The sequence below is a fragment of the Exiguobacterium sp. s191 genome (assembly GCF_018618955.1).
Lineage (GTDB): Bacteria > Bacillota > Bacilli > Exiguobacteriales > Exiguobacteriaceae > Exiguobacterium_A > Exiguobacterium_A abrahamii.
In genome coordinates this window covers 1-217,687 of sequence record NZ_JACSNC010000005.1, presented here as the reverse complement: position 1 = coordinate 217,687, position 217,687 = coordinate 1, and the positions used below count along the sequence as shown (strand labels likewise).

Genomic DNA, 217,687 nt, shown 5'->3' with positions numbered 1-217,687 from the left:
ACTTTGCCTTTATTTGCCCAAGCCCATTTTGCTCCGCGAACGGAAAGCTGCGCTACTAAGCGTAGGAAAGTCGCCATTGTATTTCACCTCCGGAAATGTGATGTTTGAGAACAGAGGTTACGACTGTGTTCTCTAGTCTGAATTAGACTTTAGACTCGATGTAACGAAGAATAGCTTCAAAGCGTACACTATTTTGAATCATATCCATTACTTTGCCTTTATTTGCCCAAGCCCATTTTGCTCCGCGAACGGAAAGCTGCGCTACTAAGCGTAGGAAAGTCGCCATTGTATTTCACCTCCGGAAATGTGATGTTTGAGAACAGAGGTTACGACTGTGTTCTCTAGTCTGAATTAGACTTTAGACTCGATGTAACGAAGAATAGCTTCAAAGCGTACACTATTTTGAATCATATCCATTACTTTGCCTTTATTTGCCCAAGCCCATTTTGCTCCACGAACGGAAAGTTGCGCTACTAAGCGTAGGAAAGTCGCCATTGTATTTCACCTCTATTCGTTTAATTGATAGATTGGAAATACGTCAATTTTTAATTTTGCAAATTCAGTTTGATGCTGAACCCTCAATTGATTGAATTCCTAATCTCATTTCTTTTTTCAAGCTACTTTTACGAATAAAAAACCTAGTTATATAGCGGTATGTAAAAATAACGCAACTAAAGTTTTTTCGTATATCTAACAAAAAATAGTTGAATCAAACTTTAGATTCGATATAACGAATAATCGCATCAATCCGTACACCGTTTTTGATCATACTCAATACGGTTTCTTTGTGTGTCCAAGCCCATTTTGCTGCTTTAGTAGTAAGTTGAGCTACGAGACGTAAAAAAATCGTCATTATCTTTCACCTCCTCTTCTTCTGTGTAAAATAATGGTATCATTGGATTTGAATAAAGTGTATTTCGCAAATTATGATAGCGAAAATCAGATGATTTAATATGAGGAGTTAAATTTGCGCAAGTTTTTAATAAAGGAGTCGAATATGGATATAGGAAAGTTACTAAAATTTCATAGGTTAGAAAGAAAGATGACTCAAGAGGAAGTTGCAGAGTCGATTGTATCGGTCTCTTATCTATCACGAATTGAAAATAATAAAACAACAGCTGACCAAGACACAATTGCTTTGCTTTTTAACCGGGTTGGAATTAACTTTAATGAATTGCAGTCTGAAGATAATACGATTCAGCAGTTATTAACAGCATGGGAGCAACCATTGTTACATAACCAAATAGATGAATGCAGAAAACTGTATGAACAACTCAATAAATTAATGAGTCCAATAACTAGGACAGAATTATTGATAGAGTTTCACGTTAAAAGAATCCGAGCGTGTATTATTCTAAAAAAAATAGACGAAGTTGAAGGCTCATTAAATTTCTTAAAGTACTTTTATGAAAAAATAAACGTTAGAAGTCGTTTTTATTACTATAAACATTTAGGGAACTATTATTCTGTTTTAAGAGAGAATGATCAAGCAAAAATTTACTTTGAGAAAGCCCTAACAGAGTACTCTGATAGAATTTTTCATGTACTAGAAAAAGCAGATCTTTATTATTTGTATTCATTGGTTTTAGATAGAGTCCAAGATGATTCACTTAGTCTTTCCTACGCAAATAAGTCATTGGATATTTTTCGTCAACACTATAAGCTTGAAAAATGTATGAGAATACATATACAAATAGGAATATCCACTAGTAAAATGGGTAATATTTCAATAGCAATAGAGGAATTTAAAAATGCAAGGTTATTAGCTTTAGAATATGAAGATAGTATCAACCTTGGAATTATTGAACACAATATTGCTAGTATGTACTTGATCAAGCGCGATAATCCAAAAGCGATTAAACACTTGTTAAAAGCACTCCAGTACAAAGATACACAAAGTATGAGCTACATTACTTCTCTAAACTTGTTGATTTATATTTATTATAGAGAGCAAGAACTAAATGAATGTCAGAGATTGTTAAGAGAAAATACGAAGTCTGTATTAAACTTACCCAAAATGAATATCGCCACTATGGAATTTTGGTTTTTGTATTATTTCATAGAAGAAGATGAAGAGAAGTGGGAAGTTTTCGCGAAGGAGAAGTTTTTTCCACAATTAAAAAAAATGAAACTAATAATCCAAATTCAAAGATATGCGAATTTACTAGGTGAGTATTACCAAGCAAAAGGTGCACATAAAAAAGCTAGCATTTGTTACAAATTGGTGATTGATAATAACTACATTTCTTTGTACTAACGATGTATTTTAAAAAATACATTATAAAAATTTAATTGTTAGATCAGTAATGAACAAAAACCCTGAATGTCAGACATTTATCAAATGTCTGACATTCAGGGTTTTTTTAGAATGTAAAGATATCAACATACCGTACCTAATCAATCTAGATAAGAGAAACATTCGTAACTGAATGTAACTTTAATCTAGCCCAAATCCAAAAACGTGAAGCAAATTTTCGTATAGACTCGTTATTAGATTGTATAGTCAAACTTAGATTAAGTTTTTGTTATACGTATAAAAAAACAGGGCATTAGATCTTCAAAATGGTGACGTAACGGTTTATATCTCGCCTTCATCAAGCGTAAGAATTGAGAGAACGATTTTCTCATTCCTGAAATATTTTGATTGGAAAAGCGATTACTAGTTCTTTTTGAAAAAATTACTAAGATTATTTGATAAACTATCATACGTAATTTTAGTTGTTAACCTAGTAAATGTTCTGTTCCTATAATAACGATGTAAAAATGATTCTAAGTGTGATGAAAATACTAAATATTTAAAGAAATGGATTGCGCTTAAGTTCCATACTCCTCACTCTGGCGCTTATAATTTTCGGCTATTAATGCAATATTATTTCGAATTTCAATGCCTCTTTCGAAGGGAAGGTTTGGAATATCATGTACTAATCCAATAGTTCCGATTTTTATAGTTACTAAATTGTATTTTTTGATGATAGGACCTTGATACGTGTCGACAAAATAAATTTTATCTATAGGAATTATAATGTGTGTTTTTTTAAATACGCCGCCATACTTCAGTTGAATGCAGCGATCATCGATCTCATATCTCCATGTTTTTTGTTTATATACAGGTAAAATAATAAGTTCGATGATTGCAGAAATACATGTAAATCCTATGAGAGCATACAAAGTGATTTCAATCCAACTATCCCAATTATAAAGACGATCTAAATAAACTAAAAAAACGAAAATAATTAAAGCGATTGTGGTGTTAATTAAATCAGAAATCCTCCAAACCTTTATTGCGTCGAGAGAAATTTTTTGTGTAGGTTCTTTGAGTTGATACAAGTTTAATCAGCCCTTCCATGCTTTAAGTTGAACGATAAATAAACCAAGCGCTAAATCTTGTTTATACTATATACTCTTCTATACCTAGGATTAACAAGATTTCTATAAAAAAAATTTTTACATAACATATTAGGACAATATTTTAAAAATCAAAATGTGGAACTTAATTATGTATAAAATAAATAAATCCGAGGAAAAGATCTTTCCTCGGTCAAAAACAATAGAGCTGTTAGATTAGATTTTAGATTCAACATATTTAAGAATAGCGGTGATACCAAGACCGTCTGAAATCATTTTCTGGACTTTAGATTTATTAGCTAAAATCCATCGTAAGGCATTTGTGCTAGCTCTCTTAGAAAGCTCGATCCAAAATGACATTGTTATAAACCTCCAAAAAATGTAATGAGTATAAGCTTGATTAATAAGTATTCTTAGTAAACTTTAGAAATGACGTATCGAACGAGATAAGTAAGAGAAGCTCCGTTTTTGATTAGTTTTAAGACTTCATCTTTATGGGAAACCACCCATAGACTTGCTCTGTAAGGAAGAGTTCTAACAAGCTCTAGAAAAGTTGCCATTGTGTCTGCCTCCGATTAATTAAATGTAATAGTAAATGACTTTGTCTTGACGATGAGTTTTTTTTATATTCGACGAAAAAAGAATTTGCGACTTATCCATTCCAAAAATAATCATCAATTAGCTTCTAGCTTTTATGTAGTTGATGATGTATTTAACGCTAAATCCTCGATTGATTAAATCCATAACCTTGCTCTGATTTTTCCAAGCCCATTCTACACCTTTAGTGCCCAGCTGTGAAATAATATCTAAGAACGATACCATTATTAAATCTCACCTCCTAACTCATTTTTAAATCTAATAAGTAAAGTAGTTAGTTAAATAAAACAGTCAGATGTGAAAACTAATCAACTACTTTGTAAAATAATGGTATCATCCTAAGGGCAAACTTTGTATTTCGCAAGTCAGACGAGATAAGATGGAATAGATTAACATTACAAAGTTAAATTTGCGCAAGTCTTAATAAGATGATTAAGAACTATAATAAGAGTAGATACAAAAGCTTAGTCAAAGTTAATAGTCTATAGAATCGGTGTTTGGAAAGTGTAGTTTAGTTATTCTTATCAGGATCTATGTATTTTGAACAACTAATAATTTAGTAATAATCTATTAGAAAACAATGAGCAGTATATTCTTTATTTCGAAACAAAAACGCGAAAAACGTTTAATGAAAAAGTTACGAATAAATAAATTCACAAAATATACACACATATATTGGGTTATTTACTAGTAAAATGGAAAACGTTACACATGTATTTTAGAATTGAAAATGAGATTGGTAGGGGATGCGAATAAAAAAAATAAATATCATGACATTACTGCAACATCTTTAATCAAACAAAAAAATGAAAAAGTAAATAAATAATTAAGTTTAATATCTAATTAAAAGGAGTAATAACATGAAAAAATTGATTATCGTAGCTGGAATTGGAGTTTCATTATTAGTTGGTAACGTAGGCAATGGAGATGAGCAAGCAAATACAGAGTTAAATAAAGAAATACAGATTAACGTGACAGTAGATGAAGCTAATTTAGATTTACATATCCAACCATTTTCTTTCGAACAGCCGGACGAAAATTAAAAATATATCCAGTTATAAATGAACATTAATTTTGAAATAAGAGAATAAATACAATATTATGTCTATATTGGTATAAAAAAGAAATGACACGTATCGATATAGAGCATATGAAGAAAGAAGGTAGTCATTTTGGCTACCTTCTTTTTGTATACTTACGGTGTAAAGATGAACATGAAGGACGCTCCTTTCAGATATTTGGAGGGAGTACCCTACGGTAAGACGGAATGTTGGTATATAGTGGAGGCGGAAGAGGGAGTAGAACTGATCATCGATCATACCGCAAGACAAGATCAGAAGATGAATTGTCGGATTAAATCGAAAATGTGGAGTGGAGTCGATTACTAACACGTCAAGCAGTTACGAAAGGAGATTTTATTTTCGTCCCGAGTGGAACGATAAATGCCATCGTAAAGGGCATCATGATCCTCGAAACGCATCCCCTCGTAGATTCTTTGAACCGGTTCACAGAGGAAAATCTCCCGATTGAATTGACTTGGAAGGACGTAGGGGGTCTATTCATGTAAGATACTCAATGCACGTGAGCAAGTCGTCTCCATGACACCGAGCCAAATCATCCTGTATGGATTGATGATGTCGACGGGAGCGACTTTCAAATCATTACAATCCCAGAAAATCTGAGCTACTCATTGAGCGATATGAAAGATAATGCTGAAAGAACGATTTAGAATCTTGAGACGTTCGCAGAGGAAGTCCGTGATTCTCTTTTCTATCAAGAAGTGCCACCACGGGATTTGGATGAGCACGAATCAGAGGTATGGGGTAAGCGCGACGAAATCATGAGGATGCTAGGACCAGTGCCGGCGTACATTTCTGCACTCAAGCTCGTCGAATCGATTGATTTCGCATCCAATCACGTCGAGACCCTGGGGTTATGGCAACGAGATAATGGTACGATATTGATTGCATGTTCATAACTACAATCGATGGAGTCTCTGGCCGGGACCTTGCTGCATGAACGAGCGCATGCCAGATGTTGACCGAGGATTTGAACTGGAGTTGAAGGATTATAGCAACCGAACAATTGAAACGACAGGAAGCGTTTTCTGTAGTTGACGAGACATCGACCTCGAACGATATCAATCCTAAGAGTGCTGCAGAGAGGCGCGATGCGCTAAACTTCTTCAGACGATTATTCGGAGGAAAGTAAGTGAGGAGTCTGAAGAAGGTTTCGATGTCGAAATGTATACAGTAGTTTATCCTGCCGACTAATCGATAGGAGTTTCGATACCTGGTCGCTCTTCATCAACAGATGTCCAACCCCAGCAATTGAGTGAACCATGAATGAACAAGGTACGAAAATAGATTGAGGTACATTTGACGCCTCGAATCCTCTACGAGACTTCGAGGTATCGTATTGAGGGGATGAGGGGATGATTCCAGGAAATGATGCCTCAACATCAGGCATGGGATGGATTTCATGACCGAGCATTCAAAGTCTTCAACCGAAGTGGCTGATAGATTGACAAAAGCGTATACACACCCCATCCATCAAGAAGATGACTCTTGATGATTGGAGTGTTTTTTTGGTTCCATAATGTAAGAACATACCGTCGAGAAATCATCTATTGTGAAAGTGACGTCCATTAAGAATAATATCATTACATAATTTTATTGGTATTTAATCGACGTACATATAACTAACAACCCTATAAATCATTATCGTTTTTCTCTATTTCATACTTAGGTCAATATACCTAACAGTATTGTAAGAAAGGAATAATTGATAGATTGATTGTTGTATAAAGAGAGCTCAGATATTCTCTAAATACAATGAAATGAGGAGACGGAATTGAAAAAAAGGGCTTTACAAAAGTGGACAAAGACGTTGGTGGCCAGCTCGTTGCTCGTGAGCTCCCTCCCCCTTCACATCAAGGATGTGAAGGCAGAAGAAAAATCAGGAACTAAAGTAAATGATAGCTTCGAAAGTTCTCCCGCCTACAAGCTCGACCCAGAAGAGAAGGTCGGCGAGACAATCAATACCCCTTTCATGGAATCCGAGAAAAAGGGGGAAGGCGATTATCGACTAACCATCTACAATGATGAACAATTCCTCAAGCGCGACGGTTCTTGGAAGGATGTCGACCTTCGACTAGCGGAAACTCAAGGACAGACAATCGAGCCGAAGAACTCAAAAATCGATGTACGATTCGACGACAGGATTTCCTCGCGAGTTCCTTTCATGTCGGTCGAAGGAAGCGATGGCGATGCCATCGATTTCCGATTCGAGGGTACTCAGACGAAGGACGGTCTCCAGAAAATCGAGGAGCGCATGGCGGACACGAACGATAATCACATCATCTACAAGGATGTCCATCCCGGAGTGGACGTCCGTCATGTCGTGATGAACGAGGAAGTCAAAGAAGACATCATATTGAATCAGAAGAACATGGATATCGAGAAATTCATCTACCGAATCCATACGAAGCTCGATGTCGGGCTTGATGGGGCTGGGAACATCCTCTTCAAAGATCCGAGGGATGGTGAAGTGAAGTACACGATGCCGGCACCCGTCATGAGTGATAGCTCGTTCGATGCGCGTTCTGGATTATCGAGGGAGAGCCGCGATATCCGTTATGAGCTGGTCAAGGGAGAGGATGGCTTCACCCTCGAATTGATTCCAAGTAAGGAATGGCTCTCGGATGAGGATACGAAGTATCCGGTGTATATCGATCCTACGCTCAGCCGTGGTGCTGCACAAGATGCTTTCGTGACGAGCGCAGATCCGAAGGGGAACTATAATAAGTTCTGGAGTTCCGCACAGGGAGAATACGTCCTACGGATAGGTAAGTATGACGGCCAGACGGGGACGAACTATGCCTTCATGAAGATGGATGGACTTTCTGACATCAAAGGGGCGACCATCACATCAGCGAGCCTGAAGACCTACGTCAAGTGGAGCTATCATCCGACGACGAAGACCGGCATCTGGTTGGATAGAGTCAATTCGAAATGGTCGGAATCGAGCATCAACTGGGAGAACAAGCCGACGTCGACCAACATCACCTCGACTAAGGTGGCACGGGCGCAATGGGCCACGTTCAACGTGAAGGATGCGATCCAACAGATTGCCGATGGGGAGATGGATGACTACGGATTCAAGCTGCACGCGAACGGCAACGACGAGAATTATTGGAAACAACTTACAGCAAGCGAGTCCGGCAAGAAATCGAATGTCGTCATCTCATATAGCTATCCTCAGATGAAAGGATTGAAGGCAGAGCCGTTCCCGACTGCAGCGGGCGCGTCGACCGGCTACATCAATCTATCTTGGGGGAAGGCGAAGGAAGCGACGAACTACCGGTTGCAGCTCTTCAACGGGAAAGGGTGGCGTACCATCTATAAAGGGACGGCGACTAGCTTCAGCACAAAGAACAAGAAGCTCTGGCCGACGACGAATCAGTACAAGGACAAAGATTCTCTGACGGGAGGGATTGCCTTCAGGGAAGGCGATGGGATGGAGCTCCCGCTCGATCCATCACCGATGTATCGAGCGAGCAACAACTCGAACACGACCACGAAAGCCTATCAGTTCCGTGTCGTCGCAGACTACGAACTAGGGTCGAGTGAGCCGTCGACGACCGCGAAGCCGGTCCTCGATGGCATCATCCCCGAGAATCCTGAGACTCCTCAACTCGAGGGCATACATTCGAATCAGAAAGACGATAAGGGATGGGTCGAACTAGAATGGGATGAGGTCGAAGGAGCTACATCTTACGATCTTCTGTTCTACAACGGTGATAAGTACGAACGTCTTCCAGTAGGGAATGAGACGAGCTGGTCGAGTAAAGGGAAGCGAGTGTTCCCAACCGATGAGCAACTCAATAGTGCATCCTCGGGCAATCTGTTCAGGAAAAATGGAGATGGACGTGATTTCTTAAGTGATCCGCGCGCACTCTATAGCGCCACTGGGATCAAACACGAGAATACGACGAACTATTACGTCAAGCTAATCGCTAAATCGGACAAAGGGGAGAGCCTACCGTCCTCTGCTCTTAAATTTTGGTTCCCTACAAAGTCACCTGTCACGAATGGTCGCGGGTTTGCATATAAAGGTGCAGACGCATCACGGGGTTATTTGACGGCCGCTTGGAGTCCTGTAAAAGATGCATCGGGCTATCTCATCCTTATAGACAATGGAATCACCAAACAAATCGTGCAGCAACTCTCAGCAGACGCAAACTATTGGAGTAGTCGTGACATCGGACTTTATCCAACGACTACGACAGATGCTAGTTTCCGGACGGACTTCGAAGGTCTCGAGTTATTGCGTGACGCTGGGAAGTTATATTCACTCTCTGACTCGAACAGGGCAGACGAATCTTCCTATCATGTATACGTCCAATCTTTTAGAGGTGAGGATACTGAGAAAAAGGAATTATCCTCAAGTAGGTATTTGGGGAAAAGTGATATCGAATCAGAAGACTCCAGCTTGACCCTAGATATGAGCGATTTCGATAACGAACCTGTTGAGGTGGCTAGTAGTCTTAATCCTATGGAGGAACCGATACTTGAAGTCATCGAACGAGATGGCGACGAGGAGAAAGTCGACCTCGCAAGTGACCTTTCTGTCTCATGGAAACCCGTACCGAAGGCACTTAAATACCAGGTGATGATTTACAACGGACATGATTATACGTATTTTGATGTACCAGGTGATTTAAACAGTTGGACGACGCTTGATAGGAACATATATCCGACATCGGAGCAAATAAAAAATGGCGACTTTTCATATAGAGTGAACGAGGATGGACAGGCGATTCCTCCATCTCCTGAAACTCTATATGCTGCGGTGAGAAAGCATTATAATGAACCTGCATCCAGTAGTGATAGTTATCAGGTCCGGCTATCGGCCATTTTGGAAGAAGGGGCTACTCCTCCTTCAAAAATCTCAAGCATATCGATACCTTTAGAAGAACCTGAAGTATGGATTGAGAATGATGTGGTGCATCCGGATGGACACAGAGAAGTCGAGATGAGATGGAGAAAATCTCAGGATACTACTTCTGAGCTATTAGTTTTCAATGGACAGAAGTACATCTCTTATGGCTTAGGGAATTCGACAATCTGGAATTCAGATCAAGCTAAGATTTATCAGAATGAGGATAAGCTCTCTCTCCAGATGAACGGTCCTGCCAGTACGTCACTTCCACAGAACATGGATAAAATATATCAATTGAATGGTTTGTCGAAAGAACAAATTGACGAATTACCTGAGTATCAATTCATGGTCCGCACTACGGACGCTAAAGGACGTACGAGTGAACGAGAAATTGAACTTGAACGTCCATGGAACGAACAGGAATATGATGTAAATGAAGAAGATGATGAATCAAGTACGATTGAAGATGACTTTGAATTCGAGTTGTACAACAATGAATTATTTTTGGATAACCCAGTAGAACGGGCGACCGCTCAGAGAGCGGGAGCAATCAAGACTTTGGTCCGTGTCACTGTTTCGCTATTCAAAAGTAAAAAGAAAGTTGTTGTAAAAAAGAAACGTAAAGGAAAGAGAAGCCTGACGGCAAGCATCAAATTTGATCCTAAAAATGCTGGTGGAAAAGTGGCTATTGAAGATGCGGGACGTTATTTGATGCACAAAGATTTCGCCTTAGGAAAAAAATCATTGGGACAACCAGCTATTCTGACTCCCGAAAGATTTTCGCACATCCTTAGAAGACATCATATTGGAGTTTGGGATGGGAGTTTTGGACCGAATAATCTTCAGACATTTTTCCCAAATGGTACTTCATACGGTCAAATTATGAATATAATGAATGACGTAATGAAGCATCCGAAAGTAAAAGACAAATTGACGAAAAAGAAAATAAAAAATATGAGGACTGGTTATCGTATTTCTCCGACCGTAGAAATTAATGGTATATCTTATAAAATTGGAATCCACATGGATATGAACAGAAAATTAATCGTTGATCAGTTTTATCCGAAACACCAATTATGGAGGTTTTAAACGATGAGCACTATCAAATTAAAAATTGATTCGATAGAACTGAAATTTAAGTCTACAGATGGAACCATTCAATCAATCGAAAGTTTTTCTGCACAATTCGAGAGAGGTTTTTATCTGGTTGAACATCCTGAAAAGTTTAAAGACATCAAAATAGAGATGTATATAAATTCGAATTTAGGAAATCATACATGTGGTTTTGGTTTTAATCAAAAGGATGTTGAATGGGGCCATTATTTAGTAGATAAACTTGTTCAAAAATGGACGATTATTTGGGAGTGGTTTTATCAGGCTTGGATTGATTCAAAAATCAGTTTGGATGAAGAACAGTCAGAAATAAACCATGACAACCTAGATTGGGTGTTAGATTTTGATGATAAAAATTCGTTCTCTAAAATTAGAGATGAAAAATTGTATTACGACCATGATTTGAAAGCTTTGATTGATTTAGAATATTCTTTACCAGCGATACGTAAAGTCATTAGTCAAGTAGATTTATATGCAAGGAAAAATGATGTAAAGAATGATTAATATATATAGACCGATGTATTTATCGTGAACTTACGATGGATACATCGTATTTTAATTTATCTTATCTCAACTATTTTTATCGGTAGTGACTAACTCTATTATAAAAAAGATAAGGCTTTGACAGTCGAATAACTGATTGAAGTACTGGAAGTGAGGAAGTATTGAACATCACTAGTGATGTTGAGCCGTATACAACTTCATTTCATGAAGCGGTTCAGTTGTGTACTCTGCGTCATAATTATAGTTCTATGGCTTTCTATCCATTCAATCAATTTATAAAAAGTTGTATACATTATATTCATTCAGCATAAAAGAAGAGGTTCACTTGTTCACTCGTATTTATTTTCTGAATTCCTTGTATATATGGCACGCCGATTTCTAATCTTAAGAAAAATCTACAATTAAGGAAAAAGATTGTATACGTTTCGATGTCGAAATGTATACAATCTTTTTTTGTTCTCTGATTCATTATGAACTAATACATTCAATCTCGAACATCACTTACGATTGAGTAGCCAATGAGTGCGATGTTCGAGACATTCTTTGACATGATCAGAATCAGCCGAGATGGGCAGCACCGATGACCCCCGCATGACCCTCCAATGTCGCGAGACGTACATCGATGCTCGGACGAAGAGCAGGATAGACGAGCTCGCGGACTCGGCAGATCAACTCTTCCCAGAACAAATCTGCAGATCCTGTGACTCCCCCTCCTATGATGATGACCTCGGGGTCGATCGTGTGGATGATGTTCGCGAGCCCTGTCGCCAAGTGGTTGATGAATCGGGTTCGTTCTGAGGGTACGGTGAGCAGCATCTCGATGGACGAGGCTTCCTGCTCCATGGCACGTGATTGGAGTGCGGTGCCGCTCGCCAACCCCTCGAGGGATCCGACGTTGAGAACCGGATGGACGGGCCCGGATGAATCGATGATGGTGTTGCCAATCTCTCCCGCATACCCATTGGCCCCGCGAATGAGCTTCTTCTCATGGACATAGCCACCCCCAATCCCGGTGCTGACCGTCACATAATAGACGGAAGAGGATGTCTGTCCGGCTCCGAACAACGCCTCGCCGAGCGCCGCTGCATTCGCGTCGTTCTCGAGACAGGTCGGGAGCTCGAATCGGGAGGCGATTGGGGTGACGAGGTCGACGTCGTCCCAGCCAGGCAGATTCGGTGGGGATAACAGGTGTCCGGTCCTCGCGTCGAGTGGACCAGGCGCGGCGATGCCGATGTTCGTCAGATGGAACTCTTCCGAGAAGTATCGGATGGCATGTTCGATGTGCGAGATGGTCTGCCCAGGGTCGGCGACCGGATTAGTCGGGAAGGACAACTGCTTGATGACCTTCTCCTGATCGACGACGGCGACGCGTGTCTGCGTACCGCCGAGATCGACACCGATCCGGAATGGCTTTATCGTCTTAGGAGCAGGTCCGGTGACCAACATGAGACCGTCCCCGGAGACGACATGCTCGCTGTCAGCAGGGAGGAGTGCGGTCGCCCCGACCGATAACACAACGTCGTCCAATTCGATGGTCCCCTCGACGACGGTGATGATACGGAACGTCGGACTCGGGTCTAGTGCATGGGTCTGACGGATGGTCCATTCCTCGACGAAGAAATCAGGATTCCGCGTCAACCGTCTTCTGGATGGGGACAACGGGACGGAAGGCTCTAAGTAACGATAGTGAGGGAACCGTATCACGCGGCGGGCCTGTTCGATGTGAAGTGTACGCAGAGTGCCGGTGACTGAATTGAGACGATCATAGTCATGCAGACGATAGGTCGTGTCCGAGTTCTGTTGGATTTCGAGGACGACACATCCTTCCGTCAGGGCATGGACGGTCCCCGCCGGTACATAGAGGAAATCACCCTTCGATACCGGTACGTGATGCAATGACTGCAACAACGTCCCCTGAAGGACAGCCTCGTCGAACTCTTCCGGGGAGGACAAGGAATGACCGTGGATGAGGGAGGCGTCCTCCGGACAATCGATGATGTACCAACATTCGTTCTTTCCGTAAGGTTGTTGCTCATAACGTCTGGCATCGGCGTCGTTCGGATGGACCTGGACGGATAGGTCCGTCGAGGCATCAATCCACTTCAACAGGAGCGGGAAATCAGAATCCGTCTCCATGCCGAAGATTTCAGGGTGGTTTGACCACAACTCTTCCAAATCGAGACCGACGAACGGTCCGGATTCGACGCGCGTAGTCCCGTTCGGATGACTCGCGAGTGTCCAGACCTCGCCTGTTCGACTTGCGTCAGGGATGGGAAAACCATACTCGCGAAGTCGCTGTCCACCCCATATCCGTTCCTTGACGATCGGTTCGAAATAAATCGCTTCCTGCATGCTAACTCCTCCTTCATCCTATTTTCAATTACAACTCTACACTTTTATAAAATAAAAATAAACAAATTAAATATCAAGTATAGACATGAAAAGAAAAGCGCGTATAATCATATTTGTAAGCGATTACAAAAAAGGAGGAGATTTTAGGTGAAGAAAATCATGTTGGCGTGTAGTTCAGGGATGTCGACGAGCATCCTGGTGTCGAAGATGCAGGAACATGCGAAGGGCATCGGAGAAGAAGCGAAGATTTGGGCGGTCGGACAGGACCAGGCAATGAAGGAGATGGATGGCGCCGACGTCATATTGATCGGACCACAGATGCGGTTCCTTCTCTCGAAGTTCCAGCAGGCGACGGACAAGCCCGTCGAGGTGATCGACATGATGGCGTATGGCATGGCGGACGGAAAAGCGGCCTATGAACAAGCCGTGAAGTTGATGGGGTGAACGACATGCAGACGAACGAACAGACAATCGAGCAAGTCGCATTCATGATGATCCTACACAGCGGGAATGCCAGAAGTACGATTCGTGAGGCGATCGAAGCCTATAAGGAAGGGACGTTCGAGGAGTTCGAGCGGTTGCTGTCGGATGCACGCGCTCAACTACAAGAAGCACATCAGGTCCATTTCGGGCAGGTCCAGAAGGAAGCGAGCGGTGAACCGACGACGCTATCCTTGTTGTTGCTACACGCGGAGGACCATCTGATGTCGACGCAGACGATGCTGGATCTGACGGCTGGGCTCATCGAGCTCATGGAACATAAGTTCTCTAAAAAATGATAAGGAGTGTTTGAGATGACAGAGAATAGTAAGTGGTTCGACCTGTTGAGCCGTTTCCTGATGCCGATGGCGGCATTCTTGAACAACAGTCGCTACCTGCAGACGTTACGTGACGCATTCATGCTTGCCTTCCCGATTACGATGTTCGGTTCCTTGATTGTCGTCGTCGCCAACCTACCGTTCCTCGACAAGTTCATGTCCCCTGGCGTGCTCGACGCCTTCAAGACGTCGCTCGGGAATGCACCATCCGCGACGATGGGCATCATGTCATTGTTCGTCGTGTTCGGTATCGGCTATTATCTATCGAAGAGTTATGAGGTCGAAGCCGTATTCGGTGGTGTCATCGCCCTCGTCTCGTTCCTATTACTTACTCCGTTCTTCGTCTCGGTCGAAAACGTCACGGATCCGGTGGGTAACGTCATCCCGCTCGACCGACTCGGCGCGAAGGGCATGTTCCTCGCCATGATCACAGGATTCCTGGCAGGAGAGATCTATCGCTTCATCGTCCAGAAGAACTGGACAATCAAGATGCCGGCTGGTGTACCGACCGCGGTCGCCAAATCGTTCTCGGCACTCGTGCCGGCATTACTTACGCTCACCGTCTTCCTCGGGATCAACATCGCAGTCACTTCACTTTTGGACACGAACCTACATGACCTCATCTTCAATCTCGTCCAGAAACCACTCGTCAACCTAGGGAACGGTCTCGTCCCGACATTGATCGCCATCTTCTTCGTCCAATTGTTCTGGTTTTTCGGTCTCCATGGACAGGTCATCGTCAACTCGGTGATGGACCCGATTTGGAACACGCTGTCCCTCGAGAACCTGAACGCCTATACCGCGAACGGGGAAATCCCGAACATCATCAGCAAGCAGTTCATCGAAATCTACACCGTCGGGATCGGGGGATCCGGTTCGACGTTGGCGGTGGTCGTCGCCATCCTGTTGTTCATGCGCTCGAAGCAACTGAAGCAGATTGGGAAACTATCGATCGGGCCAGGCGTCTTCAACGTCAACGAACCGATGATTTTCGGGCTCCCGATCGTCATGAACCCGTTGATCATGATTCCATGGATCGTCGCACCATTGATCACGGTGACCGTGACATACTTCGCCATGTCGACGGGCGTCGTCCCGCCTCCGACCGGCGTAGCCGTGCCGTGGACCGTCCCGATGTTCATCAGCGGCATGATGGCGACCAACTCCCTCGCCGGAGGTCTGTTACAGCTCGTCAACTTCGCCATCATCATGGCGGTATGGTTCCCGTTCCTCGTCTTCATCGATCGACTGAACCTGAAGAAGGAACGCGAGGAGGCGAACGCCACGCAGGAGAAGAAGGAACAAATCGGCTGAACGACGTCGGTTGAGTGAAAAACAACTATAGATAGGATGTGCATAGGATGAATCAGACAGAGAACACGACCGTGCAGGAAAAGAAGTATACCTTCCCGACCGACTTCTGGTGGGGGACGGCCGCATCCGCGACGCAGATGGAAGGCGCTGCGTATGAGGGAGGAAAAGGACCGAACATCTGGGACTACTGGTACGAGCAGGAGCCGAATCGTTTCTTCGATGGCGTCGGTGCGACGGTGGCGTCCGACTTCTATCACCAGTACGAAGAGGACATCGCCCTTATGAAGGAACTCGGGCACAACTCGTTCCGGATGTCGATCTCCTGGTCCCGTCTGTTCCCGACCGGGGAAGGGGAGGTCAACCCGCTCGCCGTCGACTTCTACAATCGCGTGATCGACGAGCTGATCCAGTCCGGCATCGAGCCCTTCGTCAACCTGTACCACTTCGACATGCCGCTCGCGTTGCAGCATCAAGGTGGCTGGGAGAGCCGGGACGTCGTCGCACGTTACGTCGACTATGCCAAGGTCTGCTTCGAGCTGTTCGGGGACCGCGTGACGAAATGGTTCACGCACAACGAACCGATCGTCCCGGTCGAGGGAGGCTATCTGTACGACTTCCATTATCCGAACGTGGTGGATTTCAGGCGCGCCGTCCAGGTCGCCTATCATTCAATCTTGTCGAGTGCCCTTGCCATCGAGGCGTATAAGGAGTCGGGCCAGGCTGGTAAGATTGGCATCATCCTCAACCTGACGCCGTCTTATCCGAGAAGCCGGAACGAGGCGGACCTTCATGCCGCTCATCTGGCGGACATCCTGTTCAACCGTTCCTTCCTGGACCCGTCCGTCCTCGGGACATTCCCGTCAGAGTTGATAGACCTGTTGAAGGAACAGGATGCGCTTCCTCTGATGGAGGAACTGGATCGACAGAAGATCGCGACCCACACGGTCGATTTGCTCGGTATCAACTACTATCAGCCGAGACGGATCAAGGTGAAGGAACACCTCCCGAACCCAAAGGCGCCGTTCATGCCGGAGCACCTGTTCGATTACTATGAGATGCCAGGGCGGAAGATGAACCGTCATCGTGGCTGGGAGATCTATGAGAAGGGCGTCTATGACATCCTGACGAACCTTCGTGAGAACTACGGGAACATCGAGTGCTTCATCTCGGAGAACGGGATGGGGGTCGAAGGGGAGGAACGCTATCGCGACGCGGACGGCAGCATCCAGGACGATTACCGGATCGACTTCATCGCGGAGCACCTAAAGTGGGTGAATCTGGCCATGGAGGAAGGTTCGAACGTCAAGGGCTACCACCTCTGGACCTTCATGGACAACTGGTCTTGGAGTAACGCCTATAAAAACCGATACGGCTTCGTCGGCGTAGACCTTACGAGTCAGGAACGGACAGTCAAGAAGAGTGGCCACTGGTTCAAGCGCGTGATCGAAGAGAAGGGGTTCGTGAGATGACGAAGGATGATCAGGGTATATCTAGCCCTGGTCATCCTTTTTTGTTATATTATATGTATATGTCTATACATGGGGTGTAATCATGTCTATTAAAAAGAAACCAAAGTATGAGAAAATCGCAGATGAATTGCGCGGACGAATCCTTAACGGAGGTTATGATGTCGAGGAAGCGATGCCGGACGAAATTCAACTCGCGGAGGAGTTCGCGGTCAGCCGGATGACGATGAAGCGGGCCCTCGAAATCCTGGTGTCGGAAGGCATCATCTATCGTCAGCGAGGACAGGGGACCTTCATCCTGCCTTCGAGCTTCTCACAGGGGAGAATCAACGTGTTGAACAAAGAGTCCCAAGGGTTGACGAAGCTTCTTGGCGAGCGGACCGTCAGGAGTGAGGTCCTCCAGTTCGAGGTACGCTTTCCAGATGCGGAGGTCGCACGTCACTTAATGATTGAGAAGACCGATCCCGTCTATGAGATTCGGCGCGTCCGTTATGTCGATGACGAACCTTACGTGATCGAGCATACGTTCATGCCTTCCTCGTTGATTACTGGTGTGACGAAGGAGGTCCTCGATAGTTCGATTTATCGATACATCCAGGAAGAACTCGGTTACACGATCACGAGCTCACACAAGATGATTCGGGCGGATAAACCGAACCAGTGGGACCGTGATTATCTTGGGAATGAGGAGACCGATCCAATTATCGAGGTCGAGCAAGTCGTCTTCCTCGGGAACGGAAAGCCGTTCGAGTACTCGTTCTCGAGGCACCGTTACAATAAGTTCGTCTTTACTTCCGTTCACATCGGTCGATGAATGACGTTGGGGCAAGTGAATGATTACTTCTCGGTTTAATCAAATGAAGAATACTATTAAATAATTCGTGGTTTTAAATCAAAAAGGCGTATACATATTGCGACATCGTAATGTATACGTCTTTCTCTATACTCTTAAAAACTATTTTTACGAATATAATCGAGGATAACTAGATAGATGAAGAGAGATATGACTTGAATGAAGTTAATCTGAAGAGTATTGAGAGAGAAGGCTTATTCATGCGGTTGTTAGAAGAAAATTGAGTTAAGTTTTTTAACACGATATTACTATTTTGATTGGTTGGGTGAAATTATTTTTTTAATTTTTTATGATAACTATGGTCAAATATTATGTATTAAGCAGATGATTACATCTGAAAGGCTAATTGATAAAGAAGTTGGATGCATTATCATCTCTACGTCTTTAAAGATGGCAATAAAATGACAGATAAAGTATTAAAGACGGTATACTATTTCAAATCCGTATTGTATTTAGACCTACTTAAAAAATAGCCATAAAGAGAGCTCTCGATCATCGAGAGCTCTCTTTATCTTGATGTTTTAAAATTAAAATCTATACCGAGAAAACGGACATGTTGTAAGTGTGAGAGCTCTGATTCGACGAAGGTTATGATTTAAGCATCGTGCAATCCAGCTGATGTAAATACAACTTGGTAGTAAGGAATATAACAAACGAGAAACCGAACAATAAATAGAGTGGTGATTGATATGCCAATATACACAATGTCGTGAGTAAAAGAAACGAAAACAATAAAACATATCCATAACGTATTGAGCTAAAAAGAGCTAACTTGAGAGCATCCTTTTTTTTCAGCTCATAATGCGAGAGGATTGGAAATAAAAAAACGGAAATAGCTAAAAAGAACAAGCTGACAATTGAGAGACCTGTAAATAAGAAAGTCTGTCCCGTTTCTAGGTGACGAATGATAAAAAAATCAATAAGTAAGAACAGTAAGGTAAAGGTCCACAAAATGCCGAACTTTAAATGGTACTGCAACGCTTCTTTGAAAAAATGAATGTAGGATCGAAAAACACTGTAATCTCGATGTACTGACCATTGTCTCGTGACGGCGGTTAAGGCATACAGAGCTGGGAAAATCGTGATGACTGGTAAAAGGGTGATGAAAAAAATGAAATTCAACTGCACAAGTCCAGTAGTGAATTCAAGAAGTTGAAATAGCTTGTTTTGTTCATGCTTTAAGTTCATAAGTACCTCCTCCGAAGTTCTCCTCAAAAAATTAACCAGATTTAGATTCGAGACGATTAAATGGTGCTGTTGAGTTACGAATAATTAATTCCGGTTCATAAATGTGAGAGGGAGGGGCTTCTTTTTTCTCCACCGCTGCGATGATCCGTTCTGCTGCCGCGCGTCCGAGTTCTTGCTTGGGATGGATGATCGAAGTCAACTTCACTTCCGTTGCTACTGCAAGGACGGAATCATCATAACCTACAAGAGAGATATCTTGCGGAACAGATAGACGTAGCTTCCGTAACTGATCCAACACGTTTAGCGCCGATTGATCATTGTAGCAAACCGCAGCACTTGGCCGATGCTCTTCACTCTCGAAGAAGAGTCCAATCGAATCATAGAAACTTGAAACTAACTCTTCCGTTGTATAGGTGATGATCAATTCTGGTTCTAAAGGGATGTTGTACTCACGAAACGCACGAAGAAATCCACGCATGCGATAAACTCCCTGTAAATCATCCGTTTTAAACAAGCCCATGATACGTTCATGACCAAGATTGATGAGATGTTCTGCTGCTAAAAATCCACCTCTTTCGTCATCCATCATGAGATGAGGAGGCATCAATTGGGAGTAATACTGGTTAATCATCAAGTAGGGGATGTTTTGTTGCTCAAGTTCTAGATAATATTTGATGTTCGGATTATGATTACTACTTTTGGTTGGTTCAACAATTAATCCGTCAACTTGACGATCTAACATCATTTCGAGGCATTGACGCTCTTTCTCTACATCATTGTCTGTACACGAAAGTGTCAAAGTATATCCTTTCGAAGCTAAATGAGATTCGATTCCTCGAATGATGGATGGAAAGATGTAATCAGACATATAGGTTGTAATCACACCGATATTCTTGCCGTTATTAGAGCGCTCGATTACCTCAGCTTCTGGTTTAGGAAGTACGTGGGAGCAGTAAGTTCCTGAACCTTGTTCGCGGTACAAATAGCCTTCATTCACAAGCTCTCCAACTGCTTGGCGAATCGTGTGCCGACTAACTTGGAAAGATTGTACAAGTTCACTTTCAGGAGGAATTTTTTCACCAGGACGTACTATGCCATCCTTAATCCAATCAAGTATATGATCCTTCACGATGCTATATTTTGTCCGTTGTGCCATGAGGCGTCCCTGCTTTCTCTCTTGTATCAGCAAACTTATCCGTACAAGATATGATAGTACTTACATATTAGCAAAGATTTGTCCGGTTTGCTATGAATATAAGAGAAAATCAATCGATAAATCAATTAAATGTACGTACAAAAAAGAAATAAATGACAAAAATCAAATTGACATGTCCGAATGTGTGTAATAGACTCAAATTGTGCAGAAAACGCTTTCATTGTTCATTTGACTTGTTCTTATTATCTTTCATATAGCGTTGTGTGGGCTTCGCTATAAAATAATATCGTGTTTGCTTAAATAAATATGTACGTACATCTTAATTCCGCTTTGACACTGAAAATTAAAGCACTGGAGGAATTCACAATGAACCTTAAAACAAAGAAGATGTTTGCGCTAACCATGACTGCCTTGATGACAACATCAATAGCATTAGCTGGTTGTTCAGGAGATGGTAAAAGTGCGGATGGAAAAGTCGAACTCACATTCATGTTTCGTGGAAATCCTGAAGAACTAAAAGCGTACAAAGCAACAGTAAAACGATTTGAAGAAGCCAATAAAGACGTTAAAGTGACAATGGTACAAACAGCTCCGGATCAATATGATACAAAATTAAAATCTGCTATCGCAGGACGTAAAGTACCAGATGTCTTCTTCTACAATCCGGCTCAAGTCAAAGCTTACGTGAACTCGGGCGTACTATTAGATATTACAAAGAATGTAGAAGGATCGAAGGACATCCAGTTAGAGGATATCTGGAAAAAAGGTGTTGATAAATACCGGTATGATGGAAAGGTACTTGGCAAAGGCGCTATTTACGGTCTTCCAAAAGATTTAGGACCATTTGCGCTCGGCTATAATAAGACGATGTTCGAAAAAGCAAAGGTACCACTTCCGGATAAAGACAAACCATACACGTGGGATGAATTCATTCAGGTAGCCAAGAAGTTAACAAAGGATACGAATGGTGATGGGAAAATGGATCAGTATGGCACAGGGTTTAATGTGAACTGGGCATTACAACCCTTCGTTTGGAGTAACGGGGCAGACTGGATCAATGAAGAGGGAACAAAGGTAACGATTGACGATCCAAAATTCATCGAAGCTCTCCAGTTCTTTGTAGACCAGCAGTTAAAGCATAAAGTAACTCCATCTATTGGAGAGTCACAAACACTCGATACGTATCAACGGTGGATGAAAGGGCAACTGGCATTCTTCCCTGTCGGTCCTTGGGATATGGCAGCTTTTAAAGATCAGTTAAAGTTCGAATATGACCTTCTTCCATGGCCAGCAGGATCAACAGGGAAAGCAGCTGGTTGGGTTGGATCACTCGGAATTGGTGTAGGGTCAACGACGCAACATAAAAAAGAAGCGACAGAATTAGCCATGTACTTATCTGCCAATCAAGAAGGACAACAGGCTTTGGTAGATGCACAAGTACAATTACCGAACAGCATGAAAATCGCTAAAAATTGGGTAGAAGACACATCCATTAAACCTGCTAATAAACAGGAGTTCCTTGATTTGATCAATGATTACGGACGCGGTATGCCAGCAGAAAAAACATACACTGCTGAATGGTATGACGAGTTCTTCAAAAACATCCAGCCTGTCCTCGATGGAAAAACATCAGTGGAAGACTATGTGAAAAAAGAGCAACCAAAAATGCAAAAGTTGCTAGATGATGCCATCGCTCAAGAGAAACAGGCGAACTAACTAGAGATAATGAGTCGGGTGGCGTAAGTCGCCACCTGGAACTCTAGTGTAGAAAGGATGGAAGACAATGAAGACAAAACCGATTTCCAAGTTATATCGTACGGAGCAACGATATGCTTACCTATTCGTTGCGGCTCCGGTAATTGGGTTCTTTCTGTTTGCTTTAATTCCGTTAATGTATTCCTTCTATGGTGCGTTCACGAACTGGAATGGACTTGGACAAATGAAGTTTATTGGTCTCGAAAATTTCATTAATGTGTTCCAAGACGAGTATTTCTATAAAGCCATGTACAACACGCTGTTCATGATGATTGGGATTCCCATTGGTATCGTATTAGCGTTATTACTTGCCCTCGCGTTGAATCGAGGAATTTTTGGTACAAATACGTTCCGCGTTATCTATTACATTCCCGTCATTTCTTCCATCGCCGCTGTCTCGATTTTGTGGCAGTGGGCATATAACGGTGATTATGGTTTGGTAAATCAGTTCTTAGACTTAATCGGTATTGATGGTCCAAACTGGCTCCAAAATGCTAATACCGTCAAGCCGGCGTTGATCGTCATGGCAATTTGGAAAGGTCTTGGCTATACGATGCTCTTGTATTTAGCGGCCTTGCAGAGTGTCCCGCGTTCCTATTATGAAGCAGCGAAATTAGATGGTGCGAATGCCTGGCACTGTTTTTGGTATATTACACTCCCTATGGTTAAACCGGTCACCTTCTTCATCATCGTGACAAATATTATTGGTGGTGCGCAAATCTTTACGGAAATCAACGTTATGACACCGACAGGGGGACCGGAGTATTCATCTGCTTCTGCCGTCTTCTACATTTGGCAAAAATCCTTTGGAAACTTCCAGCTAGGCTATGCTTCGGCAATGGCACTCGTTCTCGGTCTTTTCATTTTCATCGTTACCTTGTTCCAATTCCGTATGAACGAAAAATCATCATTCGATTTGGATTAAGAAACTAATATCTTAGAAAGGAGAATAACCATGCAGTTAGCCCTTACACGAAAAAAAGAAAATGTAGAGACGATGTCCGTAAAGAAAAAAGACCGGATCACGGATATCTTTGTCTTTATCTTTCTGACAATGGGTGCCATCGTCATGATCGCTCCCTTATTGTGGATGGTGTCCACCTCTTTGAAATCGAAAGATGAAGTGTTTTCACTTCCACCGGTCTGGATTCCTAGCGACATATCGTTCAATAAGTATTTGGAGATTTGGAATATGGGTCCGCTCTTGTCTGGCATATCAAACAGTCTGATCGTCGCCCTATCTGTCACGATCGTTGGAACATTCACCTCGAGTCTCGCGGCATTCGCGTTCGCTAAGTTGAATTTTAGGGGCAAAAATAAAATCTTCCTTCTCTTGTTCGCGTCTGTCATGATTCCGTATCCTGTCCTGATGATTCCACAGTTTATGATGTTCTCAGAAATCGGATGGGTGGATACACTTCTTCCGTTGATTGTACCTGGTTTGTTCGGAAATATTTTCATGATTTTCTTCTTACGTCAGTTCTTGAACAGTATTCCGAATTCTATCATCGAAGCAGCAAAAATTGACGGGTGCTCCTATTTTCAAATTTTTTATAAAATCGTCTTCCCGTTGATTAAGCCCGCCGTAGCCGCACAATTGATTCTATGGTTCATGGCGATTTGGAATGATTATCTCGGTCCGATTCTTTATCTCAACTCTCCGGAAAAACAAACCCTACAATTGGTCATCGCTAATTTTAATGCATCCTATGCCATCCAAAGTGATTATCCATTAATTATGGCGGCATCTGTTGTCGCATTATTACCGATGTTGATCGTCTTCATGATTTTTCAAAAGCAAATCATCGAATCGATTGCTATTTCTGGTGTTAAAGGGTGAGGTATAACGAAAATGGAAACGCCCGTCTTGAGTAAAGGCGGGTGTTTTTAATTAAAGGAGGAAAAATTCGTATGAAAAAAATATTAATAGGATTCATCGTGTTGTTCATCGCAGGCTGCTCTTTCTTTTGGTGGTCCACGAGGGCATCTCTCCAGGATTTGAATTTACCGAAAGCGCCTTTTGATAAGAAAGCGGCTGATGTCAGACCAAATATTTTGAATCAAGAAAAGAAGTGGACGACAAACTTTACGCATGATGGGGCAATCATAAAGGAAGGTGATACCTACTATGTGTTCTCGACAGATTATATGGTAGGAGGTCCACCGACACCGGGCATCCAGGTTCGGAAATCAAAAGATCTCATTAATTGGCAATTCACAGGTCGTGTATTTGATGAAGTCTCTCAAGAAGCGTTCAAATGGACGGGAGGAAATACATTTTGGGCGCCCTCGATTACAAAAATCAAGGATACATTTTACCTCTACTATTCTGTCTCAAAAGTCGGCAGTCGTACCTCGTACATTGGAATGGCGAGTGCTTCTAATATTGAGGGACCATGGCACGATCAGGGAGTCGTCATCGCTTCAAAAGAAGGGGATGGAAAAACGGTTAATGCGATTGATCCTCACGTGCTAAAAGACCAAACAGGAAAATGGTGGATGACGTATGGATCCTATTTTGGTGGTATCTTCTTAACGGAAATCAATCCGAATACGGGGAAATTGATGAAGAAGTCGTCAGAAGGTAAGTTACTTGCTAAGCGAAAAGATATGACGATGGGAATAGAAGGTCCAGAAATTCTTTACAACGCAAAAACAGGTTATTACTACTTGATGGTTTCATATGGTTGGTTAGAAGATTCGTATAACGTAAGAATCGGGCGATCAAAATCGATCGATGGACCCTATGTTGATTCTCGTGGGCGTGATTTACGGGATACTTCAGATGAATCATTTGATACTGGCTTAAAAATTGTTGGCTCCTACCGTTTTGGAGGAGACGACGGTTACGTGGGGACCGGTCATTCTGCATTTTTACAGGATGGAAAAGATACTTTTATTATCCATCAAGCTCGCCCAAGAGAAGATATCTATTGGTCGCAATTGCAGGTCCGAAAAGTGTATTGGACAAAAGATGGGTGGCCAGTGGTTTCGCCTGAACGATACGCAGGTGAAAAGAATATCAGTGTTCAAAAAGACCAGATCGTTGGAGAATGGGAAACCATTATTTTTCCGCGATTTGATGATGGTCAGCAACAATCAAGAAAGCTGAAGTTGCAAAAAGACGGCACCCTTTTTGATGAGGAAGGTTCGTGGCAATTAAAGGGGAACATCCTTAGTCTACGCATTAGGCAAGAAAGGTATGAGTTACAGGTCGGTGCAGCGTGGGATTGGGAAAATTGGAAATCCACGATCATCATGACAGGTCTTAGTGAGGACGGAACAGCAATTTGGACAAAAAAACGTTAAATCAATTATTTGTACGGACAAATAACTATATTGAAGGAGATTAAAAGTTTAATAAATAGAAAAAAACGTAAATAATTGCGTATTTTTCTGAAAAATGATTGCTTATTCCTAAATAATTGATACAATCATAGTGTAAGTTATACGTACAAATTTATTGTTTTTTTAAGTTTTCTGCACAAATTTTGATTATTTGTCCGGATGAAAATGAGGGAGTGCCCACACACTTTATTTTTTCTTCTGAAATGTAAGCGCATTCTTTTTGGGAGTAGGGTGATGAAATGTCGAAATATACAATCGGAATTGATTATGGCACGCAATCAGGTAGAGCCGTCTTGATTGATGTCGAAACAGGTCATGAAGTGGCGACTGCAGTCAAACCATATACACATGGAGTAATGGATCAATTTTTGCCTGATGGAAAAACACGGCTTGAACATGACTGGGCACTCCAACATCCGCGTGATTATTTAGAGGTCCTAGAATTGACGATCCCCGCAGTTGTCAAAGAGGCAGGTATTACGAAGGAACAAGTCATTGGGCTTGGTATCGACTTTACAGCTTGTACGATTCTACCGATCGATGTCGATTTAAATCCGTTGTGCTTCCGTGAAGAGTATCAAGATAATCCGCATAGCTATGTGAAGTTGTGGAAGCATCATGCAGCTCAAGATGAGGCAGACGCTTTGAACCGTATTGCGAGTGAACGAGAAGAACCTTTCTTAAAACGCTACGGCGGAAAAATCTCATCCGAATGGATGATTCCGAAGGTCTGGCAAATTCTAAACGAAGCACCCTCCATTTACGAGGCTGCTCACGAAATTTTAGAAGCGACGGATTGGGTCGTTTCTCAGCTAACTGGAAAAGTGGTACGCAATAGTTGCACGGCTGGCTATAAAGCGATCTGGCACAAACAGGAAGGCTATCCTTCTAGAGAGTTTTTCAAAGCGTTAGATCCACGACTTGAGAACGTAGTCGAAGAGAAGCTTTCCAACGACATCGCACCCATCGGGGCCAAAGCAGGAGAATTAACAATATCCTTTGCAGAACGAATCGGTCTCCTTCCGGGAACTGCCGTTGCCGTAGGGAATGTAGATGCCCATGTTGCAGTACCTGCGGTTGGGATCACGGAACCCGGTAAGTTGTTGATGGTGATGGGAACATCTACTTGTCATATCCTGCTTGGTGAAGAGGAACAGGTCGTACCCGGTATGTGCGGTATCGTCGAAGATGGGGTCTTACCGGGGTTTATGGGATATGAAGCTGGTCAGTCCTGTGTCGGAGATCATTTCGAATGGTTCATCGAAAACTGTGTACCAAGTGACTATTTGCAAGAAGCAAACATTCAAGGTGTTAGTACGCACCAATTATTGACTGATAAGGCAACGATGCAACGCGTCGGTGAACATGGATTGATCGCTCTTGATTGGTGGAACGGAAATCGTTCTACACTGGTAGATACGAATCTGACGGGCGTACTTCTAGGTGCAACATTACTGACGAAACCAGAAGATATCTACCGCGCATTGATCGAAGCGACTGCTTATGGCACGAGAACGATTGTAGAAGCGTTCCGAACAAGTGGTGTTCCCATCCACGAAGTATACGCTGCAGGAGGAATTGCGGAGAAAAATGCCTTGATGATGCAGATTTATGCCGACGTCCTAAACATGGAAATCAAGATTTCAGCCTCTTCTCAAACTCCAGCTTTAGGATCTGCCATGTTCGGTGCTGTAGCCGCAGGAGCAGAACGAGGCGGTTATGCCACCATCACGGAAGCAGCGACGAAGATGGGACGCGTAAAAGAAAAGACATATCTTCCGATTCCAGAAAACGTTGAAGTGTATGAGGCGCTGTTTGCTGAGTATACGAAACTATACGATTATTTCGGTCGCGGAGAAAATGATGTGATGAAGCGATTAAAGAAAATTAAGGCGGAATCGTCGCGTCAGAAGGGGGAACCTGTATGGTGAGTCGTCAATTAAAAGAAGAAGTGCTTGAAGCGAACCTAGCATTGCCGAAACATGACTTGGTCACCTTCACGTGGGGGAATGTCAGTGGGATTGATCGAAATGCAGGTTTGGTCGTCATCAAACCGAGCGGTGTCCCATATGATGCTTTGACGATAGAGGATTTGGTCGTAGTCGATTTAGAAGGCAACGTCGTCGAGGGTGATCTACGTCCATCTTCTGATACGCCAACACATTTGGCTTTGTATCGTGCTCTGCCTGAGATAGGAGGCATTGTCCATACGCATTCCCCTTGGGCGACGAGCTGGGCGCAAGCGAAACGAGCAATTCCTGCATTCGGGACGACACATGCCGACTACTTTTACGGAGAAATTCCGTGTACACGTGAATTATCTGATGAAGAGATCGAGACGGCGTACGAGCTGGAAACCGGAAATGTCATCATTGAGACGTTGAACGAACTACACTTGGAACCTGTTGCCGTACCAGGTGTACTGGTCGCAAATCATGCACCTTTTTGTTGGGGAAAGGATGCGGATGAAGCCGTACACAATGCAGTCGTACTTGAGGAAGTAGCCAAGATGGGTATTCATGCCTTGAATCTGAATCCAGGATTAGCACCCATCAAACAAAGCATCTTAGATAAACACTACTTGCGCAAACATGGAGAGAACGCCTACTACGGTCAGAAATGATAGGTGCACATAGCTAGATGAGGGGGATTTTATATGTTGACAGCAAACACACACGAATTTTGGTTCGTGACAGGAAGCCAGATGCTCTACGGTGAGGAGGTACTTCGTCAAGTCGAAACACATTCGAAAGAGATGGTCTCAGGATTAGATGCAGCGGATGTCTTCCGGGATCGAATTGTTTACAAGGGAGTCGTCAAAAATGCAGAAGAAATTCGGCAGATGATGTTGCGGGCGAATGCTGATGATGCCTGTGCCGGTGTGATCACATGGATGCATACCTTCTCACCATCGAAAATGTGGATCAGTGGGATGCGTGTGTTACAAAAACCTTTGCTTCATTTTGGGACGCAGTTCAATCGTGACATCCCGTGGGATGCGATCGATATGGATTTCATGAACCTCAATCAGTCAGCGCACGGTGATCGTGAACATGGTTTTATCACAAGCCGGATGAACGTGAAGCGAAAAGTGCTAGTCGGTCATTGGGAAGATGAACTCACACGTCAAAAGATGTCATCTTGGATGAATGTGGCGCACGCATTAGCGGAAAGTAAGAACTTAAAGGTCGCGCGTTTCGGTGACAACATGCGGAATGTAGCGGTGACAGAAGGAGATAAGGTCGAAGCACAAATCCAACTGGGCTGGACGGTCAATGGGTATGGTGTCGGTGACCTCGTCACCTATATGAATGCGGTCGCGGAGTCAGATTTAGATGACTTGATGGAAGAATATCGCACGCGGTATGAAATGACGAATACTGGAATGGAAGAAGAAGCATTCCAGGAATCGGTCCGCTATCAAGGGCGCATCGAACTCGGTATGAAAGCTTTCCTGGAAGCAGGTGGATACACAGCATTTACGACAACCTTTGAAGACCTACATGGCATCAAGCAACTACCAGGGCTAGCCGTCCAACGATTGATGGAGCAAGGATACGGATTTGCGGGAGAAGGAGACTGGAAAACCGCAGCGCTTGTTCGACTTATGAAAATCATGGCGAGCAACGAACGGACATCTTTCATGGAAGACTATACTTATCATTTTGAACCAGGCAACGAAATGGTACTGGGAGCGCATATGCTCGAGATCTGTCCGACCATTGCGGTCGATAAGCCTAGAATCGAGGTTCATCCTCTCGGAATCGGAGATCGTGAAGCGCCAGCGCGGATGGTATTCGAAGGACAGAATGGCAAGGCATTGAACGCTAGTCTGATTGATTTAGGACATCGCTTCCGTCTCTTGGTAAACACAGTCGAGGGCATCCAACCTGATGAAGCAATGCCGAATCTTCCGGTGGCACGTGTTCTATGGAAAACAGAACCATCGATGGCTCAAGCTGTCGAAAACTGGATCCAAGCCGGGGGAGCGCACCATACTTGTTACTCGTATGAAGTAACAACTGAACAATTGCGCGACTTCGCAGAACTTTTGAACATTGAAATTGCAGTCATCGATAAAGAAACGGAGACAGTTCGATTTAATAATGAGTTACGTTGGAATGAACTGTACTATCGACCATAATTTATTGGGACCTTACTAGGTCCCTTTTCTTGGAGGAGATACTATGAATAACCAACTCGTCACATCAACGTTAAATACAAAAGAAGCGGCAACACAATTGATCGTCAACGTGGATTTACCAAAAGGTAAAATCAGTAAACATATCTATGGACACTTCGCGGAACACCTCGGACGTTGTATTTATGAAGGTCTTTGGGTCGGTCCGGAGTCGACCATACCGAATACAGATGGCATTCGGAACGATGTACTAACAGCTTTGAAGAAATTGAACATTCCGGTCTTACGCTGGCCGGGTGGGTGCTTTGCAGACGAATACCACTGGAAAGATGGTATTGGACCGAATGAAAACCGAAAACGGATGGTCAATACACATTGGGGTGGCGTCGTCGAAAACAATCATTTCGGAACCCATGAATTTATGCGTCTGTGTGAACTACTAGAGTGTGAGCCTTATATTTGTGGAAACGTGGGGAGCGGAACCGTCCAAGAGATGTCTGAATGGGTGGAGTACATGACGTTCAATGGCGAGTCACCGATGGCGAATTGGCGTCAGGAGAATGGTCGTACAGAACCGTGGTCGCTTACGTATTTTGGTGTTGGTAACGAGAACTGGGGCTGCGGTGGAAATATGCGTCCGGAATATTACGCTGATCTATATCGACGCTATCAGACCTATGTACGCAACTATGACGGCAATCAACTTTATAAGATTGCTGGTGGTGCAAACATTGATGACTATAAATGGACCGAAATTCTTATGCGTGAAGCGGGTACGATGATGGATGGCCTCAGTCTTCACTATTATACGATTCCAGGCGATTTTTGGTTAGGGAAGGGTTCAGCGCTAGATTTTACGGAAGATGAGTGGTTCATAACTTTGAAACGTGCCTATTATATGGATGAACTGATCACAAAGCATGGACAAATCATGGATCAATATGATCCAGAGAAGCGGGTCGGTCTCATCATCGATGAATGGGGAACGTGGTTCGACGTTGAACCAGGAACGAATCCGGGCTTCTTGTATCAACAAAACTCTATTCGAGATGCGCTCGTCGCAGCAATTCACTTCAATATCTTCCATAAGCATAATGATCGTGTTCACATGGCGAATATCGCGCAAATGGTCAATGTGCTTCAAGCGATGATCTTAACGGAGGGGGACCAGTTCATTCTCACGCCAACATACCATGTCTTTGAGATGTATCGCGTCCATCAAGATGCTGAACGTGTCGAGCTAGCAGCTATCACGCGTGACTATGTAGCCAAAGAAGAATCGATTCCCTCTGTAAATGCGACAGCTTCTCGCGATGCTGATGGTGTATTGCACATTAGCCTCTGCCAGCTTGACCATCAAAACAGCGATAAGGTCGAAATTGATTTGCGGGGAATGGGGACGATTTCGGACGTATCAGCGCGCATTTTAACAGCAGATCATCTCAATGCTCATAATACGTTTGAACAACCAGACGTGGTTGCGCCACGTGAGCATGAGGTCCAGGTGACGGAAGACGGGAAGCTCATCATGGATGTTCCAGCGATGAGCGTCATCACACTGGCGGTTCGCTGAGATGAAAGTCGTCGAGACAAGACGGTGTCGTACTTGTCCTCCAACAGAAGTAGACACTGATTGGTTATTGACCATCGACGCGGAAGTCATGGCACAAGTCACAGACGCTGAATATCAGGAACGTCTTCGTCAATGTGCAGTCTGTTCGTTTTACCAGGACGATACCTGTTTGAAATGCGGATGCTATGTCTCTTATCGGGCACGCCTTGCAACAAAACATTGTCCGGTGAAGGTTTGGTGAAAAAGGAGCGACTTGAGATGGAACAACAAGAAGTAATAGATCAGACGGCATTTACGCTCGAGAACGATATGTGTCGTTTACGTATATTGACATATGGAGCAACTCTGCAAGAGTTTTCGATTCAAGATGAGGGATGGAAAAACCTCATCTTGTCTTACGATACGGTTGAGGAATACATGACAGACACATATTACTTGGGAGCGACCGTCGGCCGTGTCGCCGGACGAATCGAGGACGGAACATTCGATATGGACGGTGTAACGTACCATCTGCCTCAAAACGAAGGGAAGCATCATCTTCACGGAGGAGACGGTCTCCACTGTCGATTCTGGAAAGTGGAAGACGTATCTAATACTCATCTCATTCTTCGGTATGTAAGTCCTGATGGTGAAAATGGCTATAAAGGGGTACTCGATGTCAGAGCTTCGTTTATGTTGTTAAAAGACGGTGTCAAGATTATGTATGAGGCAATCAGTGACACGGATACGGTGGTTGATATGACAAATCATACGTATTTCAATCTAAGTAGCGGAAACCGAGACATCTTACAGCATGAATTGACGTTACCGGCTAATCAATTTGCTGAGCTTCGAAATGATTTGATCCCTACAGGTCGCTTATTGGATGTCGATCACACTCCTTTCGACTTCCGATTAGGACGAATGCTGGGAGATGGTCCAGCTTCAAGCCATCCACAAAATCAACTCGTCAATGGTTATGATCATCCTTTTTTATTCGACGACCAACGAACAGCAACGCTGTACGATCCTGAAAGTAAGCGCTCCTTGATGTTGTCTACGACTGCACCTGCTCTCGTGCTCTATTCAGGAAACCAGATGAATGAAGAAACGATGTTACGTGAGGGACGCTCTCGAAAATATTATGGTGTTTGTCTGGAGCCTCAACATCTTCCTGACGCCGTTCATCACAGTAATTTTCCTTCTATCCAATTATCGGCGGGGCAGACGTATCACTGGGAAACGGAATATCGTGTCGGGAAAGGAGTCAGTCGATGAACCTCGAACAGATACAAAAGCAGGTTGCCACATGTTCTTGTGGAAATCCACACCATCCGATTTCGATTGAGCAAATCAATGCCTCGGAAAAGGTGTGGCAATCTCTAGTCAAGTTTGTGCAGAAGAAAGAGTGGCGGCATCTTCTCGTCATCGCTGATGTCACTACGCAGACGGTCGGTTATTCCCCGTTGCAGAAAGCATTGTTGACGGTAGGAATTGATGTAACCTTAGTCACGCTCTCACCGAACAAACAAGGGGACGTCGCAGCTGATGAACTAGCAGTTGTACAAGTAATGCTCGAGCTGGACGATAGTGTGGATGCATTGATTGCACTTGGAGCAGGTACCATTCATGATGTGACGCGGTTTTGTGCTGCGAAAGCAAAAATCCCATTTTTATCTGTTCCGACCGCTCCTTCAGTGGACGGATTTACTTCAAAAGGAGCGCCCTTAATCATAAGAGGGAAGAAAATCACCTATCAGCTCGTCTCACCAATTGCAGTATTCATCCCAAGCGACATTATCCGTGATGCACCTCGGGCGTTAGTGGCGGCAGGTGTCGGCGACATGCTTGGGAAGTACACCTCCTTACTGGATTGGCGTTTTGGTGCCTTTGATGGAAAAGAACCATTTTGTCCTGTAGTTGCTCGATTGACAGAACAAGCTTTATTCGATTGTGTAAAAGCTCTACCAGATATCTATGCAGAAAAAGCGGAAGGTTTAAATCAGCTGATGGATTCATTGATTTTATCAGGAATTGCGATGTTGATTTTTGGACATTCACATCCTGCATCTGGTGGAGAACACCACCTCTCTCATTACTGGGAGATGGACTTCTTGACACACGAACGTCCGGCGGTCTTGCATGGCACCAAAGTTGCAATTGCGACGATGGAACTCATCGATACCTATAAAACGATGATTCAAGAGCAGTCTACTGTACCGAGGGAGCTAGAGGAGTGGGCGAATCAGCTCCCGACACGACAGAAGATGGAGTCCGTTTTTAATTCGTTGCAAGCCCCGATTCGACCAGAGGAAATCGGTATTTCACCCCTTCTTCTAGCGAGTAGCAAGAGAGAAGCGTATCGACTTCGCGAAAGACATACCCTTTTGAAACTGATGAGCTTACAGACGACCCACTTTGAAACAGAGGAGCGTTCATTATGACAGAGACAATCGTAAATCCTATCGTAGAACAACGCGCGGATCCATGGATCATGCGTCATACAGATGGCTATTATTATTTTACGGCGTCCTTACCTGATTTTAGCGGGATTCCGCTACGTCGCGCTCAGACGCTCGGGGAATTGACTGCAGCCGCAGAGAAAGTCGTGTGGCAGAAGCGCTCGACTGGAGTCATGAGTGCCAACATTTGGGCGCCAGAATTGCATTATATTCAAGGGAAATGGTACCTCTATTTCGCGGCGGCACGTGAAGATGCGATTTTTGATCATCGCATGTACGTTCTCGAGAATAGTTCCGCCAATCCCTTGGAAGGCGAATGGGTGGAAAAAGGACAAATTAAGACATGGAAAGAATCGTTCGCCCTCGATGCAACAACTTTCGAGCATGAGAACCGGTTATATTACATTTGGGCTCAGAAAGATCCTGAAATTGAAGGGAATTCCAATCTCTATATTTCTGAAATGGAGAATCCTTGGACATTGACAGGACCACAGACAATGATTGCGACACCTGAACATACATGGGAAAAAGTTGGCTTTCTGGTGAACGAAGGGCCTGCTGTTATGAAGCGGAATGGACATATATATGTGACGTTCTCGGCAAGTGCAACAAATCATAACTATTGTGTAGGTCTTCTTCGTATCGATGAAAAAGAAGATATGTTAGATTCCACTCATTGGAAAAAATACCCGCAACCCATTCTTACGACAAATGAGTCAATTCGTGAATACGGACCAGGTCATAACAGTTTCACGACACTCGCAGATGGGAGCGATATAATTGTCTATCATGCGCGGAACTATAAAGAAATCGAAGGTGATCCATTATGGGATCCGAATCGCCATACGTATATACGACCATTTTCTTGGCAGGGAGATATGCCTGTTTTAAAAAAAAGGATGGTCAACGAGGAGGTCACACGATGAACCAGACAGAGAATCGGAATCTTATTTTAGAGCAACGGGCAGATCCATGGGTGTATCTTCATTCTGATGGTTATTATTATTTTACAGCATCCGTTCCCGAATACGATCGAATCGAATTGCGTCGTGCTACATCTCTTCATGAACTAAAAGATGTAGAAGCGGTGACAGCTTGGGTCAAACCTGATACTGGTCCGATGAGTGATCTGATTTGGGCACCCGAATTACATCATATTCGTGGAAAATGGTATCTTTATTTTGCAGCTGCTAAGTCACGTGAAATTGTAAACGGACTCTTTGACCATCGCATGTTCGTTTTAGAGAATGGTTCGGACAACCCGCTAGAAGGCGAATGGATAGAACGAGGACAAATTGAAACACAGTGGGATTCGTTTGCTCTTGATGCGACCGTTTTCGAACATCAAGATGTTCATTACTTAGTATGGGCACAAAAAGATCCTTCCATCGAAGGGAACTCGAACCTATATATCGCTTCTTTAAAGAATCCTTGGACCATTCAAAAACCGCAAGTCATGTTGACAAAGCCAGAGCTTGATTGGGAGACAAAAGGCTTTCTGGTGAACGAAGGACCTGCAGTCCTGAAGCGTCACGGACAAATCTTCATTACGTATTCTGCTAGTGCAACGGATGAGAATTATTGCATGGGTATGTTGAGTGCTTCAGAAGACGATGATCTACTGAATCCGGATGTTTGGGAAAAGTCATTGCGGCCAGTCTTCGCGACGAACGATGCGGCTGGCCAATATGGACCAGGACATAATAGCTTTACGATAGATGAGCAGGGACGCGACGTTATTGTCTATCATGCACGGACATACACAGATATCGAAGGTGATCCTTTATACGATCCGAATCGTCATACACGGGCACAAATCTTTACGTGGACCATGGATAAACAACCGTACTTTGGTAAACCAACCTAATTACGTTAAGTATTAACTTCTTTAAGAAAATATAGTTAATCTTATAAAGTTGGTAATTTTTTATTTAAAAACCACGAGCTCATAAAAAGCATCCCTTACGTAGAATTATTCTACAGAAGGGATGCTTTTTTTTGTAAATTAGATCTTAAAACGGTTTGTCCCTTGTTCTAGGGCATCTGTCGTTTCGTTTAGAGTGATGACTAAATCATGCAGAGCAGTCACCGTACCAATCATCTGCTCTGATGCTGCAGCGACTTCTTCGTTCCCAGCAGTATGCTCTTCTGCGACGGAGGCAATTTTGCCTAGTGCATGCCGAATACGATTTTCTGAGAGAAGGACATTTTGCATTTGCAGAGCCATATGTTGAGAAGACTGAGAAACGACTTCGACATGTTCTGTCAATCGGCTAAAGGATTGATCCGTATCAAGGATTGATTTTTTACCAGCCTCTGTCTCGTAAACTGTCTCCGTGAAGCTTTTTTCCATCGATTGAGTACTCACGAGTACACTATTGACTATGGAAGAGATTTGACTGACGTTTTCAGCGACGTGCATAGAGAGATTTTTGACCTCAGAGGCGACGACAGCAAATCCTTTTCCTTGCTCACCAGCTCGTGCTGCTTCGATTGTTGCATTTAAGGCAAGTAAATTGGTTTGTTCAGAGATATCACGGATGATGGAAATAAGACCTTGGATTTCCTCCGATTGTCGATTCAGCTCCTGAACTTGGTTTGTCGAACGTTGGACGTGAGAGTGGATGACGTTCATTCGTTCGACAGACTGGTGCATGTGCGCACGACCCTCACGAGTCAATTCGTTCATCTCGACAGTTGCTTGATTGATATTTGCACTGACATGATCTGTACTCTGAATCAAATCCGCGAATGCATTCATCTCTTCATTGAGAGAATGAGTCACATGAGTCTGACTCTCGGTTCCTACGGCAATCTCTGTCATTGTATGCGCGATTTGTGTCGACCCATCGAGTACTTCCTGTGAACTGGAGTCGATGGTTTCACTAGTTTGAGTAATCAATGTAGAAGTTTTTTTTATTTCACCAATCATCTTACTCAGCATGTCATTCATGTCTTGCATCGATACTGCAAGGGAGTGGATCTCATCGTTGGCGCTCACTCTCAAGTCTTGCAATTGAAAATCAGCGTTTTTTAAATCTCCTGCTGCAATGGATTGAGCGACCTCTTGGAGTATACGAATCGGATCAAGCTTACGCATAAGAATCCATCGTAAGTATATCAATGTGATACTAAAGAATAAAACGAGACCTAAAAAGAAGAGCGGGAAGTTTTGTTTGGCAAGAGCCATCGTTAATTCGTGTACCTCGTCTGCTGAAATATCCCCTCCTAAAATGCCGATAACGTTACCATCAGGAGATTTAATTGGAACGAAGACACTGATATACTGTCCGTATTTTTCGTCTTCAATGATGTCAGTTGCATGTGTCTTGCCTAAAAGAACGTCTTTGACGTCCTTATAAGAAGCACCGGTTGCAGGTGCTCGAATGTCACTAGCACTCTCTGAAGAGCTACCATCTACCATGAGTTTGACGTTTTCATCCTCTACGAGTGCCGTATACGTATAAAGAAGTCCATTTTGCTGACGAAGGTTATCTAGCTGAGAACGAAGCTTCTCATAATCTGTTCCTTTTTCAGGTTGAGTGAGAAACCGCTCATATGTTGTGGGATCAATTTGATTTGCAATCCGCTGTACATCTTGGATAGCTGTTTTTTTTAGAGTAGAGAGTGCCGTTTGTGTAGTATTGAAATAAAGAGCAACGTTACTAAATAAGAAAAACAAGAGTAGAATGATACCGATGATTTGAGAAAGTCTGTTTTTTAGTGAGTGCTTACGTTTGCTTTGCATACAATCCTCCTGAGTTTGTTTCATACAGACAGTAGTATCGGTACAAGCTAAAAGTTGTTTAGTCTGTAGTCAGAAGTAAAAATTTTCAGAAGTGTTTTGATTTTTATGTTTTGTGTACACAATTTAACTTCTAAGTAGGCTCAACAATTCTGAATCATAAAAAAAGCGACTTCTCAGTTCGATTAAAAAAGTTCTTGCTCATAGTGAATTTCGCGCAAAAATAAGTTTTGAGATCGTATTAACTTTTTTTAAGTAGCAAAATGGGTGTCTCGTTAGATTAAGAACCAAATGAGAAAGAAGCGTAAAAAAAGAGCCTGATGGCAAGTATCAAATTTAATCCTAAAAATGCCGATGGAAAGGTCGGAAAAAATGCATATCGTTATTTGATACATAAAAATTTTCATTAGGTAAAAAATCTCTCGGACGACCTGTGTATCTAACTCCAGAAAGGTTAGAGCATGTACTAAGAAGACATCATACCGGAGTATGGGATGGGACGTTCGGAGCATATGACATGCAAACTTTTTTCCCGAACGGTACGAGCTATAGTCAGATAGTAGACTGGATGTCAAAATGTTTAAAGTATAAAGAGTTAGTCAAAGAGGTACTGTTAAAAAGAAATACCCTAGGAAAAAATCGATTGACTTTTAAAGTCGATTATAATGGTATGCGCTTTAAAATAGGTCTTAAAAAGGGACCGAATGGAGAATTGATCAATTCTATCCAGTTTATCAACTATGGAGGTTTTAATCACGTGAATGATCAAGTTTTAAAAATTGATAAGATTGAACTGCGATTCAAATGTCGGGATGGACGAATCCAATCGATTGAAGAATTTTCAAGGCAGTTCGAAAGAGGAATTTTATTTTTTGAACATCCTGAAACGGTGAATGACTCAGTGGTCATCATGGATATAGTCTCAAATTATGGGTCACATTCATGCTATTTCAAATTCGATAGAATGGATATTGATATGGGCCACTATCTGATTGATGAGCTCGTGGCTAAATGGTCGCTTATTTGGACATGGTATAATCAAGCTCATTTCGATTCTAATAAACAGCTTAGAAAATATCCGTCAATTTTTGAAATGGTAAAGAGCCGTTTTGGTGAGACGAGTAAAGAATATGAAGCGGTTCTCGACTCATCACCTGAAGAAGTCCGGATGTACATGGATGCCGGAGAAGTCGATGAAATCGATGACATTCACAAAAATATGGACTGGATGATTGAATTTGATAATAAAAACTCGTTCGAAAAAATGAGAAGAGAAAAGATTTACTTTGAGCATGATTTTCAAGTTTGGGTCGACCTTGATCATTCACTCCCAGCTATCCGAGAGATAATCTCAGAGTTGGAAGGAACAGAAAATTAATCACTCTATGAATAAGTAAGCGAATCGCCCTCTCTAAGAAAATAGGTTTATGAAAGATTGGATTACAGAGGAGCATATACATTTCGACATCGAATTGTATACGCTCTTTTCATATGTCTCATTAGAATAGAAAATTGATTATGAATCAACTTTATCTGAAATAACCGTTATGGAGGTATGGATAGTGGATGACATCGTTCTAAAAATTGATTCGATAGAACTGAAATTTAAGAATGAAGATGGGAAGATTGAATCCTTGGATGAATTTTCATCTAATTTTGATCAAGGTTTTTATTTAGATGTACACTCAGAAACATTTAAGGATACTAAAGTAGTTTTATGTCTACAATCAAATTTAGGAATTCATACATTCAGTTTTGGTTTTAATCGCAAGGATGTCGTATGGGGACATTATTTAGTGGATAAGCTCGTACAAAAGTGGAAAATTATTTGGGAATGGTTTCATCAGGCCAGTATAGACTCCAAAAGTAGTTTTGATGATATGGAATCTCAGATAAACCACGATAATCTAGATTGGGTTATCGATTTTGATGACAAAAATTCATTTGGGAAAATCAGAAATGAATCTTTGTACTTTGATCATGATTTAAGAGTATGGGTGGACCTGGAATACTCGTTATCCGCTATTCGAGAACTGATTAGTAAAGTTGATGTGTACTCAACGTATATTCGCGTTTATAGTCTTTTCAAATGAGGTTTTATGAGATACATCAATAGGTCGGACTGGAGTTGAGTCGACATGGCGTGAACCGGAAATCGTAAATAGTGATTACTTCATTAAACGTCACGACGATTTCTAACCTCAAGAAAAATATACACTTAAGCAAGAAAAAAGATTTATTAGCAACTAACCCATTCAATTTTAAGATAGCTTACGATTGATTAGCTGATAAGTACGACGCTTGAAACCCTCTCTACATGATCAGCTGAGATAAGCGTATGACCCGCGTATACCCCTTTAATGTCGCGAGACGAACATCTATGCTCGAATGAAGATTAGAAAACCCCTAAAAGGGGTTTTCTGTGAGTCCCTACCATTCTGTTTCAGTTCAATTAAAGGTATTTAGCATGGTGTTTTAAATTGAATAAGCATGAAGTTCTCTATTTTTCTTTTATTAAAGATTAGTATGTTTTATGAGAAAGGTAATGCAATTAATGTAATGATTAAAGTAATAATCATAAAAGTAAGATTAATTAAGAGATTAATTGTAAGCCCAATTTTTTGTTTTATAGTTGTTTTAAACATTGCTAAAAAAGAAAGCAAAACAAAAAATGCGCTTAAAAAAACTGAAAACATAACAGGGTTTATTGAAAAATTGTCTAAAAAGAATGAATGAAAATCTTTGTTAAAAAATGAGTTGTAGATAAAGAAAAATACCAAGATTGTTGCTAGATATAAAGTAAAAATACTTTTTTTCATTTTTATCCTCCTATTACAAATATTTAAAAATAGATATAATCCTTTTGTAAAAAACAGTATTTCTATTAATAATTTTATCCTATAGCATCTACCAATGAAAGGGGAGCTTAAATTGAAAAAAAGTATTTTAATATCGTCTTTAGCTTTGTTAGCTATTACATTAAGTTCGTATTCAAACGTTAAAGCTGAAGAAGTAGAATCTGCTGAGGGCACGGTAAGTGCTTACGGTGTAGTAAATCCGGGAGGGAATGTCACTTCTTCATTCTCATCAATCATGTTAAAAAATGCTGCAAGAGCTTATCAATATAAGATTGCAGATATAACTTTTCCTGTTGGAACGGGTCGTTTTTTTGCTAGCAAAGTAAAGAGTAGAGGACCATGGGATTACAAGCATGCTTATGGAACGACCGAAAGATATGTTTTCGGTGGTCGCACAATGAAAGGCGAAGATTTAGGGAATATGCATTATGGTTCGGATTGGTTTGATCAAACCGCATCGTATCGATTCAATAACTGGCTATCGTTATTATTCCATCCATCAGTACGAAGTATTAGGAACGATTCGAGAATTAAAAGAGATTGGACTCAGTTTAGAGGAAATCCGCTCTTTCCTAGATGAACGAAACTTGGAAAAATCCTTATCCATTATGGAAAAGCATCAGAACAAGCTACAACAAAAAATTCAACAATTGATTCGAATCGAGAGTAGTCTGAAGCAAAAAACAATGTATCTCAAGCGAATCGCAACAGAAGGCGCAACACCCCGACCTAGCGTTCGCTATATAGAAGAACGTCACTTCTTAACGACGCATATGGAAGTCTCAAATGACATCGAATTAAACTACGCTGCGATCAAGATGGAGGATTTATTAGAACGACATGTCCCCTTTGTGGCAGGAAGTTTTTTAGGATTGTTGTTTGATGCGAAGAAACAAATGATAGAGAATGCTATTCCTTCCTCCACTTTGATAGCGCAGACGGCATTCCTGAACGATTATCCAGCATCCCAACTGATCCGTGTTCCAGCGGGCTATTTTGTGTGTCTCCGTCATTTTGGACAGGTATGGGATCGTAAAGGGAGTATAGGCGAGTTAAAAGCTTACATCGAAGAAAATCAACTTTCGATTGATGGTCAATCCATCCAAATGGTAGAAGTAGATGTCTCTGTAACAGATCGCTTGGATGAATCTTTGTTTGAGATACAAGTTCCTGTATTATTTCAATAAACTTATCAATAACAAGAACTGAGTATACATTTCGATGTCGAAACATCCACATAGTTCTTGTTTGTTTTATTTACGTATAATCTGTTACTAAAAAACATATTGATAAAAAGATGAGTTTATAGATTTTGAATATCATGATTGATTAACTAGATACACACTTGTGAAAGAACAATCATTTTTGTATACAAAACGGTCGTTTTAAAAACAAAAAAAGAAAACTCACATATTTCCTCAGATGTGAGTTCTACCTGTCTTATTTATAGATATCACGACGATGCCCGATCTCGAGAATCAAAATCACGACTTTTTCATCCTGGATGTCAGCAATCAGACGATAATCACCGATGCGATACCGCCATTCACCCGAGCGATTCGAGACGAGTCCTTTACCATGACGACGCGGATCATCCGTCCCGACCAGATTCTTCTTGATCCAGGACATGATGATCCGCGCTTGTTGAGGATCCATCTTCTTGAGAGACTTTTGAGCTCCGCGCTCAAACTCTACCGTAAATGCTGTCATTCTAAATCAAGTTCCTTCATCATATCGTCGAAAGAGATCGCTTCGGATTTTTTACGGTGTGCTGCCATCGAATCATGATAGAGTTGTAAATCGATTTCGTCTTCGATGCGGTCGAGGACGGCATCGCGAACGAGTGTAGAAATCGTGATGTTTTTTGCCTTCGCATATTCTTTGATGAGTCGTGTATCCTGGTCATCCAGACGTACGGAAATGGTACTCATAATTATCAGCTCCTTTGTAATACATTGTAATACATATTCCAGTAGTAGTCTAGAAATGGCACCGATTTAAAATAGGATTGAACCTGTTATAACTAGTATGAAAATGATGAATAAGTATGAAAAAAGAAAGGCTGCTGTATCGCGTGCCTTTCTTTTTGTATAAGACGTCGCACACGCTGAAATGCTCATGTGGAGGATCATAAATACACGGAAATACTATACAACGCTGCGAAAAATAATGAGATCGAGACGCCTAATCCAAGATAGAGGGTCTTGATGGAGTCTTGGGTTGATCGGATGACGTACACCAACAATCCCACGAAAAGGAGGCTGATTGCCATCAAGAAGAGGGATATCATGGTCGGCTCGAACCGGATATCAGAATAGGTGAAACGCAAGCTAGGGAAAAGAAACCCTGACAGTGGACCAGCCCCGCTGGATTGAAGAGTATCCTTGATCGAGTGAGGGGGTTCCTGTTGACCGAGCCACGCAGTCGCTGTGAAGAGAAGCAGGATCAAGATGCCTTCCATGCGCATCCGCATCCGTCGGACTTCAAACGATCGTTCAGGAGACGCGTAACTCCACTTCCCGTTCATGATACCGATGATCAGCACGGGTAGAATCAGGACGTGTTTCCAGAGTAAGGCTTGTCCATACGGTAAAATCCAGGAATCGGAATACTCCTCTACCTGCACGACGACAGACATCAGATAGATGCCGGAACCGACGATCAGTAAGAAACATAGCGTCACGAGTGGTTTGAACCATTCGAGGAAGATGCCCCAGTTACGGTCTGATGGACTCCAAAAGCCGAGTATGAGCAATCCACCGGTCCAGATGAAGACGGCGAGTGCGTGAATAGAATGTACGAGCATGCCTTCTGCCCCTTTGATGCTAGAGGCGTGCCCGGACCACGCGAACGTAACGACCATCGCCATAACAAGGAATACCCCTAGTTTTATACGTCCAGGACTGAGTGATGAACGATTGATGACGATGAGAAGGAGTACACTCCAGAGAGCCATCAGAATCCAAGCGTTCCCTGCCTCGAATGTAAGTAACACGGATTGCAGTGTTATCCAAAAACCGATCTCTTCATATAAATACAGTACGATTCGTAAGACGGACAGGGAAAAGGATAACAGCATCAGCACGATGAGCATGCGAACCCAGCGGATCGAAAGCGATACGTCAGGTCGGTAAGAACGAGGGATGAGCTGGACGGAAAAGAAACCGATCAACAGCGCAAGACAACCGTAGAGGAGCGTATCGCCGATCAGATAGAGCGCGGTCATCGCTTCCGCCCCTTCCCGATAAATCAGATCAGCTCGTCCAAACATTCACCGTTTCCGGGATGGACTGTAGTAGCTGTGCTAAGACGATCGAACAACACTTTCAAAAGATGCAAAATGTCCAGACCGTCACAGTTTCGTTTGCCCGTGGGGAGATGGAAATCGACCATCAGCTGGATGCTCGACAAGTCCAAAGCGAGCTGAACAAGATCGGTTTCGATGGATACGTCAAGGGAAAGAAAACGTCCGAGGCACCGGTCCGGTCGTTCGAGGGGATCTCCTTGATCCTGTCCGGGATTTTGATTGGTCTGGGATTGCTCATCCAAACGAGCGGAGTAGCGTATCTTCCGAATGTTTTGTACGGTATCGCCTTGATCCTCAGTGGGGGGAGAGTTTTCCGGAGTGCCTATTATGCCGTCCGTGCCCGCTCACTCGACATGAACGTATTGATGAGCGTAGCAGCCATCGGTGCCGCATGTATCGGGGAGTGGCTCGAGGGAGCGACCGTCGTCTTCCTCTTTGCCATCGGCAATTTGCTTCAGAATCGCTCCCTTGCGCGGACGCGCAATTCCATTCAGAAACTGATCGAACTGTCTCCGAAGGAAGCCTTCGTGCTGACGGACGGGGACGTTAGACGTAAACCGGTGGAAGCGGTGCGAGTCGGAGAAATCCTCCGGATTCGACCAGGTGATCAGGTTGCACTGGACGGCACGATCCTGAACGGGACGACGACCATCAATCAAGCACCGATCACGGGCGAATCGATTCCTGTCGATAAGAAGGAAGGCGATCACGTATTTGCCGGAACGCTCAACATGGATCGTTCGTTCGACATGATCGTCGAGAAGACGTATCAAGAGACGACGCTTGCGCACATCATTGAACTGGTCGAGGAAGCGCAGGATAATAAAGCACCGAGTGAAGCGTTCATCGATCGTTTCGCGAAAGTGTATACACCGTTCGTCTTCCTAGGTGCATTGTTGCTGATGATCGTCCCACCTTTACTCCAACTTGGTAGTTGGGGAGAGTGGTTCTATAAGGGGTAGCGTCAGGAAAATGCGGATTTACAATGCTAAGGAAATTCCCATACTAAAAAGCCAAATTTCTCAACATCAATTGAGAAATTTGGCTTTTTCCGTTGCTCAGTTAAAGCGTCCTTTAGTTGTATATTTCCTGTTAATATCCCTTTTGAAGCATAACATTGTTTTCAATGATCGCACCCGATAGTTGACGCCCATTTTAGAACCTATTCTTTGATTTTCAATAAGCGTAAACTGTTTAATGTTACAAGTAAAGTTGCTCCCATATCAGCAAATATAGCTATCCAAAGTGTTAACCAACCGGGCATGACCAAAAGTAATGCCACTAATTTAATCGCCAAAGAGAAGGTAATGTTTTGCTTGATGATTGCTAAAGCCTTACGGCTTAATTTTATTGTATATGGCAATTTACTCAAATCATCAGACATTAAGGCGATGTCAGCCGTTTCTAAAGCTGTATCAGTTCCAGCACCACCCATTGCTACACCAACGGTAGATGCCGCAAGGGCTGGAGCATCATTCACGCCATCTCCGACCATCCCCACACTTTGATGTTTTTCTCGAAGTTCTTTAATAAAATTAAGCTTATCTTCTGGAAGTAAGTCAGCTTTAATATCCGAAACACCAACTTGTTTTCCGATGGCTGTTGCCGTTCTTTGGTTATCGCCTGTTAGCATCACTGTTTCGATTCCCATATTGTTCAACTTGCCGATAACTTCTTTAGACGATTCCCTCATTTCATCGGCTACGGCAATAAACGAAAGAATTTCTTTTTCTGTTCCTAACACCATCACCGTTTTACCTTGAGTTTGCATATCGGCAATTTTTTCTTTCTTATCGCTTGAAATGCTTCCGTGTAATTCCTCAAAAAGATTTGGACTTCCCACATAATACATTTCATTATTTATTTTGGCTTTAACGCCTTTACCTGTAATGGATTGAAAATCCTCTACTGTTACTTCGTTGAATTTTAATCCATTTTCTTCTGCTTTTCGCATAATCGCTGAAGCAAGAGGGTGCTGTGATCCTTTTTCAATGGCTGCTGTTATGGTCATTAATTCATTTTCATTTCTACCATATGTCACAATGTCTGTTACAGCAGGAATCCCTTTGGTTAATGTTCCTGTTTTATCAAAGGCTATCGCTTTTAAGTGTCCTGCTTCTTCTAAATGGATACCACCTTTAATTAAAACACCATTTTTAGCTGCATTTCCTATTGCTGTAACCACAGCAACTGGAGTTGAGACTACTAAGGCACAAGGACAACCAACCACTAATACAGCTAAGCCTTGATAAATCCATTGGCTCCAGTCTCCGCCAAATAATGGTGGAACTACCGCAATTAAAAGAGCTAGTATGACAATAGCTGGTGTATAGTATTTTGCAAATTTATCGACAAACGCTTGAGAAGGGGCCCGTTCTGCTTGGGCTTCTTCTACCAAGTGAATGATTTTTGAAAGAGTAGTATCTTCAACTCGTTTTGTTACTTTAACCTCAAGTAACCCTTCTTCATTCAAGGTTCCTGCAAATACTTCATCATTTGTGGTTTTCGTTACTGGAACACTTTCACCTGTAATCGCAGCCTGATTTAATGTCGATGTACCTTTAACCACTATTCCATCCATTGCTAACTTTTGACCGGGCTTAACAATCATGATGTCTCCAACTTGAATATCATCAACATGAATCATCATTTCTTCATTGCCTCGTCGAATTAACGCTTCTTTTGGGGCAATATCCATTAAAGATTCAATAGATTGACGTGCTTTATCCATTGAATAACGCTCTAATGCTTCACTAATCGCAAATAGGATAACAACGGTTGCCCCTTCACCCCATTCACCAATGATTGCAGCTCCTATAATTGCAATAGTCATAAGCGTATTCATATCGAAATTTAATCTGCTTAGATTTTTGAGACCTTTAATGAATAACGAATATCCACCGATTAAAATGGACGCTGCATAACCAATTGTCGGTAGAACATGCTCTTCACCATACTGCTCTCCTAAGAACCAGCTAACTACAAGTAAAAGAGCTGATATATATACCTTAATGTTTTCTTTCTGCTTCCAAAAAGGTTCTCGTTCTACCCTTTGTTCTTTTTCATCTCGAATTTTTAAATTTTCAAATGCTCCTGCTTTTTCTAATTCTTCAATGGTTGTCGTCCCTTTAACATAAACTTTAGATGCTCCGAAATTTACTTTCGCATCCTGAACACCGGGAAGTTCTTTAACATTATTTTCAAAAATGGCTGCACAGTTAGTACAAGTAAATCCTTGAACACGATAGGCTTTCATTTCTTCTTCAGACAGTTTTGCTTTCCCACTAGACATTGATCTTCACCTCTTTCTTATGTGCCAATGCAATCATCATAATTTGTCTGATATGCTCATCATCTAATGAATAAAATGCAAGTTTTCCCTCTTTTCGAAACTTAACAATCCCTTGCTTATGGAGCGTTCGCAGGTGATGAGAGGCATTTGCAACCGTAACACCTATAATATTTGCTATATCACACACACACAGTTCGTCATCTTGACATAAAGCATAGGTAATTTTTGCTCTATTTTCATCTGCAATAGCTTTTAACATTTGGGCAACACTAGAAATATCTACTGTCTGTAAATTACCTTGTATTCGATTGACCTTTTCTTCGTCATAACAATAAATTTCACAAGTATCTTTCTTAATCACATTCTCACCCCAATATCATTCAAGTGTTTATTTGAATATAGTATAACCATTTTTAATAATTCATTCAAGTGTTTATTTGAATGAGTAAAAAAATTCATAAAAAAAGAATTGGAGTACCCAATTCTAATAACAAAATAACCAAACTGCATAAGACTTTAAGTACATAACATTATCTGGCCAATTAATGGAATAGGACTGAACTATTTGTTCTCTTCCGATAGCTTTCTATATAATGAAGCCCTAGACACATTTGTAATTTCACAAATTTGATTTACAGTCATATTTCCTTCTTTATATAGCTTTACTGCATAATTCATTCCCGCATGATTTTTATGATATTTCTTTATCCGACCTTTAAACTTTCCTTCTTTCTTAGCCAGCTCAATCCCTTCACGTTGACGCATACGGATAAGATCTCTCTCTAACTGGTTAACACCAGCCATTACTGTAATTAAGAATTGGCTGTATGGATTATCCTCTGATAAATCTAGCCATGTATCCTTGAGTGATTTTAAGCTGGCTTTTTTCCTTCGTATGTAATCGATCAATTCAAATAAATCTTGTGTACTACGAGTAATTCGAGTTAAATCTGTAACATAAATGGTGTCACCATCTTGTAAGTCCTCTAACATTTTTTGAAGTTGCTCACGTTCCTTCGTTGCCCCAGAAACTTTTTCTTCGTATATAATATCCATTCCGAATTCGCTTAGCTGCTGAAATTGTCTTGAAGGGTTTTGACTAGTTGAACTGACACGTACATAACCAATTTTCCGCAAAATATCACCTCACTTTTGAGACAAGTCTTATGAGACGCTAGATCACAGCAATCCACTTCAAAATAAATGACTTGATGAAGTCGCTTCAGATCATAGAAAAACCCTCATTTCGACGTCGAAATGAGGGTTTTTCTATGATCTGAAAAGATGCTGTCTTAGGACATCCTCTCTTCTTTTTTTAGGTTACAAATAGTTCAATGGGTTGACACTATTCGCTGCAGAATAACTGCTGTATTTATAACTGTTTTTATGAATCTCAAAGTGTAAATGATTTCCGAACGAGTTTCCTGTATTCCCAACTGTTCCAATCTTCATACCTTTAGAGACTGTCTGACCACTTTTTACCGAAAGACTATTCATATGAGCATAAACGGTTACGTATTTTTGATTCTTTAGACTATGTGAAATCATAACGTGTTTACCATATGCACCGCTGTTTTTAGAGGTAGTGACTTTTCCACTCGCAGAAGCATAGACAGGTGTGCCTTTTGTTGCAGCTAGATCAACGCCATTATGGAATGTATAACCGTAAGCGCCATTAGATTTTCCGTATCCTTGGGTCAGCCTCCCTTTAGTAGGAGAAGCAAAAAGAGACTCATTATACGTCATTTTTTTTGCAACGTGGCTCTTATATTTTTTTAGGTAAGAACTATAGATATACCGTGTGTTCCCTTTGTAAAGTACTTTTGTCCAAGCTCCTTTTTTTCCTAAATAAGAAAAAGTCTGACCAGTGTTAGTCACGCCGACTATATTGTAATTGAGAGAAGGACCAGTCCGAACACGGAGATTGTCTGTCTTTACTTTTACTTTATATGCACTACTTGCTTCAACTTTTGGGCTATGCATTGAAAAAGTTGTTGTGAGTAAGACGCTAGAAGCGATAAGTATTACCTTGTTTTTCATTAGTTGTACTCCTTTAAAGATAAAGATACGGTGACAAACGATTTGTTAAAAGGAGTATAGCATCACTATATTACAAAAAAGTGTATCAAATTCATTTCAAAAATTGATACGAGATTTAATCAAAAAATGCATAGTTTTTTCACAAACAGATTTTATGTTTAAAATTAAACACATTTCTTTTTTATACATCTTAAAAAAAGATTTATTTTTTAGAGTTCGGGAGGAATTTGATGGAGTTATCTTTTTTGTTAGCTTTTGGAGCAGGGTTTTTATCTTTTATCTCGCCATGTTGCCTAGCTTTGTATCCTGTTTTTCTATCTTACATTACAGGAATTTCAGTTACAGAGTTAAAAGAAAATAAAAAGTGGAACTGGAATGGTGTTCCCCATACATTCGTTTTCTTACTTGGATTTTCGAGCGTATTTTTAGTGATGGGTTTTTCAACGTCATATTTGGCTGATTTTTTTATAGTGTATAAAGATGTTCTACGGATGAGCGGTGCACTTATTTTATTCATATTCGGTGTTATTTTAACTGGTCTGTGGACCCCAATATTTTTACTTAAAGAGCGAAGAATGAACTTAGGAAAAAGAAAGCGTGGTTATATCGGAACGTTTATTGTCGGAGTCGGATCGGCTGCTGGATGGACTCCTTGTACAGGACCAATCCTCGCTGGAGTTATTGCTTTGATCGCCACGAATCCTAGTAATGGATTTTTATATATGCTCTTTTATGTACTAGGTTTTTCTATTCCATTTTTCTTGATGTCGTTTTTGGTCGGGAAATCCAGATACTTAATGAATTATTCTTCAAAGGTTATGAAAATAGGTGGCTGGTTTATGATTTTATTAGGTATCATATTGTATTTCGATGGTCTGACGAAACTAACTACAATATTGATTGATTTTACAGGGTTTAGAGGGTTCTGACGCTCTATTTTCTATTTCGAAAGGAGATGCATCGTAAATGTCTCGTGAAAATGTCCTGATAATGGGAGTAGAGGAAAACTGGAAAGTGATGGAGAACATAAAACAACTTAAACCTGTAAGTATAGATATTCATATTTCTTCAAAAGAAGGATGGGTTCGAAAGCTATTTCCTGATTTTAAATATTTTGATTCATTTTCAAAAAAAGAATCAGAAGAAGGGTATATTAGTAATCTGATTGAATATTGTACTTCTCAAGAAATAGGCTGGATTATCCCTTTAAGCGAACAAGAAGCATCTACGTTATCAAAACATAAGTTGAAAATGAGAAAAAATAACGTAGCGTTTATAACATCCTTTGACTGGGATAAAACAGTACTTCATGATTCATTTTCGGTTCAAGGTAATACTTTCACTTATTCTTTTGACCAGATAAAGAATGCGCCTGAAGGTGTAAAGGTGGGGAAAATTGATGCATATGTCGATTATCGATCTAGTGAAGTGATTTGCTGTTTTATGAGAGAAGAGTATGAACGGTACCAAGATACTGTTCTTTCATACGAGGTGTTTGCCAACTCGATTTTAGAGGAGTGCGTAGCAATAATTGCTCAAAGGCTTAATATAAAGGGTTCTTTTTCTTTCGATTATCAACGTGATTCGGAGGGAATGTATACGATTACAAAAATAGAATGTTTCATGACGCATTCTACTCGTGAGGCTATTTTTAGTGATTATGATTTCGCTAATTATTTGTGGAGCAATATTCAAGGAATTGTCCTTTTAAAAGAATCAAATGATAAAAGCTCTTTTGTGTATCGCCTAAATGAAGAATACTTTCTTTTCTAAATCTCAACAGTTTGTTTTTATATGTAATCATCTTAAATGAGAAAGGTACTTTATGAATAAACTTTCATTTAAAATAACGTTATTTTATTTTTTCGGGATTCTCATGATTTTCATTCTCTCATCTGCTATTGTATACAACATTCTTGAGCATCAACAAGTAGAAAGTGAACTGGAGAGCCTTCAAGAGAGAGGCAATAGTCATCGAGATGTTCTTTCCACTAACTTCGACAAGCAAACAGTTGAACACGTTGTTTTAATGGAGGAAAAGGCGATGACTGATGTGATTATCTTAGACAAAAATAATCAAGTCGTCGATTCATCTAACGACGCTGAACAATTTTTGAACCCGGATTGGATTCAAAAAAAGGATGGAATCGTAGAAGGTAATTGGAGAGAGGGCAAATTTTTAGTGACGGTGAGTAATATTGAAGATGGCGGTCAAATAATCATGTTAGAGCCGACGAAGTATATACAGCATTTGATGGGGGAATTGAAACAACAAGTAGTGTTCTCTCTATTCTTGTTAGTACTTTTTCTATTAGTAAGTGTTTATTTTTTGAGTTATATCATTATAAAGCCACTTTTATCAATGAAAGAGGCAACGGTAAAGTTAAGTAAAGGCGAGGTGCTGAAAATTAGAGAAGCTGAGAGAAGCGACGAAGTAGGAGATTTAGCACGAGCGATCACTAAGTTATCTGTTGATTTACGTCACATTCAAAATACAAGAAAGCAATTTCTGACTTCAATCACACATGAATTGCGTACGCCGATTACCTACATCAAAGGATATGCAGGACTCCTCAAAAAAGACGAATCGAGATTTGGAGATATTATCTATGAGGAATCCGAAAGACTTCAAGAACTGATTGAGGATTTGTTTGAACTTGCTAGATTGGAAGAGCCACATTTTCAAATAGATCCTCAGATCACAGAGATGAATGATTTCTTAAAAAAAATCAGTGAAAGAATAATTTTTAAATTTGAGGAGAAACAAGTGAAATTAATTCTTCAAATTAATAAAACTCCCATCTACAAAGAGATAGACCAAGCTAGATTTGATCAGGTTCTCTTAAATTTACTGGATAACGCGCTAAAATATACACATGCGAACAAACGCGTATTTTTAAAACTTGATGAAAACTTTATTGAAGTTACGGATGAAGGTGGTGGTGTGGATGAGCAATCACTCCCGTATCTTTTTGATCGTTTTTATCGAGTAGATTCTTCACGAAATCGTGAAACAGGAGGTACTGGGCTCGGTTTGGCTATCACGAAAGAAATAGTTGAAGCGCACAAAGGGACCATCGTAGCTATTAATGTAGAAAACGGGCTGAAAGTTGTCATTGACTTGAGGGGGATTCCAGGATGAGAACCATTGCTTTGGTAGATGATGAGAATCGAATGTTAGAACTAATTGAACTCTATCTGCAAGACAGTTATACCTGTATTAAGCTGAACAGCGGAAGAGAGATATTGAACTTGATTGATGTAGATGAGCCTGACTTAATCATATTGGATGTGATGATGCCTTTAATGGATGGTTTTGAGACCTGTCAAAGGATAAGGGAAGTTTCGAATGTACCAATCATTTTATTGACAGCACTCGACGGAAAAGAAGAAATCGTAAAAGGATTACAACTGGGAGCAGATGATTACATTGTGAAACCGTTCGACGAGTCGGAATTGAAGGCAAGAATTCAATCGATTTTCAGACGAACTACAGTTTCTTCAGGATCAAAAATCGAATCGTCGGGTCTAATCTTAAATGAAGACGCCCATGAGCTGTATTATGATAATCATTTAGTCAAAGTCACGCCAAAGGAATTTTCATTACTTGCTAAGTTATTAAAAAATCCAGAACGTGTCTATTCAAGAGAGGAACTGCTCTCAAGTTTATGGTTAGCAAATGAGTGGACAGATGAACGAACGGTCGACTCTCATGTAAGAAACTTAAGAGAAAAACTTAGGAAACTCGAGTTTCCTATTGAAGAACACTTTCGCACAGTATGGGGAATTGGTTACAAGTGGGTTCCTTAAATAAGGAGAAATAAGACAAGAGAGGAACGGTTAAAAAACCGTTCCTCTCTTGTTTATCGTTTATTCTGCAGATAGTTCGTCTTCAGTCACCCATTTATGATTTTTCACTTCTTCACCTGTAGTCGATTCGAAATCAATCATATACACTGTTGTTTGCTTAGCTGAGTCGATAGTGGCCGTAGCATCCTTCATTCCTTTCATATGATCCGCGTCTACTTTTACTTCATCGCCTACTTCATAAGGAGATGACTTGGCATCTACAATCTCTTCTTGAATAATCCATTTATGATTCGTGACGCGTTTCCCGCCATTTGTAGGGTCATAAGAAATGCTATAAGCAGTCGTATCATAAGCTCCTACAATTTTAGCCTCGGCCCCTTTCATGCCTTCCATATGTGCTTCTTTGATCATCGCCATGTCGCCTACTTTAAATTTAGGGTTTTTAGCCTCTTGGAGCCCTTTCGGAACCTCTTTCGATCCAGACATGTCCATCGTCGAATGATCCATACCGTCCATATTTTTATCCATGCTTCCTGTTGATTTAGAATCATCACCATTGCTTCCGCACGCAGCGAGTGCTAAAGAAAGCGAAGCAGCCATAGTTGTCATAAAAATCTTTTTCTTTAATTTCATAAAAATTACCTCCAATTGTTTTTTTATGCTTTCCATAGACTCTATCACATAAATTTGCAGAAACATTGCAGAGAGCAGAAAAGTAACACATTGAAAAAAACTATAAAATTCATGGGTGGAAAGACATATTTTTTTCACAATCATTCTTTAAGTTAAAGATAATAATTAATTGAAGGGAATGATCCATGTGAAGAAAAGATGGTTAATCGCAACTATCGGTATCTTTACTCTCATGATTATAGTGGGCGGTTCGTATTTACTTTTTATCCGAGGTACTATGCCAAATAACAAACAGCACATGAAATCTATGATGAATGGAGGGAACACTACTACAAATCAGACTATGATGGAAGGTATGGGACATGGCGCGAGTGTCGATTTAAAATCAACTGAAGAAAAAGAGCGACGATTGAACATCCCTAAGATGCTAAAACCCGATCGTGAAACCAAGAATTCCATTCAATACACGATTGTCGCTAAACAAGGGGAGACACAGTTCTTCCGAGATAGTAAAAAAACTGAAACTCTAGGATATAACGGAAATTATTTAGGTCCTGTAGTGGAATTGAAAAAAGGAAAAATGGTAACAATCCGTACGGTGAATCGCTTATCAGAAGCGACTACATTCCATTGGCACGGTCTTGTTGTACCATCATCCGTAGATGGCGGACCACATCAAGTCGTGAAAGCTGGTGAAACGAAGGTAGTAAAGTTTAAAGTGAAGCAAGATGAATCGACATTGTGGTTTCATCCACATCCAATGGGGAAAACTGCTGAACAAGTATACAAGGGGTTAGCAGGATTGTTGTACGTAAAAGATGAAAAAACTAAAGAGACGATGCTACCTCAAAAATATGGTGAAAATGATATTCCATTAATTCTTCAAGATCGAAAAGTTAAAAACAGGAATGTCCTTGGATATGCTGATGTAGAAAAAACAGATGGGGCTTTAGGCGATACCCTCCTCGTAAACGGTACGATTAATCCATATTTCAACGTAAAATATTCGCAACTTAGAGTCAGATTGATAAATGGCTCCAATGCACGTAACTACGTAGTGAAGCTATCTGACGGTTCATCCTTTAAAAAAATTGCTGATGATGGTGGTTACATCTCAAAACCGAAAAACGTAAAGAAAATTGAATTAAGTCCAGGCGAACGTATAGAGGTATTGGTAGACTTTTCAAAAAGAAAAATTGGTGAGACTGTTTCATTTGAGACGAATGGAGTAAGGGTCGTTAACTTCAAGCTGAAGGATAAACAAGGGACGAACCTAAGTGCATTGGCGCCGAAAAGTGGATATGAAAAGCCGCTAAAGACCTTGTCTACAGTGAATCAAAAGTTAACTCTTTTCGGGATGGGCAAAAATGTTGAAATCAATGGGAAAAAGTTTGATGAGAAGAGAATCGATATTAAAGCGAAACAAGGAGAAACCGAAATTTGGGAGGTCTATAATAAAAAAGACATGATGGGTGGAATGACTCATCCCTTCCACATTCATGGAGTCCAATTCAAAGTATTAGAGCGAAACGGACAGAAACTGGATAATCAAGAAGCAGGTCTAAAAGACACTATCGCTATAAAACCAGATGAACGAGTTAAGATTCAGATGACTTTCAAGGAAAAAGGGGTATTCATGTACCATTGCCATATCCTTGAACATGAAGAGAACGGAATGATGGGTCAGTTGAAAGTGGACTAAAAAATAGGTGAATGTTTTCATCTTTTTTTCACAAACTAAGGAAATAGGCTTTGTGTAAGTCAAAAAAGACGGAAAATGGAGGTATTTTAGAATGAATACTGGACAACAAGAAATCTTAGGTGCCCTACACAACTGTATAGTGACTTGTAATGAATGCTTTGATGCGTGTTTGAGTGAACATCATGTTTCTTCGATGGCAGAGTGTATACGTCTAGACAGAGATTGTTCTGAAATTTGTAGTCTTTTAGTACAAGCTATTTCTCGAAACAGCAGCAATATTGATGTTCTTGCAAGAAGCTGTGTTGAAATTTGTGAAAGATGTGCCGACGAATGTTCGAAACATGATCATGATCATTGTAAAAAGTGCGCTGAGGCCTGTAATGAATGTGCAAAAGTCTGTCGTAAATTAATTGCTTAAAGCGAAGTGTTAAAAATGAAGGAGCATCTATGTCGCCATGCCGAAAAAGGTATGAGCTAAAAAGCTGATGCTCTTTCATTATTTATAAGCACTAAGATACTTAGTTATGAAAAAGTTCATAACCCTTATAGACCAGTAGTATGGTGAGAGAAAATAAGGATACATAGAGGATAACGATCAAACTCTTCATAAACACTTTCATGAAAATCAACTCCATTCTATAGGTTGAATTGATTATATAGAAAGTTCGTGAAATTTATGAGGAAATAGACTAACAATCATTTATTATTAAAAAATTTTAATGTAAGAGGTGGTGACTAGGATGGATAAAATATTAATTGTTGATGATGAAATAAGAATGAGGCAATTATTAAGACTCTATCTAGAACCAATAGGATATGAATGTAGTATGGCGAATGATGGGATCGAAGCTTTAGAGAAAGTGAAAAAAGAAACCTTCGATTTGATTTTATTGGATGTAATGATGCCAATGTACGATGGATTCGAAGTATGTAAGAAAATAACGGATTCTCACCCGGAAGTCCCTATCATCATGATAACGGCTCTAAATGATGCTGAATCCATCGTCAAAGGACTAGATGCTGGAGCTACAGATTATGTCACAAAGCCGTTTAACGGGGACGTACTTTTAGCAAGAGTTCGGTCTGTCATGAGAAGGAAAGCAAAAGAACCCGTTATCTACCACGGACTTACGTTCGATGAGAGCAACAATTTAATTTTACTAGATGGCAAGTCGATTGACTTTACACCAAAAGCACATGCATTACTGCGACTATTCCTTCAACATCCTGGAAGGCTGTTCAACAGACTAGAGCTTTATGAATTCGTTTGGTCTTATACGTCAGAATCGGATCCGAGGACAGTTGATTCTCATATTAAGATGATTAGAGAAAAGTTAAGAGAGTTAGATTACCCGATCGATAGGCATCTGAAAACAATTTGGGGGAGAGGATATCGTTGGAGTGAGAATGAAACGAAATGACACTCTTACTATAGGAGCAAAAGTGTCATCATAAAAATCATAAGGGAGTCGGTGTCGGCTTCGAGTATCCATCTTTATATGAAGAATCGATTGCAGAACGAATATCTTTAACCGATTCTCCGTCCCGTTGCTTCAAAATAGACTTTACAGCAATCTCGAGACAGGTGCTGCATGTCGTTCCGTGACTTGTCCATTTCACCGATCCATTCGTCGCGTTTTCTTCTATAAAGCAATCATAATTATTTTTATGATTGACTGTTTCACCGCAACCGCAATAGCAAGGTATTTTCTCTAGTAGTTTACGATTTTTCCCTACAGCTTGATAAACATTTCGTACATCTTCAGGTTGAGTTTTTAAAAACGTGGGAAGTATCAACGATGATGATGTTTCTTCAATCTTGTCACCGCCCATATGTTTCGCATGATCTACCTCCTTTGAATGATTGGGAGTAGAAGACTTCATCGGGGATTGAGCACAGCCGACCGCAATCAGGGATAGGCTAATAAGACTTACGCTTTTTAAGAGTATGTTAAGTTTCACGATTGGATTCTCCTTAGAGATAATTTTGTAGGTGCATAAAACAAAGCTTTTTAATTGCGTTTTTTGTATTAGCTCATTTGTCTGTTCACGATAGTACCTATTCGTTCATTTGACCATAGTCTTCATCAGTTCAGTTAATTCATGAATTGTCATCAATCATTTGATGTCTACCTCGACCTTGTCCTTTAATTCTTTTTAAAGTTTCAGTACTTGTGATTTTGGCGCTAAATAGTCCTATTCAAACAAATGGTCTCATTTTTTAAAATATATCCTATACTTGTATGATAATTTTTATTTTTTAGTGTGTCAAAATACATTTTATATTTATATATATAAGTTTAACTGGAAGTAAAAACGAGATGTAGCTCTATATAGTCATGATCTCTCTATATACACCATACAGGTATATAGTACGTAAAAGGAGGTTTTCTTATGAATCACCATATCCATCACGAACATACTCATCATGAAGACCAACAAATGAGTGCTTCACATCATGAACATGAAGGAATGATCGGAGACTTCAAGAAAAGATTTCTCGTATCGTTAATGTTGACCATTCCAATCCTGCTACTTTCCAAAATGATTCAAGAATGGTCGGGTATCAACATTAGCTTTCCATATGACGACGTTGTTTTGCTTTTGCTATCCACAATTGTCTACTTCTACGGTGGATGGCCGTTCTTAAAAGGTAGCTTAGACGAAATGAAACAAAAAAATCCGGGGATGATGATGTTGATCGCTTTAGCGATTAGTGTTGCATACTTTTATAGTGTGGGCATCATCTTAGGTCTAGGAGAGGGACATGACTTTTTCTGGGAGTTAGCAACGCTCATAGATATTATGCTTTTAGGACATTGGATTGAAATGAAGTCAATCATGGGCGCGTCTAACGCGCTACAAGAATTAGTCAAATTGTTACCCAGTATTGCGCATCGAATTGATGATGAAAAAATAGAAGATATTGCGGTGTCGGAATTACAGACTGGTGACGTGATTCTGATCAAACCTGGGGAGCAAGTTCCAGTTGACGGTAAGATAATAAAAGGAGCAACAACAGTTGATGAATCGATGCTGACAGGTGAATCTCTTCCCATCGAAAAGAAAATGGACGACAACGTAATTGCTGGCTCCATTAATCAAGAAGGAAGCTTGACTGTTGAAACGAAAAATACAGGTGAAGGCACGTATTTATCGAAAGTGATCGAATTAGTCAGCGAAGCGCAGGCATCTAAATCTAAAACACAAAATTTAGCGAATCGTGCAGCAAAAATTCTCTTCTATGTCGCTGTTTTTGCCGGTGTGTTGACATTTATCATTTGGCTTGCATTAGGATATCCGCTCAGCATTGCTATCGAACGTATGGTGACTGTCATGGTTATTTCGTGTCCCCATGCACTAGGACTTGCAGCGCCATTGGTCGTCTCTGTCTCGACGGCGCTGTCTGCTAAGAAAGGTTTATTGATTCGAAATAGGACGCAGTTTGAAGAGGCACGGAAATTAGACGCCATTATTTTTGATAAGACAGGTACTTTGACGCAAGGTAATTTTGGTGTGACGGATTTGATGCCGGTTGATGAAATTTCCTCAAACGAACTACTTCGTCTAGCAGCGGGAGTCGAACGTTCATCACAACATCCTCTTGCTAAAGGTGTAGTAAAAAGAGCAGAAGAGCTACAACTATCACTTCCATCGATTGAAGATTTTATGTCTATTACAGGAGTCGGATTGGAAGGGAAAGTAGAGGGTACGTTAATTCGTGTAGTGAGTCCTCGATATATTCGTCAAGAAAAAATAACGGTTGATGAGCTCGCTTTTGAAAAATTATCTGAAGAAGGAAAGACTGTCATATTTGTATTGAAAAACAAGCAATTACTAGGAATGATTGCACTTGCTGATTTAGTAAGAGAAGAAGCGAAAGAGACTGTGACTGCTCTTAAAAATAAAGGCATAAATTCAATCATGCTCACTGGTGACAATAAAAAGGTTGCACATTGGGTTGCCAAACAGTTGGGTATTGACGAAGTTCATGCAGAAGTTTTACCTGATGATAAATCAAGACAAGTAAAGAACATTCAATTGGAAGGTAGGAAAGTAGCCATGGTGGGTGATGGCATTAATGATGCACCCGCACTGGCACAAGCTGACGTAGGGATTGCGATTGGTAGTGGAACCGACGTGGCAGTCGAAACCGCTGATATCGTACTGGTCAGAAGTAATCCGAAAGATGTTCTCTCTATCCTTGAACTTTCCCGAAGCACTTATAACAAAATGATTCAAAACCTATGGTGGGCAGCTGGTTATAATATTATAACAATACCACTAGCAGCCGGCGTTCTAGCTCCCTATGGTGTGATCTTATCCCCAGCCATTGGGGCAGTACTAATGAGTCTTAGCACCGTCATTGTTGCTGTAAATGCTAGAACGTTAAAAATATGAAATCATTTGAAGTGATTTCAGAACTTATTAGTAGCCAAGCACTGGATTTAATCGCGTGTAAAAAGTCTATGAGTATTCGAAGACTTTTTACACGCGATTTTAATTTTATTAGAATATATGATGATGATTTATATAAAGAACAAATTTTTATTGCAATCATTATATAAAACGGTCGTTAAACAGACATATTCAAAAACTCATATGCTTACTTGTATATGAGCAATAGATGCCTTATTTATAAATGTCACGACGATGACCGATTTCAAGAATTAAGATCACGACTTTTTCATCCTGGATGTCAGCAATCAGACGATAATCACCGATGCGATAACGCCATTCACCCGATCTGTTCGAGACGAGTCCCTTACCATGACGACGCGGATCATCCGTCCCGACCAGATTCTTCTTGATCCAGGACATGATGATCCGCGTTTGTTGGGGATCCATCTTCTTGAGAGACTTTTGAGCTCCGCGCTCAAACTCTACCGTATATGCCGTCATTCTAAATCAAGTTCCTTCATCATATCGTCGAAAGAGATCGCTTCTGATTTTTTACGGTGTGCTGCCATGGAATCATGATAGAGTTGTAAATCGATTTCGTCTTCGATACGGTCGAGGACGGCATCGCGAACGAGTGTAGAAATCGTGATGTTCTTCGCTTTCGCATATTCCTTGATGAGTCGTGTATCTTGATCATCTAGACGTACGGAAATGGTACTCATAATTATCAGCTCCTTTGTAATACATTGTAATACAAATTGGTCATTTAGTACATAGAATCGAGGATAATTCAGAATGAACATTTTCTGCAAGATAAAAATCCGCTGCTGAATATCATGAATAAGTACTATGTGATGTCAAAAGTAGATTAGATCATGTTCAAATTGAACTAAACATAGTCATTCGTCCTTATTTTGACAATGATTTTTTCTTCACTCCGTTAGAGTAACGCTTAATATTTGCTTGAACGGAACGATTTCGATATCGAGATTTCGTTTGACGAGGTGGACTTCCTCCTGCACATAGTCGAGCTTCTCGACGAAGGCATCGAAACGGTGCGTCAAGGGACCATTCATCGCCGTCACCGTGACGATGTCTCCGCTGAAGATGGCGTCGTTCAACGCGTTCTCGATCGTTCCGTCGATTGGTCCCTCCGTATCCTCGAACTTGAAATGATGGACCTCCTGGTAATAGCGTTTCAGCAATCCTTTATGTTCAGGCATCAGGAACGGAATCCATTTCTTATTGCCCCGATCTTCATAACTCATCGAAATCACTCCTTTTTATAATAAGAACGTTTGTTCTTATTATGTTCCTCGATTCTTTCGTTTTCAATCCGCTTTTTCGACATCTCATCAATTCAATTGTTCCTGGGAACAAAAAAGGCAGCGACGATTACCTCGTCACTACCTCATTATGTTTCGGCTATTTGATTGGACTAGAGATTCATTCTCCGACCATGCCGTCATGGTCGTTGTCCCGCATATATTGGTACAGCCAATGCTTCTCGGTGATTGGCATCATGAAGCCGGCATCCTTCGCCTCCTGGATCGTCACCTGACCGTTGCCGTCGGTATCGACGCGCGAGACGTCTTCGGTCGCTGTGGTCTCGGCAGAGGACTTCGCTGACGGTTCTTTTTTCGTCTCCTTTTTCTTCGTCAGACCAAGTGCAGCATTTGTCTCGTCTGGATTACCGTTCTTGAACCGGTCGACGACGGTATTCCCCTGGACCGTGTAGGTATACTGATACGCGGATGGAATCATCGTCGACGTATCCGGATAGGTGATCTGCGCCTCGAAGTTTGTCGCGCCACCTGCCTTGCGGATGACGTCCTCCATGTACGCCTGATCACCATGACGATTCAATGTACTGTCCTGCGGAGTGATGTTGTAGGCGTTCGAGACGCCCCCGAGTGAGTCAGCGATGATATGTCCTTCATCGAGATCCGGACGTTCGACGCCAGACACTTTCGCCTCGTCAGAGTAGTAGCGTCCGTCACGCGTGACGTCTTCCATCGCATCATCCTGGAGGACGATCTTCTTCGCGATGACGCGGACCAGCTGACCGTGCTCATTCGTGAACGCCCAGTACTTCCGGTCACCGAATCCGATGTCGACGACGACGTTCGCCTGACGACTACCGGACAGGTCTCCACCATAAATCTCAATCTTTTTGTATCCTTTTAAGGCGCCACTTGCTGGTGTAGTAGTTGACTTCGTTGAGGACGTTGTCTCCTTCGTTGGTTTATCCTTTGTAACATCTGCTGTCTGTTCCGTACTCTGATTCGCATCTTTGTTTGTAGTTACTTCTTTTGAAGTCGCATCGTCCTGCTGCGTCGCTTGCTCTGTAGGCGAGGTCTTTTCCGTATCCGTGCAGCCTGTCATCAATAGGACGGCGAGTGGAATCGTTATATATGAAAAATGCATGGTATATTTGCTCCTTCGAAAAAATCTAATTAATGAAAATAAATCCATATTTTTATAGGGATATCTAGAAGAATATGACTAGAAAAGATTCGTATAAAATTTTAGAAATGTAGAAATAAAAATAGAAAATTTGTATTACAGTAAAAAAGACTCCGGTAGAGAAATCCCGAGTCTTAAAATCTAATGTTAGAAATGCTCTTAAATAAGCTCCTATAATGAGAATTTTTAAGATTATTATTAAGAATTGTATCCGATTACTAAAGTGAAAAGCATAAGAACTAGAGAAGAAATAAGCAATATTAATGAAATTACAGCAACAAAAGTTAACATCATTTTAGAAACTTGATCTTTTTTCTTCCAAATAGCAATAAGTAATATAACGCTAATAATCGGTATTATCGCCATCAATGAGAGAGGCAGAACACTTTGGCCAATCATCCAAGAAATGTGCAGGTGGGGCGAATTGAATCAGAACAGTTAACGGACTTCTGACTATATGGGTTATCGTGTCAGCGAAAAGAAATAAGACAAAAAAGGCTAAGGTTCTTTAGTATCTAAGAACCTTAGCCTTTTTGATATCTTTCATGTCATTCATTTTAAGGAATTAATTTAACACGAGTTTTTTATATGGCGCAGAACGAAGCACATTAGACATGATCAAACGGGGAGAGGCGTCTCTTAATTTCATTTATCGAGAGGTAAAGCGTGTAATTGCCATGCTCAAGAATGGAGTTTAACAATCCATTCAATTGTTCTTGCGAAGTAACTTTTATTTTTAAGTGATAGCATCCCTCACCGGATACACGATGTGCTTCCAACACTTCTGGACATCCGTTCAAAAAACGAATGAACTGTTCATGATTAGATGTTTTCATATAAATGATGACGAAAGCTGTGTAAGAAAAGCCTAACTTAAGTTCATCAATGATTAAAGAATAGGATTGAATAATACCTTGATCCTCCAACTTTTTTATCCGGTTGCCGACCGCCTGACCCGTCATATGAATCTGTTTTCCAAGGTCTTTCCATTGAATCCTTGAGTTTTCTGATAGAATCTGAAGAATTTGATAGTCGATATTATTGAGTTCCATGTTAAATTCCTTTCATGGTGAAATGATATGAAGCAGAAACGATTCATCAGCTTATCGATTAATATTGAGTCTCTCTTTATGATTAATGTGTAAGGAAAATTATAAATGAGGTGAAGATATGGATACAGCTTTAATTATTGTAGATATTCAAAAAGATTACTTTGCAAATGGAAAAATGGAGCTTGTTAATCCCGATCAAGCAGCAAAGAATGCCGCTAAAATCTTAGATTGGTTTAGAAAAAACAATAAGGAAAACATTTTCCACGTGCAACATGTAGCCAGCAGTCCGGACATGGGATTCTTTCTTCCAGATACGGAAGGCGTTGAAATCCACGAGCTCGTCCAACCGTTAGAAAATGAAACGCTCGTTATCAAGCAGTTCGCAAATAGTTTCCTTCAAACAGAATTAGGAGAGCAATTAGCGAAGAAGCAAATCATTAAGTTAGTTGTGGTCGGTATGATGACACATATGTGTATTGATGCAACCGTTCGTGCAGCCGTCGATCTAGGGTATGAAACTACCTTGATCGAAGATGCTTGCGCGACGAGAGATTTATCATATGAGGATAAGATTGTTCCAGCTGAACAGGTTCACTATTCGTTCGTAGGTGCTTTACATGGCATGTACGCAGACGTGATGTCAACTGAACACTTTTTACAAAAATCAAACTGATCATGAATGAACGATGAATAGAAAGATAGGACTTGGTTGCTCCCAAGTCTCTATCTTTTTGTAGTTTTATAAAGCAATTCAATTGTTTAAGATGACCAAATTCACGTAGTGGAATGCTGGTGCTAAAGGAAATAAGGAGAGAAAAAGATGGATTTAACTATAGAACAAGTGAATAACAATCATCGTGACTTTGTCAAAGTCGAAGCATTGTATGAAGAGGCTTTTCCAATCCATGAGCGATTAGCAATGAAAACGTTATTGAAAAAAGCTAATAAAAGTTATGTAGATTTTTGGTCAATTTATGATGCAGGAGTCTTCATTGGTTTTACCTGTCTCGTCACACATCAGAACGTCACTTATATTTTGTATCTAGCGATTGCTGAGAGTGCCCGTTCTAAAGGATATGGAAGTCACATCTTATCCATGATTAAAGTACATTATCCGCTTAATCGGATATTACTCAATATCGAAACCGTTACAAAGGATGCTGAGAACTACGAGCAACGAGTGATACGAAAAAAGTTTTATCAACGAAACGGTTATAGAAACTCTGGACTCGTCTATAAAGATCGTTGGACGCAATATGAAGTCTTGTTGAATGGAAAAAAGGTGGAGAAAAAGGAATTTCAACAATTGATAAAAAAATTTTATGGAATTCTGTTATTGTTTGCTTTTCGACCGCGTATCATAAAAGAAGAGAATTAAAAACAACTTTTATGAGCCAGTAATTTAATTCACTCATTTCTTTTTTTGCGAAAATACTTTGGTATAGAATGTTTTTTTGTTTCATACCTTATTTAACTCTAGAACTTATCTCATTTAACATGATTTGAACGGACTTCTCATTTCATTTTATGCTGTGATAAACAAAAGGGTTAGGGGTGGAGTATATGAGCGTACTATAAGTGTTTGAGGTCATGGAGCAAGCAAAGGGAAAAAAGATACCAGATAAAGTGACATTAATTGATGCCCAGTTTCGATTCGATCGAGCACGTGACATGGTCCATCGATGTCAATCGATTGACCGACTTTATGCAGAGACACTTTATCAAACAGACCTAGTGAGGTCTGTTTTTTTGTATCAATTCATTTAAATATTGATTTACTAAGAAAAAATATCTTCAAATACGAATACTGTACCAATCTGAGAATTTATTCATTTAGAAATTTAGTTTTAAAAATTTAATAATCCTTGTTATTTTTGTTAAAGTAATAAGGCTTCTTAGTGTTATAATTTATTAATTTTGAAATGTAATTATGGACCTCTTTTTAAGTCAAATGTAACTAATCGTTATTTACTTTAAGAGAATCCTCCTAATTCATGTGAAATATAACAATCATTCAACCATTTAATTTCTGTTATCGATAATTCGATATTAAAGCAGAAACGGCATCCGTTAAGTGATGCACTTTAGTGGCTTCGATTATCGGTGCTGAGAGGGGGTGTTTTTGTAAAAACCATGCCAAAGCAATTTGGGCATGAGAAACGTCACGTTCTTCTGCAATCTGTTTGACAACGGCCACGACTTGACGGTCGGTTGCTTCGGTTGCATTATACAAATGATTAGCAAACGCATCATTTTCAGGACACGTACTAACCTCTTCTCAGTCTCTTGTTAATCGACCACGTGCTAATGGGCTCCAAGGAATCATATTAATCGTTTCGTTTTGGCATTACGGTAACATTTCACGTTCTTCTTCTCGATAAAATAAATTCAAATAGTTTTGCATACTAATGAATGGTGTCCAGCCGTGTTGTGTTGCTACATGATTCGCTTTTTGAAATTGTCAGGTATGTATAGAAGAAGCACTGAGATATCGTACTTTTCCAGACTTGACTATATCGTGAAGTGCCTCCATTGTTTCTTCGATTGGAGTATCATAATCCCAGCGGTGGATTTGATAAAATCGATATAATCTGTTCTTAGAAGACGAAGGCTAGAATCAATCTTTGAGCAGTGCCTAATTGTAATTTTAGTTTACCGTTTACATTTAATATAGTTACATCTACTCCGGGAGCAAAAAAATCCACTTTCACTTTTCTTGCGTAAGGATGTATTGACCTATTTTTATGAATTGCTGATATTTAAATTACATTTTGATATTGGGCAGAATAACCTGTTGACAAATCTATAGTACTTCCATTGCTGCTACAATAAGAATTCCAGCATTCATAGCTCGTTAATAGATTTTTTCAGAGAGAAAGTATTATATGAAAAGATATGACTCATATCTATGATACAGACTTCTTGAGAAATAGACCAATCAATACCTTTTACATTGTTTCTTATTTTACCATCTGCTTGTGAATCCGAGACTTGAACATCGTATAATTAAACATTTCCGTTATTTGCAACTTTAGTAACTTTAAAAGACGTTGATACAATAATATTAACTATCATAGAACCATGCTCATTTTGGACTAATGTGTTCACTGGCTTATTGAGAGTATTATTTATTTAACGACATAATTTTGGAGGGAGTCTCCTTCTTTACTTATTACAGAATCTAATATAGTAATCTTCGTAGGCGTTTTTTCGATCTCTTTTTTCAAAAGAAATTGAATAAATGGCTAATTTTTTCTCTAAGTCCGTTATCGCCAAGTACTACTTTTTTGAAAAATACAACTCGATAGAATCAATAACATGTTATCAATTAAACAAATTCGATAGATATCATCAGATTGGTGGAAAAAAATGCTTATATATGAAAAATTAACAAATCAATCAGAAATGAGCGATATTGAAAAGACCATTGCTAACTATTTTTTAAGAGAGCCCGACAGTTTGAAAAAAATCAGTGGAAGAAAGTTATCCGAAATCATGTATGTTGCTCCCTCAACCGTCACGAGATTTTGTAAAAAAATTGGGTATAAAGGATATGAAGATTTTAAAGTAGCGTATTTAGCAGAGTATGATTATTTACAATCTCACTTTAAAGGTATTGACCCCAATCACCCATTTAGTAGTAAAGATAACGTATGGTCGATAGTTAATAAAATCGGACAGTTATACACTGAAACTGTAGCTGATACTTTATCACTTCAAAATGAAGAAGGTATGGCAGATGCTATACAAATAATTGATCAGAGCGAACGGATATATATTTATTCTGTAGGCAATCATATTAATTCTGCAAACAATTTTAAGAATAAAATGATAGAGATAGGCAAACATGTCGAAGTAGTGCAACGATTTGATTTGGCTTTTTTTAATATAAGCTACTCTAAAAAGAACGAATGTATCATTATGATTTCTTATTCAGGAGAAACAAATAGTATTATTCGTATATTAGAAGATTTTAAAAGAAAAGAGTTACCGATTATAGCATTAACATCTATTGGAGGGAATACCTTATCGAAATTTGCTGATGTTGTTCTTAATATCTCCACAAGAGAAAAATTGATTAGTAATTCAGGGACGTTTAGCAGTGATTTATCTGTAATGTATCTATTAGACATTTTATTTGCAGGGACTTTTGCTAGAGATTATCAAAATAGATGGGAGCAAAAGAACAAGATTTCTAAAAGTTATCAAAAGTATCGGTATTCTGACAACCCACTGTTGAATGATTAAATAATTACAGGGCACTCTTAAACGATTCTAGACCCTTGAAGTCAAAATTATCGATAAGATACTAATAACCTTCTACCGAGCTGACCAATGCTCGGCTTTTTTTATATATGACATAGAAAAAATAGTGCGAATAACAACCCATTCAAACATTAAAGCCGAATAAGACGAGTGAATATACTTTATACAAACGCCTACTAACCATCATGTCAGTCAAACATCAACACAAGATAGAAAGCGAATCAATGAATTAAAGTCAACGCTAGTTTAATGATTTGTTTAAGGCTATTTATTATCGTTTTGATAAGAAAAAACCATTGAAGAGAAACAGTGTTGCGCGAATGATAGCGTTCTCAACGTTATTTGTGCAACACTGTTTCTATATCTTTGAAAACGCTTTATTATATCAATCGATTAATTATAATGAAGTCACAAAATTAAGGAGGTTAAGTCATGGAATACAAAAAAATAGCACAACAAGTTTTAGAACTTGTTGGTGGATCTGAGAACATTAAAACTTATACTCATTGCGCTACCAGGCTACGATTCACATTAATAAATTCTGAGAAAGTGAATGCAGATGAAATTAAAAATATAGATGGTGTGATTGGTGCTGTTAATCAGGGAGGGCAATTCCAAATAATCGTTGGTAACGATGTGAAGTATGTGTACAAAGAGCTACAAAAAATAGCTGACGTTTCAAACGGAAAATCCTTTGAGGAAGAAAAAGATCAGAAGTCTCTAGTAAATAAAGTATTGGACACGGTAGCTGGAATCTTTGTTCCTATTGTTCCGGCGCTTGCTGGTTCAGGGATGTTAAAAGCGATTTTGGCAATCGCAGTATTATTGGGATGGATTGACATTACCAGTCAAACTTATCAAATTCTCTATTTTATTAGTGATGCGATTTTCTATTTCCTTCCGATATTATTGGCTCATTCTGCCTCAGTGAAGTTTGGCACAAATCCTTATCTCTCTATTACGATAGGTGGAATACTGTTACATCCGACTTTTACAACAATGATTGCAAACGCAAAAGAAACAGATAATGCAATCTATTTATTTGGATTACCAGTTACTCTAGTGAATTATGGTTCATCCGTCATTCCAATCATTTTGACCATTTGGTTCATGTCTTATATTGAACCGCTGGTCGATAAAATTGTTCCAAAAGTGACTAGAATTTTTAGTACGCCTTTAATCACTTTATTCATTGTTGCTCCCGTTGCACTCATCGCTATTGGACCATTGGGAACCTTCTTAGGAGATGGTTTAGCAGAGGGAATTCGTTGGTTAGACAACTATGCAAGTTGGTTAATTCCGATGATTGTCGGAACTTTTACACCGTTATTAGTCATAACAGGCATGCATTATGCATTGATTTCAATTGGTATCAACTCTTTAGCAAAATACGGTTTCGATACTGTGGCAGGACCTGGTATGTTGGTTTCTAACATTGCTCAAGGGGGAGCTGCTCTAGCTGTGGCTTTTCGAACAAAAGATCGTAAGTTGCGTTCATTGGGCATTTCGACAGGTATCTCAGCTATTTTAGGTATCACAGAACCAGCGTTATATGGTGTCAACCTTCCTTATCGTAAACCTCTATACTCTTCTATGATTGGTGGCGGTTTGGGCGGTTTGTTCATTGGGATTATGAACGTCGGTCGCTATCAACAGGTACCGCCTGGCATCTTAGCTTTGCCAAGCTTTATTGGAGAAGATGGATTTTCGAATCTCATCTATACAGTCATTGGAGTTGTGATTGCTTTTGCAGGTGCGTTTATTGCCCAACTTATTCTAGGAATTGATCAAGATACACAATTGCTTGTGGAAAAAGAAGAAATAAACGTAAATCCGCAGGCAGCTGAGCAAATGACTACAAAAGAATCAGTCAGTATCGACTCTCCGATGGATGGCCAAGTAATCACGCTAGAGCAGGTAAACGACGAGGTGTTTTCGCAAGGGTTGTTAGGAAAAGGACTGGCGATTGTGCCAAAGGACGGACTCGTCTACGCTCCATTCAATGGAACTATCTCCGTATTTTTAGAGAGTAAGCATGCAGTTGGAATAACTGGAAACAATGGAGTAGAACTCTTAATTCATTGTGGATTGGATACGGTCAATCTTGAGGGAAAAGGGTTTAACGCACATGTGAAGCAAGGGGATTTCGTAGAGAAAGGGGATCTCCTGCTTGAAATGGATATCGAATATATCAAAGGGAAGAATTTAGATACGACGACTCCTATCCTAGTGACGAATTCGAACAAGTATACGGACGTAATCTTAACGACAGAGAAAGAAATTCTAATGGGTCAGAGTCTAATCCATATTGATTAAGGAGAGAAAAAATGCCATTTCCGAAAGATTTTTTATGGGGCGGTGCAACTTCTGCTGCTCAAATTGAAGGTGCCTACAATGTTGATGGAAAAGGATTGAGTACAGCTGACGTAATGCCAATAAGAAAGCAAGGTGAATTACGAGAAATCACTATTGAAGTTGAGACAGAGAAATTTTATCCTACTCATCATGCAATCAAACACTATGAATATTATGAAGAAGATATTGCCTTATTTGCAGAGATGGGGTTTAAAGTATATCGTTTGTCATTTGCTTGGTCACGAATTTTTCCCAATGGTGATGATCTAGAGCCAAATGAGAAAGGTCTAGCTTTTTATGATAAAATTATCGATTTATGCTTATCATACAATATCATCCCATTGGTGACTTTGCAGCATTTCGATACACCCCTCGGTCTGAAAAAATATGGTTTTTGGAAGAACCGAATCGTAGTGGATCTGTTTGTGAAATACTCGGAAACAGTCATGCAGCATTTTAAAGGTCGAATTCGACATTGGTTGACCTTTAACGAAATCAACAATATGTCGACTATGCCTTGGAATGCCGGGGGAATCGCTTTATCAGCTAGCGAAGAAGAAAAGATGATTGCTGCCTTTCATCAATTTATCGCAAGCGCCAAAGTCGTGAAGCTGGCACATGAAATTGATGAATGTAATCAGGTTGGTATGATGTATAATGGTCATTTTTCATATCCTAACAGTAGCCATCCAGAAGATATTCAAGGAAATGAAAATTTTCAAAATCAAATGCTATTTTACGCTGACGTCCAAGTTCGAGGAAAGTATCCGGAATATAAGCTGAAAGAAATGGAAAGATTAAATATTTTCCTTCCTATCAAAGCAGGAGATGAGCAAATCCTTTTTGAGGGAAGAGTGGACTTTATCTCATTTAGTTATTATTTAACTCATGTATGTGGACGGGAAACGAAAGGAATCCTTAAAGGGCTGAACGGATTAGAAACGGGCTACAAAAATCCACATTTGAAACAGAGTTCATGGGGATGGCCGATCAATCCTCAAGGTTTACGATTTGCACTAAACACCTTGTATTACCGATACGAAAAACCATTGATGATTGTTGAGAACGGCTTAGGCGCAATAGATAAAATTGAAGATGATGGAGTCATAAATGATGATTACCGAATAGATTATCTTCAAAAACATTTACTGGAAATTGAAAAAGCGATTGATATGGATGGAATTCCGGTTATGGGTTACACCTCTTGGGGACCTATTGATTTGATTTCGGCAAGTAACGGAGAAATGAGCAAACGTTATGGATTCGTTTATGTGGATGTCGATGACTATGGAAAAGGGACTTACCGTCGTTTTAAGAAAAAATCATTCTATTGGTATAAAGAAGTTATTTCATCAAACGGAGAGAGCTTAAGGTAACACTAGCCTGACAACGATTTATCGTTGTTAGGCTTTTATAAAAAGTGAGGAGATATTATGCTAGAAGACACATTGTATATTCTTGTATCCTTTATAGCTACCGTGACAGGCGCTTTGACGGGAATCGGCGGAGGAATCGTCTTAAAAACATTCGTAGATGCATTCAGTAACGATCCGATAGTAATAGTAAGTTTTTACACGACGATTGTTGTTTTTACAATGTGTATTGTCTCCATTTACAAACAACTGCGCAAAGGCTTTCAATTTAACTCTAAAGTCTTATTTGGCGTTTCATTAGGATCAATAATCGGAGGGTACTTAGGGGAATACCTCTTAAATATAGTGGTTCAGAGTTATAATCAACAGCAAGTGCAATTAACCCAGTCCATTATCTTGTTCATCGTATTAATTTTTCTCATCCTTTATACAAAAATTGGTCGCAAAAAAAATAAAGTGGAAAAGGCATCCCTTTCCTTAACATTTTTATTAGGGCTTTTCTTAGGCGGCATTTCTATATTTTTAAGTATTGGAGGTGGTCCCTTAAATATATCTCTCTTCGTTATTATCCTAGGGTATCGGATGAAAGACGCAGCAATCTATTCAATTGCTACAGTGTTTTTTTCGCAAATCTCAAAAATTATATCAATTATTTTTGTAGGGAGTTATGGGCAATTTAATTTAAAACTCACACCAATTTTAATATTAATCGCTATTGCAGGCGGGTATATCGGAACCACTTTGAATCAAAAATTAAGCAACAAAAAGATAGAGTACATGTATATGCTTTTGATGAAAGGGCTCTCGATTATGGTTTTGATTAATATATTTAAGTATTGGAGCTAAAGCGTTCTCACCTACTACTTACAACCACTACATGCTCCAAATTGAGCGAACGACATAGTAAAAAATCGCTTTTTCTTTCTGGACGGGTTTTACCTATGGAGAAGAGACAAGCTCCCTTATCATGTCAAGTAGTCAAATGAAAGTTAAATATATTCTTTCATTACAAGGAAGCTTCTTCAGATAAGAAAAATACATGTCTCTCGATATTGATATAAATTTTAACAAGTTTCCGATAGCGAATGCTTAATCTGCATATAAAAAATACTCTGCATACGGATTGTAGCTGAGCTTATGGTGCTCCAGAGAGAAGGGCGATGAGTGATCGTGAAGCATTTCTTCGTAAGGGAACTTGCTCCTGATATTACAGTTAACTAGATTTAGTCCCTAACATTGCAATAAGGGTCATTATATATCATGTCACTGCATAGGAAATTAACAATCTCTTTGGCTATCTGAACCTTCCACTGTGTTTTTTATTAAAACTGTTTAAATCGTGTAACGACGGTATGCGAAGAAGATAATATCATGATCATAGAAGAGCTGATATCCATTCATGAATCGGTAAATAGAATCTATGGATGTAAACGAATAGTTTATAAATCTAAATCACCAATTTAACAGAACTATTAATTACAAAAGTGTTTGACGAATCGCTTTCATTCGTTGCGTCATTCGTCGAACATGACCGAAATATATGAGAATCATAATCGGACAAACGGCTGAAAATCTTTTGAATCATTAATTTAATACGAAAAATCGAATTAGAAATGGTTAACAGGTATCACAGAATTTAAATATGGTGTCTCAAAAAGGCTTATTTAAGTGTAATTCTGGATTTGTATGAAGCATTAATTCGCTCATTCGTACTGAGTCGCTCAAATAACAGGCACATCGTCTTCTATACGATTAAACTGGCTATGGATGATGATTCGGGTATTTTCTCCCTTTCTTCCTAGTGGCTGTTGGTTTCACTATACGTCAAATTCCTTTCATCATACGACTCAAGAATTAGAAATCACACAAAACATGTCTTATGCCGGTAAATACATCGATAATAGTACAATCGAATCTTTTTAGGAGCACTGAAGTGTGGAATTTACTATTTTCATACATTCGATTTTATGATGAGCTACGGAGTCCAAAACGATTAAACGGCTTAAGTCACCTGGAATTCAGGAATTAAGCCGTTTAAAATTTTATAATATTTTTACCTATCTATTTGATGGGGAGTAGTATATGGTGCGTCTAAAGATGAAATGTATGACTTAAGCAACTTAGGATAATCCCCAATGCTCTAACTGCTCCAAAATAGTATAAAGTGACTCTCCAGTTGGCGATAATCGATATTCTACCTTAGGAGGGACTTCATCAAACTCTTTCCTTAAGACTAGCCCACTCATTTCTAATTCCTTTAATTGTCTTGCTAACGTTCGATGAGAAATGGGAGATAAAATACGGAGCAACTGATTGAAACGTAATACAGATTGTTGCGATAGATGATATAAAATCATTATTTTGTATTTTCCACCAATTATATTTACTACCTGTTCAACCGGACATTTTTCGACACAGTAGTCTTTAGTCAAAATGATTTCCTCCTAAATGATTAACTTGTTCTATAAGCATAGGTAACAAAAATGTGCGTACTATTCATAGTAAATTATATATCCTATAGTTTACTTGAAATTAAACAAAATATGGAGGTACTCAAATGACACAGAAGAAAAAAAAAGTTTTAGTATATGGCGCATCTGGCATTCAAGGTGGCGCTATTGCCGAAAAATTAGTAGAAATGGGACATGATGTTAGAACTGTAATTAGAAATTTAAATCATAAATCCCGTCTAGAACAAAAAGGGATTTATGTGTACCAAGGAGATTTAAACAATCGTGAGAGTTTGTTAGAAGCTAATAAAGGAGTCGAACAAATTGTTTTACTAATCCCAGTAAATTATGATGTAAAGCAAAATGAAATCATTATAAACAACGTATTAGAAACGGCAAAAAAGTCTGGGGTTCATCATGTTATCTTTAATACAAGTGGTTATGTTCCAGACTCTTATACCGGAGTTGCAGCATATGACATTAAAATAGATATGGTAAATAAATTAAAAGAAAGTGGAATTGACTATACTGTATTAATGCCTACACTTTATTTAGAAAATTTAATGATTCCAGGTGTTGTGTCTGATGACGTGCTTGCATATCCCGTTCCTTCGGATGAGAAAATATCTTGGGTTTCAATTGAGGATGCTGCATTATACACCGCTATTGTAGTCGATCGGCAATTATTTGTGAACGAGAATGTACCTATTGTTGGACCGGATGACCTTACAGGAGAAGAGCTTGCTCAGAAAATTAGTGACAGAACAAATCGGAATATTCAATTTTATCAACTTCCTGTACATCAATTTAAAGAAGGATTAATACCAGTGCTTGGTGAACATGTTGCCGATGGTTTAGCATTATCATATGAATGGATCAATAAATATGCCAATTTACTCCCTGTTTCGAAGGAAGTGCCAAATGAACTAAGATACCAGTATAGCGGAACTAGTGTTGAAAAATGGATAGAGAAGAACTTTACAAATTAACACAAATATACTTTATTAAACAGATCCAATGGGGTCTGTTTTTTCGTACATCAAAGTACAAAATCGATGATCTGGAAAGATAAATAATGAAGTGGGAAAAATGTCCAACTTTATCCGGATATTTACTGTATACTGATGTTAACTGATGAATCAGAAATAGTGAGATGAATGATGAAACGAAAATGGATGTGGGCTAGCCTGGCGCTCGCAAGTGTCGGATTACTCGTCGGACCACTACAAGGCACAGAGGTAGCGACACCGAAAATCAAGGTCCACTATATCGATGTCGGTCAAGGTGACGCGATCTACATCAAGATGCCCCAAGTGGTGAAGATATCGTCATCGATGGTGGCAACAAAGGGAAGGGCGATGCACTCGTCACTTATTTGAAGAAACAGAAGGTCGGTGATATTGAGGTACTGATCTCGACGCATCCGGATGCTGATCACATCGGGGGGCTTGATGAAGTCCTCGACTCGTTCAAGGTCAAGAGCGTCTATGCACCGAAGGTCAAGCATACGACGCAAGCCTACAAGGACTTCTTGTTGGCGGTCAAACGCGGGAAGCTGACGATCAAGACGGCGAAGGCGGGTGTCTCGCTCCCGGTAAAAGGCGTGAAGGCGCAGTTCGTCGGACCGGTCAAAGACTATGCGAAGAGTGATCTGAACAACTGGAGCGCGGTCTTACATGTCGCTTATAAGAAGAACACGTTCCTCTTCAAGGGAGACGCGGAACTGAAGTCGGAACAGGACATGATCGTGAAGAAGAAGACGTTACGCGCGGACGTCCTCAAGCTCGGGCATCATGGTGCAAAGACATCGACGAGCGCGACGTTCCTTAAGTATGTCAAACCGAAGTATGCCGTCATCAGTGTCGGGAAGAATGCCTATGGACACCCGACGAAGGAAGTCGTGACGAACCTGAAGCGCTCAAAGACGACGATGCTGCGGACGAATAAGAGTGGCACGATCGTCTTCGAAGGGAACGGATCGTCCTACACGATCAAGAAGTCGAAATGATGAAGTGAAAGGGAATCATCGATCGGATTGAAGAGAAGTGGGTCGTTGTCGAGTTCGACGATGGGATGCGAGACATCTTGATTTCTCGCTTCCCGATGACGGTGGAGTCTGGCGATGTCATCGGGATGGATGAATACGGTCATATCGAGAAGGATGACCAAGAACGGCGGCGACTCTCGGGCGAAATCGATGAGCTGATGGAAGAACTATGGGAAGATTAAAGACATAACTTGATGGAGAAGCTTAATGGATGACATGCTTAAAGAGAGCCGTTGGTTATATGATAATTTGCTTAAAAAACATCAAAAGTACGTAGTTGATGGAGTACTTTCTAAAATGGATAACAATAGGTCTAACGATATACTGGATGACTTTTGGAGAATCGACAAAGAAATTGGAGAGATAGGCGGATACAATATGCCTAAAAATCCTGTAATGAATCCATTTCCGGGAGAAGACAAGCGTAGTCTTTATAGACCCCATCAATACGCGGTTCTTCTCTAACTGGTTTTTGAATGGATTTATTGATCTGTTCACAAGTATAGGTGAACTATTTCGTTACGATGAGATCAATAGACTATTATATGCTCTAGCGTTTTGCATGTTCTTGAATGGAATCCATCATTCCTCGTATACTTGTGGAAATCCGTTTATCTTTATGAATGGCTAGATACGTAAAGATTGAAGACTGCTCATGTGTCACTTCACTTCCTTCGAAAAGACCACTTCGTAATTCTTCTTTCACTAAAGACACGACTAATCCATGTCTTGATGCTACGGACTTCATAACTCATCGAAATCACTCCTTTTTATAATAAGAACGTTTGTTCTTATTATGTTCCTCGATTCTTTCGTTTTCAATCCGCTTTTTCGACATCTCATCAATTCGATTGTTCCTGGGAACAAAAAAGGCAGCGACGATTACCTCGTCACTACCTCATTATGTTTCGGCTATTTGATTGTACTAGAGATTCATTCTCCGACCATGCCGTCATGGTCGTTGTCCCGCATATATTGGTACAGCCAATGCTTCTCGGTGATTGGCATCATGAAGCCGGCATCCTTCGCCTCCTGGATCGTCACCTGACCGTTGCCGTCGGTATCGACGCGCGAGACGTCTTCGGTCGTTGCAGTATTAGGAGCTGATTTCGATGTTGGTTCTTTTTTCGTCTCCTTTTTCTTCGTCAGACCAAGTGCAGCATTTGTCTCGTCTGGATTACCGTTCTTGAACCGGTCGACGACGGTATTCCCCTGGACCGTGTAGGTATACTGATATGCGGATGGAATCATCGTCGACGTATCCGGATAGGTGATCTGCGCCTCGAAGTTCGTCGCGCCATCTGCCTTGCGGATGACGTCCTCCATGTACGCCTGATCACCATGACGATTCAATGTACTGTCCTGCGGAGTGATGTTGTAGGCGTTCGAGACGCCCCCGAGCGAGTCGGCGATGATATGTCCTTCATCGAGATCCGCACGTTCGACGCCTGGCACCTTCGCCTCATCCGAGTAGTAGCGTCCGTCACGCGAGACGTCTTCTGTCGCATCATTCTGGAGGACGATCTTCTTCGCGATGACGCGGACCAGCTGACCATGCTCATTCGTGAACGCCCAGTATTTCCGGTCACCGAATCCGATGTCGACGACGACATTCGCCTGGCGATTACCGGACAGATCTCCACCATCGACTAAAATCTTCTTATATCCTGTGAAAGAATCCTTCGGGGGCGTCTTTGATTCCGTTGATGGATTCGTATCATCTGTTTTTTCTGATTGTTGATCGGCGTCCTTTTTCGCATCGGTCTTTTGTGTAGTGGTGTCGTCCTGTTGCGCTACTTGCTCCGTTTGATCGGGTGGAGGTGAGGTCGTCTCCGTATCTGTACATCCTGCCATCAATAGGACGGCAAGGGGAATCGCTATGTAAGAAATCTTCATGAGTGTACTCCTTTACTGTTCAGTCTGTCATTGCGTCCTTCATTATAACGCTACTTCACCGTTCTTGCTGTCTTATTCGGTATTCGTAAGGCGATAAAATGATTCTTTCAAAGGCATGGAACAGAGCGGTACCGCTCTGTTTGATGGAAAGGGATCGCAAGCCGTCCTGTTTCCGTACTCTAGCTCGCTCCTCGTCGGCGCAAGGGCCATCAAAAAAAGCCGCTGCCGTTCCTCGTCTTCCTCCGCGTTTTGGCTCAAAGCACGCTTTTCGCTCGCGGGCTCCGGAAGCCTTCGTGCCGGTGCGCTGTCCGCTTTTTTTGATCTTTCCCTGCGGTCACCCTTGCACCGTCTCGCGACGCTCGCTGCGTTCCCGTCAACAGGACGGCACCGTGTCGGACTGCATCCCACTCGCGAAAGGAGCTTTTCCATGAAACTGACTACACTCGTTGAAATCACTCGTATCCGCCAAGAGGTTCGTGAGCCGGACGTCGCGCTCGAGACGACGCACATCACGTCACCCGAGGACGCGTTCTGTGTCGCCAAACGCTTCATCCAGGACGATGACCGTGAGGTGTTCCTTGTCATCCTACTGAATACGAAGAACCGCGTCATTGCCGTCCATCGAGCACACGTCGGTAGCATCAACTCGAGCGTCGTCCACCCTAGAGAAATTTTCAAGTCCGCCATCCTCAACAATGCGACGTCGCTCATCGTCAGCCACCAGCATCCGAGCGGTGACCCGCATCCATCGCGGGAAGACATCGAGGTGACCGAACGGCTCGTCGAGGTCGGACGCATCGTCGGTATCCAGCTTCTTGACCACATCATCGTCGGTGCCGGAGAAGAATACGTCAGCTTGAAGGCACAAGGTGTTCTTTAAAGGGGATAATAGAGCGTAGACGGACGGGACACCTCCGTCCTGTCTGCGTGTAAGGGCATGGATGAAAAACGACGACGTTTTTCTTTTGAGAGAGCGCAAGCGAGTAAGGGATGGATTCGTCCCGAATCCAAGGGCAATGAGAAACCCGCAGTGGACGGATCCACTGCGGGTGTTGGTTTAAAATAAAGTTTGATCAAAATGAAGCGACAAAGGCTTATCTTACGTTAAATTTAAAGAACCCGTTTTGAAAAAAGTTTGATCAAAACGGGTTCTTTCTTTATGAAGTATTACACTATTTTTATAAAAAATTTTGATAATTCTCTACTGTATTCTTCAAAACAGTACCCAATTACGAAAGATCTTATTTTGATAATAACCCCATTATTTCTCCTTCATCATTAATCAACCCCTTAATTTTAGCTGTTGATCTTCAATGAAATATATACAATCTGCTACACAATCAATAAACCTGCGATCATGTGATACGAAGATAATAGTGCCTTTATATGCTGTAATAAATCTTTCTAACGCTTCAATAGCATAGATATCTAAAAAATTGGTTGGTTCATCTAACAATAAAATATTATACTCTCCTAAAAATAATTGACATAATTGTAGACGAATCGCTTCACCACCACTTAATGATTTTACACTTTTTAATATATCTGTGCCGACAAACAACATGGAATGTAGAACGCTTCGTAAAAATCTCTCATCGTATTCAGAACGATTTTTCAGAAATTCCAATACCGTTTCATCCCTTGTATATTGATAGCTCATTTGACGAAAGTATCCAATTTTTGCTTTTAGTGAAATTGTTAAACCGGGCGCATTGATAGCAATATGGTGGAGTAAAGTACTTTTGCCAGCACCATTTTTACCCGAAATTGCAATTTTTTTACCAAGCGGCATTTGAAAACTTACTTCATTTAATAATACTTTATTATCCACTTGAAGAGTAAATCGGTCTGCCATTATCGGAAATTTATTATGCAGCTCTAAATTTCTCGATTGATGGAAGTTTATTTGCCTATCCTCTTTTACAGCATCGACTTCCTGAAGTTTTTCCATTCGTTGCTCAATGGCCTTTGCTGCACGCTGCATAGCTTTTTGGCTCGTACCTTTGGATTTTGTCATAAAGGACTTATCCGGCTTTGCATTCGCATCTTTTTTTGACAATCGACCTGCTTGTGCAACTTTTTCAGCTTTCTTCATTTTTTCTTGTGCTGCTTTTTCTAGCCTGCTCTTTTCTTTTATGAACTGTTCATGTGCTTTACTCTGCTGTTCACGTTCTAACTTCTTTTGTGCCATGTAGTCGCTGTAATTTCCTGAATAGATTCGTACCTTACCTTCATGAACTTCCCAAATTGTCGTAACTAGTTCATCTAATACAGAACGGTCATGACTAATTAATACAAGCGCTCCGTAGTAATACCTAAGTTCATCGAGCAAAAACGAAATCCCCTCTTGGTCTAAGTGAGTAGTCGGCTCATCAATTAATAAAGCTTCATAATAATGAGTAAACAATTTAGCGAGTTTCATCCTTGTTTGTTCCCCACCGCTTAGCTGATTAGAGTCTTTTGGTACGTCTAATTTTCCAAGTAACACTGGATCAGCATCACGTACTGATGGAGTTTCAAGTTGCTCAAAATAGCCATTCTCAACAAGCCGATTCACCTTTCCCGTTGTTGGCTTAATGATACCCGCCAGTAATTTTAGTAACGTGCTTTTACCTGCACCATTTTTACCGACTATGCCGATACGGTCAAATTGGTGTACAGCTAATCTTTCAATCTTTAAAACCTCTTTATCTAGATATGTCACTTCTACATTTTCTAATTCAAAACAGATTTGTTCCATCTTTCGCTACCCCCGAAATATTTTTATTCCGTATCGATAGCTAGAATCGATACGAGCCTCTTTCTCAAAACCAAGCTCGTATCAAAAGAATAGTAAAAATTGCATGAAATTCCCCTCCTATTTTGCTTTTCTTACGATAACAGCATTTAATACAATTAATATACCTGTAATCAAAAATAATACGGCCACATTTGTTAAGTGGATCAGAACCCCAGCAAATGCGTAACCCAACGGTGTTGCAAGTAATGCCAAACTTCCAACAAAACTAAACACTCTCCCAAGTAAATGAGGTTCAATTTCGGTTTGGATAAGAGCATAAAACGGAGCTGAAAATAATGGACCAGACAATCCCACTAGACCAGCCATTACGATAAATCCATAGAATAAAGTTGATGGAAGTGTGCCAGAAATGAATAAGGCAATCCCCATCAGTATCATTCCGCTAACAATGAGTTTCAATTTTTCAAATCGATCTCCGAAAATCCCCATTAATATACCACCAAAGATGAGGCCAACAGCAAAAACAATTTCGATTATTCCAGCTTCAACTACGCCCTTCTCGAAATGATTTCGTGTCATAAGCGGAAAGTAAGTGCCTAGCGGAATATACAGCACCGAAACAATCGTAATCGTGACTGTTAACCTTAATAAAACAGGATGTTTTACAAGTGCATGATATCCTTCTTTCATATCGCTGATAAAACTAGAAGAATCAACAGTTTCTGAACTCTGTACATTTGGAATGTGAATAAATAGCAAAATACTACTAGCAATTACTGCCCCAAAGACATCTAGTAATAGAACCCACTCAACGGAGCTTATCGCTAGTAATGACATCCCCGCTGCTGGACCAACAATATTTGATATAGAAGCCACTGTCTGTCCCCATCCAGAAACTTTTGTCAAATGCTCTTTTGGGGCTATTAGTGGAATAGACGCTTGCATAGCCGGCATATGGAATGCAGTTGCTAATGAACGAACGATCAATACAATTATCACCAATATAATACTCGGATCATAAAAATACATTGATACAAATAAAGCTAAACTTCCAAGTGCAACCGTCATATCTGCAATTATCATAATCACTTTTCGTGAATAACGATCAGTAATAGTTCCTGCAAAAGGACCTAACAATGCTTGTGGCATAAATCCAGCCAGTCCTGCTAATGTTAAAATCAGTGGAGAACCTCCTGATGTATCTGTTAACCACCAAATGATACTAAATTGAACAGCAGCACTGCTTAATAGTGAAAAGAACTGCCCTGTAAAAATCGCAATAAATTTCCGTTTCCAATTCATATTATCCATTTTCCCTACCTCCAAATAATAAAAAAATCACAAGCATCTGCTTGTGATTTTAGAGTAAAGGGAAAGAGATCCATCCTTATTTTTTGTGACTTGTAGAAAGTCATCACTAAACATACCTAGCTCTAGCATGAGCATGGCTAAGAAAGTGAAAAAGATAAAAATAAAGAAGGGCAGAACAAGTCGCCTTTCTCATCATAACATCTTTCCATCCCAAATAAATCAAACAGTATATTGCCTACATCAAAATAGTTAGACAAACCACAAGTATGGATTGGGTGGATTTTTGAAATGAAGATTATTAAAAAAGGACAGACTACTCCCGTTTACTCTGTAAATACAAACAGAGCCTTTGAACGTATTTAATTACTTGTTCAAAGATAGGGAACGTAGTCTCATAGAATGTGTCATTTTTAATAATCCTCCTAATAGTTTATAAAATACATTAGTAATTATATATTTTTAATAAAAAAAGTCAAGTTAACTAAGACTATTTTTCTTGCACTGTACTGAATACCCTTTGGCATAAATACCAATATTTCAAAACTTAATATATATTTATCATAAATTTCTTCTGTTATGTGGTATTTTGGATAATGGCCCGTTTGCAGAAAAAAGATTACGGGTAGAAACTATAATCTCCCTTTCCATTTACTATTTTATAGATTGTTCTGCCTTGTATCAAGTGTTTGCCGTGCTTGCATAAAAAGTTGCATAAACAATGTTCCACTAAAAAGAGACAAATGGCCGTTATATCAATGTTTGTCGCTTTTCCCTATGCCCCCAAACTTCCATTTGGGAACGTTATTATATTTATTGATGTATACGTTATAAATCCTTTTTAAACTACAGCACTTTCGTTTGTTTAAGTAGATTACTTCACAAATATAATAAATAAAATCTCATTTAACTATACTATCTACCAAAAAACAGGGTAACAGCGAGCTGGATTTAGGTCAAGGTTTCGGACACACAAAAGTTAAGTTTTTGTTTTGTCGCAACCACCATTTATGGAGTGTTCCATTTAAGTGTATTAAAAGGATTATTTATTAAACGTCTGAGATTTTACTGAATACCAACTTTTTAAAGTTACTCGTGTGCTTTACTTTATAAATCGCTAGGCTCTTTTCCCATTTAACTAAACCTTCTTTTAACCAACTACCTGAGCTGAATATAATGTATTTTAGTAAAGGCTCAATATGCAATTTAATATTTGAACAATCTAAGGATGTAATAATTAAAGTAGAAACACTACGCCCAGCGCGTTCAACTTCTAACAATGCAACTTCTTTTCCATTCCTTATAGACTTGTTCCGCCAATATCCCCCATTGAACGGCTGTTATTAACTGCTTTGACAGTCTTTTTAGTGTTGTGATCAATTCCCTCGCGTTGTTTGGATGAAGTTATTCTTTGTTTAGTAATTACTAGAGCATCTACGTATTCATGAGTTAAAGTATCAGTCATTACTTCATCAAATTCATTTGTACGTCCATCAACTGTTACATCCGCTTCATAATCGCCTAAAGTTGAAAGGGGGAGAATTATACGTTTTCTTGGTTCATTCGATTTTTCATGACGAACAAGGCTAGGGTGAGTAATTTCCAAATTAGAAACCTGCAATTCTTTATCTAGCATCGCCTTAATATATAGAACTGTATATCCTGTTGGTGTTTTTTTCACACGTAGCTTTAGTTTGATTGGTGTTTGAAATGGCCATTCAAACTTAAGAGAGTCATTAAAATGAAAATTACTAGCTATACTTTCATATACTTTACGAGCGTTATTGTTCATTAATAGCCACACTAAATGATGTAAATACTCGTTCTTTAAATACTTTGCATTGTATGAAGACGCGAAGTGTAATCGTAATAAATCCGACTCATATTGTTCTGTGAAATATAACGGGAAAGAGTTCATTTCAAATAAACAATTCAACAGGAATGCATTCGGTGCAATGATTCCTCTAAGCACTTCAATTAAAGGTAGGTAGAAACGCTCCCCATTGTATTTGATAACGAAAGTTTGCGATATTTCTGTATATTTTGTCCCGCGTATTGAATAGTTTTGTTCAAAATAGCCAACGTAATTTGGATCTATTGTAATGATAATTTCTTCAGTTTGGTTAGGTGAGATAGGTTGCGTAATAACCCCATCTACGTAATAATGCTGGATTCTTAAAGAAGCTAATACAGTCCAATCAACTATTAACTTTTCAGTTGTATAATATCCATTAACTTTTCCACTAAAATAAACTGGCAGCACAATCTTTTTTTCGTATCTAAAAGGTGCACCGATCCATTCTAATTTCACGCGTGCACCTTGATCAAACGGCCAATTCTTAAGCTTTATATCTTTGCTTTTCATCGATTCCACCTTCCTGTAAATACGCCTCTAATATTGACCGAATCGTTTTAAAATCCTTTGACTTTATCCCTGCCAATCTTTGAACACGCCACAATTTCACATCGCTTGATTCATTTTTCAAATTATCAATGATTCTACAGCATCTGCGAATTTGAAATTGTTCCACACTTTCCGTAATTTGCTCAAGTAAACGCTTTGTAATAGGCAGCTGTTCTAAATGTCTTTCAAGATTGGCTATTATCCCTAAACGTTTACCTAAAAGAGATGTCGTAATTCGAATAGGCTTCTCAGACGCCCATAATTGCTCATATAGCGTTTTTATTGCAATTGTATAGCGGGTAAGAAAGTACATCTATTCTTTTCTATATAGATAGAAGGGTGTTATGGAGGATGCAGTAGTGAGACAGTAGTGGAGTGTACGAAGGTTTGAGGAGAGATAGCTGATTGAAGTGAATCGATCCTCTTGTAGATAGGTAGTGATGCTCTTTCTACTGGATGTACAGCATAAGAAGATTTTTCGGGCTCATGCGTGAGGCTGTAGGCTGCACGCAGCAACATCCTCATCGCACCGCTACCCTCCTGCCGGACCGATAACGAGAGCTGCGACTCGCCTGCGCGAGGCATCTCTACGTTCCTGTTCCTTGCGACAGAAGGCACGGAGCGAAATAGAATAAAATATGGATTTTAAATGAATCTTTTATTTTAAAAAAAGATGAAGCTTTTGATAGATTTTTTGAGCATTTTCGACGGTTCTGTTGGAAGGCGCAGAAGTCAAGACTTCAAGAGAGAACTCTTTCCGCATCTCTTCAAGCACGTGTTCGACTTGCTGTCGCTTCAGAGGTGAGTCTGTTGCATGTAAAAGTCGTGAATACATCTCGAGAAACGCTTCTAAAGCAACTTGTCGACAGCGATCTTGAAAATCAGACGAGTGCATGAAATGTTCTCCTTTCCATTATTTTCGCTAGATGCGGTGAAGAAGTAGTAAGTAAAATGAGGTGATTTTTTGATGACGTTCCGATCGGCTGTTGGTATGGCTAACAAAGTATAACGTCCACCACACATATGATTAGGTCTGTTTCTCATAGTAGTCTTTGTCGGGACGCACTAGATGAATTAGTCGATGATATGAAGCAAACCTGATCAGATAGAAGTGGTTTCGACACTTGGGATGGAAGGGTGAAGAAGTTCGACAAGTTGTTCCCGATTATCGAGTAAGTCCTCCAAAGAATGTTTCGCAAGTTCTTGATGAAAAGCGTGCATTGCCCGTCCGAGAACCCCTTTGAGACGACAGACAGGGGCGATGAGGCATTGCCCGTTCGGACTGAAGCATTCGACAATATCGAGCGGTTCCATCTGACGGACGACGGTTCCGATGTTAATCTCTTTTGGAGAACGCGTCAGTCGGAGTCCTCCGTTTCGCCCTCTGACAGATTCGACATAACCAAGCTTCGTCAATTGCTGGGTAACCTTCATCAAATGATTCGGGGAGATTGCATAGTGTTTTGCGATCTGTGGCATCGGGACGATGTCATTAGGATGAGCACCGAGGTATATCAAGGTACGGAGTCCGTAATCTGTGTATTGTGTGATGCGCATGGTTATCACTCCGTTCGAAGAAAGGGTTGCTTAATTGTTCTACGTTCTATCCTTCATTGATTGCAATCAGTAGAATAGTCAGCATTCTTAGTCATAAATGTAATTCAGGAATTCAGTAGAATCTCTTACTTTGGTGACGCTGTATCTTGATAATAAGTGGAAGCACTACTGAATTCAATACTCGTAGAAAATAAAGATAGGATGAATGATTCAAGTGAAGTCATAAAGTGATGAGTAGTCGCATAGAAACGAGAAAACTGTAGGGGAGGACAATCAGTCGGAAATCGAAAAAATTCTTCAGAAAAGTGATGGTCAGGCAAGGAGATACTCCACTCGTGAGAAGAGAGGTTTATACATAAGACAAGACGCTGCCTGACATCCGGATGGACGAAGTTTTGAAAATCCAATTGCTCTTGATCGAGAAGTGAATACAGTCGTCGATACTCGACCAGTGAAACCGCTCTTTTCTTTTGAATGATCCGGATCGATAGGAGTCCAACGTTTTGTAAGATGTCATGATGTTGGAAGTGTTGAGACAATCTTGGCATGAGGGTCAAATATTGTGGTCCCGATGAGGTCGACATAACGAATTTTCTCCTTTCTATCACAGCCTTAATACTGTTTAACAACAGCATAAATATGTTATTAATACCTTGAATTCGAGGGATATAAACTTCTTATACCCTGATAATTTATTAGTACTTTTGATACTAGTTTTTAGAGGGAGAAAATAATAAAAAAAGACTAAAAACATTGATACTTATTTCAAAAAAGATGTATTCTGAATAGCCCTTTATAACTATATTTATATATACATAATGAGGAAATACAAATTGTGCATCTAAAAAAATAGACGTCAAGAGGGTGAGGATAATGGATTCAGGTACAGTCGATCTTTCTTCTGGTATAGTGTTAGATTCCTTAAGAAATCATGTGGCGATGATTCGATTTGATTTGCAAAGAAAAGTAGTCGATGTAAATGATCTCTTTGCGAAGACGATGAAATATCGGAAGGAAGAGATGATTGGTATGTATCATCACCTGTTTTGTCCTCCTGCATTTGTTAATAGCGAGGCATATAAAGCGTTTTGGGAGAAGCTGTTCTTCGGATTAAGTACTTCTGAAAAAATCGAACGAATTGATTCTCTTGGAAATTCCATCTGGTTAGAAGCGACCTACATGCCGTTGATTGAAGACGGGGAAGTCATCGGGGTCGTCAAAATCGCGACGGATATTTCGGAGCGGCAACAATTAGTCGAAACGTATGCGAAGACGTTCGACACGATTGCAGAGACACTTGACGAAAGAGCGCTCTATGGGATTAAAGAGAGTGGATTATTGAAGAAGACGATTGAACATATGGCGAACGAAACGTTAGCGAACTATAAGGTCGTTCAAAATCTGCAAAAACAGGCGGACGAGATTACGCAGATTACTGCGACCATCAAAGGGATTGCTTCCCAAACCAATTTATTATCTTTAAATGCATCCATTGAGGCGGCGCGAGCCGGTGATCATGGCAAAGGGTTCAATGTCGTCGCAACAGAAGTCCGAAACCTGTCAAAACTTGTCGAACGTGCTGTAGTGGATGTTCGGACAACGACCGAAAAAATGAACGGAGAACTGGAAAAAGTATTGAAGGTAATGGACCAATCAGCAAAAGATACAACGGATAGCCTTCAAGTGATGGAGAAAACCGTCGACAGATTCAATAGTATGGGAGAAACCGCTGGAGAGTTAAACGTGACCGCTAAAGCCTTTACGTCGATTGTTTGATGAGCGGTGCGATGACTCACTCGATGCTTTATCGTACGATTCAAGTCCTTGATAGCAAGAGGATTTGAGTCGTATTTTTATGTATCGTCATTTCTATGCCGCGTTCAGCTTAGTAATAGTTTCCTCTATTTTCAAATAAGGACACACCTACGTACCGTAGCATGAATGGACAAAAAAACGATGGATGAAAAACGACGACGTTTTTCTTTTGAGAGAGCGCAAGCGAGTAAGGAATGGATTCGTTCCGAATCCAAGTGCATTGAAAGACCCGCAGTGGACGGATCCACTGCGGGTAAGAAAGTACAGTTGGTCTCTTCTATGTAGAAGGGTGTTATGGAGGATACAGTAGTGAGACAAGTAGTGGAGTGCATGAAGGTTCGAGGAGAGATAGCTGATTGAAGTGAATCGATCTTCCTGTAGATAGGTAATGATTTTCTTTCTATTTGATGTACAGCATAAGAAGAAATTTCGGGCTCATGCGTGAGGCTGTAGGCTGCACGCAGCAACATCCTCATCGCACCGCTGCCCTCCTGCCGGACCGATAACGAGAGCTGCACATCGCTTGCGCGAGGCATCTCTACGTTCCTGTTCCTTACGACGGAAGGCACGGAGCGATAAAGAGAATAGAAAACTAGATTTATATTAGTGTATAAAAGTGTACGATACGCCTATTGATCCATGTCTACGGAAACGTGACATGGAATGTTGCAAACAAAGCATGTGTTTTTGATAATGATTTATTTTTTGTATACAGTCTACAAACTACTCAGCTTTTAATCAATATCATTAAATTTCATTGTTTAAAGAGTCGCTTACTTGTTTAAAAATCTTATACGATTGAATCTCTTTTTTACTGTCATGGATATTGGATAAAGCGATGATTTCATCTACATTATACTTTTCTTGAAACTCGATTAATTCCCGACGAACGGTCTTTGAATCGCCCATAATCGTGTACCCCAATTTATAATGCAAGATTTCTAATTCATACGGAGATAAGGATTCAAGGAAATCTTTCTGTGGCGGAATGAGCTGACTGAGATTATTGGTATAAATATCGATACATACCTGCAGATGGCTAGAAGCAATGAAAGAAGCTTCTTCCATCGAATCAGCGGCAATGATATTGATAGCAGCTAGTACATACGGCTCTTGCAGATATTTCGAAGGTCTGAAATTTTGACGATAGATGTGTAGTGCTTCTTCCATCGTTTCCGGAGAAAATTGCGCACCGAAAGCATATGGTAACCCGAGTCGCGCTGCAATTTTAGCAGATCCAGTAGAGGATCCTAGAATGAACACGGGCACGTGTGTATCAAGTCCTGGATATGCCCGAACATCACCTTGTTCCTCCTCTGTTCCAACATATCGCAATATCTCTTGAACTTCTTTTTCAAAGAAAAAGACGCCTTTATGATTTGAACGTCGAATCACATCTGCCGTTTGTTGATCAGTTCCTGGAGCACGTCCTAGTGATAAATCAACGCGGTCAGGAAAAAGTGTCTCAAGTGTTCCGAATTGTTCTGCTACGACTAACGGGGAGTGGTTCGGCAACATGACACCTCCGGAACCGACACGAATGCGTTCTGTATGCGTCAATAAATGCTGCACAATCGATACGGTTGCAGCACTGGCATAGGCATCATGATTGTGGTGTTCTGCGATCCAAATACGTTTATATCCCATTGCATCGACAGCTTTTGCTAATGTGACTACAGCATCTATTCCTTCTTTCATGGTTTCTCCTTGTCTTAACGGAGCAATTGATAAAACGGATAGTTCGAATTTTTTCATCATCTCACCTCTATGATTCATCGAGCTCACTGGTGGGTAAGCACGATGAACCCTTTTCTATTATTCAGGGCAGTATTAAAACTGTTAGATATGGTCATAAAGTCAGAATGAGATTGTTTCCCCATCATCAGGAACAAGGACGTTGGATGTGATGCCTTTATCTTTAATGAACGTCTTCAATTCTTTTCTTGAGAGTCCCCAATGGTTGACGGCTTCCATATGACTGACTAAAATTTTAGCTTTTGGAGCGGCTTTGTAAACTTGATAGACATCTTCTTTTCCCATGATCAATGGACCACCTTCGAGAAATTGATTTTGACCTCCATTCAAAATGAGTACTTCTGGTTTATACGTATCGATATTTTTTTTCACTTGTGAATACCAAACAGTATCACCCGCTATATATAACGTTTTTTCTTGTGGGTGTTGGAAGACGACTCCCATGACGTTCCCCATAGCCTCTGCCATTTTCCCGTAACCATGACGACCATCTACTTCAGTTAATTTGACTCCTTTAAAAGTCGTCGAATTGCCTTCCTTCATGACTTCAATATTTGTGAAACCCGCTTTGCGCGCTAAGTTTGCATCTTTTTCGTCTTGCATGAATAACTTAATATTTTTTGGAAGCTGTTCTTTTGCTGCCTGATCAAAGTGATCCTCATGCGTATGGGTAACGATGACAGCGTCTACGTCATCCATGATCTTATCGACAGAGAACGGTAGATCGACTATTGGATTCCGATCGTCTCTTGCAGCAGGACCGAACGAATCAAATTCACCTTTTTTAGAAAACATAGGATCCACTAAGAATTTTTGTCCTTTATATTCTACTGTTACGGTCGCATTGCGGATTTGTTGGACCACCAGGTCTTCTTTTTTCGGTTGTGTTGCACTCGTCTCATGATTAGACTGTGCATCTTGAGAAGTTCCACAAGCAGTCAAAATACCGCTCAATGTGAGTGTCGTTAATAGTGCTACTTTTTTTAGTTTTGTCATCGTTAAAGATCTCCTTTTCAGATAGCTTGCTTTTGATAGAGAATGTTATATCCTTGCATGAATGTATTTTTATCCTGCTCGTGACGGGATAAAAAAGTTCGTCCCTATTTACTCGCCCTGAGATGTAGTATATGGTCAATATGAAAAATCAAACAAGTATGCACTTTTTTCGCACATACTATCAAGGAGGATAGTGTTAATATGAAAACATCCAAAATTAAAGTAGCTGATAATCAGGAAACTTCTTTTGGCTATACACTTTCCATCATCAATGGGAAATGGAAACTGCTGATTATTTACTATTTATCGAACAACAATGCAGTTCGTTATAACGAACTCCAGCGTATGATTGGCAAAATAACTTACAGAACACTTAGTTCGACATTGAAGGAAATGGAAAGTGACGGATTGGTTCATCGCAAGGAATATCCGCAAATTCCACCAAAGGTTGAATACAGTCTTACGGAAAAAGGAAAAACTCTCTGGCCAATCATTCAAGAGATGTGTCAATGGGGAGAGCATAATAAAAATACTAAACTGAGATAGTCTGATTTTTAACATAAGTCGTTAGAATATCACTAACCAAAAATAAAAATGGTTCCAATCATCTTTATTAAATGATTGGAACCATTTTTTCTTGAGGTCTTGTTCATTGTCAATTTCTAATTGAGCATTCTTTGAATAGCACTTTTCGATAATACTTGATAGTAGTCTTTTAAATTTGATTCATAAGAAGCTCTTCTTATATTTTCAAAAGGTCAAATAATCATTTAGACGTTTTGTCGAAAAAGAAAAATAGTTGACAAAGGATTATTTAGCATATAAAGTACAACCTGTCAGTTAATTTCAGTTTACTTAACCAAAAGAAAGGGATGATATTATGCTCGAAGATCAACAAAAAATGTTTAAAGAACTTGCTGTTGTTTTTAGTGAATATTACTTGAATTATCTTTTATATAATAAAAATGCAGAAAAGTTTACTGCATTTAATTTAACGACGCAACAAGACACAATTTTATTTTTTGTAAAAGATAATCCACACATCACCGCAAATGAAATTGCGAAGAAATTCTCGATTTCTAAAAGTGCAGTAAGCCAAGTATTGTCGAAGCTCGAAGCACTAAAATTCATTAAGCGTGAACCTAATCCAACTAACCATCGCGAGTTTTTTATCGCATTAGCAGAAGAAGGTCTCGCTTATCAGGCATTAAGTGAAGAAGCAGATAATGATTTTATGATGAAACACTTCGCTGACATCGATTTAGTACAATTACAAAATGTTTTACAAACTATGAAGAAAGTGAATGCATCCATTTCATCATCCGACGAGTAGGATCATGAATTGTTTGACAATCAAATAGAGGACATTAATTATGAATCGCAAAGAGAAAGTATCTATTGCACTTGCATTATCTAGTTTATTTATTGCGTTTGTCGGGATGGGACTTGCCGCCCCAGTTATGCCCTCCATTGCGAAGGATCTGAGTTTAAGTGGTGCCGTTGTCGGTTATTTGTTTGCTGCTATGGCTCTTACGCAATTTATGGCTTCCCCTTTTACAGGAGTTTGGGTCGATTCAATCGGTCGTAAAAAAATGATAATTATCGGTCTTTTGTTATTTTCATTCTCAGAATTGTTGTTTGGTCTCTCAAATGAAATATGGCTATTATTCGTAAGTCGTTTGCTTGGAGGAGTAGGTGCCGCTTTTATTATGCCAGCTGTTATTACGTATATTGCTGATAAAACAACTCTAGAAGATCGTGCAAAAGTGTTAGGCTATCAATCGGCTGCGATCAGCTTAGGATTTATAATCGGACCAGGAATTGGTGGATTTATTGCAGAGTTTGGGATACGCGCGCCGTTCTTCTTTGCTGCTTTCATATCATTGCTGACTGCGATTGTTATTTTCATCGTATTAGAAGATTCGATTTCAAAAGAGCAACTACAAAAAAATCGTGCATCATTGGAACAACCAGCGTTTATACAAGAGTTCAAGAAATCCTTGCAACCACAGTACTTCACACCACTGCTAGTCGTTTTCGTGCTAGAGTTTGGACTAGCTGTTTATGAAATGATGTTTAGCTTATTTGTAGACGAAAAGCTTGGCTTCACTGTCCGTGATATTTCTGTCATTATTACAGTCGGCTCAATCGCTGGTGTTGCCGCTCAAATCTTATTCTTTGATAGATTGGTCAATCTACTTGGTGAACGAATGCTGGTTAACCTTACCTTGTTATCTTCCGCTATTTTCATCTTTATTTCGATTTTAATAGACGGTTACTGGATGATGATTGTCATTACAAGTATTGTATTCTTTTCGGGTGATATTTTGCGACCTGCTGTGACAACCTTATTATCAAAAATTGCGGGAGAAAATCAGGGATATGTTGCGGGGATGAACTCGGCATATACTAGCTTAGGTATCATAATAGGACCGATTATTGGTGGTATTTTGTTTGATATCAACATCAATATGCCATATGTGTTTGCCGCCTTTGTACTGTTTATCGCATTTGTGATTGCGAGTACAAAATTAAAGCAACCTCACTTCATTTGAAACTTCTTAAAATTCGCGATCTTATTAGATGGCGAATTTTTTATTTTGTATTCAAATTACTGTACGCAATCTTTCATCATGTAGCAGTCCTCAAATTCCTTTTAAAGTGGAATAGGTTCTTATCGAGAGAAGAACACTTTGATCCATCAAAAGATATAGGTATACAGGTAAGAAGTAATCAATCGAAATCGTTAAATGCCATGTCATCATATTTAGGCTTCTATACCAATGGCGTATGAATAGGAAAGAGTGACAAAAGGCTAAAATTCTTAAATAATCAAGAATCTTAGCCTTTTTGTGGAATGAAATGATTTTTCCGAGATTTTTAACGGTTTCTAGGACTCTATACAGACAATTATGGAGTTTATACGTCTTTCATTGGGGAGAGGCGCCGCTTGATTTCATTTATTGAGAGGTACAGGGTGTAATTTCCATGTTCAAGAATTGAATTTAAAAGGAGATTTAATTGTTCTTGAGAAGTAACTTTTATTTTCAAGTGATAACATCCTTCTCCAGATACACGATGTACTTCCATGACTTCGTGGCACTCGTTCAGAAAGTGAATAAAAGCTTCATGATTAGACGTTTTCATATAAATGATGACGAAAGCTGTATAAGAGAACCCTAATTTTAGTTCATCAATAATCAACGAATACGACTGTATGATTCCTTGATCCTCCAGTTTTTTTATACGGTTTCCTACCGCTTGACCAGTCATATGAATTTGTTTTCCGAGATCTTTCCATTGGATACGTGAATTTTTAGATAATATATTGAGGATTTGATAATCAATATTACTTAGTTCCATGTTGAATTCCTTTCATGATGAAATGATATGACGCAGAAATGATTCATCAACCTATCGATAATTACCTAGCTTCCATTTATCATTAACGTGTAAGGAAAATTATAAATGAGGTGAAAAGATGAACACAGCTTTAATTATTGTAGATATTCAAAAAGATTATTTTCCTAATGGAAAAATGGAACTGAGTAATCCAGAAGTAGCAGCAACTAATGCAGCAAAAGTTTTGGAGTGGTTCAGAAAAAATAATAAAGAAAACATTTTTCATGTACAGCATATAGCAAGCAACCCTGCTATGGGCTTCTTCCTTCCGGAGACGGAAGGTGTTGAGATACATGAAACAGTCGAGCCTTTGAAAGATGAAACGATTGTAATCAAGCAGTTCGCAAATAGCTTCCTACAAACAGACTTAGAAAAGCATTTAGCGAAAAATGAAATCACTAAGTTGGTAGTCGTCGGAATGATGACACACATGTGTATCGATGCAACTGTTCGCGCTGCTGTAGACTTAGGTTTTGAAACCACATTGATTGAAGACGCTTGTGCAACTAGAGACTTATCATATGACGGAAAAGTTGTTCCAGCCGAACAGGTTCACTATTCATTCGTTAGTGCATTACAAGGAATGTATGCTGAAGTCACTTCAACTGAAAGCTTTTTACAAAATAGAGCTTGAATCTTATGAAGGTTTAACTAAAAAGATAGAAACTTGCTTGCTACAAGTTTCTATCTTTTTTTATTACTAATTTATGCTTTCAACGCTACAGGTTAGAGTTATGGAAAATAGCTACTCAGTTTTGTATGAACTACAATATGTCCAAAAAATTTAAAGTTAAAATGTCGCGAATGGATAAAAATATTAATAAGTATTAACAATCAACGCTCATCATACGTATTTCGTTTCATGATTGATGTCTTCTTCAAGGAGTAAAAAAGATATAGAATGAAACCATAACTTTACTCGATTGTGAGACATTTTTCTGTACCGTTACTTTTAGCTGTTGTATATATCCTTAGAAATTATTTATAAATTCACAGTTTGGATTTTTATAATTCTTATAAAGAAATGTTCTTTATGAGTCAGTCTAGCATGCAAAGGTAGATATTCATAGTACAAAGTTATTAATGAAAATATAGAACATATAAGTGCTATCAAAAAATCATTTGATGTTTAAAAATTCGTATGGACATGGAACAGAGCGTTACGGCTCTGTCTGATTAAATGAACCGCAAGCCTTCCTGTTTTCACACTCTAGCTCGCTTCTCAGTGGCGCAAGGGTCATCAAAAAAAGCCGATACCGCCTCGTCTTCCCCCGTGTTTTGAATCAAAGCAAGCTTTTCGCTTTTTGATCTTTCCCTGCGGTAACCCTTGCGGCGTATTGCTACGTTCCCATCAATAGGATGGTACTGCGTCGGACTGCATCCCGTTTACCACTCACGAATGGACGAAAAACGACGTCGTTTTTCTTTTGAGAGAGAGCAAGCGAGTAAGGAATGGATTCGTCCCGAATCCAAGGGCAATGGGAGACCCGCAGTGGATGGATCCACTGCGGGTGAGAAAGCACATCTGGTCTGTTCTATGGAGAAGAGTGTGATGGAGGATACAGTAGTGAGACAAGTAGTGGAGTGCATGAAGGTTCGAGGAGAGATAGCTGATTGAAGTGAATCGATCCTCCTGTAGATAGGTAGTGCTCCTCTTTCAGCACAAGAAGAATTTTCGGGCTCATGCGTGAGGCTGTAGGCTGCACGCAGCAACATCCTCATCGCACCGCTGCCCTCCTGCCGGACCGATAACGAGAGTTGCGACTCGCCTGCGCGAGGCATTTCTACGTTCCTGTTCCTTGCGACGGAAGGCACGGAGCGTTACATAGAATTATAAAAAAAAATAAAAGGTTAGGGTTTAGTGGAAGGAATGGCATACTGAAGGAAAGATTCTTGTCCGCGTATGAGATCGTCGTTAATGCTTCGGTCATGAATGATGTGTCGTATGCGAGGATATCTAAAAAGGAGAAACTACATATGAAATTTGACGGATCGACCAATGTATTAGGTGCAGCACTTACAAATGTCCCTCTACTCTACCTTGTACCGATTGCATTCGGACTTTTCTTATTAATCGACTTCTTGTTTACAAAAGAAAAGAAGAGCTTTTTGAGCCGAACAGGTAAAATGATTTTGGTTCCGTTCATTCTGATCGTAGGTGTACTTATTTATCTCTATTGATTCGATATGCGTAATAAGAATGATCATTTTTATGACAGAAACGATCTTAAAAAGGTCTTTTCTTTTTTTATGCGTGAAAAATCAATCGTGCATTGTTTCGTAACGACTCAGTTATCTTACATATCCCTTCGCTTATCTTATCTAAGGTAGTTCGTACAGACTCTTAAATCATTCTATGCTGTGCTTAACAAAACGGTTAGGGGTGGAATACATGAATATAGTAGAGATGTTTGAGGTCGTGGATCAAGCGAAGGGGAAACAGACACCAGATAAGGTGACGTTGATTGATGCTCAACTTCGATTCGTGCGAGAAGTAGACGGTTCGATTGAGCACGTGACATGGTTTATCGATGTCGATCGACTAACAAATTTCATACAGACACACTTTATCAAACAGACCCAATGAGGTCTGTTTTTTTGTGTATCGATCTATACACCGTTTGACCTATTAAGAAAAATGAACAGGCGGAAAATATAACCAGATATATCCTGGTATTCACTGTATACTGAAGATAACTTAAAAATCAGGAATGGAGCGATAAATGATGAAACGAAAATGGATGGGGGCTAGCTTAGCGCTCGCAAGTGTCGGATTACTCGTCGGACCACTGCAAGGTGCCGAAGCGGCGACACCGAAAATCAAAGTCCACTATATCGATGTCGATCAAGGCGACGCAATCTATATCAAGATGCCAAATGGGGAAGATATCGTCATCGATGGTGGCAATAAGGGGAAGGGCGATGCACTCGTCGCCTATCTGAAGAAACAGAAAGTCGGTGACATCGAGATCTTGATCTCGACGCACCCGGATGCCGATCATATCGGTGGTCTCGATGAAGTCCTCGACTCGTTCAAGGTCAAGAGCGTCTACGCACCGAAGGTCAAGCACACGACGCAAGCCTATAAAGACTTCTTGTTGGCAGTCAAACGCGAGAAGCTGACAATCAAGACGGCAAAGGCTGGTGTCTCGCTTCCGGTCAAAGGTGTGAAGGCGCAGTTCGTCGGACCGGTCAAAGACTATGCGAAGAGTGATCTGAACAACTGGAGTGCGGTCTTACACGTCGCCTACAAGAAGAACACGTTCTTGTTCACGGGAGACGCGGAATTGAAGTCGGAGCAAGACATGATCGCGAAGAAGAAGACGCTGCGTGCGGACGTCCTCAAGGTCGGGCATCATGGGGCGAAGACATCAACAAGCACGACGTTCCTCAAGTACGTTAAACCGAAGTACGCCGTCATCAGTGTCGGGAAGAATGCCTATGGACATCCGACGAAGGAAGTCGTGACGAACTTGAAGCGTGCGAAGGCGACGATGCTGCGGACCGATAAGAGCGGCACGATCGTCTTCGAAGGGAACGGATCGTCCTACACGATCAAAAAGTCGAAATGAAAAAGCGAAAAGGGATCATCGACCGAATTGAAGAGAAGTGGGTCGTCGTCGAGTTCGATGATGGGATGCGTGACATCCTGATTTCCCGCTTTCCGATGACAGTCGAGTCCGGCGATGTCATCTGGATGGATGAGTATGGTCATATCGAGAAGGACGACCGTGAACGGCAGCGACTGTCAGACGAAATCGATGAGTTGATGGAAGAACTATGGGAAGACTAAAAAAGAAATGAGCTGAAGCAGATGAATAAGTTAGGACAAGCGGTCGTCATCGTCGGGTTAGGGTTATCACTCGTCGGATGCGGCACACAAGAGACGATAGAAGATCCACCGAAAAAAGCAGCGAATCCGACTGAAAAGGTCGAGGTAGCAGAGCCGGAAAAAGAAGATGTCTATTTCAAAGACGACACGCTAAAGATCGACATGGCGACCGTTAAGATTCTCTCGACAGAAGTACTTGAGCCGAGTAAAGAATACTTCCGCGAAAAGCCACAACTCGTCTTCACGTACGAGACGACGAACGACAGCAAGAAGCCACTGAATGGGATGAATGTCTGGATTGCTTGCTTTGAAGCGACACAGGAAGGAACCGACACGATCAATAAGTTAGAGGTAGGGATGACGCCACAAGAAGAGAAGTATGCCTCTTATTTAGAGCATCAGCTGGATGATATCAAACCGGGTGGTACTGCAAAAGGGATTATGGCTTATGACATCGAGGATCCGAAGGCAGTCGTCACCTTGAAAGCAACTCAAGGATTAGCAGGAAAAGAGTTAGGTGAGAAAAAGATTGAACTGAAATAAGCAGATGAATAAAGAGAATCCCATTGAATGAAGGAAGGTTGATGAATATGGAACAAACACTCACAGAGGCACAAGCACTTATTCTAGAAATGGAAGAAAAGTTTAAACCGTATATTATCGTAGGTGTTAAACAACGATTGGATATGGAAGAGATAGTATCCACATTTGAAGCGTATCTTCAAACACGAAAGTTCGATCGTTCGGGACATCGGATCATTTCAAAATTTAGCTTTGAACAATTTATTTTGCAAATGAAGTACTCTTAATCAATATAAGGCAATATCATTTCTTTTAAGGAAGCGATATTGCCTTATTTGTTAGAAGTTTCGACAATCGAAAAAAAGTATTACCGATTAATGCCTAGCTTCGATTTAGCAGTGTTTCTTCAAAAGTATTTACATGACTTGATTGCATCAATACTTGATAATTGTTCTTCCTAGGTGCTGTCCTGATTTGAGAGCGTCGATGGTAGAAGGAACTTCTTGAAGCGAAATTTCCTGGGTGAGCGCATCACTTGTTATATTCCATTGATTCGCAAGTTTTGTCCAAATCTGTTCTCTTTCTTCTAGAGTCACATTAACAGAATCAATTCCTAAAATACTGATCCCTCTTAAAATGAATGGGAGTACGGTTCCCGAAAAGGAGTTTCCTGCCGCGTTTCCACACATACTCATGCTACCGCCATAAAAAATCTTTGGAAGCAGTGCAGCAGCGACCGCGCCACCAACTGTATCTAGAATATAGTTAAATTGTTGCTTTTCAAGAGGTCTTGGATGTTGTGCCATATCCTTTGCAAACATAACAGCATGCGCTCCAAGGTTTTTAGCTACTTCCACTTGTTGTTCTTTTCTGACCATTCCTGTGATGTTGCGATAACCAGCTTTACGTAAGATTTGCAAAGCAAGACTTCCGACACCACCCGTAGAACCTGTGACAAGAATCGATGGATTTGACTCTGGATCCATCCCTTGTCTTTCTAATGCTTGAATTGACAAGCCTGCTGTTAGACCGGCTGTTCCGAATACCATCGCATCTTTTAAAGAAAGATTATTAGGACGTGCAATGATCCACTCCTCTGGTACTCGAGCATATTCTGCAAATCCACCTGTATGCGACATACCTAGCGAAAATCCTGTAACAATGACTTCTTCACCTGGTTTAAAAGTATTCCCTTCTGTTGCCACGATGGTTCCACTCAAATCGATTCCTGGAATCATAGGATAGTCACGTATAACCCCCCCATCCTGCTTTATAGCCAGCATGTCCTTATAGTTAATAGATGAATAATCTACTTTTATGAGGACTTCACCATTAGAGAGTTGGTCTAAATCAATTTGTTCAATTTCATATTGAACGAGATTGTCTTCTTTTCTGATGACAAGTGCTTGGAATACAGACATAAAAACGCCTCCTTTTGTTTGGTTAACAAATTGTTTGGTTACAAAACAATTACCAGACAAAACTTAACATGATAAGATAAATATCGTCAAATTAGGAGGGGATAGGACATGGAGCTATTCGAGTGTATGAATTTTTTACTCAGCGTTAGCCAAAACAAAGTGTTTAAACAATTTAGTGAAGGCTTAAAAAAGTATGGTCTGACACCTGCACAGTACGGGGTACTAAATTGCTTGTGGAAGTACGAAACGCTTTCACCTAAACAAATTTCAGAAAAGTTATATTTGGAGCCTTCTACAGTTTCAGGAATACTAGATAAGATGCAACACGCTGGGTTCATTGGACGTTCAGTCGACGAGAATAATCGAAGAAATATATTGGTTTTTTGTACTTTAAAATCGTATTCTCTACAAAATGAAATTGAGAAGACCGTTGAAAATCTAAACAATCAGCTTACAGAAAAGACTTCCGCTTCTGAGCTGAAAATTGTTAAACGGGTTTTAGAGCAAATGATTCGAAACTAAAATCAAACGAATGTACTTCGGAAAGCGTATTTTTATTTGACCTCACTTAGATTCATATATGTATGTACAGCGAAAGGTGAACTCGCAATTGTTGAAAAAATTTAATGAGTCTTTAATGAATCAATAAAGAAACTGTAGGAAATCTAAATGAATAAACATTCAGGAATAGAGTGTAAGTAGCATTAACAAATATTGATTAAACATTAAAACCAGCTTCAATTCTTCAATGAGAATGAGAGCTGGTTTTAATGTTAGCCTATTTTTTTATTTTTGAGCATACATGGGTTCTTCCTGTTCAGTAATCTTGGTTCTTTTTGAGAAAACATGATCGGTGACGATGACAACAACTGAAATAGTAAGAGCCAAAGCCCCGATCCAAGGAAGGTACTGCATCAAACTATTTTTTACCGCAATACCTCCGATACCAGCGCCTGCTGCCATACCGATTTGACCGAACGCGCTATGCAGACTTAAAACGATGCTCGCAGCAGCGGGGGCAAGCGTGATCATTCTTAATTGAATTGGGGTACCGGAAGACCATGCAGCCAGCGCCCAAAGAATGAGTAAGGCATAAAAGAGATATGCGACATTACCGATAATCGGAAATAGCAATAAAACGAGGGCGTGAAGTAGCGTTCCTCCTGCTAGTGTCCGGAATGAACCCCATTTATCTGTACTGAAGCCACCTACTTTAGAACCTAGTGCGCTTGCGATTCCAAATATGAAGAGTGCAGTTGTCACTTCTTTATTACTCATACTGAAGACATCTAGCAAGTAAGGAGAAATATAGGTGAATACGACAGAATAAGATCCTAACCATAGGAACGTAATCAATAGATAGGCTGAAATCCTTGGATTCATAAAGAATTTCACCTGTTCACGTAAGGGAACAGGTTCCTCTGCTACAGTGCGCGGAATTATGAAGGCAGCTAATACAGCAAGTAGCAATCCAATGATACCTAAACCGATGAAAATTACATTCCATTCGTAGTGAGAGGCAATGACTCTTCCGATTGGAACACCAACGACTAAAGCAGTACTATTCCCCATAACAACCGTTCCAATTGCTCCACCTTGTTTTCCAGGAGCGGCTAAGACTGCTGCAAGTGTCAAAAGAGTTACTTGGATGACCCCCGCACAAAGTGCAGATAGAATACGTGCTGTCATCAACATTTCATAGCTGGATAAGAATGCGATCAACACATTTACAATCGAAAATATGGTCAACGCGTAAACCAAAAGCTTTTTACGTTCTAGTCTTGCAGTCATCGCAATCAAAAAAGGAGTACCTGCTCCAAAAGCGATTGAGAATACCGTAATCAGCTGTCCTGCAGAAGATACGGAAATATGACTAGCATCAGCGATCCGGTCTAAAATACCAGCGATAACATATTCAGATGTGCCGTTTAAAAAGCTGATGATAGCAAGTAAATAAATTTTCCACATATAAGACATGATAATTGTCCACCTCTATCTTTAATTTGATATTTCTAAAAAAATCGATTTATAGCAATCAGTGATTCATTTTGCATCTTAAATCGTTGCATTACATTAACGGATAGCCTCTTTTGTGAGCGCGAAAGTTAAGCATGTTATTTCATAATGGACGGTGCATGAATTTGAAGTAATTCACGATCCAAACGGTAATAAACATAAGTTCCTTCTTTGTAGGAACTAAGTAGCCCACTATCTGTTAATTGCTTTAGATGGTGAGATAAGGTCGAATCTGCAATGGATGAAAGACGTGCTTTGATATCTGAACAGCATAAATCAGAGTTTGTATAAAGTAAGCGAACAACCTTTAGTCGTGTTGTCTCACCTAGAGCTTTGTGAATTTTGATGAGCTGCTGTTCTGATGAAGTTGCGAGCATAATTACACCCTCTTTCCTGGTCAAGACATTTTACGTAAACGTCCATCGCTCAAATGAAATTAAATGCATCCATTTTGAATCATAGGAGATGGAACGCTTTTCTAAGAACAATTCATTACGAGTTGAAAATCAGCTGAATTTTTACTTGAAATGAAGCACCTACCCATAGTACATTAGCTGTTAATATTAATGAAATGCATATTTGTAATAGGGGGTATATCAAAAACGTTATGAATAAATCACATATAGAACTCATCATTCAAATTGCAGAATCGGGTAGCTTTACTAAAGCAGGAGAGCAATTGCACATGACACAACCAGCAGTCAGCCGTACCATTGCTTCGATCGAATCGCAATTGGGAACTAAATTGATTAAGCGAGATAAGAAAAATGGGGTCTTTTTTACGGAAATTGGAGAAGAAGTATTAGTTATTTTAAGAAAGATTATGAGTGAATTTCATAAAATAGATGAATTGGTGGCAGCTGAACGAGGGTTAGAAATCGGAAAGGTTCATGTTGGGGTGTATAACACGGCCTATACTCGTTTCCTTCCGAAGATTGTGCGAACGATGGAAGAGCGGTATCCAAGGTTAGAAATCAAGTTATGGGAAGGAAGTATAGATCAAATTAAAAAATGGTTGCGAACAGAGTGTGTGGATGTAGGGGTTATCGTCGCAGATGATCAAGAATTTGATACAGTGCCCTTTGTAAGCGATCAGTTGATGGTTGTCTTAGCAACTAATCATCCATTAGCACAACAATCAGAAATTCATATTTTAGATTTAGAAAATGAGTCACTTCTGATGGAGAAAAATGAAACTGGAGCTCGAATTTCTACTTTATTCCGAAGTCATGAGATAGATCCAAAAATTAAATTCGAAATGGAGCATATTGAGACGGGGATTAGCATGGTACAAGAAGAACTAGGTATTCTAGTGACGACAGAACAAAGTATGGGTTTGTTGCCGAAAACCGTAGTATCACGTCCATTGATGCCTGAAACATTCCAAAATCTGAAATTGGCAGTTCGGAATCAAAAAGAGAACTCAAAGGCAACAAACGTCTTTATTCAAACAGCTCTTTCTTTATTTGCACAAAATCAAACCGAGACGTTTTGATGTAAAGAATACAATTAAATGACCCTTGCTTATGAACCATAAAAGAAAGGTATTCCTATGAAGGAATACCTTTCTTTTATTCAATTTCTTAAAATTTCATTTGCCTTTTTTTCTGCTGTTTTTTCATCTGTCCAGTCCATTTCAGACAGCATACTCGCTTGAACTTTTTCGATCTGTTCACGTGTGTAGCCAAGTTGCTCCATCGCGATGGCGGCATAAGCAATTGCTTGATTATTAGTCATGGTTAAACCTCCAACTCTATTTTATTGTCAGTATTATCCTACTTTTTTATAGTACTTGATTTAATGAAGGAGAGGGCATGTTTTTAACGGCTACGGAAATCTTGTTCGGGTACATTGAAATGACGCGTTACGATTTGTCGGACTTTTTCTAAGTCACGATCTTCCGTCGAAATCATTTCGTCGTACCATGCTTTTTCGAGAGCTTGTTCTGTCTCCTTACTGACGACTTCTGTGTTCAGGATGTGATGGTAGGGTCCCATTGCATCATCCAGGATGTGGAAGTGTTGGCTGATTGGTTCTTCGCCCGGGATGACGAGCGTATATGCGACGGTCTCATGTTCGTCGAAGTCGCGGTCGTTGGCTTTCGCGAACGGTTCGAAGAAGTCTGTTGCCCCATGGACGAGCATCATCGGTTCTTCGAACGTTGACAGGTCTTGCTGCGTGTCCTGCTTAGCGATGCTTGTCAGATAAGCGCTGACGTCTTCCGGTGATTGTTGCATGATTCGTTCTAGCCGTTCAGCTAACGGTAATCCGCGCTCGGTGATCTGTGCTTTCTGTTCGATGTGCTCAATCATTTTGTTGGGTGATGCTTCGCGTTCCAAGATTTGCTCCTGCTCGAGCGAAGTATGAATCTCGCGGATGAAATGACCGGATGTTTGATGGACTTCGTGCAACAGGTCTTCTTTATCGCGCAAGTCCCTGCCTTGCGTCCAGTTAGCGAGATACGACAATGAAAACTCGTCCGTCGGAAAACCAAAGTGTGCCGCTACCGTGTAAGCGACCATCTCCGCCTGGAATTCCTTCTCGTGCGGATTCAACTCGATTCCGCGTTCTTCATTCCGTTCCATGTTGTGCAGATTGGCATGCGCGAGTTCATGGATCAGGACGGTCACGTTCTCAATGTCCGAATTCCGAGGATTGAGGGCGATCGCGTTCAGTTCCGGATAGAAGCATCCTTTCGCCGTACCAAGCTCGCTTAACGGCTGATCGAGTATTTTCACGTCTTGTGTCTCGGCAATCCCGTTCAATGCACGGCGAAACGTTTCCGCCTCACGAAGCGATCCATTTCGATGATAGGAAGCGAAGAGCTCGGAGACTTCGAGTCCTTTCTCCCGAGCATCGGTCTGCGTGTACTCGAAGACGTGACCAATCTTGTAGTACATCGCTTTCCGTGTCGGAAGAGAACCTTCCTTTGCACGTTTTTGCTCCGTCTTCGTGGCGTCCTTCCATGCCACCCAATCCGTATCTCGTTTGATGAAGGTGACGGGGGAGGGGACGAAAATCTTGATCCCTTTCTCTCCTTTTTGAACCTGTACGCCTTGCTTCTCCCAGTACGCATAGGAACCGACGGCGCGTGCGCCTTGGAACTGTTCCTCGATCAACAGCATGTTTCGCGTCGAGTAGCGATGGAATCGGCTCATGAAGTCGAGGTGTTCCTTGATGCTCTCCTGATTGACGAAGTGGGAGGCGAGCTGCGTCTCCATCTTATCGGTCAACGCTTGGACTTCCTTCTGGTAATCTTCACGTGTTTTCTTCTTGTATGCCATACCACTCACGCTCCTTCCGACGAAACGGACGAATCAGCAGCACCTTCAAAATCGTTCAACTCTTCTAATACCATCGGGTCATTAGCCAGTCGATCGAGTAGTAGATGACGGTAATCACGTGATACCAGGAGTAATACCAAGGGTTCTTTTTGCAAGAGTTGTAATAGCGCGTATTCCTCCTGTGAAAGGGAAATGTCGTAGCGCGCTTGATGAATCATGACGGTGACGTGGGTCGGATGCAATTCGAGAAATGTCGCGAGTGTGAAGGCTTCGAGTCGTTTCATTTGTGAATCATCCTTTCTTCATCTGAATGCTTATGTTGCTTTCGTTGGTCGATTCGCTTTCTTACAGCCGTCTCTGCCGTCTCAAGAAACGAGGGACGGTATTCGGTCGTCGGAATGATGTCTTCGATGCTTTCCGTCTGCATCAAGGCTTGTACGAGTTCGATCAATACCTGTGTCTGAAGGTCTGTTTGTTGGACGCTCTTTCGTAACGGAGAAAGACTTTTCGTGATCTGTTCTTCCCAGAACGACGTCAACTCTTGCTCGATTTGTTTCGAGACGGAACGACTGACATAGTTCAAATCCCATTGCTTTTTGATCATCTCTTGATAGTCGCGGATGATATGATCGATTGCCGGACCGATCCCGGACAACCGTTCTCTTTCCCGGTATTCCTCTAAAAATTCAGCGGTCACGGCACTCATCTTGATCCGGACTTGTTTTGTTTCCTCCATTGCCGGTCACCTTACCTTTCGTGTTGGACTTCCTGTTCAAGTTGTTCAAACGCACGCTGATTCTTGATGTGGTCCCATTCATCATTCATGTGTCGTCCGATCCGATAGAGTGTCTCTTGCATGATCCGTTCACGTCGAAACGCTGATCGGATTTTTTGTTTAGGTGAGGATGTATCCCCCTTCGTAGGCTTCGGGAACGACTTATCTGATTCACGCATCTCGGACAGGATGGCGTTTCCCATTCGTGTATAGAGATCCTGTTCTTTCGTCTTCCGATAAGTCGCTGCTTGCGATGCCGATCCGTAACTTCGCTCGTAGAATGCGACCTCCGTATCGAGTCGTTGCTTGAACGTGGCGTGTTCTTTCTCGAAGTGCGTCGTAAGGTACGTGTCAGTCAATTGATTGAGTGAAGGACGCAGCTCTTTCATGCCGTTCAGGTTGTAATACCACTGCCGTTTATCGTCCGGTAGTCGTTTCTGGATCGCTTTGTATTGGCGTACGAGTGCTGGATGTAGCACGCGATTCGAAACGGATAGTGTTGCGTGATTTCGTTTGTGAGCCAGAACTTCATCACGAATGAAGACATTCAATTTCTCCTGTTCACGTGTCCGGTCGGCGAGTGTCTGGACGACTTGTGCCTTCATCTTCTCGATCGTTTTCGGTTTGCGTTTGCCCCGTTCGCGTGGATGAATCGTCTCGACTGTCGCGACATGGACGTGGATGTTATCCGTGTTGTAATGAATCGCAGCGGTCCACGTCGCATGTAGCATTTGTTCCTTTTCAATCATCAGCGCGGTCGCATTCCGTGTCGCCTGCATCAACCGCTGTTCATCGATATAACGATTTTCTTTGACGCCGACTTCCTGTAACCACGCTTCATCGAACGAGATGACGTCTTGCCAAAGGATGCTGCCGTTCTCTTGCGCCCGTCGAAAGATATCGCGTAACTGCTCTCGTTCCCTCGCATTCAATCGGTCTTGCGTTGCCGTAAACAGACCACTTGATTTCAGTTCGTCTTCCATATAGTCGTGGTAGTTCTCGAATTGATGCGACCGTGCTTTCGTCTCCGGACGATCGATGTAACTGAGGTAGGTCGTATAACGACGCGCACGTCGAGTTGTTTGTGGCAACTTGAACTTCGACTTGATGATGACGCCGGGAATGTTACTCATCCTGCATCACCTCACGGAAGAGTGTAGTCAATCGTTCGAGTTCGGTTGCGCTCCGCTTGAGGTGTAGTGTATTCGCTTCGAGCTGTCGTTCGAGGCGTGCTACTTGCGTCGACTGGACGCCGTCCGCGCACCAGGTCGTCAACAATCCTTTCAATAATTCTTGTCGAGAACACATCTGTTTCTCCGCCTGTTCGTCGAGTTGTTTGACGAATCGGGGATCGATGTCACGAATCAAGAGATCCATCTGCTTTCCTCCTTCCATCACGAAAGTGAGTCTCAATGTTCTAAAAAAGTTAAATGACTTTCGAACAATTACTTCGTTCCTCCTGTCATTAGAAGTGAGAAAGGTGATCCTACTTAGACAAAGAACGGAGGAAACATATGCAATCCCTCATCGAACACAGTTACGCACTTGGAGAAGCCGTGAGCGTCTCCTTAATCGTCGAACTTCTGAAAAGTATCTGGTCGAAGATACAGCATCATGAGATGAAAAGAGTCGAAAAGAGTGACGTAACAGAATCGATTTAAGAGTGGATGAAGGTCAATAGAATAACTAAATGTACGTCGGTTTTTTAGAGGAGAAAAACCAAAAATAGTTCAAAACTGTGAAAAAAGAGCATAAGGGGAAACTGCTATCACTCAGCGTGCTAGCCTAGGCGGAGCCTAGTGTTTCCCTGATATCATTAAAATCGCCAAAAGGTCACACCGCGTGCCACTAAAAACGACATTTTGGCACGGCGTTTGCCACCTTACCATTTCAGTTCACGTGCTTTAATGCGCAACTGATCCTGCTTTTTTTCTTCTTGTGTGAGTTGTTTTTTCAATTCCGTTTGTCGTAACAGTGCGTCTTCTTTGTCTTGCTTCAGATTGAAGATTTCATCCTCACGTTCGACTTGTTCATCGAGTGTCAGGTCAGGTAAAGTGGCTTGTTTTGCCTCGATGTCCTGTTCGATTTGTTGGATGAGGGAAGCGTGTTCTGTCTGTTCACGCTTCATGTTCTTGATCCGTTTTTGACTTTGTATGTGCTCGTCAGCGAGAAAAAGTTGTGCATAATCGTCCGCTTGTTGAATAGAAAGTGACGTCTTTAGGACACGTCGCTGATCCATATAGAGTGATTCGACGAGCGTGTCTTCTCGCTTCGTCGCACTCAGCTTCTCGAGTGACTGTTCGGGCTTAATGACATACAAACGGAGGGCTAGCTGCTCAAAGTCGCGAGGTACATCTTCGATTTCGAAGACGTAGTGCTCGTCCTGTTGATAGACGACGCGGACGTGTTGCTCATCCGCTGGTCGTTCCTTGTAGGCGATGCGCGCCACAAGCTTTGACGCGTAGTCTTGAGGTTGATCGAACTGAAGACGGATGCGCATTTGTTTCCCCTGCACATCATGGGACCAATCGAGAAGCGTAACGGTCTGTCCATTCGTCAACCGTTGTTCTTCACCGATAGGTGTCGCATTGATCGGTTGTTCCTCAGCAAAGAAGAGGGAAGAGAAACCGAAAAACAGAAAACCAATCAAGAAGAACAGACCTGTTCCGAGGTAGAGTCGTGACCAGTCACGGGTCAGCGTCTTTCGTTTTCCTGGATGCATTTAGACACCTCCTGACGTTTGAAGGCTCTTCATCTGATCGACAACGTAACGTTTATCTTGATGCGTAAAGGTCAGTTCAACTAATTCTTCAGACGTCTCTTCATAACCATTGGAATCAATCGTCAACGTCCGTTGGAAGCGGACGATACAATGTTCTGGATCGTCGTGACGCGGAAATACTTCGATGTCCGAGACCGAAGCGCTGAACTTACTATCGCTTCCGCTACTCGCGAAGAACGTCTGTTTGAGAGACTCCGACATATACTGGGCGGCTTGTCGTTTGCGCGTCGGATAGGTCCCATCTTCCCATGTGAAAGCGAACGTAATGAAGCGTTCCGCGCTCTTAGAGATGGTCGAATCGTGCTCTTGCTCTTGTTCGCCACTCGAGATGGGAGAATCTGAAACCGTCGTTCTTGATAACACCTTCTTCTCGTCTTTCTCGACGATTCGATGCGATTCATCTACTGCCATCGAACGATATTGATAGACATTGGCACTGATTGACAGCAGCAGACAGAACAACACGAGCCACAGGAGATGACGACTCGTCAATGCCATAGTTCATCCCTCCCTATAGCGAAAACAGTGGTGCCGGATCAATGTGACCGGACCAATCACTCGTCTTAAATTCGATGTGCAGATGATTCCCGGTCGAACGTCCGGTCGACCCACACATCCCGATCGCTTGTCCGGCTTCAATCTTCTGACCCGTCTTAACCTGGCGTGCAGAAAGGTGGGCGTAAGCGGTAATCCAGTCACCTTTTTTGATCTGAATCAGTTGCCCATACGGTCCGCGTAAGCCGCTATAGGTAACGGTACCGGAACGGACAGCGTGGACGGTATCTGTATCGTGACAACTAAAATCGATGCCCGTATGAACGTCCGTCTTTCCGAAAACAATCCGTGATCCGAAACCCGACGTCATTTGAAGCGGGATATCGAGCGGGGCATGTAGCTTTCCTTTGATCGGTCCCGTCTTGCCTTCTGCCAGTACCGTCGGCGTCAGATAACGAAGGACGGCATCGACATATTCGATGTCACCGTAACAGGCTTGATGCTCGATTGCGCTCGGACGATGGCATTGATAGATCCCGCTCTTCTTGACGCGCTGGTACATCATCTGGGAAAAGGAGATCGCGAGTTGTTTCGTATAGCGCCCTCCATTTTCTTGGACGTAATCGATGAAGCCGCTCCCGAAGTTGTAACTTTGGAGCGTCAGCTTGACGTCCTCGTTCGCTTGCCGGAAGACGGACGCGAAGTGTTTCACACCGTACTGAATGCTCTCGTCAGGCGAGGTGATGCAACCAATCCGTCCGCACTTCGATTCACTCGCTTGCATCGGATCGTTCCCGCGCCCGCCACTTTCCTGCATCATTAACGCAAGGACGACGTTCGTCTGTCCCTCGAGTTGTTCCTTCTTTAATTCACGTGCGATCGCTTCGCGGTATTGTAAGACATCATCACTGACTTGCAGACTCGCATCCGAGTAAGCGATCGGTGTCTCGGTCGCCTGTTCATTTTCGATCCCGGTCAACGTATCGAGAATCCCTGCGACGATGATGGTTAGTAGGAGAAGCAGAAGTGCGATTCCGAGAGCAATCAGACGATACTTCAAGGTCAGGAGTCGCCATTTTATCCGGACGGCGACACGTGCCGACTGCCGGACCGTACTCCACATCAGGCACCACCTCCGAACAAGGTCAGCTCCTCGGGTGAGACATCGACATCGAAGATCAGCGTCTTCACACCGGAGATACTGAGGACGATCCGTCCCGTCTCGAGCGACGGAATCAACCGCGTCTCACTCTCGGTCAACTGTCCGTCGAAGACGGTCTGGATCGTCGGGATGCTCTCGGCGTCTTGTTCGCCGATGAACTTATACTGCGTTAGCTGGAACAACGTCTTGACGTTCTCTGCGTTCTCCGACTTCGAACCGGTCGGAACAAAGTCCGTGATCAAGTGCGAAGCGAAGAAGATACCACCGAAGTATTTCCGTGCTTCCCGCATGAACTGTTGTAGGTACAGGATTGCGGGTTGGGCGATATCACGCGTATTGATCAGGTGATGTGCCTCATCGATGACAATCAGATACTTGAAGGCATCTTCGATTAATAACTCGCCCTGGTTGTAGCTACGGAGTTGTCCGGCACCGTTGAGGATCATCCCGTCCCACAGCATGTTCATCAGATTGAAGACCTGTGCCTGAAAGATTTCGTCTTTCAGATTGGTCAGGTTGCGTAGCGGGAATGAGACGATCGCTTCTTCATCGAACCGTTCGATCGAAGAGTGTCCGTCGAAGATGTTGCCGTAGTTGTGGACGAGGTTCGTGATGGCGAGCTCGATGTTCTCAAGTCGTCTGACACGGTTCGTACTGATCGTCTCGCGGATCGTCGTCCGTGCAGCGTCCGCATACAATTCAGAGCGAACGAGCGCTAAGAAGTCGGAGAAGACCGGATAGGTGTTTGCTGGGTGCGTCGTGATCGGCGCGTCACCGTCCTCGTTCCAGAGTCCCTTCTCAAGATAGAGTTGCCGTAAGAGAATCTCGAACTCGTTCGCTTCTTCTTGCGTAGCTGCTGGATTGATGTAGTGATAGAAGACCGCAATCTTCGATAAATGTTGCATGAACGAGAGCGCCTCATCCGCCGAACCGTCGGCGTGCGTCACTGTCTTATAGACATGGAGCGGATTGATCCGCCCGGCGGAGCCGTCGAGCGCGATTTCCTTTCCGCCCAGTTGTCGGACGAGGTCAGAGAACTCACCTGTCACGTCCAAGATGCGGACGTGATTCCCTTTGATCGCTTGATCGAGGACCGTCTTCTTGAGCAAGGTCGATTTCCCGGAGCCCATCTTGCCGATCATCAACGCGTTGTAGAACTTCCGTTGTTTGTCCTTATGGAACAAGTCGAAGATGACACTCCCGTTCGTATCCGTCGTCCCGTAGTAGGTCCCAGTCGGATCCTGTAGCGCCGTGAAGTGGAATGGATAACCGCCCGCGATCGAGAGCGACGGAATCTCTTTGCCGCGACGACGATTCGGTAGTTTTTGTTGTTGCTCATAGCTGAGGAAGAGACTCTGCCACTCCCATTCCTGTTCGTTCAGGAAGACGGTTGCGCGGAAGTTCCGTGCCTCCAGTTCTTCCATCACATCCTGGACTTGGCGTTCGAGTACGTCGAGTGTCTTCGCTTTAACGTAGAGACGGAGATGCAGGTACTTCATCGTCTCGCCCTGCGTGATCTGTTCGTAGAGTTCGTTCAATTCCTTATACGTCTCCCGCGCATCAATCCGGTCGACGTTATCCTTTGCGTTCTCGAAGCGCGTATTCTGCTCAGCCATCGACTTGTTGATGGTCCGGATTATCTCCCGTTTGTCCGCCGTCCCGATGTCGAGCGTCGTCAGGACGCCGGGAAGGTTGAGGATCGGTTCGAGCCAGAAATCGTAGACGGTCGATTGATACTTATAGACATGGAGGCAGGCGAGATAACCGTCGCCGGTCCGTACATAGTTCGGCTCGAAGCGGAGTCCGCCTTGCGGTTGAATCGCTTGGACGAATGTCGGATTGTAGCCGTCTTGTTGTTTGATTGTTTCCGGGTCTTGCTTTCGTAAAAAACGTGTACGCCACATGACACCATCACTCCTTTCCGTCCTGAGTCGGTTTCGTATTCGAGTTATGCAGCTGGAACAACACATGCATTTTCTGTTCGAGCGTCAGTTCGACCATCGGATTACTGCGCCGGAGCAGTTTCGTCAATTGATGTCGTCGTTCTCGCAGCATCGCCTCATCCGGGGCATAAAAAAAGAGGAGATAGTCGCGATTGGTGCGATGCTCTTCGAGGTAGATCAGTTCCTGTTTTTTCTTTTGCAGGAACGGGCGATAGGCGGTGTTTTGATTTTGCCGTAGCTGTCGTTCGATACGCTGTTTCTGTTTCTCCAAATTAAGTGGTGTATTGAGCGGAATCACCTTCAACGGATGAATGTACGCCTGTAACAGATAGGCAAGGGAGAAGATGTCATGGTCCTTCTCGGTCTCGGACAATCCATAAATATCCTTCGAAGTCAGCTGGATGATGTCGCAGAACGTCCCATCCTGCATCTCGAACCCATCGAGCGCCGTGGCATCAACGATTGGTAGCAGAGAGGCGACAGAAGGCGGAATACGGACGTGCTTCTCCTTGCGCGTTGGTGGTGTCGTCAACTGAACCTCGTCGAGCCAGGTGATTTCAGAAGTGGTGTCAGTCTTTAATCGTGTGTCTTCCGATAAACTCATCCCATCATGCTCCTTTCGTGTCATCTTTTTGGTCGGTCAAGGCAATATAGGTATCCTTCTTCTTGATGAGGGCGTAATAGAGCACATGAATCATCCGTTTCTCTGGATTCGTCGTCGGTCGGATGACGAGGAAGAGTCCGAACGCGACAAGGAAGAACGTGAACGGCAGATGTAAGGCGTCCGGGATGAACGGAAGGGCAATCAACCGGACGATGATCAAAGCGACGAGAAAGAGTAAATCATAGAGATAGAGCATCTTATTGATCTTCAGCTCGGTCGTGACTTCGTTCGGAATTCGGTACTGGCGCTGTTGCATGTTCTCACTCCTTTTTCGGATCTAGGCGCGGGACATCCGTCGAGTACATCCGGGACGACTCTGACGTCACACGTGTCTGCACTTGTTCGACATGCTTGAGTTCTTTTTGTGTCGTCGTCTCCAGTGTCTGATAGATTGATTTTCGTTGCCTCCGTGTTCCGGATGACAACTCAGGCGACGACTCACTGATGGACGGTGAGCCATTGGAAGAGCTAGACGACGTGATGTTCGATGACACATTCTCTGTCGTTTCCACAGAATGAGTTGACGTATTAGTCGATTTGTCGAATCGTGTCGAATCTACTGAAGAAGTAACAGGGTCGCGATGTACTCCGGAAGTCTGCGGAGACGATGTGACCGGTTGTGATGTCGTTGATGTTTCGGACACTTCGTGCTCATCAGGTAAGGCGATCGGTTGAGCATTCGATGACGCATTGGACATCTTCGATTGTGTAACCGGTATTGTCGATTGCGAAGTTGATGACACAGGTGTTGGTCGTGCGACAGAATCTGCGCGAATCATAGTGGTGGATGCACTTGTCGTTGCTGCAGTATGGTCCTTTTGTGCTGTATGATTGGTTGCCATGTCACTCGACTCGACATGTTGCTGCTCTCGTCCCACTGGGCGTAATGTCGACTCTTGTGTTTGCGAACGGATCGGAACACTGTCTGACGAGCGATCAGGGCGACCCGTTGGTGTGCCACCACCTGATGGAGGATTCGGTGGTAACTTCGTACTGGCAGCTTCCGAGGCAGATGGAGTAGTTGGTTGCGATGTCCTCTTCATCGTCTGCCCAGCGATACGAGCCCCGACTTTTGCTGTTCCTTTCCCGACAGCATACGCTCCGAGTGCGACACCCCACCCACGTTTCAGACCCGCATCGATCCCGAAGAGGCGTTCGACCATGTTTGGTCCATCAATCAAGGCGGCGGAGAAAGCAATCAACGCGATCAAATAGGCGAGACCATCGAGTGTATCAGCCAGATAAGCCGTTCCAATCGTGTAGAGCTTAATCGAGACGAAAATCAAGATGATGACGAGGAACGTGTTCAGGATGCTTTGAATGACCTTCTTCGTCTTTTGTCCGCTATGCAGGTCGGCGGGGGCGACTAAAATCGCTAGAACATAATTAAAAGCCAACTCGAACGAAAGTCGAGCCAGCTTGTAGGCAATCGAGAAAAGAGTGAAGCCCATCACACCAAGGGTGACGAGAATCGTCAGCCAGTTCGGGTGATACCGGTAGTAATATTGGTTATTCCAATCAAGTCCGCTTTGGTCGAGTTCACCTAGTACTTCTTCACTACCGTCCCAAAGAATAAATGATTTTGAGAGTTTTGATCCAGTAGTGGAGACGTCTAGTTTATTGCTATCGAACACCTCGTTAATCTGTAACCCTTTAATCAATTTGGTCGGAACATTATTTTTCACGTCATTTTCTGTATAGTTTTTAAAGTCATTTTTATCGTATGCTACTAAGTCGTTTAAATTTTCTTTGAGTATTGTCTCAGATATAGTTTCCTTTTCAGGACCATATATATTACCACTTTTGATTTGATCGACTGCCAGATTGGTAAAGTCATTTAGTTGTTTCATGGTGGGTGAGAGTAGTCCTAAAATCATCAGTGAGATGAAAAGATTGATAAGAAGACCTTCTCGATCAAATTTCTTTTGAAAAATGATTAGATAGCCTGTAAAAACAAAGCTGGCGGCTAATAATACATACAAAAAAGGTTGAATCGTCTGAACGAATTCAACCACCTGAGGATTATTAAAGAATGTTTTAATCATTAAAATATCATCTGTAAGACTTTCGAGTGAATCAATCAATAAAGAAAGACCTCTGACAAAAATCCACCCCACAGTTCGCAAAGCATCGTTGACTAAATTACTTAAGTTAAAAAGTCGTTCGAATTCGGTAAGTTTCTGGATAATCTGAGCATCAGACATATCTATCCAGGCCTCCGTTTCATACTATTTATTATTAGCTATAAACTCATTGACGGTATCAGCAAAGGTTTCATCGGTCAGGCGATTGACATTTAAAGTATCTTTAATCTTACCTTCATACACATAGTACAAACTCTCGCCCTTTAGAGTCGAGGTATACTCAAAGTTCGCACGATTCACTATTTTTTTTGAGTCCGGCTGAAAAGTATTATAGATGTGAATAGGTACTTCATTTTTTTGGGCTAACGAATCAAGTTTACTTTGATATGAGCCAATATCTCCGTCTTCCTCTTTTAAAATCAATAGAAATCCTTCTTGCTTTCCATCCATTAGATTTTCTACCTTGGATAACTTTACTTGATTCGCATGACTAGATTCTTCAGTTTCACTACAACCGACTAAAAGTAACGCAGAGGAAATCAATAGTCCGGAGAGTACTCGTTTCGCTTGCATGCCTCCACCCCTTTTCCGTTTATGACACCTGTTCCGGGTCCGTCAGATCACAATTGCTGACATGGACCCGGAAATCGAATGTGTCTATAAGCGTAACAGTTTTTCGGTCGCCTGAGTCTGGGTCTTCTTCCTCAAATACGACAAGGAATCCGTCCCGGGTCTGGATGTTCAAGACTTCTCCACGACGGAGGCGTTTCTTGTTCTCCTTGATGATGGTCGCGATGACGCGGAGTTCGCGCTGGACGCGTTCCGTGCGTGTCAGTTCTGTCATATGATGCCCTCCTTAGACGCCATGACGAAGTTTCTCGAGTCGTTTGCTGATGATCGTCTTCAAAAAGTGACGCTGGTTGTCCGTCACAGGAATCGTCCTGTCCAGGATGCCTTGCTCGAACAAATCAATCGGTAACGTATCGTATTCTGTCGTCTCGAAAATCGAGCGTAGGATTTTCGGCTGCAGGACATCGCAGACGCGCCACTCTGTCGCATCCATCGTCTCCTCATCCTTCTCATCGCTCTTCGATGCAACTGAGGCACTGAGATGGAAGGGGACACGGAGCGTATTCAAATCAAGATGTGCGTGCGCGCAAGGGATGACGAGGTCATTGATGGAGCAATCCGTATCGAAGTCATCCGTTAGGTATTCATAACGATATTTCATCGCCGTCCGACCGGTCAGGAAGAGCGGATAGGACTTGATCCGTCTCTGCTGTTTGTCTTGTCGCTTGATTACACGGATGATCAGCATCTCACCTTCCTTAAGTCCCATCACCTCGGTTGCCGTCAGCAAGCGCCGACCATCGACACTCTCCGTCTTCGACTTCGAGAGAGAGAAGGTCTGCCCGGAACGCGACTTCGTGACGATCGTCTGCTCGCCGAGCTTCTTCGAAATCAGTTCTGCCGTCGACTCGTCTGCCGTCAACAGGTAGTGCGTATTCCCACAGTTCCCGTCGATTGTCTTCCAGTCCTCCCCGTAGAGGTTCTCGAGTTGCGCGTAGGACTGGATGACGAGGTTGAAGCGGATGTTCCGGCCGAGACAGACGGTGATGATGTTCGCCATCCCTTCGATCGCTGGCATGTTCCCGAACTCGTCGAGGAGGAAGATGACCTGCCGTCCACATCGTCCGCTAGTCGCTTGTGAGGCGACGCGTGCGAGGGAGGTATAGACCTGTTTGACGTACAGCGAGGCGATGACGTTCAGCGTCGGATCATAGTCCGGGACGATTAGGAAGACGGCGACCGGACGCGGATGCTGACGAATCTCTCGGATGTCGATTGGTGCATCCGTCGTCCATTCGAAGACGCCGTGCGTCTCGTCTCTCCAACCCGATAGTGACACGGTGTACTGTTCTCCTTCGCTTTCGACGATGATGTCATCACCGATGACGAGGGGTTCCTCATGATGGAGTCCGAAACTCCCGTCGTCGTCTGTCGTCAAGGCGAGCTGCCTTCCGCTCGGGAAGTGGAACGTCAGCCGTGACAGGGGGAGGGCACGCCCGCGGATCCAGCGATTGAAACCAATCAGTCTCATGTCGAGCGAGTTCTGTGCCGTCAAGCGGGCCGTCGCATCGAGCGTGAAGATGCCGAGCTTGGCGTTGGTGTTGGCGAGTATGCTCGCGCGCGTCTGACCACCGGAGAAGTGAAGCGTCGCGTATTGCATGCGTGCCGGATGATTCTCCGGGAAGGCGTCGAAGAAGGCGTCGAGCGCAGATTGTTCCCGTCCCATCCCGTCGGTGACCGTCCGTGAGCCGAGGTCGGACAGCATCAGGGCGACGTTATACATCGTAATCTTCTCCGGTTCATGTCTGGATTGTTCACATAACCCGAGGATCAAGGCGGTGCAGAGGTCCGTCGAGGAGTTGCTCCAGAACGGGTCCTTCGCCTTCGGGTCATGATAGAGCATGTAGGCGACCGAGCGCGCGTATTGCTGGGCGAGCGAATAGTTCTCGTCCAGATAGGCGTCAATCGTCAGTTGCAGCAGGTTGTAGGACATCGACTGGGACGGATTCATCAGGTTCAGTACCTCGACTTGGTACCCGCGGGCCTCGAGCGTTCTCTTGGAGGCCGCGAACAACTCTCCCTTCGGATCATTGATGATCAGGCTTGCCTGCACTTCCGCACGACTGTAGAGGTCAATCGTCGAGAAGACGAACGTCTCGCCCTTCCCTGACCGGGTCGTCCCGATGACGAGGTTGTTTACCGCGCTATCGTCGATGTAGAGACGATCACGATGGCGACCGACAGGGACACCGCCGAGTCCGGGGTACGTCTCCTTACGGTCCGGCACGTCACGATACTGTTGTCTCAACTCCTGGAACGTCGTGAAGCGGGCGCTCCCTTTCTGTGCTGCTTTGAGATCGCGGAAGTTGAGCCAATACTTCAATAAGAGAAATCCACCAATCAGGAGGCAGCCGCTGAATAGTACGAGTGAGAGGGAAGATGACCAGGCGAGCGTCGTCCACCAATCGGACTCGTACTGCAACGGTGACCCGGTCGTCAGCTTCCCGTCACGGAAGAGGTTCTCGACTGTCCGTCTCAAGAACTGGAACGCGACATTGAGTATCATGAACAATAAAGTGGGGAGCACGACCAAGAAGACGAGACATCGCCACAACCAAGGGGATGAAATGGCAGATCGATGAGAGATTATCTTCATTATTTCAATCACCACACTTTCATTTAATAATCATATTCAATTGTCTTTGCTTCGCTTCGAGCGACTCGTTTAGCTTTTCGAGTGCTTCTTTGTCCTCCTTCTCCGATAACTGTCGCTTTTGATTCTCTAGCGCTTTGATTTCTTCATCCAATCGGACAAATGTCGCTACTTGTTCCTTCAGCTTCTCGTCCTGGACCGTCCGGACGCTCTCCTTCGCCTTCGCCACATCCTTCAGTGCGATGTAGGCACGTGTTCTGGCTTCCTGACGTACGGTCGTCATCTCGACATCCATGAGCGAGACGGCACGTCTATAGTCTTTCTGTAGGATGGCAAGGTCGAATGTCCCTTCGTCCGTCGGATGGACGGCTTGGAAGGATTGCAACGTGTCCTGACGATTGGTCGCGAATCGCTTCGACTGCATGATGATCGTCTCCACATCGATCGGATCCTTCGTCACGGAGACCGCTTGGTCGTAGTCCTGTTCTTCGACATAGTGCGTGATCAGGAATTGCTGTTGTTCATCGTTCAATGACTGTCGTTTTTCAAGGTTCTCGACGAGTGGGCCCGTCTCACCGGTCAGTGCTGCTTCATAAAGAGGTCGCCAACCTGATGCTTCAGCTCGGACGCCGCTCGGAAGGTCCGGCTGCACGAGCCGGACCACGGTCAGCGCGCCGAGGAGCAGCAGGCTCACACCACTGGCACCGTAGACGATGCGACGTTGTCCACGACGTAAGCGGGATATGTGTGTCGCATCCGTGTTACTTCGAGTCACTGCTTCGGTCACCATCGTCTTGTAAGTCTCTGGCGTCAACCGTTCCAAGTTCTCGAGCAATAAAATCTTCTTCGTCGCATCCTCCTTCCGGATCCGGATGTTCGGGATTCGTTCCTTCAATTGCTGATAAAGATTCGGATAAGTCGTGTCACCGAACTGGAATGTTCCCTTATAGACGAGCTGGTCGTCATCATCGAAGATCCGGAACTCACTCGAGAAGCGTTCGTTCGCTTGCTGAGCTTCTTGATGGACTTGCGTCGATAATAAAAGCGCCTCCTCATACGGGAGACGATCATAGTTCGGAAAGGCTTCTTTCGGTATATCCGTGAAACGGATGAAGAGCATATATTCTCCTCCTTTGAAGCGAGACATCGTAACGAGGGCAATAAAAAAAGCCATCCAATCTGGAATGACGGTCTGTTCAATCACTTATTCAATTAGAATTTGATGTTGTCATTGACCATTTCAGCCAGCGTGACGGCGCCCGTAATGACAATCAGACCGACGGCACCACCGATGAGCCAACCGACTGCCTTTGATCGTCCGCGATCTCCACCGAAAATGAAGTAATAACCAGCAACTACGAAAGCAATCGCTGCCGAAATGACGGCGAGTCCTTGAAAGAAATTTAATAAACTAAGCCCTGTCTCATTCAATCCCATCTGTTCTCCTCCTCTCAATCCCGTGAAGTGGCTGCAGGTGATATAAAGTTCAGTTTCGAGTCGAGCGCCTCTAAAATGAGTTCTTGGTTCTCCTGGATGACGAGTTGATGCTGGGTGTCGAGCCACTCCTCATAGTCTTTCCCTTGGATCCGGAGCAACTTCTCGGCAAAGGTCTTGTTTTGCTTCTGTTCACGTGTCGGCATAACATACACTCCTTCCTTGAGGTCGATGCGCAGCAGCACATCCTTAAGGACAGTCGGAGTAGAACAGGGTGGTGGGTTTAGAGCTCGTTCTCCCACGAACTCTGATGTCCAGTACCGGGCATCTGTCTAGGGTTTTTCGCTGACCCTCAACGAACATGTGACCTGTGGGCGAGTTTTAGGCGACTCTCGCCGAACCGTTTCTGCGTATATCCCGCTCACCCGGTCACACGTGAGGGACACGCCGATATGTGATTGGAAGGACTATCCTTAGCGATATGCTGCTACGATCATCAATTCCTCTTCTTAATTGTTGGTAGGTTTCATAAGTAGATAGATGCACATGGATGTCTCAGTGATGGACCAGTCTGCGACGTGAGACGTGAATCAGTTCGTCATCCGGATGTTTCCGTTTTGCGATGACTCGATTCTCCCCGACGACGGTCCGGATTCGATAATAGAGTTGTGCGATTTCTTGAGTCTCATTGCTTTCTTGTTCGATTGCGATTCGCCCGTGCAGTTGGTATGTCTTGCCATCGAACGTACGGATGGAATCCGCTAGCGGGAGTTCTGCTAGATTGAAACGTTCCTGCTTCAGATGCGACCAGTTCCGTTTCTTCTCCATCCTCAGGTCGAACTCATCCCAAGGGATGGATCCCAGTGTCTGTTCGCAGGCTGTCGCGAGTATTTTGACGTCGAGAATCGAAGGGATAGAACGACTTCTTTCATAGGCGCTGATGGTCGCCTGTGAGATTTCGCCGTACGTTCTCTCCGCCAACTCTACCTGACTCCAACCATGTTCCAGACGCTCGCGCCGTAGCCACTCTCCGAATCGGTACATACACATGCTCCTTTCCTTCGAGAACTTCATTATGACAATGTCTTCCTGGTGATAGTTAGAATATAGCAGATTATTCTGTTAATTCAATTAATATTTTGATATGTCAAATATGTTACGGATGTCGGATTTTGTCGAGTTGGCTCATAGATAATGATTGAGTCGCTTGATAATACCGAATAAAAAAATATGTATTCAAAATGTAACGTCAGATCCAGATAGAATTAATCAATCGTGAGAGACAGAGATGCCCTTAAATCGGAAGTAGTATTAGTTACAAATAATTCTAAAATCAACAAATTACGCAGGCTAAGAAACTAGAAACGTTATGTCATAATTCGGTCATCTCCCTCGATGACCTATCATCGTATTCACTTATTGAATAAAATATGACTTATATGTTTTAAAAAAAAGATTTTTATCACACTCAAAAATTATATAAAAAAATGTTTTTCGTGTTCTTTAGACTGTATATAACTAACAATGTTAACTTTATTTAAATATATTTTTACTTAATTTTATTTATTTTAAATACGTTTTAATATTTTATTCGTCTTCAAAAAGCATTTGTTTGGATATTACATATAATTACTTTTCGTTTATCTTTTAACGCAATCATTATTTTAAAAAATATAAATGCTATGCTTTATTTGCAATTGCAGCTACAAAAACAATCATTAGAAAAGAGGAGTTTACATGAAATTAGCAGAGTTGAAAATTGATGGATTCGTAGAAGTATCTGAGAAATCAGAACTCGCAAAAATCAATGGTGGTGGGTTCTGGAAGTTCCTGAGCGATTTAGGAAAATACTATCGTAACGTTGATCCAAGCCTTATGTAATTCAATTTCATCATAAGACAAAGAGAACCTTCTCAAAAATGAGATAGGTTCTCTTTGTTGATACTGTTTTTAAGATGCATTCTTATCGAAGAAGATTGTATTGAAAAACTTAACGTCTTTCTTCAGTATAACTTGGGTGACGCCCATCTTCTGACTTAACAAGAGATATACATATGCGCCGAGGATTCCGTTCACGACTAGTTCTAAGAGTGATTTAATCCTTAAATCAAAGTTAGTATATGACATTTCTTTATTCAGAATGAAGACGGTCAGCCCCATTATCGTACTCATTGCCAAAAAGAAGAAGAACCTTTTCAGGATGACAGAGAAATTATATCTCAATATTTTATGAATCACCATGAAATTGATTGCTATGGAGGCTCCATATCCTATTGATGTAGCGATTATTGGACCAATTTCATCAAAAGCCATCACAAGCGGTTTATTCAAAAGCATCTTCAGCACTAAACCAATCATCAAGCTAATGATAGCGAACTTTTGCTTGTTGATACCTTGTAGTATGGCTGCCGTAACAGTGAAGAAGGCAAAAAGAATTGCAACAGGTGAGTAGTACCTTAAAATATGGGAGCCTACCTTGAAAGAGTTTTCGATACCGAAGAACGTTACATACGCCGATTCCGAAAGAATCGACATCCCGATGACTATTGGGAGGATGATGAACAAGAGCATTTGAAAACTTTGGGTCACTTGGTTTCTCAGCATTCTAAAATTACGAGCTGTATATAATGCAGTGACACTAGGAATTATCGAAAGACTCAGTGCCGTAGCAAAAGAGACAGGTATCAAGACCAATGTCTGTGTTAATCCAAGTACCGAGTTCAGCGTCTCAGCTTGGACCATGCTATGTCCATTCGTTAAAAAGATTTTATTCAAGCTGAAGGTATCGATCAATTGATAAAGAGGTATGGCCAATCCCACTATGACAAAAGGTATTGCATAGGATAGTAACTCTTTGTACATTCCAAAAGTTGAAATTTGATGGTTCACATGCGAGTTGATTTTCATCAGATTGATTTCATTGTTTTTGACTTTCCAAAAATACATCATGACTACTAAGCCTGCTAGTGAACCTACCAAAGCCCCGGCTGTTGCTACACCAGAGGCGATGGCTATACTTTTATCCAGTAGCTTGATTACGACGAACGTACCAGCCAGTATCCAAACCACTCGAACGATTTGTTCGATGACCTGAGAGACAGCTGTAGGCTGCATGATTTTATATCCTTGAAAAAATCCTCTTGAAATACTCAGGAAGGGGACTACTAATAGTGCCAGACTCACACATTTCATGACTAACACGACATCTTCCTTCGTATTACCGGACTTACTATCTCCTACAAGGTAATCCGCGAGTAACGGCGAGAGGTTGTACATGATTAAGAATGTCGCGATTCCTGAAAACGCCATATAGAAAATACTAGACCTGAAGAGTCTATGTCCGACTCGATAGTCTCCTAATTCGTTATATTTAGATACAAATTTTGATACTGCCAAAGGTAAGCCTGCGGTAGCGATACTCAGCATAATCGTGTAGGGCCTATAGGCATACATATAGAGGGCAAATCCTTGTGTTCCCACTAAATGAGTAAACGGGATGACATAGACAAAACCAAGAAACTTGGAAATGAATGTCGCCATGGTAAGTATGAACGTGTTCTTTAACAATTGTTGTTCTTGCATAAACTCATCTCCATAACTAAGTAAATCAATATTTTACCTATATAAATATATAGATATTTTTTTCAATAGTAAACCAATATATTCAATATCAAATCACGACCTGTAATTAAAATGTAAATAAAAACTATGAAAATAGAGAGGTGCGGTATGCAATACCCATATATCAGACAACCACATCTAAAGGACTGCGGGATAACATGTCTAGCGATGATAAACAAATTTTTTGGCAAGGACATATCAGTAGACTTTCTACGAAAGATTAGTAAGACGGATAAGAGCGGTACATCGGCGTTAGGCATAATGAACGCAGCTAGAAGTTGTGGACTAATTAGCAAAACCATATTTTCAGAGAAAAAGGTACTTTCCAATGCGATTCCTTTGCCAGCCATCGCCCATCTTATCATCAATAATTTCGAGCATTATGTAGTCGTATATGAAGTATGCGAGGGTTACCTAATGATCGCGGATCCTCAGTCTGAATTGAAAAAGATGGGGCATGATGAATTCCATTCGTTATGGACCGGTCACCTTATACTTTTTGAGCCTGATGAACACTTCGCAGAAATTGGTCGAGAATCATCGGTTAGCTTCTTCTCTTCATTGAGAAAGATGATTGCTGCCTCGCCAAAATCTGTCTGGAACTTCGGACTCAAACTCTCTGCGTTATCAATACTTTTAAGTATTTTTTCAATCGCTAGTACGTTTTATATCAATTATTTCGTCGAATCAGCGATCAAAAGCAATCATCTCACCTCTGGAAATATCACACTCTTGATTTTCTTCGTGCTTTTAATAGTTTCTACCATATTACAGTACTCTAGAGGCTTAGCTCAGCAGGTTTTCGAGAAAACTATCATGAGTCAACTTTTTGATACTTATCTGTCTAGATTGATTTCACTACCCATGTCCTATTTCGAGAACAAAACCACCGGAGAAATATTCTCTACCGTTTTCGAGTTAGAGAAGCTAAAGCGTTCATTCTCTAGCATAGTCTTTACGCTTTACTTCGATTTGACGCTTATTTTGGTATCTTCTTGTCTTATTTTTTATCAGAGTAGATTACTATTTTTCTATTCTTTAATACTTGTACCTTTATACTCCGTGACCGCATATCGATTTAATAGTCGGTTTAAAACGAAGCAAGAAGCATTGGTCTCCTCGCAGACGGATTTCACTTCCTCCATCTATGAGACCATCCTAGGTATGGAGACCATAAAATCATTGCAGCTAGAGGAGAGAAACTTAAGTGCCGTCACGGAAAACACGCAGAAACTTGTCAAGTCCCAGTTTGAGCTAAGTAAGTCTTTCACAGCTCAGACGACTGCTAAGAATTTCATCACGATTATCAGCCAGTTCGTATTGATGCTGATAGGCATCAATCAAGTGATTAACGGAGGACTGACCCTAGGAAGTCTGATGATGTTCAATACATTGTTCGTCATGTTCAACGTACCCTTCCAAAATATTTTTTCCTTGAATTTCTATGTCCAATCAGTAAAGGAGGCACTAAAGAAAGTAAACGAGGTATATGTAACAGAGATGGAGCAGACCGAGGTTCATGATGAATCATCTTTGGTACTGAACTCAAACATCTCCTTCAAGGACGTGATGTTTTCATACGGATATCGAGAGCCTGTCATTTCCAAAATCAGCGTCGACTTTGAGCTTAATAAGAAGATAGCTATTGTGGGTGAGAGTGGTTCTGGGAAATCAACTTTAGTGAAGCTTTTGATGAAATTCCATGCTGATTATACTGGAGAGATTTCTGTAGGGGATAGAGAACTTAGCAACATCTCGACCAAAAGTATTCGGAGTGCGATTGGATACGTACCTCAGGATTCATTCTTCTTCAACGACACGGTCCTGAAGAATTTGGATCCTGACGATCAGGCTTCTGATTTAGAAATCGAACACGTTCTTTTAGTTACTGAATCCACAGGATTCGTCAACGATCTATCCTTAGGAGTCAATACATACTTGGAGGAAAATGCACAAAACATATCCACAGGTCAGAAACAAAGGCTGGCTCTAGCGAGGGCGCTGATAAAAAAACAAGATATCTTAATCCTAGACGAGGCGACGAGTAACATAGACGTAGGGACAGAGAATAGAATCTTGGAGCAAATCCTTCGACTGGAGAATAACACGGTAATCATGGTCACACATCGCATAAATTCAATCGTACATTTCGACCAGATCATCGTCATGGATGAAGGTGAGATAGTGGGAAAGGGCACACATGCAGAATTAAAGGAGACAAATGCTGTCTATCAAAGATTACTGAACAACTCAATGGCCGATCAAGAGCATCTAGTTCTATCGTAGTCTCTATGAGTTAGTATATTAACTCAATTGATTGCTCTACGATATAAATGCAACTTCTATTCAGGATATTGAGCGAGATGTTTCATATAGATAGAATAAGGCGTCATCCTACTTTCCATCGATGGAAGAAGTAGGACGACGCCTTATTTTTTTAACCATCATATATTCGAAGTACAAAAAAACATCTCTCATGTAATGCGGTGAAAGAGTTACTTGCTATCAGTAGGATAATAGGATTAAATCCTTGAAAAAACTGGTGAAACAACAATTCTAAAATACGTATTCAATCAACGTATTAATTTCATCTCAAAATAGGATTCTTTTCTTTTAAATCGTACCTTTTTCCCACGTAACATATTTTCAATCTCTTTGACTATTCTTAAGTTATACTCTAATGGACACTCCATTATATCTATTGATAGAATTACTTCGTTTTCATTTTCTACATTCTTTTCATATGAAGTACTGAGTATTACTCTCTCTTTTATTTTATATTCTTTGATCAGAACCTCTATTTCGCTTAATTTAAAGCTGAAATTCTCATGATGAAAGATTTTTAAAGAGTATGAAGGATATTTTAGCATAAACTCGTCATCCGCCAGCATTCGTACACAATAGCTATCCAAAAAATTTTCAGGTAAGTCTTTCTTATCTTCAATAATTTTCCTAAGCTCAATAGATTTTTTTTCAAACTCTAGAATCGTGTCTCTCATCTTATCACATCCATTAAAGTTTTTTTATCATCACAACTTCACGAGGGGTATAGGTCGTCGAACCCAACAATGTTTTGTATTTTTCTCTTTCAGCTACCCATGAATCTATTTGACGTTTCGATTTACCTTTAAATACTTTACGTTTACGTGTAGACTCCTCGTAACCTCTCCATTTGTATTCTTTTCCTTGCAGTTGAATATTTTCATCTATTATATCCTTGAGCGTGCTCAAATATGTTCTTTTTTTATTGCTGTCTATCACCGTATGATTTACATCTTCAGTTTTTTTTTCATGATTCTCTTCTTTTATCCGTGCCATGAATCTACACTCTTTCTCAAAAAATTGATGACTTATCCAGTGGAGCACTTCAGGATTCGCATCTTCAGCTTTTACTTTTTTTGAGACCCTATTCTTTCTTAGAACCGGAGAAATATAAAAGGTGTTTTTATCGTCGTTAATTTCACTAATCTTAATTTTTTTGATTTCAATATTTAAGTTTTGACTATTTTTTATTTCTGTGAATATTTTTTTTTGACTTTTTTCTAAAAATTTCACGTAATTATTAATATTAAAAAACTCACCTATGAAAGTCATACCCCTCTTGTTTATCAGTGTACTTATTTTTCCTTCGTCACTTTCCTCATTTAACGGTATTTCATTCTCTTTTAAAAGTTCAAGAACAACTCTATGAATTATTTTATCGTCTAGTTCTTTGAAGTCATAAAAAACTTTCAGCCCGTTCAAAAACGCATATATTCCACAAGTCGGACCAACTTGTTTAGTTATCCTATAAGATTTCATATAATATGTTCTCCTCAGTTGTACGTCGCACTCTTGTTCTTTATTCGACATATATCATCGTTGCTACCGGCTACAATCTCTGGTTTTTTCAAAATACATTAGTAAGACCTCTAATATTAAACTATAAGGATCCGTGCTTGCTGATAAAGCAGATTTATTATAAACAACATCGTTAATAAAATTCTTCAAAATATAGGAAAATAAAATGATTTTGAGACTAATAATCATATGCCTTCTCCATGCTAAGCGTGATTAATAATAATTCCATACCTTGACAAACTAACAGGACACAGTGTCTCTTTTGAATTGGAGAGCTAGATTCTTACGTGAGAACAATGATTACGTCGCTGTCTCGCACCATTTAAGTAGAACTCATAAGCTCTACTTAATGTTCAGATAATAGTATATGCCAATAGATGATTTATAGTGTTATTTATAGAAAGAAATTTGACAAGTCATGCGTTCTCCTGAATTCTCGATAATTCTTTGTTCAGTTTTTTAGTATCTTTTTCAGAAAAACCTATGTTTCGGGCAATCTTATCCCAATCAGACGCCATCATGCGTAAAGGACGTACGATTTGCATCTCGACCGTATTCGACTGACCTCGCAGGGAGTTGCGAAGTGTTCCAGGGACGGGTACGAATACAGCTCCAGCGAACAAGTTCCGCTCAGTCGTGCTATCGGGGACCAACATATAGTCCGAAGAGGATTTCACAGCATCGTTTATCACTAGGCAGACCGGCCAACCTTCACACTCGATTTCTGGTTTCTCCATGATTTCCTTCAGCACACGAAGCGTCCTAACCGCATCCTTCTCATTCCCCATCCATAACATCGTCCGGACTTCCTTCATCGTCCCTAGGAGGATGTTCAACCTAGTAGACTCCCATCCTCCCGACTTCAACACACCCTTCAAGAGGTTCCCGATGAACTCATCGATTTGATCGAGGGTATAGGAATTCTTGGTCATGACATTCGCGAGGACATGCAGGGAATGACCGACCTCGGAAGCGCTGATCGTTGCAGGCAGGACGAGGCGCGACTCATCGAGACGTGCTCTCTGGCTATTGATTCGCATACGTTCTTGATGAAGCGTAGCTTGGACCTCCGCTCTTCGTCCCACGTTTTGTTCATATCGCTGTATGCCCAACTCATCCAACTCTTCCGGTCCGTCGACTGCTCCGATTCTGCCCTCCGAATATCTAGATTTGATGGTCAGTTCGTCGAGTTGCTCTTCCCGCAACAGCCTTCTGACCACGTTAGGATTTTTCGTTCTGTAGTAATCCAAGAGATGTGTCTCGACGTCTCCCGCGATGGAGAAGTTCTTCTCGAAGTAGAGCGTGAACAACCTAAGACAGATTTTCGCTGCACCGACGTCGTTCACGTTCTTCAGGTCGCTGAATCCTTTGAAACCGTACCAGAACTCGCGACCAGCAATCTCCGGTGAAAGCTCCGCAGCTCCGAGGATGTCCTCTCGCAATACCCCGACCTTTTGGTTCGCCTTTATTTGATAAGAGAACAACGCCTCGAAGTCCTTGTTCCCGAATAGAAGTGGGGCGATTTTTTCACCGAGCATGCATTGAAGGAACACCGAATACTCGCCGAGTCGTTCTTCGCCACTCTTATATAGTGTCATCGAGATACGATCGAGGATGTGATACTTCGCGACGGGATGGGCCTCCCTCTCCAGAAGTCCACCATACGCGAGTAGTCGCACTCCTAGTGGAAGGAAGCTGATTTCCCGGGATAGCTCCATACGAAATCGTCCATGATAGTAGGGGACCAACGTGTCCTGGATGCCATCCATCAATTGCTTGTTGTATGTGATGCGCTCGTCAAGACTTTCTCGGATTAACCTCAAGAGATTTCTCTCATGTTCTGCCAACTTACGCTGCAGTGTCTCCTCCTGATCGCCCATCCGGTTTCTCGAGATATACCTCAACGTCATGAGGTCGTCGACGAACTCCGGTCCTCCAAGGGGCATCTCATTGATTTTACGGTACAGGAAACGTTTCTTCTCCTTACCTTCCAGTCTGTCTGACATATCCATCACCTTACCGCCGACTCGTCCGACGAGTTCCGACTGTTCATCGATGTTGTTCATGGTTGATCCGTCCCTTCATTTGGTTGATGACTTCATCGAATACGATATCGATGTTCAGACCACTCACCTGCACAATTTTTTCCCGCGGGACCTTGCTTTTCAGCTTGTGGAAGGACTCATGTTTCGCTTGCTTCCCCATGTAGATGAAGAGGTCGTGGTTCGTGCTGAACGAGCTTGCCGAGAGAGTGGAGTACTGCGTGATCCTATCGAGATGATATTTATCCATGTACCTCGCTAAATCTTTGTCCTCGAATTCATCCGCAATGAATACTGCTATTCTTTTTCCGAGGAACCATGCCTTCAGACGAGTCTCTTCATCCAATTCTAGCAATCGCAAGAGGTTATCCGAGAGTCGGTTCTCTTCAGGAAGATTCTCTGCATCGTCGTTCGGATGATGCGTTCCTTTGGTTCGTTTTTGGAGTTCCTCCCATTCCTTCTCCTCTATCAGTATCCTCTCGTCATTCCTGATTTTCCTGAGGACGTGCAGTTCTCCCGTCACCAGGCAGTGCACCCAGGTGTGTATAGGTCGCTCGGCCTCCCGGGCTCTGAGCTTCTCGATGGTCAAGGATGCACGATAGTCTTCGACGAACGTCCCGTGCCATTCTACGAGTGCATCGTAGACACGTGACCAGAGAGAGGGTGTTTCTTCGATGAGATTAATCAGGCGATTGAAGTACTCATCCACCGACATCCTGAAGCTCTTCTTTTGGATGGCATCCAGATGTCTTCCTCCCGTGCCTTCCTCGACGATGAACCTGATCGAATCCAGAGCCCATCGCCTATCAGTGGGAGACAGTTCGATGAGATTTATGAACATGTTATGCTCTGTCATCCATTTATCCTCCCTCGAAAACAGTTATTTTCATTAAAATACATTTGATTCCAAAAATAATTACTTATACCTAGTATTATTTAATATAATTTACTTATATACAACTTATTAACATAAAATATCCGCGCTTGGTTCGTCTTTCGACGTATCATCTATCTTTTCCAGGACGAGTACCGCGTGGTTACTTATATTCTTTCATCATGAACAATTTTTCCTGAACATTTATTTTTGCTGTTATATAATTATGTTTGATGAAGACAAAGAGGACCAGTTTCATCGATTGAACGAATCCACTTACGGCCTTCGATATAAGACATTCTAACGAAGGGTGATATCACATGAGTAAATTATCTGAATCAATCTATGAGTCCTATACAGAACTGGAGGACTCCTCCGAGACTCTCTGCCGAATGATCATGCTACTCCATAGACAAAGGGAGTCTTTCAAAAACGAGCTTCGGCAAGGTTGCGACTTGGCTGATGTAATAGCTAAAAACATAGATTCCGCATCGCCTACGGACTTCATCAGAAGTTACCTCATGATGTATGAACGGGATGCCTTAGCAAGGAACATTTCGAGTAGTGAATATCATTATCAGGTTCCTGCCATATCGTTCGAATCTGGAGCCGGTCACGCTCAATCACTGAAGCAGTTCTGGGACGCTGCCAGCGGCGTGATCAATAAACGGAACATGGATTTACTCTTACGACCCGAGCTCCCGAACACGCCAGATTTCAAGAACATCATCTCCATAGAATTCATACTGAAGCAGGCCATCAATCCTTTCCATATGTTCACGACAACGAAACAGGAGATGGAGAAGGTAAATCAGATATTGGAATCGACACGAAAGCGGACGAAAATCGTCAACGACTTGATCAACCAAATCCGACGCTCCCTCTATCTCTCACACGTACAAGAGAATGAACATCGGAAAATGCACGCGAAACTTCAAACGGTACTCATCAAGGGTGGACTGCCCAACGGTCATGAGGACGACGCAACCGAGGGTACGCTAAAGAGTGACTTAGAAGAGTTCGTCAGGTCCATGAAGAGATTCTCCGAAGAGCTCTGCAAGGTACATGTGACGTATGATTGATGCTTACTCGTCTAGACATACTGACGTCAACCGACGTCCAATTACAAGACTCATCTAGGAATGGATTTATACACAAAAAGGGATGTGAGATAATGCAACGACCAGAATTCACAAGGACTCAGCTCGTCAATCTATTAGAGGACGCGAAAGGGCGTACACTCGGCGAAGTGGACGTGAATAATGTGTTCAAGATAACAGAGACCTCCACGAAAGTGACGGGGATAGCAGGTTCCGTGGTCGAACAATCGTTACTCGGATACGGGGCGAATTCAAGTCCCGATCCCGACATCATCGTCGACGGCGTCGATTTCGAGGTCAAGACCACCGGCTTGCGAAAGCCTCGAAAGAAGTCCTCGAAGGTGAAGTTGGAGGCGAAGGAGCCTCTCACGATAACCGCGGTGAGGGAGGAGCAAATCGAGGGCGAATCGTTCCATGATTCGCATTTCTGGAAGAAAGCTCAGAATTTATTGCTCGTCTATTACGAATACGCCTCTCCTAAGACCGTGATTGCATCGAAATATCGAGACTTCCCAATGGTCGGCTATCATTTCCACACTTTCTCGGAAGAGGAACGCCTGACCCTCCAGCACGACTGGGAATTGATCCGCGATTACATAAAGACTTTACAACAGGAGCAAATCGGAAAAGAAGCTGACTATTCCACCCTCTCTTCCGCTTTGCGAAAGCAGCTCACCTACCTCGGCACATCACCGAAATGGCCGAAAAAACCACGATTCCGGATTAAAAGGGCGTTCGTCTCGAACATGTACAATAAGTCAGTAGGTAAGCCGTACGTGTCGATGCCAGAGGACATCTCGACGATGGAGGAACTGGAATTTGAGCTCAAGAGGATATCGGAGGAACATGTTGGTCGGACCGCTCGCGAGCTTTGCGAAACGTTCAATATCAAGTATGGCAAGAAGGCACCGAAGTCCATGGCGGAGTTGATCATCGTCAGGATGTTGGGGGCGAAGGGCAAGGCGAATAACATCGACTTCTTGTCGAAGCTCAATCTGTTGATGAAGTCGATACGCCTGACGGAGAAAGGGGCACACGTGGAGGACACGAAGCTCTTCCCGTTAGACCTGACAGAGACGCTGGATGAGGCCGAATATGAAAAATCACTGATCTATTACGAGCTGCGAGATTCACAACTTCTCTTCATGATGTTCAAGACGGTGAAAGGTCAGAATCGTCTTGACGATGTTTTCCAAGGCTTCAAACATTTCGTCATGCCGGAAGAGTTGATCGAGGAGGATGCCCAGAACACCTGGACGGAGATCCGTTCCATCATGTCCGAGAACCGCTTAGCAAGCGTGCCGGTCTTCAACAAGGATGGCACACGAAGGTTGGCCTATAAGACGAGAGTACCCATGGAAGCGACGAACCTTCCCAAGTCGGAGGAATACACGTTCTTCCTGAAGGGCACTGGCAGTGACGCATCGTACAAGAGCGTTCAAATCAATGGTGTCCGAATCTATCGACAGAACATCTGGATGAAGGGGAAAGTCGTCGCCTCCCTGTTGAACGAAATCCCATTCATCGGACAGTAATCCACCCAGCGAACTCCCATTTCACAATCTGCATGACTTAAACATGCACAAAGAGAAGAGAACCACGATTCGCTCGGCGGTGGTCGAACGACTTAAGGACGCCCTCCCCGGGCGTCCTTTTTCATTCCCTCGTAAGACGTCGTCAGGACCGCCCCACTGCACCCCCTTCGGAATTAGCGCACCTCATCCTCCCTCGCCTTCGTCACCTTAAGTGAACTTGTCACCATGGACGAATCGTCTCATTGAAAAGAGAATACTTATTAATATGAGACGAAAAATATTTCATAATCTCTCGATCCATCAGGAGGTATTGCTCGTGCCCCACAAGATATCCCCACCCCATTCAAGACCACAGAGAACTCATAATCGTGTTATGTCAACTTCATTCCCTATTTTAATTTACTTGTGATAATTAGCTGTTATCACAAGTAATTGAATGTTATAATGGACTCATGGATTATCTGTAATACATCATATATCAGATTCATAATCGTTGATTACGTACATATAGTATACGTAATCTGATGTAATACACTTATATACACCCAATCATGCGGAAATCATGAAAAAAGGTGGCCGAAAGAGGAAGCGTCGGACGCCAAGACAAGGAGGAGGACGGGACGATGGAGAAAGAAATGAGGAACGAGGTCGAGATCAGGGAGGCGGCGGCGCTCGCGTTCGCCGACAGCCGGGAGAGGCTGCTCGCGGTGCTCGCGGACGACCACCTGAACATGGAGGCGCTGAGCGACCTCGAGATCTTCGAGCTGTTCTGGGCGACGGAGCTGTTCCCGATCTACAGCCAGAAGAGCCCGCACACGAAGCGGGCCTACAAGCAGGACCTCGACTACATCCTGCGCTTCTTCGTGACGAAGACCCAGGGCGTCAAGCAGCTGACGATCCTCAACCTGCACGAGTACCTGAAGGACGTCCACGACCAGTACGCCCCGCGGACCGTCAAGCGGCGCAACGCCATGCTGCGGCGTTTCCTGCGCTTCCTGCACGTCAACGACTATCATGTGCGCGACCTGTCGCTGCAGGTGAAGGACCAGATGAAGCCGGAGCCGCTCCGTCGCGAGATCGACTTCGACGAGATGGAGGCAATCGCCCTCGCCTTCCGCCACACGGTGAAGCAAAAAAAGAACCGCGAGCTGTTGCAGCTGCGGAACGAGACGATGGGGTATTTGTTGTTGACGACAGGGATGCGTGCTTCTGAATTACTTTCATTGCGGTTTGATTATGTTCATGAAACAACTTCTATGAACTATATTGAATTTAAAGGAAAGCGTGGTAAGTGGCGTCGAATACCATTGACAAATAAATCAATCAATCTCATTCATCGTCTCAATAAGTTTATGAAAATCGAAGGCTTGAGAAATCCTTATATTTGTTTTAATTTACGAACAGAACATAATGCCATTTCGTATGAAGCATTAAGATTAATCGCTCAAGTTGCTTCAACACAAATAACGTTACAAGACAATTCACCACATTGGTTCCGTCGCTCTTTCATAACTAAATTATTAGCTAACGGCGTATCACTATATGAAGTAATGAGTCTCTCTGGACACAAATCAATTAACACCACCAACAACTATTTACAAGATTTAAAAAATAAAAATAAATTAAATTCTTATTTTGATTAATTAATTTAAGTTATTAATCTATATTGTTCAGATTCGATTTCTATAGCTTCTCTAGTATAGGATTGAATTTTAACATAGGCATAATTGTCTAATTCTAAATTCATTTTATTTAGTGTTAATCTAGCAAAATTCGAATCATGTGTACTTATAAAAATTTGCCTATTTTCTATTGAAACTAAATTAGAGAGAACGTCTATGAAAGAATATGCATTAATATCATCTAAATTTTGGAACGGATCATCAATTCCAATAACGTTTAGTTTACTCCAATTTTGAGATTTATTTAAAGCTAAAAAAATACTCATTGCTAATATTGTTGATTGTGCAGCACTTAGTGTAAGACTAGCATTTACAGAATGTTCGATATTATTTTCAATATCTACAATTTCAGATAAATTATTTTTCAACAATATAAATAATTCATTTTTCTTAGTAACTAAGTTAATATAATTAAAATATGAGTGTGGAGAAATTTGTCTGAAATACTTATTAATCTCTAAAGATATGTCGTTTAAATATTCATTAATTAACGAACTTTGCACTTCGGCATGGCAATCCAATAGTTTTTTTAATTGATTATCTATAATATCAAATTGATTTATTTGAACGTTCAAAATTGAAATTTCTTGTTCATAATTTTTTATCATATTTTCGATTTCTCTTAAAGCAATGTCATCGAGATATCTTTTTATTACTTTCAACAAATTTCTAGCTTCAAATATCTTATCTTCCAATATGCTAATATGATTTAAGATAAAAACTAAAATACTTGAACTATTCAATTCTAAATCGCAATCTATCATATTTAATAATTCATTTTTTATTTGTAATAGATGATTTAATTTCACTTCTATTCCTTGAATATTTTTGTTCAATTGTAGAATTTGATTATCGCATTCATTTATGTGATCTTTGGCAACACTTATATATTTTTTAATATTACTCAATCGTAACTGAAGATTTTTCTGATTATTTATAAAGTATTTAAACTTAGAGTGCCTAGATAAAATCTTCTTTTCTTCCTTTATAATTTCTTTCAATTCTCTATCTAAATTATCTATTGAATCTTTATTTTTTCTTATTTCTATAAATCCTAAGAAAATCTTGTTATTATTTTGAATGTAGTTTTGTAATTCTTTTATCTCCAAGTTTATTTGTTCAATATTTTCACTTTCAATTGAATTATTAAGACGCAAGATTTTAGTTTCCTCTTGCATATTTTTAATTTCTTCACTTAAATTTATTGAACTTTGCATTAGAACTTTTGATTCTTCTTTTTTGATGCTAAATTTTATAACTAAATCGTCATATTGAACTTTAGACTTATTTATCGTTATTTCATATTCACTTAATAATTGTTCTGATGTTTTTAATTGTGTATAAATTGATCTTTTTAATTCGTTATTGTTTTCGAACTTAGTTCCACAAATTAAACAATCTTTACCATCACTCTTGATTAAATGAGTTTGAACTTCATGAATAATTGTATTAATTTGCGATTCTAATTTTACTTTTTTCTGATTAGTCATTTCTAAAATTTGATTGTTAAGCAAATTCATTTCATTTTGCATTTTTTCTATTTCTTTATTATTGAACAAAATTTCTTTTTCAAATATTTTTGATTTGCTAATCAACTGAGTCAATCGATTTTCTTTTTCCAAAATATTTAATTTAACTAATAAACTTGTTAATTTATTTTCTTTTGATTCATAATCTTCAAGAAATAAAGACATTTTTTCCTTAGATATTTTTTTATTGTTTACTCCAATCTTATAAGAAATATCTTCTATTTTTTCGATAATATTATTAATCTCTGAATCTATATTCTTTTTCTCAATCTTATTTTTATTGAGATATTCATTAATTTTTTCGATATCTTTTAATTGTGATTGAGTCAGATTGGCTTTTTGTATGCCTTTTTCTCTCTCTAGCTTTTTTCTGTCATATTCTCGTATACTTTTTCTGTTTTCTTTAATTATTTTATTTGAATTTAATTGATCAACAAAAATATTTTTATTTTCTATTTCAAACTTATTAAAATTTAATTTCTTCAATTGATTTTCTAAAGATTCAATATAATTACTTAAATTTTCATATTCTTTTATAGTAATATTTTGAGATTGCTCTGGACTTTCTAGTAACTTGAATGAAAAATTTTGAAAGCTTTTATAGAAGAAATTAATTTCACCTAAAATAGTCGATCTCGACTTAACTCCTTCAGTGGTGCTTTGGTCAAGTTTTGGTATATATTCTGCGTTTAGCAATTCAAGTTTATGTCTTATTTCTTTTTTCTTAGAGTTCAATTGTGAATTTTCTAACCCATATTCCTTCGTTAAATCCTGAAGATAAATTTTAAAATCTTGACCATATCTCGTTAATCCTAAAATTTTTTCCAATTTGAGATACCTTTCAGTAGGCTTATTCCCCCTAACAAATTCTTCTAGATTTTCTTGAGATAAAATCAAAGTGGATTCTATAAACGAAAGTAAATCAATAGAGTCTAATAAACTATCGTCGTTTAATATGCTCTCATTAGCTAGCAATTGAACAATTTTTTTTTGTCCTTCTTTTAAACCAAATTGTTGATTATTTACAAATAATTTTGTAGTACCATTTCTATTGATGACTCTTTTAATATATATTTCTTCATCACTTTCTAAAGAAATCTCAACAGACGCTTCATTTATTTCACTTAAGTAAGCATTGTTATTAATAATATAATTGAATTGTTGATACTCTGATGAACCCATATATCTAGATATTTTCCCGGATACAGCCCAATTTATTGCATCGAAAATCGTACTCTTTCCATGTCCATTTGACCCTTCTACTACAATCACCTTTTTATTGGAGAAGTCAAATTCATGGTTTCCTCTAAATATTCTAAAATCATTTAATATAATTTTTTTTATAAACATTTTTACTCTCCTAATTCTAATAAGCTTTCTTTTTTAATTTTTGGGGATTTTTTATCTAACAAATACCTATTAAAATAGTCATTAATAATGTTTTCTAAATTTAAATTTACTCTCTTATTAGGCGAATCACTAAAACCTTTTATTTTTTCTTTAAATTTTTCATCAAAATCAAAATTGTTAATCTCTATAGAAGAGCTTATTAGAAAAGGAATTCTATTAAAATCTTCCTCTTCTTTTATTATATATTTTTTACATATTATTTCACTTTTTTCTATTTTATTTATCTTTAATCTTAACTCGGTGTCAGCAGTATTAAAATCTAAAACCATAAAAAAATATAAGTTGTTTAGATATTCATTTGGTATTTTATGTAGAATACTTGCGATATGAGCCTGATCATTTATATCCCATTCTAAAATTGAGGTTTGTGTTCTATATTCTTTAAGCATTATCATTCTTTTATCATTAGCCCAAACATCTATATTTTGTTGTTCTAGTTGATTCATAACTTTTTCTTCAAATTTATAATGAGTAAATTTTTTCGACTGAAGCAAATCAATTAACGTTTCAACTTTCAATGTAATTCTCCTTTACTTTACTAACTATACCGTCTAAATATTTTTCCCATTCTGGAAGTAATTTATCATGTTTAAAAGTATTTAGTTTAATTTCTTCGCCTTTAAATCCATCAAATAAATCTTCAATTTCATCTACATCAACAAAACGCATGTTATCAGGAACATCTGTAATCCTATGTACACTATTGGCATTACTTGTAGCTTTGAACATATTTAAAATATCCGAAGCTTCCGAGTTTATAGAGTCCTTTTTAGTACCGATAAGTAGACAATATAAGTCTAAAGAAATTTTTCTTGAAACTTGACACTCATTTAAGCTTATTTTTAATTTTTCTATAGACGTTACCTTGTTTGAATTATTTCTGGCATGATATAAGGTAAAAAGAATATTATCTATCATTTCGGATCGTCCTTCATGGAACAATAATTTAGCTGTATTGTAAACTTCTGCGTGCTCCTCGTAAAAGACAAGAAAGTAAATCATAAATCGTAACGAATCCTTTAAGTTATTCTTAATATTACCATGTTTAAAATCCCAAATAGACAGACTGTTATTACCATTAAATATTTTATTAATTAATAGTACACAATATGTATTGTTATTCCTATTGTTTTCGGTAATGTGTACGTTTAACAAATACAATTCGTTTAATAATTCACTTTTTAAATTATTATTAGCAAATTGTTCTTTTATCTCTAACTCTAAATCTAAAATTGCTCTATTAAAAATTGACCACGCACTATCATAATAAGAGCTTTCGCTAATTAACTCTTTAGCCTCACCAACCCATTGACTAATTAACTCTTTGATTTGCGATTTGGTTATAATTAAGTCTTCTTTTTTTATTACAGCTTCATTGTCTTCGTGACTTTTTAAGATAACAAATCCAAACAACTTTCCAAAAACATATTCTGCTATAGATTTAGAACGAATATCTTTAATTAAAATTATTTCCTCAATCATATCAATTACATTTTCATATAAAACTCGATTAGATCCAAATTTATTTATGTACAGTTTTTTTAAATAAAAGTCGATTTTTTCTTTTGAAAAATCATTGAAATTAAAATTAAATTTTTCAACAGGTTTTAAAATACCGATTTTTAATTTATCATCTAGTTCTATATCATCATCAATTTTAAAATTTATGTTTCCCGTATATTTTTTTAAATCAGACAAACTATTTTGTTTAGTATTCGTGACAATTTCAAATTGTGGTAAATAATCACTTTTGTTTTTATCACTGATAAAGTCAGACTCTAAAAAATAATCATAATTTAAAATATTTTTTTCGATCCAACTATTAAAATGCAGTTTGGGATACTGATCATCTTTTAGTGATTTTCTTTTAGTAAAATTATTAGGTGCGTGTGACTTGCCTTCCCCTTCTCTTACAGTCTTTACTTGGATAAATCTAATATTTTTCTCACTTATCAAAGTCACATCATCAAAGTATTCTAATATAACTGAATGCCATGTACTTTCTTTTTTTGGATAAATCATTGATACCATGTAATACATACTTACATAGTATTGGTACACGAACCCTCTCATAGCTGTTAATCCGCCTAAATCCCTAAAATTTCCGGACATTAGGTCTTTTATAATCTGATCTTTATTATCATTAATTTCTTTTTGTTCATCTTCTTCTAAATCATTTAAATACTCATCTATTGACAAATTGATACTTTCCTTTATTCTATTCTGCACGTTTTCACTCCCTATGATTCGTTTAACTTGTCTCTAAAAGAATAAATATGTTTATCCATAAAAAAAAGCTTCCTTCAAAAGTAAATAGTTTTAATAGTTCCACTGCATACTTTTGCGGAAGCATATCAACTTTGAATAATATCCTATTAATTATTGTAATTTAAATTGAATTACATTTAGTTAGCAAAATATTTTAGGTAAAGCTTATTCCAATACTGATTAAAGTAATCATACTGAACAATTTTATTAAAAACTTCATTTTTTATATGCTGACGCGCCGAAATATTTAAATTCGTAAGTTTATTTTCTGTTAGATTCTCAACCCATTCCACATCAAAACTGTTTTTATCATATTCATAAGCATTTGGATCTACTATAAAACTATATCGATTTTTACTTTTTTTTATAATTCTCATGATGTATTGAGGTTTATTTTCTGAATTGTTTATAAATTCAATGATTTTATCTTCTTTTATATTTTCCAAAGAAAGTTTAAAATTATTTATTGCATCTTTATCGGGAAACAAAATATTCAAGCGGACACTTTTTAAGAAAACATGTGAATCAAACGATTCTTTAAGAAAATATTTTAATCTTTTCTTAACTGTCTTTATTAATTCGTCATTTAAGAATGGAGTAATACCAATTAAAAGTATATATATTTCTTTCTTAATATGTTTTAAAGCACCAAAATCTAATTCTTTAAATAGGAAATCTAGATTCAAATCAATTTTATCGATTTTGTTAATTGAAGTTACTTCAAAAAAGAATTCATTAAAATTTGTCTCTTTTAATAAATTTATTTCAAAGCCACTTTCTTTATTAAATTCTTTATTACAAAGCTTTTCTATATAGTTTTTCAAAAATTCAATATATAACTGGGTATTAACTTTTGATGAATTCTCTTGATTATATAAAAATTCAAAAAAGCTAATATAGACGGTGTCTCGTACAGGTCTGATCCTAATTAGTTTATTGAATTGCTGAATAAACTTTTCTAACTCATTAATTTTAAAATTACATGTTTTGAACAATTTTAAGGTTGAGCACAACTTGTTTTCTATATTTCTTGCTTTAATAAAATGTCCATAACTAGAAATGATATTGAACAGTAACATACTTGCGAATAATGTATCTTCATCTTTAAGTTGAAGTTCTTTAATATTGTATCTATTTAATATGCTCTCTATTTCGTCCATCGATAAACAATTTGTGATAATAACCAAATCTTTTTGATTCAACTTATAAGGTGGAAGTGAGTTCTCACTTGACTCACTAGAATAAGTACTACAAATTGCTTCAAAATAACAACTATAAATCTCCTTTACTTCACTATAATAATTAGAAATCAACAAATTATAAGAAGTATATTTATAAAATTCGTATACATTTGAGATTAATTTATCTAAATTATTCGGAAAGTTATCAGGAAACCAATTTTTTGTATAATCCTCTTTAATAGATTCTAATAATGATTTATTATGATTTCTCATATCATTTATTATCCCTTTAGGATCTAAGAAATCTTTTAAAAACTTCAATTCTTCACTCTCTGCAGAGGTAAATTGATTAAAACTTTCATCTACCTCTTTTTTTATACTTTCAGAGTTCAATTTTTGTATATATTCATCTGAGACTGGTTCAATTAAATTTCCTGTCATCATTAGACCAAAAGATTGTAATAGTTTTGCAAAAACTATTTTATTAAAGCTAGCATGATAGTACATACTATATTTTTTTTCTTTGTAAGCTCTTAATGATATATTTTGTAATTGATCATTAGCGCTAACAAATTTATTTAAATGTACATATGCATAAGATAGAGAAAGATTTTCTTCATAATTAGAATTAGGATGTCTTGATTCTAATTTAGTGACTACTTTTTCAAGTTCTAAATAGTTATTATTTTCAATATAATTTAAAACTTCAGGTTTCCAATTCTTTTGATTAATATCCATTTGGAAAATTTTCATATTTAATTTTTGAGGTCCACCTACAATAATTTGCTTTATTGATGCCTTAGACAGTATGTCTATTATATTGTTATATTCACTTTCAAGGTTATTTTTGATTTCATTAGATAAATCTTTTTTAATACTGTTTAATTCATCTATTAATTTAATAAACAAAATAGAATCGTCATCTTTTGAAAAACCAGGAGTAAAGATTCTTAGTTCTCCGAAATGACACTCATAATTTAAAAAATTTAGATTTAATCTATCTAATAAATCTTTAGTTCTTACAGCACTTACAGTTTTAAAAGAAGACCATCTTTTAGAAAAAAAAGTAATAGACTCTTTATTATCTAACTCATAATCATTTATAGAATGTAATATGTTGTAAGTTGCAGCACCGAAATGATTTTTGATTGGATTTTCAATCAGACTTTCGGAGACACAACTAGAATCAATAATGTTAATACCGAACTTCTTGAAGTATGATTTTTCAAAAATGGTTATATTAGAAGATGAATTTATTAAATATGCAGTTCTTCGCTCATTTCCTAAGGTTGATTGAATCCGTTTTAAGATTAATTTCAGATCGTAATCTTGAACTGAATACCCTACAAATAAAACTGTATGATTTATAAATATGGACTCTACATAATTTTCAATCAATCTAAAGTTTCTAGAATAATTTAAATAGTCATCCTCCTTTAAAACAAAGTTCTTCTTAACTAGGTCACCGTGCATTTTTATAAATAGTCTATTGTCGGAAGCATAAGGTAAATCCTTATCTTCGAAAACGTTATTATAAAACAAATAATGTTTTTCCAAGGATTGTTCAATTAAATTATCATAATTCGTAGTAATGATGTGTTTAGGTTTCAACGAGAGGATTTGATCATGTAAAGGGTTTGGAACATACTGTTTCGAAAAAATTTTTTCAATTACCTGGTTATATTCTAGCAGGCCTCGTTCATTAAAAAAGTATTGTGGAATTCGTAGATAATCTTCAGAATTTAAGCTTCTGTTAATTCCTAGTTTTTGTGCAAATTCTGTGACTAGTTCGAACCAAGAAGGCAATCCAGAGTTAGCTGAAACACCTGCACCTATGAAAACTACTAATTGATTTTTTTCTTTTGCCTCTAAAATTTTTTCTATATCAGGATTTTGTATATTCAATTTTCTTTTCTTCCTTTACTAGTTAAATTTGATTTAAGAAACCCGTTTTTCTGTATATAAAAATTATAGCTGCATTTATTGAAAATATTTCTCGATTGTTAATTATCAAATCCAAATATATCGAAATGAATTCCGAAAAGAGAGAATGTATTCTCATGATTATCTTCGTATTTATCTTTTGCAAGAAATGTCTACTCATTGGATACGTCAATGAAATCGAAAACTAACTCTTTTTTAAAACGTGGAGCTAGTTTTCGACTACATATTCCGTCATCTCATAGACAGACTCTCCGAGCTCGAATTCATTTCCGTCACTCGACAAAACATAATTCATCATTTGTTTCATGACCAATCCTCCTTACTCATAGATACTATCCAGATAAGCATCGTGACTGCTATAGACCTTTTCGAACTCTCTAGAATAATGATGATTACTGCGATTCACGATGGTGATCAAATCATCCTCTGCCATCTCGATGGCTAGCAACGCTGATGCTCTCGACTGAAGTTCTTCTATCGACAAGATGCCGGCCTTCCCCATCAACCATTCCATAAACGAATGCGCACCTGGCTTCTTGAGCGACTTGATGAACACGTTCGACTTCCCTATGCGTAGACTCTTCAACACACCGACACGAAGAAGGATGCTCTCATAGAACAGGTCCTCGAAACCGATCTCTTCAAGTGGATGAGTGAAGCCGTCCTTACGCAACGATGCGAGCGTGAAGAACTCATCTTTGGCTACGTACGATTCGATCTTCTCTCGATAATCCGAGATATCCTTCTCCGAGACGCCGGCGCGTGAGAGACAGCGGTCCGTGATGTAGAATCCTTTGTCGAGGAGGATCAGCCGCGCATGGCGCTCCAGGTTCTTCAACAGTCGTCCGGCCATGTCCGTGCGGAGGACCCGATGCTGCTCGGTGCGGACATAGTCGTTCGAGAAGATGAGCTGCTCGAGGTACGCCGTCGAGTTCGGATAGCGTAGTCTGACCGCTAGCTGATCATCGACCCGATAACCGAGCAGCTCCGCATCAGCTGCCGTCAGACGTTGCTTGTCATACGACGGTACCGTCTGACGGATGATGTCCACGAAATCCTCGATGGCATAACCATCCTCAATCAGGTCGGACTGGATTGCTGCCACCTGCCCCGCTTCTAGGCTCGTCCGACTTCCCTCCTTCTTCGTCCGGATTGTCGTCTTCCGACCATGGAGGTCCTTCACCAAGTCCGAGATGTAGCTGGCGTTGAACCAGTATCCTTGCTTCGTGATGGCGCGTCCGTCCGGTAGCGAACATAGGTCCGCGGCGTTCGATGCCTTCGTCTTCGCATGGAGGATTCGGTTCTCATCCTGCTTCGGAAGGTTGTTCTTCATGACCACCTTGCTCTTCTGCTGGATTGGCGTGATGACGATGCCTTCCTCGGTCGTCTCCTTCACCTGTCTCCAGAACCGCTTGACGGAGCCTTCCAACTCCTTCTCCGACATCGACCACAACTTATCCCCGATGAAGATCGTACGTCCTTGCTTGTCCGTCCGGAACGTCAACAGGACGAACACCGTCTCCTTGAATCGACGATATACCTGACTCTCCTCCCAAGGCTTCTCGACCCATTCCAGGAAGTCGATGGTGTCCAGGGACATCAGCTCCTTCGGTCGTCCCTTCTCTGTCAGGTTGATCGTACGGATGGAGAGCTCTGGTTTTCCGGATTCCATCCGGAGACGTTCCACCTCGTCCTTCACCGACTCCACCATACGGCTCGCCACGTTCGTCAGGCGTGCCTTGCTCTTGTTGAGATCCGGGTTCAGTCCGTATGCTCTCGATATCTCCTCTAGGTCCATCCCTACGAGTTCGTGGAACAGCAGGTCGTTCTTGTTCTGGTTCATTCTTGATTACATCCTTTCATCGATGGAGGGAATCCCCCCTCCCTACTCTTTCTCATACATCCATTATATGACTTTATATGAGAAAAGTAACGTTGGTGTCTAGAAAATCCTGTCATCATATTCGGATTCATATGGTCGTCCTTTCGTCCACATTCTATAATCGAGGTATAGGATGATTCGTCTTTAGGTACTTCTTTATGAGGAGGAGGTTGCATATGAACACCATAGGACACCATGAGAGATGGAGCGAGTACGAACTACTCGGATTGATGCATCGTGAGATGGAATCGATGGGCATCAGCGGCTATACGGTACTCCGTTCCCTGAGCGAGATCGGCGTCAGGCTCGATGACATATTGGACCCGGTCATCCGGAGCCACATCCCCGTGTTCCCCGAGAAATCCAAGGTCCTCTTCCGGATGGTCGACGACCTCGGCGCGGAGACGTGCCGCGAGCTATGCCGCAGGGCGAACCTCTATCACCTGACGATATCCCAGATGCATCCCATCCCGTATGCCGTGATCGAATCGTTGCTCCGGAGACGAGGATTCATGCTCGTCGACTTCTCCTCGATGTCGTTCCTCGAGTTCCGTGAACGGACACGTGGCGAGGGGACGTCCACCCTCTACCGGAACATCATCGGTGCCATCGAGGAGTTCGGTCTGTTCGATGAGAATCGGGCGTCCTCGATGGATGATGGACGGGACGGGTTCAACGTCATCCCCTTCCCGGGCGAAGGGAGGGATGACGAGCTATATCCTCTCGATTCCGTCATCCAACGGCACGATGGCGACGACGTCCTGAGTCGATATTTGGTCGGAGGAGGACAATCGGGTACGATTTCCCTCGATGTCTTACGCGCACTTGTACGGGAATGGCCGAACGAGAAGATTTTAGAGAACCACCTCTTCGGAGAGGTGTTCGCGACATATGCGCTGGGCCCTGTCATGTTCCAGACCGTCTTCGAGGTATCTGATCGCATCGACCGTTACCTCGAGCTCCTCCATGGACGTGGGGTGCAGGAGTCGCTCTCCAAGGATTTCGTCGCCGGCCTCGATGCTGGGCAACTGTCCCGTTTCCTTCGCATGCGGGATGTCTATGTCTGCCCCGCCACGGGAACGGTCCGACACTACGATGTCGAGAACATCCTGCTCTCCTTGACGAAGGATAGTCACTCCCCCATTGATGAAGCGGTCATCGCGAGGGACGCGAAGCGGATGTCGACCGTCGTCAACCCACATGGACACATGGACACCCTGGGAATCACGAAGGACCGGGTGAAGGATGCCGTACGGGTCTCTCCTCACCTTCTTCGTGCCGAGGGACATGTCCGGCGTCTGAGGATTCCCTATGATGAAGACGTTCTATCCGGCCTACTATCAGACAAGTTGGATGGATTACGTGGTGTCTTCACGCCCCGGGTCATCTACGATCTATTGTCCCCTGAGATACGTACACTCGACATCCATTCACCGATGGAGCTGAGGCACATGCTCGGACGGAAGCACTCCTCCGACGAACTTCACGTCCTTTCTCGGGAAGAGATCGCCGTACGCATGAGGACGAGACGTGAGTTCATCGAGGGATTGATCGGACTTCATCCAGAGTTCATATCCGTCCGCGATTTGGCCGAGGAGGCGGCCACGACGAGCGGTCATCGACGGGCGCACTGGGAACACCATCTTCGTTCCCTACTCCTCGATGATGTCTCGTACGTAGAGGTGGAGCCTGACGTCTTTCTCCGTGTGTCCAGATTGTTCGGTTCCGGTCTGTCCCCTTCCGAACTTGAGGGATACGTCTCCTGGCTTCTCGAGAGGTTACCTCATGAGGAGTTCATCAGCTCCTCTATGGCAGCAGGACTGGGGCGAGGTCATGCGATCTACGGACTAGGTTTTGATTCCACCTTCTTCGAGAGCGTGTTGCGCAGGAGTCCCTTGCTGCGTACGTTGTACATTCCTGGAGGCACCGTCTACTATCGGAACCGAAGACGGATCCGTCATTCGGCCGAGGGCTTTTTGTCCTTGCATGTCGAGGATGGAGAACCGATCGATGACTATCTCCATCGCCTGGAGGAGCGCTATGGTTTTCTACCTGTAGAGGAGCAAGTGCTTCGGATCTTCAAGGACACTGGGATTTACGTCTCGGACGAACTGGCACGACTATTCTCAGACAAGGATTCCTTCCTCCGACATGTATACGGGGATTGAACGTAAAAAAGTATGCGCCGGCGCATACTTTTTTTCATCCTCATCTTTTTTACTTTCACATGTACGTTCCTGAATGCTCTCTCCCGTTCCATTCCAGACCATAAGAATGAAGCGACGTATAGATATGTCGAGGTCATGAAGATAGTATTCTTTTCAGCAGGGCGAATGGACGAAAAGTATGCGCCGGCGCATACTTTTTACTCAGCATAGAATGTCTCGTATGAAATCCATATGTATTAGTACTTCTCACATGCCACCCTCTGACGCCATACCATCGATCATTTTGATTCATGAGCCCATCCATTTACCAGATCCCTCCTCACATCATCCCGGCTTCTGACGAATCGAGGACTCTCGAAGATGTGCATCATCTTGTTTCACGTGAAACATCGTTTGGCATGATCACTCATCCTTATCCTTCGATTCAATTTCATCGTTCCTGTGACATCCTTCGCCTTGTCAATCTGACTAAGTTCCAGAATTGATTGTTGCCTCCTCTGCCTCCCCCTATCCGTTTAGAGGTTTGAAGACATGTTTCTGCCTTTGGTATAGGTATGAGCAATCCCCCGTGACTAATTGAATATTCATTATGAATATGGTACGTGAAATAAGAAAAAGTATGCGCCGGCGCATACTTTTTCTACTAGTCGCTAAATCTCCTCATCCATGAATCCATTCCTGTCTGAATCAATTCATGATTCCTATTCGGAGTTTCTTTGTTCTACGACATGACCATCGGAGGCCGGACTAGCCCCTCCTCTGATTCTCCTGGGGGACGCAAACATCATTCGTAGATGGATGATTATCTAGGTCAGGTATGATACATGCCCACTTGTCTTATATGAAGAAATACGGAAGGATCTTGTAAAAAAGTATGCGCCGGCGCATACTTTTTCCCGTCCTCGTCATGCGGGAGCCTATCCATTTTGATGAAGTCGTTCTTCAGTCTTAATTCTTTCCGACATTCATTCATGGCGTCGATCAAGCTGTCTATTTTCTTACTTATTAAACCCATCGACTTATGTATTTCGATGTCTCTACATTACTGATGATTTCTTCCATCTGTTTCGTCGTTCTGACCACAAAAAAGTATGCGCCGGCGCATACTTTTCTTTAGCTTGAATACTTTGTTTCCATGACTGATGCATCGCTTACACTTTTATTTTAGTATTTACTGTTTCACAAGACCGCTCCCAAATTCTTTAACTACACCCTCCTAGTCTGCCTTCGTTTCCCTCAAGACGAATGATATCCTCCCGCGAAGGTGTCATCCGATTGGCAGAAACACTATGCCTCTTGGACGGATGGATTCCGAAAAAAGTATGCGCCGGCGCATACTTTTTTCGGAAGAGCAGACAAACAATCATTTCTATAGTAATCAGTAATCGCATCATCACCACTCATAGACTCAAGATGATTGATGGACACCTGCGTATTCTAGTGTTCTAAATACGAACCACAATCCAACAGACCGCGATCCTGATATAGTAATCATCGATACACGTCACATACTGTTTGCATCTGGGGATGATGAACGTGCGTCCGGATCCACGATTCTCGATTCCTATGGTCATGTCTTATCAACGATTCCGGCGTTCCTAAAATGAAATGTCTACTCCAAGACGGCGGTAGTCCTGATCCCTCGACGAATTCTTCCATCGAAAAGTATGCGCCGGCGCATACTTTTTGTCACGTTTCCCCGTACATCGCATGACATGATATGCTAGATGTATCGAAAAAAGGGGGCGATGTACCATGGACAGTTCTTCATCCGTCCAACACCGACAGCTCGTCGTTTCTCAGGCGGCCAAGACGTTGCTTGAGAACGACGTCACCGAACAACTCGCCTCGATCGACATCGTCGACGTCGAGGCTTACGTCAATCAGCTCTATGAGGAATGTTATGAGTTCCAGAACGAGGAGGACGTCTATACGAAGCTCCGCTACTACTCGTTCAAGAAACTGAAGAGAAGATGGGTCAGATCCGCCATCCGAAACTATGTCGAGAATAAGGGGCCGATGAAAGAGCTTAGGGGATTGCATAAGATGTATCTCGAGTTCTGGGACATTTCAGGCAAGGAAGGCTTCCAACGAAAGTTCTCTGCCGACAGTGTCGAGGACCTCATGAAAGAACATATTCGCGAACTCGAGGAATGGGCCGAGAACAACAACCTCCTCATCCATACGTATCCACATTGGGGACAGAAGACGAAGAACCAACGGACGAGCACCATGCGGACCGACGTCCTGATGGTCATCGGTGAGGTCGCGAAGGGACTGAAGCGAGTGCAACCGAAGGCGCACGTCGCGACATCCACCTCGATCACCGTCCCGTTCTTTGGTCTGGCCGATCGCATGAAGAACACGACGGAGAAGTTTAACCAAGGGGAGGGGACGTTGATGGACCTCTCGCTCGACCTACACGACTATTCTGCCGTCGTACCGAAATACAAGCAGGGCGTACCGAACAATCTATCCGTCCTCGTCAGCAATGAATTCCTGGCAGAACTCGACGGGAAGGTACCTGACCTTGATTCGCGCGATTTCGAGGCATTCAACGAGATACTATCCTATCGCGATATCTCGTTCCAGACGAACCGGAAAATCGTGTTCCCGATCTCGAAGCTCGTCAAGAAGATTTATGGCAACGACAGCGGGAAGAGCTATGCCCTTACGACGCAGCGTCTCGTCAAGCTGGGATACTATCGGGTTGCGGTCCGTAACGAGGAGGGCGACCTCTCCATCTTCGGTCTGTTCTCCTCCGTCAAGATAAGTGGGGCGTCCGCCATACAGCGGGACACACAAATCACCGTGACCGTCTCGGAGGAGGTCTATGACGACCTGCTCAAGCAACAGATCATCAGCATCTACGGGGAACAAATCGAACGACTGAAGGGGACGTTCGCCTATCATCTGTCGTTCGTCCTGCAGAAGGAACGTCTCTCCTCCTTCCAGCTCAAGGAGGAGATGCCGGCGAAGCGGCACTGGCGACAGTTCACCCATTCCATCCGCTTCAACAAGAGTCGGAAGGCCGAGAACCTGAAGGAGCTCGAGACGAACCTCGATCGGATCAAGGAGCTCGACTTCATCATCCAGGACTGGCATCGTTCAGGGGATTACTATTTCCTCTACTTCCATCCGCTCGAGAGATGGGAACTCGACGATCGGAGCAACGTGCTCTTGCTTTGAGTAACTCTTCCTAGCTCGACTGCTAACGATGTTTGCTCCTCTGGGGCAGCAAAAACTGACATCTTTCAAGGAGGCATGTCCACATGATCAATCCAGAACACCTCACTCCTCTTCCGTACAAGGAGAGACTCTCGGAAGAAGATATACAGATGATCGAAGGACTGCAGGAGAACCGTGCGGCACTACAAGTCATCAACCGACTCACCTTCCGCTTCAGACGACTCAAGGAAAGAGATATCTACTCCGCGACAGTAGATTTCGATGAAGAGTTTCCTCTATTACATGAGAGCTTCGGTGAATCACTCATCCGCTACTTCCGCTTGAAAGGGATTTCCGTCACGCGCGTCCCCCGTACAGGAGAAGAAGACCCTCTCAATACATTCGGGTATACTCTTCTCTTCGACTTCTCCTCGCTCTGAGATGATCGTTCATTCTTAGAAATACTAATCATGGACCCGTCCACGGGGGGAAGAGCGTCTACATGATGTATCCTTATCGTCATTCTTTCTCCACAAAAGGATGACGTGTTCCCTCTTTAGTTCTTTCTTTAATCGTCTCTATAATGAGGGTAATGTCTTATTTTCTAATAGGAGAGCGTACGGATTTCTTCATCCGTACGCTCTTCTTCCATCTCCAAACATCTTATCGTTTTATGTCCGCATCACTACTTGATTCTTACGTACTGCCTAGATATCTGTTTTCCTCGAACTTTCGAATATGTCTTCAATCTCTTCATTCATCCGTTCCTCACGTCTTCGCTCTTCGTCGATCACTACCTGATTGAATTTCGTCTCGTACTCCATACTTCTCGTCCCCATCCATCTCAGTACTCAGCCATTTCAGTCTGATAAGGTTGTCCATGTGGCTGGACTTTCCGCATGCTTCTTTTCTGATTTCCTCATTTCTTCTAGACCCAATGATAGTTTTCCCGATTCAATCACCAAGGCGAGGTAAAAGGTGACGCAGGAGAGTAAGAACATTGTTGATATCAATAAGAACGCGCCGCCTAAGCTTAGATTGAACATCTTCTCCATCTTAGATGTCATGTTATTGATTGATTCCCATCCGTATGGCATTCGAACTCATGATTTCCTTCATGAAGAACCTCCGTCAGTTTTGATGGTGATTCGTCAGACTGAAGGACTCGTCGACATGAGGCTTATATCGGTCGTATTCACAGACGAAAAGAATCCATAGGAGGGGGAATAGACATTTTGGTCGTCACGTACCGTACTCTACTTACCGATTCCGACAGACGATCTTGGTCGTTAGTTTTAAGATGATCGTCAAGATAAAAAAATAAGAACATAAGTTCTTATTAGATGGAGTTTTAGTCTGATTACGCATCGTAGTCCTCGTAAGAGGTCCATCAGATTGGGATCAATGCATATGTCGAATTATGTCGTAAAACGACCAATTTTTGATTATGGTCGCCCATTCCCGTACCAGAACGACACATATTCATCGATTTCGGATGACTTTTGTCGTTTTTGACCGTACCGAAATGACATCTTTCATGTTTTGGTCGCTTGTCACCGTACCGGAACGACATTTTCGAAAGAATGGTCGTGAATCCCCGTACTAGAACGACATTCCAAAGATTTTCTGAGATTTTTCAAATTTTTTTTAGAACCTCCAACAGCAAGAATTGTCGTCTTTCACCGTACCAGAACGACACTTTTTCTTGTTCTGGTCGTCCGGCGCCGTACTGGAACGACACTTTTCTTGTTCTGGTCGCCTTTCACCGTACCGGAGCGACATCCATCAGTCAGAAAGCCTTAAAAATACTGGCGAAGAGGAGCCGTGGATGGCTTCATGTGGGGATTCCTTCGGTTTTGGTCGTAATCGACCGTACCGAAATGACATCTTTTTGACTCATGGAAACGGCTTCATATCAACGTTCCTGACGTGTTGGTCGTCTTTCACCGTACCGGAGACGCGTTTTGACAGTTCTCCTCAAGGACAGGATACTAGGCTTAATAGTCCAGAGTAGGGGAGGTGTAGGCAATGTCGATGAATCAGCAGAACAGACACGTATTGGTCGCGAACAAGGTGTTGATCGCCATGAGCGGTCTGACGCGTTGGACGAAACGAGAAGAAGGCTTCATGTATGAACAGCATCACTATAACATCCCGGGACCGTTCCTCGCCCTGAAATGGACGAAGTCGCGGATCCGTCATCTTCTCACGCTTCTCTCGCATTGTGACGACAAGGGCATGTTGTCCCTCGTCGAGAGCGAGACGCTCGCGGACCATGCCCGGACCTCCGTCCGTTCGTTGCACGACAACCTCCGTCTGTTCGAGGAGGCAGGACTCATCCGGTATGACTTCCATTTCACCGGCGTCCTATCAATCGAGCTCGTCGACTACCTCTCCAACTATCGTGACCTCACGGAAGAATCCGGCAGCTTCGCTTCGAAGACGGGATATACCTCCATCTGGTGTGGGATGATCCGTCATCTCATGGAGATCGACCACGTCAACATCCTGCGCGTGGCATTGCGTGCCCTCGTACAGGTGGAACGGGACATCCATGTCCAGTCCCAGGAGAAGGCCATCCTCACCTATGATGAGGTGAAGGGCTTCCTCCCTCGCTATTGTGGCCATCGTCTTGCGGTGAAGGGCATGCTCGACCAGCTCTCACGCCTCTTCGACGTGCAACTCGTCGAGGACACGAAGGACTTCCTGTCGGCCGTCAAGGACAACATCTCGCTCAAGCGACGCATACATACCGTCACACGTCCGCTCATGTTCCAGATGAAGATCGGGGAGAATGTCGACAGCAGACGCATCCGCGAGGCGGAACGCGCGAGCACGCTCATCGGTTGGTTCGACCTTCGTGAGGTGGCTCGTGACTTCGTCGACTTCGACCTGCTCGAGGTGCCTCAGTCCTCCCTCAAATCGCTCAGCGACACGTATGGGTTCGAGGCCTGTGACGAGGTCCTGCGTTCGATCCGAAACGACTTCCTCCGCTACGGGGAACGCCTGCAGGAGACGGACGTCTATAGTCTCTTCTTCCAGTCCCCGGTCCTCTATCTCAATGAGCGTCTGAGACGACTCTCGGAAAAATTGGCCATCGCATGATGGTCTATTTGTCATGCCCTTTTCTGAAAAAAATGATGAAAACGAGTCAAATCACCTCTGATATCGGCGTCATCGGCCTCGAAAAAGGAAGTCTCCGCATCCAGGATGTCCGTCCAGGCGATTTTTCGAATGTGTCATACCATTTAGGAAAAAAAACAAATATATAGGACATAAAAAAGGCTAATGGATGCAGAGAAACGACTCGTATCGAACGAAAACGAGTAATCAGAGCGCATAATCCGGATGAAGGCGAACTTCTCCAAATCATCATGTCTCTTTATCGGACTTTGATTTCGGCAAGGAACGTTGGTATCACGGGCTCCATGATCGATTCACGTTTTCCAATTCTTTTTAATTCTTTTTTAATCCCTTCAATCTCCTAGAATGTCTGTAATGAAAATAATCTGGTTAGCCCGTATGTCATCATCTTGGAAGGAGAATCCCTCTTTGGTGATTGAAGTTCGGGAAGACAGACGAAACGTCATGTATACATTTCGACATCGAAACGTATACAATTTAATACTAGTGTATACATATAGATATCATAAAAAATCGACATCGAACGATAAAAATGATTGTCTTCAATCCTCTCGTATGTGATGATGGAGACAGAAAGGGGAGAGATGATGAACATTCTGACGTTCTACATATCAAAGGGAGGTTCCGGGAAGACGACCTGTTCCCTCAACATGGGGCATGCACTCGGTGAACTCGGTCAACGCACTTTACTCGTAGACCTCGATCCACAAGGTTCCCTCAGCAAGTTGATGCTGAAGGAGTCCGATACGATCAAATACATGACGCTCTTCGACGTCCAGGCGCGCGGACTCGCCATCGAGGAGATTTTGTTCGACGACGAGAAACACAACATCAGCCTTCTCCCCTCGAACGAACGGAACGCCCGACTCATCAACCTGATATCGGAACAGGACAAACTCTTCCTATTGAAGGACCTGCTCGCGCCGCTCGCGGAGGAGTTCGACTGGATCATCCTCGACTCCGTCCCGTCGATCAACGAGCTCTCGAAGGTCGTCCTCTCCTGTGCGGACCATGTCATCGTCCCCTTCATGCCGAAGAAGCTGGTCTTCGATCAACTCGGCAGTACCATCCGGACGATCCGACAGGTGAAGAAGTTCTATAACGGCTCGCTCGAACTGACGGGCATCATGCCGGTCGCGCTCGACGTCGGACTGAAGGGTGACCGTGAATATGCGGAGGCCATGGGACGGCTCGCGGAGGAGGAGGGGCTCGCCGTGCTCCCGTCCGTCAGACGTGCAGCCTTCATCGAGAAGGCCGCCGACAACGGGAAGAGCGTGCTGCAGTACAAGTCGAAGGAAGGACAAGAGCTCGCCGCACCATTCAGGGAGCTCGCTCGTCGCATGGTCGAAGGAGGGAAGAACGCATGAAGGCCCGGAACAAGCAAATCCATAAGATCAAGCCTCAGGAGCAACATCCGTATCGGAGCGGGTTGACGGACATCGGCTCCGTCGTCCAGAAGCTCCCCGTGTCGAAGGACCTCGAGAACCTGGCGGTCGAGATCAAGGAGCTCGCGCGCGTCCAGACGATATCGGTCTTCGAGATCGGCAAGCGTCTCTCGATAGCGAAGTCAGAGATGCACGATGGCAAGGAATGGCAAGGGTTCCTCGAGACGGTCCAGATGTCGAACTCGCTCGCTTCGCGGTACGTCAAGGCCTATGACACACTCCAACCGTTCGAGGAGTCGCTCGGGAAGCTGCCGGCCTCGAAAATCTTCGAGCTCATGTACGTCGAGGACCCGGAGGACGTCGTGCTCAACGGCCTGCCCGTGGAAGGCGGGCGGAAACCGATAGAGGAGGCGACCGTACGCGAACTCCGGGCTAGCCGTTCCGCCACGTCGGGCGTGAAGGTCAGCGCCTTCCGTCAGAAGAAGACGACGTCGACGGTCCTGTCGGCACGCGTGCCGACGGACACATCGGAACGCCTCCATGCGCTCGCGAGCGCACAAGGGCTCAGCATCAGCGAATATTTGTCACGATTGATAGAGGAATCGCTCGACCACGGCATCGTGGAGGGCTCAGATGAGACGGAAGGGGAAGAGAGACGATGAAGAAAATCGCGTTATACAACCGTAAGGGTGGGGTCGGGAAGTCGACGACGACGATCAACCTCGCGCATGCCTACGCCAGGGAGGGGCTCCGTGTACTCGTGATTGACGCGGACGACCAGGCATCGACCTCGAACGGTCTCGGGCTGACCGAGGACTATCCAGGGAAGGTGCTGCTCGACTGTCTGATCAACGAGGATGACCCGTACTATGCACCGATCGAGCAGGTCATCGTCAACTGCGAGTACGAGACGGGGACGGTCCATCTCGTACCGACGCGCCGCTCCGCCTCGCCGACCGGCCTGACGAGCCAGATGGGCTATGAGTTCCGCCTGAGGGAGGAGCTCGCACGCGTCGAGGAACTGTTCGACGTCTGCCTCATCGACTGCCCGGGATCGACGTCCGCCTTGAACCCCTATGCCCGCTGCGCCCTGGTCGCACAGGACATCATCGTGATGCCGGTGCAGATGCAGAAGTTCTCGATGGACGCCGTCTACACGGCACCAGAGGAGCTCGAGGAAATCAGACGCTACAAGGAGGACATCCACATCGCGGCATTCGTGCCGACGATGGTCGGTACGCGCTCGCGCGGGGACCTGACGACGGTCGAGGAACTCGTCGACCTCGGACGGGAGGTCGGCATCCCCGTGTTGACGACGATCCCGTACATGGTGAAGGTACAATCGCTCCAGCGTGAGTCCCGTCCGGTCATCGACCACAAGGGTCCGGCGACGGACGCGTACCTGAAGCTCGCGGAGGAGGTGCTCGCATTATGAGTCGCAAGAAGAACGCACCGAAGTTCTCGAGCTTCCAGGCGAACGGCGCGCTCCCTGAGGCGACGAACCCGAACACGGACGCACGAGGGGAGAAGGTCGACGCCGTCAAGAAGTTCTCCTCGACGACGAGCGTCGCGAACCCGTATCAATCTCTGTCCGCGACCTCGTTGTCCCGCGTCGTGACGAAGAAGCTACCCGAGAACATGGACGGACTGGTCCAGTACTACAACCACATCGATGCCATCCATGCGACGAGCTTCGTCGAGAAGTGCCGCGTGCTCGCGCACGCCAACGCCATCTTCCGCTATGAGGGGACGCGTGACGGCTTCCGACAGGAGGAGGGCGGATGGCTCGAGTTCGTCGGGCGCATCGGCCTGTCGCAGTCGCAGGTGAGCCGCTTCGTCTCGTTCTGGAACGTGTTCGGCGAGGAGCTGCTCGTCCGTGCGGTCGAGGAGGAGCTGACGGCGTCGAAGCTCGCGGAACTGCTCTCCTGGCCGGAGGACCCGAGGGCTGTCATGCTCGAGGGACGTACATACCAGGTCGGGGACGGCGAGAAGACCGTCTACGAGATGACGCGGGAGGAACTCCGCGAGGTCAAGCGGATGCTAGGCGACCGCAAGGAACGTCGCGTCATCGAACAGCCGTCCGTCAGCCGTCCGGTCAAGCTGCGGATCGACTTCGGGGATGACGATCCGTTGTTGAAGAACCTGCAGGAACGGGCGGAAGAGGACGGCAGCAGCCCGGAGGACATCATCCGGCGCGCACTCGAGCAATATCTACGTCGTTGAAGCCATGAATCGGGCACGCTCATCTCCTCGGATGGGCGTGCCCGTCTGTCATGGGGGTCAGTTTAGAAATTCTGACAACTATTTCCGAAAACATACTGTCTTTATTTTCTATATATGCTTAAAATTTAGTTATGGAGTCGCGTCACCAGCTGGTTGACGCACATGAAATTTGGGAGGAATCACAAGCTATGAACTTCGATAATAAGATCGACCTACAAAAAGAAATCGGTAAGACCATCTCATTGACGGATGGAACGCGTAAGCTGACGATCAAGGGCCAGACGCGCAGCTACCCGGTACACCGCATCCCGCTCGAGCATCTTTTATACAACCGTCAGAACGGACGTATCATCAGCTCGATGAACCGCTACGAATCGGAAGGCAAGGACATCCAGAGCCTCTCGAAGGAGGAGTACAACGACCTCGTCGAGCAGTTCATCGTCGAATCGAACAGCGCGGCGCTCAACAAGACGAAGCAGAACATCGATCTCTTCGGACAGCGTCTACCGGGCGTCGTCCTCAACGACGGGACGGTCGTCGACGGGAACCGACGTTACACGTGCCTCCGTCAGTTGAAGCGGGAAGGGAAGACGTCGTTCTTCGAGGCGGTCATCCTCGATCCGTCGGAGGGTCTCTCCGCGATCGACATCAAGCGACTCGAGCTCAACCTGCAACACGGCGAGGAGCGTCCGGTCGACTATAACGCCATTGACAACCTGGTCGAGGTCTACAACGACATCGAGAAGAACAAGTACTTCACGGTGAAGGAATATGCGACGAACACGAACAAGACCGAAGGGGACGTCAAGAAGATGCTCAAGAAGGCGAACCTCATGGTCGAGTTCCTCTCGTTCATCAACGCCGAGGGCAAGTACTACGTGGCACGCGACATGGAGCTCGACGGACCGCTCCAGGAGGTCATGCTCATCCTCAACAAGGAGAAGGACGAGGAGGAACATGAACGCGTCAAGAACGCCCTCTTCACGGCGATGACGCTCTCGAAGGAAGGCGACCTGACGCGCTACATCCGACGCATCGGGAAGGAAATCATCCAGGCGGGCAACCGGGAACAGTTCCTCGACGAATACGACGACATCGTCGAGGACGTCTACGATGCCTATCAGGAAGAGGCGAGCGTGACCGTGAACACGGTCAAGAAGCTGAACGAGAACCTCAAGAACGTACGCGAGGAGGCGAGCTCGATCGTCAGCAAGCGTGTGGACGAGACGGTGTTGACGCGCGTCAAGATGAAGCCGATCGACTCGCTCAACACGGTCATCCGGACGCTCGACAACGTCGACGCGGACCAGATCGCCCGGATGGATGCCGGCTCGAAGAAGGAGTTCGCCCGTCTCGTCGAACAGATCCGGAAGGAACTCGGGGCCTATGAGTCACGACTCTGACTTCCGCGACCTGGTGCTGCGACCGTCCTACTATACGACGGAGCATCAGATCGGCAAGGACTTCTATACGCCCGTCCTCGGACGGGCGGTCGCCTATGACCGGGTCAGCGGCTACTTCAGCTCGAAGGCGCTGGCCTCCTACGGTCAGGGCGTCAAGGGATTGGTCCGCAACGGTGGACGGATGCGGCTCATCGTCTCGGAGGAGCTGAGCGAGGAGGACGTACGGCTGATACGACAAGGCTATGCCTTGCGGGAACAGACCGTCGACGACCTGCTCGGACGACTCGACGAACGGCTCGATAGTCAGGAGATGATGGACTACTGCAACCTCGCCCATCTGATTGCGACCGGCGTCGTCGACATCCGGATCGGCTTCAAGTCGTCCGGGCTGTTCCACTCGAAGTTCGGTCTCGTCGAGGACGGATACGGGAACGTCATCTACTTCACGGGCTCGAACAACGAGACGAGCGCCGCCATCCAGAACAACTTCGAGTCCTTCGACATCACGACGACATGGCTCTCCTCCCCGTTCGACGTCGAGAAAATCCCTCGCGCGCGTCGCGAGTTCGACCTGCTCTGGGCGGACCGGATGCGGGAGGAGAACATCTACGTCAAGCACATCGAGGAACTCATCATCAAGAAGATACTGACATACGACAAGGGGACGATCATATTGGACAAGGAGATGCTACAGGAGGACGCGATGATCCTCACGGTGGACGATGACGGACGATTCGTGATTCACGACAACGTGACACCAGGCAAGATGAAGGAGAACGAGCTCACCATCAAGACGAAGCTGAAGCCCTACTACGAGGATGCAGGATATCCTCACTTCCGCGAGGACCTGACGTACGTCGAAATCCGGAAGGTCATCGAACTCTTCGAGAAGCTAGGCAGACGACGGGACTTCGACGTCGTGGTGACGCGCGCGCTGGCCGAACATCTCGAGCGACAGACCTATCTCATCGAGGAACGATCGAATTACGCGATGTTGCTGAAGACGCAGGACGACCGGATCGAGGACAAGTATGCTAACTTCGCATCGATCGTCGACCGTGAGCTGCACCGGGAACTCCGCGACAAGCAGATGCAGTCCGCCTTCTACATGGCGGAGATGCATCGGGCGGCGAACTTCTCCGTGCCGGGTGCAGGGAAGACCTCGATGGTATACGGCGCCTTCGCCTATCTGTCCTCCCCGGAGGTCGACCGCGTGAACAAGATCATCATGATTGGGCCGAAGAACACGTTCCTCGCCTGGAAGGACGAGTACGTCGAGAACTTCGGGACGAAGCGGAGCCTAAGCCTTCTCAACATCCATGACTCGGACGAGCCGATCCGTCAGCTTCGTCTCGGTGGGGACTCGTTCGACCTCGTCCTCGTCAACTATGAGTCTCTCGGACGATTCGAGGGCGTGCTCAGCGACGTCATCGACGGACGCACGATGCTCGTCTTCGACGAGGTCCATAAAATCAAGGGGATGAAGAGCAAACGGGCCCAGATCGCGAAGCGTCTCTCGACGCTGACTTCTTATAAATACGTCCTGACCGGTACGCCGATACCGAACACCTACGAGGACGTCTATAACTTCCTGAACATCCTGTACGGGGAGGACTACAAGAGCTTCTTCAACTTCAAGCCGAGCGAGCTGAAGAATCCTTCCTCGACCCGCATCGAGGAAATCAACGCGAAGCTGCTGCCGTTCTTCTGGCGGACGACGAAGCACGAGCTCCAGGTGCCGCAGGCGGAGCCGGACATCCAGTACCACGTGGAGGCGAACGACGCCGAGCAGGCGATCATCGACCTCGTCCATCGCAAGTACCTGGGGAACCCGTTCAGCATGTACATCCGCCTCCTGCAGGCCTCGACCTGCCCGGAGCTCCTGTTGCGGGCACTCGACTTCCAGGAGATGTATGGAGAGGAGGAGGCATCCGGCCTCACCTTCGCCGGACAGGAGGACACGCCTCCAGTCACGCTCGACCGCTCGGAGGTCGAACTGTTGCGCCGCGTGCCGACGACACGGAAGTTCCGTGCCGGGGTGGAGCTCGTCTCCGACCTGCATGATGAGGGCAAGACGGCCGTCGTCTGGTGCATGTTCGTCCATACGATCGACAAGTTCCGGGCGGAGCTTCTCGCCCGGGGCATCAAGGCGGAGGCGATCTATGGGAGTACGCCGCTCGAGGAGCGCGAACGCATCATCAAGTCGTTCCAGGCGGGCGAGCTCGACGTCATCGTCACGAACCCGCATACCCTTGCCGAGTCGGTATCGCTGCACCATGTCTGTCATGATGCGGTCTACCTGGAATATTCGTTCAACCTGACGCACATGCTGCAATCGCGCGACCGCATCCATCGACTGGGTCTACCTCAGGGACAATACACGCGTTATCACTACATGATGATGCAAGGACAACCGGAGGCACATGGGATGGTCGACGAGAAAATCTATGACCGCCTCAAGATGAAGGAACAACGCATGCTCGACGCGATCGAGAACGGCGAGCTCCGTCCTGATCCTACGGTCGACTATGAGGAGATCATCGCACTTTTCGAGTGACGAACGAGTCGTTCAAACCCGTCTAGAAACAATCTGGCAGTACCGATCAAACCAAAGAGGTGATGATTCAAGTGAGCTTGAAAAGGGTGAAAGACCTTTTACGATTCAATGCATTCATGTTCGTACTGCCTTTGATGTTCTTCATTCTTCAGAACTCGGTCCATGCGGAAGTGGGACTGACGCCGTTCACTTCGATTGATTCAGAAATCGAAGGAACCGCCGAAGTGGACACCGATGTGATGATTCTGTTCGCCAACAAATGGTATGCGACGAAGTCGGATGCTGACGGAAAGTTCAAGATGAAATTCGACCAGAAAATCGGTCGAGAGACCATCGGGATACGTGAAAAACAGATGGACGGCACCTATGGAAGAATCGCCCGCTACTCCGCAGAACAAATGACGGAATCAATCCAACCTCCCAAGTATTTAGGGAAGAACAAGAGCGGCGAATCCCTCTTCTATAGTCCGCAAGGCTTCGAGGTCGTAGTGCTCGTCGGCGATGTTGTTTACAGTGACGGCTCACTGCTCAGGATAAAAAATCTGGACAGCAGTAGTGTAAGAGCCTATGTACGTAACGCCGAACGGAAAAGCGAAGTGGTCAACCTTGACATAGCGAATCCAGAGAAAATTCCGTTCACGATTTCCAGTAAGGTGGAAGATGATCAGGTCATCATGACGGGTAAGACGTTACCCTCGATGCAGTTTTTCCTAGGTAACCAGATGGAGGATGGGGTTTGGGATGATGGTACATGGTTCCGTAGCGACGAAGAGGGTTATTTCTCTAAAGCATTAAGCCGCTGGACGTACTTCGATAATGGTGTGGCTACTTATTGGATAAAAATGGATGGCGTCGGTGAAGATGTGATGCCCGAAATATTCAAGAGCACCCAGACGGTCACTGGACCGAAAATCAATTCCGATAATCCGCTCATCATCAACAGCGAAATCATCCAGGAGGGTGAATATATCAATGGGAGCGGGACGCCGGGACATACCATATACGTCAAGAACAAAGGGAGCTTGCAAAGATTAGGTGAAGTCGACAATCGAGGTAGATTTTCAATCTCCATCCCCCGGAACATGAACGAGCCAAGTATAACGTTCGTGGTGCAAAAAAAGGATGAGACATACTTCGGTGAAGAAACACATCGATTATACGAAAAGAACTTTGATAGTCATGATTTATTCCTGGATAAGGTGACCTCTGATTCCACGAGAGTGACGGGCACTGCTCCGAGGTTCATGGACATCCGAATCGACTTCACTGGAGCGATGGGAAGTTATCAGATGAACACCACCTCCGACGAGAACGGTCACTATTCTGTCTTGATGCCGAACGAGTTCGACGGTACGGTCACCGTGACGGCTCGTTATGATGGAGGAGTTAGTAGGAGCAGGAAGACCGAGGTCGTCGATCTACGCCCGAACGAAAAGCCATCATACTACTTCGAAAACGGTACGATGAAAATCTCGGTCCGTAACGACAAGTTAATCGACAAATGGGTAGAGATATCAAAGGTCCATGCCGACGGAACCTTCGATGTCAGTAAGTCACTGCTTCGCGATTGTAATCAATCCGGCGAGTATGTGATTGGAGTCGGAGATTGGTTGGACGGGGACCGTTTCACTCTACGAGTAGTGGATGATAATGACGTGAAATCCGATGCCGTGTCCGGAGAATATGTGGAGCTTAATGCTCCGCGAATCGATGATTTGGACGATGATAGCAATAGCATCGTTGGACGAACGGCTCCGAACCTCAAGGTCTCTGCCATATATTACGATGGACACGTCGAGACCACTTATAGTGACGCGATAGGTAACTTCACCGTGAAGCTTCCGGACGTCAGTCCAGCGCATCGTCCATATAAGCTAGTGATTGATGATGAGAAGAATAAAGTGCGTCGGACCGTGGAACTGACCTATCGGGATACGACACCTCCAGCAATCAACGTGGAGCCAATCCAGGATCGAGATGACCAAATCAGAGCAAGTCTCATGCCGGGTGATACGATGAGAATCACGATCGTCTACGACGACGGCGGGACCGAGACGGTCGATGCCATGAGACGATATTGGGATAACGTGGTATACAGTCACCATTCCAGTTTCGGTAGGGTAGCATATTTCGAGTTCGTCAGCACGGACCCGAACGGGAACGAGAGTCGTAAGAAAATCATTCCCATCGATACCGTAAGACCTAGTCTCGATATGTTAGTCACACCTTACGCAGGAGAAGATTCGATCGAAGGGAAGACCGAACCGCAGGCGAATGTGACGGTGAGCATCTCAGGTCGGGAATACACGGCGAAGGCTGACGGAACAGGACGGTTCTCCATCAAGACTCATGTCTTGAAGGCATCCGAAAAAGTTGATATGGAGATACTCGACAAGGGCGATAACCTGGTCACGCTAAAGGATGCATCTTCCGTATTAGGAATCAACTCGGTGGAGTTGATGAAGGATAGGAAGTCGGTCGTCCTAAAAACGAGCATCAAAGGTTCGAAGGTCGATCCATATCTCACACTCGAATACGAAGGTAAAAAAATCTCCCAAGGATTCGCCGAGAAGGTCGTGTTCAATCTCGACAAGCCTCTCAAGAATCATTCGGAGCTCAAGATACACCTCTCACGTAGGAATGCTCTCCCGAAAGTGGTGTACCGGGCGAAGCAATCGGACACCATCGCACCGAGCACGAACGTCGGAATCGATTGGCGAGATGACTGGAACGTCGGTACGAGACTCTACGGTACGAGCGAACCTGGTGCGACCGTCGAAATCTATCAGAAGTCGAAGCGAATCTTCTATGTGAGGACGGCATCAGACGGTAAGTTCGAGTACGTCGTGAACAGAGCGTTCGGTACACGAGAGCAACTGCTCCTACGCGTGACGGATATAGTAGGGAACCGTTCAGAGAAGAAAGTGGTCTTGAAACACGTCCCGAGAAAGCCGACCGTGAATCCGGTCTTCGATAACTCGAAGACGATTACCGGGAAAACGGAGCCCGCGCTCACTGTGGAAATCAAGATCAATACCACGAAATATCTCGTGAAAGCGGATAGTCGCGGGAACTATCGTCTAAGCGGCAAGGGCTGGCCAGTAGGCTCTCGGATAGTGGTCAAGGCGAAGGGGAAGGATGGCATCGATTCTCCTTATGAACGGCGTACCGTGAAAGGCACGATAAAGTATTTAGAGGTCAAGAACGTGACATCGTCCTCACGCTTCGTCGAGGGGAAGACGGAACGGGATTCCTACGTGCAAGTCTTCAAGAATGGCAAGAGCATCTCGAAGAAGGTCCTAGTAGCGAAGGATGGGAAGTTCAAGCTATCCATCCCGAGACAGACGGCGAAGACGAAACTCGTCGTGAAGGTCGAACGCAACAACTTCAAGTCGCTCGAGAAGACGTTGATCGTAGGCAAATGAACAAGAGAAGGACACTGCCACCGTCATAGGGCAGTGTCCTTCTCTTGTTTTTTCGTATCGATGCCGAAGATGATGGCATGTCGATCAGCATCCGCTCATGGTGGCGGGATGATTGTCGTTATTCATCGGAGTGGGTCCTCGAAGCGTGCGCGATGATGTCGCATGTAGACCTCGCGCCTAGGCCACATCCGGATGGTCATGTCCTCCCGGATGCCGACAAAGCGGAGACTGTTCGCGTCGAGCCGTGAGGTCAAGAGGATTCTCCCCTCCTCATCGAACGAGATGAACCCCTTATCGAACAGACCGTCATGCATGTCGCAGAGGACGAGTCCGTTGTCGGGATCGTCCTTCTGTCGGTCATCCGAGTGCGCCCAGGGAAGGATGTGGCTCGCGACGAGGAGCTCTCGTACCGCGAGTCCACATAGCTCACAACATGAGCTTCGTCTGAGGAGCGACTCCCGGAAACGCGACTGGGAGAGGCGATACATCGTCATCCTCGCACCTTCGTGGAGGCGCGGTGGTCGGGAAAAATCTTCGACTGCCGGGTCGTCCAAAGCATCGTCATCCGATGATATGATGGAACGATCGTCGCGGAACGCGCGCCAGGCTTCAGGCTCGTTCGGACCACCGATGATTCCCGTCTTCAAGTCGACGAGCCATTCGCCCGAGACGGCGAGCGGGAGGACGGTGAAGCGTGCGACGAGGTTCTCATATGACGCGCCTGCACCCAGATGATGGAATTGCTGACGACGGAGTACCTCGTCACGCGTCATTCCCTCCACATAAGGCAGGGCGATCCCGACATAGCGTACATCGTTGTTGCCGACGCGCTCGAAGTAGAAGAACGGAGCATGATGGCTCTCCTCAACGGAATACGCACGGTCGAAATACTTCAGGAAGGTCTCGTTCCCACGTTGCTTCGTGTCACGGAAGTCCTTGCCAGGGGTCTGGTTATCGCCATAATAGACGAGGATGCCGCTGGTGGGGTCGTATTCGTTCCTCCATTCGGATTGTTTCCCGGTGTCGAGGATGACCGTGAACGCCTCCTCCCGTGGGGCACCATCCCGTCCTTCGACCATCGAACGACGGATGCCCCCTTGGTTGCCGAGTCCGCGGAGTCCGTCCCCGAAACGGAACAGACGGCTCAAGGGTTCGTTCGCGAAGTGGGAGGATGAATCCGTTCCTGCCGGATAGACCTTACCTGGTATGAGGTCCTGCGGGACGATACGGTTCATCGACCATCTCCTGAATCATCGGCGCGTCGTTCGCGGTCGCGCAGGACGGCAAGCTCGATGCGTTCGGCGATTGCGGCATCCTGTCGCTCCTTCTCGTTTTCGAGCAGCCGGACCTTCATCATCAGCTCGCGATTCTCCTCCTCCAGGCGTTCGGCGTTACGTGAACGGTCCTTATAGTCGTCCGCGACGGCGGTCAGGCTATGGAGTTGATGCTGTAGTCGTTCCTTCTCCTCATCGCCGCGACGGAGCCGCTCCTCGAGCGAGAAGAGTTCCTTACGCAACGCCTTCACCGTGTCGGCATGCTCCTTCTCGAGACGTGCGAGAGCATCCTCCGCCTTCTTCCGTCCCGCCTCCGCCTCTTGTGCGGAAGCGACGAGTTCCTGTTCCCGTTCAGCGAGCCGTTCGCCGGCGAGACGTCCCTCCTCCTCGATCCGAGCACGCTCCTCGATCACCTCGTCCTCGAGCCGGGAGATGGTCTCCTCGTGCCGCGTCTTGATGCCCGCGAGGTCCGTCGCCTGACGCTTCAGTCGTAGGGAGCGCTCCTCGAACAGGTTGCCGATTTGGCGTAGCAACAGAGAGAGCTGTTCGTCCTCCTCCGTCAGCAATGGATCGTGCGAGCGGTTCTCGCTCAACGTGACGAACTCCTCGAACAGTTGGTTCGTCGTCACCTGACGCTCCCGGACCAGCTCACCGATCCGACGCGTCACCTCCTCCGACAGGCGGAAGGATTTGTTCTTCATCTCGTTCGTATCATTGTTCTGCGGTTCCATGGACATCTCTCCGTATGTATAGATATTTTTGACGCTCATGCCTAGATTATAGCATGCTGCCAAGCGACTGCCGAGCCGGGAGGGAGGCATCGGGGACGAAGTTGGGATCGAGGAAATTTCGATCTGTTCAAACCTAAAGATATCTGATATAATTGAGAAACTGAAACAGAGCGAAAGGATGTTCGTATTTATGGAAACAAGAAAAAGGCTCAACACAATCGAGCTATTCGCAGGGGTCGGCGGCTTCCGCGTCGGGCTCGAGAAGGCGAACGAAGACCTCTTCAAGGTCGTATGGGGGAACCAGTGGGAGCCCTCACGCAAGGCGCAGGATGCCTTCGAGTGCTATGCGTCGAACTTCGATGAAGGGATTCACTCCAACGAGGACATCACGACCGTGACGGACGAGGCGTTCCGTAACCTGGACGCACAAATCGTGGTCGGTGGGTTCCCGTGTCAGGACTACTCGGTCGCACGCAGCCTTTCGGGCGAGAAGGGGATACAAGGCAAGAAGGGTGTCCTCTTCTGGGAAATCAAGCGCATCATCGAGGCGACGGCACCGCGCTATGTCCTTCTCGAGAACGTCGATCGTCTTCTGAAGTCACCGGCGAAACAACGTGGTCGTGACTTCGCGGTCATGCTGGCGACGTTCCGTGACCTCGGATATAAGGTCGAGTGGCGTGTCCTCAACGCCGCAGAATATGGAATGGCGCAACGTCGTAGACGCGTGTTCATCTTCGCGACGCGTGACGACTCTGGGTTCTCCAAGGAACTCGAGTCCTATACGGCGGACGACATCCTGTTCGAGAAGGGCTTCTTCGCACCGGTCTTCCCGGTCAAGCCGGAGGTCATCAAGAACCGCCGACTCGAAGGGATGCTCCCGGACGACATCGTCGAGATTTCCGACACGTTCTCTGCGAACTTCCATAACTCGGGCTACATGCATGATGGTCGCTTCCACTCCATCCATACGGAGCCGGTCTTCGAGAAGCCGACCCCGCTGCGGGACATCCTGCAGCCGGAGGAGACGGTGCCTGAGAAGTTCTATCTCAAGGACTCCGCAATCGAGAAGTTCAACTTCTTGCGTGGCGCGAAGAAAATCGAGCGGACGTCGGCGGACGGCCACAAGTACATCTACGCCGAGGGTGGCATGTCGGAGATCGATGATCTCGACAAGCCGGGTCGTACGATGCTGACGAGCGAGGGGACGACGAACCGTAGCTCGCACGTGGTCGAGGTCGATGGCCGCCGGCGATTCCTGACACCGCTCGAGTGCGAGCGCCTGAACGGATTCCCGGACAACTGGACGAGCACGATGAGTGACCGGATGCGTTATTTCTGCATGGGGAACGCATTGGTCGTCGGCCTCATCGAACGGATGGGTTGGCGCATCGAGCAGATTGAGGACCGACACCCGGTACCGGTGCCTGCGCAGGAATCCTTCTACATCAATAACAACTAAAGCGCCGTCCGTGACCCGGACGGACATACCGAGGCATCTCCATACGCTATGGAGGTGCCTTTTTGGGTTTCCGGAGGACCCCGGAACGGGAAAAGCGGAGTATGAGGATGACTAGAGGAGGCAAAAATGATGGCGACCAAGAACAAGAACCTCAGCAAGGTCAAGGGGACGGACACGAAGATGGAGGTCAAGGTGCGACATGCACTATGGCATCGTGGTCTCAGATACCGTAAGAACTATCGACGACTGCTCGGAACGCCAGACATCGCCTTCCCGGCACAGCGTCTCGTCGTGTTCCTGGATTCGTGCTTCTGGCACGGCTGTCCGGCACATTATAAGGAGCCGAAGAGCAACGTCGAATTCTGGCGCAACAAAATCAAGCGGAACCGCGAGCGGGACAAGGAGCAGACGGAGCACTATCTCTGTCAAGGATGGACCGTACTGCGTTACTGGGAACATGAGGTGAACGACGATTTCGACCGGGTTATTGACGAGATCGATAAGACGTATCATGCACTCCTCGGTACAGGGGCGGATGTCCAGGAAGCCAGACTCGAGACGTATCTAGAGGAGGAAGTTGATATAGAAGATCCTTGTAATTAAGGTGGTATTTCTTTTTTTTATTAAAGTATTTGATCATGGAAAAAAGGAACCTCTCAATATAATTCGATAGTGCTGAAATCTGAATTATGTTGAGAGGTTATTATAAGACCGTTGTATTTTATTGTATAGATATAATATTATGTCCAATATTTTTTTTATAGAGTCCTGGGCTCAATACATAAGAACCAACACTACTTCTAATCTTAATAGTTGGTTTTATTGAAATAGTGCAAGTTTTGTTGAATGGTAACTGTTTTAATCGACAATTACCTATTCTGATTTCTTCGATCTTGCAAAACCCTTTATTATTACCGCTTGAAATTTTCCATTGTTTTGATTTTAAATCTACAGTTTTATTAGTGACCTTAATCTCTAAAATTGCAGTTTGTGAACCGCTACCATTGCATCCTCGTATCACCTTTAATATTTTAATAGTTGTATCTGTACGATTTAAATGTAAGTACATCGTTAAAATTTCTTCTTCAAAATACTTTTCGATTATATTAATTAGACACTTCATTAAATCAATTAAAGTTATCATTTGTTTATTCGTAAGATGCTCATCAATTTCCATTTTATAAGTGTGGGATATAGTATTACGTAAATCTATCACTAATGACAAATAACCTTTTATGTTATCAAATATTGAATTACTCAAACTATCTTGGACAGGTGTGATTCCTGATTCTTTCAAAATTTTTATCAATGAGGATAAGTCATCGGATGAATTAATCCTATCTACTATTAGCTCTTTATTAAACCCTATTACTAAAAGTAAATCTTCAAACTCTTTCCAATTTAAATTGTTAGATTGACATAGTATATCTTTTTTAACCTTTGTATTTCTTAAATCCTTCAAAAAAATAGACGATAGATAAACTTTTCCAAAACTTTTTTTTAGGTATCTTTTAATAAAATCTTCTGTATGCAAAATATGTTCATAATCGATGTAGGTATCGTAAACTTTTTTTTTTGCATATGTTTCCCAAATTGTATAAAAAGAAAGTACAAAGTTTTTATTGATTATTTTTTCTATCTCGTCGTCAGGATATCGATTTTTTAATTCAAGAGATTTTTTTAAATTTTGATAAGCGTCGTAAGCGAATTCTTTACTCATTGTCATTGATTTCCTTAAGTAAAAAATTATAAAAAAGGCTTACTCTATTTTCTATATTTTTTAATGAAGTATATTTACCGTTGAAGTCAGCTTTATTCAATTTAATAAATTCATTTTTAGCTGCGACAGAGTCGATTTCTTTGAGATTATCTAAATTGATTTCCTCATCTAACAATTTTGATATAGACAACATGACAGTATCATATATCATCTTTTCAAACTTACCATTTTTTGTTTTTTTAAATGCTTTATCGCCATAAATATCATAGACTGCATTGATAAGTGATTCGAAGTAGTCGAAGGAAGCGTCAGTTTCATCGTCTGTAAATTCCTTAGCTTTAATAGCGAAGCTATCCAATGTATTTTTTATACCACGTCTATAATTACAGTTGATTGCTGCCTTGAAAGCAAAGAATCGTAAAATTAATTCTCTGTCTTCCATTCGAATTAATTCATCATCTGAATTATTTATCATTTTTCGAAAAGGGGACAGCTCTGAAAGTTTGTTTATGATGCTGTTAAATTCAGATGGGTAAATAGCATTTCTAATCTCATGAGGTGATAATTCCATGCCACCAGTGTTAAGTCTTTCGAAAACAAACTGCTTTAATTCTAATTCACGATCGGGACTTTTATTTGTTTCCTTTAAAATAATAATGGCGGATAAATATCTTCTTCTAATTAGGTTAGCTAATTCTTCAGGTAAGTCGCCAAATTTAAATCCATTTATTTCTGACCATAAGTCTAAACCATCAAGTTCAAACTCATTATTAAAGAAACTAATGATAGTTGATATTCTTTGAAGACCATCCATGACTTCATATTTATTAAAGTCTGTTTCATATAAAAAAATTGGAGGAATAGGGACGTTCACTAGCAAGCTCTCAATTAATTTGGATTTTCTTTTTTGATCCCATACCCTTTTTCTTTGATAATCTGGTTTTAAATTATAGTTAGAAAAAATTGTCTGGAGATTTTGAAGCGGATATCTAGCCTGATCGATCAATAAATTGTACTCACCTTGCATGGCCTTATCAACTAGATGTTCTCTACTTTGATTTAATTCGGGACTAGTATGAATATTATTAAAAACTTTAAAAATATTATTTAACATAATAATCTCCCATATTTGATTATTTATTACATCGCTAAAATGAAATAAGGTTTTTTTATAGAAAATAAAAAATAGTATTCCTTTTTTTCATTATAACTTATGTATGGATATATCATAAATAAAGATGTAGCTAGAGTAAGTCACTCCAGCTACATCTCTATTTTAGGTGCAAAAAACAATGTAAAGATACGTTAGCAAGAAACTAAAAAATCAGTATGAATTAGACGTTCCGTAAGTACGACCTTTATAATCACCGTGAACGTTTACACGTAGGAAAGTTTCTTCGAATGTTAATCCTACTCCATTTACAGCTAATCCGTAACTAACTATGCCTTCTTGAAAAGCAGTACGCTTTTTACTATTTGAGGTATCGACTCCTGAAGACTTATCGTAAATACTATAAGCAAAACCATCGAAATTTCTTTTTATATAGTGATGAGTTATTCTTGCAGTGACTTTTTTTCCATCATAAGTGAAATTTGCTCCAATGCTTGCCGTTGCAACTTTTGTTCCGAAAAAACTATATAAGGTTCTCTCGTTGTGAGCGTATTTAGTTTTAGCTGAAGCTGCGTATGCTGATTTACCTAAAAAAGTTTCTTTTAGTGAATTAAAGAATGATAACCGATTCTCTGTTGTGTTTTGTTCTAATGTTTCTTCTTCTAGTAAAGTTGCTGGACGATCATCTCCTTCTTGGAATTCGTCTAGAATGATTCCTTGATTAGAAAATATAATCTTGCTATTTTCGTCTAATGGATAAGTATGTGTATCAGTCTCAACTAGAAGCGAATTACTATCATCATTATCTTCTTTTTCAATTTTTTCTTGAATTTCATTAGTATGAGAATCCATATAAGTTTCTAATTGTTCTTCCTTATTTTTAGATTTTTTAAGTACGCTAACTAAGTTTTCTTCAAACTGTTTTTGTTTTATTTCTTCAGCGGGACTTAAGTTAATTTGAATTGTCTCATTTTCTGTGGCAAAAGTTTGTACAGGCGGGACGGTTAAAATTCCTATAGTAGATAAAGAAAAGAGTATTTTTTTAGTTTTTAGCATGTTATAAGATTCTCCTTTTCAACTTTGAAGATTATATAAAAATTACCAACTTTTATTATACATAAAAAATGTAATAAAATGAATTAATTTCATTTTATCTTTTTATCTTTTGGGATATAAAGGTGGAAGGGGGAGATGAAATATTATGAATGATAGAGTGGATGGTCGATTGTTGGGAATTCTTGATTTAGCAGACTCGAAGGACACGAAGCTTAGCCTGCAATCGATAGCAAAGTTGATGAAAGATGGCTATACATTAGAAGATTTCATAGAGTGGGATGAGGAACTGGTAGGAGGGATACGGGCGAACGTGAAGGAGAAACTTCACGGCCTATTTCTTGATGCGAAAGAAGAAGATCTCTCAATCATGGAAGAGAAGAAGTCCCTCTACAGACTCGTCTTGGTAGATGGAGGTGTGAGTGAGAACATCGTAAGAAATCTATTGCATCCCTCGGGAATAAGATACGAACATCTAACGACGATTGATTATGAAACATTCAGAAGGCTGACAGGTGGTGGTGAGCGTAAAGCCATCTTCATCAAACTAATGAAGGTATTCGAGAACGATGGTGGTGTCAGGGATGAGTCCTACGATACTGGCATCATACAGACGAGAAAGTTAGGGAAACGATTAGTGAATCAAATCGAAAAAGATTTGACCAGCGTATACGACGAAATGCCAGACCAATCCATACCAGGAGACTGGGTGGAAAAAACGGGATTGCAAGAACACGAGGTCTCTGCGGGATTAGAACGTCTAGCGCAAAACGGGCTAGTCCATCTTAGAGAAGAACGAGTGAGCAAGCGAACTAGATACCTAGAAGAAGCCCTATCATCTGTACCAGAAACAAGCAAAAGTATCATGGAACAGCGTCTGACAGGAATGACTCTCCAAGAAATAGGAGACATCAACAATGTGACACGTGAAAGAATCAGACAAATTCTAGAAAAGGTCGTCTCTGGCATCCCTCTGACACATATCATAGAAGCTAGACGGATGAGATATCTATTTGAGAGTTACGAACTTGATCCTGTCTTCTTCGAGACTGTATTAGGCGAACGAAAAGAAACATATCATTTCCTTTCTGAAAAGTGTTCGAAAGGTACTTCGTCCAAAAGAAACATATATCCTTTCTTACAATCAGAGCAGAGACAGCGGATGCTCGTCAGTGAAGGGCTTTACGAGGATGTTTTGGGAAATGCCTCACCGCTCTCGAAGATGGGGCTTGTCGAGAAGTATTTTTTTCTAGAAGGACGTGAAGTTAAGCATGTCACTGAGCATCATCGTCGATATCTATCTTTTTTAGAAGAAGAACTTAGAAACCAGAAGGCAGTAATTAGACACTACATGATTTCGGAAAGGGCATTTGAAGGGATAGCTGACAGGATAGAAAGTTGTTTGCAATCCTCGAAAAGAAGAGTCCGATATTTTGATGTTAAGCCTATTCTCGAGGAGGAGAACACATTCCGAGAGTTGTTTCGACTGGATCCCGGTATCTATAACATGCGTATTATTTATGAACGCCATGCTCACTATTTCCTCGCTCTCGATATCCGAGACTACTTCGAACTTCATAACATCGTGAAAGACAACCTCCACATAGAGACGGTTCAGACTAGACGTATGCCGGAGTTCAGTGTCGGTGTAACGAGCAAACTAGATTGGTTAATAGGTCTCATCGATGAATGGGGACCAATATCCCTCGATGCATTCGTATCGATGTTAGAGGGAAGATTCGGTCTTCTTGCCTCTTCGTCGAGAAGTTTGATACAGATGGAGTTGTCAGTCTATCTAACTCCACGTAACGAACTTGTACATGATATTACCGAGTTGAGTACGGAGGAAGAATCATTCATCAAGACCGTTCTGGTCGACGATATCTATACGGTGCCAGATTTAATCAATCGACATTCCGACGTAAAGAATTTCCGTCAACTATATCTGAATAACCGAAATCTTGGCATGATCGGCTATGATTTACGAGGTGGATTCGTGATACGGAAAGGTTTTGGGAATGCTGAAAGGTACTTCCGTCACTTTTTGTTGACGAAGGATTATTTCCAGATCGATGACTCTTCAGCAGTACAAAATACACAATCATTCTGGAAGGTTCTTGTCAATCTTCAGCAGAATCTTGATTTGTTCCGAGTGGACGACGAGACGTACATGAACATTTCGGCCCTTGAACGTGCGGGAGTCAGTAAAAAAGAGATGTTAGATTTTCGGGAAAAAGTTTTTGAACACTTTTCTGACGGCCGGTTCTTCTCCGTCAAGAACATACAAGAAGAATTGAATCATGCCATCCTAGATTTCGGGTTCGATGATATTTTCTATGAGAGTATCTGTCGGTACGACAAACGAATACGTTTCGTTCAGTTCGCGACATCCATCGTGATGTATTGTTCGAAAGAAAAAAAGAGACAGGTGGACTTCATCGAATGCGTCGTCCATGACGGAATGGATATCAATGTCCTACAATCAGACATCCGTAGAATGTACGGTATCGATATCGCATTGTCAAAATTAATTGAAAAAATAAGAGTCTCTGATATGTACTATGTTCAAGAGCTGGAGCGAGTGTTCTCAAATAGGCAAAGTTTCTTGGACATGGTATATGGACCAGAGGATTAAACGTCTGTAGTTCCTGTCGATGGTTTCAGATTGATTAAGAAGGATGATTATTAAATGAAAGATCAAGAATTATCACGTATAGAAAAAAAACGGATGTCGGATGGAAGACTCCTCTGTCTTGTAGACCTTTCAGTCGAGAAAGACCAGAATCTTAATTTCCGTTCGATGTTGAAGATGATGGAATCAGGCGTCACGCTCGAGGCCATCAATCGTAGAAAGAGCCCCGAAGAAATATGGCCAAACCTTGTAACGAAAGAAAAGGTGAAATTTCTGCTGGATAACATGACTCAACAAGAGGTAGACTCCCTGGCTCACATGACATCGCTGTATCATCTAGTGCTGGTCAAGGGAGGTGTGAGCGAATACATCGTGAATACAATCTTGATTCCGTCGCGAATACGACTCGAGGATCTTGAGGGAATGACCTATGAGGACTTCAAGAGCCGGACAGGAGGAGTCGAGAGACTTTCAGTATACAAAAAGGTCATGTCTGCCTACCTGTCTTACATCAAACAAAACGGAAGACTTCGTATTAATGTGAATAGCAGGTCGTCACTGGATGAAAGCTTTATTAAACCTCTAAGAAGTTCCAACGATAGGAACCAAGAGGCATCATCAATAAAGCAATTGGATGGAAGATTGTTATATCTAGTTGATTTAGCAATCGAGAAGGGACATGATGTCAGTTTCCGCTCGATGTCGAGGATGATGAAATCAGGCATCCTTTTCGAGGAGATAAATCGCAAAACGACCCGGAATGAAATCTGGCCGAATTCAATCGTCAAAAAATCAGTGAAGGCACTTCTCGCTGACCTGAGCCAGGAAGAAATTGCTTCTTTGGGCGATATGACATCGCTGTATCATCTCGTACTAATTGAAGGAGGAGTGACCGAGTATGTAGTCAATACAATCTTGATTCCCTCGCGGATACGCTTCACAGATTTAGAAGGGATGACCTATGAAGTCTTCAAAAGACGGACGGGAAGAGCGGAGAGATTATCCATCTATAAGAAGCTCATGTCCGCCTACGAATCCTATATCAGACACCATGGAAGACCGAACATCGATGAAGGCGTCGACACATCGTCAGAAGAAAATCCTATGAATTCCGCACATCAGACAGATGTGTGGATGGACGAAAGAGTCTTATGCCTTGCTGATTTAGCAATCGAGAAGGGGCGCGACGTCAGCTTCCGTCAGCTAGCGAAGATGATGGAGTCGGGCGTCACGCTCGAAATTATCAAACGTAGGAAGATACAAGGAGAAATATGGCCGAATCAAACCATCAGAAAGTCGATTAAGACTCTCCTGGCTGATTTGAATCCACAAGAGATTGATTCTTTGAATGGCATGACATCGCTATACCACCTCGTCCTTGCAGAAGAAGGGATGAGTGAGTATATCGTTAAAAATATCCTAATCCCGTCACGGATACGCTTCACGGACCTCGACGGAATGGCTTATGAGACATTCAAGGAACTGACTGGAGGGGTAGAGCGGTCGTCGGTATATGAAAGAGTCATGTCCGCCTATGAATCATATGTAGGACGTAAGGGAAGAATGCGTGGCAGTGCAGTGAGGGTATCTTCAGAACACAATAGTACATCGAATCGTGTTCACGAGATCGATTCAGAAAATGGCAAGATTCCTTTAGTAGGACGTGTGAAAAAGACCAGTGATGGACCAAAGCTAAAAAAAATTGTCCGTCGATTGATTTCTGTATACGACCGCGTAGAGGATGTATCTTCGTTCCGTTCCTGGTCCATGGTATCAGGATTGATTGGAAGAGAAACATCAGAAGGTATACGTCGCCTTGAAAAATTGAAGTTCGTAAGCATTTCGAACCTTGATGTGAAGAAAAAATTCAGGTCTCTCGACGAGTTCCTGGAAACTTTGGAGGAGGGACAGGGAAAACTCTTCCTGAAGAAACGTCTGAGTGGGATGAGCACTGCCGACATCGCGAAAGAACAAGGGGTATCCCATCAGAGGATTAGCCAAGTGTTGGGGAAGGTCTTAGAGATGGTTCCGGTCACGCACATCAAGGAAGCACGTCGGACCATCGATATATTCCGAGAATATGCTGTCGACCACGAATTCTTCACGGAGGTACTCCTAGAGAAGAAAGAGACGTTTTATCTGCTAAAACTTAAATGTAATAAAGAACGAATCAGGGATGGCGTCAAGAAGAGTAAGTTGGACTGTCTGAATCAACTACTTCCGGATCAACGCATCAGATTTCTTCATGCCGAGTCGCTCTTCGAGGATGAGAACGGTGACGTAGTGAAGATGACCAAGCGGAATCTCATGAAGAAGTATTTTTTCATGCATGGACGAGATGCTGATTCCACCAAGAACCATCATGTACGATATTCAGAATTCCTCGACGAAGAACTTCATGGTAAGAAGAGTGTCATCGAAGAGTATGGAATCGCCTTACATAATTTCGAAAGTACCATCGCAGAATCGTCGTATTGCATTCACTCTTATGACCAAAAGGTCCGATATTTCGAGGTCGATCGAATCGTCGAGGAGAAAGCAAATCTTGAAAAGCTCTTCATGCTGCCTGAAGGAATCTACAGTACGAGCTTCGTCTATGAAACGAATGAATCCTATTTCAGGTCGTTAGACATAAAGGACCATCACGAACTGCATAACGTATTGAAACGTATGCTAGACCTTGATTTCATTAAAATCAGACGCATCCCAGAGTTCGCGATAGGCGTCGAGGATAAAATCAAATGGTTCACCGGATTGATCAAGAAGCTATCCCCCATCACTCTGGACGCCTTCATCGATCATCTAGAGCAGAATTTTGGGTTACATGGACCATCCACGCGGACTCGCGTGCTTACTGATTTGCCGGAATACGTCACGCCTGAACGAAAACTAATCCATGTGTCTGCTATACCAGCGACGATTCATAAGAATTTCCTTAAAAGAATCCTCGTCGACGACATCTATATCGCTCAGGATTTGATTGATGGATTTCCCGTCCTCAAATCTTCAGGAAATCTATATCTGAACAAAAAAATGTTGAAAAGCGTTGGTTATGTGTTGAGTGGCGGATTTATCGTCCGAGAAGAGATAGGGAGTGGTGAATGCTATTACCGAAATCTTCTCATGGGAAATCAGTACTTTGTGCTGGATGAATCTCCGTTACTGAAGACACGGTCGTTCCGGAAGACAATATCGGAACTCCAGTCAGGACTCGACCTCCTACAGATAGGGAGAAATCACTACATGAACATCTCCGTACTCGAGAAGATAGGCATCGCAAAATCAGATCTCATCGATTTCCAGAAGATCGTCTCTAGAAGTTTTTCCGACGAGAGATACTTCACCGTCAAGAACATCCACGAACGAGTCCCGCATAAAATCCTTGAACTGGGCTTCGATGACATCTTCTACGAACGACTTTGTCGAGCGCATGAAGGGATACGTTATATCCCATCGGCGACGGGCGACATCTTCTATCGAGGTGAACATGTCAGGAATCTCACCGACTTCGTCCGAGACTGTATCATTGACGGCATGTCCGTGGACGAACTCCTATCGTTCGTCACACAGGAGTTCGGAATCTCGCTCGATCCGAACAAGACCATCGAGAAGATACGGATGACTGGTGCTCACTACGTCCCGGAGACAAGACGAATCCATTTCGACAAGAGAGACTTCTTCGAACAGTTATACGCAGGCGTAGAGATAAAATAAAGCCTTTCTTAATCAGAGGTTGCCCGTGCCTTCGCCAACGCGCCCGGCCATGAGCCGAACCGCTTCGTCAATGCGAGGAGCCGCGGTGCGCCATTCTCGATCGCCCAGCGGTCGTATTCGACGGAGTTCAGCGCACCTTCGCGCGCAGAGAGGGCAGTCCTCAAGAAATCAAGGCATTCGTCATCCGTGAAACGGCTGTGTGGGGTCAGGCCATGGTGCCTCAAGGCTTCCGCCCAACTGCCATGCTTGTTCACGATGGTCGCTCGGCTCGGCATCTCGGGATGCTCCTTACGTATCCGGTTATAGTCGGAAGTCGAGAGATACTTCCCATGGAGATGACGGCAGATGGTGAGACTCTCCTGTATCGTCCATTTCTCCCTCGGCATCCGAAGATGATTGAGGCGCCATATGGCATGTGAATCAAGCTCATCGAGAGAGATGATTCCTGCATGGGCAAGGAGTTGCGTCCACGAACCGAAGACGTCGATGACATCCTTGAGTGGCGGATATGAATCGCGACGAGCCAACTTGTCATACATCGCGGCGTTGATGGTCCTTTTCCTATCCTGTTGAAGATGAAGGACCAGCTCGATGAGTTCCTTTTGTGAATATTTGACTTCCATTTGAATCGACTCCTCCGTGACGGATGATACGCCACGTTATGATGTATATGAAGTAGGGCCGGACGATTAATCCGGTCCTTTTCTGATGACCTACCTCAATACTATAAATCATTCAGGACCCGAACTGTCGAAAAATTGGAAATCGAACCTTCTCGAAAACCCTAAAACCCTAATTTAATCCTTAGGGTTTTAGGGTGTTGAAAATTCGTTTTCCCTCCGGTATACTATGGTCATGAAGTGGAAATCATATCTGCAGGAGAAGGAGTGGAATCGATGAGACAGGTGTTTCAGCTCAAGGACAAGCCGCATGGATTTGATCGAGGTAAGCAATTCCTCGACGAAGGATTCGTTTGTATCGGATGGCCGGGGATCGGGAATCTCGAGAATGCTGACAAGAAGGACATACGACGGGAACTCGAACGGGAATACCGGTACGAAGGACAGAGACTCGGGGCCTATACAGGTGTGGTAAACATGTTCGTCAACGTCGTGGAGCCTGGCGACATCATCCTCGTCCCGGATGGCTCCATCGTTCATGTCGGAATCGCCGGACCTTATCAGTACCTTGAAGAGTATGACGACCAGAAGATTGGGATGTGTCATCGTCGCCGCGTCGAATGGAAAGCGACGGTCGCGAAGGCTAGCATGCAGCAGAAAATCGTAGACTTCGTCAAGAATCGTGGGACGATGACGAAGTTCTCCGGAACGTTGGATGAGACCGGGCTGCTGGAGTTGATCGAGGAGGATGGGAACAACCCTTTCACCGTCATCGAAGGAAGCATCGAGACATACAAGTCCAAGGGGCTGTTCGACGAGGATATAGTAAGTGCCGCGAAAAACGTTCTGATCGAAGCGTTGAATTCCGATGACCTCGATTTACGCATGAAGGCCGCGGTCGAGGTGCTGCGGCTCTCGAAGGACTGAATGAAGCAATCGGTGACACGACTCTAATGAATCAGGAAGCGGAGGAGCGAACATGCTGAAGACGATTGACGGAGAATTGATAACGCACGTGGCCTACGAAACACAGTTCAAGAAGCGGATGGAGAGCATCGACCAGCAGGATTATCAAGTCATCATCGAGGAGCTGAACCGGGTCATCGACCGTGGTGACGTCCACACCTCGAGTTGGATCCCGGGTAGCGATTGGAGAGGGACATTGTATGAACCGATTTGGATCGCCTGCCGTAAGAACAACGTTGAGGCCGCGAAGTTTTACGGGCAGATACTATATAAGGTCATGATGGACCGTCCAGAGGAATGGTACTTCGGGAAATATCCACATGCTAGAGGAAAGACCTACTTCAAGATGGAGCATGGAATTGATTGACGATATCGAGCATATATTCGAAGTAGATAACCGAAATGGAAAGGACTGGACTTCATGGAGGACATGGTTGATCGTCTGAAAAGGATGGAAGATGGCGATTTGGTAAGATTGTACGGTGCATGGTATGAAGAGATGAAGACGAGAGGGATCGTCCGCACGCGGAACATCGTAGGTGAGGTCGGAGAATATTATGCAGTAGAGACGTATCGTGACAATCCATCGTTCCCGGACCTCGAAATCTCTCGTATCAGCATGAAGCACTTCGATGCGACGAGCCAGGATGGTCGGAGATATAGCGTGAAGACGGTCACGAGTACGTCGACCGGTGTGTTCTATGGACTCAATGCACCTGGGGAGGAAAAGGAAGAGGAACAGCTCTTCGACCATCTGATACTCGTGAGGCTGAACAAGGATTATACGTTGGCCGGAGTATACGAAATGGATTGGACCACCTTCTTGGAACTGAAGAGTTGGCACTCTCGGATGGGGGCTTGGAAGATGGCGGTCAATAAGCATGTACTGTCATGTTGTGTCCGGGTCGACGGTCCAGATGGTCGTATCAATCTAAAATAAAATTAAGACATGTTATACGATTAAAAAATCAGCGATCCTGCGAGAAGACACGGGATCGCTTTTTGACGTTCATCCTAATCTTTACTGAAAAGGTTCATACATCGAATTCTCGAATCATAAGAATAGAATCATCCAATTGTTTCTAATATTGCCCATGTAAATCAAGAAAAAATCGTTTTATTCATCTGATTAGGATAAAATTGTATGTAGAGATATACCCAGTACCCGTTCCTACGAAGTTGATTATGTGATTGGGCGTAAGGGCAGCAATATTGTAGGAGGAGAAATCAATATGATTGATATGAATAAAGTTCTAGGAATCATCGGTAGTTCGAAAAACGTATATGACCTACTGGTGAACTCTTATATAAGACCGTCACATCCATATAAATTAAGGGGTACAGTCAATCGAAGTGCGCCACTCTACACGACAGAGTTGTACACGAGGATACTCGAGGAAGGACTTGTTCCATCTGTAGATGATTACAGTAGGACCTTTTCAGAAAAGTACTTCCCGAGGAAGGACAAAGACTCTGCAAGAATCCAGGCTAACATTGCTTATAAGTCGCTCTTGACCGAGATACATTTTTACTTCCTGCTCCGGGAATCAGGACAATTCGATGAGGTGAAGATGAGTTTCGACCACGATATTCTGGTTAAGAGCGACGTACTTATAACGAAGAACGGGGTGTCGATAGGCTTACAATTGTTCTCGGGAGATGAGACCTATGTGAATACCAAGATAGTTACGATTGGCCGATTCAATGCCGGCACTACTTTGGCATATCCTCTCCATGCTCTTCCGTTGAAAGGTCGATGTATCTATCAAGATGCGGGAGGATTTCCACTTTCGCTTTATGGACAAGAAGATATAAACGAAGTGATGGGTCTATTCAGTTATGAACAGGATGAACCTGACCAGAGGTTACGGCCTGAATTGGATGTAGATCGGTTCGTGATGCTGACTCCACCCGAACAGGTATTGACTCCAGTTGCGACCTCGGAGACGACAATGGCGTCACATTCTATCGTATTCGGTGGAAAAGTGAATGCTTCAGAACTTGATAAGATTCGCAGGAGTGGAGTGATCGTCCATCACATACCAGTCGATGTTCCCGGAATCACGCCATTCCAAATCGTCGATGGATGTAAGACGAGCCTCGAGGGCAAGGAGGACTACCTCAAGATGTACGGACATCAATCTAAGGGATTCAACTACAATCAGTATATCGTGGAGCATGCCAGTCATACTGAACACATCGCCATCAATGCCGGGGCAGGGAGTGGTAAAACCACCACTCTCATCGCCCGTATCATGTATCTCCTTGACATGGGGGTGATTGATAGTCTTGATCAGATTGCTATGATCACCTTCACGAACGAGGCTGCCAATAACATGGAAGAAGCACTAGCTAAGCGGCTCGTCGAAAGGCTCAAATTGACTGGCGATCCGAAGTACATGAAACACATCAATGACTTGCGACGGATGGATATCCTGACCATACCTTCATTCGCGAAGAAAATTCTGACGTCCTTCGGTCAACATCTCGGATTGGGAGGAGGTTTTCGAGTCTCTCAGATGACGATGGAGCGTAGAAGGATGGTCAAAAGAACGTTAGACGAAGTACTTCAAGAAAAATCGATAGTGAACCCCTTCGAGGGTATGTGGTACTACGAGGTGAGGGAATTCCTAGAAAACGTATGGGACAAGTTCGAACAAAAGGGTGTGGTCTCCGAGGATTTCTCTGTCGTATCTATGAATCCTGATGAGTCAGATTTCACGAAATCAGTGATTGACATCCTGATGAGGGCGGACAAAGAACTCTACCAGTTAAAGTTGGAGAATGACGTGATAGGACTTTCTGATTTGACTAGATTCATGAAAAAAATCTATGAATCAGAAGCGCCGCTCGAGGAATTGTCTGATAGATATCGTTACTTGTTTGTCGACGAATTCCAGGATACGGACGTATCGCAGATTCAATCAATCGTAAGCATCATCGCAGCGACCGACATACGGCTCGTCGCCGTAGGAGATGTAAAGCAAGGCATCTATCGGTTTAGGGGAGCGGACTCCTCTGCCTTCACGGTCCTCGATGAAACGATGAGCCTCAAAAAATTAGGACGGTGTGTCACTTATCGACTAAATGAGAACTTCAGGTCCAGCCGTCTGCTCGTGAAACAAATGGAACGTCATTTTTCTGTCTGGCGGAAAAGTCCCTCCCAACTACTTCCACCTGGAGAGGACAGAATGGTTTCGAACAAGGAGACGTGGCTGACAGGAAACACCATGTTCTTAAAATCAAAGGATATCGACGTAGAAGAAATCAAACTTAGATTGAACGAAATCACTCGAGGCGATAAGGAAAAGGGAGGCAAGGTCCTCGCTATTCTAGTCCGTAGGAACAGAGAGGCTAGAGATATTGGAGAAATGATTCGGAAAGATGGAGACATCAAGAATCTTGAGGTACGGATGGACGGGACGTTGTTCGAATCATACGCGGCTCGTGATTTGATGATTCTCATCAACTCTTGGATTTATCCTGAGCAGCGAGATGCACTCTTTTCCCTTTCGACCACCGCATTCTCCGGTCTCTCTTCCTCTCCAACTTTCAAAAAAAGGCTTATTCAGGGAGGTATCTATATCTCTTCTCCTTCCACGGAATTATCCATTCATGAATCATGGACCGAATCACTTGAAAGGTTGAAATACAGCCCGTTACTTTCTGTGCTCGACTCGTTCATTGACAAGTCGAATTACAAAACACATCTACGAGAAGCCGGTCTGTCAGTTGCAGACACGCTACAATACGAGCTGAACCTCCATAAAATCATGATGCTCATTCACGAAGCATTCGCTGATGGACCTCTTGATTTACTTACACTTCATAAATGGCTAGAGATGCAAGTCGCGACGAATAGAGATTCTGATGAAGCGGAGTTAGACGATAACAGTTTTGATGGCAATCTCGTCCGTGTCCTGACTGTGCATAGGGCGAAAGGTCTTCAGTTCGATACCGTCATGATTCCTTTTACGAAGAATCCTATTGTGCGTTCAGGTGATGGGGACATCAAGGACACAATCGTATATGTATCTCCTTCGGGCAAAATCGATTTTGCTTGGAAATATAAAAGGTATGCAGATGACCGAGTTGTACTCGACTATGAGACCCTAGGGTACGAAAATCTGAAAAGAGAAGAGGACCTTGAGCAAATTCGCGAGGAGACCCGTCTTCTATATGTCGCTATGACAAGAGCCGAGGAACGATTGTTCATTTATGGAATCGATGACAAAAATCCATGGAGGTCACTTCCTAATACTTGGCGAGACTTACTCAATATGGCGGGGAGGACATGACATGCCGTACAAGATAATCACTTATGAAACAGCAGATCAATTGATGCATCCAGATTCTGAGTTTTCGCCTTATCGTGATGCGATACACATAACCGCGACTAATTCTTTGAAACACGGTATCGTGAACAATAATGATGATTTTCGTAAATGGATAGGGGACGAAGTATATTCTTTCTCTGAATTGTCTCAGACGATCGGCGATGGTTGGTTCGCTCCATCGACGGAGCTCCACCAGTATACGATTCTCTCACAAGTACTCCATCAGTTCTCGGACGAAAAAAAAGTGAGGCACCATCCGATGCATGGGGCCATAGACAAGGACCAAGAGACCGTCCTGTCTACTATCCGCTTCCTTCGAGAGAGTGGAATCACATCCCAAGATCTATCCGCACTCGCCACTGCCTCTGACGAAGAGCAGACGTTTTATTATGCCGTCCAGGAGATGGAACGACTAGAGGTGTTCCAGAAGTTCGATGATTGGATTGATGGATTTTCGGATACGACTCTCGACATGTTCGAGGGTGCTTTAGTAGAACTGATAGACAAGGGGAAGGAAAGTAGAGGCGATAATGAGAGACAATCGGAAGCGAAACAGATTGTGAAACGTCTGTTCAGGAATAGGGAAGTAATCGTCCTTCATGGTTTCTACTTCCTGATGCCCATACAGAAAATGATTTTTGATCGATTGAGCGAGTGGATTGAAGTCGTACATGTCGTGAACTATATAGAAGGTTATGAGAGAGGCTTCGAACCCGTAGAGAAATTCTTAAACATGAAGAGCACGACGCATGTCAAAGCGCTCCGTCATAGCTATCCAATCAATATTCATGCGAAGAATTTTTTAGGCGTCTTGAATGGTATGTTTGATGATGAGGTCGAAGGAGACATCTATCGCTTCACCAATCTATATCAATTCAGAAAATATATCGCTGACGAGGATCATGTCCTCGTATCCCCGAGGGCTGGTACATTGAAGGGATACATGGAAGATCCAGATAGTCCTCGGGAACTTCAACTCTCACGATATCCGTTCGGTAGTTTCTTGCTGGATATACACCGCCTGAACGTAGGGAGGTATGATGTCGTAGAAGGGGAGTACAAGAATACTGATGGAGTGACGGCTGACTTACTTCAACGGATTTTTAGTTCTGGCTTCTTACTAGTGAAAGGAAAATCCTCCAAAATCTATTTGAATGCGCTCCGAAGAATTTCACCATTGATTGAAAAAAATGCGTCATTCGAGCAATGGTATGAAGCATTAGGACAAATCAAGCAGCAGCGAAAAGTACTGACGATGGAGTTCGGTATCCCTCACTTTGAGAGAAGGCAGAAGAATGAACGAAATCTGAGAGATCATCATATGTATAACCATCCCTTCGAGTCCATCGGACACCTTTCAGTACAGGATGAGGAAATCGATGGCATCATCGAAGGGATGAAGGCGATAGAAACTTTGTATCAGAAACTATTCAATAGTAATGAAGGGAAAATGAAAGAGGTAGGGAAGGTAGATATCGAATCGTATGTCGAATTACTCGATGGTCATATCCAATCAGAGATACTACCTCATATTATGCAAGAGGCGGACAAGAAAATCGTCGAATCGGTACGTGAAGCATTAAACGACCTCAAAGATAGTCCGATAGACATCGTGCAACGTGAAGACCTTCTAAAAGGATTGAACTTCTTCCTTGGAGGGACTCCACATGAAGACGAATATGCTGCAGAAATGCGAGATGGGCATCGGGCCTCGACTAATTCAGTGGTCAGCCCGATGTTGAACAGTGATGGGCTACAATTCGATATAAACCGCAACATCCATTTTTGTTTGATGGATCAAAAAGCCTTTCCTTATACACAGTCACTTAACCTCTGGCCCTTGAAGAAAGAAAACTGTGACGAGCTTTTCAGAAATAATGTAAATCTCCGGCAACTGAAGATGAAAAAAGAACTTGAGTTCGAAATCGCATGCTATCTTTTCTACATCATGATGTGTCATGCCGTGCATATCAAATTCTCGTTCATCCAGGAGGTGGGACAAGAAAAAGGTCTATCTCCTTCGTATTATCTCGAGCTCATGGGATTGAAGACGAGTCGTCCAACCGAAATCGAAGGCGAGGATTCTTTATCGAGTGATGAAGATGAAGGATATGCTATCAAGAAAATTGACTATCATGAAAGGGTCTTTCACATCATGCAACATGAGACCTATCTTAGATGTAAGAGACGAGCATTATACAGTTTTCTCTTGAACGACAGACCAGTCTTCGAATCGGGTTTTCATGGAGGCTTCACCTTCGAAAATCTGCTTCATTTTGGAAAGGAAGGATCACGAGGAGCATCGGAGCCTAGATTTAATTTAGTATCCCGAGCTTTCCCACATTTGACGGACATGGAAAAACAAATGAGTAGGGACCATCATGATGCTTACTGGTTATCAGCGAGAAAACCTTATAGACCAGGATTCGTAATGTTAGATAGCATAAGATACCGGGATAGACAGCAAAATCTTACTGTATTCGGAAGTAAAAACAATAAGGACAAAAAAACATACCAAGCAGAAGACTTCGATAATGTCCATGTGAAACCTAGCCCTGGTGAACACTGCAAATATTGTCCTTATCAAATGATTTGTCGAGATGCACACGTCAACACCAGGTGAAATTTTTTAACAACCTAGAAGGTATAGAGAAGGTAAAATACATCAAAAGAAGAGACATCAAATAGAAGAAGGTGAAGATGGTATGTCCATGCGGATGATAGAGATGTCGCATAACCCCTACGATAGGATTACGAAAATCAACTATATGAGACGAGACCTGATGAAGGATTCCAAACTCTCGAGATTTCAGTCTAAACCATTCGACGAATGGTACGGAGAAGTGATTGATTATCTAATCGATGAATTGAACGAGGAGACGTTAGTTATAAGTTTTCTTGGAAAAAAGAGTGACTATGATTTTCTGAAAATCGTCAGTAACCGTTATCCAGGTGTGACCCTCATCCAAGAAGAAATGTTAGATCGAAAGAATGAGGGCGAGTTGATTCGTAATTTCCTCAATCGACTTGAAGATGGGCCGATTGAGTCATTACAGGTCGATGAAAATGGGTTTGCCTATGAAGGGATGACTAACTCGGGCCGGAATACATTGGTCATAACACACCTCGATGAAGAGAAGACACAGGCGTTCAAGTCATTATTCGATGTCGCTACCACCATGAAGAGCGACGTTCAAAGTGTGACTCCAATGGAGGGGGAAATTGAAGGGGATTACGTCCGTTTTAATCATATTTGTTCCATCGATGTACTCGAGACATGGAACATGGGAACGGAAATTCCTCGTAAGGTGATTTACTTTACTGATGAGGAAACTATCGATGAGATGTTCAAAGTCATTGCTAGTAAAATCAATATCCAATCGGAACGGATGACTAGTAATTTGGAACGCATTGTTCTACCTCATGTTAAGACGGTTCGTTCGGTAGGAAAAGAAGAGAGAGCAGAAATCAAGGTGAACATCGATGATGATGAGACATCGAAAGTGATCAAAAATAAGAAGGACGGCTTGTTTTCAAGGTTTGCGACCAATATGAGTGATTATCTGAAATCTGACAGTAGTGATGAGAAGGTCGACATAAAAGGACTTAATTCGAATAAAGAGGACGAAACTCAAACTGTCTACGACGAAGTACTCGATAAACTTACCGTATTTGATGTATTGAAAAAGTATGCTTCTGTAAAGTCGAACATCCAATTTTCGGACACGTTTAAGTCCTTAGTAGGAAAAATTGAGAATGCGCGAAGCGACATCGAAGAAATGATCGATAACATCGAGAATACACCAATCTTCTCCAAAGAGGACGACTTCAAGAAATCGCAGAAAGAAGCCGTATGCGCCCGGACCATTGAAGAACATCTGAAGGGAATGTTGGACGTCAATCAACGAGTGAACTCCCGAGAAATTTTTGGATTGAAGAAGATGTCGGTATTGCAAAGATACGAGAAAAGTCTGGGAGATGTAATGGGATTATTAGAAAAGACCAGCGAACAAAGAATATTCGAGTTGATGAAATGCACGGATCTTGAGATGCAGAACCTACAGCTCGATTTCCTTACGGACATCGAGTACAAAATTGCATTATTATTCCAAGAAAGATTCCATGAACCAATAAAAAAATATATACGACTCGTGAACTCAGAGCATGATATTGAACAACTTAATTCATCGGACTTGACTTGGCGTTCTCTGTTCGAGGTACCTGAAATCTTAATCGAAAAACGCAAGACGAATGACAGTGATGTAAGAGCCACATTACTTATGAAACCTGCACTCGATGTAGATAGCTGGAACTTGTTTGCATTTTGGAGTCTCCCTTTCGAGAACGTTATCGTCTATGAAGGTCCTATGAAATCGATTAAGGAAGAGTCGTTCGAATCCTATCAAGAGGCGGTCAAACGAAATGTACTTGAGACTTACGGTCAAGCCATCAACTTGGTAGAGTCACTAGAAGATGACTTCGAAAGATACTTGATAAGTGAACTACGTAAGGCGGAAGACGCCTTGCGGTTACTAGAATCTGATTCGAGCTCCTTTGAAACGCGGCAGCAATCAGATGGTAGAGATCTGACGAAACTAAAGATGCAGCTCAAGTGGCTCGAAGAGATGGAGGATGAACTGTCTTCTATCATCGGACTGAGCCCGAAGTTTTCACGAAAAGGAGGAGATAGGACATGAAGGATTTGGTCGCACTGAATGATTCGGCAGAAAACCTATTGGCGATTTCGAATGATGTGATGGACAAGAACTATCTCCACCGCCTCACAGAATTCGATTTGGTCTCGACCACTGACGAGTCTCTCGAAGACGCCATGCAGCGGATACGTCTCGTCCGTATCGATAAAATCGTCTACGAGAAGGAAGAGCGCATCCTGGAGAAGCTAATCAATATCTTCAATGCGGTCGGTACCACGAAAGGGAACATCTGCCTAATGATCCATAGCGATGGCCATGAGGTCGAATTCTATATCGGGACGAAGACCGAAGACTTCTCCGCCTCCTCCGTCAAGGACGGATTGCTCAAGAGCATGAAGGGGAACCTCCCCGGTACGAGGACTACTCAAGTACGTAACTCTGAATATCATGAGATGACGCGCAGAATCTTTGATGTGGAGAATTCGAGTAGCTTGACGGTCTCGTGCGTAACGGGCGTTCCCTCTCTGAAGGACTTACGGAACGAACATGACGTAAGAGGACTGGAACGACTCATCAATGCGATGCATGGCGAGGAGTTCAGTGCCATCTTCCTCGCGCAAGCCATCTCATCCTGGCAGATACTCAAGATGCGCCAAGGCTTCGAGGAGATGCATACCGCGATATCCGGATTACGGAAGGCTACGTACTCGAGTGGTCGGAACGAGAGCCAAGGACTGAGCGAAGGTACGAGTAAGGGGATGACGGATGCCTTCAACGTCAGCTTGGCGAAGACCCAAGCACATACCTCGAGTCAGACTTTAGGCGGAGGGGGTACTATAGGGGTGGAAGCATCTGCCGGGGTAGAGATTGCAGGTGTGGGAGTGGGTGGCAGCGTGTCTGGAAGTGTCAATGTAAATTATTCGGTCGCTGGCAGCAACACGGAGGGAACGAGTGAGACGGAAGGATTCTCTAAATCGGAGAGCACTAGTCAATCCAGCAACCAGACTACAACAAGTGGGAAGACGATGAGCATCCAGTACGAGGTTGGAAACAAGCAGGTCGATGAAGTCCTGAAGAAGGCTGACAAGCATCTCGATCGTCTGAACGTCGCCTCCGACATCGGACTATGGAACTTCGCAGCCTATTTCGTGACGAAGGACGAACAGACGGCTAGGATTGTCGCGGCGAACTATCAGTCGCTCGTTAGAGGCGAGGATTCCTCTATAGAAGGATCGGCGATTTCCGTCTGGCCGTCGAACCACCCGGATGCAAGCAACATCATGGGGTCGCTCGAGAGACTAGAGCACCCCCTGTTTAAGAGCCCGGATGTCCATCAGCTCAATCTCTCGAGTGGAGCGCTCATCAATACGAAGGAGCTAGCGTTGGCACTCACCTTGCCACGGAAATCGACGCCTGGCCTCCCGGTCATCGAGATGGCTGAGTTCGGTCGGAACGTATCCTATCTCAACAAGAAGGATTTCGGGAGGAGCATCGACATCGGGCACGTCTATCATATGGGTGACGTCTATGAGACCAGGTTAGCCCTCGACGTCGAGAGCCTTTCCATGCATACCTTCATTACGGGATCTACAGGATCCGGTAAGTCGAATACCGTCTATGGATTGCTCGAGAACTTGAAGGAGAATGATGTGACATATTTGGTCATCGAACCAGCGAAAGGTGAGTACAAGCATGTCTTCGGTGACCGGGATGACGTGAATGTGTTCGGTACGAATCAAGCTAATACACCTCTCCTTCGTCTGAATCCATTCTATTTCCCTGAGACGGTACACGTGTTCGAACACATCGACCGACTCGTGGAAATCTTCACCGCCTGTTGGCCGATGTACGACGCGATGCCAGCCATCCTTCGTGAATCGATTGAACGCATCTATGTGGAGAGTGGATGGAACCTCGAACATTCAATCTGTTTTGATAGGACGCCGACCTTCCCCACCGTCACGGACCTCGTCGAGGCTCTACCGAAGGTCATCGAACGATCACGCTATTCGATCGAGGTGAAGGGGAACTATACCGGAGCGCTCGTCACGCGCGTGAACTCACTTGCGCTCGGACAGTTGGGCAAGATATTGGTTTCGGACGAGGTATCGTCAGAAAAGTTGTTCGATGAGAACTGCATCATCGACTTGAGCATGGTCGGTTCCGGCGAGTCCAAATCACTCTTGATGGGACTACTCTTCATACGACTACAAGAGCATCGACTACAGCAGTCAAACGTCTTAGGGAATCGATTGCGCCACGTCACGGTACTCGAGGAGGCACACCATCTACTGAGACGAACATCCGTCGAACAGTCAGCCGAAGGGAGTAACGTACAAGGCAAGTCCGTGGAGATGATATCGAACGGCATCGCCGAGATGCGTTCGCTCGGCGAAGGATTCATCCTCGTCGATCAATCCCCGAGCCTCCTCGATCCATCAGCGATTCGTAATACCAACACCAAAATCATCATGAGATTGCCTGAGTCGACAGATCGTCAGCTCGTAGGCTCCTCGATAGGGCTTGATGAATACCAGACGTCAGAAATATCGAAACTAGAGACGGGCGTCGCCGTCGTCTATCAGAACGATTGGCTCGAACCGATACTAGGTAAGATTTCAGAGCACGCAATCAAATCCGGGTTCTCCTATGCATATGACAAACGTATGAACCTATCCCAGAGACGTGAACGCGTGACAAGATTCCTTGAAAATCTCCTAGCGAAGAGTCCCGACCGTCAGTCCTTGCTCGAAGACGTCAATCGTGAGATGAACGTACGATCAGGTCTGAAGGAACGATTGATTTCGAAATTACGTATGAATCCGGATGGAAGACTGTTCGAGGATATGGAAGAAGCGTTCGTAGGAGAGGTAATCGCGACGTTCGTACCCCTCGAGGAAATCATGACGTATTCCATGGGGGCAGACACGTTCGAACAATTCGACGAGAGGTTCCAGCGAAGCCTGTCCTTCTATGTCAAAGGAGAACAGACCAAGTCCTTGATACAGCAGCCGCTCCTCCTACATTATTGCACCTTGCACGAGGAGCACGTCTCCTTCTATGAAGAATGGTTCTCGTACCTAGAAAGAAAGGACGGGTGAGAAGATGCGATTGAACGAAATCCGATTCGACGAACTGGATTCCTATAGAGAAAAGTCAGGGTTAGAGGGGAAGCCGGACCTTCCGAGGACGACGTTATCGGAGAGCGTATATAAGGATTACGATGCGTCGTACATCAAATGTCGGAACGAATCCTTGGCGGGTAAGCTCCATGAAGTCAGTGGTGTACCGTTCGTGAGCAGGAGCGTCGAGATGAACGATGGCAGCAAGCGAGAGGGAGTGTTCCCAAGCTTCGAGAGTCATTTCGACGCAAAGCTCGACGAGAGTAGATATCTGTCGAGTGACGCGAGGCAGTTCAAGGAGGCGAACGGACAATTGGCGGAAAAAATCCGGACGACTCCCGAACTGAGTGGACGATTCACGGAAGAGCAGAAGCAACAGATTGCCGCAGGAGATACCCCTGAAGGCATGGTCTGGCATCATGCAGAGCAGCCGGGAGTGTTGCAACTCGTAGACCGTACGATACATGAACAGACTGCCCATACCGGTGGACGCTCCATCTGGGGTGGCGGTAAGTTCTATAGATGATAGGAGGTGACATGATGGAATGGATTTTAAGTAAACCATTGGAATCAGAGGCGAACATCCGTGATTATGAGCAAAAGTATGGGATAGAGCTTCCCTCACGTCTGATTGCCTTGATACGCGAGCACAACGGAGGTCGTCCGCGGCCCAACGTGTTCGACACGAGGGTAACGAAGGAACGAGTGGCCAAATCGCTACTTTCCTTCAATCCTTCGTCCATCGACAACATATGGGACACGACCGCGAACATGCGTCAGAGGCTACCGCATGACTATTATCCCTTCATGATAGATCAGTTCGGTAACTATATCTGTCTATACTATGATCCGCTACTCGATGTACCGGCCGTCGTGTTCTGGGACGAGGAGGCACAGACCGAGGAAGAAATCACGAGTTCCTTCGATGAGTATCTGGACGTCTTCTACGAGCCAGTCATCTAGGCGACGGCCCAAAAGAGAAAAACATATGGTTCAAATCTTTCAAAGGAAACCAGTAAGATTCGGATGATTTTTCAGGGACGACCAATGAGGATGTATACTTTCGACGTCGAAAGTATACATCCTCATTTTTTAGTCGTGCCCTCGTGTGTCACTTGACTGTTCTTTATCAAGTTAAAGTATGCTTTAAATCGAAAGATAAAATATTTTGTTAAAAAAGGAAATTTAAAGAAAAAATACTATGATTGATTTTGATGTATTCCGTATTTTGTCTCTATTTTTTCTGAAGCATCTTACGGCTTTGAAAAGAAGATGGAACGAAGCATTTATTTGAACGAGAAAGGTGAATGAAATCATGAAAAAGATGAATTATATGGTCGTCGCATTGGTTCTTTACATATTGACCATATCAATGCCGGATCAAGTAAGGGCAGAACTTAATCATTCGGAAGTGATGGCGGGGGACAGACAAGTCGTCGGGACTACTGAACCTGGCCAAGAACTGATGCTGCTGCATCGAGGGGCTTGGATGAGTACGACCGCTAAATCGGATGGTGGCTTCAAGTTTGACCTGCCATCCACTGCTGGTCATGAGGCACTCTTTTTGAAGGGAAAGAAAAAAGACGGTTTTTACGATGCGGGCCAATCGATTGTCCCGAAAGGGAATGCGTTCGCCCCACCACTCTATTTAGGTAGGAACGGGAAGGAATCACTGTTCCGTTCAGTCTTGCCAGATTCAGAGATACATCTACTAGCTGGTGGTAACCTTTTCGAGGCTATGGGTTCTGTCAGTCTTCCGGAAATGTCTGGCGTGGACAGAGCATACGTCTATTCCTCCTACTTCGGAATCAAGAGTGAGACGAAAGAAATCGTATTGGCCGAGAAGCCGGTCATCCCCTTCACCCTGCAGGCGAGTGAAGTCGGGAGATACTACCTGAAAGGAAACACTGTACCCTATACTAAAATCACTGTCACCTATGCGGATGACACTTATCTACCTCGATATCAGACGATTTTGAGCGATGAAGCTGGAGACTTCGACGCACGACTTGACTATCCAATTGAACTAATCAATCAACAGAAGAAGGTCACGTTCAACCTGTCTCTTCAAGTCGGTGAAGGTGTAGCGCTACCTGATGCGCTCAAGAAGACATACGAACTGAAAGTTCCTGTGTTGAGTGGTACGGAACCGTTGATCTTATCGAAAGAGTTCGTCACATCTGACGAACGAGTGACAGGTTATACGATTCCAGGGAACGAAATCGAAATCGTCCAAAATGGAGAAATCAGAAAGTGTTCTCCTGTTCAAGGTGATGGTCGATTCGATTGTGGAGAATTGGCTGAGGATGCGAAAACGATTGAAATCATGACGAAGAAGAATGCCGTGACAGACTATAAGAAAAAGTTTAAAGTCTATCAAACAAAGGACGAATCAGGGAATCATCAAGTAGAATGGACGAACCCGACGAGCGATTCAGACGTACTGAAGGGAAAAATCGATAGACGATTCGCGGACGTGCAAATCCGATTCTCCTCTCCGAGGGACAACTACATTATGCAAACCGAGACGGATGAAGAAGGTCGTTTTGAAGTGAAGTATCCGAAGACAATCGCTGGAACGTTCAGCGTCTTCGTCTCACAGAAGAATGGGACGGCGGACTACAAACACGTTGACACGAAGGAGATAAAGGATGTACGTAGACCACCTACCCCGACCTATAGCTACCGGTCAGGGAAGTTGACGGTGTATAAGGGAGATTTCAGCGGAAGTCCTCTTCGTACGCAAGTCACCGTGATGCACCCAGATGGTACTTTCGAATTTTTTAAAGAAGAATATCCTTCGTCTTTCCAATACGATGTGATAGGGGTCAAAAAAGAAGATAAGATCATATTAAAAACTATATCACCGACGGGAATCGAGTCTCAGACTGTAGAAGGAACCATTCCTGCTATCGATTTAGACTATCTCACGCAAGAAGCGATGAAAATCACCGGAAGAACGATACCGTTCGGAAAACTATTCTTGCTTGTCACTAAAAATCGAGAAACAAAAAAAATTGAGTTTACTAGTGATGTTGATGGTAGATTTGTGATTGATTATTCAAGACTATATGAGGATGGATTCGGACTTCCGAAGGAGTTAGGATTGATTCTTGACGATAAGCACATTATTTATGAGTCCGTAGTCATTCATGATGTGACGGCACCAAGTATTTCCGTTCAGCCCCTCAGATACAATGATAGTTACATCTCACTCAAAGTACTACCTCAGCCATTTAACATGAGAGAAGAAATGGATAGAGTGAATATAAAAATTATATTTCTTGATGGGCGAACAGAAGAGTGGGAAGAACGAGACAACGTTTCAAGTTATGAAGCGAATCACGAGTTTTATTTAAGAGGGACTGACCTTTCGAAGGTATCAAAAATAGCTGTCAGTGCCATTGACTTTGCAGGTAACACTTCGCAACCATTCATCGTCATACCTATAGATACGACGAGTCCGGATTTGGCACAAATTGAAGTTCCAATAGTCAATGATACCCATGTACGCGGGAAGGGGCAACCTGATACAAAAGTAATTGTAGAAATAGACGGAAAGAGGTTCCTTGGAATGACAAAGGATGACGGTACGTTCGATGTCCCCGTGGATAAATTAATAATGGATCAGAGAGTACGTATACAACTTCAGGAGATTCGTTCAGGAAACGTGTCGCCATACATGGAACGATTCGTCCTTGGCATCAAATCTATTTCTTTGAAAAGCAATCGAAAGACTGTGATTATAAAAACCAATATGGATAAAAACAAATATGGTTCCATCGGGGTTTATATGATATTGGATAACGTAGAGAGAAAGATTGTTCTGAACCGTAGCAGTAAGTCCTACTCCTTACCTCGTTCGCTGAAAAATCATGAGTCAGTAAAGTTCCGAGTTGTCTCAGCAAAAGGTGAAAAAATCGAGGACATCGTCCAAAAGTTCTCGGATACGACCCCGCCAGCTAAGCCGGCGAGACTATATTTCGACAATAGTGATCATAGAGTGAAGGGTAAATATGTATTCTTTGCTCGGGTCGAGCCTTATGCAAGCCTACAGTTGATGAAGAATGGAAAAGTCGTATTCAGAGGTAATACGGATGAGTTCGGAAATATTTACTACCAAGTTTCTGAACCTGTCGACCTCAAAGCCACATGGTCGTTCCGGATAACGGACCTGGTTGGTTTGAGTACGACGGGACGAGTCTATCCGAAAGATGTCATACCACCTAAGAAACCGACAATGACGACGGTCACGACCCAATCAACGACCTTGTCAGGTTCGACCAATGAGGAGTCGAAGATTCATATCGTCATCGGTGAGAAGACACTTACTACGAAGACGGATAAGAATGGGAAATTTTCATTTAAAATCAAGCCTCTGAAAATCAACACGAAACTCAGTGTGTATGCGAAGGATTCATCTGGGAATCAATCTGACCTCATCTCAGTACGGGTGAAGGGTGTGCAAACATTGAAGGTATCAGAGCTGACGACGAAGTCATCGAGCATCACTGGTACCGGGACGCCTGGGGCCGCGATCGTCCTCGAGTCAGTGACGAGACAGACCATCGCGAAGACGTCAGTGGATAATAAAGGGAACTTTAAAATGAAAATCCCTCGTCAGAAGAAGGGTGCGGTATTGTATCTAGTATCTACTAAGAGTTCTTATCTGACGAGAGAGACCAAGATTGTAATCAAAAAATAATCTATAGATAAGAGATTGAAGACGGACGACGCGTGGCATCGTCCGTCTTTTCAATGAGTGGGCATGTTTTGTATGGATGTCAGCGTCTCATCATATGCCTGTGGCAATTCTGGATGCGTGAATCGCGGCGTGGGACGACCGTATCTCCTAGTAGCGTTTGCGACGACCACATTTAGAGGGAGTAGTCCGGGATGACGTGCGGAAATGACTGCCTCTACATAGCGAGTCAAAGGCATGCGGACACCCATGTAGCGATTTCGTGGATAGTTGATGTCCTCCTGAAGGATGAGCCAGTAAAGTAAGGTGTTGAATTGTGATCCGTCGAGGAATCGGTGGTTGATGAGGAAAGGAAAATCGAGGAGGTTGATGTTATCGAGACCTTCCGTACTCAGACCTCGTAATGCTCGATGCATGCAATCAGCGTATCGTTCATCTTGTTGACAATAATCATGTATGGCTTGGACCATCTCGGCATGTGAAGGATGATATCCATCCAAGCTGAGACGATAATCACCTCTTACCTGTCTTTGTAGGTTACCCGGGTATTCCAGAACTAGACCTGGAACGATTTCAGTTAAGTCATGGAAATTAGAGTGAGGGGCGGTATCATCCATCGATTCATAAAGATTTCTCATTAAATTCGCGTTCTCGGTGAATGGCAAGTGATCATCTTCCTTTCTTGTATTTCATACATATCGCGTAAGTTGAATTATACATGGCATCCTGAAAGCTTTACTTTTTCTTTTTAATATTTAGGTCAGTCAGTTACTTATGAAAGCTTGTACATGGATGAAAAATAATCCAAAACAATGAACCATGATTGCCGGTTGAATGAACTCTTTTGAGAGTCCGTAGTCTTACGATTTTTTTGTGAGTGACTTGATGTTCTGGAATCATTCGGAAAACAGGCTACTGATAACTGTATCTACTGAGAGATGTCTACTTGAAAATCTCTTCTCTGATCAATCGGATATAGACCAGGTACTTTTTTTGATAGCTATATGGAAAATAAATCTATACAATCCTTTTATAAGCATAAAATAAGTTGGTTGAAATAAGTAATAACATTAATATATACAGAATAAAGCTAGAAATTTTTAAAGTTGATGAATTTCATGATTGAGAGAAGACTATCTCATCCATTTTAGACATGAATATTTTTGAAGTAGTTTTCGTTCTAATTGTTCTGATGAAGTAATTCATTTTTAGATTCAAAATATAATTCAAGAATTAGGAGTGAGTCAATAATGATTCCAGATCGTATTTTTGTACCGTACTTTAAAGTCGAAAAGAATCAATGGTATGGAATTACTAAAGATTTAGCAGCTGATCAGCATGGACTTACACGTACATTTAAGATGTATTTGTATCCATTCAGTGATAACCGAATGATTGAACCAACAATAGAAATGTTAGTCGATACAGATTTTTCATACGATGATGCTGAAATTGAAGCGATACTCACAGAAACAGCTGTTGGTTCTGAAAAAGGGAATACTTTTTTTTATGCAATTGATGTAAAATGTAAAGGTTGGGGAGGGAGTGACCCTTTTAAAGAAATAACTGTTTCTAATATTATTCGTCCAATGATTTCCATAGAAATGGCGGAGTATTGGATGGCTGCGTTAATTAACATTAAATTACGAGAAACATACATGGGAGCTATTCGTGATAAAAACGTTCCGAGAGGCAGCTATAATCGAAAATCTGCATACGAATCAATTCGGATTAATGTCACAGGCGATACTCGTGTTGAAGTCCTGTCAACACAAAATGAAAGAAATAAAGTAATCCGAAACCGAATGAGCCTGTTTAAAATTGTTAACAATCCGAAAAATTCGGTTGTAGGATTTAGCCATGTAAGTGATTTTGAAAATATTAACTTTAAAATTAGATCTCTGGCCATCAGTTTGGGGAAAGATATCAAACCATCAATTATTCATTATCGGTCTGGCTCTCCAGATAAAAATATTACGAATGAATATGAATATAATGAAGTGCTTGTTGCATATAACGAATATGATGAATATCATATTGAAAGCATTGTGAAAGACGTTATGTTACTAGTAGCCGAAGATAATGCAGAAGAGTATAAAATCTTTGAAAATGTAATGACTATTCTGCAAAAGTCAATTTTAAGCAAAATAAAATTTTATTCTAGATTAGATTCCGTTGATTTTATTGAAAAAATTGCTACATTCCTTCTTTATATGGATGCAAATTCGTTCTATTCTTTAATCGAGAACAACAATCATTACTCACGAGAAATTCAGTATGACAAAGAACAATTGCATAAAAAATTCTCGGATATTATAACAATCATTTATGAATATTTAGCAGAATCAGGTCAAATACAAGATTTCGAGCCTGATACGTTCCACGCACCAAAGTATAAATAAAAAACTAAGACGGCAATAAGATAGTCGGACGGCACGAGGGTCATAAGAAAAACGATCTTATGGTCTTTACTGGAACTTCGTCTCAAATCAAGGGGGAGCTGGAATGGATCATGAGTGATGTCCCCGTGCATACCTACGTCCTTAGTTGACCAATAGTGCTAGAACGAATCGGGATGAAGGATTATTGAAAATAACTAGAACGTATACATTTCGACGCCGAAATGTATACGTTCTAGTTATTTTTTCGTTCAACTCATCCAGACGTATCATCCGAACGAATGGAACGATGAAGTTCTCCGTATACGATTTCTTCTTGATAAAAGAAAAATATAGAAGATAAAGTAATATAGAGTAAAAAAATACATTTTTATGGTGCAATCGTATCTATGAAGAAGGATAATGACTTTAGTGATGCTGCGAAAAAATGCCGTCATCTCATGACACATTCATCAAGTGCGAAGGCGGTACGCAAAGAAAATTCATCTTGGAGGTATTCATGGAAAGGTTCAAGCGATTATTCATCAGTACGAGTCTATTGATTGGCGCGATGCAGACGGGCATTCCCGTCACAACGAACGCCTTCACACAAAATGAAAAGGTTAGTCCCACGAGTGTTTCTTCTGGAGATATTAGACCTAAAGCGATACAGGCGAGAGATGCGAGTGACGAATCAGGAGTCGGCGAAAAGGATGCGACACCACCGGCTCCCCCGGTGGTGAACGATATAACGGACCAGACGACGCTCGTGAGCGGAAAGGTAGCGCCTCGCGCAACTGTCATCCTCAAGATAGGGACGAAAAGCTTCGGACCTGTGACGGCAAGTGGGACCGGGGAATTCGAGTTCATCGTCGATAGGCAGCAAGCCGGATTGACGGCCATCGTCATGGTAATCGATGCCGAGGGTAATGTAAGTGGGGAGTCGAGGATGACGGTGAAGGATGTCACTCCGCCGGATGCTCCTCAGGTCGATGACGTGACGGATATGTATTCTTACGTGACCGGTAAGGCAGAACCTGGGACTACGATCACCGTCAAATATCAAACGAGCATCAGGGGGGAATCTGTAGTCGGGAAAGATGGACGTTTCAAAGTACCCATATACGGAAATGATGCGAACACGACGTTGACCGTCACTGCGACGGATACATCGAATCATAGAAGTAAGGAGACGACAATAATCGTCAGAGACGCTAGTCCTCCCTCGACTCCGAGCGTGTTTTTCGAAGTGACTGATCGGACCACGCTCATTAAGGGAAGGGGTTCCTCAGGATCGGTTGTTTATGTAAAAGTAGACGATAAAGAAATCGGCTATTCTCCTGTTGAATCGGATTCAGGGTACGAGGTGGTCATCCCTCCGCAAAAAGGTGGGACGAGACTAAAAATCATGGCGGTAGATCGTGCCGATAACGTCAGTCAGGTGACTGAAATCATCGTAAAGGATACGACCGCTCCGTCACCTCCGACTGTGAATGATTTCTCGGACCATTCCACCATGGTCAGTGGATGGACGGAACCGGGAGCGAAAGTCAAGGTCCGGGTAGGTAAGAAAATCATCGGGGAGAAATCGGCCGGTAAGGACGGGAAATACGGAATCGTCATCGCGAAACAGAAGTCGGGCACTGAGCTACTTGTCCAGTCGATCGATAAGGCGGGCAATATCGGGAGTCCTAGAAAGATCATCGTCTTGGACAAGACACCACCGCCGGCCCCGACGATGAATCCTGTATCTGACCTGTCGACGACGATCAGCGGCCGTGCCGAAGTCGGGGCGAAGGTGTTCATAAAGATGGGTGACAATGTCATCGGGAGCGTGATCGCTAATAAGGGAGCATACGGCATCAAAATCATTGGATTGGAGGCGGGTACCAAGCTGACCGTCCACGCCGTCGACAGCTCAGGGAATCAAAGCGCTAAGCGACAAGTGACCGTGTCGGATCGCACTCCCCCGATGATATCGAGCGTGAGCAAGCTGAAGCGCACTGACGAATCCGTCAATGGGAAGGCAGAGTCCGACGCCAAGATAACCGTCTTCCGCGGCTCACAGAAAATCGGCGAAGGAAAGGTCGATGGAAAAGGTATCTTCAAGGTGAAGATAAAAAAACAAAAAGGTGGTTCAGTCCTGATCATCCGAGCTCAAGACAAGTCTGGTAACAGGAGTAAGGACAAGACGATCAGAGTCCTTTGATTGAACCATCCACCCTGACGAAGTACGGGCATGTAAGCCAAGGAGATTACCTGACCGATCAACGAGAACATAAATTAACTTAAAGGATATGATGACGTGAAAAGCAATAAGGTGTACAAGATATTTCTGACGGCGGCAATCACGCTTGGATTCGGGTTAGCCGCCTCCCAGACGGTCTCCGCTTCCGAGGGCGCATGCAGCCCGTCGTTCATGGAAAGTGATACCGAAATCAGATTAGACATTAAATCATATCTATCCGATGCGCCTACCGGATCCTATCTAATCGCAGAGTATGAACGTGCTGATGGTGAACGGACAAAGACTACCCTGAGCAACCCGACATATCCGTATCGATTCGATATCTCTAAACAAACCAGATTCCAATTCCAGCTCCTGTCGAGGGACGGACAAGTATTGAAGGAATGGACCCAAGAAGTGTCGCCCATCGTGACCCGAATCAAGGCGATGAAGGGTGGGGATACGACCATCTCCGTCAACACCGAACCGGATGCGTCCATAGAGTACTCTTACGACGGCGAAGGTTGGAACTCGAGACGGTCGCTGACGACCGATGAGACGGGTGACTTCCGTGGAGAGTTCAGCAAGAGAGGGAGTGGTAACTTCTCCATCGACAAGACCATCGGCGAATGGCAAAAGCATCAGCAGGTATCGGTAAGACATGATGAGATAGATGCAAGCCCACCCGTGATCGTTCGTTCAGGACAGCAGGACGTGGACGACGAGGCAAGGGAGATACAGGTCGACATAGACGATTCCGTTCGTAAGATTCAAGTGGAATACCTCGACAAGAACGAAAGAGTGGTCAAGGACTCCGTAATCGAATACAGCGGTGTCGAAGGGATGGATACGACTCCGTATTATATCCGTAACACAGGGGACCACACGTTCAAGGAGGACGGCATCAAATATATCAGACTAAGAGGCACCAACAGTAACGACTGTGAATCGGAATGGAAAGTATTGAGTCTCAACTATGTCACTGGACCGGTCGTCCGGATGGACCCCTCTCTTGAAGGTGATATGTACGTCTCGGGATTGAGCGAACCGGGTTCCCGGATCATCTGGTCACAAGACAAGTCAATCGGGACGTCATGGGTCGGAAACGATGGAAGGTATAAGATAAATCTTCCGAAAGAAGTCACGAAGAACCCGCCTAAGCTGAAGTTCTACGATGAATCGAACAAGGAGAGCGTCGTCGAAATCTCCGCATTGGACAAAATCGATCGCTTCATGGCTACGAAGAGCCGCAATTCCATCTATGTCCTTGCTGCTCCATCGACACCCAACTTCGGGCGCCATGTCATCGAACTGAATGGCAAAAAAACATCTCTCGTCATTTCTGGGAAACAGGTCTATTTTTATGATGGAAGGGAATGGACCGATTTTCCTAAGCTACCTTTCACGATCAAATATAGCGCACTGAACGCCGATGGGACTACCAAGTATTCATTCGAACAGGTCGTGAGTCAGGAGAAGGCGACGAAGGGCTTGGAGAATGTCAGGTACGATCTAGATAAACAAGTTCTTTATGGTGAGTCGAATCTTTTCTATCATACATCGATATGGGACGAGAAGACTCGTTGGGCATCATCTGCCTATGCTTACGAAAAGCAAGTGAGCTTATCTCTGAGTGACAAGAAGGAACTCGTCAAGGTCGGCGATACGGTCTCCATCTACACAAATGCAGGCGGGGGTGGCGTATTTTATGCGCAAAGTATCAAAATCAAGCAGACGAAGAAGTTGAAAGCTCCGATAGTGAAGGAGGTCACCGACTTTTCTGATTATGTCGAAGGCAGCACGCTCCCTGGCATGACCGTCCAAGTGAAGATGAACGGTAAGACCTATACCGGACAGAGCTCTTCGAAGGGGCTGTTCAAAATCAAGGTCGCCTCTCCTGTAGCGGGGAAGGAAGTTCAAGTCGTAGCTACCGACCGCCTGAACCAAAGCACACCGGTCACCATCTCGAAAGTCTTGAGATTATTCCCCTACTTCAGCGTCTCCGGTGTGACGACGAAAAGTACAGGGGTGAAAGGCAAGGGTAGTGCAGGAGCAGAGGTCAGTGTATTCGCAGGGAAGAAGTTGATGGGTAAGACACTCATCGATAAGAAGGAAAACTTCTCAATCAGATTACCGCAACTGAAGAAGGGGACGACTTTGAAAATAGATGTGAAGAAGAAGGGCTATCAAACGAGGTCTTTGACGACTAAGGTATATTGAAGCAATTAATAATCATCTTCCCGACAGTGGCTAAGTAACAATGAGGTACCAAGTAATATAGTGTAATAACAAAGATACCTCTCCATCTTTTGTTTTAGATGAAGGGGTATCTTAGTTTGTATAAAATCAAATGTTGTATCTGCTTCCATGTGCTCAGAAGATTCTTAGGTATTTTATTTTCCCTGATAAGCGTACATATATTTTTGAAAGTCGACTTCTTGTAGTACTTTTCTTATGAATTCGGCGGTCCGTAAGTTTTCTTTATCGAAAGATTCTTCATACCGCATTTTACTAAATGATGCTCTAGGGGATGGAGGCATTATCTGAGAAAGCTTAAGAGGATATTGTGTAGGGTCCGTGTTAATTCTGCCGAGATGATTTTGGCTTTTTACAGCTATCTCTTTGACTCCAGATTGTTCTAAGACGTGTAAGAACTGCTGAAGCTCTTCTTTTGATACCGTATAGCTCCCTCCAGTGTCTTTCCCGCTCTGGATATTCATGACGAACCAATCATGGATATGGGTCTGTCCGCTCCAACTAAATGAATACCTTTCCATGACTGTCTTGACGTGATCGATGCTCTCAGGAATGTCGTCTGGTTCATATACTAGTGAGTACTCTGGATATTTCTTTAAGAAGGATTGAGCTTTCTTCGAAAGGGGCTTGATTTCTCTTTCTGCTTCTCTGATGTACATCCGTAGCTGCGAAGTGATTTCATAATGCCTTGCACGTTGGCTATCATCAATGCTGTTATTCCCGTTAATGAAGGCATTTGCCTCTGATTGATCGATAAGTACTACTGATTCGATGTCGACATCATCAAGATAATATTTTTCGATGAACCCTGCCGCGAAGAACCTTAAATAGCTTCCGAAGTCACCTCGTCTTGCTCTTTTGGCGTGCCTCAGAATGAATAATTCACGATTGTGCGTGATGATTTCGTGTAGAATTTTAACTTCGACGAGTGGGCGTAGTGTAAGAAACATTTTTAATGGCATCCTTGACACTTCCTTTTTCTGAAGGCCAGTATTCGACCGTTCTTATTTCTTAATTCAATCTTTCTAAAAGAAGTCCTTCATTGTTACGATTCTAGATTTAAGTAATGTTAATAGCTATAAAAAACATAGGGGTGATAGTAAAATATAGGTAAAATTAAAAACACCTAGGGTTAAGAGGGACATTTTGGGATGTTTAGATTGTTTTCAATACCTATGTTTGAGGCACATGTATGGAAAGATAAGAGGAGACTGAATTTATGAAAGAAAATGAAAAAAATCTGGTAATGAAAAGGATTGATAACGGAGAGAGCATTTTAGGTATTCTCGATATTTTGGAGCAGTATGATATTGAGATGAGTCACTCGATTGCAATCACTCTTCTCAAGAAGGGGATATCCATCCAAGAACTGCTCACGAAGGAAGGAAAATCTCTTCCAGGCGTACCAGCCTCCGTCCGTCGGGCTGTACTGATTCTTCAGTCCATGATGAGCGATGAAGAAATCCTGCGTCACTGCAGGATGAAGACGCTGTATCACTTGATACTACCAGAAACGGGGATGACTCTCTCCGACCTCAATCTCTTGAAGAATGCAAAGATGAAGTTTTCAGACCTCGAAGGGATGACCCTGCCGATGTTCGAAAAGATTCTCGGTGATAGCAGACCCGACGCCTACCATCGAATCATGGATGCATATCGTGAACTCGAGGGCGAGGAAAAGTTGGACGCGGTCTCGATGGTGGCGACGACCGTCGAAGTGGAGGAAGAGGATTCCCTACCTATTACGGAGGTCAGACGCAAAATCACGAGAAAGGGACTCGAGCGTACGTTCCGTGAAACGGTCTATGATCGTCTCGAGGATACGTTCTCTCTCGAGGATGCGAAGAAGGAGACGGGTGAAGGGGCTGCCGAGCTCTTGGAACTCCTCGAGGAGTTGTGTCATGCGGACTTGATTGTCCGGACGGAAGATGGTCAGTACAAGAAACGAATACGTACACTACGCGCGATACTATCGTCGATGGGATCAGAAGCGGGGCTGCTCCGTGACAGACTGGAAGAAGGACTCACTTTGCAAGAAATCTCGAAGAAACATGGCATCGAGGCGAGGGAGGTCCAAATACGTCTGAGACAATCACACAACAAGATTCCCGTCACTCACGTGAAGGAGGCGAGGAGGTATCTTCAACGTTTCGAGCGCTTCGACATTCCTGAGTACGTCTTCATGAAGGTGTTCGATGAACCCGCCTCCATCCATCGTTTCCTCTCCGTCCGGGTACAACCGGGTACGGAGGACATCAAGGGACTATACGGGAGGCTGAACGAGCGGCAACGTCAAGCATTCTTGAAATATCTATCACTCATCGTCACTCGTGACGGTGAGGTCATGCAGGTGACGAGGGCGAACGTCTTCGAGCACGTCCTATGGTCGCATGCTGACGAAGCGGCGAGAACGATGGAAGAATGGAAGGTCGTCTATGATCAATACGTCGAAGAGACCTACAAGGTCGGGATGGCTGTACGATTGAAGGCAGAACCCAGGAAGTTAGCCACGATTGCCACTCAGTCGGAGTCCGTCATCCCGTCTTCGGGAAAACGTTTCCGTTACTATGATCGTTCAAGATTGACGCAGAGACGTCTACAGAGATTGCGCGGCCTACTCCGTATCGAGCCTGGTTTCTACGGGAGGAATCATCTCTTCAGGCTCGAACCCTCGCTGATGGAGGAGCTTGATTGTCAGGATCCCGATGAGCTGCAATACATCATCCGTCGATATGTCGAGGCGGCGAACATCGCCGTCGGGAAGCAGTCGGAGATTGTCATCGGATCGATGGAGAAGGCCGAATGGTTGAAGAAGTTGATCCGACAGCATGCCCCAATCGGGATGAAGGATTTCCAGTCGCTCGTCGAGGAACGATTCGGACTATCGGGGGCGTCGGTGAGGCAGTCCATCCGCCGGGATCTTCCGGATTACCTCTCGCCTGATGGTACGCTCGGGCAGAGCATGTCCCTCCTCACGAAAAAGGAGGCGACCTGGTTCTCGAGACGTCTCACGAAGGGAATCTATACCTATGAGGAGTTGGAGGAGGCCTTCCCTCACATCGAGCAGTTCAGCTCCCGTTATCTGAACGCAGGTGCCCTCGAAAAGGTCGGCTTCATCAATCAAGGTGGCCTCGTCCTACGTGCGGCCCACGGCAATGCAGAGTCCTACTTCGAGTCCATCCTGTCACGGGAGGAGCTCTTCACGGTCCCAGATTCCCCCGTATACAAGTCCTCTTCATTTAGACGCATCGTCAAGCGGATGGAGGACAAACATGATCTTTTCCGCTTCGATGCATCCACCTACATCTCGATTGCGCGATTGAGAAAGGTAGGCGTGAACAAGGGGATGATCAAGACTCTCATCAAGCAGATGCTCGAAATCGTCAAACGTTCAGGAGAGGACTATTTCACCTTCTCGTCAATCCGGACAGACCTCGATTCGCCTATCGTCGAGCTCGGGATGGAAGACATTTTCTTCGAGGAGTTGATCCGTATACAGAAACGTGTAGGCTCCATCAGGACGGCTCGTGGAGACATCTTCTACATCGGTCGTGACAAGCGGACGATCGGGAGGTTCCTTCTTGACCTGCTACCAGAGGAAGGTGGGATTGATATCGACATGATGCGAGATTACATTTTGAAAAAGTTCCGACTGAACTTAGACCGGACTACCATCATTACGAATATTCGAGGAAAAGATGGATACTTCTCTCAGGAGACGGAGATGCTCTATAAGAATAAAGAAATGTTCTTGGACAGCATATTCGAGTCATGATGAATCCATCAAAAGACTAAAATTCACATTATAGAATCTTGAAAATTGTCTGTCCTCATAGTCTTCTCACGTTCAAGTCTTCAGTTGATTAAAAATAAATGAATCATAAGGGCTGACATCGTTCATCGCACGCGAAATAATCATCAAGATGTTCTCTAAATTTTTCATTTTTTCGTATGAAGCGGATTGGATATCTCACATTTTGTAATAATTTAGAACAATACTTTCTTTCAAAAATTTTAAGTATGGAATAATGAGAAGAGTCATGTATACATTTCAATGTCGAAATGTATACATGACTCTTCTTTGATTAATCCATCAAAGTGCCTTCTGTCCATCGAACAGACTTTGTAGGAAAAAATCTTCTTTTTCTGAACGGATTCCTGTCAGATATGCTAAATGTTCAATTTTTCGGATAGATACCATTGCCCTGTTCTTCGTCCCAGGCATTTCCTCGATGAGGGAGATCACATCGATTGTCGTAGCATCACCTGGCATCACTAGATATCTAGCGACACTCACTTCGTTTCGCATTCCCACATGTCCATAACGTATGACTGCCTTCCAGTACGACCATTCCAAGATTTGCTCAACATCCTTCATGATTTCGTATCCCTTCATCTTTGATTCGCAGTTTACAACTTCACATCCATCAATCGACATCGCCACCTTAGAAAATATAGGTGTTGTATCAATTTTATAGATGGAACAACTCTTTGGTATGTCATTTTTTTGTTATGGTTAAAAAAATTAAGGGGTTAAATGGAAAATTACTGATATTGAGTTCGTTTTTTTTGAAATCCTCAAATTATGAGGGTCGATCTTATGAGGAAATGTCTTAAGATTTGTTTTATCAAATTTTCCGAGAAATCCTATCATACAGAAAGTCAAACGAGAGACGATAAGAGAAGTGTACATGAAAAAAATGGTAAAAAATCATTATTATACCTGTGTAAATTGTATAATAAAGGTAGAGAATGAGGAGGGACGGATATCGAAGAGATAGAATAAGGAATCAATGGGATTGTCCTAATGCTCAACGGCATCAAATCGTCATCCTGACGACAAGAGAAGTAAATCAGTAGAACGATTCCTTTGGCTGGAAGACTGATTAAAATTGAGGAGGATTATGTTTGATTAACATAGATATCGGATTATTTTTAGCACATTTGATTGTCACCGATAACAAGATTGACATCAAGACAAACCAAATCTTGATGGATTATCTAAAAGATGAGAGCGACATAACTCCAGAAGAATTTCAACGAATCAATGATGTGATCGAAAACAATGATGATGCACAATCGCTGGAACAAACGCTTATACGACTGAAGGAGAATAGTAGTTCAGAAGATAAGGAAATTGCTATGTCGATTGGACTAGCACTAGCCCTTCATAAAGGTTTTTTGTCTGCGACCGAAGTCGATTTCTTCAAGACTTCTCGGAGAATTTTTGGCATCACGGAACGGAAATTCAATCAAATCAAATCTGAGGTCGATCGAGGGTTCGACGAGACTGCGATTGCAAGTCTGATCTTGGAGCGAAAACACCATGAATTGATACAACAGGGATATGTCCTCCCACTAAAAAGTTTAATCGATAAATATGACGTAAAAGAACGATTGACGAAGCAATCCGACGCGATGATGAAGAACGAGGAATATGCCTCGGCCATCTCGCACAGTAGGGATATCGGGATTGGTGACATGGCTTTCGCTAGACCAATCCTTCACGCGCACATCGGAGAGCTACATAACCTGCGTTTTGCTATCGATCAACTCAACTCGAATCTGAAGAAGGTTAGGAAGAAGGACTCAGACACAACGAGGTCGTTGATCGATGCATCGAAGAACCTTCAGTCCCAAATCCATGAAATTATTCAGCAGAGGGAGAGTGATACGGAGCTTTTCCTAGAGAACATCGAGAACGCCGCCGACTATTTCACCATCTCCTTCTTAGGAAAGACGAAGGCGGGAAAAAGCACTCTTCATGCCGTTCTTTCTGGAAAAGGGAAGGATGCCATCGGCGTGGGTAAACAAAGGACTACAAGGAACAACCGTGTCTACACGTGGGAGGGCCTAAGAATCATTGATACACCTGGCATAGGGGCACCACATGGAGAGAGTGATGAGGACATCGCGAAGAGCGTTTTGGACGAGAGCGATTTGATTTGCTACGTGTTGAAAAACGACTCGATTCAAGAAAAGGAATTCGAGTTCCTGTCGATGATCAAGAAGCGGAATAAACCTATACTCATTCTTTTGAACATAAAGACGAATTTGAGTACCCCGGCACGACTAAGAAGGTTCCTACTTAATCCTGATGATATCTACGAGCGTGAGGATGAAAAGTCTATCAAAGGTCATCTCAATCGAATAAGAGAATACGCGAGAAAGCATTATTCGAACGACATCTTTGAGATTATCCCGGTCCATCTTTATGCAGCGCTGCTCTCTCAAGACAAGACTTCACCAGAGTCGGAGCGTCGTGTTTTGTTCGATGGGAGTCGGTTGGCTCACTTCGAGAATGCAATCAAGCAATCCATCGTCTCGCAAGGACATATCCGTAAATCACAAACTATCCTGAACGGATGTTTGAATCCTATCCTCGATACGGAACAATCATTGATTCATCATTTAGACATCTTCGACAAAGTCTATTCAGATTTTAATGGATTCCACTTAGAGAGCATCAAAAAGTTCGAGGGTATGAAAGAAAAATACATCAGACGAATCAGACAAGCGGTTGACGAAGAATTTTTGAAGGTCGAGGAACAAATTTCTCATTTCTCCCATTCGAACTATGATGTGAGTAAAAGTCTCATCGAAAGTAGATGGAAGACTCTGTTAGAAGATATGGGATTCGAACGAGGATTGAGAATCAGTATAGACAAGATTCAATTAGAATACGTTGACGAGGTGCAGGATCATCTCTCAGAGATGATGGAGAACATGAAGTTCGCAAACCTTCTTCTCCAGCAAAAATTCTCGTATGATTCCTCTACGATGTTCGACTTTCGACGGCTGTTGGGATATACATCTGCTTTGCTAGGGGTAGCTGCGGCTGTCGTGTTTTTCTTCTCGGGTCCGATTGGGTGGGGATTGACGGCCGCGTCCCTCATCGTAGGGGGAATCAAGTTCTTGTTCAAGTCCAAGAAACGAAAAGTCCAGGATGCCATCACTTCCCTTAGCAATGAGTTGAAGAAGATGACGGCTAAACATAACGATGATATGAAGAATCATATCGAAGAATCCTTCCTCGAGGCTCACGACAAAATATCAAAAGAGACATTCGCCTTCCAACGTGGGATGATGTCCACGCTCCAGGATAACATCAAAATTCTATCGAAATCCTTGGACTCCATGAAGACACAACAAAATCAATTGAACAAGGCTTACGCCTATAGATTGATGACGGCATTTGTGCCTGAACAGGAAGTGGAGTACACACTTGATCAATCCAAGATGGATGCGCTAATCTACCGAGTAGAACGTGACTTCGGTAAGAATATCACGATTCATACGCGTGACAGTATGGATGATTCGCAGTTAGAACAAATCAGTAACGTGATTCAAGAGGACGTCAAGATTCGAGTCGTTTAATTTAAGAGGAGGTTTTATTGATGAGTACCGATATCGAAGTGAAAGAAATATTAGCTAGCCTGAAAAAGATTGCTGATGATTCCATTGAATTACTAAATGAGAAAGAAGACACGAAACAGAACGCAGGCAATATCGAGAACATCATCAATGATTTTTTCGAGGAAGACATCCTTAAGATTTCCTTGGTCGGCCAGTATAGTGCCGGCAAATCCACCATCATCTCGGCATTGACGGGGAATCAAGACATCCTGATCGATGCCGACATCGCAACTGACGATGTGAGTGAGTATGCTTGGAATGGTGTAACAATCATGGATACTCCAGGATTATACACGGATAGACCCGAACATGACGACCGGACCAAGGAGGCAATCAAATCATCCGACCTACTCATCTATGTCCTGACGAGCGACCTATTCGATGACGTCATATTGAATAACTTTAAACATCTCGCGTACGAGGAGGCTTATCGACATAAGATGATGCTCGTGGTCAATAAGATGTCGATGGAATCGGGTGACTACGATAGTCTAAGAGGGAACTATGAACAGAGCTTGCGAGAAGCACTGTCTCCTTTCGATTTGAGCGAATTCCCAATCTGCTTCATTGACGCTGCGGACTATATTGACGGAATTGAGGAAGGCGATGAAGAATTCATCGAAGAGAGCCATTTCGGGGAGTTCATCGATAACTTGAACCAATTCATCAAAAATAAACAGCTACTCGGTAAAATCGACCGTCCTTTGCGAAACGTCATTTCGGAGCTTAGTATAGCGATGACCAAAAACCAGGATCATGATTCTGAGATGTTCTATGCGATTCTCGAACGGATTGAGAATCGAGTCAAGCGAAGCGCGCTCAAGGCTCAAAATGAAGTGGACAAAATCAAGAACGACATCCGCGGCGAAATCATCTTCCACGGACGACTTCTATCGAACAAGATCGGGGAAGAGGGTGCCGACCTCGAGTTTGAGAGCAAGAAGGTCGAAGCTCAAATCAAAGAGTTCGTCGAAAACAAGAACGTAGAGATTGAAAAAATCCTGAGTGCCGAGCGAAGTACGTTGACCGACGAAATCAAGGACGTCTTGACCAGCCCTCTCGCTGAGGCGTATTTCGGATCCGTGGAAGAGGCATCATCCAGTCTCAATGGTGAGCAGGTGAAAATCATAAACATGGACAACATACAAAAAAACATGAACGCGATAAATATGATTGTCGGTCGCACCTCCGAAGGAATATTGAAGTTTTCGAACACAGGCGTGAATGGATTCGTCAAGGCTACTGCCGCTAGCGGAAGCGACCTTCATAAAGGGTTATACTCCGCAGGTAAGTTTTTTGGGGTAAAGTTCAAACCATGGGGTGCGGTCAACGCCGCTAAGAATTTGACGAACATCGCAAAAGTTGCCGGCCCAATCATGGCCGCTGCAGGAGTGGTCTTAGAGGTGGTAGGGCATGTGAAAGACGAAGTGAACCTGAAGCGAGTGCTAGATGCCAAAAATGAATGTTACAGTTCCCTGGTCTCATTGTCTCAGGAAATCGAGCAGGCGTTCCAAAAGCAGTTCAAAGACTACGAAGAGGATGCCTACGGGGCTATACTTAAGAACATCGTCACTCAACGCGAGGAAGCTGCAGCGAGGTACGATATGTCTTCAGAGTTCCATCAAGCGATTTCTCAGGAAATCAAAGAATTGAATCGTTTATCAATCAAATTAAACCAGTAATTTTATATGGAGTGAAAATTTATGGGCATTTTTATGAAAAAGTTACTAAACAAAAGAGATAAGAGTATGTAAAGAAAGTAATATGCTCCTCAAAAGTAGACAGTTGAAATAACAAAAACTGTCTACTTTTTGAAGGGAGCTTTTTCTACGCCTAAATCTAAGTTTTCGCCAAATGGAAAACTACGAATTATTAAGATGTGTGAGGACGGAATCGATAAACTGATGGACCGTCGCCGGTATTCATTGCGTCATACGCCAGAAACGTCCTTTGTACATTCGTAATCGCCCTCAACAGACCGCAGAGAACATTCTGAACCGTGATTTTAACGCGGCAGGACCGAATCAAAAATGGGTAACGGATGTCACGGAATTGAAGTACGGCGCCCCTCAGAAGGCGTATTTGAGCGCTATTCTGGACCTATATGATTGATCCATTCGTCACATGACATGCGTGGTTGGCAATACACAAAGTATGTCTCGGGTTGGTAAATGTATTGATAATGCTCAAGTCGAGTTCTTTTGGGAAGCCTTGAAATGTGAAAGTTATTATCTACATAAGTTTACGGAGTTCGACGAACTCTAGCTTGCGATTCAAAAGTATATTCATTTCTACAATGAAGAACGGTACCGACAATGATTAAACGGCTTGGCTCCATTAGAATACAGAGCTCAAGCCGTTTAATCATTGTTATTATTTATCCTGTCTACTTGACGGCGAGTAGTTCAATTCACTTGTACATCGCCCTTTTTATATAGCTTAAATAGTTAAACTACTAGCTCCCTCTTTTTTTTCGATGAACCATGATTGACATAAGTATGCTATTTTTACAGGAACATCATGGATAACGATTTCTTTAGTAGGCATAGAACGTATAGTGATTTTTAGAGAAGCTAATCCTAACTTCCTTTGGATGAATGTTTCTGAAAGCTGGAGCCTTTCAATTTTTTCCTGCTTCATGATAAATGTTCGGGTTATAATAGCGCCTTTCTTAAACTGTAAAAAGGAACCGTCAAGAGTGTACCCATTAAAGATACCGTTAAAGACTTGAGAACTGAGCACCATAACTGCTAAAAGTACAGCAACATACCATGAAGAGGGGAAGAAGTAATAAATTAAAGCGGGTGCCAAGAGCCAAGCATAAATGGTTCGCAAAATCTTAACAAGAATGGAGATTCGCGGAACGGATGTAAGATCTTTAGATACTTTAAAAGAAGGTAAAACTTCAGGGATTAATAAGTGTGCTTTTTTGCGCTTGATGAAAGGGAATAAAATATTTGAAGCTTTCATTTCTTCATCATCTGTATCTGTTGAACTGATTAATTTTACGGTCGTGATATCGAGCATTTTGTGAATAAAACCACTGTTAATCGATAGAGCCTGGACTTTATTTTTTGGTACCGAAAAATATGTTTTATCTGCTAAGCCTTTTTCAACGTATATTCTATTTGCATCCGAGGTGATTTTGAAACCACCATATTGTATGTAGGTTTTGAGAAATCCATATACTAAAGAGAGGAATATCAATAATGAAATCCCTATAACCAGCATTGTAGTCGAAGACTGGAAATATTCTAAGACTCTATCTACATAGACTTCAATAGCAAAATATTGACTTAGTTCTGAGTAGATTGAGTGTAACAAAAAAATAAAAAATAGTAGACTTAGCGATGTTAATGAAGCAATTAAAATTTCTTTAGTGTCTACTTCATAATGAGTTTTAGTGTCAGAGTGAATTGGATGTACATCATCGTTAATTTCTTCTTGTACTGGAACATTGATAGAACGACGAGATAGCTTTTGTTTAATTTGTTCAGCCTCTGACATTGTAATCATTTCTAACTTAATGGCTGAATCTCTCTCACTAGAACCGATATCGATAGAAAGTGAAGTCAGACCGGTTAGACGATGGAAGAGAGAAGAGTTTTGCTTGATTCCTTGAATGTTATCAATCGAAAAATGTCTTTTCATTGTGATAAAGCGACCTTTTTCGATAAATAGTTCTTTATTATCGATAGAGTAATTAAAGTGTTTCCATTCTAATATAGTCGATACGATTTTAAATAGAACAAATGCACCAAGTATTATTAGACCACGCATTGAAAGAATTGTATTTGAAGAATAATCTAATAATAAAGCAATGAATAAACAAAACATAATGAACCCTTTAATGGAGTTGAATAACTTAAAGCCAATCCAAGAAGGATGAAGTTTTTTTAATGAATCACTACTATGAGTATTAGTTTTTGCTGGTAACTCCATGTTCGTCCTCCTTTGGCTTATACAATTCCGATAAAGAAGCAATGTGATTACGAATTTCAGTAGCTTTTTCAAGAGGAAGATTAGGAATTTCATGTACGAAACCAATCGTTCCAATTTTGATTGTCGCTAGGTTGTATTTTTTTACAATAGGTCCTTGGTAGGTGTCTACAAAATAAACTTTATGCATTGGAATAATCATATGTGTTTGTTTGAATGCACCACCGTGCTTTAACTGAACACAATGCTCATCGATTTCATACCGCCATGTTTTTTGTTTGTAGACTGGTAATAGGATTAATTCTATCACTGCGGATATGCAAGTAATTCCAATCAAGATGTATAAAACAATTTCGATCCAACTAGGCCATGCATATAGATGATCGAGGTAAAGTAAAACACACCAAAGGAGAAGCGTTGCGACTATACTAATAGAGTCTGAAATTCTCCAAACTTTTATAGCATCTAAAGAAATTTTTTGAGTAGGCTCTTTAAGCATGTACACAATAAATCAATCCTCTCTATTTATGTTTCACAAATACCTCTACCATCTAAATGTTCGCATCGAAGAAAATTCAAGAAATTAAGCTGTTTTTTCTACTCCTAAATTTAGGAATATCTCTTCTAGAGAAGCTTCTTCCACTTCTAAACGATACACACTTACATTTTGAGATACGAGATATTTATTTAATTCAGGAATATCACGTTCGTCTGCAACAATGAATTCAGAGCGTGTACTTGAAACACTTAATACTCTCATACTTTTGGATAAGTCTTTTTCTACTTTATGTTGGACTTCGTTATTGATCATTCCGTGCTTTACATAAACAGTAATACTTTTTTGATGCTGTTTTCTTAACTCGTCCATGGTGCCTTTTGTCTGGATAGTTCCTTTGTTCATGATGGCAATTTCAGTGCATAGTTTTTCTACTTCATCTAAATTGTGTGAAGTTAGAAAGATAGTAGTACCCTCTGCAGCTACTTTTCGAATCAGTGTATGAATTCCAAGAATAGAGTTTGCATCCACACCGGAAGTTGGTTCATCCAAAAATAAAATATCTGGTTTATTAAGTAAGGCTTGAGCTATACCAAGCTTTTTTTTCATTCCGAATGAGTAATTTTTTGTCTTCGTATTCATTGCATCTTCTAATTGAACATCTCTTAATAATTCTTTCAATTCTTCGGTAGTTAATTTAAGGCCAAGTATCTTACTGAAATACTTTAAATGATCAAGTGCTGTAAAGTTTTCATAAAAAGTTGAGTAGTCAGGTAAAACACCTATTCGAGTGCGCACATCTTTTAATGAACTACTTGTTGCACCTAATATTTCAAATGAACCCGAGGTGGGACGAATCAAGCCTGTGATCATATTGATAAATGTTGATTTACCTGCTCCATTTTGACCTAAAAATCCAAAAATAGAGCCTTTCTGAATTTCTAGATTTAATTTATTCACTACAGTTTTATTTCCATACTGTTTCGTTAAATTGGTAGCGCGAAGGGCTAACATCAAAGATCTCTCCTTTTAAAAATTATTAAACTCAAAATGACAAAAACTGCTGTATGTATTAAAACCAAATACGTATAAGAAGTATTCTCATTCGTATAATAAAAATAGGGAGTTAAATAAGAAAGTGCATCAACTACAACATTTTTTGAAAGAAGACTCCACATACCCATAACTGGAAGGGCTATTGAAATCACGATTCCAGAAAACATAGTTAAAGAAGAATTACTCACTAATGTTGAAAGGAATAATGATAATCCAATAAAGTAAGAGACGAATATAATACTTTGTATCAAATCAACAAAATAGAACGATTTTGAGAACGGTATGATCAGCAAGAGTGCAACCGTTAAGCAGACTACCCAGAACGACACATTCCCTAAAAATTTACCGAATATAATGCTTTCGCGAGATGTTTTTGTTGCTAAGAAGCGAATCGTTTTTGATTCCAATTCTTTATTTACGCTACTATGCGAGATACTCGTCACAAATAATGGAGCAGCTAAGAAGAGAAGTAACATCAACCCAATTACATAAGCATTATCCCCTAACCCTAATCCACTCAACTCACTTTTAAATTGACTAACAAGCTTAGCAGAACCAGCTGTTACGCCAAATAATACAACAATGATGATAATCGCTCGAATACTTTGGAAGAGCGATTTGAATTCTCGAAGTGAAATAGCAAACATTCTTTAGACCTCTTTTCTCCATATGATAGTCTTAATTTTGTCGAGCTAATTTTTTGTTTTTTGAAACGTTTGTGATTCCTGCAATTAAATAAGCAATTGATCCGAATAGACCTACAAACAACGTAAGCACCCCACCAAGAATAGCAGTTGTAATCAATACCTTCCCAGCAGATCCATTTCTTTTAATACGGATGATTGAAAGTATACCGCCGACTGTACACAACATGGAAACGATTCCTAGGTATAAAAAGAAATTTTGCAAGAAAGTGATAATTTGAGCAGCTGTTACATCTTTAATATTCTCATCATTAATAAATTCTTGTACTAAATCTTTTGTACCAGCATTCCCATCAATTGTTCCATAAATCATGAAAGCTCCAATACTAAGTACACCAAACAAGATGACCCCAATAAATGAAAATACATTTTCACCAGTTCTTTTCAAAAAAAACAACTCCTTTTCTATATTTTTCTAATTTCAAATTCAAGGTAACATACTATCCTATGTATATTCAAGCTTAAAATAAAATAAATTAACCAAAAACAAAATTTTTATTTGAACTTAAGAAAAAAATACTTTAACTTTATTCAATAAGCTGTTATATTTCTAGTATCAGGAAGGAGAAATCAAATGAACAAAGAAGAAGTTCCAGCCTGGATATTATCTTTAAATCTTGAAGATGTTGAGTTTATAAAGAAATTCATTATAAGTTCGGGATCGTTAAAAGAAGTAGCTAAAGATTATAAAGTTTCATATCCGACAGTAAGAATAAGAGTAGATCGAATTATTCAGAAAATTGAATTGAATACACAGTTGGAAAACGAGCCTTTAATTAGTTACATTAAGCAATTAGCAATTGAAGATCGAATAAGCGTCGATGACGCCAAGAGTTTAATTGATAAGTACAAGCTTGAGAGGGGAAAATAATAATGGTAATGAGTTTTATAATTTCAGCATTGGCTATCGCTGCTGCTTTAGGTGTACAGTATTTATTATCTAATAGAAGCAACGTATACTTAGGAGCGATTATACCTATATTATTTTTAGCAATAATGACTTGGCGTTACTTTGATGGGAAACTCAGTAGTTTCACTTCATATATTTTAATCACAATAATAGTGCTAATTTCTTTGATAGAGCAGTGGGTACGTGGCAGAAGAGCATTCAAAAAGAATCAAGAAAAAGAATTAGATAGAATGAGAACACGTGATATGTAACAAGTTTAGTGATTAATTGAAAATCAAAAATAATGATTGATTAATGCGACGGAAAAGTTAAAATAAGGACGAGGGAAGAGCGCATACTCTTCCCCCGGAAAAACTCTTTCTAGATATGAGAGAGATCAATTTAGAGAACAGAGGTTACGACTTTGTTCTCTAAGTTGAATTAGAATTTAGACTCGATGTAACGAATAATAGACTCAATACGGATACCAGTTTGAATCATATCCAACACTTTGCCTTTATTTGCCCAAGCCCATTTTGCTCCGCGAACGGAAAGCTGCGCTACTAAGCGTAGGAAAGTCGCCATTGTATTTCACCTCCGGAAATGTGATGTTTGAGAACAGAGGTTACGACTGT

Annotated in this window: 188 protein-coding genes and 1 pseudogene; 102 read left to right on the top strand and 87 right to left on the bottom strand. The window is 42.6% G+C overall.

Annotation, left to right across the window (positions count from 1 at the left end):
• From KNQ09_RS16615 to KNQ09_RS16600, 4 genes are all read right to left on the bottom strand, one after another.
• Positions 1-77, bottom strand: a 77-nt coding sequence (locus KNQ09_RS16615; RefSeq protein WP_214859113.1) for an aureocin A53 family class IId bacteriocin, incomplete at its 3' end; no start/stop codon positions are given.
• Positions 78-142: 65 nt separating this feature from the next.
• Entirely contained in the window at positions 143-286 is a 144-nt protein-coding gene (locus KNQ09_RS16610; protein WP_214859105.1) for an aureocin A53 family class IId bacteriocin, read from the bottom strand.
• A 65-nt stretch (positions 287-351) separates the two neighbouring features.
• Positions 352-495: an aureocin A53 family class IId bacteriocin gene (locus KNQ09_RS16605; RefSeq protein WP_214859105.1), complete on the bottom strand. Its 144-nt coding sequence runs from the start codon at positions 493-495 to the stop codon at positions 352-354.
• A 214-nt stretch (positions 496-709) separates the two neighbouring features.
• Complete coding sequence (locus tag KNQ09_RS16600) at positions 710-853, bottom strand: aureocin A53 family class IId bacteriocin (protein WP_214859104.1); 144 nt, start codon at positions 851-853, stop codon at positions 710-712.
• A gap of 144 nt (positions 854-997) precedes the next feature.
• Here KNQ09_RS16600 and KNQ09_RS16595 point away from each other — a divergent pair, with 144 nt between their 5' ends.
• Positions 998-2,257 (top strand): helix-turn-helix domain-containing protein, encoded by a 1,260-nt coding sequence (locus KNQ09_RS16595; protein ID WP_214859103.1) that lies wholly within the window; start codon positions 998-1,000, stop codon positions 2,255-2,257.
• Between the two features lie 557 nt (positions 2,258-2,814).
• Here the strand turns inward: KNQ09_RS16595 and KNQ09_RS16590 are convergent.
• The 3 genes from KNQ09_RS16590 to KNQ09_RS17640 form a co-directional block, all read right to left on the bottom strand.
• The gene (locus tag KNQ09_RS16590) at positions 2,815-3,327 is read right to left on the bottom strand and encodes a PH domain-containing protein (protein WP_214859102.1); all 513 of its coding nucleotides are present in this window, start codon (positions 3,325-3,327) and stop codon (positions 2,815-2,817) included.
• A 431-nt stretch (positions 3,328-3,758) separates the two neighbouring features.
• Positions 3,759-3,905: an aureocin A53 family class IId bacteriocin gene (locus KNQ09_RS17645; protein WP_214859101.1), complete on the bottom strand. Its 147-nt coding sequence runs from the start codon at positions 3,903-3,905 to the stop codon at positions 3,759-3,761.
• A gap of 118 nt (positions 3,906-4,023) precedes the next feature.
• The gene (locus KNQ09_RS17640) at positions 4,024-4,167 is read right to left on the bottom strand and encodes an aureocin A53 family class IId bacteriocin (RefSeq protein WP_214859100.1); all 144 of its coding nucleotides are present in this window, start codon (positions 4,165-4,167) and stop codon (positions 4,024-4,026) included.
• 635 nt (positions 4,168-4,802) lie between these two features.
• Here KNQ09_RS17640 and KNQ09_RS16575 point away from each other — a divergent pair.
• The 4 genes from KNQ09_RS16575 (at position 4,803) to KNQ09_RS16565 (ending at position 11,502) form a co-directional block, all read left to right on the top strand.
• Positions 4,803-4,985 carry a hypothetical protein gene (locus tag KNQ09_RS16575; RefSeq protein ID WP_214859099.1) on the top strand — a complete coding sequence of 61 codons (183 nt, stop codon included), beginning with the start codon at positions 4,803-4,805 and terminating at the stop codon, positions 4,983-4,985.
• An 803-nt stretch (positions 4,986-5,788) separates the two neighbouring features.
• Positions 5,789-5,920 carry a hypothetical protein gene (locus KNQ09_RS17570; RefSeq protein WP_285801442.1) on the top strand — a complete coding sequence of 44 codons (132 nt, stop codon included), beginning with the start codon at positions 5,789-5,791 and terminating at the stop codon, positions 5,918-5,920.
• Between the two features lie 914 nt (positions 5,921-6,834).
• Positions 6,835-10,974 (top strand): DNRLRE domain-containing protein, encoded by a 4,140-nt coding sequence (locus KNQ09_RS16570; RefSeq protein ID WP_214859098.1) that lies wholly within the window; start codon positions 6,835-6,837, stop codon positions 10,972-10,974.
• A 3-nt stretch (positions 10,975-10,977) separates the two neighbouring features.
• Positions 10,978-11,502 carry a hypothetical protein gene (locus KNQ09_RS16565; RefSeq protein WP_214859097.1) on the top strand — a complete coding sequence of 175 codons (525 nt, stop codon included), beginning with the start codon at positions 10,978-10,980 and terminating at the stop codon, positions 11,500-11,502.
• A gap of 558 nt (positions 11,503-12,060) precedes the next feature.
• Here KNQ09_RS16565 and KNQ09_RS16560 read toward each other — a convergent pair.
• Complete coding sequence (locus KNQ09_RS16560) at positions 12,061-13,854, bottom strand: type I phosphomannose isomerase catalytic subunit (RefSeq protein ID WP_214859096.1); 1,794 nt, start codon at positions 13,852-13,854, stop codon at positions 12,061-12,063.
• A gap of 147 nt (positions 13,855-14,001) precedes the next feature.
• Here KNQ09_RS16560 and KNQ09_RS16555 point away from each other — a divergent pair, with 147 nt between their 5' ends.
• From KNQ09_RS16555 to KNQ09_RS16535, 5 genes are all read left to right on the top strand, one after another.
• Entirely contained in the window at positions 14,002-14,298 is a 297-nt protein-coding gene (locus KNQ09_RS16555; protein ID WP_029343448.1) for a PTS sugar transporter subunit IIB, read from the top strand.
• 5 nt (positions 14,299-14,303) lie between these two features.
• Entirely contained in the window at positions 14,304-14,633 is a 330-nt protein-coding gene (locus KNQ09_RS16550) for a PTS sugar transporter subunit IIA (RefSeq protein WP_029343447.1), read from the top strand.
• Positions 14,634-14,648: 15 nt separating this feature from the next.
• Positions 14,649-15,986 carry a PTS cellobiose transporter subunit IIC gene (celB, locus tag KNQ09_RS16545; RefSeq protein ID WP_214859095.1) on the top strand — a complete coding sequence of 446 codons (1,338 nt, stop codon included), beginning with the start codon at positions 14,649-14,651 and terminating at the stop codon, positions 15,984-15,986.
• A gap of 47 nt (positions 15,987-16,033) precedes the next feature.
• Complete coding sequence (locus tag KNQ09_RS16540; RefSeq protein ID WP_214859094.1) at positions 16,034-17,455, top strand: glycoside hydrolase family 1 protein; 1,422 nt, start codon at positions 16,034-16,036, stop codon at positions 17,453-17,455.
• Between the two features lie 82 nt (positions 17,456-17,537).
• Complete coding sequence (locus tag KNQ09_RS16535; RefSeq protein WP_214859093.1) at positions 17,538-18,266, top strand: GntR family transcriptional regulator; 729 nt, start codon at positions 17,538-17,540, stop codon at positions 18,264-18,266.
• A 627-nt stretch (positions 18,267-18,893) separates the two neighbouring features.
• Here KNQ09_RS16535 and KNQ09_RS17635 read toward each other — a convergent pair.
• Together KNQ09_RS17635 and KNQ09_RS16525 are read right to left on the bottom strand one after the other, a co-directional pair.
• On the bottom strand, positions 18,894-19,493 hold the full coding sequence (locus KNQ09_RS17635; RefSeq protein WP_214859092.1) for a DUF624 domain-containing protein: 600 nt from the start codon (positions 19,491-19,493) through the stop codon (positions 18,894-18,896).
• Positions 19,494-19,524: 31 nt separating this feature from the next.
• A complete protein-coding gene (locus KNQ09_RS16525) occupies positions 19,525-20,649 on the bottom strand; it encodes a GntR family transcriptional regulator (protein WP_214859091.1) in 1,125 nt (374 codons plus the stop codon).
• A 366-nt stretch (positions 20,650-21,015) separates the two neighbouring features.
• On the opposite strand from KNQ09_RS16525, the gene KNQ09_RS16520 reads away from it, so the two are divergent.
• The 13 genes from KNQ09_RS16520 to KNQ09_RS16465 all read left to right on the top strand — a co-directional run bounded on the left by KNQ09_RS16520 (position 21,016) and on the right by KNQ09_RS16465 (position 35,774).
• The gene (locus KNQ09_RS16520) at positions 21,016-22,365 is read left to right on the top strand and encodes an ABC transporter substrate-binding protein (protein WP_214859090.1); all 1,350 of its coding nucleotides are present in this window, start codon (positions 21,016-21,018) and stop codon (positions 22,363-22,365) included.
• A 67-nt stretch (positions 22,366-22,432) separates the two neighbouring features.
• Positions 22,433-23,329, top strand: coding sequence for a carbohydrate ABC transporter permease (locus KNQ09_RS16515; RefSeq protein WP_214804756.1), 897 nt, complete (start codon positions 22,433-22,435; stop codon positions 23,327-23,329).
• Between the two features lie 72 nt (positions 23,330-23,401).
• Entirely contained in the window at positions 23,402-24,244 is an 843-nt protein-coding gene (locus KNQ09_RS16510) for a carbohydrate ABC transporter permease (RefSeq protein ID WP_214859112.1), read from the top strand.
• Positions 24,245-24,315: 71 nt separating this feature from the next.
• Entirely contained in the window at positions 24,316-25,713 is a 1,398-nt protein-coding gene (locus tag KNQ09_RS16505; RefSeq protein ID WP_214859089.1) for an arabinan endo-1,5-alpha-L-arabinosidase, read from the top strand.
• A gap of 278 nt (positions 25,714-25,991) precedes the next feature.
• Positions 25,992-27,683: a ribulokinase gene (gene araB / locus KNQ09_RS16500; protein WP_214859088.1), complete on the top strand. Its 1,692-nt coding sequence runs from the start codon at positions 25,992-25,994 to the stop codon at positions 27,681-27,683.
• Positions 27,677-28,375 (top strand): L-ribulose-5-phosphate 4-epimerase, encoded by a 699-nt coding sequence (gene araD, locus KNQ09_RS16495; protein WP_058265990.1) that lies wholly within the window; start codon positions 27,677-27,679, stop codon positions 28,373-28,375. Before araB ends, araD begins: the two co-directional genes overlap by 7 nt.
• A gap of 33 nt (positions 28,376-28,408) precedes the next feature.
• Positions 28,409-29,896 carry an L-arabinose isomerase gene (gene araA / locus KNQ09_RS16490; protein ID WP_214859087.1) on the top strand — a complete coding sequence of 496 codons (1,488 nt, stop codon included), beginning with the start codon at positions 28,409-28,411 and terminating at the stop codon, positions 29,894-29,896.
• Between the two features lie 43 nt (positions 29,897-29,939).
• On the top strand, positions 29,940-31,466 hold the full coding sequence (locus KNQ09_RS16485) for an alpha-N-arabinofuranosidase (RefSeq protein ID WP_214859086.1): 1,527 nt from the start codon (positions 29,940-29,942) through the stop codon (positions 31,464-31,466).
• A 1-nt stretch (position 31,467) separates the two neighbouring features.
• Positions 31,468-31,707 (top strand): DUF6171 family protein, encoded by a 240-nt coding sequence (locus KNQ09_RS17630; protein WP_160315905.1) that lies wholly within the window; start codon positions 31,468-31,470, stop codon positions 31,705-31,707.
• 17 nt (positions 31,708-31,724) lie between these two features.
• Complete coding sequence (locus KNQ09_RS16480; RefSeq protein ID WP_214859085.1) at positions 31,725-32,723, top strand: aldose epimerase family protein; 999 nt, start codon at positions 31,725-31,727, stop codon at positions 32,721-32,723.
• Complete coding sequence (locus tag KNQ09_RS16475; RefSeq protein WP_214859084.1) at positions 32,720-33,889, top strand: sn-glycerol-1-phosphate dehydrogenase; 1,170 nt, start codon at positions 32,720-32,722, stop codon at positions 33,887-33,889. The genes KNQ09_RS16480 and KNQ09_RS16475 overlap by 4 nt, the downstream gene beginning before the upstream one ends.
• Positions 33,886-34,833, top strand: a complete 948-nt coding sequence (locus KNQ09_RS16470) for a glycoside hydrolase family 43 protein (RefSeq protein ID WP_214859083.1) — start codon at positions 33,886-33,888, stop codon at positions 34,831-34,833. Before KNQ09_RS16475 ends, KNQ09_RS16470 begins: the two co-directional genes overlap by 4 nt.
• On the top strand, positions 34,830-35,774 hold the full coding sequence (locus KNQ09_RS16465) for a glycoside hydrolase family 43 protein (RefSeq protein ID WP_214859082.1): 945 nt from the start codon (positions 34,830-34,832) through the stop codon (positions 35,772-35,774). Before KNQ09_RS16470 ends, KNQ09_RS16465 begins: the two co-directional genes overlap by 4 nt.
• A 138-nt stretch (positions 35,775-35,912) precedes the next feature.
• Here the strand turns inward: KNQ09_RS16465 and KNQ09_RS16460 are convergent, their stop codons facing one another.
• Positions 35,913-37,679, bottom strand: coding sequence for a methyl-accepting chemotaxis protein (locus KNQ09_RS16460; RefSeq protein WP_251138236.1), 1,767 nt, complete (start codon positions 37,677-37,679; stop codon positions 35,913-35,915).
• 490 nt (positions 37,680-38,169) lie between these two features.
• Here KNQ09_RS16460 and KNQ09_RS16455 point away from each other — a divergent pair, with 490 nt between their 5' ends.
• The 5 genes from KNQ09_RS16455 (at position 38,170) to KNQ09_RS16435 (ending at position 41,697) form a co-directional block, all read left to right on the top strand.
• Positions 38,170-39,030, top strand: a complete 861-nt coding sequence (locus tag KNQ09_RS16455) for a hypothetical protein (protein ID WP_214859081.1) — start codon at positions 38,170-38,172, stop codon at positions 39,028-39,030.
• A 184-nt stretch (positions 39,031-39,214) separates the two neighbouring features.
• Complete coding sequence (locus KNQ09_RS16450) at positions 39,215-39,745, top strand: hypothetical protein (RefSeq protein WP_214859080.1); 531 nt, start codon at positions 39,215-39,217, stop codon at positions 39,743-39,745.
• A gap of 397 nt (positions 39,746-40,142) precedes the next feature.
• Positions 40,143-40,388: a hypothetical protein gene (locus tag KNQ09_RS16445; RefSeq protein ID WP_214859079.1), complete on the top strand. Its 246-nt coding sequence runs from the start codon at positions 40,143-40,145 to the stop codon at positions 40,386-40,388.
• 195 nt (positions 40,389-40,583) lie between these two features.
• On the top strand, positions 40,584-41,090 hold the full coding sequence (locus KNQ09_RS17625) for a hypothetical protein (protein WP_214859078.1): 507 nt from the start codon (positions 40,584-40,586) through the stop codon (positions 41,088-41,090).
• The gene (locus tag KNQ09_RS16435) at positions 40,972-41,697 is read left to right on the top strand and encodes a MerR family DNA-binding protein (protein WP_353049765.1); all 726 of its coding nucleotides are present in this window, start codon (positions 40,972-40,974) and stop codon (positions 41,695-41,697) included. The genes KNQ09_RS17625 and KNQ09_RS16435 overlap by 119 nt, the downstream gene beginning before the upstream one ends.
• Positions 41,698-41,950: 253 nt before the next feature.
• On the opposite strand, the gene KNQ09_RS16430 is transcribed toward KNQ09_RS16435, so the two are convergent.
• From KNQ09_RS16430 to KNQ09_RS16420, 3 genes are all read right to left on the bottom strand, one after another.
• Entirely contained in the window at positions 41,951-42,220 is a 270-nt protein-coding gene (locus KNQ09_RS16430) for a type II toxin-antitoxin system RelE family toxin (RefSeq protein ID WP_047395636.1), read from the bottom strand.
• Complete coding sequence (gene relB, locus KNQ09_RS16425) at positions 42,217-42,441, bottom strand: type II toxin-antitoxin system RelB family antitoxin (RefSeq protein WP_026829710.1); 225 nt, start codon at positions 42,439-42,441, stop codon at positions 42,217-42,219. Before relB (KNQ09_RS16425) ends, KNQ09_RS16430 begins: the two co-directional genes overlap by 4 nt.
• A 197-nt stretch (positions 42,442-42,638) precedes the next feature.
• Positions 42,639-43,781, bottom strand: coding sequence for a copper resistance D family protein (locus tag KNQ09_RS16420; RefSeq protein WP_214859077.1), 1,143 nt, complete (start codon positions 43,779-43,781; stop codon positions 42,639-42,641).
• Between the two features lie 14 nt (positions 43,782-43,795).
• Between KNQ09_RS16420 and KNQ09_RS16415 the strand changes: the two genes are divergently transcribed.
• A complete protein-coding gene (locus KNQ09_RS16415; protein ID WP_214725543.1) occupies positions 43,796-44,779 on the top strand; it encodes a heavy metal translocating P-type ATPase in 984 nt (327 codons plus the stop codon).
• Between the two features lie 200 nt (positions 44,780-44,979).
• On the opposite strand, the gene KNQ09_RS16410 is transcribed toward KNQ09_RS16415, so the two are convergent.
• From KNQ09_RS16410 to KNQ09_RS16395, 4 genes are all read right to left on the bottom strand, one after another.
• A complete protein-coding gene (locus KNQ09_RS16410; protein ID WP_214859076.1) occupies positions 44,980-47,109 on the bottom strand; it encodes a heavy metal translocating P-type ATPase in 2,130 nt (709 codons plus the stop codon).
• Positions 47,102-47,470 carry an ArsR/SmtB family transcription factor gene (locus KNQ09_RS16405; protein ID WP_017474136.1) on the bottom strand — a complete coding sequence of 123 codons (369 nt, stop codon included), beginning with the start codon at positions 47,468-47,470 and terminating at the stop codon, positions 47,102-47,104. The genes KNQ09_RS16410 and KNQ09_RS16405 overlap by 8 nt, the downstream gene beginning before the upstream one ends.
• Positions 47,471-47,670: 200 nt before the next feature.
• Positions 47,671-48,246 carry a recombinase family protein gene (locus KNQ09_RS16400; RefSeq protein WP_017474137.1) on the bottom strand — a complete coding sequence of 192 codons (576 nt, stop codon included), beginning with the start codon at positions 48,244-48,246 and terminating at the stop codon, positions 47,671-47,673.
• A gap of 183 nt (positions 48,247-48,429) precedes the next feature.
• Entirely contained in the window at positions 48,430-49,149 is a 720-nt protein-coding gene (locus KNQ09_RS16395; protein ID WP_029343438.1) for a peptidoglycan DD-metalloendopeptidase family protein, read from the bottom strand.
• 230 nt (positions 49,150-49,379) lie between these two features.
• Between KNQ09_RS16395 and KNQ09_RS16390 the strand changes: the two genes are divergently transcribed.
• Genes KNQ09_RS16390 through KNQ09_RS16375 form a run of 4 tightly spaced genes read left to right on the top strand, consistent with a single transcriptional unit; the run spans position 49,380 to position 52,959 of the window.
• A complete protein-coding gene (locus KNQ09_RS16390) occupies positions 49,380-50,078 on the top strand; it encodes a cytochrome c biogenesis CcdA family protein (RefSeq protein ID WP_034786404.1) in 699 nt (232 codons plus the stop codon).
• 37 nt (positions 50,079-50,115) lie between these two features.
• The gene (locus KNQ09_RS16385) at positions 50,116-50,922 is read left to right on the top strand and encodes a hypothetical protein (RefSeq protein WP_050678844.1); all 807 of its coding nucleotides are present in this window, start codon (positions 50,116-50,118) and stop codon (positions 50,920-50,922) included.
• A 52-nt stretch (positions 50,923-50,974) separates the two neighbouring features.
• A complete protein-coding gene (locus KNQ09_RS16380; protein ID WP_050678843.1) occupies positions 50,975-52,291 on the top strand; it encodes a sensor histidine kinase in 1,317 nt (438 codons plus the stop codon).
• Positions 52,288-52,959 (top strand): response regulator transcription factor, encoded by a 672-nt coding sequence (locus tag KNQ09_RS16375; protein ID WP_214859075.1) that lies wholly within the window; start codon positions 52,288-52,290, stop codon positions 52,957-52,959. The genes KNQ09_RS16380 and KNQ09_RS16375 overlap by 4 nt, the downstream gene beginning before the upstream one ends.
• A 60-nt stretch (positions 52,960-53,019) precedes the next feature.
• Here the strand turns inward: KNQ09_RS16375 and KNQ09_RS16370 are convergent, their stop codons facing one another.
• The gene (locus KNQ09_RS16370; protein WP_029343434.1) at positions 53,020-53,592 is read right to left on the bottom strand and encodes a YdhK family protein; all 573 of its coding nucleotides are present in this window, start codon (positions 53,590-53,592) and stop codon (positions 53,020-53,022) included.
• 187 nt (positions 53,593-53,779) lie between these two features.
• Between KNQ09_RS16370 and KNQ09_RS16365 the strand changes: the two genes are divergently transcribed.
• The 3 genes from KNQ09_RS16365 to KNQ09_RS16355 all read left to right on the top strand — a co-directional run bounded on the left by KNQ09_RS16365 (position 53,780) and on the right by KNQ09_RS16355 (position 56,715).
• A complete protein-coding gene (locus KNQ09_RS16365) occupies positions 53,780-55,294 on the top strand; it encodes a multicopper oxidase family protein (RefSeq protein ID WP_214859074.1) in 1,515 nt (504 codons plus the stop codon).
• A 91-nt stretch (positions 55,295-55,385) separates the two neighbouring features.
• Positions 55,386-55,712 carry a four-helix bundle copper-binding protein gene (locus tag KNQ09_RS16360; protein ID WP_071908772.1) on the top strand — a complete coding sequence of 109 codons (327 nt, stop codon included), beginning with the start codon at positions 55,386-55,388 and terminating at the stop codon, positions 55,710-55,712.
• A gap of 322 nt (positions 55,713-56,034) precedes the next feature.
• Positions 56,035-56,715 (top strand): response regulator transcription factor, encoded by a 681-nt coding sequence (locus KNQ09_RS16355; protein ID WP_050678842.1) that lies wholly within the window; start codon positions 56,035-56,037, stop codon positions 56,713-56,715.
• A gap of 37 nt (positions 56,716-56,752) precedes the next feature.
• On the opposite strand, the gene KNQ09_RS16350 is transcribed toward KNQ09_RS16355, so the two are convergent.
• Positions 56,753-57,256, bottom strand: a complete 504-nt coding sequence (locus KNQ09_RS16350; RefSeq protein WP_050678841.1) for a PCYCGC motif-containing (lipo)protein — start codon at positions 57,254-57,256, stop codon at positions 56,753-56,755.
• Positions 57,257-57,688: 432 nt separating this feature from the next.
• On the opposite strand from KNQ09_RS16350, the gene KNQ09_RS16345 reads away from it, so the two are divergent.
• On the top strand, positions 57,689-59,695 hold the full coding sequence (locus KNQ09_RS16345) for a heavy metal translocating P-type ATPase (RefSeq protein WP_058266060.1): 2,007 nt from the start codon (positions 57,689-57,691) through the stop codon (positions 59,693-59,695).
• 231 nt (positions 59,696-59,926) lie between these two features.
• Here the strand turns inward: KNQ09_RS16345 and KNQ09_RS16340 are convergent, their stop codons facing one another.
• The 5 genes from KNQ09_RS16340 to KNQ09_RS16320 all read right to left on the bottom strand — a co-directional run bounded on the left by KNQ09_RS16340 (position 59,927) and on the right by KNQ09_RS16320 (position 63,213).
• Positions 59,927-60,196: a type II toxin-antitoxin system RelE family toxin gene (locus tag KNQ09_RS16340; protein ID WP_214859073.1), complete on the bottom strand. Its 270-nt coding sequence runs from the start codon at positions 60,194-60,196 to the stop codon at positions 59,927-59,929.
• On the bottom strand, positions 60,193-60,417 hold the full coding sequence (gene relB, locus KNQ09_RS16335) for a type II toxin-antitoxin system RelB family antitoxin (RefSeq protein ID WP_026829710.1): 225 nt from the start codon (positions 60,415-60,417) through the stop codon (positions 60,193-60,195). The genes KNQ09_RS16340 and relB (KNQ09_RS16335) overlap by 4 nt, the downstream gene beginning before the upstream one ends.
• Positions 60,418-60,627: 210 nt before the next feature.
• On the bottom strand, positions 60,628-60,963 hold the full coding sequence (locus KNQ09_RS16330) for a YolD-like family protein (RefSeq protein ID WP_035413056.1): 336 nt from the start codon (positions 60,961-60,963) through the stop codon (positions 60,628-60,630).
• A 178-nt stretch (positions 60,964-61,141) separates the two neighbouring features.
• Entirely contained in the window at positions 61,142-62,122 is a 981-nt protein-coding gene (locus KNQ09_RS16325; protein ID WP_214859072.1) for a DNA/RNA non-specific endonuclease, read from the bottom strand.
• A gap of 647 nt (positions 62,123-62,769) precedes the next feature.
• Positions 62,770-63,213 carry an Lrp/AsnC family transcriptional regulator gene (locus KNQ09_RS16320; RefSeq protein WP_214859071.1) on the bottom strand — a complete coding sequence of 148 codons (444 nt, stop codon included), beginning with the start codon at positions 63,211-63,213 and terminating at the stop codon, positions 62,770-62,772.
• A gap of 118 nt (positions 63,214-63,331) precedes the next feature.
• Here KNQ09_RS16320 and KNQ09_RS16315 point away from each other — a divergent pair, with 118 nt between their 5' ends.
• The 3 genes from KNQ09_RS16315 to KNQ09_RS16305 all read left to right on the top strand — a co-directional run bounded on the left by KNQ09_RS16315 (position 63,332) and on the right by KNQ09_RS16305 (position 64,980).
• Complete coding sequence (locus tag KNQ09_RS16315) at positions 63,332-63,886, top strand: cysteine hydrolase family protein (protein ID WP_214859070.1); 555 nt, start codon at positions 63,332-63,334, stop codon at positions 63,884-63,886.
• Between the two features lie 147 nt (positions 63,887-64,033).
• Entirely contained in the window at positions 64,034-64,591 is a 558-nt protein-coding gene (locus KNQ09_RS16310; RefSeq protein WP_214859069.1) for a GNAT family N-acetyltransferase, read from the top strand.
• 212 nt (positions 64,592-64,803) lie between these two features.
• Positions 64,804-64,980, top strand: coding sequence for a hypothetical protein (locus KNQ09_RS16305; RefSeq protein WP_214859068.1), 177 nt, complete (start codon positions 64,804-64,806; stop codon positions 64,978-64,980).
• 265 nt (positions 64,981-65,245) lie between these two features.
• Here the strand turns inward: KNQ09_RS16305 and KNQ09_RS17510 are convergent, their stop codons facing one another.
• Together KNQ09_RS17510 and KNQ09_RS17505 are read right to left on the bottom strand one after the other, a co-directional pair.
• Complete coding sequence (locus KNQ09_RS17510) at positions 65,246-65,446, bottom strand: aldo/keto reductase (protein ID WP_251138234.1); 201 nt, start codon at positions 65,444-65,446, stop codon at positions 65,246-65,248.
• A 228-nt stretch (positions 65,447-65,674) separates the two neighbouring features.
• Positions 65,675-65,746, bottom strand: a complete 72-nt coding sequence (locus KNQ09_RS17505) for a hypothetical protein (RefSeq protein WP_251138239.1) — start codon at positions 65,744-65,746, stop codon at positions 65,675-65,677.
• A gap of 836 nt (positions 65,747-66,582) precedes the next feature.
• Between KNQ09_RS17505 and KNQ09_RS16295 the strand changes: the two genes are divergently transcribed.
• The 4 genes from KNQ09_RS16295 (at position 66,583) to KNQ09_RS16280 (ending at position 72,053) form a co-directional block, all read left to right on the top strand.
• Positions 66,583-67,461: a MurR/RpiR family transcriptional regulator gene (locus KNQ09_RS16295; RefSeq protein ID WP_214859067.1), complete on the top strand. Its 879-nt coding sequence runs from the start codon at positions 66,583-66,585 to the stop codon at positions 67,459-67,461.
• A gap of 450 nt (positions 67,462-67,911) precedes the next feature.
• Entirely contained in the window at positions 67,912-69,795 is a 1,884-nt protein-coding gene (locus tag KNQ09_RS16290) for a beta-glucoside-specific PTS transporter subunit IIABC (RefSeq protein WP_214859066.1), read from the top strand.
• Between the two features lie 11 nt (positions 69,796-69,806).
• Positions 69,807-71,210, top strand: a complete 1,404-nt coding sequence (locus KNQ09_RS16285; RefSeq protein WP_214859065.1) for a glycoside hydrolase family 1 protein — start codon at positions 69,807-69,809, stop codon at positions 71,208-71,210.
• A 57-nt stretch (positions 71,211-71,267) separates the two neighbouring features.
• Positions 71,268-72,053: a sulfite exporter TauE/SafE family protein gene (locus KNQ09_RS16280; protein ID WP_214859064.1), complete on the top strand. Its 786-nt coding sequence runs from the start codon at positions 71,268-71,270 to the stop codon at positions 72,051-72,053.
• Positions 72,054-73,327: 1,274 nt separating this feature from the next.
• Here the strand turns inward: KNQ09_RS16280 and KNQ09_RS16275 are convergent.
• Entirely contained in the window at positions 73,328-73,639 is a 312-nt protein-coding gene (locus KNQ09_RS16275; protein WP_251138233.1) for a winged helix-turn-helix transcriptional regulator, read from the bottom strand.
• Positions 73,640-73,764: 125 nt separating this feature from the next.
• On the opposite strand from KNQ09_RS16275, the gene KNQ09_RS16270 reads away from it, so the two are divergent.
• The 4 genes and pseudogenes from KNQ09_RS16270 to KNQ09_RS16255 all read left to right on the top strand — a co-directional run bounded on the left by KNQ09_RS16270 (position 73,765) and on the right by KNQ09_RS16255 (position 76,169).
• Entirely contained in the window at positions 73,765-74,646 is an 882-nt protein-coding gene (locus KNQ09_RS16270; protein WP_214859063.1) for an SDR family oxidoreductase, read from the top strand.
• A gap of 171 nt (positions 74,647-74,817) precedes the next feature.
• Positions 74,818-75,665: pseudogene (locus KNQ09_RS16265) on the top strand (ComEC/Rec2 family competence protein).
• A 14-nt stretch (positions 75,666-75,679) separates the two neighbouring features.
• The gene (locus KNQ09_RS16260) at positions 75,680-75,886 is read left to right on the top strand and encodes a DUF3006 domain-containing protein (protein WP_214859109.1); all 207 of its coding nucleotides are present in this window, start codon (positions 75,680-75,682) and stop codon (positions 75,884-75,886) included.
• Between the two features lie 25 nt (positions 75,887-75,911).
• Positions 75,912-76,169, top strand: coding sequence for a hypothetical protein (locus KNQ09_RS16255; RefSeq protein ID WP_214859062.1), 258 nt, complete (start codon positions 75,912-75,914; stop codon positions 76,167-76,169).
• A gap of 468 nt (positions 76,170-76,637) precedes the next feature.
• On the opposite strand, the gene KNQ09_RS16250 is transcribed toward KNQ09_RS16255, so the two are convergent.
• Positions 76,638-77,600: a DNA/RNA non-specific endonuclease gene (locus KNQ09_RS16250; RefSeq protein ID WP_214859061.1), complete on the bottom strand. Its 963-nt coding sequence runs from the start codon at positions 77,598-77,600 to the stop codon at positions 76,638-76,640.
• Between the two features lie 115 nt (positions 77,601-77,715).
• Between KNQ09_RS16250 and KNQ09_RS17620 the strand changes: the two genes are divergently transcribed.
• Both KNQ09_RS17620 and KNQ09_RS17565 read left to right on the top strand, forming a co-directional pair.
• Positions 77,716-78,480, top strand: a complete 765-nt coding sequence (locus tag KNQ09_RS17620) for a JAB domain-containing protein (RefSeq protein WP_353049764.1) — start codon at positions 77,716-77,718, stop codon at positions 78,478-78,480.
• Between the two features lie 57 nt (positions 78,481-78,537).
• Positions 78,538-78,666 carry a hypothetical protein gene (locus KNQ09_RS17565; protein ID WP_262415849.1) on the top strand — a complete coding sequence of 43 codons (129 nt, stop codon included), beginning with the start codon at positions 78,538-78,540 and terminating at the stop codon, positions 78,664-78,666.
• Positions 78,667-78,882: 216 nt separating this feature from the next.
• Here KNQ09_RS17565 and msr(G) read toward each other — a convergent pair whose 3' ends face one another.
• The 7 genes from msr(G) to KNQ09_RS16210 form a co-directional block, all read right to left on the bottom strand.
• Positions 78,883-80,340 (bottom strand): Msr family ABC-F type ribosomal protection protein, encoded by a 1,458-nt coding sequence (gene msr(G) / locus KNQ09_RS16240; protein WP_214808484.1) that lies wholly within the window; start codon positions 80,338-80,340, stop codon positions 78,883-78,885.
• Between the two features lie 117 nt (positions 80,341-80,457).
• Positions 80,458-81,651, bottom strand: a complete 1,194-nt coding sequence (locus tag KNQ09_RS16235; RefSeq protein WP_101035418.1) for a macrolide efflux MFS transporter Mef(F) — start codon at positions 81,649-81,651, stop codon at positions 80,458-80,460.
• Positions 81,652-82,697: 1,046 nt separating this feature from the next.
• The gene (locus KNQ09_RS16230) at positions 82,698-82,952 is read right to left on the bottom strand and encodes a Tn7-like element transposition protein TnsE (RefSeq protein ID WP_353048879.1); all 255 of its coding nucleotides are present in this window, start codon (positions 82,950-82,952) and stop codon (positions 82,698-82,700) included.
• Positions 82,949-84,013 (bottom strand): hypothetical protein, encoded by a 1,065-nt coding sequence (locus KNQ09_RS16225; RefSeq protein ID WP_214808490.1) that lies wholly within the window; start codon positions 84,011-84,013, stop codon positions 82,949-82,951. The genes KNQ09_RS16230 and KNQ09_RS16225 overlap by 4 nt, the downstream gene beginning before the upstream one ends.
• Positions 83,988-84,365, bottom strand: coding sequence for a hypothetical protein (locus tag KNQ09_RS16220; protein ID WP_214808492.1), 378 nt, complete (start codon positions 84,363-84,365; stop codon positions 83,988-83,990). The genes KNQ09_RS16225 and KNQ09_RS16220 overlap by 26 nt, the downstream gene beginning before the upstream one ends.
• Positions 84,366-84,710: 345 nt before the next feature.
• Positions 84,711-84,947 (bottom strand): hypothetical protein, encoded by a 237-nt coding sequence (locus KNQ09_RS16215; RefSeq protein WP_214859060.1) that lies wholly within the window; start codon positions 84,945-84,947, stop codon positions 84,711-84,713.
• 206 nt (positions 84,948-85,153) lie between these two features.
• Positions 85,154-85,609, bottom strand: a complete 456-nt coding sequence (locus tag KNQ09_RS16210) for an Rrf2 family transcriptional regulator (protein ID WP_214859059.1) — start codon at positions 85,607-85,609, stop codon at positions 85,154-85,156.
• A gap of 873 nt (positions 85,610-86,482) precedes the next feature.
• Between KNQ09_RS16210 and KNQ09_RS16205 the strand changes: the two genes are divergently transcribed.
• Entirely contained in the window at positions 86,483-87,385 is a 903-nt protein-coding gene (locus KNQ09_RS16205) for a methyl-accepting chemotaxis protein (protein WP_214859058.1), read from the top strand.
• A gap of 786 nt (positions 87,386-88,171) precedes the next feature.
• Here the strand turns inward: KNQ09_RS16205 and KNQ09_RS16200 are convergent.
• Both KNQ09_RS16200 and KNQ09_RS16195 read right to left on the bottom strand, forming a co-directional pair.
• Positions 88,172-89,179: an LLM class flavin-dependent oxidoreductase gene (locus KNQ09_RS16200; protein ID WP_214859057.1), complete on the bottom strand. Its 1,008-nt coding sequence runs from the start codon at positions 89,177-89,179 to the stop codon at positions 88,172-88,174.
• A 102-nt stretch (positions 89,180-89,281) separates the two neighbouring features.
• Entirely contained in the window at positions 89,282-90,046 is a 765-nt protein-coding gene (locus KNQ09_RS16195; protein WP_214859108.1) for an MBL fold metallo-hydrolase, read from the bottom strand.
• A gap of 330 nt (positions 90,047-90,376) precedes the next feature.
• On the opposite strand from KNQ09_RS16195, the gene KNQ09_RS16190 reads away from it, so the two are divergent.
• The 3 genes from KNQ09_RS16190 (at position 90,377) to KNQ09_RS16180 (ending at position 92,730) form a co-directional block, all read left to right on the top strand.
• Positions 90,377-90,721 (top strand): winged helix-turn-helix transcriptional regulator, encoded by a 345-nt coding sequence (locus KNQ09_RS16190; RefSeq protein WP_214859056.1) that lies wholly within the window; start codon positions 90,377-90,379, stop codon positions 90,719-90,721.
• A gap of 334 nt (positions 90,722-91,055) precedes the next feature.
• A complete protein-coding gene (locus KNQ09_RS16185; RefSeq protein WP_251138231.1) occupies positions 91,056-91,508 on the top strand; it encodes a MarR family winged helix-turn-helix transcriptional regulator in 453 nt (150 codons plus the stop codon).
• 40 nt (positions 91,509-91,548) lie between these two features.
• Positions 91,549-92,730, top strand: a complete 1,182-nt coding sequence (locus KNQ09_RS16180; RefSeq protein ID WP_214859055.1) for an MFS transporter — start codon at positions 91,549-91,551, stop codon at positions 92,728-92,730.
• A gap of 364 nt (positions 92,731-93,094) precedes the next feature.
• Here the strand turns inward: KNQ09_RS16180 and KNQ09_RS16175 are convergent, their stop codons facing one another.
• A complete protein-coding gene (locus tag KNQ09_RS16175) occupies positions 93,095-93,538 on the bottom strand; it encodes an Lrp/AsnC family transcriptional regulator (protein ID WP_053451900.1) in 444 nt (147 codons plus the stop codon).
• A 118-nt stretch (positions 93,539-93,656) separates the two neighbouring features.
• Here KNQ09_RS16175 and KNQ09_RS16170 point away from each other — a divergent pair, with 118 nt between their 5' ends.
• The 7 genes from KNQ09_RS16170 (at position 93,657) to KNQ09_RS16140 (ending at position 98,218) form a co-directional block, all read left to right on the top strand.
• Positions 93,657-94,211, top strand: a complete 555-nt coding sequence (locus KNQ09_RS16170) for a cysteine hydrolase family protein (RefSeq protein ID WP_214859054.1) — start codon at positions 93,657-93,659, stop codon at positions 94,209-94,211.
• 1,343 nt (positions 94,212-95,554) lie between these two features.
• The gene (locus tag KNQ09_RS16165; RefSeq protein ID WP_214859053.1) at positions 95,555-95,758 is read left to right on the top strand and encodes a hypothetical protein; all 204 of its coding nucleotides are present in this window, start codon (positions 95,555-95,557) and stop codon (positions 95,756-95,758) included.
• Between the two features lie 211 nt (positions 95,759-95,969).
• Positions 95,970-96,164, top strand: coding sequence for a hypothetical protein (locus KNQ09_RS16160; RefSeq protein ID WP_214859052.1), 195 nt, complete (start codon positions 95,970-95,972; stop codon positions 96,162-96,164).
• A gap of 139 nt (positions 96,165-96,303) precedes the next feature.
• Positions 96,304-97,149 carry a ComEC/Rec2 family competence protein gene (locus KNQ09_RS16155; RefSeq protein WP_214859051.1) on the top strand — a complete coding sequence of 282 codons (846 nt, stop codon included), beginning with the start codon at positions 96,304-96,306 and terminating at the stop codon, positions 97,147-97,149.
• Complete coding sequence (locus KNQ09_RS16150) at positions 97,146-97,370, top strand: DUF3006 domain-containing protein (protein ID WP_214859050.1); 225 nt, start codon at positions 97,146-97,148, stop codon at positions 97,368-97,370. Before KNQ09_RS16155 ends, KNQ09_RS16150 begins: the two co-directional genes overlap by 4 nt.
• 21 nt (positions 97,371-97,391) lie before the next feature.
• Complete coding sequence (locus KNQ09_RS16145; RefSeq protein WP_214859049.1) at positions 97,392-97,952, top strand: DUF5067 domain-containing protein; 561 nt, start codon at positions 97,392-97,394, stop codon at positions 97,950-97,952.
• A 47-nt stretch (positions 97,953-97,999) separates the two neighbouring features.
• Entirely contained in the window at positions 98,000-98,218 is a 219-nt protein-coding gene (locus KNQ09_RS16140) for a hypothetical protein (RefSeq protein ID WP_214859048.1), read from the top strand.
• Between the two features lie 147 nt (positions 98,219-98,365).
• Here KNQ09_RS16140 and KNQ09_RS16135 read toward each other — a convergent pair whose 3' ends face one another.
• On the bottom strand, positions 98,366-99,352 hold the full coding sequence (locus tag KNQ09_RS16135) for a YhdH/YhfP family quinone oxidoreductase (RefSeq protein ID WP_214859047.1): 987 nt from the start codon (positions 99,350-99,352) through the stop codon (positions 98,366-98,368).
• A 108-nt stretch (positions 99,353-99,460) separates the two neighbouring features.
• Between KNQ09_RS16135 and KNQ09_RS16130 the strand changes: the two genes are divergently transcribed.
• Complete coding sequence (locus KNQ09_RS16130; RefSeq protein WP_214859046.1) at positions 99,461-99,874, top strand: MarR family winged helix-turn-helix transcriptional regulator; 414 nt, start codon at positions 99,461-99,463, stop codon at positions 99,872-99,874.
• A 264-nt stretch (positions 99,875-100,138) separates the two neighbouring features.
• Here the strand turns inward: KNQ09_RS16130 and KNQ09_RS16125 are convergent, their stop codons facing one another.
• Positions 100,139-101,329: an MFS transporter gene (locus KNQ09_RS16125; RefSeq protein WP_214859045.1), complete on the bottom strand. Its 1,191-nt coding sequence runs from the start codon at positions 101,327-101,329 to the stop codon at positions 100,139-100,141.
• A 137-nt stretch (positions 101,330-101,466) separates the two neighbouring features.
• Positions 101,467-101,745: an ArsR/SmtB family transcription factor gene (locus KNQ09_RS16120; protein WP_214859044.1), complete on the bottom strand. Its 279-nt coding sequence runs from the start codon at positions 101,743-101,745 to the stop codon at positions 101,467-101,469.
• 194 nt (positions 101,746-101,939) lie between these two features.
• On the opposite strand from KNQ09_RS16120, the gene KNQ09_RS16115 reads away from it, so the two are divergent.
• Entirely contained in the window at positions 101,940-102,863 is a 924-nt protein-coding gene (locus KNQ09_RS16115) for a LysR family transcriptional regulator (protein ID WP_353049763.1), read from the top strand.
• An 80-nt stretch (positions 102,864-102,943) separates the two neighbouring features.
• Here KNQ09_RS16115 and KNQ09_RS16110 read toward each other — a convergent pair whose 3' ends face one another.
• The 6 genes from KNQ09_RS16110 to KNQ09_RS16085 form a co-directional block, all read right to left on the bottom strand.
• On the bottom strand, positions 102,944-103,105 hold the full coding sequence (locus KNQ09_RS16110; RefSeq protein WP_214859042.1) for a hypothetical protein: 162 nt from the start codon (positions 103,103-103,105) through the stop codon (positions 102,944-102,946).
• A gap of 83 nt (positions 103,106-103,188) precedes the next feature.
• A complete protein-coding gene (locus tag KNQ09_RS16105) occupies positions 103,189-104,652 on the bottom strand; it encodes an ArdC-like ssDNA-binding domain-containing protein (protein ID WP_214859041.1) in 1,464 nt (487 codons plus the stop codon).
• A 5-nt stretch (positions 104,653-104,657) separates the two neighbouring features.
• Positions 104,658-104,936 carry a hypothetical protein gene (locus KNQ09_RS16100; RefSeq protein WP_214859040.1) on the bottom strand — a complete coding sequence of 93 codons (279 nt, stop codon included), beginning with the start codon at positions 104,934-104,936 and terminating at the stop codon, positions 104,658-104,660.
• Entirely contained in the window at positions 104,933-105,388 is a 456-nt protein-coding gene (locus KNQ09_RS16095; RefSeq protein WP_214808513.1) for a hypothetical protein, read from the bottom strand. The genes KNQ09_RS16100 and KNQ09_RS16095 overlap by 4 nt, the downstream gene beginning before the upstream one ends.
• An 11-nt stretch (positions 105,389-105,399) precedes the next feature.
• Complete coding sequence (mobP2, locus tag KNQ09_RS16090; RefSeq protein ID WP_214859039.1) at positions 105,400-106,560, bottom strand: MobP2 family relaxase; 1,161 nt, start codon at positions 106,558-106,560, stop codon at positions 105,400-105,402.
• A complete protein-coding gene (locus KNQ09_RS16085) occupies positions 106,553-106,804 on the bottom strand; it encodes a hypothetical protein (RefSeq protein WP_214859038.1) in 252 nt (83 codons plus the stop codon). The genes mobP2 and KNQ09_RS16085 overlap by 8 nt, the downstream gene beginning before the upstream one ends.
• A 137-nt stretch (positions 106,805-106,941) precedes the next feature.
• Here KNQ09_RS16085 and KNQ09_RS16080 point away from each other — a divergent pair, with 137 nt between their 5' ends.
• Positions 106,942-107,088 (top strand): hypothetical protein, encoded by a 147-nt coding sequence (locus tag KNQ09_RS16080; protein ID WP_214859037.1) that lies wholly within the window; start codon positions 106,942-106,944, stop codon positions 107,086-107,088.
• A gap of 221 nt (positions 107,089-107,309) precedes the next feature.
• Here the strand turns inward: KNQ09_RS16080 and KNQ09_RS16075 are convergent, their stop codons facing one another.
• From KNQ09_RS16075 to KNQ09_RS16010, 14 genes are all read right to left on the bottom strand, one after another.
• Complete coding sequence (locus KNQ09_RS16075) at positions 107,310-108,149, bottom strand: hypothetical protein (protein WP_214859036.1); 840 nt, start codon at positions 108,147-108,149, stop codon at positions 107,310-107,312.
• Entirely contained in the window at positions 108,150-108,707 is a 558-nt protein-coding gene (locus KNQ09_RS16070; RefSeq protein ID WP_214859035.1) for a hypothetical protein, read from the bottom strand. It abuts the gene before it with no gap.
• Between the two features lie 13 nt (positions 108,708-108,720).
• Positions 108,721-109,827, bottom strand: coding sequence for a lysozyme family protein (locus KNQ09_RS16065; RefSeq protein WP_214859034.1), 1,107 nt, complete (start codon positions 109,825-109,827; stop codon positions 108,721-108,723).
• Complete coding sequence (locus tag KNQ09_RS16060; protein WP_214859033.1) at positions 109,827-111,770, bottom strand: VirB4 family type IV secretion system protein; 1,944 nt, start codon at positions 111,768-111,770, stop codon at positions 109,827-109,829. The genes KNQ09_RS16065 and KNQ09_RS16060 overlap by 1 nt, the downstream gene beginning before the upstream one ends.
• 7 nt (positions 111,771-111,777) lie before the next feature.
• Entirely contained in the window at positions 111,778-112,413 is a 636-nt protein-coding gene (locus tag KNQ09_RS16055) for a hypothetical protein (RefSeq protein WP_214859032.1), read from the bottom strand.
• A 4-nt stretch (positions 112,414-112,417) separates the two neighbouring features.
• A complete protein-coding gene (locus tag KNQ09_RS16050; protein ID WP_214859031.1) occupies positions 112,418-112,729 on the bottom strand; it encodes a DUF5592 family protein in 312 nt (103 codons plus the stop codon).
• Between the two features lie 4 nt (positions 112,730-112,733).
• Positions 112,734-114,677, bottom strand: a complete 1,944-nt coding sequence (locus KNQ09_RS16045; RefSeq protein ID WP_353049762.1) for a pLS20_p028 family conjugation system transmembrane protein — start codon at positions 114,675-114,677, stop codon at positions 112,734-112,736.
• Between the two features lie 24 nt (positions 114,678-114,701).
• The gene (locus KNQ09_RS16040; RefSeq protein WP_214859029.1) at positions 114,702-115,130 is read right to left on the bottom strand and encodes a hypothetical protein; all 429 of its coding nucleotides are present in this window, start codon (positions 115,128-115,130) and stop codon (positions 114,702-114,704) included.
• 19 nt (positions 115,131-115,149) lie between these two features.
• Positions 115,150-115,401, bottom strand: a complete 252-nt coding sequence (locus KNQ09_RS16035) for a hypothetical protein (protein WP_214859028.1) — start codon at positions 115,399-115,401, stop codon at positions 115,150-115,152.
• A 12-nt stretch (positions 115,402-115,413) separates the two neighbouring features.
• Positions 115,414-117,693, bottom strand: a complete 2,280-nt coding sequence (locus tag KNQ09_RS16030; protein ID WP_214859027.1) for a VirD4-like conjugal transfer protein, CD1115 family — start codon at positions 117,691-117,693, stop codon at positions 115,414-115,416.
• A gap of 109 nt (positions 117,694-117,802) precedes the next feature.
• Entirely contained in the window at positions 117,803-118,954 is a 1,152-nt protein-coding gene (locus tag KNQ09_RS16025) for a hypothetical protein (RefSeq protein ID WP_214859026.1), read from the bottom strand.
• Between the two features lie 38 nt (positions 118,955-118,992).
• Entirely contained in the window at positions 118,993-119,217 is a 225-nt protein-coding gene (locus KNQ09_RS16020; RefSeq protein WP_214859025.1) for a hypothetical protein, read from the bottom strand.
• Between the two features lie 14 nt (positions 119,218-119,231).
• On the bottom strand, positions 119,232-119,420 hold the full coding sequence (locus KNQ09_RS16015; RefSeq protein WP_214859024.1) for a hypothetical protein: 189 nt from the start codon (positions 119,418-119,420) through the stop codon (positions 119,232-119,234).
• A 349-nt stretch (positions 119,421-119,769) separates the two neighbouring features.
• Entirely contained in the window at positions 119,770-120,258 is a 489-nt protein-coding gene (locus KNQ09_RS16010; RefSeq protein WP_214859023.1) for a helix-turn-helix transcriptional regulator, read from the bottom strand.
• 693 nt (positions 120,259-120,951) lie between these two features.
• Here KNQ09_RS16010 and KNQ09_RS16005 point away from each other — a divergent pair.
• Entirely contained in the window at positions 120,952-121,095 is a 144-nt protein-coding gene (locus tag KNQ09_RS16005) for a hypothetical protein (RefSeq protein ID WP_214859022.1), read from the top strand.
• Positions 121,096-121,164: 69 nt separating this feature from the next.
• On the opposite strand, the gene KNQ09_RS16000 is transcribed toward KNQ09_RS16005, so the two are convergent.
• The gene (locus KNQ09_RS16000) at positions 121,165-122,796 is read right to left on the bottom strand and encodes a putative polysaccharide biosynthesis protein (RefSeq protein WP_214859021.1); all 1,632 of its coding nucleotides are present in this window, start codon (positions 122,794-122,796) and stop codon (positions 121,165-121,167) included.
• Positions 122,797-122,922: 126 nt separating this feature from the next.
• Here KNQ09_RS16000 and KNQ09_RS15995 point away from each other — a divergent pair, with 126 nt between their 5' ends.
• Positions 122,923-125,121, top strand: coding sequence for a peptidase domain-containing ABC transporter (locus KNQ09_RS15995; protein WP_353049761.1), 2,199 nt, complete (start codon positions 122,923-122,925; stop codon positions 125,119-125,121).
• Positions 125,122-125,408: 287 nt separating this feature from the next.
• Here the strand turns inward: KNQ09_RS15995 and KNQ09_RS15990 are convergent, their stop codons facing one another.
• From KNQ09_RS15990 to KNQ09_RS15975, 4 genes are all read right to left on the bottom strand, one after another.
• Positions 125,409-125,834 carry a hypothetical protein gene (locus KNQ09_RS15990; protein ID WP_214859019.1) on the bottom strand — a complete coding sequence of 142 codons (426 nt, stop codon included), beginning with the start codon at positions 125,832-125,834 and terminating at the stop codon, positions 125,409-125,411.
• 13 nt (positions 125,835-125,847) lie between these two features.
• Entirely contained in the window at positions 125,848-126,636 is a 789-nt protein-coding gene (locus KNQ09_RS15985) for a hypothetical protein (RefSeq protein WP_214859018.1), read from the bottom strand.
• A gap of 455 nt (positions 126,637-127,091) precedes the next feature.
• Complete coding sequence (locus tag KNQ09_RS15980) at positions 127,092-128,741, bottom strand: hypothetical protein (protein WP_214859017.1); 1,650 nt, start codon at positions 128,739-128,741, stop codon at positions 127,092-127,094.
• Complete coding sequence (locus tag KNQ09_RS15975) at positions 128,725-129,573, bottom strand: hypothetical protein (protein ID WP_214859016.1); 849 nt, start codon at positions 129,571-129,573, stop codon at positions 128,725-128,727. Before KNQ09_RS15975 ends, KNQ09_RS15980 begins: the two co-directional genes overlap by 17 nt.
• 539 nt (positions 129,574-130,112) lie before the next feature.
• Here KNQ09_RS15975 and KNQ09_RS15970 point away from each other — a divergent pair.
• The 3 genes from KNQ09_RS15970 (at position 130,113) to KNQ09_RS15960 (ending at position 133,869) form a co-directional block, all read left to right on the top strand.
• Positions 130,113-130,673, top strand: coding sequence for a hypothetical protein (locus KNQ09_RS15970; protein WP_214859015.1), 561 nt, complete (start codon positions 130,113-130,115; stop codon positions 130,671-130,673).
• A 92-nt stretch (positions 130,674-130,765) separates the two neighbouring features.
• Complete coding sequence (locus tag KNQ09_RS15965) at positions 130,766-132,226, top strand: MutH/Sau3AI family endonuclease (protein ID WP_214859014.1); 1,461 nt, start codon at positions 130,766-130,768, stop codon at positions 132,224-132,226.
• Positions 132,227-132,849: 623 nt separating this feature from the next.
• Positions 132,850-133,869, top strand: coding sequence for a tyrosine-type recombinase/integrase (locus tag KNQ09_RS15960; RefSeq protein WP_214859013.1), 1,020 nt, complete (start codon positions 132,850-132,852; stop codon positions 133,867-133,869).
• A gap of 5 nt (positions 133,870-133,874) precedes the next feature.
• Here KNQ09_RS15960 and KNQ09_RS15955 read toward each other — a convergent pair whose 3' ends face one another.
• The 5 genes from KNQ09_RS15955 to KNQ09_RS15935 form a co-directional block, all read right to left on the bottom strand.
• Positions 133,875-136,787: an AAA family ATPase gene (locus KNQ09_RS15955; protein ID WP_214859012.1), complete on the bottom strand. Its 2,913-nt coding sequence runs from the start codon at positions 136,785-136,787 to the stop codon at positions 133,875-133,877.
• Positions 136,788-136,789: 2 nt separating this feature from the next.
• Positions 136,790-137,365 (bottom strand): ABC-three component system middle component 1, encoded by a 576-nt coding sequence (locus KNQ09_RS15950; RefSeq protein ID WP_214859011.1) that lies wholly within the window; start codon positions 137,363-137,365, stop codon positions 136,790-136,792.
• Entirely contained in the window at positions 137,355-139,076 is a 1,722-nt protein-coding gene (locus tag KNQ09_RS15945) for a dsDNA nuclease domain-containing protein (protein ID WP_214859010.1), read from the bottom strand. Before KNQ09_RS15945 ends, KNQ09_RS15950 begins: the two co-directional genes overlap by 11 nt.
• Before the next feature lie 176 nt (positions 139,077-139,252).
• Positions 139,253-142,201 (bottom strand): SIR2 family protein, encoded by a 2,949-nt coding sequence (locus KNQ09_RS15940; protein WP_214859009.1) that lies wholly within the window; start codon positions 142,199-142,201, stop codon positions 139,253-139,255.
• 358 nt (positions 142,202-142,559) lie between these two features.
• The gene (locus tag KNQ09_RS15935; protein WP_214859008.1) at positions 142,560-144,083 is read right to left on the bottom strand and encodes a MutH/Sau3AI family endonuclease; all 1,524 of its coding nucleotides are present in this window, start codon (positions 144,081-144,083) and stop codon (positions 142,560-142,562) included.
• A gap of 215 nt (positions 144,084-144,298) precedes the next feature.
• Between KNQ09_RS15935 and KNQ09_RS15930 the strand changes: the two genes are divergently transcribed.
• The 11 genes from KNQ09_RS15930 (at position 144,299) to KNQ09_RS15880 (ending at position 163,595) form a co-directional block, all read left to right on the top strand.
• Positions 144,299-146,290 carry a hypothetical protein gene (locus tag KNQ09_RS15930; RefSeq protein ID WP_214859007.1) on the top strand — a complete coding sequence of 664 codons (1,992 nt, stop codon included), beginning with the start codon at positions 144,299-144,301 and terminating at the stop codon, positions 146,288-146,290.
• 1,755 nt (positions 146,291-148,045) lie between these two features.
• Positions 148,046-149,479 (top strand): hypothetical protein, encoded by a 1,434-nt coding sequence (locus KNQ09_RS15925; protein WP_035412947.1) that lies wholly within the window; start codon positions 148,046-148,048, stop codon positions 149,477-149,479.
• A gap of 83 nt (positions 149,480-149,562) precedes the next feature.
• Positions 149,563-149,898 carry a hypothetical protein gene (locus KNQ09_RS15920; RefSeq protein ID WP_214859006.1) on the top strand — a complete coding sequence of 112 codons (336 nt, stop codon included), beginning with the start codon at positions 149,563-149,565 and terminating at the stop codon, positions 149,896-149,898.
• Positions 149,899-151,486: 1,588 nt separating this feature from the next.
• Positions 151,487-152,563 (top strand): hypothetical protein, encoded by a 1,077-nt coding sequence (locus tag KNQ09_RS15915; protein ID WP_214859005.1) that lies wholly within the window; start codon positions 151,487-151,489, stop codon positions 152,561-152,563.
• Between the two features lie 599 nt (positions 152,564-153,162).
• Positions 153,163-153,969, top strand: a complete 807-nt coding sequence (locus tag KNQ09_RS15910; protein ID WP_214859004.1) for a ParA family protein — start codon at positions 153,163-153,165, stop codon at positions 153,967-153,969.
• Entirely contained in the window at positions 153,966-154,649 is a 684-nt protein-coding gene (locus tag KNQ09_RS15905; RefSeq protein ID WP_214859003.1) for a DUF3102 domain-containing protein, read from the top strand. The genes KNQ09_RS15910 and KNQ09_RS15905 overlap by 4 nt, the downstream gene beginning before the upstream one ends.
• Entirely contained in the window at positions 154,646-155,422 is a 777-nt protein-coding gene (locus KNQ09_RS15900; RefSeq protein WP_035412959.1) for a ParA family protein, read from the top strand. The genes KNQ09_RS15905 and KNQ09_RS15900 overlap by 4 nt, the downstream gene beginning before the upstream one ends.
• On the top strand, positions 155,419-156,210 hold the full coding sequence (locus KNQ09_RS15895) for a ribbon-helix-helix domain-containing protein (RefSeq protein ID WP_214859002.1): 792 nt from the start codon (positions 155,419-155,421) through the stop codon (positions 156,208-156,210). Before KNQ09_RS15900 ends, KNQ09_RS15895 begins: the two co-directional genes overlap by 4 nt.
• 188 nt (positions 156,211-156,398) lie before the next feature.
• On the top strand, positions 156,399-157,613 hold the full coding sequence (locus KNQ09_RS15890) for a hypothetical protein (protein WP_214859001.1): 1,215 nt from the start codon (positions 156,399-156,401) through the stop codon (positions 157,611-157,613).
• A complete protein-coding gene (locus tag KNQ09_RS15885; protein ID WP_214859000.1) occupies positions 157,597-160,170 on the top strand; it encodes an SNF2-related protein in 2,574 nt (857 codons plus the stop codon). The genes KNQ09_RS15890 and KNQ09_RS15885 overlap by 17 nt, the downstream gene beginning before the upstream one ends.
• Positions 160,171-160,286: 116 nt before the next feature.
• Positions 160,287-163,595: a hypothetical protein gene (locus KNQ09_RS15880; RefSeq protein WP_214858999.1), complete on the top strand. Its 3,309-nt coding sequence runs from the start codon at positions 160,287-160,289 to the stop codon at positions 163,593-163,595.
• 122 nt (positions 163,596-163,717) lie between these two features.
• Here KNQ09_RS15880 and KNQ09_RS15875 read toward each other — a convergent pair whose 3' ends face one another.
• A complete protein-coding gene (locus KNQ09_RS15875) occupies positions 163,718-164,830 on the bottom strand; it encodes an HNH endonuclease (RefSeq protein ID WP_214858998.1) in 1,113 nt (370 codons plus the stop codon).
• On the bottom strand, positions 164,827-165,600 hold the full coding sequence (locus tag KNQ09_RS15870; RefSeq protein ID WP_214858997.1) for a hypothetical protein: 774 nt from the start codon (positions 165,598-165,600) through the stop codon (positions 164,827-164,829). The genes KNQ09_RS15875 and KNQ09_RS15870 overlap by 4 nt, the downstream gene beginning before the upstream one ends.
• A 190-nt stretch (positions 165,601-165,790) precedes the next feature.
• On the opposite strand from KNQ09_RS15870, the gene dcm reads away from it, so the two are divergent.
• Together dcm and KNQ09_RS15860 are read left to right on the top strand one after the other, a co-directional pair.
• On the top strand, positions 165,791-167,059 hold the full coding sequence (gene dcm, locus KNQ09_RS15865) for a DNA (cytosine-5-)-methyltransferase (protein ID WP_214858996.1): 1,269 nt from the start codon (positions 165,791-165,793) through the stop codon (positions 167,057-167,059).
• A 129-nt stretch (positions 167,060-167,188) separates the two neighbouring features.
• Positions 167,189-167,662, top strand: coding sequence for a very short patch repair endonuclease (locus KNQ09_RS15860; RefSeq protein WP_214858995.1), 474 nt, complete (start codon positions 167,189-167,191; stop codon positions 167,660-167,662).
• A gap of 118 nt (positions 167,663-167,780) precedes the next feature.
• Here KNQ09_RS15860 and KNQ09_RS15855 read toward each other — a convergent pair whose 3' ends face one another.
• From KNQ09_RS15855 to KNQ09_RS15845, 3 genes are all read right to left on the bottom strand, one after another.
• Positions 167,781-168,779 carry a hypothetical protein gene (locus tag KNQ09_RS15855; RefSeq protein WP_214858994.1) on the bottom strand — a complete coding sequence of 333 codons (999 nt, stop codon included), beginning with the start codon at positions 168,777-168,779 and terminating at the stop codon, positions 167,781-167,783.
• Positions 168,772-169,893 (bottom strand): DUF262 domain-containing protein, encoded by a 1,122-nt coding sequence (locus KNQ09_RS15850; protein ID WP_214858993.1) that lies wholly within the window; start codon positions 169,891-169,893, stop codon positions 168,772-168,774. Before KNQ09_RS15850 ends, KNQ09_RS15855 begins: the two co-directional genes overlap by 8 nt.
• Before the next feature lie 210 nt (positions 169,894-170,103).
• Positions 170,104-170,946, bottom strand: a complete 843-nt coding sequence (locus tag KNQ09_RS15845) for a hypothetical protein (protein WP_214858992.1) — start codon at positions 170,944-170,946, stop codon at positions 170,104-170,106.
• A gap of 145 nt (positions 170,947-171,091) precedes the next feature.
• Here KNQ09_RS15845 and KNQ09_RS15840 point away from each other — a divergent pair, with 145 nt between their 5' ends.
• Both KNQ09_RS15840 and KNQ09_RS15835 read left to right on the top strand, forming a co-directional pair.
• A complete protein-coding gene (locus tag KNQ09_RS15840) occupies positions 171,092-173,578 on the top strand; it encodes a sigma factor-like helix-turn-helix DNA-binding protein (protein WP_214858991.1) in 2,487 nt (828 codons plus the stop codon).
• A gap of 54 nt (positions 173,579-173,632) precedes the next feature.
• Positions 173,633-177,289 (top strand): sigma-70 region 4 domain-containing protein, encoded by a 3,657-nt coding sequence (locus tag KNQ09_RS15835; RefSeq protein WP_214858990.1) that lies wholly within the window; start codon positions 173,633-173,635, stop codon positions 177,287-177,289.
• Positions 177,290-177,297: 8 nt separating this feature from the next.
• Here KNQ09_RS15835 and KNQ09_RS15830 read toward each other — a convergent pair whose 3' ends face one another.
• Complete coding sequence (locus KNQ09_RS15830) at positions 177,298-177,912, bottom strand: hypothetical protein (RefSeq protein WP_214858989.1); 615 nt, start codon at positions 177,910-177,912, stop codon at positions 177,298-177,300.
• A 273-nt stretch (positions 177,913-178,185) separates the two neighbouring features.
• Between KNQ09_RS15830 and KNQ09_RS15825 the strand changes: the two genes are divergently transcribed.
• The 10 genes from KNQ09_RS15825 (at position 178,186) to KNQ09_RS17615 (ending at position 195,694) form a co-directional block, all read left to right on the top strand.
• The gene (locus tag KNQ09_RS15825) at positions 178,186-178,836 is read left to right on the top strand and encodes a hypothetical protein (RefSeq protein ID WP_214858988.1); all 651 of its coding nucleotides are present in this window, start codon (positions 178,186-178,188) and stop codon (positions 178,834-178,836) included.
• 52 nt (positions 178,837-178,888) lie between these two features.
• Positions 178,889-179,242, top strand: a complete 354-nt coding sequence (locus tag KNQ09_RS15820) for a hypothetical protein (protein WP_214858987.1) — start codon at positions 178,889-178,891, stop codon at positions 179,240-179,242.
• Positions 179,243-179,296: 54 nt separating this feature from the next.
• A complete protein-coding gene (locus KNQ09_RS15815; RefSeq protein WP_214858986.1) occupies positions 179,297-179,815 on the top strand; it encodes a DUF6998 domain-containing protein in 519 nt (172 codons plus the stop codon).
• Between the two features lie 292 nt (positions 179,816-180,107).
• Entirely contained in the window at positions 180,108-183,173 is a 3,066-nt protein-coding gene (locus KNQ09_RS15810; RefSeq protein WP_214858985.1) for a UvrD-helicase domain-containing protein, read from the top strand.
• A gap of 1 nt (position 183,174) precedes the next feature.
• A complete protein-coding gene (locus tag KNQ09_RS15805; protein WP_214858984.1) occupies positions 183,175-185,835 on the top strand; it encodes a hypothetical protein in 2,661 nt (886 codons plus the stop codon).
• Positions 185,836-186,055: 220 nt separating this feature from the next.
• Entirely contained in the window at positions 186,056-187,909 is a 1,854-nt protein-coding gene (locus KNQ09_RS15800) for a hypothetical protein (RefSeq protein ID WP_214858983.1), read from the top strand.
• The gene (locus KNQ09_RS15795; protein ID WP_214858982.1) at positions 187,906-190,968 is read left to right on the top strand and encodes an ATP-binding protein; all 3,063 of its coding nucleotides are present in this window, start codon (positions 187,906-187,908) and stop codon (positions 190,966-190,968) included. Before KNQ09_RS15800 ends, KNQ09_RS15795 begins: the two co-directional genes overlap by 4 nt.
• 4 nt (positions 190,969-190,972) lie before the next feature.
• Positions 190,973-191,515 (top strand): HNH endonuclease, encoded by a 543-nt coding sequence (locus tag KNQ09_RS15790; protein WP_214858981.1) that lies wholly within the window; start codon positions 190,973-190,975, stop codon positions 191,513-191,515.
• A 14-nt stretch (positions 191,516-191,529) separates the two neighbouring features.
• On the top strand, positions 191,530-191,952 hold the full coding sequence (locus tag KNQ09_RS15785; protein WP_214858980.1) for an SMI1/KNR4 family protein: 423 nt from the start codon (positions 191,530-191,532) through the stop codon (positions 191,950-191,952).
• A 340-nt stretch (positions 191,953-192,292) separates the two neighbouring features.
• Positions 192,293-195,694: an Ig-like domain-containing protein gene (locus tag KNQ09_RS17615; protein ID WP_214858979.1), complete on the top strand. Its 3,402-nt coding sequence runs from the start codon at positions 192,293-192,295 to the stop codon at positions 195,692-195,694.
• Between the two features lie 50 nt (positions 195,695-195,744).
• Here the strand turns inward: KNQ09_RS17615 and KNQ09_RS15775 are convergent, their stop codons facing one another.
• Complete coding sequence (locus KNQ09_RS15775; protein WP_214858978.1) at positions 195,745-196,107, bottom strand: hypothetical protein; 363 nt, start codon at positions 196,105-196,107, stop codon at positions 195,745-195,747.
• An 834-nt stretch (positions 196,108-196,941) separates the two neighbouring features.
• Here KNQ09_RS15775 and KNQ09_RS15770 point away from each other — a divergent pair.
• From KNQ09_RS15770 to KNQ09_RS15760, 3 genes are all read left to right on the top strand, one after another.
• The gene (locus KNQ09_RS15770; RefSeq protein WP_214858977.1) at positions 196,942-198,093 is read left to right on the top strand and encodes a hypothetical protein; all 1,152 of its coding nucleotides are present in this window, start codon (positions 196,942-196,944) and stop codon (positions 198,091-198,093) included.
• Between the two features lie 496 nt (positions 198,094-198,589).
• A complete protein-coding gene (locus KNQ09_RS15765; protein WP_214858976.1) occupies positions 198,590-200,278 on the top strand; it encodes an Ig-like domain-containing protein in 1,689 nt (562 codons plus the stop codon).
• Between the two features lie 96 nt (positions 200,279-200,374).
• Complete coding sequence (locus KNQ09_RS15760) at positions 200,375-202,516, top strand: hypothetical protein (protein ID WP_214858975.1); 2,142 nt, start codon at positions 200,375-200,377, stop codon at positions 202,514-202,516.
• Positions 202,517-202,689: 173 nt separating this feature from the next.
• Here the strand turns inward: KNQ09_RS15760 and KNQ09_RS15755 are convergent, their stop codons facing one another.
• Positions 202,690-203,514, bottom strand: a complete 825-nt coding sequence (locus KNQ09_RS15755) for a hypothetical protein (RefSeq protein WP_214858974.1) — start codon at positions 203,512-203,514, stop codon at positions 202,690-202,692.
• Positions 203,515-203,798: 284 nt separating this feature from the next.
• Between KNQ09_RS15755 and KNQ09_RS15750 the strand changes: the two genes are divergently transcribed.
• Complete coding sequence (locus KNQ09_RS15750; RefSeq protein WP_214858973.1) at positions 203,799-206,327, top strand: hypothetical protein; 2,529 nt, start codon at positions 203,799-203,801, stop codon at positions 206,325-206,327.
• A 318-nt stretch (positions 206,328-206,645) separates the two neighbouring features.
• Here KNQ09_RS15750 and KNQ09_RS15745 read toward each other — a convergent pair whose 3' ends face one another.
• Positions 206,646-206,948: a hypothetical protein gene (locus tag KNQ09_RS15745; protein WP_251138229.1), complete on the bottom strand. Its 303-nt coding sequence runs from the start codon at positions 206,946-206,948 to the stop codon at positions 206,646-206,648.
• 512 nt (positions 206,949-207,460) lie between these two features.
• Between KNQ09_RS15745 and KNQ09_RS15740 the strand changes: the two genes are divergently transcribed.
• The gene (locus tag KNQ09_RS15740) at positions 207,461-209,929 is read left to right on the top strand and encodes a GTPase (protein ID WP_214858972.1); all 2,469 of its coding nucleotides are present in this window, start codon (positions 207,461-207,463) and stop codon (positions 209,927-209,929) included.
• A 20-nt stretch (positions 209,930-209,949) separates the two neighbouring features.
• Positions 209,950-211,650 (top strand): GTPase, encoded by a 1,701-nt coding sequence (locus tag KNQ09_RS15735; protein WP_214858971.1) that lies wholly within the window; start codon positions 209,950-209,952, stop codon positions 211,648-211,650.
• Between the two features lie 757 nt (positions 211,651-212,407).
• Here KNQ09_RS15735 and KNQ09_RS15730 read toward each other — a convergent pair.
• The 5 genes from KNQ09_RS15730 to KNQ09_RS15710 form a co-directional block, all read right to left on the bottom strand.
• A complete protein-coding gene (locus tag KNQ09_RS15730) occupies positions 212,408-213,910 on the bottom strand; it encodes a PH domain-containing protein (protein ID WP_214858970.1) in 1,503 nt (500 codons plus the stop codon).
• Positions 213,888-214,406, bottom strand: coding sequence for a PH domain-containing protein (locus KNQ09_RS15725; RefSeq protein ID WP_214858969.1), 519 nt, complete (start codon positions 214,404-214,406; stop codon positions 213,888-213,890). The genes KNQ09_RS15730 and KNQ09_RS15725 overlap by 23 nt, the downstream gene beginning before the upstream one ends.
• A gap of 84 nt (positions 214,407-214,490) precedes the next feature.
• A complete protein-coding gene (locus KNQ09_RS15720; protein WP_214858968.1) occupies positions 214,491-215,417 on the bottom strand; it encodes an ABC transporter ATP-binding protein in 927 nt (308 codons plus the stop codon).
• The gene (locus KNQ09_RS15715; protein WP_214858967.1) at positions 215,417-216,106 is read right to left on the bottom strand and encodes an ABC transporter permease; all 690 of its coding nucleotides are present in this window, start codon (positions 216,104-216,106) and stop codon (positions 215,417-215,419) included. Before KNQ09_RS15715 ends, KNQ09_RS15720 begins: the two co-directional genes overlap by 1 nt.
• 31 nt (positions 216,107-216,137) lie before the next feature.
• Positions 216,138-216,551: a DUF4064 domain-containing protein gene (locus KNQ09_RS15710; RefSeq protein ID WP_214858966.1), complete on the bottom strand. Its 414-nt coding sequence runs from the start codon at positions 216,549-216,551 to the stop codon at positions 216,138-216,140.
• A 186-nt stretch (positions 216,552-216,737) separates the two neighbouring features.
• Between KNQ09_RS15710 and KNQ09_RS15705 the strand changes: the two genes are divergently transcribed.
• Together KNQ09_RS15705 and KNQ09_RS15700 are read left to right on the top strand one after the other, a co-directional pair.
• Positions 216,738-217,034, top strand: a complete 297-nt coding sequence (locus KNQ09_RS15705; RefSeq protein WP_214858965.1) for a DUF2089 family protein — start codon at positions 216,738-216,740, stop codon at positions 217,032-217,034.
• A 2-nt stretch (positions 217,035-217,036) separates the two neighbouring features.
• Positions 217,037-217,324 (top strand): hypothetical protein, encoded by a 288-nt coding sequence (locus KNQ09_RS15700; RefSeq protein ID WP_214858964.1) that lies wholly within the window; start codon positions 217,037-217,039, stop codon positions 217,322-217,324.
• Between the two features lie 169 nt (positions 217,325-217,493).
• On the opposite strand, the gene KNQ09_RS15695 is transcribed toward KNQ09_RS15700, so the two are convergent.
• Positions 217,494-217,637, bottom strand: a complete 144-nt coding sequence (locus KNQ09_RS15695) for an aureocin A53 family class IId bacteriocin (RefSeq protein ID WP_214858963.1) — start codon at positions 217,635-217,637, stop codon at positions 217,494-217,496.
• Between the last annotated feature and the right edge of the window lie 50 nt (positions 217,638-217,687).

Bases quoted from the DNA above. Each gene is read 5' to 3' on its own strand.
- KNQ09_RS16610 (WP_214859105.1), bottom strand. From the start codon at position 286: ATGGCGACTTTCCTACGCTTAGTAGCGCAGCTTTCCGTTCGCGGAGCA.
- KNQ09_RS16605 (WP_214859105.1), bottom strand. From the start codon at position 495: ATGGCGACTTTCCTACGCTTAGTAGCGCAACTTTCCGTTCGTGGAGCA.
- KNQ09_RS16600 (WP_214859104.1), bottom strand. From the start codon at position 853: ATGACGATTTTTTTACGTCTCGTAGCTCAACTTACTACTAAAGCAGCA.
- KNQ09_RS16595 (WP_214859103.1), top strand. From the start codon at position 998: ATGGATATAGGAAAGTTACTAAAATTTCATAGGTTAGAAAGAAAGATG.
- KNQ09_RS17645 (WP_214859101.1), bottom strand. From the start codon at position 3,905: ATGGCAACTTTTCTAGAGCTTGTTAGAACTCTTCCTTACAGAGCAAGT.
- KNQ09_RS17640 (WP_214859100.1), bottom strand. From the start codon at position 4,167: ATGGTATCGTTCTTAGATATTATTTCACAGCTGGGCACTAAAGGTGTA.
- KNQ09_RS16575 (WP_214859099.1), top strand. From the start codon at position 4,803: ATGAAAAAATTGATTATCGTAGCTGGAATTGGAGTTTCATTATTAGTT.
- KNQ09_RS17570 (WP_285801442.1), top strand. From the start codon at position 5,789: ATGCTAGGACCAGTGCCGGCGTACATTTCTGCACTCAAGCTCGTCGAA.
- KNQ09_RS16565 (WP_214859097.1), top strand. From the start codon at position 10,978: ATGAGCACTATCAAATTAAAAATTGATTCGATAGAACTGAAATTTAAG.
- KNQ09_RS16560 (WP_214859096.1), bottom strand. From the start codon at position 13,854: ATGCAGGAAGCGATTTATTTCGAACCGATCGTCAAGGAACGGATATGG.
- KNQ09_RS16550 (WP_029343447.1), top strand. From the start codon at position 14,304: ATGCAGACGAACGAACAGACAATCGAGCAAGTCGCATTCATGATGATC.
- celB (WP_214859095.1), top strand. From the start codon at position 14,649: ATGACAGAGAATAGTAAGTGGTTCGACCTGTTGAGCCGTTTCCTGATG.
- KNQ09_RS16540 (WP_214859094.1), top strand. From the start codon at position 16,034: ATGAATCAGACAGAGAACACGACCGTGCAGGAAAAGAAGTATACCTTC.
- KNQ09_RS16535 (WP_214859093.1), top strand. From the start codon at position 17,538: ATGTCTATTAAAAAGAAACCAAAGTATGAGAAAATCGCAGATGAATTG.
- KNQ09_RS17635 (WP_214859092.1), bottom strand. From the start codon at position 19,493: ATGAACTTAAAGCATGAACAAAACAAGCTATTTCAACTTCTTGAATTC.
- KNQ09_RS16525 (WP_214859091.1), bottom strand. From the start codon at position 20,649: ATGGCACAACGGACAAAATATAGCATCGTGAAGGATCATATACTTGAT.
- KNQ09_RS16520 (WP_214859090.1), top strand. From the start codon at position 21,016: ATGAACCTTAAAACAAAGAAGATGTTTGCGCTAACCATGACTGCCTTG.
- KNQ09_RS16515 (WP_214804756.1), top strand. From the start codon at position 22,433: ATGAAGACAAAACCGATTTCCAAGTTATATCGTACGGAGCAACGATAT.
- KNQ09_RS16510 (WP_214859112.1), top strand. From the start codon at position 23,402: ATGTCCGTAAAGAAAAAAGACCGGATCACGGATATCTTTGTCTTTATC.
- KNQ09_RS16505 (WP_214859089.1), top strand. From the start codon at position 24,316: ATGAAAAAAATATTAATAGGATTCATCGTGTTGTTCATCGCAGGCTGC.
- araB (WP_214859088.1), top strand. From the start codon at position 25,992: ATGTCGAAATATACAATCGGAATTGATTATGGCACGCAATCAGGTAGA.
- araD (WP_058265990.1), top strand. From the start codon at position 27,677: ATGGTGAGTCGTCAATTAAAAGAAGAAGTGCTTGAAGCGAACCTAGCA.
- araA (WP_214859087.1), top strand. From the start codon at position 28,409: ATGTTGACAGCAAACACACACGAATTTTGGTTCGTGACAGGAAGCCAG.
- KNQ09_RS16485 (WP_214859086.1), top strand. From the start codon at position 29,940: ATGAATAACCAACTCGTCACATCAACGTTAAATACAAAAGAAGCGGCA.
- KNQ09_RS17630 (WP_160315905.1), top strand. From the start codon at position 31,468: ATGAAAGTCGTCGAGACAAGACGGTGTCGTACTTGTCCTCCAACAGAA.
- KNQ09_RS16480 (WP_214859085.1), top strand. From the start codon at position 31,725: ATGGAACAACAAGAAGTAATAGATCAGACGGCATTTACGCTCGAGAAC.
- KNQ09_RS16475 (WP_214859084.1), top strand. From the start codon at position 32,720: ATGAACCTCGAACAGATACAAAAGCAGGTTGCCACATGTTCTTGTGGA.
- KNQ09_RS16470 (WP_214859083.1), top strand. From the start codon at position 33,886: ATGACAGAGACAATCGTAAATCCTATCGTAGAACAACGCGCGGATCCA.
- KNQ09_RS16465 (WP_214859082.1), top strand. From the start codon at position 34,830: ATGAACCAGACAGAGAATCGGAATCTTATTTTAGAGCAACGGGCAGAT.
- KNQ09_RS16460 (WP_251138236.1), bottom strand. From the start codon at position 37,679: ATGAAACAAACTCAGGAGGATTGTATGCAAAGCAAACGTAAGCACTCA.
- KNQ09_RS16455 (WP_214859081.1), top strand. From the start codon at position 38,170: ATGCAAACTTTTTTCCCGAACGGTACGAGCTATAGTCAGATAGTAGAC.
- KNQ09_RS16445 (WP_214859079.1), top strand. From the start codon at position 40,143: ATGAAGTTCTCTATTTTTCTTTTATTAAAGATTAGTATGTTTTATGAG.
- KNQ09_RS16430 (WP_047395636.1), bottom strand. From the start codon at position 42,220: ATGACAGCATTTACGGTAGAGTTTGAGCGCGGAGCTCAAAAGTCTCTC.
- relB (WP_026829710.1), bottom strand. From the start codon at position 42,441: ATGAGTACCATTTCCGTACGTCTGGATGACCAGGATACACGACTCATC.
- KNQ09_RS16420 (WP_214859077.1), bottom strand. From the start codon at position 43,781: ATGTTTGGACGAGCTGATCTGATTTATCGGGAAGGGGCGGAAGCGATG.
- KNQ09_RS16415 (WP_214725543.1), top strand. From the start codon at position 43,796: ATGGACTGTAGTAGCTGTGCTAAGACGATCGAACAACACTTTCAAAAG.
- KNQ09_RS16410 (WP_214859076.1), bottom strand. From the start codon at position 47,109: ATGTCTAGTGGGAAAGCAAAACTGTCTGAAGAAGAAATGAAAGCCTAT.
- KNQ09_RS16395 (WP_029343438.1), bottom strand. From the start codon at position 49,149: ATGAAAAACAAGGTAATACTTATCGCTTCTAGCGTCTTACTCACAACA.
- KNQ09_RS16390 (WP_034786404.1), top strand. From the start codon at position 49,380: ATGGAGTTATCTTTTTTGTTAGCTTTTGGAGCAGGGTTTTTATCTTTT.
- KNQ09_RS16385 (WP_050678844.1), top strand. From the start codon at position 50,116: ATGTCTCGTGAAAATGTCCTGATAATGGGAGTAGAGGAAAACTGGAAA.
- KNQ09_RS16380 (WP_050678843.1), top strand. From the start codon at position 50,975: ATGAATAAACTTTCATTTAAAATAACGTTATTTTATTTTTTCGGGATT.
- KNQ09_RS16375 (WP_214859075.1), top strand. From the start codon at position 52,288: ATGAGAACCATTGCTTTGGTAGATGATGAGAATCGAATGTTAGAACTA.
- KNQ09_RS16370 (WP_029343434.1), bottom strand. From the start codon at position 53,592: ATGAAATTAAAGAAAAAGATTTTTATGACAACTATGGCTGCTTCGCTT.
- KNQ09_RS16360 (WP_071908772.1), top strand. From the start codon at position 55,386: ATGAATACTGGACAACAAGAAATCTTAGGTGCCCTACACAACTGTATA.
- KNQ09_RS16355 (WP_050678842.1), top strand. From the start codon at position 56,035: ATGGATAAAATATTAATTGTTGATGATGAAATAAGAATGAGGCAATTA.
- KNQ09_RS16345 (WP_058266060.1), top strand. From the start codon at position 57,689: ATGAATCACCATATCCATCACGAACATACTCATCATGAAGACCAACAA.
- KNQ09_RS16340 (WP_214859073.1), bottom strand. From the start codon at position 60,196: ATGACGGCATATACGGTAGAGTTTGAGCGCGGAGCTCAAAAGTCTCTC.
- relB (WP_026829710.1), bottom strand. From the start codon at position 60,417: ATGAGTACCATTTCCGTACGTCTAGATGATCAAGATACACGACTCATC.
- KNQ09_RS16330 (WP_035413056.1), bottom strand. From the start codon at position 60,963: ATGAGTTATGAAGATCGGGGCAATAAGAAATGGATTCCGTTCCTGATG.
- KNQ09_RS16325 (WP_214859072.1), bottom strand. From the start codon at position 62,122: ATGCATTTTTCATATATAACGATTCCACTCGCCGTCCTATTGATGACA.
- KNQ09_RS16320 (WP_214859071.1), bottom strand. From the start codon at position 63,213: ATGGAACTCAATAATATCGACTATCAAATTCTTCAGATTCTATCAGAA.
- KNQ09_RS16315 (WP_214859070.1), top strand. From the start codon at position 63,332: ATGGATACAGCTTTAATTATTGTAGATATTCAAAAAGATTACTTTGCA.
- KNQ09_RS16310 (WP_214859069.1), top strand. From the start codon at position 64,034: ATGGATTTAACTATAGAACAAGTGAATAACAATCATCGTGACTTTGTC.
- KNQ09_RS16305 (WP_214859068.1), top strand. From the start codon at position 64,804: ATGGAGCAAGCAAAGGGAAAAAAGATACCAGATAAAGTGACATTAATT.
- KNQ09_RS16295 (WP_214859067.1), top strand. From the start codon at position 66,583: ATGCTTATATATGAAAAATTAACAAATCAATCAGAAATGAGCGATATT.
- KNQ09_RS16290 (WP_214859066.1), top strand. From the start codon at position 67,912: ATGGAATACAAAAAAATAGCACAACAAGTTTTAGAACTTGTTGGTGGA.
- KNQ09_RS16285 (WP_214859065.1), top strand. From the start codon at position 69,807: ATGCCATTTCCGAAAGATTTTTTATGGGGCGGTGCAACTTCTGCTGCT.
- KNQ09_RS16280 (WP_214859064.1), top strand. From the start codon at position 71,268: ATGCTAGAAGACACATTGTATATTCTTGTATCCTTTATAGCTACCGTG.
- KNQ09_RS16270 (WP_214859063.1), top strand. From the start codon at position 73,765: ATGACACAGAAGAAAAAAAAAGTTTTAGTATATGGCGCATCTGGCATT.
- KNQ09_RS16255 (WP_214859062.1), top strand. From the start codon at position 75,912: ATGGATGACATGCTTAAAGAGAGCCGTTGGTTATATGATAATTTGCTT.
- KNQ09_RS16250 (WP_214859061.1), bottom strand. From the start codon at position 77,600: ATGAAGATTTCTTACATAGCGATTCCCCTTGCCGTCCTATTGATGGCA.
- KNQ09_RS17620 (WP_353049764.1), top strand. From the start codon at position 77,716: ATGGAACAGAGCGGTACCGCTCTGTTTGATGGAAAGGGATCGCAAGCC.
- KNQ09_RS17565 (WP_262415849.1), top strand. From the start codon at position 78,538: ATGGATGAAAAACGACGACGTTTTTCTTTTGAGAGAGCGCAAGCGAGT.
- KNQ09_RS16235 (WP_101035418.1), bottom strand. From the start codon at position 81,651: ATGGATAATATGAATTGGAAACGGAAATTTATTGCGATTTTTACAGGG.
- KNQ09_RS16225 (WP_214808490.1), bottom strand. From the start codon at position 84,013: ATGAAAAGCAAAGATATAAAGCTTAAGAATTGGCCGTTTGATCAAGGT.
- KNQ09_RS16220 (WP_214808492.1), bottom strand. From the start codon at position 84,365: ATGTACTTTCTTACCCGCTATACAATTGCAATAAAAACGCTATATGAG.
- KNQ09_RS16215 (WP_214859060.1), bottom strand. From the start codon at position 84,947: ATGCACTCGTCTGATTTTCAAGATCGCTGTCGACAAGTTGCTTTAGAA.
- KNQ09_RS16210 (WP_214859059.1), bottom strand. From the start codon at position 85,609: ATGCGCATCACACAATACACAGATTACGGACTCCGTACCTTGATATAC.
- KNQ09_RS16205 (WP_214859058.1), top strand. From the start codon at position 86,483: ATGGATTCAGGTACAGTCGATCTTTCTTCTGGTATAGTGTTAGATTCC.
- KNQ09_RS16200 (WP_214859057.1), bottom strand. From the start codon at position 89,179: ATGAAAAAATTCGAACTATCCGTTTTATCAATTGCTCCGTTAAGACAA.
- KNQ09_RS16190 (WP_214859056.1), top strand. From the start codon at position 90,377: ATGAAAACATCCAAAATTAAAGTAGCTGATAATCAGGAAACTTCTTTT.
- KNQ09_RS16185 (WP_251138231.1), top strand. From the start codon at position 91,056: ATGCTCGAAGATCAACAAAAAATGTTTAAAGAACTTGCTGTTGTTTTT.
- KNQ09_RS16180 (WP_214859055.1), top strand. From the start codon at position 91,549: ATGAATCGCAAAGAGAAAGTATCTATTGCACTTGCATTATCTAGTTTA.
- KNQ09_RS16175 (WP_053451900.1), bottom strand. From the start codon at position 93,538: ATGGAACTAAGTAATATTGATTATCAAATCCTCAATATATTATCTAAA.
- KNQ09_RS16170 (WP_214859054.1), top strand. From the start codon at position 93,657: ATGAACACAGCTTTAATTATTGTAGATATTCAAAAAGATTATTTTCCT.
- KNQ09_RS16165 (WP_214859053.1), top strand. From the start codon at position 95,555: ATGAAATTTGACGGATCGACCAATGTATTAGGTGCAGCACTTACAAAT.
- KNQ09_RS16160 (WP_214859052.1), top strand. From the start codon at position 95,970: ATGAATATAGTAGAGATGTTTGAGGTCGTGGATCAAGCGAAGGGGAAA.
- KNQ09_RS16155 (WP_214859051.1), top strand. From the start codon at position 96,304: ATGAAACGAAAATGGATGGGGGCTAGCTTAGCGCTCGCAAGTGTCGGA.
- KNQ09_RS16150 (WP_214859050.1), top strand. From the start codon at position 97,146: ATGAAAAAGCGAAAAGGGATCATCGACCGAATTGAAGAGAAGTGGGTC.
- KNQ09_RS16145 (WP_214859049.1), top strand. From the start codon at position 97,392: ATGAATAAGTTAGGACAAGCGGTCGTCATCGTCGGGTTAGGGTTATCA.
- KNQ09_RS16140 (WP_214859048.1), top strand. From the start codon at position 98,000: ATGGAACAAACACTCACAGAGGCACAAGCACTTATTCTAGAAATGGAA.
- KNQ09_RS16135 (WP_214859047.1), bottom strand. From the start codon at position 99,352: ATGTCTGTATTCCAAGCACTTGTCATCAGAAAAGAAGACAATCTCGTT.
- KNQ09_RS16130 (WP_214859046.1), top strand. From the start codon at position 99,461: ATGGAGCTATTCGAGTGTATGAATTTTTTACTCAGCGTTAGCCAAAAC.
- KNQ09_RS16125 (WP_214859045.1), bottom strand. From the start codon at position 101,329: ATGTCTTATATGTGGAAAATTTATTTACTTGCTATCATCAGCTTTTTA.
- KNQ09_RS16120 (WP_214859044.1), bottom strand. From the start codon at position 101,745: ATGCTCGCAACTTCATCAGAACAGCAGCTCATCAAAATTCACAAAGCT.
- KNQ09_RS16115 (WP_353049763.1), top strand. From the start codon at position 101,940: ATGCATATTTGTAATAGGGGGTATATCAAAAACGTTATGAATAAATCA.
- KNQ09_RS16110 (WP_214859042.1), bottom strand. From the start codon at position 103,105: ATGACTAATAATCAAGCAATTGCTTATGCCGCCATCGCGATGGAGCAA.
- KNQ09_RS16105 (WP_214859041.1), bottom strand. From the start codon at position 104,652: ATGGCATACAAGAAGAAAACACGTGAAGATTACCAGAAGGAAGTCCAA.
- KNQ09_RS16100 (WP_214859040.1), bottom strand. From the start codon at position 104,936: ATGAAACGACTCGAAGCCTTCACACTCGCGACATTTCTCGAATTGCAT.
- KNQ09_RS16095 (WP_214808513.1), bottom strand. From the start codon at position 105,388: ATGGAGGAAACAAAACAAGTCCGGATCAAGATGAGTGCCGTGACCGCT.
- mobP2 (WP_214859039.1), bottom strand. From the start codon at position 106,560: ATGAGTAACATTCCCGGCGTCATCATCAAGTCGAAGTTCAAGTTGCCA.
- KNQ09_RS16085 (WP_214859038.1), bottom strand. From the start codon at position 106,804: ATGGATCTCTTGATTCGTGACATCGATCCCCGATTCGTCAAACAACTC.
- KNQ09_RS16080 (WP_214859037.1), top strand. From the start codon at position 106,942: ATGCAATCCCTCATCGAACACAGTTACGCACTTGGAGAAGCCGTGAGC.
- KNQ09_RS16075 (WP_214859036.1), bottom strand. From the start codon at position 108,149: ATGCATCCAGGAAAACGAAAGACGCTGACCCGTGACTGGTCACGACTC.
- KNQ09_RS16070 (WP_214859035.1), bottom strand. From the start codon at position 108,707: ATGGCATTGACGAGTCGTCATCTCCTGTGGCTCGTGTTGTTCTGTCTG.
- KNQ09_RS16065 (WP_214859034.1), bottom strand. From the start codon at position 109,827: ATGTGGAGTACGGTCCGGCAGTCGGCACGTGTCGCCGTCCGGATAAAA.
- KNQ09_RS16060 (WP_214859033.1), bottom strand. From the start codon at position 111,770: ATGTGGCGTACACGTTTTTTACGAAAGCAAGACCCGGAAACAATCAAA.
- KNQ09_RS16055 (WP_214859032.1), bottom strand. From the start codon at position 112,413: ATGAGTTTATCGGAAGACACACGATTAAAGACTGACACCACTTCTGAA.
- KNQ09_RS16050 (WP_214859031.1), bottom strand. From the start codon at position 112,729: ATGCAACAGCGCCAGTACCGAATTCCGAACGAAGTCACGACCGAGCTG.
- KNQ09_RS16045 (WP_353049762.1), bottom strand. From the start codon at position 114,677: ATGTCTGATGCTCAGATTATCCAGAAACTTACCGAATTCGAACGACTT.
- KNQ09_RS16040 (WP_214859029.1), bottom strand. From the start codon at position 115,130: ATGCAAGCGAAACGAGTACTCTCCGGACTATTGATTTCCTCTGCGTTA.
- KNQ09_RS16035 (WP_214859028.1), bottom strand. From the start codon at position 115,401: ATGACAGAACTGACACGCACGGAACGCGTCCAGCGCGAACTCCGCGTC.
- KNQ09_RS16030 (WP_214859027.1), bottom strand. From the start codon at position 117,693: ATGATACTCAATGTCGCGTTCCAGTTCTTGAGACGGACAGTCGAGAAC.
- KNQ09_RS16025 (WP_214859026.1), bottom strand. From the start codon at position 118,954: ATGGCTTTTTTTATTGCCCTCGTTACGATGTCTCGCTTCAAAGGAGGA.
- KNQ09_RS16020 (WP_214859025.1), bottom strand. From the start codon at position 119,217: ATGGGATTGAATGAGACAGGGCTTAGTTTATTAAATTTCTTTCAAGGA.
- KNQ09_RS16015 (WP_214859024.1), bottom strand. From the start codon at position 119,420: ATGCCGACACGTGAACAGAAGCAAAACAAGACCTTTGCCGAGAAGTTG.
- KNQ09_RS16010 (WP_214859023.1), bottom strand. From the start codon at position 120,258: ATGTACCGATTCGGAGAGTGGCTACGGCGCGAGCGTCTGGAACATGGT.
- KNQ09_RS16005 (WP_214859022.1), top strand. From the start codon at position 120,952: ATGAAATTAGCAGAGTTGAAAATTGATGGATTCGTAGAAGTATCTGAG.
- KNQ09_RS16000 (WP_214859021.1), bottom strand. From the start codon at position 122,796: ATGCAAGAACAACAATTGTTAAAGAACACGTTCATACTTACCATGGCG.
- KNQ09_RS15995 (WP_353049761.1), top strand. From the start codon at position 122,923: ATGAAAATAGAGAGGTGCGGTATGCAATACCCATATATCAGACAACCA.
- KNQ09_RS15990 (WP_214859019.1), bottom strand. From the start codon at position 125,834: ATGAGAGACACGATTCTAGAGTTTGAAAAAAAATCTATTGAGCTTAGG.
- KNQ09_RS15985 (WP_214859018.1), bottom strand. From the start codon at position 126,636: ATGAAATCTTATAGGATAACTAAACAAGTTGGTCCGACTTGTGGAATA.
- KNQ09_RS15980 (WP_214859017.1), bottom strand. From the start codon at position 128,741: ATGAACAACATCGATGAACAGTCGGAACTCGTCGGACGAGTCGGCGGT.
- KNQ09_RS15975 (WP_214859016.1), bottom strand. From the start codon at position 129,573: ATGACAGAGCATAACATGTTCATAAATCTCATCGAACTGTCTCCCACT.
- KNQ09_RS15970 (WP_214859015.1), top strand. From the start codon at position 130,113: ATGATGTATGAACGGGATGCCTTAGCAAGGAACATTTCGAGTAGTGAA.
- KNQ09_RS15965 (WP_214859014.1), top strand. From the start codon at position 130,766: ATGCAACGACCAGAATTCACAAGGACTCAGCTCGTCAATCTATTAGAG.
- KNQ09_RS15960 (WP_214859013.1), top strand. From the start codon at position 132,850: ATGGAGAAAGAAATGAGGAACGAGGTCGAGATCAGGGAGGCGGCGGCG.
- KNQ09_RS15955 (WP_214859012.1), bottom strand. From the start codon at position 136,787: ATGTTTATAAAAAAAATTATATTAAATGATTTTAGAATATTTAGAGGA.
- KNQ09_RS15935 (WP_214859008.1), bottom strand. From the start codon at position 144,083: ATGAACCAGAACAAGAACGACCTGCTGTTCCACGAACTCGTAGGGATG.
- KNQ09_RS15930 (WP_214859007.1), top strand. From the start codon at position 144,299: ATGAACACCATAGGACACCATGAGAGATGGAGCGAGTACGAACTACTC.
- KNQ09_RS15925 (WP_035412947.1), top strand. From the start codon at position 148,046: ATGGACAGTTCTTCATCCGTCCAACACCGACAGCTCGTCGTTTCTCAG.
- KNQ09_RS15920 (WP_214859006.1), top strand. From the start codon at position 149,563: ATGATCAATCCAGAACACCTCACTCCTCTTCCGTACAAGGAGAGACTC.
- KNQ09_RS15915 (WP_214859005.1), top strand. From the start codon at position 151,487: ATGTCGATGAATCAGCAGAACAGACACGTATTGGTCGCGAACAAGGTG.
- KNQ09_RS15910 (WP_214859004.1), top strand. From the start codon at position 153,163: ATGATGGAGACAGAAAGGGGAGAGATGATGAACATTCTGACGTTCTAC.
- KNQ09_RS15905 (WP_214859003.1), top strand. From the start codon at position 153,966: ATGAAGGCCCGGAACAAGCAAATCCATAAGATCAAGCCTCAGGAGCAA.
- KNQ09_RS15900 (WP_035412959.1), top strand. From the start codon at position 154,646: ATGAAGAAAATCGCGTTATACAACCGTAAGGGTGGGGTCGGGAAGTCG.
- KNQ09_RS15895 (WP_214859002.1), top strand. From the start codon at position 155,419: ATGAGTCGCAAGAAGAACGCACCGAAGTTCTCGAGCTTCCAGGCGAAC.
- KNQ09_RS15890 (WP_214859001.1), top strand. From the start codon at position 156,399: ATGAACTTCGATAATAAGATCGACCTACAAAAAGAAATCGGTAAGACC.
- KNQ09_RS15885 (WP_214859000.1), top strand. From the start codon at position 157,597: ATGAGTCACGACTCTGACTTCCGCGACCTGGTGCTGCGACCGTCCTAC.
- KNQ09_RS15880 (WP_214858999.1), top strand. From the start codon at position 160,287: ATGTTCGTACTGCCTTTGATGTTCTTCATTCTTCAGAACTCGGTCCAT.
- KNQ09_RS15875 (WP_214858998.1), bottom strand. From the start codon at position 164,830: ATGAACCGTATCGTCCCGCAGGACCTCATACCAGGTAAGGTCTATCCG.
- KNQ09_RS15870 (WP_214858997.1), bottom strand. From the start codon at position 165,600: ATGGAACCGCAGAACAATGATACGAACGAGATGAAGAACAAATCCTTC.
- dcm (WP_214858996.1), top strand. From the start codon at position 165,791: ATGGAAACAAGAAAAAGGCTCAACACAATCGAGCTATTCGCAGGGGTC.
- KNQ09_RS15860 (WP_214858995.1), top strand. From the start codon at position 167,189: ATGGCGACCAAGAACAAGAACCTCAGCAAGGTCAAGGGGACGGACACG.
- KNQ09_RS15855 (WP_214858994.1), bottom strand. From the start codon at position 168,779: ATGAGTAAAGAATTCGCTTACGACGCTTATCAAAATTTAAAAAAATCT.
- KNQ09_RS15850 (WP_214858993.1), bottom strand. From the start codon at position 169,893: ATGTTAAATAATATTTTTAAAGTTTTTAATAATATTCATACTAGTCCC.
- KNQ09_RS15845 (WP_214858992.1), bottom strand. From the start codon at position 170,946: ATGCTAAAAACTAAAAAAATACTCTTTTCTTTATCTACTATAGGAATT.
- KNQ09_RS15840 (WP_214858991.1), top strand. From the start codon at position 171,092: ATGAATGATAGAGTGGATGGTCGATTGTTGGGAATTCTTGATTTAGCA.
- KNQ09_RS15835 (WP_214858990.1), top strand. From the start codon at position 173,633: ATGAAAGATCAAGAATTATCACGTATAGAAAAAAAACGGATGTCGGAT.
- KNQ09_RS15830 (WP_214858989.1), bottom strand. From the start codon at position 177,912: ATGGAAGTCAAATATTCACAAAAGGAACTCATCGAGCTGGTCCTTCAT.
- KNQ09_RS15825 (WP_214858988.1), top strand. From the start codon at position 178,186: ATGAGACAGGTGTTTCAGCTCAAGGACAAGCCGCATGGATTTGATCGA.
- KNQ09_RS15820 (WP_214858987.1), top strand. From the start codon at position 178,889: ATGCTGAAGACGATTGACGGAGAATTGATAACGCACGTGGCCTACGAA.
- KNQ09_RS15815 (WP_214858986.1), top strand. From the start codon at position 179,297: ATGGAGGACATGGTTGATCGTCTGAAAAGGATGGAAGATGGCGATTTG.
- KNQ09_RS15810 (WP_214858985.1), top strand. From the start codon at position 180,108: ATGATTGATATGAATAAAGTTCTAGGAATCATCGGTAGTTCGAAAAAC.
- KNQ09_RS15805 (WP_214858984.1), top strand. From the start codon at position 183,175: ATGCCGTACAAGATAATCACTTATGAAACAGCAGATCAATTGATGCAT.
- KNQ09_RS15795 (WP_214858982.1), top strand. From the start codon at position 187,906: ATGAAGGATTTGGTCGCACTGAATGATTCGGCAGAAAACCTATTGGCG.
- KNQ09_RS15790 (WP_214858981.1), top strand. From the start codon at position 190,973: ATGCGATTGAACGAAATCCGATTCGACGAACTGGATTCCTATAGAGAA.
- KNQ09_RS15785 (WP_214858980.1), top strand. From the start codon at position 191,530: ATGGAATGGATTTTAAGTAAACCATTGGAATCAGAGGCGAACATCCGT.
- KNQ09_RS15775 (WP_214858978.1), bottom strand. From the start codon at position 196,107: ATGCATCGAGCATTACGAGGTCTGAGTACGGAAGGTCTCGATAACATC.
- KNQ09_RS15770 (WP_214858977.1), top strand. From the start codon at position 196,942: ATGATTCCAGATCGTATTTTTGTACCGTACTTTAAAGTCGAAAAGAAT.
- KNQ09_RS15765 (WP_214858976.1), top strand. From the start codon at position 198,590: ATGGAAAGGTTCAAGCGATTATTCATCAGTACGAGTCTATTGATTGGC.
- KNQ09_RS15755 (WP_214858974.1), bottom strand. From the start codon at position 203,514: ATGCCATTAAAAATGTTTCTTACACTACGCCCACTCGTCGAAGTTAAA.
- KNQ09_RS15750 (WP_214858973.1), top strand. From the start codon at position 203,799: ATGAAAAGGATTGATAACGGAGAGAGCATTTTAGGTATTCTCGATATT.
- KNQ09_RS15745 (WP_251138229.1), bottom strand. From the start codon at position 206,948: ATGAAGGGATACGAAATCATGAAGGATGTTGAGCAAATCTTGGAATGG.
- KNQ09_RS15735 (WP_214858971.1), top strand. From the start codon at position 209,950: ATGAGTACCGATATCGAAGTGAAAGAAATATTAGCTAGCCTGAAAAAG.
- KNQ09_RS15730 (WP_214858970.1), bottom strand. From the start codon at position 213,910: ATGGAGTTACCAGCAAAAACTAATACTCATAGTAGTGATTCATTAAAA.
- KNQ09_RS15725 (WP_214858969.1), bottom strand. From the start codon at position 214,406: ATGCTTAAAGAGCCTACTCAAAAAATTTCTTTAGATGCTATAAAAGTT.
- KNQ09_RS15720 (WP_214858968.1), bottom strand. From the start codon at position 215,417: ATGTTAGCCCTTCGCGCTACCAATTTAACGAAACAGTATGGAAATAAA.
- KNQ09_RS15715 (WP_214858967.1), bottom strand. From the start codon at position 216,106: ATGTTTGCTATTTCACTTCGAGAATTCAAATCGCTCTTCCAAAGTATT.
- KNQ09_RS15705 (WP_214858965.1), top strand. From the start codon at position 216,738: ATGAACAAAGAAGAAGTTCCAGCCTGGATATTATCTTTAAATCTTGAA.
- KNQ09_RS15700 (WP_214858964.1), top strand. From the start codon at position 217,037: ATGGTAATGAGTTTTATAATTTCAGCATTGGCTATCGCTGCTGCTTTA.
- KNQ09_RS15695 (WP_214858963.1), bottom strand. From the start codon at position 217,637: ATGGCGACTTTCCTACGCTTAGTAGCGCAGCTTTCCGTTCGCGGAGCA.